Source organism: Endobacterium cereale (assembly GCF_009617585.1).
Lineage (GTDB): Bacteria > Pseudomonadota > Alphaproteobacteria > Rhizobiales > Rhizobiaceae > Neorhizobium > Neorhizobium cereale.
Map to the genome: position 1 here is coordinate 1 of NZ_WIXI01000041.1, position 223,496 is coordinate 223,496.

Annotated in this window: 235 protein-coding genes and 11 pseudogenes (1 of these 246 running past the window's edge); 126 read left to right on the plus strand and 120 right to left on the minus strand. The window is 56.9% G+C overall.

The features are described 5' to 3' along the window. The first annotated feature begins 405 nt into the window (after positions 1-405). Both dinB and GAO09_RS10200 read left to right on the plus strand, forming a co-directional pair. Complete coding sequence (dinB, locus tag GAO09_RS10195; RefSeq protein ID WP_410768743.1) at positions 406-1,521, plus strand: DNA polymerase IV; 1,116 nt, start codon at positions 406-408, stop codon at positions 1,519-1,521. Positions 1,522-1,543: 22 nt separating this feature from the next. Next, a complete protein-coding gene (locus tag GAO09_RS10200) occupies positions 1,544-2,308 on the plus strand; it encodes an exonuclease domain-containing protein (protein ID WP_324185354.1) in 765 nt (254 codons plus the stop codon). 147 nt (positions 2,309-2,455) lie between these two features. Here the strand turns inward: GAO09_RS10200 and GAO09_RS10205 are convergent, their stop codons facing one another. Next, positions 2,456-2,938: a pyridoxamine 5'-phosphate oxidase family protein gene (locus GAO09_RS10205; RefSeq protein ID WP_153353915.1), complete on the minus strand. Its 483-nt coding sequence runs from the start codon at positions 2,936-2,938 to the stop codon at positions 2,456-2,458. Between the two features lie 201 nt (positions 2,939-3,139). Between GAO09_RS10205 and GAO09_RS10210 the strand changes: the two genes are divergently transcribed. The 4 genes and pseudogenes from GAO09_RS10210 (at position 3,140) to GAO09_RS29640 (ending at position 7,102) form a co-directional block, all read left to right on the plus strand. Next, positions 3,140-3,370 (plus strand): hypothetical protein, encoded by a 231-nt coding sequence (locus GAO09_RS10210; protein ID WP_235938031.1) that lies wholly within the window; start codon positions 3,140-3,142, stop codon positions 3,368-3,370. Then, positions 3,367-3,866 (plus strand): annotated as a pseudogene (locus tag GAO09_RS10215) (cupin). Before GAO09_RS10210 ends, GAO09_RS10215 begins: the two are co-directional and overlap by 4 nt. Positions 3,867-3,982: 116 nt before the next feature. After that, complete coding sequence (gene poxB / locus GAO09_RS10220; protein ID WP_153353917.1) at positions 3,983-5,716, plus strand: ubiquinone-dependent pyruvate dehydrogenase; 1,734 nt, start codon at positions 3,983-3,985, stop codon at positions 5,714-5,716. Positions 5,717-6,931: 1,215 nt separating this feature from the next. After that, positions 6,932-7,102 (plus strand): hypothetical protein, encoded by a 171-nt coding sequence (locus GAO09_RS29640; protein ID WP_209018682.1) that lies wholly within the window; start codon positions 6,932-6,934, stop codon positions 7,100-7,102. 499 nt (positions 7,103-7,601) lie between these two features. Here the strand turns inward: GAO09_RS29640 and GAO09_RS10230 are convergent, their stop codons facing one another. Then, on the minus strand, positions 7,602-8,201 hold the full coding sequence (locus tag GAO09_RS10230) for a hypothetical protein (protein ID WP_153353918.1): 600 nt from the start codon (positions 8,199-8,201) through the stop codon (positions 7,602-7,604). A 120-nt stretch (positions 8,202-8,321) separates the two neighbouring features. Continuing rightward, the gene (locus tag GAO09_RS10235; protein WP_153353919.1) at positions 8,322-8,747 is read right to left on the minus strand and encodes a hypothetical protein; all 426 of its coding nucleotides are present in this window, start codon (positions 8,745-8,747) and stop codon (positions 8,322-8,324) included. 444 nt (positions 8,748-9,191) lie between these two features. Here GAO09_RS10235 and GAO09_RS10240 point away from each other — a divergent pair, with 444 nt between their 5' ends. Beyond that, on the plus strand, positions 9,192-9,728 hold the full coding sequence (locus tag GAO09_RS10240; RefSeq protein ID WP_153353920.1) for a J domain-containing protein: 537 nt from the start codon (positions 9,192-9,194) through the stop codon (positions 9,726-9,728). A 640-nt stretch (positions 9,729-10,368) separates the two neighbouring features. Further along, positions 10,369-10,677 (plus strand): DUF736 domain-containing protein, encoded by a 309-nt coding sequence (locus GAO09_RS10245; RefSeq protein ID WP_153353921.1) that lies wholly within the window; start codon positions 10,369-10,371, stop codon positions 10,675-10,677. Between the two features lie 169 nt (positions 10,678-10,846). Here the strand turns inward: GAO09_RS10245 and GAO09_RS10250 are convergent, their stop codons facing one another. Then, entirely contained in the window at positions 10,847-11,113 is a 267-nt protein-coding gene (locus tag GAO09_RS10250) for a WGR domain-containing protein (protein ID WP_153354136.1), read from the minus strand. Positions 11,114-11,278: 165 nt separating this feature from the next. Further along, positions 11,279-12,490 (minus strand): MFS transporter, encoded by a 1,212-nt coding sequence (locus tag GAO09_RS10255; protein WP_209018683.1) that lies wholly within the window; start codon positions 12,488-12,490, stop codon positions 11,279-11,281. A gap of 95 nt (positions 12,491-12,585) precedes the next feature. Here GAO09_RS10255 and GAO09_RS10260 point away from each other — a divergent pair, with 95 nt between their 5' ends. The 4 genes from GAO09_RS10260 to GAO09_RS10275 all read left to right on the plus strand — a co-directional run bounded on the left by GAO09_RS10260 (position 12,586) and on the right by GAO09_RS10275 (position 16,383). Next, positions 12,586-13,317, plus strand: coding sequence for a helix-turn-helix transcriptional regulator (locus GAO09_RS10260; RefSeq protein WP_324185349.1), 732 nt, complete (start codon positions 12,586-12,588; stop codon positions 13,315-13,317). Positions 13,318-13,489: 172 nt separating this feature from the next. Next, positions 13,490-14,560 (plus strand): class I SAM-dependent methyltransferase, encoded by a 1,071-nt coding sequence (locus GAO09_RS10265; protein WP_153353924.1) that lies wholly within the window; start codon positions 13,490-13,492, stop codon positions 14,558-14,560. Then, positions 14,532-15,992 carry a hypothetical protein gene (locus GAO09_RS10270; protein WP_338015061.1) on the plus strand — a complete coding sequence of 487 codons (1,461 nt, stop codon included), beginning with the start codon at positions 14,532-14,534 and terminating at the stop codon, positions 15,990-15,992. The genes GAO09_RS10265 and GAO09_RS10270 overlap by 29 nt, the downstream gene beginning before the upstream one ends. 178 nt (positions 15,993-16,170) lie before the next feature. After that, entirely contained in the window at positions 16,171-16,383 is a 213-nt protein-coding gene (locus tag GAO09_RS10275; RefSeq protein WP_153353925.1) for a hypothetical protein, read from the plus strand. Positions 16,384-16,493: 110 nt separating this feature from the next. Here GAO09_RS10275 and GAO09_RS10280 read toward each other — a convergent pair whose 3' ends face one another. Next, the gene (locus GAO09_RS10280; protein WP_153353926.1) at positions 16,494-16,820 is read right to left on the minus strand and encodes a hypothetical protein; all 327 of its coding nucleotides are present in this window, start codon (positions 16,818-16,820) and stop codon (positions 16,494-16,496) included. Beyond that, positions 16,817-17,488 (minus strand): SOS response-associated peptidase, encoded by a 672-nt coding sequence (locus tag GAO09_RS10285; protein WP_153353927.1) that lies wholly within the window; start codon positions 17,486-17,488, stop codon positions 16,817-16,819. Before GAO09_RS10285 ends, GAO09_RS10280 begins: the two co-directional genes overlap by 4 nt. 330 nt (positions 17,489-17,818) lie before the next feature. Between GAO09_RS10285 and GAO09_RS10290 the strand changes: the two genes are divergently transcribed. Next, entirely contained in the window at positions 17,819-17,989 is a 171-nt protein-coding gene (locus GAO09_RS10290; RefSeq protein ID WP_153353928.1) for a hypothetical protein, read from the plus strand. A 690-nt stretch (positions 17,990-18,679) separates the two neighbouring features. On the opposite strand, the gene GAO09_RS10295 is transcribed toward GAO09_RS10290, so the two are convergent. Next, positions 18,680-19,627, minus strand: a complete 948-nt coding sequence (locus GAO09_RS10295; RefSeq protein ID WP_324185345.1) for a DUF808 domain-containing protein — start codon at positions 19,625-19,627, stop codon at positions 18,680-18,682. Positions 19,628-20,133: 506 nt separating this feature from the next. Between GAO09_RS10295 and GAO09_RS10300 the strand changes: the two genes are divergently transcribed. After that, positions 20,134-20,709 (plus strand): TetR/AcrR family transcriptional regulator, encoded by a 576-nt coding sequence (locus tag GAO09_RS10300; RefSeq protein ID WP_153353930.1) that lies wholly within the window; start codon positions 20,134-20,136, stop codon positions 20,707-20,709. 73 nt (positions 20,710-20,782) lie between these two features. Here GAO09_RS10300 and GAO09_RS10305 read toward each other — a convergent pair whose 3' ends face one another. From GAO09_RS10305 to GAO09_RS10320, 4 genes are all read right to left on the minus strand, one after another. After that, positions 20,783-21,643, minus strand: coding sequence for a hypothetical protein (locus GAO09_RS10305; RefSeq protein ID WP_153353931.1), 861 nt, complete (start codon positions 21,641-21,643; stop codon positions 20,783-20,785). A gap of 46 nt (positions 21,644-21,689) precedes the next feature. Beyond that, entirely contained in the window at positions 21,690-22,418 is a 729-nt protein-coding gene (locus tag GAO09_RS10310; RefSeq protein WP_153353932.1) for a hypothetical protein, read from the minus strand. 316 nt (positions 22,419-22,734) lie between these two features. Next, positions 22,735-23,280 carry a GNAT family N-acetyltransferase gene (locus tag GAO09_RS10315; RefSeq protein ID WP_153353933.1) on the minus strand — a complete coding sequence of 182 codons (546 nt, stop codon included), beginning with the start codon at positions 23,278-23,280 and terminating at the stop codon, positions 22,735-22,737. Between the two features lie 111 nt (positions 23,281-23,391). After that, complete coding sequence (locus GAO09_RS10320) at positions 23,392-23,637, minus strand: helix-turn-helix domain-containing protein (RefSeq protein WP_153354137.1); 246 nt, start codon at positions 23,635-23,637, stop codon at positions 23,392-23,394. 135 nt (positions 23,638-23,772) lie between these two features. On the opposite strand from GAO09_RS10320, the gene GAO09_RS10325 reads away from it, so the two are divergent. The 6 genes from GAO09_RS10325 to GAO09_RS10350 all read left to right on the plus strand — a co-directional run bounded on the left by GAO09_RS10325 (position 23,773) and on the right by GAO09_RS10350 (position 31,054). Further along, complete coding sequence (locus GAO09_RS10325) at positions 23,773-24,345, plus strand: hypothetical protein (protein ID WP_153353934.1); 573 nt, start codon at positions 23,773-23,775, stop codon at positions 24,343-24,345. 246 nt (positions 24,346-24,591) lie between these two features. Next, positions 24,592-26,181 carry an ABC transporter substrate-binding protein gene (locus tag GAO09_RS10330; RefSeq protein ID WP_153353935.1) on the plus strand — a complete coding sequence of 530 codons (1,590 nt, stop codon included), beginning with the start codon at positions 24,592-24,594 and terminating at the stop codon, positions 26,179-26,181. 11 nt (positions 26,182-26,192) lie between these two features. Further along, on the plus strand, positions 26,193-27,164 hold the full coding sequence (locus GAO09_RS10335; RefSeq protein WP_153353936.1) for an ABC transporter permease: 972 nt from the start codon (positions 26,193-26,195) through the stop codon (positions 27,162-27,164). An 11-nt stretch (positions 27,165-27,175) separates the two neighbouring features. Next, positions 27,176-28,045, plus strand: a complete 870-nt coding sequence (locus tag GAO09_RS10340; RefSeq protein ID WP_153353937.1) for an ABC transporter permease — start codon at positions 27,176-27,178, stop codon at positions 28,043-28,045. 1 nt (position 28,046) lies between these two features. Further along, entirely contained in the window at positions 28,047-29,696 is a 1,650-nt protein-coding gene (locus tag GAO09_RS10345; protein ID WP_153353938.1) for a dipeptide ABC transporter ATP-binding protein, read from the plus strand. Between the two features lie 83 nt (positions 29,697-29,779). Continuing rightward, positions 29,780-31,054, plus strand: coding sequence for a CapA family protein (locus GAO09_RS10350; RefSeq protein ID WP_153353939.1), 1,275 nt, complete (start codon positions 29,780-29,782; stop codon positions 31,052-31,054). A 62-nt stretch (positions 31,055-31,116) separates the two neighbouring features. On the opposite strand, the gene GAO09_RS10355 is transcribed toward GAO09_RS10350, so the two are convergent. The 3 genes from GAO09_RS10355 to GAO09_RS10365 all read right to left on the minus strand — a co-directional run bounded on the left by GAO09_RS10355 (position 31,117) and on the right by GAO09_RS10365 (position 33,135). After that, positions 31,117-32,364, minus strand: a complete 1,248-nt coding sequence (locus GAO09_RS10355; RefSeq protein WP_153353940.1) for a type II toxin-antitoxin system HipA family toxin — start codon at positions 32,362-32,364, stop codon at positions 31,117-31,119. Next, a complete protein-coding gene (locus tag GAO09_RS10360; RefSeq protein ID WP_153353941.1) occupies positions 32,357-32,692 on the minus strand; it encodes a helix-turn-helix domain-containing protein in 336 nt (111 codons plus the stop codon). Before GAO09_RS10360 ends, GAO09_RS10355 begins: the two co-directional genes overlap by 8 nt. 164 nt (positions 32,693-32,856) lie before the next feature. Next, complete coding sequence (locus tag GAO09_RS10365; protein WP_153353942.1) at positions 32,857-33,135, minus strand: HU family DNA-binding protein; 279 nt, start codon at positions 33,133-33,135, stop codon at positions 32,857-32,859. A 359-nt stretch (positions 33,136-33,494) separates the two neighbouring features. Here GAO09_RS10365 and GAO09_RS29645 point away from each other — a divergent pair, with 359 nt between their 5' ends. After that, on the plus strand, positions 33,495-33,665 hold the full coding sequence (locus GAO09_RS29645) for a hypothetical protein (RefSeq protein ID WP_209018684.1): 171 nt from the start codon (positions 33,495-33,497) through the stop codon (positions 33,663-33,665). A 371-nt stretch (positions 33,666-34,036) separates the two neighbouring features. On the opposite strand, the gene GAO09_RS10370 is transcribed toward GAO09_RS29645, so the two are convergent. The 4 genes from GAO09_RS10370 to traC all read right to left on the minus strand — a co-directional run bounded on the left by GAO09_RS10370 (position 34,037) and on the right by traC (position 36,968). Beyond that, entirely contained in the window at positions 34,037-34,432 is a 396-nt protein-coding gene (locus tag GAO09_RS10370; RefSeq protein ID WP_153353943.1) for a hypothetical protein, read from the minus strand. A 104-nt stretch (positions 34,433-34,536) separates the two neighbouring features. Continuing rightward, positions 34,537-36,459, minus strand: a complete 1,923-nt coding sequence (gene traG, locus GAO09_RS10375) for a Ti-type conjugative transfer system protein TraG (protein ID WP_153353944.1) — start codon at positions 36,457-36,459, stop codon at positions 34,537-34,539. Continuing rightward, a complete protein-coding gene (traD, locus tag GAO09_RS10380; RefSeq protein WP_153353945.1) occupies positions 36,446-36,661 on the minus strand; it encodes a type IV conjugative transfer system coupling protein TraD in 216 nt (71 codons plus the stop codon). Before traD ends, traG begins: the two co-directional genes overlap by 14 nt. 4 nt (positions 36,662-36,665) lie before the next feature. Beyond that, complete coding sequence (traC, locus tag GAO09_RS10385; protein ID WP_153353946.1) at positions 36,666-36,968, minus strand: conjugal transfer protein TraC; 303 nt, start codon at positions 36,966-36,968, stop codon at positions 36,666-36,668. A gap of 251 nt (positions 36,969-37,219) precedes the next feature. Between traC and traA the strand changes: the two genes are divergently transcribed. Genes traA through GAO09_RS10405 form a run of 4 tightly spaced genes read left to right on the plus strand, consistent with a single transcriptional unit; the run spans position 37,220 to position 43,182 of the window. Next, positions 37,220-40,852, plus strand: coding sequence for a Ti-type conjugative transfer relaxase TraA (gene traA, locus GAO09_RS10390; protein ID WP_338015062.1), 3,633 nt, complete (start codon positions 37,220-37,222; stop codon positions 40,850-40,852). Then, positions 40,849-41,415, plus strand: coding sequence for a conjugative transfer signal peptidase TraF (gene traF / locus GAO09_RS10395; protein WP_153353948.1), 567 nt, complete (start codon positions 40,849-40,851; stop codon positions 41,413-41,415). Before traA ends, traF begins: the two co-directional genes overlap by 4 nt. Further along, the gene (locus tag GAO09_RS10400; protein WP_153353949.1) at positions 41,405-42,565 is read left to right on the plus strand and encodes a conjugal transfer protein TraB; all 1,161 of its coding nucleotides are present in this window, start codon (positions 41,405-41,407) and stop codon (positions 42,563-42,565) included. Before traF ends, GAO09_RS10400 begins: the two co-directional genes overlap by 11 nt. 11 nt (positions 42,566-42,576) lie before the next feature. Further along, a complete protein-coding gene (locus tag GAO09_RS10405; protein WP_153353950.1) occupies positions 42,577-43,182 on the plus strand; it encodes a TraH family protein in 606 nt (201 codons plus the stop codon). A gap of 8 nt (positions 43,183-43,190) precedes the next feature. Here GAO09_RS10405 and GAO09_RS10410 read toward each other — a convergent pair whose 3' ends face one another. Further along, positions 43,191-43,427, minus strand: a complete 237-nt coding sequence (locus tag GAO09_RS10410) for a helix-turn-helix domain-containing protein (RefSeq protein WP_153353951.1) — start codon at positions 43,425-43,427, stop codon at positions 43,191-43,193. Positions 43,428-43,627: 200 nt separating this feature from the next. Here GAO09_RS10410 and GAO09_RS10415 point away from each other — a divergent pair, with 200 nt between their 5' ends. After that, complete coding sequence (locus GAO09_RS10415) at positions 43,628-43,963, plus strand: transcriptional repressor TraM (protein ID WP_153353952.1); 336 nt, start codon at positions 43,628-43,630, stop codon at positions 43,961-43,963. Here GAO09_RS10415 and GAO09_RS10420 read toward each other — a convergent pair. From GAO09_RS10420 to traI, 12 genes are all read right to left on the minus strand, one after another. Next, positions 43,941-44,645 carry an autoinducer binding domain-containing protein gene (locus tag GAO09_RS10420; protein ID WP_324185342.1) on the minus strand — a complete coding sequence of 235 codons (705 nt, stop codon included), beginning with the start codon at positions 44,643-44,645 and terminating at the stop codon, positions 43,941-43,943. The genes GAO09_RS10415 and GAO09_RS10420 overlap by 23 nt on opposite strands. 333 nt (positions 44,646-44,978) lie before the next feature. After that, entirely contained in the window at positions 44,979-46,271 is a 1,293-nt protein-coding gene (trbI, locus tag GAO09_RS10425) for an IncP-type conjugal transfer protein TrbI (RefSeq protein WP_153353953.1), read from the minus strand. A gap of 12 nt (positions 46,272-46,283) precedes the next feature. Then, complete coding sequence (locus GAO09_RS10430) at positions 46,284-46,718, minus strand: conjugal transfer protein TrbH (RefSeq protein WP_153353954.1); 435 nt, start codon at positions 46,716-46,718, stop codon at positions 46,284-46,286. Positions 46,719-46,721: 3 nt separating this feature from the next. Further along, complete coding sequence (gene trbG, locus GAO09_RS10435) at positions 46,722-47,531, minus strand: P-type conjugative transfer protein TrbG (protein ID WP_153353955.1); 810 nt, start codon at positions 47,529-47,531, stop codon at positions 46,722-46,724. 15 nt (positions 47,532-47,546) lie between these two features. Further along, positions 47,547-48,209: a conjugal transfer protein TrbF gene (locus tag GAO09_RS10440; RefSeq protein ID WP_153353956.1), complete on the minus strand. Its 663-nt coding sequence runs from the start codon at positions 48,207-48,209 to the stop codon at positions 47,547-47,549. Between the two features lie 20 nt (positions 48,210-48,229). Then, the gene (gene trbL / locus GAO09_RS10445; RefSeq protein WP_153353957.1) at positions 48,230-49,408 is read right to left on the minus strand and encodes a P-type conjugative transfer protein TrbL; all 1,179 of its coding nucleotides are present in this window, start codon (positions 49,406-49,408) and stop codon (positions 48,230-48,232) included. A gap of 138 nt (positions 49,409-49,546) precedes the next feature. Next, a complete protein-coding gene (trbJ, locus tag GAO09_RS10450) occupies positions 49,547-50,350 on the minus strand; it encodes a P-type conjugative transfer protein TrbJ (protein WP_153353958.1) in 804 nt (267 codons plus the stop codon). Beyond that, on the minus strand, positions 50,334-52,775 hold the full coding sequence (locus GAO09_RS10455; protein ID WP_153353959.1) for a conjugal transfer protein TrbE: 2,442 nt from the start codon (positions 52,773-52,775) through the stop codon (positions 50,334-50,336). The genes trbJ and GAO09_RS10455 overlap by 17 nt, the downstream gene beginning before the upstream one ends. Positions 52,776-52,785: 10 nt before the next feature. After that, a complete protein-coding gene (locus tag GAO09_RS10460) occupies positions 52,786-53,085 on the minus strand; it encodes a conjugal transfer protein TrbD (protein WP_153353960.1) in 300 nt (99 codons plus the stop codon). Next, the gene (locus GAO09_RS10465; protein ID WP_153353961.1) at positions 53,078-53,452 is read right to left on the minus strand and encodes a TrbC/VirB2 family protein; all 375 of its coding nucleotides are present in this window, start codon (positions 53,450-53,452) and stop codon (positions 53,078-53,080) included. Before GAO09_RS10465 ends, GAO09_RS10460 begins: the two co-directional genes overlap by 8 nt. After that, the gene (gene trbB, locus GAO09_RS10470) at positions 53,442-54,419 is read right to left on the minus strand and encodes a P-type conjugative transfer ATPase TrbB (RefSeq protein WP_153353962.1); all 978 of its coding nucleotides are present in this window, start codon (positions 54,417-54,419) and stop codon (positions 53,442-53,444) included. Before trbB ends, GAO09_RS10465 begins: the two co-directional genes overlap by 11 nt. Positions 54,420-54,430: 11 nt before the next feature. Next, complete coding sequence (gene traI, locus GAO09_RS10475; protein ID WP_153353963.1) at positions 54,431-55,057, minus strand: acyl-homoserine-lactone synthase; 627 nt, start codon at positions 55,055-55,057, stop codon at positions 54,431-54,433. 382 nt (positions 55,058-55,439) lie between these two features. On the opposite strand from traI, the gene repA reads away from it, so the two are divergent. The 3 genes from repA (at position 55,440) to repC (ending at position 59,073) form a co-directional block, all read left to right on the plus strand. Next, the gene (repA, locus tag GAO09_RS10480; protein ID WP_153353964.1) at positions 55,440-56,648 is read left to right on the plus strand and encodes a plasmid partitioning protein RepA; all 1,209 of its coding nucleotides are present in this window, start codon (positions 55,440-55,442) and stop codon (positions 56,646-56,648) included. Between the two features lie 70 nt (positions 56,649-56,718). Next, a complete protein-coding gene (gene repB, locus GAO09_RS10485; RefSeq protein WP_153353965.1) occupies positions 56,719-57,699 on the plus strand; it encodes a plasmid partitioning protein RepB in 981 nt (326 codons plus the stop codon). A gap of 156 nt (positions 57,700-57,855) precedes the next feature. Beyond that, on the plus strand, positions 57,856-59,073 hold the full coding sequence (gene repC, locus GAO09_RS10490) for a plasmid replication protein RepC (protein ID WP_153353966.1): 1,218 nt from the start codon (positions 57,856-57,858) through the stop codon (positions 59,071-59,073). Positions 59,074-59,789: 716 nt separating this feature from the next. Here the strand turns inward: repC and GAO09_RS10495 are convergent. From GAO09_RS10495 to GAO09_RS10510, 4 genes are all read right to left on the minus strand, one after another. Next, positions 59,790-61,337, minus strand: coding sequence for an HWE histidine kinase domain-containing protein (locus tag GAO09_RS10495; RefSeq protein WP_153353967.1), 1,548 nt, complete (start codon positions 61,335-61,337; stop codon positions 59,790-59,792). A 26-nt stretch (positions 61,338-61,363) separates the two neighbouring features. Beyond that, complete coding sequence (locus GAO09_RS10500) at positions 61,364-61,732, minus strand: response regulator (RefSeq protein WP_153353968.1); 369 nt, start codon at positions 61,730-61,732, stop codon at positions 61,364-61,366. Continuing rightward, positions 61,733-63,196: a sensor histidine kinase gene (locus GAO09_RS10505; protein ID WP_209018686.1), complete on the minus strand. Its 1,464-nt coding sequence runs from the start codon at positions 63,194-63,196 to the stop codon at positions 61,733-61,735. 375 nt (positions 63,197-63,571) lie between these two features. Then, on the minus strand, positions 63,572-64,672 hold the full coding sequence (locus tag GAO09_RS10510; RefSeq protein WP_153353970.1) for an NADH:flavin oxidoreductase/NADH oxidase: 1,101 nt from the start codon (positions 64,670-64,672) through the stop codon (positions 63,572-63,574). A gap of 100 nt (positions 64,673-64,772) precedes the next feature. Between GAO09_RS10510 and GAO09_RS10515 the strand changes: the two genes are divergently transcribed. The 3 genes from GAO09_RS10515 (at position 64,773) to GAO09_RS10525 (ending at position 65,935) form a co-directional block, all read left to right on the plus strand. Continuing rightward, on the plus strand, positions 64,773-65,105 hold the full coding sequence (locus GAO09_RS10515) for an ArsR/SmtB family transcription factor (RefSeq protein ID WP_153353971.1): 333 nt from the start codon (positions 64,773-64,775) through the stop codon (positions 65,103-65,105). Between the two features lie 171 nt (positions 65,106-65,276). Further along, entirely contained in the window at positions 65,277-65,525 is a 249-nt protein-coding gene (locus GAO09_RS10520; RefSeq protein ID WP_153353972.1) for a type II toxin-antitoxin system VapB family antitoxin, read from the plus strand. Further along, positions 65,522-65,935 (plus strand): type II toxin-antitoxin system VapC family toxin, encoded by a 414-nt coding sequence (locus GAO09_RS10525; RefSeq protein WP_153353973.1) that lies wholly within the window; start codon positions 65,522-65,524, stop codon positions 65,933-65,935. Before GAO09_RS10520 ends, GAO09_RS10525 begins: the two co-directional genes overlap by 4 nt. 29 nt (positions 65,936-65,964) lie before the next feature. Here the strand turns inward: GAO09_RS10525 and GAO09_RS10530 are convergent, their stop codons facing one another. From GAO09_RS10530 to GAO09_RS10545, 4 genes are all read right to left on the minus strand, one after another. After that, the gene (locus GAO09_RS10530; RefSeq protein WP_153353974.1) at positions 65,965-67,035 is read right to left on the minus strand and encodes a site-specific integrase; all 1,071 of its coding nucleotides are present in this window, start codon (positions 67,033-67,035) and stop codon (positions 65,965-65,967) included. 111 nt (positions 67,036-67,146) lie between these two features. Then, entirely contained in the window at positions 67,147-68,229 is a 1,083-nt protein-coding gene (locus tag GAO09_RS10535) for a site-specific integrase (RefSeq protein ID WP_153353975.1), read from the minus strand. A gap of 1 nt (position 68,230) precedes the next feature. Beyond that, positions 68,231-68,632, minus strand: a complete 402-nt coding sequence (locus GAO09_RS10540) for a type II toxin-antitoxin system VapC family toxin (RefSeq protein WP_153353976.1) — start codon at positions 68,630-68,632, stop codon at positions 68,231-68,233. After that, positions 68,632-68,886: a type II toxin-antitoxin system Phd/YefM family antitoxin gene (locus GAO09_RS10545; protein WP_111564548.1), complete on the minus strand. Its 255-nt coding sequence runs from the start codon at positions 68,884-68,886 to the stop codon at positions 68,632-68,634. Before GAO09_RS10545 ends, GAO09_RS10540 begins: the two co-directional genes overlap by 1 nt. Before the next feature lie 234 nt (positions 68,887-69,120). Between GAO09_RS10545 and GAO09_RS10550 the strand changes: the two genes are divergently transcribed. After that, positions 69,121-70,074 carry a DUF1403 family protein gene (locus GAO09_RS10550; protein ID WP_153353977.1) on the plus strand — a complete coding sequence of 318 codons (954 nt, stop codon included), beginning with the start codon at positions 69,121-69,123 and terminating at the stop codon, positions 70,072-70,074. Between the two features lie 2 nt (positions 70,075-70,076). Continuing rightward, the gene (gene scpB, locus GAO09_RS10555) at positions 70,077-70,769 is read left to right on the plus strand and encodes an SMC-Scp complex subunit ScpB (RefSeq protein ID WP_153354139.1); all 693 of its coding nucleotides are present in this window, start codon (positions 70,077-70,079) and stop codon (positions 70,767-70,769) included. 28 nt (positions 70,770-70,797) lie between these two features. On the opposite strand, the gene GAO09_RS10560 is transcribed toward scpB, so the two are convergent. Together GAO09_RS10560 and GAO09_RS10565 are read right to left on the minus strand one after the other, a co-directional pair. Beyond that, the gene (locus GAO09_RS10560) at positions 70,798-71,184 is read right to left on the minus strand and encodes a helix-turn-helix domain-containing protein (RefSeq protein ID WP_153353978.1); all 387 of its coding nucleotides are present in this window, start codon (positions 71,182-71,184) and stop codon (positions 70,798-70,800) included. Positions 71,185-71,356: 172 nt separating this feature from the next. After that, entirely contained in the window at positions 71,357-72,274 is a 918-nt protein-coding gene (locus GAO09_RS10565) for a hypothetical protein (protein WP_153353979.1), read from the minus strand. A 312-nt stretch (positions 72,275-72,586) separates the two neighbouring features. Between GAO09_RS10565 and tssI the strand changes: the two genes are divergently transcribed. The 7 genes from tssI (at position 72,587) to GAO09_RS10600 (ending at position 79,472) form a co-directional block, all read left to right on the plus strand. After that, the gene (tssI, locus tag GAO09_RS10570; protein WP_153353980.1) at positions 72,587-74,959 is read left to right on the plus strand and encodes a type VI secretion system tip protein TssI/VgrG; all 2,373 of its coding nucleotides are present in this window, start codon (positions 72,587-72,589) and stop codon (positions 74,957-74,959) included. A gap of 82 nt (positions 74,960-75,041) precedes the next feature. Continuing rightward, positions 75,042-76,103 carry a DUF4123 domain-containing protein gene (locus tag GAO09_RS10575; protein ID WP_153353981.1) on the plus strand — a complete coding sequence of 354 codons (1,062 nt, stop codon included), beginning with the start codon at positions 75,042-75,044 and terminating at the stop codon, positions 76,101-76,103. Between the two features lie 60 nt (positions 76,104-76,163). Further along, positions 76,164-77,018: an HNH endonuclease gene (locus GAO09_RS10580; protein WP_153353982.1), complete on the plus strand. Its 855-nt coding sequence runs from the start codon at positions 76,164-76,166 to the stop codon at positions 77,016-77,018. 27 nt (positions 77,019-77,045) lie between these two features. Beyond that, positions 77,046-77,594: an SMI1/KNR4 family protein gene (locus GAO09_RS10585; RefSeq protein ID WP_153353983.1), complete on the plus strand. Its 549-nt coding sequence runs from the start codon at positions 77,046-77,048 to the stop codon at positions 77,592-77,594. Then, a complete protein-coding gene (locus GAO09_RS10590; protein WP_153353984.1) occupies positions 77,594-78,328 on the plus strand; it encodes a hypothetical protein in 735 nt (244 codons plus the stop codon). Before GAO09_RS10585 ends, GAO09_RS10590 begins: the two co-directional genes overlap by 1 nt. 21 nt (positions 78,329-78,349) lie before the next feature. Continuing rightward, on the plus strand, positions 78,350-78,640 hold the full coding sequence (locus GAO09_RS10595) for a PAAR domain-containing protein (protein WP_338015069.1): 291 nt from the start codon (positions 78,350-78,352) through the stop codon (positions 78,638-78,640). A gap of 421 nt (positions 78,641-79,061) precedes the next feature. Next, the gene (locus tag GAO09_RS10600) at positions 79,062-79,472 is read left to right on the plus strand and encodes a hypothetical protein (RefSeq protein ID WP_235938032.1); all 411 of its coding nucleotides are present in this window, start codon (positions 79,062-79,064) and stop codon (positions 79,470-79,472) included. 5 nt (positions 79,473-79,477) lie between these two features. On the opposite strand, the pseudogene GAO09_RS10605 reads toward GAO09_RS10600, so the two are convergent. The 9 genes and pseudogenes from GAO09_RS10605 to GAO09_RS10645 all read right to left on the minus strand — a co-directional run. Further along, positions 79,478-80,287, minus strand: a pseudogene (locus GAO09_RS10605) (IS66 family transposase); the annotation flags it as partial. A gap of 147 nt (positions 80,288-80,434) precedes the next feature. Continuing rightward, positions 80,435-82,015 (minus strand): IS66 family transposase, encoded by a 1,581-nt coding sequence (gene tnpC / locus GAO09_RS10610; protein WP_153353986.1) that lies wholly within the window; start codon positions 82,013-82,015, stop codon positions 80,435-80,437. 52 nt (positions 82,016-82,067) lie between these two features. After that, complete coding sequence (tnpB, locus tag GAO09_RS10615; protein ID WP_153353987.1) at positions 82,068-82,421, minus strand: IS66 family insertion sequence element accessory protein TnpB; 354 nt, start codon at positions 82,419-82,421, stop codon at positions 82,068-82,070. Further along, the gene (gene tnpA / locus GAO09_RS10620) at positions 82,402-82,824 is read right to left on the minus strand and encodes an IS66-like element accessory protein TnpA (RefSeq protein WP_153353988.1); all 423 of its coding nucleotides are present in this window, start codon (positions 82,822-82,824) and stop codon (positions 82,402-82,404) included. Before tnpA ends, tnpB begins: the two co-directional genes overlap by 20 nt. 611 nt (positions 82,825-83,435) lie before the next feature. Continuing rightward, entirely contained in the window at positions 83,436-84,113 is a 678-nt protein-coding gene (locus GAO09_RS10625; protein WP_338015064.1) for a TfuA-like protein, read from the minus strand. Continuing rightward, the gene (locus GAO09_RS10630) at positions 84,110-85,273 is read right to left on the minus strand and encodes a YcaO-like family protein (protein WP_153353989.1); all 1,164 of its coding nucleotides are present in this window, start codon (positions 85,271-85,273) and stop codon (positions 84,110-84,112) included. The genes GAO09_RS10625 and GAO09_RS10630 overlap by 4 nt, the downstream gene beginning before the upstream one ends. Positions 85,274-85,298: 25 nt before the next feature. Then, complete coding sequence (locus GAO09_RS10635) at positions 85,299-85,505, minus strand: hypothetical protein (RefSeq protein WP_153353990.1); 207 nt, start codon at positions 85,503-85,505, stop codon at positions 85,299-85,301. Between the two features lie 17 nt (positions 85,506-85,522). After that, entirely contained in the window at positions 85,523-87,316 is a 1,794-nt protein-coding gene (locus tag GAO09_RS10640) for a hypothetical protein (protein ID WP_153353991.1), read from the minus strand. A 12-nt stretch (positions 87,317-87,328) separates the two neighbouring features. Next, positions 87,329-87,724, minus strand: coding sequence for a helix-turn-helix domain-containing protein (locus tag GAO09_RS10645; protein WP_153353992.1), 396 nt, complete (start codon positions 87,722-87,724; stop codon positions 87,329-87,331). Between the two features lie 366 nt (positions 87,725-88,090). On the opposite strand from GAO09_RS10645, the pseudogene GAO09_RS10650 reads away from it, so the two are divergent. Then, a pseudogene (locus tag GAO09_RS10650) lies at positions 88,091-88,327 on the plus strand (hypothetical protein); the annotation flags it as partial. Between the two features lie 121 nt (positions 88,328-88,448). Here the strand turns inward: GAO09_RS10650 and GAO09_RS10655 are convergent. Continuing rightward, positions 88,449-89,186 carry an MOSC domain-containing protein gene (locus GAO09_RS10655; RefSeq protein WP_153353993.1) on the minus strand — a complete coding sequence of 246 codons (738 nt, stop codon included), beginning with the start codon at positions 89,184-89,186 and terminating at the stop codon, positions 88,449-88,451. A gap of 45 nt (positions 89,187-89,231) precedes the next feature. After that, on the minus strand, positions 89,232-90,914 hold the full coding sequence (locus tag GAO09_RS10660; RefSeq protein ID WP_153353994.1) for an FAD/NAD(P)-binding protein: 1,683 nt from the start codon (positions 90,912-90,914) through the stop codon (positions 89,232-89,234). A gap of 197 nt (positions 90,915-91,111) precedes the next feature. Here GAO09_RS10660 and GAO09_RS10665 point away from each other — a divergent pair, with 197 nt between their 5' ends. Continuing rightward, positions 91,112-91,507 (plus strand): NUDIX hydrolase, encoded by a 396-nt coding sequence (locus tag GAO09_RS10665; RefSeq protein ID WP_153353995.1) that lies wholly within the window; start codon positions 91,112-91,114, stop codon positions 91,505-91,507. A 793-nt stretch (positions 91,508-92,300) separates the two neighbouring features. Here GAO09_RS10665 and GAO09_RS10670 read toward each other — a convergent pair. After that, positions 92,301-93,149, minus strand: a complete 849-nt coding sequence (locus GAO09_RS10670) for a DUF932 domain-containing protein (RefSeq protein ID WP_153353996.1) — start codon at positions 93,147-93,149, stop codon at positions 92,301-92,303. 817 nt (positions 93,150-93,966) lie between these two features. On the opposite strand from GAO09_RS10670, the gene GAO09_RS10675 reads away from it, so the two are divergent. Beyond that, the gene (locus GAO09_RS10675) at positions 93,967-95,535 is read left to right on the plus strand and encodes a hypothetical protein (protein ID WP_153353997.1); all 1,569 of its coding nucleotides are present in this window, start codon (positions 93,967-93,969) and stop codon (positions 95,533-95,535) included. A 296-nt stretch (positions 95,536-95,831) separates the two neighbouring features. Here the strand turns inward: GAO09_RS10675 and GAO09_RS10680 are convergent, their stop codons facing one another. Continuing rightward, positions 95,832-96,299 (minus strand): DUF3597 domain-containing protein, encoded by a 468-nt coding sequence (locus GAO09_RS10680; protein ID WP_153353998.1) that lies wholly within the window; start codon positions 96,297-96,299, stop codon positions 95,832-95,834. 148 nt (positions 96,300-96,447) lie between these two features. Between GAO09_RS10680 and GAO09_RS10685 the strand changes: the two genes are divergently transcribed. The 3 genes from GAO09_RS10685 (at position 96,448) to GAO09_RS10695 (ending at position 97,758) form a co-directional block, all read left to right on the plus strand. Further along, positions 96,448-96,615 carry a hypothetical protein gene (locus GAO09_RS10685; protein ID WP_153353999.1) on the plus strand — a complete coding sequence of 56 codons (168 nt, stop codon included), beginning with the start codon at positions 96,448-96,450 and terminating at the stop codon, positions 96,613-96,615. A 60-nt stretch (positions 96,616-96,675) separates the two neighbouring features. Next, entirely contained in the window at positions 96,676-97,032 is a 357-nt protein-coding gene (locus GAO09_RS10690; RefSeq protein WP_153354000.1) for a hypothetical protein, read from the plus strand. 534 nt (positions 97,033-97,566) lie between these two features. Then, a complete protein-coding gene (locus GAO09_RS10695) occupies positions 97,567-97,758 on the plus strand; it encodes a hypothetical protein (protein ID WP_153354001.1) in 192 nt (63 codons plus the stop codon). A gap of 757 nt (positions 97,759-98,515) precedes the next feature. Here the strand turns inward: GAO09_RS10695 and GAO09_RS10700 are convergent. The 4 genes from GAO09_RS10700 to GAO09_RS10715 all read right to left on the minus strand — a co-directional run bounded on the left by GAO09_RS10700 (position 98,516) and on the right by GAO09_RS10715 (position 100,177). Beyond that, on the minus strand, positions 98,516-98,842 hold the full coding sequence (locus GAO09_RS10700) for an oxidoreductase (RefSeq protein ID WP_153354002.1): 327 nt from the start codon (positions 98,840-98,842) through the stop codon (positions 98,516-98,518). A 252-nt stretch (positions 98,843-99,094) separates the two neighbouring features. Then, a complete protein-coding gene (locus GAO09_RS10705; RefSeq protein WP_153354003.1) occupies positions 99,095-99,520 on the minus strand; it encodes a hypothetical protein in 426 nt (141 codons plus the stop codon). A 119-nt stretch (positions 99,521-99,639) separates the two neighbouring features. Beyond that, on the minus strand, positions 99,640-99,834 hold the full coding sequence (locus tag GAO09_RS10710) for a response regulator (protein WP_153354004.1): 195 nt from the start codon (positions 99,832-99,834) through the stop codon (positions 99,640-99,642). 100 nt (positions 99,835-99,934) lie between these two features. Continuing rightward, positions 99,935-100,177, minus strand: a complete 243-nt coding sequence (locus GAO09_RS10715; protein ID WP_153354005.1) for a hypothetical protein — start codon at positions 100,175-100,177, stop codon at positions 99,935-99,937. Positions 100,178-100,352: 175 nt separating this feature from the next. Between GAO09_RS10715 and GAO09_RS10720 the strand changes: the two genes are divergently transcribed. The 7 genes from GAO09_RS10720 (at position 100,353) to GAO09_RS10750 (ending at position 103,860) form a co-directional block, all read left to right on the plus strand. Next, the gene (locus GAO09_RS10720; protein ID WP_153354006.1) at positions 100,353-100,595 is read left to right on the plus strand and encodes a DUF2934 domain-containing protein; all 243 of its coding nucleotides are present in this window, start codon (positions 100,353-100,355) and stop codon (positions 100,593-100,595) included. A 10-nt stretch (positions 100,596-100,605) separates the two neighbouring features. Continuing rightward, positions 100,606-100,812 carry a hypervirulence associated TUDOR domain-containing protein gene (locus GAO09_RS10725; RefSeq protein ID WP_153354007.1) on the plus strand — a complete coding sequence of 69 codons (207 nt, stop codon included), beginning with the start codon at positions 100,606-100,608 and terminating at the stop codon, positions 100,810-100,812. Positions 100,813-101,077: 265 nt separating this feature from the next. Next, positions 101,078-101,305: a hypothetical protein gene (locus tag GAO09_RS10730; RefSeq protein ID WP_153354008.1), complete on the plus strand. Its 228-nt coding sequence runs from the start codon at positions 101,078-101,080 to the stop codon at positions 101,303-101,305. Positions 101,306-101,343: 38 nt separating this feature from the next. Next, the gene (locus tag GAO09_RS10735) at positions 101,344-101,736 is read left to right on the plus strand and encodes a GFA family protein (protein ID WP_153354009.1); all 393 of its coding nucleotides are present in this window, start codon (positions 101,344-101,346) and stop codon (positions 101,734-101,736) included. A gap of 269 nt (positions 101,737-102,005) precedes the next feature. Further along, positions 102,006-102,911 (plus strand): alpha/beta fold hydrolase, encoded by a 906-nt coding sequence (locus GAO09_RS10740; protein WP_153354010.1) that lies wholly within the window; start codon positions 102,006-102,008, stop codon positions 102,909-102,911. Between the two features lie 69 nt (positions 102,912-102,980). Next, positions 102,981-103,361: a hypothetical protein gene (locus GAO09_RS10745; protein WP_209018687.1), complete on the plus strand. Its 381-nt coding sequence runs from the start codon at positions 102,981-102,983 to the stop codon at positions 103,359-103,361. A gap of 16 nt (positions 103,362-103,377) precedes the next feature. Further along, positions 103,378-103,860 (plus strand): CYTH domain-containing protein, encoded by a 483-nt coding sequence (locus GAO09_RS10750; protein ID WP_153354011.1) that lies wholly within the window; start codon positions 103,378-103,380, stop codon positions 103,858-103,860. Positions 103,861-104,150: 290 nt separating this feature from the next. On the opposite strand, the gene GAO09_RS10755 is transcribed toward GAO09_RS10750, so the two are convergent. The 4 genes from GAO09_RS10755 to GAO09_RS10765 form a co-directional block, all read right to left on the minus strand. Next, the gene (locus tag GAO09_RS10755; protein ID WP_153354012.1) at positions 104,151-104,492 is read right to left on the minus strand and encodes a DUF3140 domain-containing protein; all 342 of its coding nucleotides are present in this window, start codon (positions 104,490-104,492) and stop codon (positions 104,151-104,153) included. Continuing rightward, a complete protein-coding gene (locus tag GAO09_RS10760) occupies positions 104,489-104,956 on the minus strand; it encodes a pyridoxamine 5'-phosphate oxidase family protein (RefSeq protein WP_153354013.1) in 468 nt (155 codons plus the stop codon). Before GAO09_RS10760 ends, GAO09_RS10755 begins: the two co-directional genes overlap by 4 nt. Positions 104,957-105,657: 701 nt before the next feature. Continuing rightward, the gene (locus GAO09_RS30505; protein WP_420796152.1) at positions 105,658-105,909 is read right to left on the minus strand and encodes a nuclear transport factor 2 family protein; all 252 of its coding nucleotides are present in this window, start codon (positions 105,907-105,909) and stop codon (positions 105,658-105,660) included. 110 nt (positions 105,910-106,019) lie between these two features. Next, a complete protein-coding gene (locus tag GAO09_RS10765) occupies positions 106,020-106,364 on the minus strand; it encodes a DUF2934 domain-containing protein (RefSeq protein ID WP_153354014.1) in 345 nt (114 codons plus the stop codon). Between the two features lie 302 nt (positions 106,365-106,666). Between GAO09_RS10765 and GAO09_RS10770 the strand changes: the two genes are divergently transcribed. Beyond that, complete coding sequence (locus GAO09_RS10770; RefSeq protein WP_153354015.1) at positions 106,667-107,413, plus strand: outer membrane protein; 747 nt, start codon at positions 106,667-106,669, stop codon at positions 107,411-107,413. A gap of 94 nt (positions 107,414-107,507) precedes the next feature. Next, positions 107,508-107,870 carry an RT0821/Lpp0805 family surface protein gene (locus tag GAO09_RS30510; protein WP_420796154.1) on the plus strand — a complete coding sequence of 121 codons (363 nt, stop codon included), beginning with the start codon at positions 107,508-107,510 and terminating at the stop codon, positions 107,868-107,870. A 40-nt stretch (positions 107,871-107,910) separates the two neighbouring features. On the opposite strand, the gene GAO09_RS10780 is transcribed toward GAO09_RS30510, so the two are convergent. From GAO09_RS10780 to GAO09_RS10790, 3 genes are all read right to left on the minus strand, one after another. Continuing rightward, the gene (locus GAO09_RS10780) at positions 107,911-108,621 is read right to left on the minus strand and encodes a haloacid dehalogenase type II (RefSeq protein WP_153354017.1); all 711 of its coding nucleotides are present in this window, start codon (positions 108,619-108,621) and stop codon (positions 107,911-107,913) included. A 772-nt stretch (positions 108,622-109,393) separates the two neighbouring features. After that, a complete protein-coding gene (katE, locus tag GAO09_RS10785) occupies positions 109,394-111,562 on the minus strand; it encodes a catalase (RefSeq protein WP_153354018.1) in 2,169 nt (722 codons plus the stop codon). 195 nt (positions 111,563-111,757) lie between these two features. Continuing rightward, positions 111,758-112,681 (minus strand): SDR family NAD(P)-dependent oxidoreductase, encoded by a 924-nt coding sequence (locus tag GAO09_RS10790; RefSeq protein ID WP_153354019.1) that lies wholly within the window; start codon positions 112,679-112,681, stop codon positions 111,758-111,760. A 116-nt stretch (positions 112,682-112,797) separates the two neighbouring features. Between GAO09_RS10790 and GAO09_RS10795 the strand changes: the two genes are divergently transcribed. The 7 genes from GAO09_RS10795 to GAO09_RS10825 all read left to right on the plus strand — a co-directional run bounded on the left by GAO09_RS10795 (position 112,798) and on the right by GAO09_RS10825 (position 119,294). Continuing rightward, positions 112,798-113,304, plus strand: coding sequence for a hypothetical protein (locus GAO09_RS10795; RefSeq protein ID WP_153354020.1), 507 nt, complete (start codon positions 112,798-112,800; stop codon positions 113,302-113,304). Between the two features lie 7 nt (positions 113,305-113,311). Beyond that, on the plus strand, positions 113,312-113,755 hold the full coding sequence (locus GAO09_RS10800; RefSeq protein ID WP_153354021.1) for a DUF421 domain-containing protein: 444 nt from the start codon (positions 113,312-113,314) through the stop codon (positions 113,753-113,755). 134 nt (positions 113,756-113,889) lie between these two features. After that, positions 113,890-115,005 carry a Gfo/Idh/MocA family protein gene (locus GAO09_RS10805; RefSeq protein ID WP_153354022.1) on the plus strand — a complete coding sequence of 372 codons (1,116 nt, stop codon included), beginning with the start codon at positions 113,890-113,892 and terminating at the stop codon, positions 115,003-115,005. A gap of 110 nt (positions 115,006-115,115) precedes the next feature. Continuing rightward, a complete protein-coding gene (locus GAO09_RS10810; RefSeq protein WP_153354023.1) occupies positions 115,116-115,727 on the plus strand; it encodes a flavodoxin family protein in 612 nt (203 codons plus the stop codon). 47 nt (positions 115,728-115,774) lie between these two features. After that, a complete protein-coding gene (locus tag GAO09_RS10815; protein ID WP_153354024.1) occupies positions 115,775-116,674 on the plus strand; it encodes an SDR family oxidoreductase in 900 nt (299 codons plus the stop codon). After that, positions 116,674-118,458: a glycoside hydrolase family 15 protein gene (locus tag GAO09_RS10820; protein WP_153354025.1), complete on the plus strand. Its 1,785-nt coding sequence runs from the start codon at positions 116,674-116,676 to the stop codon at positions 118,456-118,458. Before GAO09_RS10815 ends, GAO09_RS10820 begins: the two co-directional genes overlap by 1 nt. Further along, positions 118,455-119,294 (plus strand): SMP-30/gluconolactonase/LRE family protein, encoded by an 840-nt coding sequence (locus GAO09_RS10825; protein ID WP_153354026.1) that lies wholly within the window; start codon positions 118,455-118,457, stop codon positions 119,292-119,294. Before GAO09_RS10820 ends, GAO09_RS10825 begins: the two co-directional genes overlap by 4 nt. Before the next feature lie 90 nt (positions 119,295-119,384). Here the strand turns inward: GAO09_RS10825 and GAO09_RS10830 are convergent. After that, positions 119,385-120,243: pseudogene (locus tag GAO09_RS10830) on the minus strand (SDR family oxidoreductase). A 165-nt stretch (positions 120,244-120,408) separates the two neighbouring features. After that, positions 120,409-120,669: a SemiSWEET family sugar transporter gene (locus tag GAO09_RS10835; RefSeq protein ID WP_153354028.1), complete on the minus strand. Its 261-nt coding sequence runs from the start codon at positions 120,667-120,669 to the stop codon at positions 120,409-120,411. Positions 120,670-120,860: 191 nt separating this feature from the next. Here GAO09_RS10835 and GAO09_RS10840 point away from each other — a divergent pair, with 191 nt between their 5' ends. The 11 genes and pseudogenes from GAO09_RS10840 (at position 120,861) to GAO09_RS10890 (ending at position 132,024) form a co-directional block, all read left to right on the plus strand. Then, on the plus strand, positions 120,861-122,654 hold the full coding sequence (locus tag GAO09_RS10840; protein ID WP_153354029.1) for a YbhB/YbcL family Raf kinase inhibitor-like protein: 1,794 nt from the start codon (positions 120,861-120,863) through the stop codon (positions 122,652-122,654). A gap of 37 nt (positions 122,655-122,691) precedes the next feature. Continuing rightward, entirely contained in the window at positions 122,692-123,798 is a 1,107-nt protein-coding gene (locus GAO09_RS10845; RefSeq protein ID WP_153354030.1) for an alpha/beta hydrolase, read from the plus strand. Between the two features lie 21 nt (positions 123,799-123,819). Beyond that, positions 123,820-124,365 (plus strand): DUF4142 domain-containing protein, encoded by a 546-nt coding sequence (locus GAO09_RS10850; protein WP_153354031.1) that lies wholly within the window; start codon positions 123,820-123,822, stop codon positions 124,363-124,365. 24 nt (positions 124,366-124,389) lie between these two features. Next, positions 124,390-124,671, plus strand: a complete 282-nt coding sequence (locus tag GAO09_RS10855) for a hypothetical protein (protein WP_153354032.1) — start codon at positions 124,390-124,392, stop codon at positions 124,669-124,671. A 412-nt stretch (positions 124,672-125,083) separates the two neighbouring features. Continuing rightward, complete coding sequence (locus GAO09_RS10860; protein ID WP_153354033.1) at positions 125,084-128,104, plus strand: PAS domain S-box protein; 3,021 nt, start codon at positions 125,084-125,086, stop codon at positions 128,102-128,104. Continuing rightward, positions 128,091-128,788 (plus strand): annotated as a pseudogene (locus GAO09_RS10865) (IS6 family transposase). Before GAO09_RS10860 ends, GAO09_RS10865 begins: the two are co-directional and overlap by 14 nt. Next, positions 128,785-129,243 (plus strand): response regulator, encoded by a 459-nt coding sequence (locus GAO09_RS10870; protein ID WP_338015065.1) that lies wholly within the window; start codon positions 128,785-128,787, stop codon positions 129,241-129,243. Before GAO09_RS10865 ends, GAO09_RS10870 begins: the two are co-directional and overlap by 4 nt. A 498-nt stretch (positions 129,244-129,741) precedes the next feature. After that, on the plus strand, positions 129,742-129,921 hold the full coding sequence (locus GAO09_RS10875) for a hypothetical protein (RefSeq protein WP_153354034.1): 180 nt from the start codon (positions 129,742-129,744) through the stop codon (positions 129,919-129,921). Beyond that, a complete protein-coding gene (xth, locus tag GAO09_RS10880) occupies positions 129,918-130,715 on the plus strand; it encodes an exodeoxyribonuclease III (protein ID WP_324185372.1) in 798 nt (265 codons plus the stop codon). The genes GAO09_RS10875 and xth overlap by 4 nt, the downstream gene beginning before the upstream one ends. Before the next feature lie 297 nt (positions 130,716-131,012). Then, the gene (locus GAO09_RS10885; protein WP_153354035.1) at positions 131,013-131,252 is read left to right on the plus strand and encodes a hypothetical protein; all 240 of its coding nucleotides are present in this window, start codon (positions 131,013-131,015) and stop codon (positions 131,250-131,252) included. Between the two features lie 193 nt (positions 131,253-131,445). Further along, positions 131,446-132,024: a DUF1349 domain-containing protein gene (locus GAO09_RS10890; RefSeq protein ID WP_235938049.1), complete on the plus strand. Its 579-nt coding sequence runs from the start codon at positions 131,446-131,448 to the stop codon at positions 132,022-132,024. 14 nt (positions 132,025-132,038) lie between these two features. Here the strand turns inward: GAO09_RS10890 and GAO09_RS10895 are convergent, their stop codons facing one another. Genes GAO09_RS10895 through GAO09_RS10900 form a run of 3 tightly spaced genes read right to left on the minus strand, consistent with a single transcriptional unit; the run spans position 132,039 to position 133,080 of the window. Next, positions 132,039-132,611, minus strand: a complete 573-nt coding sequence (locus GAO09_RS10895) for a hypothetical protein (RefSeq protein ID WP_153354037.1) — start codon at positions 132,609-132,611, stop codon at positions 132,039-132,041. A gap of 57 nt (positions 132,612-132,668) precedes the next feature. Continuing rightward, positions 132,669-132,878 carry a hypothetical protein gene (locus GAO09_RS30005; RefSeq protein ID WP_235938034.1) on the minus strand — a complete coding sequence of 70 codons (210 nt, stop codon included), beginning with the start codon at positions 132,876-132,878 and terminating at the stop codon, positions 132,669-132,671. A 1-nt stretch (position 132,879) separates the two neighbouring features. Beyond that, positions 132,880-133,080: a hypothetical protein gene (locus GAO09_RS10900; RefSeq protein WP_153354038.1), complete on the minus strand. Its 201-nt coding sequence runs from the start codon at positions 133,078-133,080 to the stop codon at positions 132,880-132,882. Between the two features lie 188 nt (positions 133,081-133,268). Between GAO09_RS10900 and GAO09_RS10905 the strand changes: the two genes are divergently transcribed. The 6 genes from GAO09_RS10905 to GAO09_RS10930 all read left to right on the plus strand — a co-directional run bounded on the left by GAO09_RS10905 (position 133,269) and on the right by GAO09_RS10930 (position 139,950). After that, positions 133,269-133,610 carry a hypothetical protein gene (locus GAO09_RS10905; RefSeq protein WP_153354039.1) on the plus strand — a complete coding sequence of 114 codons (342 nt, stop codon included), beginning with the start codon at positions 133,269-133,271 and terminating at the stop codon, positions 133,608-133,610. Between the two features lie 30 nt (positions 133,611-133,640). Further along, positions 133,641-134,419 (plus strand): IS5 family transposase gene (locus GAO09_RS10910; protein WP_410769460.1). Its coding sequence is split into 2 segments (ribosomal slippage): positions 133,641-133,983 and positions 133,983-134,419, totalling 780 coding nucleotides; the frame shifts between segments, so codons are not numbered across the junction. A gap of 73 nt (positions 134,420-134,492) precedes the next feature. After that, on the plus strand, positions 134,493-137,183 hold the full coding sequence (gene ligD / locus GAO09_RS10915) for a DNA ligase D (RefSeq protein WP_153354041.1): 2,691 nt from the start codon (positions 134,493-134,495) through the stop codon (positions 137,181-137,183). A gap of 711 nt (positions 137,184-137,894) precedes the next feature. Further along, positions 137,895-138,800, plus strand: coding sequence for a non-homologous end joining protein Ku (ku, locus tag GAO09_RS10920; protein WP_153354042.1), 906 nt, complete (start codon positions 137,895-137,897; stop codon positions 138,798-138,800). A 12-nt stretch (positions 138,801-138,812) separates the two neighbouring features. Beyond that, complete coding sequence (gene ku / locus GAO09_RS10925) at positions 138,813-139,625, plus strand: non-homologous end joining protein Ku (protein ID WP_153354043.1); 813 nt, start codon at positions 138,813-138,815, stop codon at positions 139,623-139,625. Position 139,626: 1 nt separating this feature from the next. Then, positions 139,627-139,950, plus strand: a complete 324-nt coding sequence (locus GAO09_RS10930; protein WP_209018688.1) for a hypothetical protein — start codon at positions 139,627-139,629, stop codon at positions 139,948-139,950. 574 nt (positions 139,951-140,524) lie between these two features. On the opposite strand, the gene GAO09_RS10935 is transcribed toward GAO09_RS10930, so the two are convergent. Continuing rightward, the gene (locus GAO09_RS10935) at positions 140,525-140,704 is read right to left on the minus strand and encodes a hypothetical protein (RefSeq protein WP_153354045.1); all 180 of its coding nucleotides are present in this window, start codon (positions 140,702-140,704) and stop codon (positions 140,525-140,527) included. A gap of 116 nt (positions 140,705-140,820) precedes the next feature. On the opposite strand from GAO09_RS10935, the gene GAO09_RS10940 reads away from it, so the two are divergent. Both GAO09_RS10940 and GAO09_RS10945 read left to right on the plus strand, forming a co-directional pair. Beyond that, positions 140,821-141,054: a hypothetical protein gene (locus tag GAO09_RS10940; RefSeq protein ID WP_153354046.1), complete on the plus strand. Its 234-nt coding sequence runs from the start codon at positions 140,821-140,823 to the stop codon at positions 141,052-141,054. 4 nt (positions 141,055-141,058) lie between these two features. Continuing rightward, the gene (locus GAO09_RS10945) at positions 141,059-141,727 is read left to right on the plus strand and encodes an SOS response-associated peptidase (protein WP_153354047.1); all 669 of its coding nucleotides are present in this window, start codon (positions 141,059-141,061) and stop codon (positions 141,725-141,727) included. Positions 141,728-141,936: 209 nt separating this feature from the next. Here the strand turns inward: GAO09_RS10945 and GAO09_RS10950 are convergent, their stop codons facing one another. From GAO09_RS10950 to GAO09_RS10960, 3 genes are read right to left on the minus strand one after another with little or no spacing between them, the layout of a single operon-like run. Further along, positions 141,937-145,197: an error-prone DNA polymerase gene (locus tag GAO09_RS10950; protein ID WP_153354048.1), complete on the minus strand. Its 3,261-nt coding sequence runs from the start codon at positions 145,195-145,197 to the stop codon at positions 141,937-141,939. After that, entirely contained in the window at positions 145,194-146,705 is a 1,512-nt protein-coding gene (locus GAO09_RS10955) for a Y-family DNA polymerase (protein WP_153354049.1), read from the minus strand. The genes GAO09_RS10950 and GAO09_RS10955 overlap by 4 nt, the downstream gene beginning before the upstream one ends. Continuing rightward, positions 146,626-147,378, minus strand: coding sequence for an ImuA family protein (locus tag GAO09_RS10960; RefSeq protein ID WP_153354050.1), 753 nt, complete (start codon positions 147,376-147,378; stop codon positions 146,626-146,628). Before GAO09_RS10960 ends, GAO09_RS10955 begins: the two co-directional genes overlap by 80 nt. 696 nt (positions 147,379-148,074) lie before the next feature. Between GAO09_RS10960 and GAO09_RS10965 the strand changes: the two genes are divergently transcribed. After that, a complete protein-coding gene (locus tag GAO09_RS10965) occupies positions 148,075-148,320 on the plus strand; it encodes a hypothetical protein (RefSeq protein WP_153354051.1) in 246 nt (81 codons plus the stop codon). A gap of 121 nt (positions 148,321-148,441) precedes the next feature. Here the strand turns inward: GAO09_RS10965 and GAO09_RS10970 are convergent, their stop codons facing one another. Together GAO09_RS10970 and GAO09_RS10975 are read right to left on the minus strand one after the other, a co-directional pair. After that, a complete protein-coding gene (locus GAO09_RS10970; protein ID WP_153354052.1) occupies positions 148,442-149,008 on the minus strand; it encodes a hypothetical protein in 567 nt (188 codons plus the stop codon). Positions 149,009-149,174: 166 nt separating this feature from the next. Next, positions 149,175-149,813, minus strand: coding sequence for a DUF2461 family protein (locus tag GAO09_RS10975; RefSeq protein ID WP_209018689.1), 639 nt, complete (start codon positions 149,811-149,813; stop codon positions 149,175-149,177). A 438-nt stretch (positions 149,814-150,251) separates the two neighbouring features. On the opposite strand from GAO09_RS10975, the gene GAO09_RS10980 reads away from it, so the two are divergent. From GAO09_RS10980 to GAO09_RS10990, 3 genes are all read left to right on the plus strand, one after another. Next, entirely contained in the window at positions 150,252-150,518 is a 267-nt protein-coding gene (locus GAO09_RS10980; protein ID WP_153354054.1) for a hypothetical protein, read from the plus strand. Next, entirely contained in the window at positions 150,515-150,748 is a 234-nt protein-coding gene (locus GAO09_RS10985; protein ID WP_153354055.1) for a hypothetical protein, read from the plus strand. The genes GAO09_RS10980 and GAO09_RS10985 overlap by 4 nt, the downstream gene beginning before the upstream one ends. A 78-nt stretch (positions 150,749-150,826) precedes the next feature. Further along, positions 150,827-151,057 carry a DUF6894 family protein gene (locus GAO09_RS10990; RefSeq protein WP_153354056.1) on the plus strand — a complete coding sequence of 77 codons (231 nt, stop codon included), beginning with the start codon at positions 150,827-150,829 and terminating at the stop codon, positions 151,055-151,057. 553 nt (positions 151,058-151,610) lie between these two features. Here GAO09_RS10990 and GAO09_RS10995 read toward each other — a convergent pair. From GAO09_RS10995 to GAO09_RS11010, 4 genes are all read right to left on the minus strand, one after another. Next, positions 151,611-152,207, minus strand: coding sequence for an alpha/beta hydrolase (locus tag GAO09_RS10995; RefSeq protein ID WP_153354057.1), 597 nt, complete (start codon positions 152,205-152,207; stop codon positions 151,611-151,613). Between the two features lie 378 nt (positions 152,208-152,585). Continuing rightward, positions 152,586-153,548: a DUF3618 domain-containing protein gene (locus GAO09_RS11000; RefSeq protein WP_153354058.1), complete on the minus strand. Its 963-nt coding sequence runs from the start codon at positions 153,546-153,548 to the stop codon at positions 152,586-152,588. Further along, positions 153,548-153,964, minus strand: a complete 417-nt coding sequence (locus GAO09_RS11005; RefSeq protein ID WP_153354059.1) for a phage holin family protein — start codon at positions 153,962-153,964, stop codon at positions 153,548-153,550. Before GAO09_RS11005 ends, GAO09_RS11000 begins: the two co-directional genes overlap by 1 nt. After that, complete coding sequence (locus GAO09_RS11010; protein WP_153354060.1) at positions 153,957-154,496, minus strand: nutrient deprivation-induced protein; 540 nt, start codon at positions 154,494-154,496, stop codon at positions 153,957-153,959. The genes GAO09_RS11005 and GAO09_RS11010 overlap by 8 nt, the downstream gene beginning before the upstream one ends. A gap of 198 nt (positions 154,497-154,694) precedes the next feature. Here GAO09_RS11010 and GAO09_RS11015 point away from each other — a divergent pair, with 198 nt between their 5' ends. After that, a complete protein-coding gene (locus GAO09_RS11015; RefSeq protein ID WP_153354061.1) occupies positions 154,695-155,204 on the plus strand; it encodes a hypothetical protein in 510 nt (169 codons plus the stop codon). A 330-nt stretch (positions 155,205-155,534) separates the two neighbouring features. Here GAO09_RS11015 and GAO09_RS11020 read toward each other — a convergent pair whose 3' ends face one another. Then, complete coding sequence (locus tag GAO09_RS11020) at positions 155,535-156,290, minus strand: EAL domain-containing protein (protein ID WP_153354062.1); 756 nt, start codon at positions 156,288-156,290, stop codon at positions 155,535-155,537. A gap of 199 nt (positions 156,291-156,489) precedes the next feature. Between GAO09_RS11020 and GAO09_RS11025 the strand changes: the two genes are divergently transcribed. After that, a complete protein-coding gene (locus tag GAO09_RS11025; RefSeq protein WP_153354063.1) occupies positions 156,490-159,759 on the plus strand; it encodes a DEAD/DEAH box helicase in 3,270 nt (1,089 codons plus the stop codon). Positions 159,760-159,870: 111 nt separating this feature from the next. Here the strand turns inward: GAO09_RS11025 and GAO09_RS11030 are convergent, their stop codons facing one another. Continuing rightward, positions 159,871-160,563: a hypothetical protein gene (locus GAO09_RS11030; RefSeq protein WP_209018690.1), complete on the minus strand. Its 693-nt coding sequence runs from the start codon at positions 160,561-160,563 to the stop codon at positions 159,871-159,873. A gap of 1,083 nt (positions 160,564-161,646) precedes the next feature. On the opposite strand from GAO09_RS11030, the gene GAO09_RS11035 reads away from it, so the two are divergent. Continuing rightward, the gene (locus GAO09_RS11035; protein WP_153354065.1) at positions 161,647-163,446 is read left to right on the plus strand and encodes a methyl-accepting chemotaxis protein; all 1,800 of its coding nucleotides are present in this window, start codon (positions 161,647-161,649) and stop codon (positions 163,444-163,446) included. 497 nt (positions 163,447-163,943) lie between these two features. On the opposite strand, the gene GAO09_RS11040 is transcribed toward GAO09_RS11035, so the two are convergent. Next, positions 163,944-164,537: an exopolysaccharide biosynthesis protein gene (locus GAO09_RS11040; RefSeq protein WP_153354066.1), complete on the minus strand. Its 594-nt coding sequence runs from the start codon at positions 164,535-164,537 to the stop codon at positions 163,944-163,946. A gap of 199 nt (positions 164,538-164,736) precedes the next feature. On the opposite strand from GAO09_RS11040, the gene GAO09_RS11045 reads away from it, so the two are divergent. Next, the gene (locus GAO09_RS11045) at positions 164,737-165,240 is read left to right on the plus strand and encodes a CopD family protein (RefSeq protein ID WP_235938037.1); all 504 of its coding nucleotides are present in this window, start codon (positions 164,737-164,739) and stop codon (positions 165,238-165,240) included. On the opposite strand, the gene GAO09_RS11050 is transcribed toward GAO09_RS11045, so the two are convergent. Further along, positions 165,218-165,718 (minus strand): DUF2231 domain-containing protein, encoded by a 501-nt coding sequence (locus GAO09_RS11050; protein WP_153354068.1) that lies wholly within the window; start codon positions 165,716-165,718, stop codon positions 165,218-165,220. The genes GAO09_RS11045 and GAO09_RS11050 overlap by 23 nt on opposite strands. A gap of 69 nt (positions 165,719-165,787) precedes the next feature. Here GAO09_RS11050 and coxB point away from each other — a divergent pair, with 69 nt between their 5' ends. The 5 genes from coxB to GAO09_RS11075 all read left to right on the plus strand — a co-directional run bounded on the left by coxB (position 165,788) and on the right by GAO09_RS11075 (position 172,627). Continuing rightward, positions 165,788-166,447, plus strand: a complete 660-nt coding sequence (gene coxB / locus GAO09_RS11055) for a cytochrome c oxidase subunit II (protein ID WP_235938050.1) — start codon at positions 165,788-165,790, stop codon at positions 166,445-166,447. Beyond that, positions 166,444-168,954 (plus strand): cytochrome c oxidase subunit I, encoded by a 2,511-nt coding sequence (gene ctaD, locus GAO09_RS11060; RefSeq protein WP_153354070.1) that lies wholly within the window; start codon positions 166,444-166,446, stop codon positions 168,952-168,954. The genes coxB and ctaD overlap by 4 nt, the downstream gene beginning before the upstream one ends. After that, on the plus strand, positions 168,951-169,298 hold the full coding sequence (locus tag GAO09_RS11065; protein WP_153354071.1) for a hypothetical protein: 348 nt from the start codon (positions 168,951-168,953) through the stop codon (positions 169,296-169,298). Before ctaD ends, GAO09_RS11065 begins: the two co-directional genes overlap by 4 nt. A gap of 174 nt (positions 169,299-169,472) precedes the next feature. Then, complete coding sequence (locus GAO09_RS11070) at positions 169,473-170,282, plus strand: formate/nitrite transporter family protein (RefSeq protein ID WP_153354072.1); 810 nt, start codon at positions 169,473-169,475, stop codon at positions 170,280-170,282. 71 nt (positions 170,283-170,353) lie between these two features. Further along, positions 170,354-172,627: an FdhF/YdeP family oxidoreductase gene (locus GAO09_RS11075; protein WP_153354073.1), complete on the plus strand. Its 2,274-nt coding sequence runs from the start codon at positions 170,354-170,356 to the stop codon at positions 172,625-172,627. A 270-nt stretch (positions 172,628-172,897) separates the two neighbouring features. Here the strand turns inward: GAO09_RS11075 and GAO09_RS11080 are convergent, their stop codons facing one another. The 5 genes from GAO09_RS11080 to GAO09_RS11100 form a co-directional block, all read right to left on the minus strand. After that, complete coding sequence (locus GAO09_RS11080; RefSeq protein ID WP_338015070.1) at positions 172,898-174,157, minus strand: diguanylate cyclase domain-containing protein; 1,260 nt, start codon at positions 174,155-174,157, stop codon at positions 172,898-172,900. Between the two features lie 151 nt (positions 174,158-174,308). After that, positions 174,309-174,716, minus strand: a complete 408-nt coding sequence (locus GAO09_RS11085) for a PAS domain-containing protein (protein WP_235938039.1) — start codon at positions 174,714-174,716, stop codon at positions 174,309-174,311. A gap of 592 nt (positions 174,717-175,308) precedes the next feature. After that, positions 175,309-175,773: an MgtC/SapB family protein gene (locus GAO09_RS11090; protein WP_153354076.1), complete on the minus strand. Its 465-nt coding sequence runs from the start codon at positions 175,771-175,773 to the stop codon at positions 175,309-175,311. Beyond that, positions 175,770-176,372, minus strand: a complete 603-nt coding sequence (locus GAO09_RS11095; RefSeq protein ID WP_153354077.1) for a DedA family protein — start codon at positions 176,370-176,372, stop codon at positions 175,770-175,772. The genes GAO09_RS11090 and GAO09_RS11095 overlap by 4 nt, the downstream gene beginning before the upstream one ends. 624 nt (positions 176,373-176,996) lie before the next feature. Beyond that, complete coding sequence (locus tag GAO09_RS11100; protein ID WP_153354078.1) at positions 176,997-177,503, minus strand: hypothetical protein; 507 nt, start codon at positions 177,501-177,503, stop codon at positions 176,997-176,999. A gap of 1,271 nt (positions 177,504-178,774) precedes the next feature. Between GAO09_RS11100 and GAO09_RS11105 the strand changes: the two genes are divergently transcribed. Genes GAO09_RS11105 through GAO09_RS11120 form a run of 4 tightly spaced genes read left to right on the plus strand, consistent with a single transcriptional unit; the run spans position 178,775 to position 185,151 of the window. Then, positions 178,775-182,212, plus strand: a complete 3,438-nt coding sequence (locus GAO09_RS11105; protein ID WP_153354079.1) for a response regulator — start codon at positions 178,775-178,777, stop codon at positions 182,210-182,212. Continuing rightward, the gene (locus GAO09_RS11110) at positions 182,197-183,042 is read left to right on the plus strand and encodes a CheR family methyltransferase (RefSeq protein ID WP_153354080.1); all 846 of its coding nucleotides are present in this window, start codon (positions 182,197-182,199) and stop codon (positions 183,040-183,042) included. Before GAO09_RS11105 ends, GAO09_RS11110 begins: the two co-directional genes overlap by 16 nt. Next, positions 183,039-183,608 carry a chemotaxis protein CheB gene (locus GAO09_RS11115; protein WP_153354081.1) on the plus strand — a complete coding sequence of 190 codons (570 nt, stop codon included), beginning with the start codon at positions 183,039-183,041 and terminating at the stop codon, positions 183,606-183,608. Before GAO09_RS11110 ends, GAO09_RS11115 begins: the two co-directional genes overlap by 4 nt. A gap of 1 nt (position 183,609) precedes the next feature. After that, complete coding sequence (locus GAO09_RS11120) at positions 183,610-185,151, plus strand: response regulator (RefSeq protein WP_153354082.1); 1,542 nt, start codon at positions 183,610-183,612, stop codon at positions 185,149-185,151. Positions 185,152-185,780: 629 nt separating this feature from the next. Here GAO09_RS11120 and GAO09_RS11125 read toward each other — a convergent pair. The 5 genes and pseudogenes from GAO09_RS11125 to GAO09_RS11145 form a co-directional block, all read right to left on the minus strand. Continuing rightward, positions 185,781-186,176, minus strand: coding sequence for a response regulator (locus tag GAO09_RS11125; protein ID WP_153354083.1), 396 nt, complete (start codon positions 186,174-186,176; stop codon positions 185,781-185,783). A gap of 257 nt (positions 186,177-186,433) precedes the next feature. After that, positions 186,434-187,326: pseudogene (gene istB, locus GAO09_RS11130) on the minus strand (IS21-like element ISRel5 family helper ATPase IstB). After that, positions 187,323-188,612 (minus strand): IS21 family transposase, encoded by a 1,290-nt coding sequence (gene istA, locus GAO09_RS11135; RefSeq protein ID WP_420796155.1) that lies wholly within the window; start codon positions 188,610-188,612, stop codon positions 187,323-187,325. The pseudogene istB and the gene istA overlap by 4 nt, the downstream one beginning before the upstream one ends. A 729-nt stretch (positions 188,613-189,341) precedes the next feature. Continuing rightward, positions 189,342-190,210: pseudogene (locus tag GAO09_RS30015) on the minus strand (hypothetical protein). Positions 190,211-190,245: 35 nt separating this feature from the next. Next, positions 190,246-190,842 (minus strand): alpha/beta hydrolase, encoded by a 597-nt coding sequence (locus GAO09_RS11145; RefSeq protein WP_153354085.1) that lies wholly within the window; start codon positions 190,840-190,842, stop codon positions 190,246-190,248. A 214-nt stretch (positions 190,843-191,056) separates the two neighbouring features. On the opposite strand from GAO09_RS11145, the gene GAO09_RS11150 reads away from it, so the two are divergent. Both GAO09_RS11150 and GAO09_RS11155 read left to right on the plus strand, forming a co-directional pair. Further along, the gene (locus tag GAO09_RS11150) at positions 191,057-191,293 is read left to right on the plus strand and encodes a hypothetical protein (protein ID WP_153354086.1); all 237 of its coding nucleotides are present in this window, start codon (positions 191,057-191,059) and stop codon (positions 191,291-191,293) included. A 64-nt stretch (positions 191,294-191,357) separates the two neighbouring features. Continuing rightward, a complete protein-coding gene (locus tag GAO09_RS11155; protein ID WP_153354087.1) occupies positions 191,358-191,546 on the plus strand; it encodes a DNA-binding protein in 189 nt (62 codons plus the stop codon). Positions 191,547-191,934: 388 nt separating this feature from the next. On the opposite strand, the gene GAO09_RS30515 is transcribed toward GAO09_RS11155, so the two are convergent. The 4 genes from GAO09_RS30515 to GAO09_RS11175 all read right to left on the minus strand — a co-directional run bounded on the left by GAO09_RS30515 (position 191,935) and on the right by GAO09_RS11175 (position 193,478). Continuing rightward, complete coding sequence (locus GAO09_RS30515; protein ID WP_153354088.1) at positions 191,935-192,060, minus strand: SWIM zinc finger family protein; 126 nt, start codon at positions 192,058-192,060, stop codon at positions 191,935-191,937. Positions 192,061-192,142: 82 nt separating this feature from the next. Beyond that, positions 192,143-192,343 (minus strand): hypothetical protein, encoded by a 201-nt coding sequence (locus tag GAO09_RS11165; RefSeq protein WP_153354089.1) that lies wholly within the window; start codon positions 192,341-192,343, stop codon positions 192,143-192,145. Between the two features lie 163 nt (positions 192,344-192,506). Continuing rightward, positions 192,507-193,118 (minus strand): general stress protein, encoded by a 612-nt coding sequence (locus GAO09_RS11170; RefSeq protein ID WP_153354090.1) that lies wholly within the window; start codon positions 193,116-193,118, stop codon positions 192,507-192,509. A gap of 42 nt (positions 193,119-193,160) precedes the next feature. Then, on the minus strand, positions 193,161-193,478 hold the full coding sequence (locus GAO09_RS11175) for a PepSY domain-containing protein (protein ID WP_153354091.1): 318 nt from the start codon (positions 193,476-193,478) through the stop codon (positions 193,161-193,163). Between the two features lie 252 nt (positions 193,479-193,730). Between GAO09_RS11175 and GAO09_RS11180 the strand changes: the two genes are divergently transcribed. Both GAO09_RS11180 and GAO09_RS11185 read left to right on the plus strand, forming a co-directional pair. Beyond that, positions 193,731-194,132 (plus strand): DUF2177 family protein, encoded by a 402-nt coding sequence (locus tag GAO09_RS11180; RefSeq protein WP_153354092.1) that lies wholly within the window; start codon positions 193,731-193,733, stop codon positions 194,130-194,132. Positions 194,133-194,137: 5 nt separating this feature from the next. Beyond that, positions 194,138-194,647: a hydrolase gene (locus tag GAO09_RS11185; RefSeq protein ID WP_153354093.1), complete on the plus strand. Its 510-nt coding sequence runs from the start codon at positions 194,138-194,140 to the stop codon at positions 194,645-194,647. A gap of 405 nt (positions 194,648-195,052) precedes the next feature. Here GAO09_RS11185 and GAO09_RS11190 read toward each other — a convergent pair whose 3' ends face one another. Beyond that, a complete protein-coding gene (locus GAO09_RS11190) occupies positions 195,053-195,289 on the minus strand; it encodes a hypothetical protein (RefSeq protein WP_153354094.1) in 237 nt (78 codons plus the stop codon). A gap of 329 nt (positions 195,290-195,618) precedes the next feature. Between GAO09_RS11190 and GAO09_RS11195 the strand changes: the two are divergent. Beyond that, positions 195,619-196,523 (plus strand): annotated as a pseudogene (locus GAO09_RS11195) (nucleotidyltransferase and HEPN domain-containing protein). Positions 196,524-196,668: 145 nt separating this feature from the next. Here GAO09_RS11195 and GAO09_RS11200 read toward each other — a convergent pair. Further along, entirely contained in the window at positions 196,669-197,325 is a 657-nt protein-coding gene (locus GAO09_RS11200) for a hypothetical protein (protein ID WP_153354095.1), read from the minus strand. A 145-nt stretch (positions 197,326-197,470) separates the two neighbouring features. Here GAO09_RS11200 and GAO09_RS11205 point away from each other — a divergent pair, with 145 nt between their 5' ends. Continuing rightward, positions 197,471-197,887 (plus strand): BA14K family protein, encoded by a 417-nt coding sequence (locus tag GAO09_RS11205; protein ID WP_153354096.1) that lies wholly within the window; start codon positions 197,471-197,473, stop codon positions 197,885-197,887. Between the two features lie 149 nt (positions 197,888-198,036). Here GAO09_RS11205 and GAO09_RS11210 read toward each other — a convergent pair whose 3' ends face one another. From GAO09_RS11210 to GAO09_RS11220, 3 genes and pseudogenes are all read right to left on the minus strand, one after another. Further along, complete coding sequence (locus GAO09_RS11210; protein ID WP_153354097.1) at positions 198,037-198,486, minus strand: ribonuclease H family protein; 450 nt, start codon at positions 198,484-198,486, stop codon at positions 198,037-198,039. A 19-nt stretch (positions 198,487-198,505) separates the two neighbouring features. Then, positions 198,506-199,519: an alpha/beta hydrolase gene (locus tag GAO09_RS11215; protein WP_338015066.1), complete on the minus strand. Its 1,014-nt coding sequence runs from the start codon at positions 199,517-199,519 to the stop codon at positions 198,506-198,508. A 430-nt stretch (positions 199,520-199,949) separates the two neighbouring features. Beyond that, positions 199,950-200,712, minus strand: a pseudogene (locus tag GAO09_RS11220) (IS5 family transposase). 174 nt (positions 200,713-200,886) lie between these two features. Between GAO09_RS11220 and GAO09_RS11225 the strand changes: the two are divergent. Continuing rightward, complete coding sequence (locus GAO09_RS11225; protein WP_153354099.1) at positions 200,887-201,918, plus strand: IS110 family RNA-guided transposase; 1,032 nt, start codon at positions 200,887-200,889, stop codon at positions 201,916-201,918. 401 nt (positions 201,919-202,319) lie between these two features. On the opposite strand, the gene GAO09_RS11230 is transcribed toward GAO09_RS11225, so the two are convergent. The 3 genes from GAO09_RS11230 to GAO09_RS11240 form a co-directional block, all read right to left on the minus strand. Then, positions 202,320-202,706, minus strand: a complete 387-nt coding sequence (locus GAO09_RS11230; protein ID WP_153354100.1) for a response regulator — start codon at positions 202,704-202,706, stop codon at positions 202,320-202,322. A gap of 4 nt (positions 202,707-202,710) precedes the next feature. Then, a complete protein-coding gene (locus tag GAO09_RS11235; RefSeq protein WP_153354101.1) occupies positions 202,711-204,144 on the minus strand; it encodes a sensor histidine kinase in 1,434 nt (477 codons plus the stop codon). Positions 204,145-204,305: 161 nt separating this feature from the next. Continuing rightward, a complete protein-coding gene (locus GAO09_RS11240; RefSeq protein WP_153354102.1) occupies positions 204,306-204,530 on the minus strand; it encodes a hypothetical protein in 225 nt (74 codons plus the stop codon). Positions 204,531-204,832: 302 nt separating this feature from the next. Here GAO09_RS11240 and GAO09_RS30520 point away from each other — a divergent pair, with 302 nt between their 5' ends. After that, positions 204,833-205,099 (plus strand): DUF6894 family protein, encoded by a 267-nt coding sequence (locus GAO09_RS30520; RefSeq protein ID WP_410769440.1) that lies wholly within the window; start codon positions 204,833-204,835, stop codon positions 205,097-205,099. Here GAO09_RS30520 and GAO09_RS11245 read toward each other — a convergent pair. Both GAO09_RS11245 and GAO09_RS11250 read right to left on the minus strand, forming a co-directional pair. After that, positions 205,071-205,796 carry a Crp/Fnr family transcriptional regulator gene (locus GAO09_RS11245; protein WP_153354103.1) on the minus strand — a complete coding sequence of 242 codons (726 nt, stop codon included), beginning with the start codon at positions 205,794-205,796 and terminating at the stop codon, positions 205,071-205,073. The genes GAO09_RS30520 and GAO09_RS11245 overlap by 29 nt on opposite strands. A gap of 171 nt (positions 205,797-205,967) precedes the next feature. Beyond that, a complete protein-coding gene (locus GAO09_RS11250; RefSeq protein ID WP_153354104.1) occupies positions 205,968-206,231 on the minus strand; it encodes a DUF6894 family protein in 264 nt (87 codons plus the stop codon). A gap of 464 nt (positions 206,232-206,695) precedes the next feature. Between GAO09_RS11250 and GAO09_RS11255 the strand changes: the two genes are divergently transcribed. Both GAO09_RS11255 and GAO09_RS11260 read left to right on the plus strand, forming a co-directional pair. Next, entirely contained in the window at positions 206,696-206,950 is a 255-nt protein-coding gene (locus GAO09_RS11255; RefSeq protein WP_153354105.1) for a hypothetical protein, read from the plus strand. A 641-nt stretch (positions 206,951-207,591) separates the two neighbouring features. Next, positions 207,592-207,834: pseudogene (locus tag GAO09_RS11260) on the plus strand (hypothetical protein); the annotation flags it as partial. A gap of 45 nt (positions 207,835-207,879) precedes the next feature. On the opposite strand, the gene GAO09_RS11265 reads toward GAO09_RS11260, so the two are convergent. The 3 genes from GAO09_RS11265 to GAO09_RS11275 form a co-directional block, all read right to left on the minus strand. Beyond that, positions 207,880-208,101: a hypothetical protein gene (locus GAO09_RS11265; protein WP_153354107.1), complete on the minus strand. Its 222-nt coding sequence runs from the start codon at positions 208,099-208,101 to the stop codon at positions 207,880-207,882. A 253-nt stretch (positions 208,102-208,354) separates the two neighbouring features. Next, the gene (locus GAO09_RS11270) at positions 208,355-209,062 is read right to left on the minus strand and encodes an MgtC/SapB family protein (RefSeq protein ID WP_153354108.1); all 708 of its coding nucleotides are present in this window, start codon (positions 209,060-209,062) and stop codon (positions 208,355-208,357) included. 66 nt (positions 209,063-209,128) lie between these two features. After that, positions 209,129-209,443, minus strand: coding sequence for a plasmid stabilization protein (locus tag GAO09_RS11275; RefSeq protein ID WP_153354109.1), 315 nt, complete (start codon positions 209,441-209,443; stop codon positions 209,129-209,131). Between GAO09_RS11275 and GAO09_RS30020 the strand changes: the two genes are divergently transcribed. Next, positions 209,442-209,858, plus strand: a complete 417-nt coding sequence (locus GAO09_RS30020) for a DUF2934 domain-containing protein (protein ID WP_235938041.1) — start codon at positions 209,442-209,444, stop codon at positions 209,856-209,858. The two genes, GAO09_RS11275 and GAO09_RS30020, sit on opposite strands and share 2 nt — an antisense overlap. Before the next feature lie 77 nt (positions 209,859-209,935). On the opposite strand, the gene GAO09_RS11285 is transcribed toward GAO09_RS30020, so the two are convergent. Further along, positions 209,936-210,148 carry a hypothetical protein gene (locus GAO09_RS11285; protein WP_153354110.1) on the minus strand — a complete coding sequence of 71 codons (213 nt, stop codon included), beginning with the start codon at positions 210,146-210,148 and terminating at the stop codon, positions 209,936-209,938. Between the two features lie 27 nt (positions 210,149-210,175). Continuing rightward, positions 210,176-211,033 carry an SDR family oxidoreductase gene (locus GAO09_RS11290; protein ID WP_153354111.1) on the minus strand — a complete coding sequence of 286 codons (858 nt, stop codon included), beginning with the start codon at positions 211,031-211,033 and terminating at the stop codon, positions 210,176-210,178. 228 nt (positions 211,034-211,261) lie between these two features. On the opposite strand from GAO09_RS11290, the gene GAO09_RS11295 reads away from it, so the two are divergent. From GAO09_RS11295 to GAO09_RS11305, 4 genes are all read left to right on the plus strand, one after another. Further along, positions 211,262-211,612, plus strand: coding sequence for a response regulator (locus GAO09_RS11295; protein WP_209018692.1), 351 nt, complete (start codon positions 211,262-211,264; stop codon positions 211,610-211,612). A 103-nt stretch (positions 211,613-211,715) separates the two neighbouring features. Beyond that, complete coding sequence (locus GAO09_RS11300) at positions 211,716-212,333, plus strand: flavodoxin family protein (RefSeq protein WP_153354113.1); 618 nt, start codon at positions 211,716-211,718, stop codon at positions 212,331-212,333. A 4-nt stretch (positions 212,334-212,337) separates the two neighbouring features. After that, positions 212,338-212,445, plus strand: a complete 108-nt coding sequence (locus tag GAO09_RS30525) for a VOC family protein (protein ID WP_410769434.1) — start codon at positions 212,338-212,340, stop codon at positions 212,443-212,445. A 35-nt stretch (positions 212,446-212,480) separates the two neighbouring features. Then, positions 212,481-212,795, plus strand: a complete 315-nt coding sequence (locus GAO09_RS11305; protein ID WP_235938042.1) for a VOC family protein — start codon at positions 212,481-212,483, stop codon at positions 212,793-212,795. 226 nt (positions 212,796-213,021) lie between these two features. On the opposite strand, the gene GAO09_RS30025 is transcribed toward GAO09_RS11305, so the two are convergent. Next, positions 213,022-213,354 (minus strand): BLUF domain-containing protein, encoded by a 333-nt coding sequence (locus tag GAO09_RS30025; protein WP_338015071.1) that lies wholly within the window; start codon positions 213,352-213,354, stop codon positions 213,022-213,024. A 151-nt stretch (positions 213,355-213,505) separates the two neighbouring features. Here GAO09_RS30025 and GAO09_RS30030 point away from each other — a divergent pair, with 151 nt between their 5' ends. The 4 genes and pseudogenes from GAO09_RS30030 to GAO09_RS30035 all read left to right on the plus strand — a co-directional run. After that, positions 213,506-213,706 (plus strand): hypothetical protein, encoded by a 201-nt coding sequence (locus GAO09_RS30030; RefSeq protein WP_235938053.1) that lies wholly within the window; start codon positions 213,506-213,508, stop codon positions 213,704-213,706. Between the two features lie 211 nt (positions 213,707-213,917). Next, positions 213,918-215,081 (plus strand): zinc-dependent alcohol dehydrogenase, encoded by a 1,164-nt coding sequence (locus GAO09_RS11320; protein WP_153354146.1) that lies wholly within the window; start codon positions 213,918-213,920, stop codon positions 215,079-215,081. A 78-nt stretch (positions 215,082-215,159) separates the two neighbouring features. Next, on the plus strand, positions 215,160-215,303 hold the full coding sequence (locus GAO09_RS11325) for a hypothetical protein (RefSeq protein WP_153354114.1): 144 nt from the start codon (positions 215,160-215,162) through the stop codon (positions 215,301-215,303). Between the two features lie 83 nt (positions 215,304-215,386). Beyond that, positions 215,387-215,663, plus strand: a pseudogene (locus tag GAO09_RS30035) (hypothetical protein); the annotation flags it as partial. Between the two features lie 92 nt (positions 215,664-215,755). On the opposite strand, the gene GAO09_RS11330 reads toward GAO09_RS30035, so the two are convergent. After that, on the minus strand, positions 215,756-216,460 hold the full coding sequence (locus GAO09_RS11330) for a Crp/Fnr family transcriptional regulator (RefSeq protein ID WP_153354115.1): 705 nt from the start codon (positions 216,458-216,460) through the stop codon (positions 215,756-215,758). Positions 216,461-216,609: 149 nt separating this feature from the next. Between GAO09_RS11330 and GAO09_RS11335 the strand changes: the two genes are divergently transcribed. From GAO09_RS11335 to GAO09_RS11345, 3 genes are all read left to right on the plus strand, one after another. Continuing rightward, positions 216,610-216,846 (plus strand): DUF6894 family protein, encoded by a 237-nt coding sequence (locus tag GAO09_RS11335; protein ID WP_153354116.1) that lies wholly within the window; start codon positions 216,610-216,612, stop codon positions 216,844-216,846. A 95-nt stretch (positions 216,847-216,941) separates the two neighbouring features. Beyond that, complete coding sequence (locus tag GAO09_RS11340; protein WP_338015067.1) at positions 216,942-217,868, plus strand: manganese catalase family protein; 927 nt, start codon at positions 216,942-216,944, stop codon at positions 217,866-217,868. 48 nt (positions 217,869-217,916) lie between these two features. Beyond that, the gene (locus GAO09_RS11345; protein ID WP_153354118.1) at positions 217,917-218,504 is read left to right on the plus strand and encodes a cysteine hydrolase family protein; all 588 of its coding nucleotides are present in this window, start codon (positions 217,917-217,919) and stop codon (positions 218,502-218,504) included. Positions 218,505-218,531: 27 nt separating this feature from the next. Here the strand turns inward: GAO09_RS11345 and GAO09_RS11350 are convergent, their stop codons facing one another. Then, positions 218,532-218,699: a DUF2934 domain-containing protein gene (locus tag GAO09_RS11350; RefSeq protein ID WP_153354119.1), complete on the minus strand. Its 168-nt coding sequence runs from the start codon at positions 218,697-218,699 to the stop codon at positions 218,532-218,534. 61 nt (positions 218,700-218,760) lie between these two features. After that, positions 218,761-219,261, minus strand: a complete 501-nt coding sequence (locus GAO09_RS11355; RefSeq protein ID WP_153354120.1) for a YciE/YciF ferroxidase family protein — start codon at positions 219,259-219,261, stop codon at positions 218,761-218,763. 229 nt (positions 219,262-219,490) lie between these two features. Between GAO09_RS11355 and GAO09_RS11360 the strand changes: the two genes are divergently transcribed. Together GAO09_RS11360 and GAO09_RS11365 are read left to right on the plus strand one after the other, a co-directional pair. Then, on the plus strand, positions 219,491-219,940 hold the full coding sequence (locus GAO09_RS11360) for a DUF2383 domain-containing protein (RefSeq protein ID WP_153354121.1): 450 nt from the start codon (positions 219,491-219,493) through the stop codon (positions 219,938-219,940). A gap of 72 nt (positions 219,941-220,012) precedes the next feature. After that, positions 220,013-220,540, plus strand: coding sequence for a DUF4142 domain-containing protein (locus tag GAO09_RS11365; protein ID WP_153354122.1), 528 nt, complete (start codon positions 220,013-220,015; stop codon positions 220,538-220,540). A 157-nt stretch (positions 220,541-220,697) separates the two neighbouring features. Here the strand turns inward: GAO09_RS11365 and GAO09_RS11370 are convergent, their stop codons facing one another. Continuing rightward, the gene (locus GAO09_RS11370; protein WP_153354123.1) at positions 220,698-220,883 is read right to left on the minus strand and encodes a hypothetical protein; all 186 of its coding nucleotides are present in this window, start codon (positions 220,881-220,883) and stop codon (positions 220,698-220,700) included. A 493-nt stretch (positions 220,884-221,376) separates the two neighbouring features. On the opposite strand from GAO09_RS11370, the gene GAO09_RS11375 reads away from it, so the two are divergent. The 3 genes from GAO09_RS11375 to GAO09_RS11385 all read left to right on the plus strand — a co-directional run bounded on the left by GAO09_RS11375 (position 221,377) and on the right by GAO09_RS11385 (position 223,301). Further along, the gene (locus tag GAO09_RS11375; RefSeq protein ID WP_153354124.1) at positions 221,377-221,844 is read left to right on the plus strand and encodes an Hsp20 family protein; all 468 of its coding nucleotides are present in this window, start codon (positions 221,377-221,379) and stop codon (positions 221,842-221,844) included. A gap of 153 nt (positions 221,845-221,997) precedes the next feature. Next, the gene (locus tag GAO09_RS11380) at positions 221,998-222,294 is read left to right on the plus strand and encodes a DUF982 domain-containing protein (protein WP_153354125.1); all 297 of its coding nucleotides are present in this window, start codon (positions 221,998-222,000) and stop codon (positions 222,292-222,294) included. A 101-nt stretch (positions 222,295-222,395) separates the two neighbouring features. After that, entirely contained in the window at positions 222,396-223,301 is a 906-nt protein-coding gene (locus GAO09_RS11385; protein ID WP_153354126.1) for a PAS domain S-box protein, read from the plus strand. A gap of 97 nt (positions 223,302-223,398) precedes the next feature. Here GAO09_RS11385 and GAO09_RS11390 read toward each other — a convergent pair whose 3' ends face one another. After that, on the minus strand, positions 223,399-223,496 hold the end of the coding sequence (locus GAO09_RS11390; RefSeq protein WP_153354127.1) for a PRC-barrel domain-containing protein. The gene runs 604 nt beyond the window's last position; only the last 98 of its 702 coding nucleotides appear in the window; its start codon lies off the right edge, out of view — the gene reads right to left on this strand; the stop codon is at positions 223,399-223,401.

Consider the following 223,496-nt stretch of genomic DNA (forward strand, 5'->3'; position numbering starts at 1 on the left):
CCGGAGGTCTCATGCGTGCGCCGATAGTGGCCTGGTTTTACTCCGCCGCCTGGCCTTAATTTGCTCCGGCGTTGACACTATCTGTTTCACGATAAGGCCTTATACTGGTTCCGCGATTATAGTATAATTGGAATTCGCCCGGTCAAGGGCGAGTCCCGAAAAACCCGGTAGCCAGATCGAAAACGACGGCTATACTAGATTCGTAAATCCAATATAGCCCTGAGCTCTACAGTTGATGTCGCTAACAAAGCGCCGTCATTTGCCCGCCGGTTCACAGGAGAGCTACTCCTATAGAGGCTCACATTTTTTGACAGCTACGTGTCCGAGTTGTCAGAGAAGGCCGGTCGATTGCCCTTGCTGTTCCATGCTGCTATGTTCTCTTTTTGTTTCGTAAAATGCTGAACCATGATGGTGGCCTTAACCAGAGTGATGAGTAATGATGCTCCCCTTCGAAAGATCATCCATGTCGACATGGATGCCTTCTACGCTTCGGTTGAACAGCGCGACAATCCGGACCTGCGAGGCAAACCGGTGGCCGTCGGTGGGGCGGGCCCCAGGGGTGTCCTGACCACGGCAAGCTATGAGGCGCGTGTTTTTGGTGTTCGCTCGGCTATGCCCTCGGTGACGGCCGCCAGGAAATGCCCGGATCTGATTTTTGTAAAGCCGCGATTTGAGGTCTACCGCGAGGTCTCGCAGCAGATCCGTGAGATTTTTGCCGAGTACACGCCAATGGTCGAACCGCTGTCGCTCGACGAAGCTTATCTTGACGTCACGGAAAACCTGAAGTGCATGCCGATTGCCACCGAGATCGCGCTCGAAATCCGCGCAAGGATCAAGGCGGTTACCAAACTCACCGCGTCGGCCGGAATTTCTTACAATAAATTCCTCGCGAAGATGGCCTCCGACCTCAACAAACCTGATGGCCAGGCCGTCATCACGCCAAAGAATGGCGCCGCCTTTGTAGAGCAACTGGCCGTTAAGAAATTTCATGGAGTCGGGCCGGCGACAGCGGAGAAGATGCATCGTCTCGGCATTGAGACCGGTGCTGATCTTAAGATGAAATCGCTGCCATTCTTGGCGAAGCATTTCGGCAAGTCAGGTCCTTATTTCTACGGAATCGCGCGCGGGATCGATGAACGCCAGGTCAAGCCGAACCGTGTCAGGAAATCGGTGGGAGCAGAAGACACGTTCTCGAAAGACGTTGATGATCTCGATCTTGCCGTGCTGGAATTGGGACCCTTGGCGGAAAAGGTATGGCGCTATTGCGAGGCCAAGGACATTGCTGCTCGAACCGTTACGGTGAAGATCAAATATTCGGATTTTACCCAGGCCACGCGCAGCAAGACCGAAACCATTCCGTTTGCTGACCGCGACAGCATCCTTCATGCCGCGACCGGTCTGTTGGCAACAGTCTATCCGTTCAAGCTTTCGGTGCGCCTGTTGGGCATAACACTTTCGTCTCTGTCGGGTGATGAAAGCGACATCACATCGGAACAACCACAGTTCGATCTCGATTTATGATCAGAGCAACTGATATCCGAAGGTGATCATAATCGATATGTCCTCACCCCGAGTTCGCGTCATCGATCTTGAGACCGGTGGCAATGGCTCCGACAATGTCTGCGAGATCGGTTGGCAAGACGTTGTCCTTGATGAAAACGCCGCGTGGCAGGTCACTGAGGAACGGGGCGCCATACTGGTCAATCCGGGACGTCCCATGTCCCCCGACACAATGGCGGTGCATCATATTCTGGACGAACAGGTTGCCGATGCACCCTACTGGAAGGAAATTGCTGCAACCGTCCTGCGACCGCCTGGGCGCCTCGATGCGTTGGCCGCGCACCGGGCAGCATTCGAGCAACGATATTGCAGACCACGCTTCACCGGCGGAACACCCTGGATTTGCACATGGAAATCCGCGCTGCGGGTCTGGCCGGATTTGCCGCGTTTCTCAAACCAGATGTTGCGCTATCAGCGCATGCCGGCTGGCCTCGTCCACGAGATCGGATTGCCCGCCCACCGCGCCATGCCGGACGCGTATGTTACCGCACATCACCTTAGAGATTTATTGAACCAGACTTCGCTTGAGCAGCTTCTTACCTGGAGCAAAGAGCCTGGCCTCCTGCCGCGCGTCCCTTCAGGACCTGACCGCGGCAAGGGATGGGATCGTATAGAAACCAGCGTGCTCGCTGGATTGTCGCGCGACAGGGATCAGGACATCCGTTTCAGCGCCCAGACCGAATTGTCACGGCGCGGCGAGAGGAATCAGCAGGTCATGGCTGAGCCGCCGCAAAAATCGTTTTTTTAGGAGGAGTTGGTTGCCTGTGGTTGGGTTTCCAGTTCAGCATCCTGACGGTCATTTGGAGTATCAACGGCCTATGAGGCCCGATAGCGACGACCACCCGGCAAGACGCAATGAACGGCTCTCGATCGAGCCGTTCAGGCGTCATGAACCTTACAGGTTGACCTTGGCATTGTCGCCTATGTCCGGACGGGCGCTGCTGACAGCGGCAGCGGCCATCTTGATGTAGCTGATGACGGTGCCTGGGCTGTCCCAATATTCGGCCGATGATGGCGTAATCTTGAGAATACGGATCGACGGGTCTTCTGCATTGTCCCACCAGGCCTTGGCAGGTGTCGCCCACAGTTCACGGATCTTTTCCCGATCGTTGCGGATTTCGGCAGTACCCGAAATTGACACGTATTTTTGACCCTTGGAATCTGCAAACGCAAGGCAGATCTCCGGATGGCGAGAGATCTCTTCATCCTTGTGGCTTGCGACATCCGTCAGGAAGTAGACGGCATTTTCATCGCGGTTTGCGTAAGCCGACATGGGACGTGCACGCAGGGTCCCACCACTTTGTGTTGTCAGCATGCAAAAGCCGATCTTGTCGACCAGTTCCCACACTTTGCTGATATCGTCTTTCGTGTCGGTCATTAATGATCTCCTGTTGTTCGAGACCTGCAACGACACAGACGTCATGTCGTTCCGTCCGCCGTCTCGCAATCTAACCCGCACGCAGCTTCGTTCGCCACGGCATTTTCTCGCAACCTGTCAGGCTAGGTTGCCGTTTCGAGGTGCTGGAACGACTTGGTCACTCCCGTGTTGAAATTGTCTGATGCATTCGTGGAGGCAGACATGGAAAACGCAGCAAAGGACCTCGCCGACAAATATCGACGTCTGGGCGGCACACGCCTTGCCTTGATAGACGACAATCTTGGCTCTTCCCGGGAGTGGGAACATGATCCCCCTGAGGCCGCGCGATTCTGGGATGAAAAGATTGCTGTTCTGACAGATCGCGAACGGCGGGACGTCGAAACTTATCTTCCCTCGGTCAGCGATGCAGATAACGGGCACACGACCCGATGATGGCTCGGAAGATCATCTTTCCGGCCAGTGAATGGGTGCCGAACAACTCGCGATTTCCTGTCCTGGTCTACAAAGTGGCTCTGACGGATGCCAAATCGTTCGAAAACCTGTTTGCTTCCAACGGATGGAGTGGAATCTGGACAAACGGTGTCTTTGATTACCAGCACTACCATTCTGCCGCCCATGAAGCTCTTGGCATCCGCCAAGGCCATGCGACCTTGCTAATCGGGGGGCCGGGTGGCGAAGCGATGAGCGTGGAGCAAGGAGATTGTCTGGTTCTGCCTGCCGGCACAGGCCATCGCAACCTGGATTGCTCTGCAGATTTCCAAGTTGTTGGTGCCTATCCTCCCGGTCAGCAGGCGGACATTCTGACGGCGGCAGCCACATCTCGTCAATTGGCACAATTCGGTCCTTGCCAAGGCCTGAAACCGATCCTGTGACCGGCGCATCAGTCGGACTGATCGAGGCGTGGGGCAGTGGCGTTCCGGTCGAGTAATTGCGCGTTCAATAGCATCGCCACAGTCCTCTCCGACATTCGCGGGTTGGCAAACCGACGCGGTCGCCTAGTTCATGAGGTGAACCTGCTGTCTTTTCCCATCACAGGAGCCTCCCATGAAATCCAAGGTCGCCGACATTCTGACGGAGGTTCTCCATGCCGCCGGCGTGGAGCGCATATATGGCGTCGTCGGTGACAGCCTGAACGGCATGACCGAGTCGTTGCGCAAACGTGGCGATATCGAATGGATCCACACCCGGCACGAGGAAACCGCGGCGTTTGCCGCGGGGGCCGAAGCCCACGTCACCGGCAAACTTGCGGTGTGTGCGGGAAGTTGTGGGCCGGGCAATCTCCACCTGATCAATGGCTTGTTCGATTGCCACAGGTCCGGTGTTCCTGTGTTGGCGATTGCCGCGCAGATACCTTCGGCGGAGATTGGCCGAGGTTATTTCCAGGAAACCCATCCGGACCAGCTTTTCCGTGAATGCAGTCACTTCTGCGAACTTGTGACCCAACCGGAGCAGCTCCCTGGGGTTCTGGAATCCGCCATTCGCGCCGCCATCGGCAAGGGCGGCGTTGCCGTTGTCGTCATCCCGGGCGATATCGCATTGAGCGACTACTCGGCAAAGATCTCGAAAACAGCTGCACTGTCCATTGCCAAGCCAAATATTGTCCCGGCCGAGGACCAGATTGCAGCGCTTGTCGAAATTCTGAAAGGCAGCTCGAAGACGACACTGCTGTGCGGTCGCGGCTGCGAGGGCGCTCATGCTGAGCTCGTCGAATTTGCGGAAAAGCTGAAGGCGCCGATCGTCCATGCGTTGGGCGGCAAGGAGCATGTGGAATGGGATAATCCTTACGATGTGGGGATGACGGGCCTGATCGGGTTTTCGTCCGGTTACAAGGCGATGCTAGACTGCGATACGCTGGTCATGCTTGGCACCGATTTTCCGTATCGGCAGTTTTACCCTACCGATGCGAAAATCGTGCAGGTTGACATCCGACCCGAACATCTCGGGCGAAGAACGCCGCTCGATCTGGCGATCGTCGGTGATGTCAAATCCACGTTGCGTGCCGTACTGCCGCATCTGGAAGAACAAGAGGCAACGAAACACCTCGAGCGCTGCCTCGCAGCCTATGAAAAAGCCCGCAAAGGGCTTGATGAGCTCGCGCATGGCAAGGAGGGAGGACCAATCCACCCGCAGCATGTGGCGCGACTTTTGAGCGAGCAAGCCGACGAGGATGCGATCTTCACTTTCGATGTGGGAACTCCGACCGTGTGGGCAGCGCGGTACCTGAAAATGAACGGCAAGCGCCGGATGATCGGATCGCTCGTTCATGGCTCGATGGCAAATGCCCTGCCACAGGCGATCGGCGCGCAGGCCGCCTATAAAGGCCGGCAGGTAATCAGCATGTCCGGCGACGGCGGTTTTGCCATGCTGATGGGCGATTTCCTGACGCTTGCCCAGCAGGACCTGCCCGTGAAAGTGATCGTATTCAACAATTCCTCGCTCGGTTTCGTGGCGATGGAGATGAAGGCGGCCGGCTATCTCGAGACAGGAACCGATCTGAAAAATCCTGATTTTGCCGCTGTCGCCCGTGCCGCCGGTATCCATGCCATCCGCGTAGAGGATCCGGTCGAGCTCGAACGAGGCATCGAGGCCATCCTGCATCATCCGGGCCCGGCATTGCTCGATGTCGTCACCAATCCTCAGGAACTATCGATTCCGCCCAAGATCGAAGCGGCCCAAGTGATGGGAATGAGCCTGTGGGCGGCAAAAACGGTGATGAATGGACGGGGCGATGAGCTTCTAGACGTGGCGGTGTCCAATTTCTTCTCGCGGCGGGGGTGAGCCGTTTCAAATGTGGCAGGCAGTCAAGTGCGCGAAACACGCTCCAGGGTAGAACGCCGGTATCCCGAAGAAATTCGGGTGCGCATTGACTCGCCACTCCACCGTCGCACGCGCGGTGCCCTTTAGCCGCGTTGCAAATCGAGCTGCGTTGTGACGAACGTCTTGCCGGTTGCCGGATCCATGTCGATGGTCCGAATGCGCAAACCGTTCTCGCCGACTTTCTGAATTGTCATGGTGGCTTTTCGGTCGCCATAGACGGTATTTGCCCAGGTCACGTCGAAACTGATGGTGTTGCCTTTGCGTCGACGGCTTGCCGGACACGCCCACATATGTTCCGTTATATGAGGTTCCTGGCGATTGGACCTTGGCATTGAAGCTGCGGGAGACCACCGCAAGCGCATGTCCCGTCCATCGAGAAATTCCTGACGTTTGCGTCCGATCGCATGCTGCAGGAGACCTTCACATTGCTGCCGCCCAGCTTCGTCAGGGCAGTGCCGCCACCTGACCACTGTCCTTCGATCGACTGCAGAAACTCTGCGTCTGAAGCCATGGCTTGTGATCCAGCACAAACGACAACGAGAAATGCGGCTTTGGCAAAAGCTTTCATGACTTTGCTCCTGATAGTTTCCTCAAAAACAATCAGGAGCCGTTTCCTGTTCCAGCGTCACGATGTTCGTTAAGCCGTGAATGCGACCGCGTATAAATACTGCCGTTTAACTCTCGGGCATTCTGCCAGTCAGCTTATCATGCGGAACGGTTTTCCCGGGGGCGGTCGGTCCCGCCTTTCGCTGCGCGACCGCTATGCTAAGGCTCCTGCGGCGGCCCTTGTTCCGGACAAAACCGTGTCGAGAATTCCCGCTTTCCCGGCTGATCGCCGTCGCTATGCTGAAAGCTCCGATACTCTTCTTTGCTCCTCCCGGACCTCGGCCTTGACGCCGGTTGATCCGTGAGGGCGCTGACGCGCCGCAACACGTGTGATGGGCGGTTGCATGATACGGAGAGGTTTGGATCAGCTCAAATCTTATCACTGTGGCGCGACGCCCATCCGGCCTCAAGGATGAGCGGTCCCCCCGATTTTGAGCGCCGGGTTAAGACCCGTCCCACAAAATCGGCTCCCCCACTCCCCGGCTCTGCCGGTCGCTTGCGCGATCCCTGACCCCGGCCGGTCTCTGCGCCTTCGATCGTCGTCTTTCGAAACTCAAGGAGAACGGGACGATGACGATGTCACTCGAAACACTGATTGAAGAGCTGCGTGCCGAATTGTCGAATACGTGGGATCCGGCAGAGCGCCGGCTGCTGATTGCCGAACTCGATCTTGCCCGGGCCGAACTGCAGGTCATCATTGCGCAGCTGTCCGGCGCACGTGACAGCGAGCCGCCTTTTTGAAGGCGGTCATCGCATTCAAGCGATTGGAAAGCATTTTTCATACTGGTTGAGTTTTTCAGTGGCGGATCCCCGACCACTGGTGGGAAGTTTATCTGAAAAGCTTCTGATTTCGCCGTTTCGTGGTGTCGAGCCGCAGAGCGAATGTTCTGAGCGAAATCGCCTCTTGGGTGCTGCGATCGTCTGCCGAAAATGGCTTGGTCTGAATGCCGTCTCCCGGAGGGACATCCGACCCGGTCTCAGAATGGGAAGTGCTGCCTTCCCGAAGTTCTAAAATCATGCTCACGAGGCCCATACGCAAAACCGCCCTTTCATCATGGAGCTGAAGCCTAACATGGTATTCATGACGACGGAATAGTGGCAGGTTCTGCAGCAATTCAAACGGATCGCGTGAGCGGCGAGTCCGGCGAATTCAATGCGGTCGATCCATCGAGATTGCTACAGTGCGCGACCAAAAATGTGGCTGCATCGAAGGTGACGGATGGCGTTTGGAAGGGCAGTGCTATCTGCTTTCGTAGCGATCGATCAGTTTGCGTAAATGTGCATTCTGAAGCTTGAGCTTTTCGGCAAGCTGTTTGCGCAGCTCTTCGATTTCCCGATCAAGGTCTGCCATTTCATCTGTGGCAGACTTGAGTACGGGTTTCGCTGTTTGCGCCGGCTCTTCAGCTGAAACTGCGATTTCTCTTTTTTGCCGCGTGGCGGCAAAGCGCTTGGCTTTGACAGGAACAGCGGCTTCCTCGACCCGTGGACTTACCACGGGTTCGTTCGACTTTGCGCGGGTTGCGGATGAAGCGACCGAAACCGGTTTTTCTTCGGTAGCAAGCGGTCGATCGACCGGTGTGGTTACCGTCGCAGTTTTGGTGTCAACGACTGACGGCTGGCTATTGATAGTTTCTGGCTCGGGAGCGATCACCGGCTCAGATAAGGTGTCGACAGTGTTTTCGACAAGCGCCAGAGCAGTATCGGCGTCTGCCACGGTCTTGTTCGCACCAGTTGCTGCCGGTTTTGCCTTATCGACATCTGGCTGCGGCGCTGCCTCGGTTTCGTCCTTGGATGATTTTCCCGACACCAGGTCCGCAAGCATTTTCCATGGTGTTCTCATCGCATCAACCTCAGGCTAAAGACGGGCTTGAGCCCGCATCAATAAATGCCGGACCTCAAGAAAGGTCCGGCGATGTGTTCGTTCTCGATCGTACCCAGATGGACACGATCGAAAGAAATATCAGCCCTTGCCGAGCTTCTTTTTCAGATCGACATTTTCGGCGCGCAGCTTGTCGCCGAGTTCCTTGCGAAGAAGCTTGTTTTCTTCTTCGAGCTTCAGAAGGTCGGAAAACTCGTCAGACGCGGCGGCAGCGACAACCGGCGCCGGGGCGGCAGCAGCCGGCTTGGCCACAGCGGCCGGGGCACGCGGTGCCTTGGTTGCCTTTTCAGCTTTTGCGGCCTTCACCAGCTGCGCTGCGGCGGCTTTTTCGCCGCGCTTTGCACGCGTCTTTTTGACAGGTGTTTCGGTCGCGCTCGTTGCAGCGACGGCTTCGACAGCGATCTTCTTGCGGTTCGGGCCACGCGTCTTTTTCACGACGGGTGTGGGCGCAGCTGGTGCCGCCGTATCAGTTTCGGCAGTCACGCCAGTATTCATCTCATCAGCCATCAGTAATCTCCTTGCTGGGCAGGCCTCTCATTGATGGACATGCGCGCAGAGTCAACATGTGAAGGCAATACGACATGTCCAGATACTTGTTGCAGAGTTAATGCGTTTTGGCCAATGAGTTTCCATCTCGAATATCCGAATACTCGAGATGGTCTGAAATCGTGCATGACATCGCCCAGTTTTCAGTTGCGCAAATGCGCGTCTTCTGAAGTATCCAGTTTGACAGGCGTGACTGCGCCATTCCGTTGGACTATACTTCCTGGACTAAGGAAAAGACTTTGCTTCCCTGATGGATCTTGCGGGTCCGATGGCAAATGCAGTCGCGACTGGCCGGAAAAAAACGACGCATGAAAATGCGTGTTCACCGGGCAACCATTGTTCCAAATTGTGGCTCTCGTCGCGCCAATGTGGATGACGATACTGACATATGGTGTATGAGGCGGCATGACCTCTGATACCAAAATCTTTGTCGGCCTCAAGCCGATCCGCAAGAAGGCAGGACCCGCGCCAGCAACTGCGGGACCACGGTGCCAATGGGACGGATGCGAAAAGGCCGGGACACATCGCGCTCCCGTCGGGCGTGATGGCGAAGGCCTCTATCTGCTTTTCTGTGTTGAGCATGTGCGGGTCTATAATGCCGGGTACAATTACGCGACTGGGCAATCCGAGGGACCGACAGCGCGTTATCAGAAGGAAGCAGTCTCGGGTGCGCGCGTCACGCAAGGGCAGGCTGCCCGCGCGGCTACGGAAATGCCGCTGCCCTCGACGCAACGCTCGGGATCGGCAAAGGCAGTGAACGCGCGCAAAAACGCAGCAGAGCGCCAGGCGCAGAAAGCAGATCTGCAGAAACGAAAACTGAAGGTTCTGGAAGCGCGCGCGTTCGAAACGCTGGGTCTTGCCGAAGACGCGAGCGCAGAAGACATCCGCCGTCGCTACAAAGAAAAGCTCAAGATGCACCATCCTTTAGGATCCTCAAGCTGAATGGTTTCTGCTAAGCCTCACAACGACGGCTGAGCGGTTCGCGCATTTGGCTGCCGATACACATCCTGCGGTCGGGCCGGATCAGTATGGCTGACTGCCGGAGCAGTTTCTCCGGCATCCATCAAGGCCGTCGGCGGGGTCAACGAAGGCGCTTGTCATCATGATTGATCGACAAGTCACGCCAGCTTGTTCGCATGATGTCAGCCATCGTCAGTCGAGCTTGGCGTGGGGCGTTTGCTGAGGCCGGTCATTCCGGGTGATGGCAGCGGTCGACGCAGAGTTGTTGGCATCTGTGGCAACGTGCCGAACTGATAAAGCCGTTGTACCAAGCCGGAACTGAACGAGAGCAAGCCATTGTCGTGTTCCTTCACCTCACATGCAAGCGCTCCATAGGCGGGCTCGATGAGGCATGTCTGACCGGCAACCGGCTTCGCCTCGATCGTTATCCCGCAACGGCGATCAAGGATTTCTTGACCCCGGGCAGCTGTCGCTTTCCTCCTCTCCCACCCAACAAATCCTGTGACCTGCCGCCCTCCACGGTGTTGCGGCCCTATCGGGTGCGGTCCAATCGATGCCGGTCTTTGCGACTGCCATCGAGGCCGCAATGGAGCGGCTCGAAACAGCAAAAGGAACGACGACAATGGCTACCATCGGCGCTTTCACTTCGAACGAAAACGGCTTCATCGGTTCGATCCGCACCCTCGCCCTCAACGTCAAGGCCCGCATCGCCCGCGTCGAGAACCCTTCCGAAAAAGGCCCGCAGTTCCGCGTTTACGCCGGCCCCGTCGAACTCGGCGCCGCCTGGCAGAAGACCTCCGAACAGGGTCGCGACTACCTCTCGGTCAAGCTCGACGATCCGAGCTTCCCGGCCCCGATCTACGCGACGCTGACGGAAATCGAAGGCGAGAAAGACCTACAGCTGATCTGGTCCCGCCCGAACCGGGACTGAACAGGACCGGCCCCGCCAATGGCGGGGCCGCACCCGTTTTAAAGCTCATACAGTTGAAACCTACGGAGCGCCTCTACAGCTCTTGCTTTTAGAAACAGCGCGATCACAAATCTGCGCAGCGCCGGTCAAACTGCCGACCCAGCCGGAAGACATCAGCTCAAGAAAGCGATCAGTGCCTGACGGCAGATACCGCTTTCCTCGGAGAATAGCCGCGGGTTCTCTTGCGGCGCATCAGGTCGAGGAAGAGCGTAACGGCGTCCATTTCGTTGTTGAAATAATGCGCCATCTCCTGTCCGTGTGTACCAATTCGCCCCCAGCGACGGCGCAGGCAAATTTCACCAAACAGTGTGCTTTCTATCGCGAGCGCATAAAATCGCGCCATGTTTTTTTGGCGATCGCTGCGCTCGATATAAATCCGGTAGGGTTGCGTGATCATAACCGAGATTCGCGCATAGGGAATCTGCGGTCCAACGAGAGTTTTGAATCGATAACGCAACATCGATTCATTTTCGTGATGTCTTCCGCCAGGCGTTGCCGGCCATGCGGGTGACGATCGTGCGGTGGGGATTGGGGCCGCATGAACGTGATGCGGATCGACTGCTCACTGTTTTCCCGTTGGATGTGATGCTCGGCCTCCGACGAAAAACACCACTGCGCTAATGACAGCGACGAGTGCAAACAGTAGGAACATTGACGCTCCGCCAAACGCTGCAAGTGAGAACCCGCCAATCGCGGGCCCGAGAAAACTCCCCGCACTGCTGAGCGCATGCGCGCCGAAATAGCTGCCCCTGTTTGCATCAGAGGCTATCGTGTCCACCAGCGTAAACTCGGCACAGACAACAAGGACTTCGCCGATGGAAAGAGCGATCATCGACATCACGAGGACCGGCAAGGCCGGTGAGGTGACGAAGCCGATCTGACTTGCGCACAGCATGGCGCATCCGATGATGGCTCCGGCAAGGCCGCCTAGCCGCGCGACAAGCCGTCGCGCGATCGGATTGGCCAAGAGTACGACAACGCCGTTGGTCGAAATCAATATGGCAAATGTTTGCGGCGCATTTCTTGTCGTCGATATGAGCAAGGGTCCTACCGTTGCCTGCCAATGACTGAAGACAGAAACGGCAAGCATAGCGCCGCAGGTCACACAGAGCAGGCGCCTGTCGCGGAATGCGATCCGGATCGCTGGTAACGCGTGCGCGAAAGTTGTTGTTTTGTCGGAAGTTCGTTGCGGCGCCGGCATATCGACGGCAGCGAGCAGAAGAAGCAGAATGACGAAGATGGCGCCGGCGACTAGAAATCCTGCGGGCATCGCGGGGCTGATTGCAATGCCGATCATCGGACCGACCACCCAGCCGAAATTGGATGCGGTGTAACGCCAAGAGAAGTGTCTGAGCCGATGCTGCGCTTGTGAGTTATCGCTGATGATCGCCCTCGATATCGGGGTAAACAGCGCGAGTGAGATAGCTGCGGCGGTGTAAGCGATGCAGTAGAGGAACGGATTATTGCCGACAAGGCCCATTGCCGTCACGCTGAATGACAACATTCCCAGGATCATCACCAAAACAGCTTTGCGTCCGATCGCATCTGACAATGCGCCGGCGAATGGAGCGCTTAGGGCGCCGAGCAACGGCCCGGTTCCGAGGACAAGGCCGATCACGCCAGGGCTCATTGCGAAATCCTGATGCAGGATGATCGCAACAAAGGTCAGGCTCGTGGCGCGTGCCACCGAAATGAGAAACGAGCCACCAATGACGAAAAGAACCGGTGCCGGTATGCGCGACAGGCACTGCAGAGCCCTTCGTAAATTCAGCAATGTCGCGCCCTCCGATCGGCCGTTACGATTGCTGGATTTCCAGGCCGATGGCCGTGGGAACCGACACCGGAAATCGCGCAGGAGGGAAAGATCACGTGGCGGTAAACACGCGTTTGTCGAGGTCCTTGGCAATATTGCAGCCGGTCGCGCATTCCAGCGGGTTCGAGCCAGCACTGCGCGACATCGCCGCGATCTACGGACTGAAACACGCCACCTGTCTCGTCGTGCGCGCCGGTGGCGGAACTGACAGGTATCCGCTTTTCTTCACTACATATCCACGCAAGTGGGCGGACATCTATCTGTCGCGATCCTATTTCGAGATTGATCCGGTGGTCGATATCATCCGCTGGGCGCGTCTGCCGGTGGACTGGAGCCGGCTTCAAAAGACATCTCCGGCAATCGTTCGCTTCTTCGAAGAGGCGCGCCAGCACGATGTGGGGCTGAATGGGATGACTGTGCCGGTCAGAGGGCCGAATGGCGAACGGTCGCTGTTTTCGGTTTCCTCCGCTCAACCGGCGCGTGAATGGGCAAGGATCAGTGAGACCCATGGCCATGACTTCCAGATCCTTTCCCATTACATGCATGATAGGGTCATGTCCGTTGTCGACATCTCGATGACCGCGACTGTTCGCCGGCTCTCGGCGCGCGAACGACAATGTCTCGAAGCCCTGGCGTCAGGGCTGCTCCCGAAACAGATCGCGGCGACGCTTCGCATATCGGAGAGCGCCGTCCGGCTTTATCTGCGATCCGCACGACGCAAGCTTGGCGCGACGACAAGCTACCATGCGGTTGCCAGGGCAAGCCTGTTTGAGCTGATCTCAGTTTGATTTGGTTCTATCGGCGCCAAAACCCTCGTCACGTCAATCTGGCGAAATTGCCAGATTGTTGTGCCTCGTCCTCACATCCACACTCCGCCTTTGCTCGCCGCCACCGAAAGGTTGGTGCCGCGGCTATCTGTTTTCGAGAACGTGATTGCCTTCCGGACCATAGGAGGATGCCATGATGGATCCCGACCTTTTGCAGCGTTGGCGCAATGCCCCCAGACTGAACGATTTTTCTGCCTTCTTTGAGCGGACGGCGGCAGGACAAGGTGGTGCGCCGGATCTCGGAGAGCCACGCCTTGATCTCGGCCTGCTCGACTTCGATCTCGAGAGTGCCGTTTTTGCTGACACGCATAAGCGTCTGTGGGGGCCGTTCGATTTCCATTATTTCGCGAGCATTCCCTATCGCCTCGAAGAAGAATGTCGAATGGGGCCGGCGCTTGTTCGCACAGCGCTCGAGACATGGGCGCGCCACGCGCGGCCAGCCAGCATCTATACGCTCGGTACCGGCACAGGCTGTCTGGCCCGCACAGTGGCGCTTCTGGGTGCAGGCCGGATCGAGGCATTGTGCTGCAGCCCCACAGCGGCAAATCGGGAAGCATTCCTTGCCAACAGAGCAAGCGATCACGCGCATTTTCATCTCGGCCCGTTCTTCGAGCTTGATGCGGATCGATACGCCACCGATCCGGACCTTCGTCGTTTCGCGGGCGGTTTCGACATCCTGTTCGAAGACACCACTTTCCAGATGTATGACCGCGACCGCGTCCGGCAGATCGAGTTCGTCTATCCCCGGATCAGAGCGGGTGGTCTGCTGATCCAGGTTCAGAAGCTTGCCCATTTGGACGCTGACGAATACCAGGCACGCGAACGCCAGAAAGACGACCTCTTCAAGTCGCGCTATTTCTCGCCCGTGCTGATCTCCGACAAAAAAGAGGAAGTGCTCGGCACGATGACCAACATGCAGGTCGATAAGGATGCGACTGTCGGCGCACTCAAATCATTCTTCCGTTATTCCGTTGCGACCTGGAACAGCGGGAATTTCTACACGATCATCTCTTCCAACTCTCGCGTCGCCATCATCGACTTTCTGTCGCTGCTCCTGAAACCGGCGATCCCACCGGCATTCAGCTATGCCGACCTGCCTGCCGTCTGGATCGACACTGTAACCGATCCGATCGCGCCCGCTCTGGCATGGCGCCGGCCGAACACGATGGATGGGCTTGCTGCCGATCAACGGCTGGCTTCGTGATGTGGTTGACGCCATGATCGCAACATCTGCAGAAAGTGCGACCCCTGAACAGGTCCGCCGTGCGCTGACGTCGTTGATGCCGCCGCTTGCCGATTACTGGTCCAGACCGCTCAGTGACTATGCGGCCTTCACCTACCAGACCTCTGCTTTTCACTCGCCCTGTGCGGCACGCCTGTTTGCGATGGAACGGCTGCAGGATGTCGTCAGGCACGCTGCCTTGCGAGCCGGCTGCAGCCATGAAGACGCCGAAGGCGCCGCCTGCGAATTGCGTGCGTCGCCGGTGATGCAGACCGGCCCGCATTGTCTGTTGCTGTTCGAACCAGATGCATTTTACACCCATTTGTTCAGTCTCATGGGGCTGCAGTCCCATGGGCGAAATTGGCATCTCGCCTATGCCGGGTCGACCATGTCCTTCAACGAGGCGGCCAAGAAGGGGCCCGGCTGGTTGCGGGTTGGAGGCGAAATCCTCAACGTGTTCGGACTATCCCGCAGCCGCATGGATGGTGGGAGCATTTGCTGCAGCAGCGGCCCCTTCCGCTTTGCCTTGACGAACGCAGCCGGCAAAAGTGCTCCAAATGCGTATGCCGCCCGTCTTCTGGCCCAACTGCCATCCTCAACATTTTCGACAGCATCCGAGGCCATCAAAACCGCCAATGCAAGTTTGTGGAAGGCGAGCTTTCCGAGGGCGGCAAAGTTGTTGCAACTGGACGATTTCGACGTGGCGGACCTGATTGCCGATCATCTCGATCATTCTGACTCGTTGTTGGCAACCGCGTTGTTTCGCGATGGTGATGCCGATTTTCTGCTGAATGCGATTGACGGTCTGAATGCCGGACCGTGGCGCGGCTGGATCCGCCGAAGCACGGACTTCTTCTGGCATGTGGGCAGAGACCGCATAGCACCGCTCGTGCTCGACGACGGTTGGCTTCGCAGCGTCAGCTCCTCTCATGTCTCGCTGGAATTCAAGCCGCACGTCTTAGCGCAAGCGCTGCGACAGCATGTGCTTCTTCCGAGCCTGTTCATGTCCTTTCTCGTTCTGTCGATATTGTCAGGTGTTCGAGCGCTCGGTGGATGCCGTCAGACCGTCTACCTCCCGCTGATGCGCCATCTCGCGGCCGGCTGGGTTGCGAGATCCGGTGATAGGAATCTGCTTGTGGATCTCCGAAACGACATTCTGCCCTCCTTGTGGGGCATCGTGTTCTGCGTCGAGAAAATGCCGATCCGTACACGGAGTTTGAGCAAGTGCGCGACGTCGACGGCTGGCTGTCTACGTATGGCCAGATGCCACTCGCAGATGCCAGCGGGGATCTTGTCAGCTTTACCAGCGATCCCATCTGGGCACAGATGTCACGTTCTCTGCTCGCTGGTGTCGTTGGGCCGGATAGTCCGGAGTGGGAGAGGTCCGGCTTCGGGCGATGAGTTCCGGCAATAGAGATGAGGCGTTCATCACGATGCAAGACGCTGCACGCTCGATACTGGATGCGATGCATGCGCAACCTATATCATTGCGCAATCAACGGTCCGTCATTGCAGGCCATGTTGCCACAAGCGGTAACGGGCGCAGAATATGGGCACTCGGTTTGCGCATGTCCGAAGTCAGGGAAACCAGAATGCAGTCACCTCAAGAGCTTCTCCACCTGATGTCGACGATCGCCGAGCCTTGCGAAAGCATTCGTCGGAAAGCCGTCGATATGGCCGCGGGCAACGAGGAACCTGCGGATATGCGCCAGGCTTCCGCCGACCTTGCGGCAACTATCGACCACATGTTCGAGATTGCCCGCTACATGCTGAAACACACTTCGGCTAAAGGTTCGCACGCGTGATGATTTCCTTCGTTGGTTCGAACAGGTGACGTCCGTTTTTTGAAATGTAGGGTATGGATGCACGGATTGCTCACAACGCTGCGTCTGATGAACGCGTGTCATGCGCTTGCCTATCCCGCGTTGCCGCACCGTTTTCGGCGAAGTCTCTGCTCATAATTGAGGATGCGCATCTGCCTGACGTCTTCTGCCAGCGCGAGCAGGGTCTTCATGATGGTGGTGTCGGTCATCATCTCAACCTTTCGTGCAATCTCATCGGCGACCTGCGCGGTTTCGATGTCGAAGACAGGACTGGTGCCTGTCTCGATCAAGAGCGATCGAAGGGCACGGGAGGTGGTGACGCCGCGCTCAATCAGGAGGCGCCGCTCTGCCGAAGACAGTTTCTCGAGGCCATTGGCGGCACGCACGCATTCGGCAACAAGGTCTGTGGTGATGCTCACAGTGGGGTTGCCTCGGGCCTGCCGGTAAACGTCGATGCATTCACGTCCCTGGATACGCGATGAAATTCCAGACCCTCGTCGATATTGCATGTCTCCAGCAATTTCTTGGCGCGAAAACCTGAGGTCGCCGGATCCAGCCACTCACTAAAGACAGCCGGATCAAGCAGTGCAGGCTGCCGGTCGTGCAGTCGGGTCATCGGCGCGGCCGCCGGCATCGTGATGATGGTGCAACTGGTGATCCCGAGCTTGTCGTTGTGCGCCCAAAGGCCCGCAAACGAAAACGGCGCACTTTCAGGCATATGGATCAGCCATGGATCCTTGCGTCCGTCGTCTGCATTGACGGTCCATTCATAAAAGCCATCGGCCGGGATCAGGCATCGTCGTGATTTGAAGGCATCACGAAACGCCGGTGATATGCCGATCCTTTCGATCCGGGCATTGAACATGGCGGCCCTCGGCATCTCTTTTGCCCAATGCGGTACCAGCCACCATCGGGCCGTTTCCGCGACCTGCCGGCCATCCGGATCAGCGTGCACCATCAGCACGTCCTGGGTCGGCGCAATATTGTAGCGGGCCGCGGTATTGCGGCCGCGCTCCTTATCGCGATCGAGCTCATAGAGATGCAGAAATGCCGGCCAGTCCTGTTCAAACGTGAACCGCCCGCACATGCCTATCTCCGCAAATACTGGAGGATATCGCGCTCTGTGTTCCTGTTGGTAATCAGTCCGAGCATCATGTTGTCGGCAAGTTCGACCAGAGCGGCGACAACCTCCTCCGGTTCCAGCCCGCCTCGATGGCGGAGAGGCAGATATTCGACACATCGTCGGCCATGGCGTCCTGCAGCGCAAGAAAGCGGCCCGGATGATTGTCGGTGGCAGGCGATGCGATTTTTCCCATCCCATAGAAATGTGGTCTCACCGACCTGCGTCAAGACTTTGGTCTTGCGACGGGAAAACGGCTCACTATCTGAGCCGTCGGTTCTATGTGAGGAGTTGATCATGGACGACGTCACGGCCGCCATTTTTACAGATCAGGATTTGGAAATTCTGCCACCCGAACATGGTGCCGGAGCAAATGGCGAAGCCGAGCCTTGTCTGTGTTGCGGTAGCGCGCATGTCGCGCTGGACGAGGATGGTTGCGGGATCTGCGATCAGTGCCTCAGCCCCTAAGCCATTTGCCGACTATTGGCTGATTGGTGGTAGGTGCACGCCTCGACGGATGGCGCGCTTACAGATCCGAGACATCCGCTACACATCCTGAACCTGCAGGATGAGAAGCATCACCGTTTATCCGGAACGGCCGTCAAATCATTTCAAACTGAAAAGGCCCGGCTTCCCTCCCAAGATGCCGGGCCGACGCCCCGGAAGGTAGAGACCACGTCAGAGCTGCGGCGACGTTATCGCGTATATTAGCAGAGTCAACGGCTCTTCACATGATATCGGGTCCGGCGTCTGTGACGCCGGACCCGATTGTCTCTTCGAGGGGGATGAAGAGTGATCCGGAAGCATGAAGGGCGGGGGACGGGGTGGTTCCAGATTGTTCAGAGAACGAGCCGTGTCGAATTTGGTTCCCGACGCGATCCTTGAGAAGACTGCCAGGCGCTGTTGCCAAGCCACGCTGCATGGCTGCCATGCGCCCGCGCGCATTGCCGAGTTTCGCGCTTCGGGTTATCTACTGCTCATCGAGACCGACACTCCTCCTCCCAGTCGGTCACGGTCGGACGGGCAGCACTCCTCCTCCCAAGCTGCACGTCACTTATCGAAACCCGCCGCACCTCCTCCCGCGGCGGGTTTTCGCGTTTTGCAGCATTCTGGGCTGTGTCGATCATTCTCGCGAGCGGGCAACTCGACGGCGTCGTGCTACGCCGCGTGAGGTTTTGCCGGCTTCACCACGCTGATGGCGAGAACGACGATAGCTCCCACAAGGATGCCCAGCACTGCCTGCAGGAAGGATGTCGCGATCCAGCCGACCACGGCGGGAATGACGGCGATTGTCTGCTGCACAACGGTTGCGATGTGCTCGATGACATGTTCAGGCGCGTGAAGTCCGAATTCGGCCAAACCATGGATGATGATGCTGCCGCCAACCCAGAGCATTGCAGCCGTTCCGATAACCGTCAGCGCCTCCAACAGGATCGGTGTGCCTTTCACGAGGCCACGACCGAACGCCTTGGTCGCGCCAGAGCCTGTCTCGGCCAGATACAGTCCGATGTCATCCGCTTTGACGATGAGAGCCACCACGCCATAGACTACCACCGTGATCAGGACGCCGACGGCGGCCAGAACGGCTGCCTGTGTCGCGATGTTCGACGTCGATACGCCGGCCAATGTGAGCGCCATGATCTCGGCGGAGAGGATAAAGTCGGTGCGGATGGCTCCCGATACTTTCTGATCCTCCAGTTGCTTCGGATCCTTGGCTTTCTCGAGAACAGCTTCGCTGGCATCAGCATGAGGGCTGATTGCCTCATGGAGCTTTTCGACACCTTCGAAACACAGATATGCCCCACCAATCATCAGCAGCGGGGTGATCACCCAAGGGGCAAAATAACCCAGGATCAGGCAGATCGGCAGCAGGAAAACCAGCTTGTTTCTCAGTGAGCCGAGAGCGATCCGTCCAATGATCGGCAGTTCGCGGCTAGGCGAGAGACCAACCACGTAAGTCGGTGTCACTGCGGTGTCATCGATGACGACCCCCGCAGCCTTCACGCTGGCTTTGGCAGTCTGGGCGGCAACGTCATCAAGTGAAGAGGCCGCCAGTTTTGCAATAGCAGCCACGTCGTCCAAAAGTGCAATCAAACCTGTTGCCACGTCGAATCCTTCATCATGCTGTGCGCGCGTATTTAGTCGCTCGGCCGGTGTTTGGTAGGTAATGCTACGCGACAAACGCTTCTGGAGCGCATCTCTGATTAGGCTGTGTGAAATTTCTTGTCCGCAACGCAGGTGGAGACAGTGCTGAATGTCGCGTTTCGGCTGTTGTTGGAGCGAGTTGACGGCAGGGCGGTCGATGGATTGCCCGCATGACGACTTTGCGCCAGAAGCGGTCATTAGCTCTGCCAAATCCACCAAAAGAATGTCCCAAAGCAGATGATCATTGCCGTAATTGATCCCATCGTACGCACAAGGCCTTGGTTCACGTTGCCGGTTCCCACCAATAAATAGTATGCGCGTTCAGGCTTCGATTTCTGACTGAGCTCCATTCGACCTTTCAATAACCTCGGCGCACGGATATAGCTGCTGAGACACATTCACGTGTTTTCAGATACACATGTATCTGAAATTTGACTGAAGTGAAATGCCGAAAAGGGTATCAACCAATGGCCAGATTGAGCCGAGCTGAAAGTATGGCAGTCACACGGGAAAAGTTGATGCGCTCGGCCCGAAAACTCTATCTCGGCCACGGCTATTCAGCGGTTTCGGTTGAGAAGATCGCGGCGGATTGCGATCTAACAAGAGGGGCGTTCTATACTCATTTCCGTTCTAAAGAAGCGATTTACATTGAGCTGGTTGAGGCTGATGTCGGCAAGGTGCTTCCCGGCTTAGTCGCCGTTATTGAAGGAGCCAGAACCCGTGACGAGGCAATTGATGTCGTCTGCGGATGGGCCGACGGGCGTTTTATCGAGCCTGATATGAGCTACCTGATGCTCGAAGTCCTTCAACACGCCATGAAGACGAAGATCGATGAAGATCAAATGTGCAAAGTTCGCGAGTTCTGGGGCCACGTTGGTAATGCACTGGAGCGCTTCTTCCCCAACCAAACGCTGCCAGGTCAATCACATGAAATTGGATCAATCATCCTGCTTCTGCTAGCCGAAGGTCCATTGGTCGAGGCAGCAGGCGGGGCGAAGACCAGCCGCTTGGCTCGTCTGACGCTGGAAGCCTTCATGCGATAGTCCGCTTGGGGCCGAAGGCCGTAATGGCGTAGAAGCGCCAATAGCGGACGTTATGAGGCGCTCAAAACTGATACTATTGATCAGCCGCAGCGCCTTCATTCTGCTTCTGGTCGGCAACAAGGCTCGCGTCTAGCACGCTGTCAGGCGACCCAAGACTGTCGATCATATCGAAGAAGTCATTCCAGAACGATGTGTCGCCACCTCGCGCGTCCGCCACGATGCGGGCGGCGCTTTGGATGTCCGCAATGGTCAGTTCTGCACCTGGATTTGTTTGTTCGAGAATGCCTTTAGCCACATCGAAAGTTTCCCACGCCGCCATGACGCGAGCTTTATCCGCAGCAGGAACACCGTGGCCATAGTCGTCCACTACCGTTACCATGCCGTTGGCTTGCACCAGATTATAGCCAGTCAGTTGACGAAATGTAGCTAGTTCATTGGGTGTGAAAAGACCGACGGAACCATTTGCTTCGTAGTCGAAATCCCCGTTCTGCTCTCCGATAAGGAAAGAGAGGATGCTAACCGCATCGGTATAAGATGTGCCCGTCGTATCCGGAATGAATTCGTAAGCACCATCAGCCGTGAGCACATAATTGTCCTGCAACTGCGGATCGGACAGCATGTTTTTAAACAGGGCGTTGTTACTCGACGCATAATTCCCATCGTTAACAAATTTGCTGAAGCTCTGATCCTGTTTATTTCCGTTGGGAAGAGAAGACGATCCATTGGAACTTGCCGTATAGCTGTTTGCAGATTGACTGACCTGCATCACTGCCTCCGTTCGCCGCGCCACAACCTTAGGTAACGCAGATTGCTGGCGCGAACCTTGTGGACGACAACTCATCGGCGAATCATGGAACTTTTCGCCTAGCATCGCTTGATGCAGGCGTGCGCCTACTGCGGCTTCGCGCCAGAAGCGGACAGCGCGATAATCCATGACGGAGCGCACTGGGGTTCCGTCACTCTCAAAATTCCAGCGGTTTCTAACGTTGAGACCTGGCGATGTCGCTCTGAGCCAACTCCTCATATCTCCTATTGATTTCGTCGTACTTGGGATCAGCTTTCATTCCCTCGAAATCGATCTGCGCTTGGGCAAGCTGGACAATACGGTTAAAGGTCGATTGGGTGATCGCGGTATCTGCCAACGAAATGCTCCCGCCCAAAAGCTTGATGAGTTTTTCGCTTGTATACTTCGCTTGCTCCGGCCCTTGAAGCCCCGTGTCTTCTAGTGAAAGTACAGCCAGCCGCTTGCCTATCGTATCGGAACTCGCGGTAATTAATCCCTGATTGTCGACGGATGCGACGATCTTCCCACCAACGACGATATCTGCGTAGCGCTCGATGCGCGGGTCATTAGGGTCATCATAAAATTTTCTGTATTCGCTTTGGAGGGCCCGAGCATCCATATCAATGAAATCTCTTTCCATTGCCTGATACGCAGCATACTCCTCATCAGACAATCGCTCCCATGCGGGTTTCAAGGCGGGGAGGTCCGAGCCTTTGTTAAGAGTCAGCCCCTTGAGGCGCTCGTTAAGGCTTTCATGTGCTGTCGAGGTGCTTTCAATATCGCTGGACACCTGCGCTTTAGCATTGTTTTCCACATCACAACCGTCGAATTCTGGCGATGTTTCACTTGATGTCGATTTCAGCGTATCGGATATGCTGTGGCGTGAGGTCGCGCTATAATATGTTGATGCGCCGATGATTGTCATGTCGTAGCTCCGTTACGTCCCGTGGGGCATGGTGTAACACAATCCTTGCGCGAGCCTTTGCGGGGGGTATTCAATCCTGCATCGGGATGCCGTCTCCAAACATGAGGTGAGGGAGCAAGAGCAGTTCAAATTCGCACGGTGAGCTCACGCGGAGTAAACGCGACGGAGTTTGAAGCATATTGTTAGGCAGACGCAACGGCCTGAAGTCCTCCTGTAACTTTTGCGTAAACGGTGTTTTCTTTGCACTTTGACCGAGCGCGGTGGGCGTTCAGTAAGCAGACACTGCAAATTGACGGCAACAAAGCGCCAATAGCGGTCACCGGGGTTCGGCTGAACGGGGGCGTCGAAACAAAAGGCGGTCTCGCTCGTGGAGGTGACGTGCAAATGAAAAACCAGCCTTCTCCAAAACCCTCCTCGACCCCGTGTTATCAGGATGCGCCATTGCCCAAACTTCTTGAAGTTGTAGCTGCTTATCTGCGAAGCCTAATGCCGCGTTGACGAGCTCAGAAGCGTAACCTTTGCCCCAAACGTCAGGTCTGAAGTAGTAACCTACCTCGAAACCCCAGCCCGGATCGAATGGGTCTTCGTACAGACCACCCCACCCGATGATCCGACCGTCTTCTCGGCGCACAACCACCCATGGCGCACAGCCATCACGACGCCTTCGCCATTCGTGAACCATCACTCGTCGCTGGCATTCCCTGAGCGTTTTATCGCTGTGGGTATGCTCCATAGCGGCCGGGTCTCCAAGAAATTCAAAGAGCTGAGGAATATCCGCCCGGCTCGACGGACGAAGAATCAAGCGTTCCGTTTCCAAAATGACCTCGGCATGGAAATATGTTGCATGACGCTCAGTGAGCATCCTCAGTATCTCTTATCCGTCAACTTATTTTGCTTACGTTCGTCCGCTTCGGGCAAAAAGGTGACATAACGACCGCGCAAATTTCATCGAATTGCCAACAGCGCCCGTTGCCTAGTCAGCTTCATCCTTCACGGCCGGATGTTTGAATCGGACGCCGACGCCTCCGCCATTTTCAGGAATAAACTCAATGCCGGCGTCCTCGATTGCTCCGGCTATCCGAGAGAGTGTAGCCTGACGCAACTCCTCGCCGCGCTCGTATCGGACGATTGTCTGAGTGGAGACCTTCGCCGCGCGTGCGAGATCGATCACTCCCCAGCCGAGAGCAGTTCTGGCCATTTTACACTGAATTGAGTTCATATCACCATACGATGGTGATTTTGGTTGCGCATTTTTTGGTTGTCCCGTATGTAATAAGTATTCAGGTATCGGTCGTGCCCGCGTTTGCACCGCAGACACGACCTGACCACAATCAAGCTGTGTGGAGCTCGGATCATGGGTGATTCTGAGAATAGCAGAACTGTGCCTGCAATCACCTGCAGAAACTTACTGAAAACAACCGAATTGCTGCTGATGGCGCAGAGTGCCGGTCAGCCCTTGATTTCGCGTGGGCCGGGGGAGGATGCGCTGCGCGAATGGAGGGCCTGGCGGGCCGCATTTCAGGAACTCGACAGATTGAATGCAGAGCAACAGCGTCTCGAGGAAGAGCTGCTCGAGATGGTATCGATTGATGCCCGGCGCGGTGATGCAGGCCTGATTTCGCTGGCCTGCGTGCTTGCGGCGGACGATGACCATGTTCGCGCCTACCGGCATGCCGAACAGACGGTCGAAACCGGGGCCGACATCGAGGACGTGTTGGCATCCAAACTGTCGAAAGCAGCTGTGACCTCTTTGAGCGGCATCGTCGCAAAACTGCATTGCGTGCTGGAACGCGGGCAGCCCAATCCGGACTATGAGGAATTTCCATGGCCTGAACTGCGCAGGTTGCTGCGTGATCTTCTGTGCCTCGGCGACGCCGCCCCGGACAATCGCTTGCGTGGGGAGGTGTCTTCGGTCAGCGCCGGCTGATCCATGCCTTCATCTTCAAATTCGTATTTTAGACTTTTGTGCGCAGTGGAGTGCGCCATTTGCGATGGTCCGTCAGGCACTTTTGGCGGAATGTAATATCGACGTTTCAGTCATTTAGCGATCAGGCAGAGAACCTGAACATTGCCTTGCGGAGCAGTTGAGCCTGCTGCGCGGGAACGGACATCTGCGTGGCGAGCATGGGAACTCGCCACGTTCATTTTTGAACCAGAAAAAGGGAACATTGGAATGCTTTTCAAGCATATTCGAACGCATGCGTTGATGCTGGCTCTCGCATCGGCATCAATCAGTTTTTCCGTTTCATATGCCGGCGCTGAGGATTTGCGCATCGGCACGCAGCTGAAGCTGATGACGCTGGATCCGCATTATGCCGATCTCAACGAAAACACATCGCTTCTGTCGCATATCTACGAGCGGCTGGTGAATCAGGACGAGAACCTCAATCCGCAGCCCGGCCTCGCCGTTTCTTGGGCACGTGTGTCGCCAAAGGTCTGGGAATTCAAGCTGCGCGATGGCGTCAAGTTCCATGACGGATCGGCGTTCACCGCGCAGGACGTGATCTATTCGATCGAGCGGGTTCGCGACTTCCTCAAAACCCCGAGCGGCGGTTTCCAGTCCTATACGAAGCCGATCGCCTCTGTAACGGCGCCTGATCCTCTGACGGTTCGCATCGAGACCAGTGTAGAGGCCCCTACCCTGCCAATCCAGATGACCGCCATCCTGATCATGCCGGAGAAGGCCGGCGGTGGGTTCGCGACCACCGAGGAAGTAAACGCCGGCGCCCGACCGATCGGCACCGGCCCCTACAGGTTCAAGCAGTGGCAGTCCGGTGAATTGCTCGGCCTCGACGCCAACACCGACTATTGGGGCGGCATGCCTGCCTGGTCGAGCGTGACGTTTCGGGTGATCGAGAGCCCGGCTGCACGTGTCGCCGCACTCTCCACCGGTGATGTCGATCTCGCCGACTATATTCCCGCTCGTGATGTTGCCGGGCTCGAAGAGCGCGGCATCAAGGTGGAGAGCACCGCCGCCGCCCGTTCGAACTTTCTGCAGTTCGATGTCTCTCGCGACCAATTGCCCGGCGTGACGGACGCCGCCGGCAAGCCGATCGCCAATCCGTTCAAGGACGCCCGTGTGCGCGAGGCGCTTGCGCGTGCGACCGACCGGCCATTCCTCGCCGACAGGATCCTCTCCGGCTACGGCACGGCGGCCATCCAGATGTTCCCGCCGGGTATCGCCGGCACCTCGGCCAAGCTAACCGTCGGGCCGCCGGACTACGAGCGTGCGAAGGCGCTGCTTGCCGAGGCCGGCCTGTCGGATGGTTTTTCGGTCGTGCTCGCCGGCCCCGGCGGTCGTTATCCGGGCGATGCGGAATCCCTGCAGTCGATCGCCCAGAACTGGGCGCGGATCGGCGTGAAGGTTTCGCCTGTCGTCTCGCCGTTTTCCGTGTTCATGACCAAACGTTCGGCTGGTGAGTATCCGGTCTGGTATGGCGGCTGCTCCGGTGAAGCGGTGACATTGTGCCTCGACGCCGTGCTGGCCGGTGCCGATGGAGCGAAGGGCACCGGTTCCCTGAACTATGGTGGTTACAGCAATCCGGCTTACGACGACTTGCTGTCCAAGGCCAAGGCTCTTGAAGACGGGCCGGGTCGCAGCGAGGCACTGGCGCAGGCGACCGAGCTGGTGATGGCCGATCACCCTGTCATTCCGCTCTACCATTTCCATCTCATCGCCGGTCACGGCAAGAAGGTCGGATCATACACCGTGCATCCGCGCGGCTGGACCTCGGCCATGCGTGCCGCACCGGCAACCGAGTGAGAGGTGGGCTCATGACGACGACCATTATTGGGAGGCTTTCACAGGCCTTCCTCCTCCTCATCGCCATGTCGATCATCGGATTTGTCGGCATTCACAGCGTCGGCAATCCCGTCTTCAACATCGTCAATGTCGAGACGGCAACGCCGGACGACATCCGCCGGGCAACGATCGCGCTCGGTCTCGACCAGCCGCTCTGGCAGCAGTATTTTCTGTTCCTCGGCAATGTCGTGAGCGGGAATTTCGGGACCTCCTACATCTATCACCTGCCGGCTTTCCGGCTGGTGATGAGCAAACTGCCGGCGACCTTTGAGCTTGCTGCGATCGCCATGCTGGTCGCAGCCCCTTCGGGTGTCCTGCTTGGCCTGCTGGGCGGGCGCCGCAAGGATACGGTCACGGATCGGGCAATCCTCAATTCCAGCGTCTTCGCACTCAGTGTGCCCTCCTTCTGGCTTAGCATGCTGTTGATCATGGTTGGTGCGGTCATAACCGGATTGTTTCCATCCGGCGGTCGTGGTGAAACGGTGGCTTTGCTTGGCGTGAGCTGGAGCTTTCTCACAGCTTCGGGGCTAGCGCATCTCGTCCTGCCGGCGCTTGCGCTCGCCATCCCGAACATCGCGCTGATCGCCCGGCTCACACGATCCGGCACGGTCGAGGTGGAGGCTCAGGATTACACCCGCTTCTGCCAGGCCAAAGGCCTGTCGCCCCGGCGCATCCTCTTCCGTCATACGCTGCCCAATATCAGCGTGCCGATCGTCACCATTATCGGCATGCAGTTCGGCGGCATGCTGGCTTTTGCGGTCGTCGTTGAATCCATCTTCAACTGGCCGGGCATCGGCAAGCTGCTGATCGATTCCATCCAGTTGCTCGACCGGCCTGTCGTCATGGCCACCCTCACCTTTGTGGCGGTCGCCTTTGTCGGTCTCAACGCCCTCGTCGACATCTTCTACGCCGTCCTCGATCCGCGCACGCGCCGATCGGCCTGAAAGGAGCGACCATGAAAACCGAAACCTTGCGGGCGTCCTGGAAACGCCCTGCCACCTATCGCGTCACCCTCCCGAAAGTGGTGCTCGCGATCTATCTGCTCCTGGCGATCCTCGCCTCCGTCATCGCGCCGCAGAACCCTTATGATCCGCTGCAGATCTTTGCCTGGGAGGCGTCGTCGCTGCCGGGAACAGTAAGTGGCGGCGGGTATCTGTATCTTCTGGGAACCGACGGACTTGGCCGCGACATCCTCAGCACAGTGTTCTACGGCTTGCGGATCAGCCTGTTCGTCGCGGTGACCAGCACTGTTCTGGCTGCCCTGATCGGCATGAGCCTCGGCGTCATTGCCGCCTATCTCGGGCGCTGGGCCGATGCGCTGATCATGCGCGTCGTCGATCTGCAGCTTAGCCTGCCGACCATGCTGGTGGCGCTGATTGCCATCGTGACGCTCGGCCCCGGCGTCGATCGTATCATTCTGGCGCTCGTGATCGTCCAGTGGGCAGCTTACGCGCGGGTGACGCGCGGTGTGGCGATGAGCGAAGCGAACAAGGCTTATCTCGATGCGGCAAGACTGCTGCGCCTGCCGCCATTGCGGATCATCTTCCGGCATCTCCTGCCCAACAGCATCGCGCCGGCCATCACCCTCATCCCGATCGAACTTGGCCATGCGGTCGCGCTCGAAGCGACCCTGTCCTTCCTTGGCCTTGGCGTTCCGATCGACAAACCTTCGCTGGGTTCGGCGGTTGCCAACGGCTTCCAGTATCTCATGACCGGCCAATACTGGATCAGCCTGTTTCCCGGCCTTGCCCTGTTCGGTCTCATCGCAAGCATCAATTTCGTTGGCGAAGACGTCCGTCGCCGTTTCGACCCGAGGAGCCTTTGATATGCAGCAGTTGCACAATTCAGATCCGCTTCTCATCGTGGAAAAGCTAACGCTCAAGGCCTCCGGATCATCCACTTCGAAGACCATCCTGCGCGATGTCGGTATCGATCTTCGCCGTGGCGAAATCCTCGGCCTGATCGGCGAGTCCGGCGCCGGAAAGTCCAGTCTTGGTTATGCCGTGCTCGGGTTGCTTGCACCGGGGATCGAACGTTCGGCCGGTTCGATCGTCTTCGACGGAGAGCATATCGAGGCCATGACCGAGCAGTCGCGTGCCGGCATCCGCGGGCGCCGAATCGCGGCCATTTTCCAGGATCATGGCGCCTCGCTCGATCCACTGATGACCGTTGGTGCACAGATCGCCGAGACGGTTCGTGCGGTCGGAACCAAGGTCTCCAGGCGTCAGGCGCGGCAGCGCGCCATCGAGTTGATGGCACGCGTCGGCATTCCCCAGCCGGAGGCCCGATACGGTCATCATCCGCATCAGTTCTCCGGGGGTCAGAGGCAGCGGCTGGTCATCGCCATCGCGCTTGCCGGCAGTCCGCAGATCATCGTGGCGGACGAGCCAACCTCGGCACTCGATGCGACGGTCCAGAAACAGGTTCTCGCCCTGCTGCGTTCGCTGGTGGACGAGACCGGCGTATCGATCATGCTTGTCACTCACGACATGGGCGTGATCGCCGACATCACCGATCGGGTCGTGGTGATGCGGCAGGGGCGGGTCGTCGAGCAGGGTGAGACCGCATCCATTCTCGATGCGCCTGCAGATCCCTATACGCGCACGCTGCTGGCGGCCGTGCCGCGCCTGCGGCTTTCGATGTCACCGGCTCTCGATGGTTCAATGGCTTGTGCTGAGCCTCCGTACGAAGCGGTTCTTCGTGTCCACAACGTTAGCAAGACCTTCGCCGGGCACAGTCTATCGTGGTTCACGTCCGGTCATCGCCGGCCGGCGCTGAGCGATGTGACCATAAGCCTGCAACGTTGTGCGATCACCGGTGTCGTTGGTGAAAGCGGCAGTGGCAAGTCGACGCTCGGTCGCATTATTGCTGGCCTCGAAACGGCGAGTGACGGAATACTTGACCTGATGGGGCAGCGTTTCGACATCGGCCAGTCCGGCCGACGCAGTGGGTTGCTCGGCGAAATTCAGATGATCTTTCAGGATCCGTCGGCATCGCTCAATCCGCGCATGTCGGTGAGTGATACATTGCATGAAGCGGTTCGGTTCGGCGCGCGAGGCGGCACCAATGACAGGCTGTCTGTCCTGACCATGATGGATCGCCTCGGCCTCGCCCGATCTCTCCTCGCGCATTTCCCGCACCAATTGTCCGGTGGCCAGAAACAGCGTGTCTGCATCGCTCGCGCCTTGCTGACGAGACCTGCGATCATTGTGGCGGACGAGCCGACATCGGCATTGGATGTCTCGGTGCAGGCGGAGATCGTCACACTCCTCAAGGAGACAGTCGCGGAACAGCATGTGTCGATGCTGTTCATCTCACACGACCTGGCGCTCGTTCAGGCGCTTTGCCAGTCGATCTATGTGCTCAAGGACGGGGTCGTCGAAGATCAGGGCGATCCGGGTTTCATCTTCTCCCGCTCGCAAAATCCCTACACGCGCAGCCTGATCGAGGCCCGACCGGCGCGGTTCACCCACTGATCAGATTGGCAATCAGGCTTTGTCACCAATTTCTAATCCTCAGATTTGTTAGCGCCGGTGTGGTGCCCAATGAAAGACCAGATATGAGCCAGCATTTTACCGTGGCCGTGACAGGCCAGTCCCTCATCAAGCATGATATCCGCTCCATCGAGACCAAGGGGTTTGTCGATGTTCAGGCTGTGATCGGCCGGTCCGATTTTGCCTTCACCAATTTCGAGAGCACGATTTTTGGCGCCCATGGCGGATGGCCGCTGAAAGGCTCGTTCTTCGGCGCGAGCCAGCCTGTCGTGCTCGATACGCTGCGGTCGATCGGCTTCCAAGGGCTGTCACTTTCCAACAATCACGCGTTTGATCTCGGGCCCTCTGGTATTCTTTCGACCTTGGAGGAGGTCGAGATGCGAAGGTTCGTCCATGCTGGTGCCGGCCGCAACCGCCAGGAGGCGGGCCTGCCTGGTTACGGTTCGTTTGCGGGACGCGACATCGCGCTCGTGGCGATGGATGGCGGCCCCGGTCCTGACGTCATGCATGCCGCAGACGCCGCGCCAGGTCGCCCTGAGCGACCCGGCATCAATCCGCTCAAATTGACCAAGGTTCTGGATGTCGATGCGGTGGCGTTCGAGCAGTTGCAATCCATCCGGGATCGACTGGGTTACACCGACATGGACCTCGGCAACGACGCCCAGCCGGATGACGTGCCGTCTGTCGATGGTGACCGCGAAATCGCCATTGCGCGTGCTCTTTTCCGCCGCTCGGAGCGGTTCGGGCGCGGAGTCAGGATCGATGGTGATGATATCGCCCGCAATCTCTCGGCGATCGCCGCTGCTGCGGAAAAGGGCGACATGGTGATCGCCTATCTGCACCACCACCATTGGGCATCGGACTGGTATCAGGTCCCCGACTGGGTCAGCGGCGTTGCCCGGCAATGCATTGACGCAGGCGCGGCCATGTTCGTCAGCCACGGTGCACCGGTGCTGCAACCCGTGGAGATCTATCGCGGCCGCCCGATCTTCTACAGTCTGGGCAATTTCATCTTCCATATCCGATCCGAAGGATCGAAATGGACGGCACGAGAAATATGGGAAAGCGTCGTCGGGCTGTGCTCATTCTCCGGCGATGGCACTCTGGCCGGCATGGAATTCCATCCCGTGATCATCGGCGGTTCCGAGGCCTTGAAAAACCCGGCGTTGGATAAGCGCCTTGCGCCTGAACTGGCGCTTGGCGAAGACGCGGAGCGCATTCTTACCCGTTTCCAGAAACAGTCGGCGAAATTCGGCACGTCGATCAGGATCAGTGATGGCGTTGGTTTCTACGATGGAGATGCTGTCGCGTTCGAGAGTGCCGATCTGGCAGAGGCCTAGGCGTTCAGGCCAGAGCAGACGGGCATTGGGTCGCGGAATGGATCCGAGGGACGGAGGCGGGCTTATCGGGTGAGGGCCCGCTTCAGATCCTCATGCTCGAATGCGCTGGACATACGGTTGATTTCGGCCGACCTGGCGCCGACGGCTTTGGCAGTCTCGCGCCATGTTGCTGTAGCATCCGCCACCTGCCTGATGATCTGTCTCGCTTGTGGAAGCGTCAGAGCGAAGAATTCCGAAGCTTCTTCCAGAAGGTCGAGCGAGCATGTGCCTTCATCAAGGTCGATATTCGTCGTCAGCACACGCGCCTTGATGTCTGTCGGCACCGGATTGAGGTCATAGGCCGGAGACAATGACCAGCCGGCCTTGCCGAGCCATAGAAAACCGTGATTACGCAGATGATCGTCGACATTCGATATCAGGACGTTGAACACGACGCGGCGATAGAGCGCCTGCGCGTCGCTCCTTCCCTGCGCCCCATGTTCCACGAGCGCGTCGACCATTTCCGGATAGCTTCCGCGCTCGCCGTCTTTCGCGCCCATCATCGCCATCGCTGACAGGAACGGGATGCGCGCATTGTCGCTCCGATCAAAACGCCTGGACAACATGACCTTCTTGCCGGCAACGTCGATCAACTGATGGAGCGGCGTGATGATCCCGGCCCGGTCCGCCAGCCGCAACGCGATCTCCTCCCAGGTCTCCACACTATATTCGTCCATCTCCTTGGGGAATTTGGCAATCGACAAATGGCCATGCTGATCGATCACTGACGCCTTTGGACGCGCACCACCAAGTGACGAACCGGGCGCGAAGATAAGCTGCAGGTCTTCGTCCGTTTCCTCGTCGCGCAAGATGCGTTCAGTGATCTGCAGCAAGCGGCCAAGATCGATGAGCGCCGGAACACCGTTGTCAATGGGTGCCTGAAACGCTTCCTTGCCGGCCCAACGAAAGCGGAGCGCCCCCAAGCGCGTCTCGTCTGCAACACCAAGCAGGTAGTCGCTCTCTGCCAATGTCCGTACCGACCGGCCCTCGCGTTCGGCCATTCGGCGTTCCGCGCGCTGCATGAGGCGGCGACCCCATGTGTCCGGTGCGGAGTCACCCAGTGAACCGAACGTCGTGAGACCGGCCGGTGGCGCAAAGCCACCTCGCGTCAGCGGCAAGGCCGGTTCTAATGAAAACCGATTTGGATCGGCAAGCCAGTCCCGATCATATTCAAACATGATCGTTTCGGTCCCGCGGACGCGGTTGCTGCGCGCCAGGCCGACTGGCCGTGTCTGGCCATCAATGTCGATATGGACTTCAAAGTCAGCCATTATCAGACGATCCGCGTGCTTTTTTCGGATGCGCATGCTTGGGCAGATCAGCACTTGCCAGGGATTGGCCGACGCTGTCGTTGCCGATGTCCGCAACATGGCTCAGGCCCTCGAGCAATCCAAGAGCCTGGAGAACGCCCGCATAGATCCCAATACTGACACTGGTATCGCCGGCTTCGATTTTCTGGAGGGTCGAGCGCGAGGTAAAGGCGCGCTCTGCAACAACGGCCATAGGCAACCGACGGCGCCGACGGGCGTCGTGGATGTCCGCACCGAGCTTGCGAAGCGCGCGCTTTACGGCAGCAGGAGGATTATGTGGTGTCGGCATTTGTCACCTTCGCACTACAGATCGATGGAATATGTAGCACCAAGTTTACAAAATTGCAAATACGTCTCGTATCTTGATCTTGCACGCTGGGGGGCAGAAATTGGAGGACCCGCAAATGGCGGGGTCTTCGAGCTTTGTAGCAGTGGCAGTCGCCAGTGGCGCCCTTACTTGTTCAGGGCATCTTTCAATGCCTTGGCCGGCTGGAACGCGAGCTTCCTGGCGGCGGCAACCTTGATCGTTGCGCCCGTCGACGGATTGCGGCCTTCGCGTTCCGGCGTGTCCTTCACCTTGAACTTGCCGAAACCCGGAATGGAGGTCTCGGTACCGGCGGCCGCTGCCTCGGTGATGGCGGCAAAAACGGATTCGACGATCGTCTTGCCCTGCGCCTTGGTGAGGCCCTGCTCGGACGCGATCTTGTCTGCGATTTCATTGGCGGTGGTCATGGATTGTTTCCTCGTTGACCATTGAACCGTTCCACCGCCGCGCGATTCTGTCACGCAATTCCGCGCCGAACGTCCTGCGGGCGTGGATGTTCTCCACATGAAAGCGCTGTCGCGCTGGGCTTTGCGGCACCGGGGGATGGATACGGGACCCGGGACTTGCTCAGATCTACCTATCGTGGCGAGGACCGCCGAGATCTCAAGGATGAGCGGTTCCCCCAATTTTCCGCCAAAGGCCTGTGGCCTCCGCCAGAAAATCGGCTCCCCCACTCCCCGGCTCCACCGGTCGCTACGCGATCCCTGACATCCCGCCTGTCCTCGCAACTGCGGGCCATCTTTCACAAAACAGATGGAGACGGACAATGACATTTTCTCTCGAACAGTACATCGAGGAACTTCGACTTGAACTGGCGAATTGCGCGGATTGGGACGAGCGTCTCAAACTCGAAGCTGACCTGGCCGGCGCCAGGCAGGAGCTCGCCTTTGCCAATGCCGAACTTGATGCCCTGCTCGCAGAAGAGCCACCTTCCTGATGGCGGCGACCAGAGCCGGCTGAGGCTATCCCTGAACTGAAGACGCAGTTGTCACGGCACCTCGCGACGGCAGCTCCCAATGCCGTCATTCGTTTGGCTGATAGCTCGCCCGCGTCGGCTTCTAGGCACAAGACGGACATGCGACCTCGTGTCACCTGTATCCGAAGGACTGTAGCACGAACGTGGTTCCGAGCATGCCGGCAAACCCTGCCAGGAGGCAAATAAGGGCTATGACATTGCCTAGCGGTTTCATCCGTTTCTTCTCCGCGTCTCTCGTCATGTCCTCCGTCTTTTCACCCAGGATGAGCATAACAAACCCAAAGACGATCAGTGGCCCCACTAGAAAGGACGCCAGAGACCAAACACTGATCTCAGGCGTATCCTCCTGTGCCAATCGGATGCGGTCGAAAATTGTCGGCCAGGATATTGCTGCTCCAATAATAATCAGGACAGCACCCCAAAGCCGTGCCTTCAAGTCGGAATTCATTGCATGTCCCCTTTGCCTTCAAATTGGTAGCCGCAAAAATGAGTTTGAGCCCGATACGGGGGCTGAAGTGCTTTTGGGCGGCGAACTCTCTCTGCCCATGATTTCGCGAACCACGGCGGTCCGCATACCTCTTCTTTGACGTTCCAACCGTAGAATTGGCTGCCTCGGTCGAAGCAGACGCTTTTGCATCGTCAGGTTTGGATAGTTCGAGCGCAAGAGCAGTGAGTGGATAAATCTTCGTCACAATCCCGCTCCTGGAAAGGGTTCCGATTTCGACCATGCATGACTCCAGCACAATCGGTGAAGTCTGCCAAACATCGGCGTCCCGTTGGTCGACGGCCGGTGGTGGCCTACGGAGAAGAGACATGATCCGTTCCTGCAATGTCATTCGTTCCCGGATGAATGGAAACGATTTTCCTGGACCGAGTGGATCATATCCTCGCGGCGAAACCAGATGGCGCGGCCACATCTCAGCGGCGGATTGCCGGCGGTGAAAACGATCTGTTCGTCAGTGCGCATGCGCAAGACTTCATGCGGCTGGATGAGAGGACGTGCAACCAGCTGCTTGGACCGCGTTCGTGATGATCCCCGTGATTGAAAACTGCGGCTGACCTGATCAACTTCGACCGTCGTCACGCCGCAGCGGCGCGAAATGTAGTCGGCCGTTTCAGGATCGTTGATCGCCGCAAAGGAGATCCAGCTGGCGCTCTCGAACCATTTACTGGAGGCGTCACGGCCGCCATAGGTTTCGCGTAACTGACCGATCGACTGATAGATCATCGTCAGTGAAATGCCGTACTTGCGGCCGGCATCACGCGCCGTTTCCAGAATGCGCATATAGCCGAGCCGAGCCGCTTCATCGAGAAGGAAAAGCGTTCGTCCCTCGACTGCTCCATCCCGGTTGTAGATGGCGTTCAGCAGTGCGCCGATTATCACCCGGGCAAGACCTGAATGGGCCTCGAGGGTCTTGAGGTCGATATTGAGAAAGACATCGGTCTTATCGGACGCAATGTCGTCCGTCGAGAACTCGTCGCCAGATACCAGTGCCGCATAGTTCTTGTAGGACAGCCAGTGCGTTTCCTTGATCGCATTGGCATAGACGCCTGAAAATGTTTCGGGTGTCATGTTCACGAAAGCGGCAACGTTTTCCTTCACGAATTCCGATTGGGAGCCGTTGTAGATTTCCTGCAGGCGGGTGCGTAGTTTCGGCTCCGGCTCGGCAAGATTGGCGCGAACCTGGCGCAACGTCTGCTGCTCTTTTTCAGTCTGGCCGGACAGGCAGACATCGGCGATCATAGCGGTGACCAGTTGCAGGCCGGAGGCGCGAAAGAAATCGTCACGCACGCCTGTGGCTCGGCCCGTGTCGCTGACGATCCAGGATGCGACGGCTGCGATATCTTCTTCCTTCGTGCCGCCGAACTTGCCGATCCAGTCGAGTGCGTTAAACCCTGTGTGCGGCTTGCGCGGATCGAGGACTATGATCGTGCGGGCTGACTTGCGCCGGTGCTCCCTCACCATCGGTGCAACTTCGTTCGATGGATCGAGGACAACCAGATTTCCCTGCCATTTGAGAGCGGTCGGGATTGTCACCGACGTCGTCTTGAAACCACCCGAGCCGGCAAAAACGATGCCATGCGACGAACCGAATGATCCGTCGAAACATAAGAGTGAAGTCTTGCCACCCTTGCCCCAGCTTGTCGGGTCATCTGCCCGGAATGGCCGTCCCGTGATGTCGTCCCTGTCGACACGATAACACTCTCCGACCACGATGCCGCCAGTTCCGGGAAACAGTTTTTGTGCATCGGCGAGTGTCATCCATTCGGCATCTCCATGGATAGCACGCTTGCCTGCGATCCGTTTCGGTACCGCTCGCGCGAATGCCGCATTGCCCATCACGATGACCCTGATTGCAAAGCAGGCGACCATCAGCGCACCGCCTGCACCGATCATCGTGGCAGGGTCGAGGTAGGAAAGGATGGACGTACCCGATGGAACGGAATGCGAGAACGTCACTAGGCGCATTGTTTCGCGAACCACGCCGGCAAGCACCACGACAAGGCACCCGGCACCGGTGCCCGATCCGACGATCCTGATACTCGTCGATCCAGCCGACGCAAAGATCGCAATCAGACCCAAACATGCGGCCGCAAGATAGGGGAATGCTATACCAATCCGCCCAAGCGTTAACCTTGCGGCTTCTGTGGCACCGAAGCGTGCAAGCCATTGCTCCAATCCCGTCAGCCCGGCGAACGCTGCCATCATCAGAACTGGCGGCAGAACGAAGGCGGTGAGTTTACGGATCGTCATTGCCAAAAGCCTCCGACCCGACGGCGATCAATCGCGCGCGCTCGTTCTCGTCGAGGTTCATGCGGTGGCGGAGGTCGATCAGCGCACCGAGAAGAAGCGCACGTTTCTCGTATCGCAGGCCTGCTTTGACGATCAGGCCGCCAAGCGCAATTTTCTCGCGCGTATCCTTCCTGCGTGCATCCAGTATCGATGACCTGGCCATGCGATCAAGCCTCGCCAATGCCGCTCGAAGCCGGGCCAGGCGGGATCGCTGAGCTTGCGTCCTCGCGTTGACCTGCTCCTTTTCCCCTCCCGTCCGAAACAGCTCTCGCCGTTCCGCGACTTGGCCGAAAGTCTGCGGCGATATCTTCGAACCGCGACAGCATTACAGTTTCATCGATCTCGAGTTCGCCCAGGCCTGCCTTCAGAGCGATGCGGCCGATCCGTTCGGCTTCGCGTGTTTCGGCGGCCCTCAACTGGTCCTGGAGCTTGGCGATCTCATCGCGGATTTTCGAGGATGGCTTTTTCATTCCGTCAGTCTCCCTTGGTTGGAAAGCGGTGGCATGAGCTACAGATTTCCAGACCGCAGGGTGCGAAGCACTAGGGTAAATTCTGCAATCGCCATGGGCGATGCTTTGGTCAATCATCCGACCGCTCGACGAGAGCGGATCCGGAACGGCGCAATTATACGTCGCTGACGCGACGTTCAGTTTTGGCGCCCTGGCGGGGCCCTCCGCACTCCTCAAACCCGTCGATTTTGCTCTGAAGGAGATCTTTGCTCGTGGCCGTCCCGCATTTTTCCGTCAGCATTGTTACCCGCGGCCGCGGCGCAAGTGCCGTCATGTCGGCGGCGTATCGGCATTGCGCCAGGATGGAATTTGACCGTGAGGCCCGGACCATCGACTACACGCGCAAGCAGGGTCTGCTGCACGAGGAGTTCGTCATTCCCGAAGACGCGCCTGAATGGCTTCGAACCTTGATCGGTGACCGGTCCGTCTCCGGGGCGTCGGAAGCCTTCTGGAATACGGTCGAAGGTTTCGAGAAAAGGGCCGACGCGCAACTGGCCAAGGACGTAACCATTGCCCTGCCCATCGAGCTCTCTGCTGGCCAAAATATCGAGCTGATGCGTGATTTCGTGGCAGGACATATCACACCAAAGGGCATGGTGGCCGACTGGGTCTATCATGACGCTCCGGGCAATCCGCATATCCATCTGATGATGACATTGCGGCCGCTGACTGAGGATGGCTTTGGCGGAAAGAAGATCGCGGTACTCGGGCCGGACGGCAATCCCCTGCGAAATGAAGCAGGCAAGATCGTCTATCAGCTATGGTCCGGCGATGGCGCAGATTTCAACGCTTTCAGGGACAGTTGGTTTGCCTGCCAGAACCGCTATCTTGCGCTTGCAGGCCTCGATATTCGTGTCGATGGTCGATCGTTTGAGAAGCAGGGCATACCACTCGAGCCGACGATCCATCTTGGGGTGGGCACGGCAGCGATCGATCGGAAGGCGGATGCGGCAGCAGAGCCCGGTCACGCCGGGAAGGTGAAGCTCGAGCGGATCGAGTTGCAGGAAGAGCGCCGTGAGATAAACGCCCACCGTATCGAGCGCGATCCCGGTCTGGTCATCGATGTCATAACCCGCGAAAAGAGCGTCTTCGATGAGCGTGATATCGCCAAGCTCCTGCACCGTTATACCGACGATCCGGCATTATTCAGGGATCTGATGGTGCGGGTTCTGCAGCATCCCGCTGCATTGTGTCTGGATCGCGAGCGAATCTCATTTGCGACGGGTGCGCGATCTCACGCCAAGTACACCACGCGTGATCTCGTTCGCATCGAAGCGCAGATGGCCAACCGAGCGTTATGGCTCGCCCGACAGCACTCTCACCTGATTTCGGCGCGGATCCTCAAGCGAACGTTCAAGCGTCAGGAGCACCTATCGGACGAGCAGAAATCTGCCATCGAACATGTGGCCGGCGGTAGCCGGATAACCGCCATCGTCGGGCGCGCAGGCGCTGGCAAGACGACGATGATGCACGCCGCACGTGACGCATGGGAGGCGGCCGGATATCGCGTCGTCGGCGGCGCTCTCGCCGGCAAGGCCGCCGAAGGTCTGGAGAAGGAAGCGGGGATCGCATCGCACACGCTTTCTTCATGGGAGCTGCGGTGGGACCAGGAGCGGGATCATCTGGATGAAAGAACGGTTTTTGTACTCGACGAAGCCGGGATGGTATCTTCCCGGCAGATGGCCCACTTTGTCGAAGCGGCCGCTTTGTCGGGTGCAAAGCTGGTTCTGATCGGCGATCCCGATCAACTGCAGCCGATCGAGGCGGGCGCCGCCTTCCGGGCGATTGCCGAGCGGATCGGCTATGCGGAACTCGACACGATCTATCGCCAGCGCGAACAGTGGATGCGGGACGCGTCGCTCGATCTGGCGCGAGGAAACGTCTCGGCAGCGCTGAGCGCCTACGAGCAACAGGCTATGGTACGGACGGCCTGGACCAGGGACGAAGCGATTGTGTCTCTGGTCGATGATTGGGACCGGAACTATGATCCACAAACGACCTCGCTGATCCTCGCGCATCGGCGTCGCGACGTCCGAATGTTGAACGAGATGGCGCGCGCCAGGCTCGTTGAACGAAGCGTGGTCGATAACGGATGTGCGTTCGAGACGGAAGACGGTGCCCGTCTGTTTGCAGCCGGCGATCAGATCATCTTCTTGAAGAACGAGGGCTCGCTCGGGGTCAAGAACGGAATGCTGGCGCGCGTTACCGATGCGCGAGCCGGTCACCTTGTTGCCGAGATCGGAAGCGGCGAAGACCGCCGTCAGATCACGATCGATCAGCACTTTTACGCCAATGTCGATCATGGCTACGCCACCACCATCCACAAGAGCCAGGGCGCTACTGTCGATCGGGTCAAGGTACTGGCATCGAGCACGATGGATCGGCATCTCTCCTATGTCGCCATGACGCGCCACCGGGAGACGGCGGAGCTCTATATCGGGCTGGACGATTTTGCGGACCGGCGTGGTGGTGTTTTGGTCGATCACGGTGAAGCGCCCTTCGAGCACAAGCCGGAGAACCGCGACAGCTACTTCGTCACGCTCGGATATGGTGATGGCGAGGAACGCACCATCTGGGGTGTCGATCTTGCGCGCGCCATGGATGAGACGGATGTCGTGATCGGCGATCGTATCGGTCTCGAACACGTCAAAGCCACGCCCATCAAGCTGCCGAATGGCGCCGTGGTCCAACGCAATTCCTGGAAGGTTGTGCCCTTGGCGGAACTGGCCATGGCCAGGATGCACGAGCGGCTGTCGCGTGACGCATCGAAGGAAACGACACTGGATTACCAGAGCGTTTCCGAGCTGCGCGCAGCGCTTCGATTTGCGGATACGCGTGGCCTTCATCTGCTGAATGCCGCTCGCACGCTCATGCGCGACCGCCTGGATTGGACGGTCCGTCAAAAGAAGAAGCTCACCGATCTCGCTTCGCGGCTCGCGACCATCGGAATGCGGCTTGGATTGGGCTCGATGCCAGCGGGAAAGCGGCAGCATCACACTGGGACAGACACCGAAACACGGATCCGTTCCGTATCCGTAGAGGAGAAAACACTCATGGTTTCCGGCATTTCGTCGTTCGCAAAATCACTGGAGCAGGCCGTCGAGGATAAGGTCTCGGCGGATCCGGCGCTAAAAAACCAATGGCAGGACGTCTCGGCGCGCTTTCATCTGGTCTTCGCCGATCCACAGTCGGCATTCGATGCGGTGAATGTCCATGCCATGATCGGGAATTCCGCGACCGCAGCCGCGACGCTCGAGACGATCATAGAGCGGCCTGAAACCTTCGGAATGCTGAAAGGCAAGACCGGTCTTTTCGCCGGAAAGGCCGAGAGCGAGGCCCGGCAAACCGCACTCGTCAATGTTCCGGCCTTGGCCCGCGATCTCGAGGCCTATCTGCACAAGCGCGAGGAGGCGTCACAAAAATATGAGGCAGAGGTTCGTGCCACACGGCTGAAGGTCGCCATCGAGATCCCGGCGCTCTCGGATGCAGCAAGGCAAACCCTGGAACGGGTCCGTGACGCTATCGACCGCAACGATCTTCCTGCAGGCCTCGAATACGCGCTGGCCGACAAGATGGTGAAAGCCGAACTCGAAGGGTTTGCCAGGATCGCAACGGAGCGTTTTGGGGAGCGCACCTTCCTTCCACTCGCGGCAAAGACTGCGGACGGCAGGACGTTCGAGAGATTGTCGGGTGGAATGAACCCGGCACAGAAGGCCGAGCTGCGATCCGCGTGGAGCATGATCCGAACGGTGCAGCAGCTTGCCGCTCATGAGCGAACGACAACGGCGCTTTCCCAGGCGGAAACGATGCGGCAGACCCAGACAAAAGGACTGGCTCTGAAATGATCACTCAAACACATGACGTCTTGTCTACCGCCCGACAAACGCGACCGGCTCTTCTGCTGCTTGGCGCGTCCGGTTTCCTCATGCTTACGGCAGTTGTTGCCGGATTTGCCGGCGGTTTGCGGCTCAATACAACGCCAAGCGAGCCCCTCGGGCTCTGGCGGATCGTCAGGCTCGATCGCCCGGTTGAACGTGGCGATATCCTGTTCATCTGCCCGCCAATTTCGGCGGATATGCAAGAGGCACGATCTCGTGGCTACCTTCGTTTCGGTCTGTGCGAAGGTGGCATCGCGCCGCTGATCAAGACTGTGGCGGCATTGCCCGGCCAGGTCGTCGAGATCGGCAAGGTGGTTCGTATCGATGGAGAGATCCTCGCGCATTCTCGCCTCTTGTCGACGGACGGAAAGCGCCGGCGATTGAACCCCTATGCTGGCGGAGAGGTGGGTGCGGACCAGATCTATCTGCATTCGGATTTTCCGGGATCTTTTGATTCTCGCTATTTTGGCCCGCTGCCCGTCAGCAACATTCTGGGGCTGGCGAAGGAGTTGATCACCTATGCACCGTGACCGCCCTCACCTATTATTATTGCTGGGAGGCGCTGCTCTTTGCGGATGGATAGGCTGGAGTGGCGAGGTGCTTCTTCTCCCTGTCGCAGCCGTCTTTCCGGCACTGTGGTCCGGCGCGAAGACACGCTGGCAGGCGGCCCTTATCTCCGCATGTTATTTCCTGGCTGCTTCACGCGGTTTGCCGCCGGGCGTGGCGACCTTCTACGCGGCCGACCTTTTTCCGGGCCTGCTGCTGTGGGTGATTGCATCATCTGTCTTCGTTTGTGTGCATGCATTGTGCTGGGCCAATACGACTGCCTTGCGCCTTGCATTCCGATATGTCGGGGCTTGTGCCGTGATGGCCGTCCCGCCTGCCGGCATTCTCGGTTGGGCGCATCCGGTGACGGCTGCCGGCGCGATATTTCCTGGATGGGGCTGGGCCGGGCTGGTGGCGATGCTGATCGCCGTGGTCTTGATGACCACGCGCTATCGCCTCATCGCAGGAACGGTTCTCTCTGGGCTTTGGATCTGGTCTGCCATCCATTGGACACCACCGATTGCTCCGGCCGGTTGGCAGGGTGTTGATCTTCATCTGGGCGCCTCTCTTGGGCGCGACCAGGGCATGCAAAGGCAACAACATCTGGTGTCTCTAGCAAGAGGATACGCGCCGGGGGGCGTTGTCGTGTTTCCTGAAAGTGCGCTCGGGTTCTGGACGCCAACCTCGAGCCGATTCTGGCAGAAGTCCCTTGAGCACACGGACACCACCATTATTGCCGGCGCAGCAGCCATTGACGAGAGCGGCTACGACAATGTGCTGGTGCGCATCACGGCAGCGGGCGCTGACATCATCTATCGTGAGCGCATGCCTGTCCCTGGCGCCATGTGGCAGCCGTGGAGCGGCGAGCAGAATGGTTCAGGTGGTGCTCGCGCCTATGTTTTCGCCAATCCTGCGGTTCTTTCTGGCTCAGCAAGAGTTGCACCGCTCATCTGCTACGAACAACTGATCGTCTGGCCGGTGTTGCACTCCATGCTCCATGATCCCGACATCATCATTGCCGTTGGTAATGGCTGGTGGACGACCGGCACCTCCATCGTCGCCATCCAGCGCGCGGCCACGCAGGCCTGGGCGCGCCTCTTTGACAAACCCCTCGTGACGTCCTTCAACACCTGATTGGATAGACCATGCTCGATGCTGCGTTGATTGCCCAATGTGCCGATCCCAGCCTGACGCCTGCTATCGTGGAACGGTTTGTCGAAGTGGCCGGATCGGATGATCCGCTGGCGATCACCGTTCGTTGGGGGGACAAAACCATCCTCGTTCCGAAGCCAACGACGGCTGAGGAGGCGCTCGGCATTGTCAGACAGCATGCCGGCATGGCCACAGTTCGGGTGGGCATCACGCAACTGCCTGTCGGTCACGGTGTCGGACGAAGCGAGGAGCTCAATGGCAAGCCTTTCGACCCTTGCGAAAATCTGCGCGCCGGGACTGCCATGTTCGCTAAGATCGCACGCATTGTCACGAGGTGGTATGGCAATCCGACCGACAGCCAGGTTCTGCCGCAACTGTTCGAGGATGCTGTGCTTGCCTGGAAACGTGGTGTCTTCGAAGGGCAGAAGGTTTTCCTTGAAGAGGATCCGGGCGGGCAGACGTTCCTTATTGGAGGGCAGAGTGAGCAGGTCGAACTCTTCGGAGATGAAGTTCGACCTCCCTCGGCTCGACGGAAGGCTGAGGAACAGGAAGGTGCGGGCATCAGGGTCGATCTGTCGAGGATCGGTGTCGATCCATGAGCCGGCCTCTAGCCGCTCAAATCGCCATCCTGCTCGGGTTTCCTGGTGATGAGTTCCACCGGGTCGGTACCCAATGCATCGGCGATCAGCCCGAGAACCGTCAGCGACGCACTCTTCTTTCCGCGTTCGATATCGCCGATATAACGAGTGCTCAGGCCACAGCGATGGGCCAATTCCTCCTGCGACATGTTCACGCCATGACGGGTACGACGCAAGTTCACCGCCATGATCCCGTTGAGATCCATGCGGAAAGCGGAACGCTAATCCGAACAATCCGACTAGGAACTATAGTTCCGATTCGACAGGAGGCGTGCTATTGTCCAACTGGTTTTTCCGCGTTTTGGCTCACGACAATGATCCATGCTTCCAAACATGAAATATTGGCCGGCGCGGCAACCGTAGGATTTGACATCCGTCATCTCGCAACGTTACGTCAACGAACACAATGGGCAGCATTGACGCCCGCTCGCAGGAAGTGGAGCTTCTCTTGGGCGTGATGGACAGGGCATCTCTCGAAGCACTCGCGATCGAAAAGATCCGCGCACACCGTCGGCAGATCGAATCCGATCAGCTGGTCTATGAGGAATGGGTGCGAGCGAGCGAGGATACGACAGTTTCCGCGATGGTCTTGCAGACCATGCAGGACGAGTATCTCGCCCGCCAGGAGAAGGCCGACCAGCTTCAGGAAGAGCTGTCAGAGCTCATCGACACACTCGGTTATGTCCCTGACGTCCCGGAAGACGAAAAGGAACAGGCGGTCAGCACCAGCCCCGATCTTTGAGCAAGCCGACCAGTTGCGCCAGTGTTCGGGCGTCGAGCTTTTGGCGAGCATTGTCCAGATAGTGCTGGATTGTTCTGATATTCAGACCGGTCAGCACTGCCATGTCGGACGAAGATTTGCCTTTGATTGCCCATTTGACACACATTTTTTCGCGGGCAGACAAGGTCTGCTTGGGTGCTATCGCCTGCCGGGCACCAACATGTTCCAATCGGTAATGTACCGCAAGAATGACGCGCAGTCCGTCTATAGGATTGAAGAGCTGGGGGATCTCCTCCCTTTTTTTGCCGGAGGAGAATGTCAGCATGATCGTTGAGCAATAGCTGCCTTCAATCGCCATCGTGACGCCGGTGCGGATGCCGTGACCGATCGCTTCGTCACGGAACCTACGCAGTTCCGGCCCTCGCCGATCAAGCCAGTCGTCTGCACTCCAGGAGAACATCTCTCGCCTGCGTTTGGCCTCTTCCACAACGGGATCGATTTTTGCGTATTCGTTTTCGAGATATCTGTCTTGCCATTCCGGTGGGTAGGAGTTGACGGTTTTAACCTCCGACCCTTCCGTCTGGAGATAGGAGAAATGCTCGTACCCCCATGATTTGCTGAAGGTCTGCAGGACATTTGCGATCATGTTTTGGTCATCTGCCACATCGATCAGGTCGATGAGTGAGCGAGCGCTTTCATTCACGGCTTATTACCCCTCGTTTTTGGCGGCTGGGTCATCCATCAACGGCTGGGAGACCTGGATCAGGATGTCATTGCCCTGGTTTGGCGGAGATCACCGAGATATGCCGGGGATTTCTCGCCTGAACGATTTAATCAACAGCAGTTGGCCGAAATGCTCTGTCGGCCACGGGAATATGAAGTATGCGAGCATCCCATCGGGAGCCCGCCTATTGGTAAATGACAGAAAGATGACACGTCATCAATTATTTGACGTGTGCGGCGCACATTTGCGTGATCGCATAGGTTGAGCCCCTGCGTTTTTAGGGGAAATGGGTGGGTCCATCACTTGGGGCAGTCAGCGATAAGCCGACGGGAAAACGATGTCCTGATCGACCATGACGTTGAAGCGATAGCCGGGCCGGATCATGATGGTGGGCTGGACGTTAAGATTTTTCGAAATGGTCTGCTCGGCCATTCGGCCAAACGTTTCCGCGAAGTTACGTCTGGCGGCATCGGAGGCCGTGTCCTGTGTTGCCAATGACGAACTCTCCGGCAGGGACATATCGATCCCGGTGCCGATCACGGCCACGAGCGCCGCCGACCCAAACGTGCGCCAGAGGTGGCGATCAACCTTGTCCTTAAAGCCGCCATAGCCTTCGGCATCCGTGCCGGCCATTCCACCGATCTGCAGCGTCGATCCATTGGGGAAGATCAGATCCGACCAGACCACCAACACCCTCTCCTGCCCGAACGAAACCTTTGAATCGTAACGTCCGAACAGTTTAGCGCCCTGCGGGATCAGAAGGCGGTGTCCGCTGGCACTATCGTAGACGTTCTGGCTAACCTGCGCGGTGATACGGCCCGGAAGATCCGAGTTCAGACCGGTGATCAGCGTGGCTGGAATGACGGAGCCGCGTTTCAGCTCGAAACGTGAAATCTGGGAAACGACCTTGTTTGGCAGATATCCGAGCTCCTTGATGTCCTGATTGAAAAAGTCCTCCTTGGCTGCCTGCCCATTCTGATCGCCATTGGCGCCGGGGAAACCGGCCTTCATTGCCGCCTCATAGAAATCGCCGGCATCGTTCGATACAGTTGCTACAGGCGACCGTTGCCTATCCGTGGCTTCCGAATTGTTTGGCACATCGCCAATATCGACGGTCAATGGAGACTCCAGGGCGGTCGACCGGGCTTGAAGCCGCGCCATTCTTTGCCGTTGCGCTTCCCGAATGATCTGCTCGTCCTGCTCCCTTTTCAATCGCGCCTTCCACACGTCCTCCTGTTCGAGCCGTGTGCTGTGACGCTCGGGCGTAACGAAATCTTCTTCTTTCGGTCGCTCGCGGGTTTCTTCTCGACGTTGGAGGACGGGCGTTGGCTGGAACACTTCCCGTTGTTCCGGTTCACCGATGATGCCGTCGGTCACACCGCGTTTGAGCTGATCACCAAAACTCGTGGCCGGGGCATTGGAGGACTCACCGAGATTGCCACTGCGATTGAAGGTGATCCCGCGCCAGGAGAGGCCGATGACGATCACCCCGAGCACGATTGCTACGAAGACGATCACCACAATGACCGGCAACCTGTTGAGGCGACGCATGGCCGGTTGTTCGGTACCATTGCCGGCGCTGCCGAGCTGAAGTGACTGGGACATGAGTGATCCTTCTCAATCCGGCTGCATGATGGAGAGTGGACTTGATGGAGAGGCGCCATCGGCAGCCACATTGTAGGTGCGCCCCAAAGCTGTCGTCGGCGTGGTGAGACGCGCGAGGACCTGACCCTCAAAGCTGTACAGGGAATAGGAAAGCTCGACCGGCTTTGGAGATGGGGTACTGTCGTCGGTGACCAGCTTGTAACCCCATCCTTTCAGCGCCGCCTCCAGAGCGGTCGCGAATTCCGTATCGTCCTTGCGCATCCGCAGCGATGGTGCCGATCTTGTCGGGACCGCTTCAGCAAGACGGCTCGCCATGTCGCCGGCAATGACACCAGCGGCGGCACCGCTTACGACAGGGGGACCAGAATTGATCGCCTCCACATCATCCATTGTCTGGCATCCCGAGGCGAAGGTCATGAGAAGGAGAATTGTCGCCAACCTGCGCATGGATTACCTCCCGCGCCGGATGGTAATCTTTTGCTGCCGCCAACCGACTCCGGATATCAGGACAGCCCGGTCGATCGCGTAATCGACCGTCATCATATCAGATTTCATACGATAGTTGACGACGCGGTTCTGGCCGCCGCTCACCACGAAGAGGACCGGCGCATCCTGGCCGGTAATCGATTTCGGGAATTGGATGTATGTCTTTTCTCCGTCGGAATAGACGCGTTTGGGTTTCCACCCTGCGCTCCCGCTGATCGAATATGAAAAATTCAAAGTTGCGGGTGTGCCGGCCGGTCCACCGACTTCAAGACGCGCATTGATATCCGAAAGTTTCGCTGACGCATCCTGCGGATATTCGAACCCGACACGCGCCATGTATTGGCTCGGATGAGACTTGAGCTGGATGTGATATGTGCGCCGAGACGTGGTCACCACCATCGAAGTGACAAGCCCTGCCTCAGATGGCTTGACTATGAGGTGGATTGCCTGGCCGCCGGAGGCGCCCGACGTTGCCGGTTCGATCTTCCAGCGCACCGTGTCGCCGACCAGCACATCGCGAACGATTTCACCGCCCTGCAATTCGATGTCGCAAACCTGCAATGGCGAGCAGACGACGGATGGTTGCGTTTCGCCGTAAAGGAAAACGACTTTTCCATCCGGGCCGGTCGTAACCAGACCGGGCATGCCACGCCATTTACGCGAAATGGTGGTCCCTTTAACCTCGTTGCTGTTCAAGCTTTGCGCGTGGGCTATCTCTGCAAGCAATAGAGCTGTCATGCAGCCGGTAGCCATGATCCATCCGTTACCCTTCATCACTTTCCCCTGCTCTTAAAGCTGTGCAGTCCAGTCGAAATCCTGGACATAAAGACCGATCGGGTTGAGGCGGATCGTTGCCTCGTCCTGCGGCGCTGTAAGCGTCACGGTCGCAATTCCACGGAACCGGTGCATTCCTGTCTCCTTACCCTTTCGGTCGCGTTCATATTCGGTCCAGTCGATCTGGTAGGTCTGGTTCGACAGCGCGACGATGTTGCTCACCTCGATTGCGACCGTCGCGTTTTTGGCGCGCTCGAAAGGGGAATTCCCCCGGAACCAGCCATTGACCTTCTGGGTGGCAGGCTCGGAAGCACGTAAATGGGCGTAGGTGCGATCGACATATTGCTTCTGCACGACGGCATCGGGCGTGATTGAACGAAAGCTTGCAATGAAGTTGCCAAGCGTTGCCCGAACGACCCGCGCGTCGGCGTATTCGATCTGCTGAGGAAAGCCGGCTGAAACGGCATTGCCGAGCTTGTCCACTTCAACGATGTAGGGAACCAGCTTCACCTGGGTGCTCAGATACATGGCATAGGAAAAGCCGATGACCGCAATGATCAGCGCGACGATACCGACGATGCGCCAGGCACGTGCCGCCTGCACGTAGGATCCATAACGCTCTGTCCACTCCTGCCGCGCGGCAAGGTACGGGTTTTCCGGGACACGCTCAGCCGCCATTGGTCATTCCTTTCATGTCGCTATTTGCCTTTGAGTTCAGGTGGTGGAGCTTTCCCACTCTGACTGCTTCTGCTGCCGTCAAGCTTTGCGTTGGCGAGCCCAAGCAGAGAGCCTGCGTAGGCACCCGGTGAGCCGATCGCCTTTTCCTTCGCAGCGGAGCCTGTCGCCGACATGCCGGATCCAAACGCGGTTCCCATGCCTTTGAGCGCTGCCCCCGCCGTTGACGAACCTGCAGCCCGGGCAGATTGCGCCGCCGCAACGCCGGCTTGTCCGGAGCTCACCGCCAGCCTGGCGGCACCTGCCGCAAATGAGGCCGCCTGTCCGCCATGACGGATGGTTTCCATGCCGCCCGTGACCGAAGCGCCCTGAACGACACCCTGGATGATGGTGGGGACATACATCGCGATCACAAAAACCACTACCGCGATACCGGCGATCGCGAGTGCGGTTTGGAATTCGTCGCCAACGTCAGGCCTGTTCGCTAAACCGATCAGGACTTCCGATCCTATGCGCGATATCATGACCAGCGCCATCAGCTTCATGCCGACCGAAAACGCATAGACCAGGTAACGGATTGCGAAATCCTTGGTGAAGGAGGATCCACCCAGCCCAAGCATGATCATTCCGGCAAGGAGGCCGAGATACATCTCGACCATGACGGACACGAAGATGGCTGCTACAAGCGCAAAGGCAATGACAGTCACCACCATTGCGAAGGCCGCTGAGATCGCCAGCGCATTATCTTCGAAAAGCCCGAACTGAACTTTTTCAGACATTTTCGTTGCGACGGTGAGGCCGGCGTTGAAAGCGTCTGCGGGCGACGCCGTTCCTCCCCCAGCGCCAATCTGGAAGAGGCTGTCGACAATGGCTTTGGCAAATGCTGGTCCTTCGGACAGCACGAAAGCGAAAAACCCGACAAACATGATGCGTCGGACCAGTTCGGCAAACCAAGTGTCCAAGGATGCTGCCTGAAGCGCCAGCCACACAGCCGCAATGCCGATCTCGATTGCCGCCAGAATCCAGAACAGCGATTTTGCCGCATCAAGAACCGATGTCTCCCACCCTTTAGCGGCGGTCGTGATCTCATTTTGAAGAGCGGTCAGAACCGAGCCGTCCTGGGCCAGGGTAGGGTCTGAGGAAACGGCAACGATCGCTAAAACGGTCGAGAACTGTATGAACTTCGGGATATCGATGGTCATGTGTTACCACTCGATTTTCATCTTCTCGCCACCGGCCGTCGGGTGCGGAAGCGGGGATCCAAAAAACATGTCATGTCGGTCGCCCGAGAGTGCCGAACAGGACAGCAATCGCGACCGCGGTGAAGGCAAGTTTTGCTCTCACCACTCGATCCTCATTTTCTCACCGCCGGAGGTGGATGGCGCTGTTGCGTTGAAGAATTTTTCGCGACGGGCCTGGGCGAGATCCTTTTCGGACTGCTCGGTCTGTTGCCAGGTGCCCATCAGCGTCATCTGCTGTGACACAAGGCCACGAAGCTTTTGCATCTGGGCCACCTGCTGGGCCGCGATCTGATGGCCAACCTGCAGTGCCCGCATTTGCCCGTCGGCAGATTCAGACATGCCACGCAGCGAGGTCATCGTGCTCTCCTCGCTGTCAAACTGATTGGCGGTCAGGCTCGCCGCTTTGAGCGTGCTGGCGATTGTGTCGCGGTTGGTATCCGACCAGGTTTGGTAGCTTGTCGAGAACGTCTCCGCATTCGGAAGATTGGTCTTCAGATCGGCATAACTCTTGAACCGCTGGCTGAGTACATCGTCCGCATTTCCCATCGAAAACGAGATGCCCTGGCCTTGGTTGACGATGTCACGCAGACGATTGAGGTCACTCTCCACCTCACCCCAGATGTGATTGGGGAGCTGCGCCGTGTTCTGCAGCATGTTTTTATAGATGTTCAGCTGGTTTTGAATCTGCTCGGCCAACTGAGCGATCTGGGTGAGCTGGTTATCTACCTGCAGGCCGGAGCTCGTCATCAGATCGACGAGCTGCGCATTGTTCGCCAACTGCGTCCATTCGGTTGCTGCACCGGCCGCTGCGCCGGCGCGGGCAGGAACAACCGATGAAGTCGTGATGACCCCCGCAATGAGGCCGGCCACAATATTGCGCCAAAGTTCATGTCGAGAGCACATCTTCTACTCCTCTGATTTCGAGCCATTTGGACGGCCATTTGTCGCCATGTTCGGCCTGCAGTGATCGGATGCGTTTGAGGTCGTTCTTTCCGGACACGCCGACGAAACTGAGCGCGACGGGACCGAGAGCCATGTCGAACAGGCGACGGCCGTCAGGTGTTGCGACGTAATATTCCCGCTTGGGTGTTGCGGCAGCGACGATTTCGACCTGCCGCTCATTGAAGCCGAGGCGCTCATAGAATTCCCGGCTGCCTGGCTCGCGCGCTGTGCCGTTTGGCAGGCAGATCTTGGTCGGGCACGATTCCTTCAGGACATCGATGATGCCAGATCGCTCGGCGTCGGAAATCGACTGGGTTGCCAGAACGACCGCGCAGTTTGCCTTGCGCAGCACCTTCAACCATTCGCGGATCTTGCTACGAAACACCGGGTGTCCAAGCATCAGCCATGCTTCATCCAGCACGATCAGGCTTGGAGACCCGTCCAGTCGCTTTTCGATACGGTGAAACAGATAGGTGAGCACCGGGACTAGGCTGCGCTCGCCGAGGTTCATCAACTGCTCGATCTCGAAACATTGAAATGCCCGCAGTGTCAGCCCGTCATCTTCTGCATCGAGCAACTGTCCCATCGGCCCATCCACCGTATAGTGGTGGAGCGCATCCTTGATCTCGCGCATCTGGACGCCGCTGACGAAGTCGGACAGCGATCGACCTGGCGCTTTCGCCATCAGCCCGATCTGCCTTGAGATTGCGTTGCGATGATCAGGGGTGATCGCGACGCCCTGCAACGCGACGAGCATTTCGATCCATTCGCCTGCCCAGGCGCGATCCCCGTCCGAGGAGAGATCGAATAGCGGGCAGAACGCGAGCGCCCTCCCCTTTTCATCATCCGCCCCGATCTCGTAATGATCGCCGCCACAGGCCAAAGTCAGCGGCAGTAGCGAATTTCCTTTGTCGAAGGCAAAGATCTGCGCGAATTCATATCGCCTGAACTGCGCAACGATGAGAGCGAGCAGTGTCGACTTACCGGAACCTGTAGGGCCAAAGATCAGTGTGTGTCCGACATCATCGACATGCAGGTTCAATCGGAAGGGCGTCGAACCGCTGGCAACCTGCATGAGCGGTGGAGAACTTGGCGGATAAAGCGGGCACGGCGCGACCGGGCTGCCTGACCAGACAGAATTCAACGGGATGAAGTCTGCCAGGTTGCTGGTGTTGATCAGCGGTTCTCGGATGTTGGCGTACCAGTTTCCGGGAAGGCTGCCAAGGAAGGCATCGGTCGCATTCAGCGTTTCGATCCTCGCTCCGAAACCTTCGGCCTGGATCAGCCTCCGAATGGCCTCCGCCTTCTCCTGAAGGGCTGCAGCATCTTGATCGAAGAGAATGACGACCGGCGTGTAGTACCCGTAAGCGACCAGGTGGGACGACGCCTGGGCAATGGCATCCTCAGTTTCTGCCACCATCGTCATCGCGTCTTGGTCGACCGAGCGGCTTTGTGTCTGAAAAAGCTGATCAAAAAAGGGACGAACCTTTTGCTGCCATTTCTTGCGTGTCCGCTCCAGTTTCTGTCGCGCCTCATCGGCATCGAGGAAGATGAAACGGGATGACCAGCGGTAGGAGAGCGGCATGAGGTCGAGGCTGTTCAAGATGCCCGGCCAGCTTTCCGCCGGCAGCCCATCAATGGCGACGACACCAAGGAAGCGGTTTTCGATCCTGGGTGTCAGTCCGTGCTCAAGTTCGGCAGTCGCCACCCAGTCCAGATACATGGGAATTTCGGGCAAGCGGACCGGATGGTTTTCGCCCGTGATGCAAAATCGGACGAACTGGAGAAGATCATCATATCGGGCTGTCCGTTGGCCGCCCAAATCGAAGGTCGATCGTGTCTGCATCCGCGCGATCGAGACGGTGCTTGCCAGATATTGCTCGATCTCGCGGATCGTGTTCTTGAACAAAAACAGTACCGTGTCCGCATAAGATTGCTTGCGGCTGGCATCGTCCGAATAGATATATTTGCTCAGTGCGGTTTTGCGTGGTTCTGCCGGCCGATAGGTAAGGATGATCGCGTGCCTGCTTTCAAAATGCCCCTGCTCGCGGCTGAAATGTGCACGCCGTTCAGCCTCAATCGCGCGTGTAACCGTATCCGGAAAATGACTGCGATCCTCTGTGGGATAGTCGATCGTCGGGATCCTGATCGCCTCGACCTGGATCATCCAGCCGCTTCCAAGGCGTGACAGGATCATGTTGATCTGCCGTGAGAGCTCGTTGCGCTCGCTATTCGTCGCGCTTTCACTGTCCGGCCCGGCAAAATACCAACCTGCCAGCAGACTTCCGTCCTTCAGAAGCAGGACGCCGTCATCGACGAGGCCGGCATAGGGAACAAGATCGGCGAAAGACGGCCCGGTGTGGCGGAAACGTTTGAGTGCTGTCATGACCACACCCTCAATAGGTTCGCCATGGCGAGGTCGTCGCCCGGTAATACGGTTTGTAGGAAATGTGGCGCAGATAGACGTGACGCATCACAGGGTCGGTCTTGGCCATCATCCGCAATGCGCCGACAATGGCTATCCAGACCCCTGCACCTAGAATGGCCGAATAGACGGTCAGGACGACGAAAATCAGGATTACCGCAATCAGGCCGGTCAACAGCACCAGTTCCCGGTCCGCGCCGAGCAGAAGATTCGGGCGAGACAAGGCGCGATGAATGCGATTTCGGTGGAGACCGGGCAGATGTTCAGCCATCTGCGCCATCCTTTGTCCCCGAGGAAGGCGTTAGAGTAAGCTCTCCCGGCACGCCGACTGACGCGCCCGTTGCCCCAAAGAGGCCGACAATGGTCGTCGCGCCGAGCAGAATACCGGCAACAAGCACGACGTAGACAAGCCTGCGTGCGAAATCATTCAACTCGCCGCCGAAGATCAGCATCCCGCCGGCAATCGCGACCGCGGCCAGCGCGATATACCCGGCGACCGGACCGGTGATGGATTCCTGGATCTGTTCAAGCGGCCCTTCCCAGGGCAGGCTGCTGCCGGAACTTGCCAGTGCCGGAGCAACTGACAGCAGAATGATCGGGACCGTTGAGAATAAAGCGAACCATTTTTTATGCGACATCATGTGCCTCCTGTTCTTCCGTTGGTTCGTCCGACTGGATGTCGTATTGGCCATGGGCAAAGCGTTCGACATGGATGACGTCGCGCACGCGCCGCCCTCGCGGTGTCCTTTCAATCGAGATAACAAGATCGACGGCTTCGCCGATCACCTCGCGCATCGGCTGCTGGCTCGCCTCGGCCGTGAGCTGCTCGAGCCGCCTCAGGGCGGAGGTGGCAGTATTCGAGTGGATGGTCGCAACGCCGCCAGGATGGCCGGTGTTCCAGGCCTTCAGAAGGGTGAGTGCGGCGCCGTCGCGAACCTCGCCAACGATGATCCGATCCGGCCGCAGGCGCATCGTGCTCTTGAGGAGCCTCGGCATGTCGATCGTGTCGCTGGTGTGAAGCAATACCGCGTTGTCGGCGGTGCACTGGATTTCGGCCGTGTCCTCCAGGATGACGAGCCTGTCCATCGGCGCGTTGTTGACGATCTCGTCAATGACGGCATTGGCAAGCGTAGTTTTCCCTGAACCGGTGCCGCCGGAAATGATGATGTTGAGCCGCGCCGCGATCGCACTGCGAATGGTTCGGGCCTGGCTTGCGGACATCACGCCGGTGCGCACATAGTCATCCAGTGGCATCATTCGAGACGCCCGGCGCCGGATCGAGAACGCAGGCTTGGCCACGATCGGCGGCAGCAGGCCCTCGAACCGGTGTCCGCCGATCGGCAGTTCGCCGGAGATGATGGGCTGGTCGGTATCGACTTCCGACTGCAGTGCATGCGCGACCGTGCCGATGACCATCTCTGCAGCGGCCGCCGACATCTCGCCAATGGCAGCGACGCCTTGACCAAGTCGTTCGATGAAGAGTTTGCCGTCCGGGTTGAGCATGATCTCGACGACACTGACGTCATCGAGTGCTGCGCAAAGCTGATCGCCAAGGGCTTCCTGGAGTTTACGCACGAGGCGTGGATGAGAGCGAAGCTGGGTCATCACTTTCTCTTTCACGCGGCTCGGCTGGAAGACTGAGAAAAGCTGGAGCGGTAGGCTTCCGGCTGAAGAGCCGACAGCAGGTTGTCGGTGGCCGGAAGTATGCCGGCGACAGCCATTGTCACCCCGATTTGTTTCGGTGGGCCCAAGCGCTGCAGCGGCCATCCGACACGAGAAAGGATCCGCTCGAAGCGAAGATCGGTGACGGTCACGATTTCCGTGTAGCCGTTGATCAACGACCATTCGATGATGCCGGCAAACATCGTCAAGGTCGTTTCGTGGATCGAACCGCTACCCCTTCCCTCCTCGCAATTGGTATTCACGCAAAAGCGCGAACTTTCGATCATCGCAGGATGGGCGTGCAAAGTGCCGTTCGGTAGCAAGGTGGAGAAGACATCTCGGACCATGGTCGGCCCAAGGGCGGGCAGAAGGCGCGCGCACGCCAGAACTCGCTCTGCGTCATCGAGGGCAAGAACGTATGTTGGGTCAAGCTCGTCGAAGCGATCGAACTCAAGGCCATCTTTCACCGCGACGTCCCAACCAAGTCGGGTCGAGAACACATCCGCTCGCAGTTGGTACTGTTGGCGCAGAAGGACCGTTTGCGATGGCCCCTGTGATTTCGAAATTGCGATGATTTGCATGGCGGACACTCCTCGTCGTTTTCGTCGACGAGAAGGTCATCATAAAAAGATTGCCTCTGTGAATTGCAGAATTCTGTATGCCTGAGTCGGGTGAGTCGCAGCGCACGGAGATCGATTGCCCACGCCGCCAGAGTTACGAACAGTTTTCGGGAGCAGAATTTACCCTAGAACAAAGGTAGACTCACCAAGCCGAAGAAAAGTCGCCAACTTGTTGTAATCTAACTTGTATTAGAAACTGTGTGGCATAATTTTTCTCATACGCCGGCCCGTCGCGTTAAGACTTTGTTAACCTTAAACTCCTTGTCACATCCTGCGAATTGTCGATAATAACGGTTATAGGGCGGACTAGGCCCGTAAATCGTTATCTGGATGTTTTTTGACAATGAACGCTAATTCGATTCCTTCGGTGAAAATGCCGTTGCATTTCGAAGATCAGATCCTCGAACAGGGTGATTTGATATCGAAGAAGCTTCACCTGTTGAGCGTACAGGCATTCCCGCCGAATGCTCGAAAGAATCTGCGCGCCTTCACGCTGGCAGAGGTCGCAACTTACCTCAATGTGTCTCAAAGTACCCTTAAAAAGCTTCATCTTGAAGGCAAGGGCCCGTCGCCTCAGACATCATCGTCAGGTCGGCGAACCTACACTGCAGAACAGATGCTGGAGCTTCGACAGTACCTCGATCAAAACGGGCGATCTGAAAGCCGGATGTATGTTCCACACCGTCGCCCGGGTGAAAAGCTGCAGGTTATCGCTGTCGTCAATTTCAAGGGCGGATCTGGTAAGACCACGAGTGCCGCCCATTTGGCACAGTATCTGGCGCTGACCGGTCTTCGCGTCCTCGCGGTGGACCTCGATCCGCAGGCGTCTCTGTCATCTCTTTACGGTTTTCAGCCGGAACTCGATCAGGTTTCGTCGATCTACGACGCAATCAGGTATGATGATTTAAAGAAACCGCTGTCAGAAATCATTCGACCGACCAATTTTCCTGGTCTGGACATCGTGCCTGCAAATCTCGAATTGCAGGAGTACGAGTACGACACGCCGCTCGCCATGTCGAACCGTTCGTCGAACGAAGGAAAGACCTTCTTCACCCGCATTTCGCGGGCATTGCAGGAGGTTGAAGCTCAATACGACGTGGTCGTCGTGGACTGCCCACCTCAGCTCGGCTATCTGACCATCACCGCATTGACCGCTGCCACCAGTGTTCTCATCACCATCCATCCGCAGATGCTGGACGTCATGTCGATGGGACAGTTTCTCTTGATGTTGGGCGGAATCCTGAAGCCTATCCGGGCAGCTGGCGCTGAAGTGAATCTCGAATGGTATCGCTACCTGATCACACGATATGAGCCGACCGACGTGCCACAGTCCCAGATGGTCGGTTTCATGACGACCATGTTTAACGAGTTCATGCTCAAGAACCAGATGCTGAAATCGACGGCCATCTCAGATGCGGGCATCACGAAACAGTCTCTGTACGAGGTCGATAAGTCATCGATCAACCGCGGCACGTATGAGCGCGCGATTGAGTCGATGAATTCGGTTAACGGCGAAATCGCCTCTCTCATTCATGCATCGTGGGGGCGATGAAGTGTCAGCTGACAAAATTGAAAATTCGGTTCGCGATTACAACCCTGTAAGCAATGATTGGAGCGCGTGAATGGCCCGTAAAAACTTTCTCGCCGGTCTGAGCGACATCCCTGACACACAGGAAGCGACAACGCCAAGTTATCCGATGCGCGGCGCTTCAAAGACGATGATCCGCTCGCTTGATGAGATTGCAAAGCAGGCCGACAAGTTTCTTGAAGGCGAGGTAATCGTCGAGCTCGAGCCTGAACAGATCGATGGCTCGTTCATCACTGACAGGCTCGAAGACGACGACGCTGAATTTGTTGCGTTGGTGGATGCAATCAGAGCGAACGGACAAAACACCCCGATACTTGTTCGACCTCACCAAAGTGAGGACGGTCGGTACCAGGTTGTGTTTGGTCACAGAAGGTGGCGAGCGGCGAAGTCGCTCGGGCTGAAAGTTCGTGCTGTCGTGAAGCCGATGGACGACCAGACGCACGTCATTGCCCAAGGCCAGGAAAATTCTGCGCGAGCAAATCTGTCGTTCATCGAACGTGCGATGTTCGCCAGGGGTCTGGAAGAGAAAGGTTACGGACGCGAGGTCATCTCCACAGCCCTGTCGGCGAATGCCTCGTCACTTTCAAAAATGATGTCTGTGACGGAGCGTATTCCTGGGCAGCTTATCAGATTGATCGGCCCCTCCCCTGCCATCGGGCGTGAGCGCTGGATCGAGCTGTCATTGCTGGTGGGAAAGTCGTCCAATTCCGAAAAAGTCGATTCAGTTACACAAAAGACGGCATTTGCCGATCTCCCGTCGGATGAAAGGTTTTCAACGCTCTACGAAGCGTTGAACAAATCTGCTCGGCCGGTGAAGAAAACTGATCTGTCGACAAGCAAACAGACGTGGCAGCCAGCCGACAAGGCGGTGTCTGCTGAAATCACGAATTCCGGGAAGGCCTTTTCGCTGTCGATGAAAGCGAAAAACGCTAGCCGATTCGGAGATTACCTATCCTCCAGATTGGACGGCCTCTATGCCGAATTCCTGGAGAATGACCAGAAACACGGAGAATAAACCGCAAAAGAAAAAGGCCCCCAAACGACCTAAATCGTGGAAGCCTCTCTCGTATTCCTAGCAGATCGAGAATCGCATTTCCTCGAATCGTAGTCAAGAGTCTTAGGCATCGTTTTGGTGAGCGGATTTCTGTTGCCTAACTGAAGGCGAAGGAAAATGCAGTCGGGATATGTAACGACGCCATTCGGGCGGCGATCGATGACGCTTGCCTTGGTGCAGCGCCAGGTCGACACTGAACAAGCCAACAACAAGAGACCTGTCGAAAAATGGCGGGTATTTCGCGACGTGGGAGATGCGCGCGAACGTCTCGGTTTACAGGATCGGGCGCTGGCAGTGTTGAACGCTTTATTGTCGTTTTACCCGGCTGTAGAGCTGTCGGAAGACAACAATCTTGTCGTGTTCCCATCGAACGTGCAGCTCACCGCACGTGCGAATGGCATTTCGGGGACAACTCTGCGCAAGTGCCTGGCGAGCCTCGTCGATGCGGGTGTCATTATACGCAAGGACAGTCCTAACGGGAAACGATATGCCCGCAAGGGTTCCGGTGGATCGATTGAAGACGCCTACGGCTTTAGTCTAAGCCCCCTTTTGGCACGCGCAGCTGAGTTCGCCTCCCTTGCTCAAGAGGTCGCAGCGGAGCAAAGACGCTTCAGGATGATGAAGGATCGCTTGTCGGTCGTTCGACGTGATGTGCGAAAGCTGATTACAGCCGGCCTGGAAGAAGGGGTGCCAGGAAACTGGCAAGCTGTCGAGGATTGTTTCGTGGAAATCGTTTCGCGGATTCCTCGGCGCCCGAGCACCGCAGACATCCTCGATCGGTTGGACGAGATGACGCTTTTGCACGAAGAGGTCGTCAGCATCTTGGAAGATAACGATAATTCCAAAAAACCGGATAGCAATGCCATCGTATTTGGCTGCCACATACAGAATTCAAAATCCGAATCCTGCAATGAATCTGAACCTGCTCTGGAAAAAGTGCAGGGCGAAAAACCTGCGTCAATCAACGAGCGTGAGCGGAAGAAGAAACCTCAGGTATTTCCGTTGTCGGTGGTTTTGGCAGGCTGCCCGGAGATCGCAGGCTTAGGACCGGCCGGTGGTGTTTCAAGTTGGCGCGAATTGATGTCCGCGGCGGTTACCGTTCGATCGATGCTGGGCATCAGCCCGTCCGCATACCAAGACGCCTGTGAAGTCCTGGGAGATGTGGAGACGGCTATCGCGGTAGCATGCATCTACGAACGCTCAAACCACATCACTTCGGCTGGGGGCTATCTCCGCAATCTCACCGACAAGGCGAAACGAGGAAAGTTCTCGCTCGGACCCATGCTATATGCCCTCGTGAGGCAAAGTTCGTCCACAATCGGGCGAAGAGCTTGAGAATGAAAACTAAAATATGATAAGTACATGAAAAATATGAGGAAAATGCTTTTTTTGTCAGCAGACAACGTAAAAGGCTCCGTCGGATAGGAAGCATGTGGTGCCGAACCCGTGCGAACAATGCTCATGGTCCCCTTCTGTCGCCTTGCGACTATTTCCATGGTGCCGGGGGCAACAATTTGGATCGTGAGCGTCTCCGAGAGGAAGCGGGATCCAGCGCCCTCGCCGATGTGCAACAAGCGGCATTTCGTTTATGAAGAGGTCCACCGCACGAGGACCAGATCATAAATTTCTCCAACTTCACAGAGCCGGATGAGACGTGCAATCTAGACAGACATTCACCGCAGCCCCTCCCCGATCTAGGGCAAGGCGGTGTTTCAGGCGTGCATCGTAAACATCATCCGAAGGTATCGGGTCAATGAGTCGACGAAGACTTCTCGCGGATAAAATTCGGCCGTTTGTGGTTAGGCTAGACAATCTCGCAAGCCACATTCTGCACTGTCTTGGTTTAAGTGCAAAACCACATATCTGTGCGACCTGACTAGGCGGAGTGAAAGAGGAGTTCTCACTGGGCCGAAGCTGATGGCACTGCTACGGACACAAGTCGGCATAGCACTTTCGCTGTCGAATATACCTTGCCTCGGGCTCCCGAGTGTTGCTGCCATGAAACCCGGTTGGCAGCTTTAAAGACGGACAGCGGCCGTCAGCGATGGTACCTAGTCTGTTGCCGATGTTTCGGTAGAGGCTCCGTAGGAAGGCAGTTTGCCCATCAGTCGAAAATGAACCCCATCTGGGCAGAAGTCATGAAGTACCGTCCCGCTGAAATAGGGGCCGACCATTTTGCCTATCAGCTTGGAGCCGAACCCCATTTTTGACGGTGGGATGACAACCGGACCGCCCTCTTCCACCCAAGTGAGTTCGAACTTCCCATCTTCGGCGACAGTCCATTCAATTTGGACATTTCCTTTTTCACCCGAAAGCGCTCCATACTTTGCCGCATTGGTTGCAAGCTCGTGGATGGCAAGGGAAAGACCGAGCGCTTGAGCTGCAGTCAAGTCTTGAGACGGGCCGCTGGACTTTATACGCAGTCCGCCCGGATCATGAGATAATAAGGCATTGTCGAGAACGCTAATGATATCTGCCGAAGCACCTTCGGCTGATGTCAGGATATCCTGAGCCGTTGCCAAGGCCTTTACGCGCTTCGAGATCGACTCCCGCCCCTGCTCTAGGCTTGAGGCATTCCGGAGGGTTTGCGATACAATTGCCTCGACGATCGCCAATGTGTTCTTCATCCGGTGCGCTGCCTCGGAGATCACGTTTTTTCGACGCTCATCCTCTTCCTTCTGGCTCGTCAAGTCCTTCGTTACGACCCCGAAGCCAACGATCGATCCATCGGAATTCTTCATCGGGAACATGCTATAGAGGGCCGGAAACAGGTCGCCTGTCTTGAAATTGCGCAGCCGCAGTTCTCGTTCGCAACTCTGGCCGGCTTTGATGAGCGGCTTGACGTCTTGGGCGAAGATCGCGCGATCACTCTCGGCGATGAACTCCTGCACGTTTTGCGGAATGGTGTCGGTGACTTCCAGTCCGACCAGAGCCCGCGCTGCATCATTGAGAAACACGACCTTCCCGAATGCGTCGGCCATACCGATGAAATCCGAAGCCTGGCGAACAACCATCTCGAATTTCGCTTTTTCGGCTTCGGCTGACTTTGCCCGAGCCAGCAGCTTTTGCTGCTCCGCTATCGTCTTGCGCAGTTCGAGATGTGCCATAGTCTGCCGGGCAAGAAACTGCAGCATCGAAACCTGCGCATCGGTGAACTCGCGCACCCGATAGTCCAGGACACAGATGGTGCCGATCGGCAATCCCTCTTCGGTTTTCAGGAGCGCGCCGGCATAGGCGCGAAGAAAAGGCGCCTCGGTCACCAGTGGATTGCAGTCGAGACGAGGATCCTTGGTGGCATCCGGAATGACCATGACCTCGGCTTCAAGAAGCGCATGAGCGCAGATCGCGGTCTCAAGCGGAGTAGAGCGGACGCCGAGGCCGACTTCAGCCTTGAAGAACTGCCGGGTAGTGTCGACGAGATTGACGACGGCTATCGGCGCTCCGCAGATCTCGGATGCGACCCTCGCGAGTTCATCGAAGTCGGCTTCTCTTGGCGTATCGAGGACGTCGAAGCTGTGGAGTGCCTCCGATCGCTCGGTTTCGCTCCACGAACTGCGAGGAGCAAAAACTGTCTCGGGTTGAACGTCAGGCATCAGCATTATCGTTCCGTTCGGTCGGCGGTGATTTATGGGGTGACCTCAAGCTCGAGCAGGGTCGCTGCGAGTTGGTCTTCTGAGACTGGTTTGGAGAGAAAACGAGCGCCTGTGGGGAGGGTACCATCCAGTGGCTTGTAGCGTCCCGAGATCACAATGATCTTGCAGCCGGTCCAGCGAGCGGACGTGAGTTTGGCGAGCGCAATGCCATTCATCGATCCCGGCATGTCGATATCCGTCAAAAGCGCCTGCACCCCAGGTGCCTTTTCCAGCTCCATCAATGCTTCGTCGGCGTTGGCAGCTTCGATGACGGCAAAACCGCTGTCTGCCAAGACATCGGCAAGATCCATGCGGATGAGGCCATCATCCTCTACAAGAAGCACCGGTAGCTTTATCGACATTCAATGCTCCTGCTGAAACGTGTCGAGGTCGGCGCTGATCGTGCATCGCAGCCCGCTCTCTTCGAAATCGAGTGTGACTTTGCTATCTGCTGTGCCGTTCAGCCCTGCCGAGATGAGCCGGAGGCCTGAGCCAGTGTTCTGCGGAACGGCCACAGATGGGCCACCGGTCTCAACCCAAGACATTTCGAACCTGTCGGACTTGGGGCCTGTAACACGCCAGTTTAAAATAATTTCCCCCTCCGTGGTCGACAAGGCGCCGTATTTGACGGCGTTGGTTGCTAACTCGTGGAGGATCAGGGATAATGACAGGGAAGGGCGGGAGCCGACCTTAAGCCTTGGTCCGCAAAGACTAATCCGGGGATTGCCGGGATCGTCGTAGAGTGCTGTCATTTGCTCGACCAGTTGAATGACGGTCGAGGCGCCCCTCCCTCCTTCCAAGATAGTATCGTGCGCCGCACTCAGCACGCCGATACGTTCTGAAAGCTTTTTACGCGCAGAGGTCAGGTCCTCGGCATTGCGTAATGTCTGCGAGGCGATCGATTGGACCATGGCGAGCTGGTTCTTGAGACGATGGCCGAGTTCGTGCGACAGGAGCTGGCGATGCTCTTCTTCCGCATTCATCTCCGTAACGTCACGGGTCTGGACAAGAATGCCGCTGATCGATCCGTCGTCCTGACGCATCGGCTGGTAGACGAGGTCAATCAAACGGTTTTGCTTTTCGCCGTCGGCGCCGCGGTTGAGCTCGATCGGAAGGTTTCTGGCGATGTAGGGCTCGCCAGTCGTATAGACGCTATCGAGAAGCCCGATGAAGCCCTGGCGCACGACCTCGGCCATCGCCTCCGCAACAGGCCTACCAATGATGTCGCGATCGACCCCAATCATCGAATAGTATTCGTCATTGGCGAATTCGAAGACATGATCGGGACCGGTCAGCATGGCGATGCCACCCTGGCTAAGTTCAAAGACCTGCTTGAAACGTTCCTTTTCCCGGCGCTCTGCGTGTCGCAGGGCAACCTCCGCCGTGATCTCGGTACAGGCACAAAACATCCCGAGCACCGTACCCCAAGGGTCACGAACAGGGGTGTATGAAAACGCGAAGTGCGTTTCCTCCGGATAACCCTTCCGATGCATCAGGAACTCAATGTCATCCATTGCCGTCCCGATCCCATTATAGGCATCAGTCATAATGGGATCGACTTGATCCCAAATGTCATGCCAGAGATCGTGGAATGACCCGCCAAACGCGGCCGGATGACGATTGCCACACATCGCCGCATAGCCATCATTATACAGGGTCGTTTGCGAGGGGCCCCAGACGATCAGCATCGGCTGCAGCGAGCCGAGCATGACGCTGAGCAGCGTCTGCAGCTCAACGCACCAGCTTTTCTGAGACCCTAATGGTGATGTTGCCCAGTCGAAATTCGCGCTCAACCGGCGACAGTCTGGATTGGCTTCCAGTGACAATTCTTGCGTTCCCCTGCCCGCGCTCGCGCAGAAACGCATCGCAGTCTGTTTCGTTCCTTACGGACGGTGCGGGGTGGCAACAAAAGGAGCGTCGACGTCAAGATCGTGTTAGCGAGCCGGGTCGAAGGGGAGAGGTGTATCGTTGGCGGGCTCCACAGCGGCTATACCGTCCAGAATCGAAAGGTCATCAGCCGCCAGTCTTGCCTTCGCCGGCAACGCAGCCACTATCATGACATGCTCTTGCTCGTCGAAAGGTTCCGTCAGGTTGGCCGACACGACCGGATGAAGGCAAACGGCCGGATCAGGCTCCATGACGCCTAACCGCGTGCTTCGAAGTCAACGGACGTCGGTGCACGCGGCTCTGCTGGTATGGGCTCAGTTGCTTCGGTAGCGAGCCAGCCAATGCGCGTAAGCAGGCGGTAGAGTTGCCCAGGCCGCATCTTGGATGCCTAGCTTCTTTGCGGCGGCATACGGCCAGTGCGGGTCCGTGAGCAGGGGCCGGCCAAGCATGACAAGATCCGTCTTCCCTTCCCCGATGAGAGCGTCGGCCTGCTCGGGGTCGCTGATAAACCAGCTCATCGATGCTGGCAGGTCAGTCTCGGCGTGGACACGTGCTGCGGTCTCGGCCAGGAAATTCGGACCCCAGGGGATCTGAGCCGTCGGTGTGGAGAACCCGACGCTGACATCGATAGCGTCAAGGCCCGCCGCCTTAAAGCGATTGACGAGCGCGATCGACTCCTGGAGTGTCTCTTCGTCGCGCCCATCGAATTCGATCACGCCGAACCGGGCGGTGAGGGGGCGATCCTCAGGCCAGACTTTGCGCACGGCGGCGAGGGTTTCCAGCAGGAACCGACCTCGGTTTTCAGCGCTTCCGCCATATTCGTCCGTTCGCTGGTTGGAATGCACGGAGAAGAAGCTCTGAGCGAGATAGCCGTGGGCAAAATGCAGCATGAGCCATTCGAACCCGGCATCCCGCGCGCGCTCCGCTGCAGCGACAAAATCCTGCTGCACGCGAACGATATCTTCCTTTGTCATCTCGGCAGGTACCTTTCCGAGATCTCCACCAAACGCGAGTGCCGAGGGGGCAATGGTTGCCCAGCCGCGCGGGTCACCATCGGCGATGTGATCGTCACCTTCCCAAGGACGATTGGCGCTGGCCTTGCGGCCGGCATGGGCGATCTGGATGCCCGGTGTTGAACCGGCGGCCTTGATTGCCTGGACGATCGGGCGAAGCGCTTCGGCCTGTGCGTCGTTCCAGATGCCTAGATCGGAAGGAGTGATCCGGCCTTCTTCTGAGACAGCAGTTGCCTCGAGAATGACCAGCGCCGCACCGCCTCGTGCTAGGCCTGCATAATGCGGAAGGTGCCAATCGGAAACGATGCCATCGGTCGCCATGTACTGGCACATTGGCGATACCGCGATCCGATTGCGCAGGGTGATGCCTTTGAGGCTAAAGGTATCGAAAAGCTTGGCCATGATGGTACTCCGTTTCATCGTGGCGGTGATCTAGCTCTTCGTTAGTTCGATTACAATAGAACAATGGCAATAGACCTGTTTCGATGCTAAGGGTGGTGTCATGAGAGTTATGAAGCACCCAGCCATTCAAGAAGTCAGCATCGAGCAAGTGTTCTACGCGTTGAGCGACCCCGTGCGCCTCGAGATTGTGCAGAAACTTTGCATCACCGACGAGGCCAGTTGCAGTGCACTGGATGGCGGGCGACCAAAGTCTAGCGTGTCTCATCACTTTCGGGTATTGCGCGAGGCAGGGTTGGTATGGACCCGCAACGAAGGCGTCACGCACATGAATATGCTGCGGCGCGCCGAGCTTGACGAGCGTTTCCCTGGACTGCTTGATGTCGTCGCTGCAGCCATCCCCAACGGCAAGGGTGAGACGCGACTGGGCTGCTAGAGCCGCTTTGACAGAGGCCTTGCATCTGCCAATGTTGGTCGCCGGTGACCTACATAAAAATACAACTTGGCACCACGTCTATTGGCTCTCAAAAGGGCTGCCATCAAGGTGGCTAATGCCATCTTGATGGCAAGTGGGCTGAGCTGTATAGTGGAGGCAAAGGAGTTCGTTATGGCAGCACCACAGCTTTCCGTTCGCAGTTCTAAGGCGCGAGATCTGGCACACCGACTTGCCCGCCGCGAAAACCGCACGATCGCCGACATTGTCGAGCGCGCGCTGGAGACCTATGAAGCCCGTGAAGCGGGCCGCGAGCCGGCATCTGAATTTTATAAGCGCATCACTGCGCAGTCGGGCACGGATATCGATTTGGATGTGGTGATCGAAGCTAACCGGATCCCTCATCAAGGGATTGAGCTTTGATTTTCCTGGATACCAATGTCGTATCTGAGACCTTGAAGAAGGCGCCAGACAGTGCCGTCATCGCTTGGTTGGTACGCTACGATGTAGAATTGGCTCTGCCGACCGTTGTTGTTGCGGAAATCGCGTTTGGCATCCAGAAGATCCGTCCGGATCAACGGGCGGAGCGCCTGGATGAGGGGTTGGCGAACTGGCGGCGCCGCTTTTCCGATCGCATGTTCGGCCTTACGGAAGAGGCTGCGCTCGCCTACGGAGAAATCATGGGCATAGCCTCGCGGGTAGGGCAGGGAATGTCGGCGCCTGACGGTATGATCGCAGCCATTGCCCGTGTTAACGGTGGGCGTCTCGCCACCCGCAATCTCAAGGACTTCAAAACCACGGGACTGGAACTGATATCTCCTTGGGATTTTTGACGTCAATAGCTGACGTCCGGTAGACATCGTTAACTCAGCATCCGCGCTGCCTTACCGCTGCGCCGAGTGGCATTGTTGTAATAACTTGAAGCCTGTTGGACTGAACGATGTCGAGACTGTTCCATTGCTTCGGGTAGGGGGATGCCGCGGTTTGCTGCTTCAGTCAGATAGCCGGATCGCAGCCCGTGCGCAGAAAACTCCCTAGGCTGAAGCCCCGCCATCTCCGCCCGCTGCTTGACGATTGCGTTGATCGCACTCGGCTCTAGCGCCCGCTTCGAAACATTGCCCCACCGATCGACCTTTCGGAAGACAACGCCGGTATCGTTTGAAGCCGCGAACCAAGCATCGAGCGCTTCCACCGGACGACCGGTGAGATAGACGACCTCGTCATGATCGGCGCCCGATGTTTTTGTCCGGCCGAGATGAATGGCGAGAGAGGGGAGGGGAGGGCTATCGGATACTGCGATCGGCGCCTCTTTGGTCAGCTGCTCGACGCGCAGTCCGGCGATCTCGCTGCGGCGACGGCCGCCGGAGGCAAATGCCACCATCAAAATCGCCCGATCACGGAGGTCGCGCAGGTTGCCACTTGCGCAGGTCGCCAGCATTTTTGCCAGCACGTCTGCTGTGACCGCCTTGGCACTCTTGCGTTTTCGGGGCCGTGGCGTCGCGCGCACGGCAAGGCGGATGGCAGACTTGAGGGCAGGGGAGGAGAAGGTGCCGGAAAGCCCGCGCCATTTCGTCAGCGTCGACCAGGTGGCCAGACGCCGGCGCACCGTGTCGGGCGCGTGCGGACCTAGGACTTTCAGGAAACGTTGGTCGCGCAAGCTCGTCTCGACATCGGCCGGCATGCCGTGGTTGGGGTCGTCAGTACGCTTTGCCGGATCCCACAGGTGGTGTGCGACAAATTTCAACAGCATCGCCTCAGGGGCCGGCCATGGCAAAGAGGTGCCTGTCGCCGCCAGCGACCAGGCCTGCAGATAGGCGAGATCGGAGGTGAGTGCCCGAAGGGTATTTTCGCCCATGCCTTCGTTGACCAAGTGGCGTAGCGTTTCGACATCCTGATCGGTCAGAAGTTCCGCCAACTCGTCGCGGCGTTCCATTGGCAGTACGGCTGTGGATCTTAGCTCCCGATTTCAATTGAAGCGCTAAGCGAGAAATTCGTCGCTGAAATCTTCCCTTACGATTTCACTCCTGAGTAGGGGAGGGACCGACTAAAGTCCTGATGCCTTGGTCAGATTCACGCGGAAGCGATCCCGCCGCCGCTGATATCTACGGGTCATCTCCGCTGAAGCATGACCGAGCTGTTTCTGGACGTAACGCTCGTCGACTTCAGCGGAAGAAGCCAAGCCGGCGCGAAGGGAATGGCCGGAGAACTTGAAGGCGCGTTCAAACTCGCTGAGATCGCCCCGCACGCCTGCGGCCATTGCGGCCCTTTTCACAAGCCGAGCGACCTCCTTGTCGTTCAGCCGTTCCGAGCCGACAGCTTTCCCTTGCCCCGTCACCCGGCGAAAAAGAGGGCCATGAGCCAGCTTAGCGAACTTGATCCAGATCTCGATTGCGGCGACCGGGCAGGTCGCATCGGCCGATCCGCGGCCGACCTCGACCTCTCGCCATCCGGTTTTACCGCGCAGGGTAATAAGCATGCCCTTGTCGATGATCTCGATCCAACCGCGGCCGTCTTCAGTCTGGTCCGCCTTCAGATCGAGGCCGACGATCTCGGAGCGCCGAAGACCTCCAGCAAAGCCGATTAGCAGCATCGCCCGGTCGCGCATGCCGCGCAGGGTGCCGCGATCGAGCGTTTCTAGCATGGCGATGATGTCGGTCGCCATGACCGCTTCCTTCTGGACCGGTGGGCGGGCATGGCTGTTACGAATGCCGGCCATGACAATGGCGATATGCCGGTCCTTGCGATCGAGGCTCAGGCCGCGTTGCGCATAATTCCACGAAATCGACGAGAGGCGGCGCTCAATCGTCGAAACGGAATTTGCCTTTGCTCCGCGGTCAACGGATCCCGAGGCGCAGGCTGTGATGTAGAGACCGACGGTCGCCGGATGTGGCGGGAGGGGGGAAAGACTGGAGCGACGGCACCAGGCAGAAAAGTGCTTCCAGTCGGATGCGTAGGCTTTTCTAGTGTTGATTGAGCTGGCTGCCTCGACGTAGCTCCGCGCGCGATCGGTGAGGTCTTGCAGGTGGCCCGACAGGCTGGACCCCGGTTGTGGGGCAGGGGAGGGGATTTCTGCTCTGGAAATGGAAGGCTCGTCCGCCACAGCTCGTCCACCGAGAATGTCGCTCATCTCACGCTTCCCATGGATTGGCCACGGCTGCGCCTGTATCCTCAAAGTCCTTGACGTTGCGAGTGACGAGGATCAGGTCATGGACAATTGCAGTGGCTGCGATCAGCCCGTCGATGTCGCCGCGCGGGCGGATCGCGGCGATGCGGCCCCATTCGACTGCGATCTCGTCGGTCACCGTGAGGATGCGCTCAGCATGATCGTGGCGCAGCTTGCGCAGCCATTCGGCAAGATGTGCCGCAGCCCTGGGATCTGTTTTTTGTTTCAAGGCAATACCACGCATGATCTCACCAAGCGTCAGCGCACTCAAGTGGACGCTGAGAGGATCGACAGAGCGCAGCCACGACACTGCCTGTGGTGTGCCCCGCCTTGCCTCCGAGACGATATTCGTATCCACTAGATACATCAAAAGGCCACGTCGCGGCTTGAGACTTTGGCCCGTGCGTCGACCGCGTCGGTGAAGGCGTCATCCCAAGGCGGACCGGCAAGCAGGTCATCGACCAAAGTCGGTCGCCCTGCGCGCAAAGCGTCATAGTCTTTTGCGGACAAGACAACCGCCGTGCGCTCGCCACGCACGGTTATCTCTTGCGGGCCCTCAAAGCGGGCTTTTTGCACTACTTTCGAAAATTGGTTTTTAGCGTCCTGCAGCTGCCAATCCATGAATCTGCTCCGATCTAGCTAGGCTGTCTAGCCACAATTAGCACCGTTCTCGATTATCTGAAAGCGGCGAAATGCGCATTTAAAAGTAAAATCTTGGCGTTTGTGGCGTATGCATTGATAATAGCAAAGATGTCCGATAATGCAAGATTATCGGACGTATTATATCGCCGACATGCCGTGCGGTTAAGCGCAATATTGCTGGCATAAACTGCGCATTCGATTTAAAGTCGACGCATGAATTCATTCGCGCGCTCCGCTTCAGCCCTACCTGCCTGGTCACACCGCGTGCCGGGATGGGCACTGTCGCGTGGTCGCGACATCAACGAGACAGACGCCGCCTTTGGCGCTGGCATCGCTCTGAAATTGCTCGACGATCTGATCCGCGCCGACCCTTCATGGCTCGGCTGCTGGCGCGATCGGCTTGCCCTCAAATCGGCTGCCGTCGCTGCCAAGATGCTTGGCCGCAGCGAAGACGAAGGTGCTATCCGGGACGCCGTCCTGCTGACCGTCGCCGGTGACGATCCCGGCCCGGCCGGAAAGCTGTTTCTGGCAACACGAATGTTGATGCGCCGATCCGCATCAGTCTCCACCTCATTCGTAAAGGAGATCGCCGATCTTTCTGGCAGTCGGTGGGACGACGGACTTGCCTCAGTTCCCGATATCGTCGATTCTGCCATCCAGTCCGGGCGAGCAGCACCCTTCGCGGTGGCGGACCTTATTACGGCGATCTTTGCCGTTCGTCCAGATGCCGAGGTGCTGGCGCTTGGGCTGGCCGAGGCCGTTCTGGCGCATAAACTGAGTTGGCCGAAGTCCGTGCCGCTGCTGTTGCCCGAACGGTTTGGCCCCTCGTTCCGTACCATCGGCGGACGCGGCCGGGTTCGCCCAGGCGAGCCGGCCTATCCCAAAGCAATCTGTATGGCGCTGTTCGACGGCGTCGACGCCGCGTTGCGCTCCGCCGTCGAAATCGATCGTCGTGCGGCGCTATTGTTATCCGTGGCGCCGAAGGTGCGCACCAAGGGCGCCGAGCCTGTCATCCGTAGATTGCTGAACGAAGACGCCGTGCCGGCCTCGGTGCCCGGCAGCAGTCTGTCGCGCTGGGCGGCCACACGGCTGTTCGAGCGTCTCGAAAGTTTCGAGGCGGTGCGGGAGCTGTCCGGCCGCACCTCCTTCCGGATATTTGGGTTGTGACCATGGCGGAAGCGTGCACAGCCAAGACCGGTCGGCGTCAGGCTAAAGAACGACAGGACGTGCTCTTCGATCGCGAGCTCGAAGACTTGCCATCAGATCTGCGCTGGCGGGAATGGATGATGCGGGTGGAGGCGGTAATCTTTGCTTCTGCCGAACCCGTTAGCCGCGAGACGCTGGCGCGGGTGGTCGGAAAAGACTGCAGCATCGATCTGCTGATCGACGATCTTGTCGAGGAACTTCGGGACCGACCCTATGAACTGGTCTTGGTCGCCGGCGGTTGGCACCATCGAACGCGGCCGCGGTTCGCCGAGACGATCCGCGCGTCTTCGGCGCCGACGAGGGGAGGGGTGGCTGCGCTCTCGGAGTTCGAGGCGATGGTGCTGATGGCGGTGGGATATTTCCAGCCGGTCACTCGCGGCGAGCTTTCGAAAATATTTGGTAAGGAGGTCAGCCGCGACGTTATCGGTAACTTGCGGGCCGTGGGGTTCATCGGCTCTGGGCCGCGCAGCCCGACGCCGGGTGCGCCTTACACCTACGTGACCACCAAGCATTTCCTGTCCACGTTCGGCATGGAGACGCTACGGGATCTGCCGGACATCGAAGCGCTTGAGGACGCTGGCATGCTGGGCCAACTTGCGGCCCAAACCGGGGTCGCAGCGTTTGAGTTTGATGGAGCGAACGACGACATAGAGTGACGGTATGAGACGGGAGCAACTGTGACCGTTAGTTCGATATGGCTTGAGCTAATTCCAAAATCTGATGCCGGAGCCGTTTGGGAAGTTTCCAGTAAGACTTGTTCAGAGTGTGCCCTTCGCTTGTTTGTAGGAATCTGATAATCGGGTCTGCCGGGTCAATCGAGGCCCCATCGGCAATAGCAACTGGCTTAGCCTCTCCAAAAAAAGCTGAGACGTTAACGTTGAGGAGCGTTGCTATTTCCTGAAGGCGACTTGCACTAATTCGGTTAATGCCGCTCTCGTATTTCTGGATTTGTTGAAAAGTAAGCCCGAGCGCAGTTCCGAGAGAACTCTGGCTTATTCCTGCAAACTGCCGGAACTGGCGCAAGTTTTCGCCAACCGAGACGTCTATTGGGTTTGGTGATTTTTTTTGCATGCCAGTTTCCTCTTACTCGGTTTTCATAGGGGGATGGGGCATGCCCGTGTCCCTGCATAGATGTTTCCGCGCTGCGCGCTCTTCTGGGAGAGTTCAAGTTTGCCCAATGAGGTTTAGCGGGCAGTTGACGAGGCGAACGAACGGCTGGCGACGGCATTGTGCTCCACAGGCATCAGTTGATAAGCTCCACCGGTACCCAGACGGTGACGTTGAAGCCGATCGCAGGATCAAAGCTCTCCGGCGCCAGCAGAGCATTGCCATGTTCCTTTGCAAACCAGCGGGCGACATCAGCATTGTAGATCTCTTCCACGACCTCTTGAACTTTACCGGCAGCGGCCAGCACGCCGCCATGCGTCATCTTCGCCGTGTTGACATGCACCAGCTTGCGCTTGGCTGGTGAACCACCATCGGAGACCGCTACTGCCAGTCGTGCATGTCCATAGCTTTTGACGCGTACTTTCAGGCGGGGCGGGCGGTAGGCATCGAACTGGTCATTGATTTCAACGATGCGGGCAATGACCTCCTCCTCGCTGATCTGCACCTGCGGCGCCACATCGGCAACGACATCGAGTTGATAGTCAAAATTCTGGCGTGTGATCTCTTCGGCATGATGGGCATAGGCCAGATGTTTGACCGGCAGCGCTTTCAGCCAGCGCATGCGCTGCGCAATCGCCATTGACTTCGCCGCTTCCTCACCAAGGCGGCCGATTGAAAAGCTCTCGCGTTTCTGGCCCTCATTGGTCATCAGCGTCGCCTGCCAGACGTCACCCTCTTCGGTTTCGACCCGGCGCACGCCTGAGATGCCGCTCTTGTTGTTCTTGCGGATTTTTACCGCCTGTTCGAGATTGGTCGGCGGGGGCAGAGCGGTGATGATGGCATCACGATAAGCACGTGCCTGGGCATAGGCGGTATCCGATGATCCGTAGATACTGTCCTTGAACAGCCGGACGATCTTTGTGCCACGGCGACGCAGTGCCACCGTCCAGCCACCGCCACGTCGTTCATTCGGCTCCTCGCGATTGAGCGCATAGGTGTCGGCGTCATCTGCGGGCGGCGCGATCGTTTGCCTGTCGTCTTTTTTTCTGGCCAAGTGTTCGTCCGCCTGCCTGCATTGCCTCATCCCGCACCCCAAGCCGAAACCGGTTCGATCGAAGCGCGGCACCAAAGATGCCGGTCTCGCCGATTTTTGCAACAGACAATGCCCGCATTCCGCTGCAGCTTTTGCAACTGCTGGGTCCCGTAAATTCCCCCTATTTACAAATCGCCGCCCATTCAGGGTTGACCTGCCGCATCGCGGCTCTAGTTTTCGCCGCGATTAAGACGTGCATTTTTTGGCATCACTGGTTTCCGCTTTCTGGTTCCCGTGGTGCTTTTCTTGGTTTTCAGATTGCCGGAGCCACTTATGGACAATGCATCTTCTGCCGCCGATTTCATCCAGGCGAGCCGTATCCTGAAAATCAACTCGCCGCTGGGAGAAGATCAGCTTCTGCCCGAGCGCGTGACCATCGAGGAAGGCATTTCCTCGCTGTTCGAGATCCGTCTCGTCGCCCGCACCAAGAAAGCGCAGATCAAGCCAGAAGAACTGATCGGCAGGCTGCTCGATGTCTCGGTGGAAGTGCAGCAGGGTGATGGCGAAGACGGCTCTGCCATCCGCCGCCCGTTCAACGGCCTTGTCACCCAGCTGAACGAAGGTCCGCCAATCACCCGCGGCCTGCGCTCCTATGCGATGGTACTGCGACCGCAGATGTGGCTGCTCACCCGCCGCTCCGATTGCCGCATCTGGATGGATAAGACCGCGGTGGAAATCGCCGAGATCCTGTTTTCCGAACATGGCATTCCGGCACCGGACACATCGGGCGTGATTACATCACCACCCAAACAGCATTACTCCGTTCAATGGAACGAGACGGATTTCGCTTATTTATCAAGGCGTTTCGAGGAAGACGGGCTATTCTACTGGTTCAGCCATGAGGATGGCAAGCACAAGCTTCATGTCGCCGACACCGCCAATGGCTGGCTTGGACCATCACCGTCCGCGCAGGGCGAGGGCAGGGTGCGCCTGGCTCAAGGATCGTCCGACCGCAACCACATTAACGAATGGGCACGACAGTTTTCTTACGTTCCAGGCCAACGTGCCGGCGCCGACTGGAATTTCGAGACGCCGCGCATGGTGCCGGGCACGATGACGCCGTCTCTAGTGCAGATGCCGGATGCCACCAAGCGCGAGCTTTACGAATACCCGGCCCGTATCTCATCGGTGGCCGAGGCCGAGCGTGCTCAAAAACTGCGGTCGCAGGCGTCGGAAGCAGATCATGACAGGGTTTATGGCGCCTCAACATCGCGCATCATTGAAACTGGCCGTCGTTTCACCCCTTACGAAGTCGCACATCCCGATCATGCTTATGACGAACATGTAGTCATCAAGTTGGTTCAGACGGTGGTTGATCGCTCCTACGAGACCAACAGTAACGAACCGGAATATCGCAACGAATTCGAAGCCGTGCCGTCCCGCGTGCCGATGACGCCGCACCGGGAAACAAAACGGCCGCGCATCGAGGGCACGCAGGTGGCGATCGTCGCGGGTCCCGAGGGTGAAGAAATCCATCCGGACCAGTATGGCCGCATCAAGGTGTGGTTCCCGTGGGACCGCAAGGCCAAGAAGGACGGATCCGATACCTGCTGGGTGCGTGTCGCGCAAAGCTGGGCAGGTTCAACCTGGGGCGGGCAGGTCATTCCACGCATCGGCATGGAGGTGATGATTGCCTATGTTGATGGTGATCCGGACCGGCCGCTGGTGACCGGAGTCGTGCCCAACCCGAGCAATTCTGTTCCTTATGACTTGCCGGCCAATAAGACGCGCATGGTCATTCGCTCGAATACGCACAAGGGCCAAGGTTTCAACGAAATGTCCTTCGAAGACGAGGCGGGCAAGGAGAACATGTTCTTCCATGCCCAGAAGGATCAGACCATCAAAGTGCTTAACAACCGCAATAAACGGGTTGAAGCTCACGAAATTGAAAGCATCGGCCAAAACAGAAACGTCGATGTTGGCGGGAACCACCAGGAACGAGTGGCTGGAAACAGGACCCTTTCGGTCGGGGGCGGCGGATCTGCGCTCCTTGGCATACTAAGTTCTGTTGTCTCTGCTGGTGGCAAATTCATGCAAAAACATGCCAGCCAAACCGGAAGCGAAGGGGTGTCGAAATTCGCTAACGCTGTAGCGCAGGTGGGACAGGCTGCAGAGGCCATGAGTATGAACGCCAATACGGAGTTTAGCCAGGCAGCGAATCATCGAACTGTAGGTGGAACCGATCAAGCTTCAAAAGGTAGTTCGATAGGCGATTTGCTTTCCAATCTCTTGCCTGGATCGGGAGTGTTCAGCACCGTTATCGAGAAATTCAGGTCCGACACGGTCGGTCTTGCTCGTACCGAGCAGATTGGCCTCTACAAGAACACCGTCGTAGGCCACACCCAGACAACTTCCGTGGGCAAAATGAAAAAAGAACTGGTCGGGGAAACCTATGAAATGGAGGCCAAGCAGAGCATTTTCTCGCGCACAAAAAAATACACTCTGATGGCGAAGGAGAAAATGGTGATTGGTGGCCCAGGCGGCACGATTACGATTGATGAGACCGGCGTAACGATCAAAGCCAAACACATCTGGCTGAAAAGTCCGCAACTCGATATCGAGAGCGGTTCTCCGGATGGTACGAACCTATCCTCGGAAAAGCCGTTTGTACAAGATTGTTCGGCGACCAGTGCGAAGACTTCGTGAGAATTGGTCCATCTAACAATTCGCGCCACCGTTGACATGATGACGCTGGCCTTCCTCAAAACGTCACACCGAGGCTCTCAGGATGTCCGAGATATTCACGCAAGAGCAAAGAGCATTTATCGCACAGAATCTGATTGATGGAGTAGACCAGCTTTCCCAAGCCGGTGTCGAGCAGCACCATCTCTTTGCAATAATCGACGCCTCCCGCAATCCCAATGTCATCTCCACTGTGTTGCAGGCGATGACTGACGAATGTGAGTGTCTCTACAGGGGACAGGCTCGCGAAAACCACGCTGATAGCTCGCCATGGCTTGTCAAAATCGGGTCCAATACGAGCACGTTGGACTGGATAATGGAGGAAGTTTATGGAACGCGAGGCTGCATATTTTTCACATCATCGAATTCGCTCGATTGGAACGCCAATCATTTCCGCAAATTCATTAAGGTGAAAAACTCAGCGGGAGAGCTGATTTTCTTCCGCTTCTTCGACCCGCTGCTATTCAACGGTTTCGTTGATGTTTTTTCCCGCCAGCAGCGAGAAGCTTTTTTCGATGGTATCGGTACCGTATATGCGGAATTTAGCCGTTTCGTGCTCGTTGCGAACCGTTTGACCGATGAGGGGCAGCTGGAGCGTCTCACGATTGTTGCGCCCGATTGGGATGGTCGTGACGAGCCGCCTTCTCCCTCACAGTTTCAGCCAGTCCCGCTACCGCAAATCGACATGAGCGGTTCGTCCGTCAGACCTTATTTGACTTTTTCCCAGGCACAACTTGAGGCGCCCTACCTACGCAATCCGGTGCTGATGATCGATAGCGTGGTAAATTACCTGTTCGACTACTTCCCCGACAGTCGCAACCTGTTCACGCTATCGCACATGCAGATCATGGCGGAAGCCGCGCTAATCAAGGCTCGACATTACAAGATTTTCACCGAGGCGGAGATATGTGCGTTCGCAGCACTGATGTGGCGCTTTTCTCCAAACTTCGACGATGTGCCGGCCCTCAAAAAAGTTCTCGTTCTGCCGGCTCCAGCAGAAGAAAGACTGGAAATTCTCTACACACGGACGCCGCAACGGTATTGGAATGCCGCAGAGCGTGGACGAGACGAGGAGCATTGGGTGCGGATCATAGAGGAGGCGGCGTGACGGACCATGTCTAATCACCTCGGAAGCGCAAAACGGACGATCGGATCCGATCCGGAATTTTTGAGCCTCAAAAGGCAGTTGGAGGGCATTCCGGGCGAGACCTTCAACTACATCAAGAATAATTTCACCGCCGGCGAAATTGCGCAGATGACGGCCGATGTCGCCGGCATCTTCGATCCCACGCCCGTCTCTGACGGCGCCGGCGCTCTGATCGGCTTGGCGCGCGGTGACTGGCTTTCGGTCGGTACCTCGCTACTGGGTATGGTTCCATATCTCGGCGATGCGGGCAAGGTCGGAAAATGGATTTCGCGTGGCGGCAAGTACATGCCGATCATCAACAAGCTGGCGAAGTACAGCAACATCAAACGGAAGATCGCCGTACTTTCTCAGACAAAGGCATTGCGGGCGACACGCAAGGAGATGTGGGAGAATTACCAACGCTACAAGCGCGGTGAGCGATGCGCAAAATGTGTTGAAGCCGCTAGAAAAATGAACCTGCCAGCTGGGGGACGATGGGCGGGCGAACCTGGCAACAGCAAGTGGTTCCCCGATGCAAATTCGAACCTGAAACCCGATATGCAGAAACTGATCAACGACAAAGGCGGTGTCCCTTTTGTTGAAGGTATGCCGGACTATAGCAATTTTGCCGTGTCGCTTCCTGGAGGTGGCAAGACCATGCCATTCGAGATGACAAGAGGGAGCGGCGACATCCGAAAGAGTTTCACGCAGTATAAGGACATGCTTCAACAAACCGGAAAATACGACGAAGCGGCATTCGCCAGACTGACTGACACACATACGTGGCATCACACGCCGGAAGGCATGCAACTCGTGCCCAAGGGGCTCCACAATCCGACGCAGGGAGGCCCGCCACATGTGGGAAGTCGAAGCTGGCTTGGATGGTCCGAATATTGAAGGTTCTACGAATAACTGGAGGCACTCATGTTTAAACTTCCCGAATATGCCAAGTCACGACAATCCTCGGCCAGCGCGGTCGAACTTGATCGGATCGAAAGCACGCTGTCCTGCAAACTTCCCGCGGATTACCGGGAGTTCCTTGAAACCTGCAATGGCGCCAGCATCAACATGCCCCCCGACAACATGGGGGCGGCCGTACGGGTTGAGTGGCTGCGCAGCGAGGACCTTTCTGAAGCTGCGTTCGCTGAGGTTGCAGAATACGAGACGACTTATTTCATCGTCACTATCTGGCCTGTCGAGAATGTAATCTCCGAGATGGAACAGTTCTTTGTTCATGGCGATCAGTCTCTTGGCTTCCTGCCAAGACATTATCTGCCAATCTCCCACGACAACGGGGGCTCTGATTACGTTATCGATATCTCGGATGGTCCCCAGCGCGGATATGTTTACCTCTGGCCAGTTAACATGAATGTGTCTTTTGGTGGAACGCACAATGAACACATCGGCTTCGTGGCCAAGAGTTTTACGGAGTTCGTTACTGAGAAGATTATTCCTCCACCCGAGGACTGGTGATGCCAGTTGATCTAAAACAGCTAGAAAAACACGAAGCCGTATCAAGACACCAATGGCCGCAGGCACTGATCCTACAGGCCGAGGATTGTTTGGCTGACCTGTCCCTTTCCATGCAGGACCGTCGGTCATTGGCTGACGGTGAGAAGCCTGTGGCCATTGCAAGACAACTTGAAACACTGGCGGCAGAACACGACGGCATCTTCATGAAAGTGTGCGGTTTCAGCTGGAAAGGCACGCGAATTTTTGAGCTTACCGATGGCAAGATTGCGGATCGGTTGGATGTCGACCTCTATTTTTCCGACGTGCCATTGCGGATATCACGGCTGCTGTCCAGCGCGCCTCCAGATCGCTATCCTGGGCGCCTCGAGATTTATAAATGGCGTGCCATCGATCCCGCATCAGAGTTTCGCGTTTTCATGCAAGATCGGAGGGTGGTCGGCGCCTCGCAATATCATGACAATGGGCAATTCACCGAAATCTATTCAAACCTGGCAGAGATCCACGTCGCGCTTTCCCGATTTGGCGTTTGGCTGCAGGATAACTGTCACGTTGATGATGTAGCAGCCGACGTGGTGATTGAAGGAGCCGTGAACAATTGGAATGTCCGGCTCATAGAGCTTAATCCTTTGCATCATGGGACAGGACGCTGCCTGTTTCCATTACCCCGGTTCGACGGCATGCTGCGATTTCGTGGCGAAGCAGGTAAGGTGCTGGGTGTGCCACTCAATGTTTAATGAAGGGATCAAAGCATGGGAATGCCCATCGCCGTGATTGGTAACAATCATGTTTGTCCTCAAATCGATCCTGGTCCTAAGCCGCATGTGGGAGGACCAGTGGTTACCGGCCAAGCACAGGTCAGAGTAAATGGTATCTCTGTGGCAGTTGTTGGTGACAGAACACTTTGTGTTGGCGCTGGCTGCGTAGACCCCATCACCGCCGGATCCAGAATCGCACGCATAAACGGAAAAGCTATCGCACGAATTGGAGATCCTACGTCTCACGGCGGCAAAATTGTGCAAGGCGTACCCACAGTGAGGGTTGATTAGCGTGGATGCAGTTACGTCAACGACGTTATAAAATTGCCGGAAACTCTACTCCCCATCAAGTTCCGGCTGTTAGATCTCGTAGAGACATACACCAAGAGGCAAATGTAAATTTTTGGCGACAGACATCCATCGAAACGAAATCAATAAGCCACGATAAGCATTACTTATCGATGGTTAGGCGCACAACCGCCAACCATACCATGTGAGGAACCCAAACTTAAAGATAGCGTTCCTGTAGGACTTCGTTTACCATGAAATCAATGGCTTACGATTTCGGCAGATCGGAAATTTCGAGTTTTTTTGAACGTAAGCGGGGCTGATTTGGTGGCAGTGCCCGATAACGGGCAGTGCGGAGGGCGAGATTGCGTCCGTGTGCTACCCTTGGCATGGTGTTTTCGGCAACAACAAAGGGGTGCAGACCATGCGGCGGATCGACATTGATAACCTGGACGAGGCGGCCCTGGTCGAACTCAATGCGCGCATCGTCGAACGGCTGCAGTTCCTGCATCATCAGCGGACTGCAGCTGCGTTGCAGGACATTCGGGTCGGAAGCGGCGTGACGTTCGAAGGTCCTGGTGGAGCAACGATCCGGGGCATCGTTATTCGCCGCAACAAGAAAACGGTGACGGTGCATACCGACGATGAGCGACAGTGGAACGTGTCGCCGACGCTGCTGAGGCTTACCGGCTCCCATGTGCTCGATACGCTGGATGAGGTCATGACGGGCAAGGCCAGGTCAGATGGGCCCAAGTCAGAAGGGGGCACGTCAGGTGGGGCCGGTACGAGAGCGTCGGATAAGATCGTTGCTTTCCCCAAGCCTGATCGCCGTTGATGTGCTCAGGCTCTGGCGGCGATCATCGTGGCCAGGGGAGGAATGGACCGTTCCAGTCCGCCCATGCCCAACCGATCGCAAAGATAGTGCCAGAACGACAGGCCGAGCTTCTGGCAGGTCTTCATCAGACCAAGCATGCTGTCGCGTGCCTCCCGGCCATTGCGACTGACCGTGCCGCCTGAAATCTTTCGCTTGGTGACGAAGCTGCGCAGATCTCTTTCCGACGCGTTCGTATTAAGCGGCGTTTCAGGTCGCTCGAGAACGCGCAGCAGCTCGGCCTTGCGGCGTTTCAGCCGAGCCAGCAGTTTGTCGAGATCGCCATATCCGGTGCGGATGGAGAATATTCGATCGAACCTGACCCCCAGAGCGTTGGCTGCACGCCGACTGGGTCTTCGCTGGTAGTCTTTCAGAAGCTTGTAAAAGAGCCAGATCAGTTCGCGCAAAGTCTCGACATGCTTCACTTGGCCCGGCGTCGCCGGCATCAACTTGTGCAGCAATCGCTCTGCGTGGACCCAACACAGCGCATGGGTGCCGACCCGAAACTGGCCGGCATCGTCGGAGACGATCACTGCATTGCCGACAAGACCATGATGGCGGATGGAACCCCAGATGCCGGCCTCGGCAAACGGGCGGATGATGTCCCTGTCAAAGATGTCGATACCCTTTTCCGCCAGATGGCCAAGAAATGGAACCTGGTTGGAAAACCGCCGTGGTTCGCCCGTGTTCAAGCGCGCCAGAAGGGCGGGATCCACCTGTCGGTCTTGCAGAAGGGCGAAGGCGGCATCGTTGAGGACATAGTCCTGATAGTTGCCGCGCTGTCAGTACCGGAGCAATACTCCCCAATAGTGCCGTTTGAATCTTCCCCAGGTGCTGCGGCCGCTGGGTAAGCGCGATTTTCCATGCACCTTGCCGTAGGCGGCATCTCAGAACCAGCGCCTTTTTCGAAGCGATATCCTGGTCTGTCAGGCAGCGGAGGCCTTGGAGAAGTTGAAGGGCATTAGGTCGCCGATGTCGGCATTCTCGTCGCGCTGCGGCAACTCAGTGAGCACATGGCGCAGCCAGATGAGTGGGTCGACGCCACAGGCGCGGCAGGTCAGCATGAGACTGTAGATCACGGCGCTGGCCTTTGCTCCGTCAGCGGTGTCGCTGAACAGCCACGATTTTCTTCCGGTCGCAAAAACTCTAATGTCACGTTCCAGAATGTTGTTATCGATCGGCATCCTGCCGTCGCTGATGTAGCGCGTCAGATAACCCCATTGGTTCAGGGTGTAGGACACGGCATCGCCGAGCTTGGTATCCGGCACGACCTTCGGCGCGATATTGTCGAGCCATGACTTGAGTGCGTTCAGGACAGGCAAGCTATGCTGTTGCCGGAAACGGCGAACGCAATCGGCCTGCGTTTCACCGGCGTTGGGCTTGCTCTCTCGCGCCTGCTTTTCGATCCGGTAGAGCTGCTCGAAGAACCGGAGTGCCTGTTCCGGCGGTCCGCCTCCATTCTTCCTGGTTTTGAGGGCCTCGACAAAGCGCCGCCGGGAATGAGCCATGCATCCGACATGGGTAGCACCATCCAATGTGCGCCATGCGGTATAGCCATCAGTCATGAGTATGCCGCGGTATTTGCCAAGGAAGGTCTGTGGGTGAATCTGACCGCGGCCGGGCTGATAATCGAGAAGCACGATCGGCTCGTCACTATCCTCGCCGCTGCGATAAGCCCACATATACGATGTGCTGGTGGCTTCCTTATTCTTTTCCTTGAGGACCTGAACGGTCGTCTCATCACCGTGAATGAGAGACTGTGACCTGAGCCGCAATCTCAGCGCATCATAGATGCGGTGAAGATGCTTCTCGCTCGAGCCGATCACCCAGTGAGCGAGAGCGCCTCGGCTGATCGGAACGCCGGCCCGCTCGAATGTCTGAGCCACGCGGTAGAGCGGCGTGCCATCGACGTATTTGTGGACGAGCGCGAAGGCCAGCGTCGAGGCGGTGGCGATGCTGCCCGGCAAGGGTTGCGCCGCCATCGGCGCGATCACGACCGGCGTATTGATCCCGGTGCGGTCGCAATGGCGGCAGGCATACTTGAACCGCACGTTCTGCAGGACTTTTGCCTTAACCTCGATATGAAGCTGCTCGGTAACGGCCTCGCCCATGCGATGCATTTGACTGTCGCAGCAAGGGCAAGCTTTCTGATCGTCGGGCAGATCGTATTCGACACGTTCGCGCGGCAAGTCTTCCGGCAGAGGTCTGCGGCCTCGCTTTTTAACCGCGACACTCTCGACTGCTGGAAAGCCTGTATCCGGGAGATCGGCGACAACCTCGTCGCCATCATCAGGATCATCCTCTTCGGCCTCGTTGAAGATGCGATCGACGTGCTTTTCGCTGCGGGGTGCAAAACGATGCAGCCTTGCGAGCGCCAGTTCTTCTTCCAGCTTGACGACCCGCTGCGAGAGCACTTCCTTCTCGGCTTTGAGCGCGGCGATTTCGGCGGCATTTGCCGCCAACTGCGCCATCAGCTCTGCTACATCAGGTTCGCCGGCTCGGGTCATCCCGGTTTTGAATCTGAACCGCGTCGCCGCGTCAACAGATCAACGCGCCACCTCAGCCGGCGATCTGATATTGCCGCACGGGATGGCGGATCATCGCATCGATATCGATCCCGTCGAGAATCCAGTGCAGTTGCTCGGTCGTCAGTGTAACCACCGCCACCTCTCGCCGCGGCCATCGGAACTTGTCTTCCGTCAACCGCTTCAGCACGAGCACAAAGCCTGACCGATCGAAGAACAGCAGCTTCATCCGGTCACGTCGGCGATTGCAGAAGGCAAACACCGCAGGGGCAAACGGGTCCAATGCCATCGTCTCCTGGACCAGGACCGCAAGGCTGTTGATGCCGGCCCGGAAGTCGATCGGCTCCCGATGCAAGTAGACCTTCAGATCAGCGCTCAGTCTGAACATGACCCAACGCTCCTATGATTGCGGCCAGCCCATTCTCATCGTCATACTCAACGGTCAGGCTGATCCCGTTCGGCAGGAGCGCGCTCACCTTGGATGTATGACACGGCTTGCCCACCGCCACGCTCTTCGGCGTTAAATCGCCGCCAGAACGCGGCCCCATAGCTGGAGCAATCTGAACTGGAACGAAGGCCGCGACCGATGGCGAAGGACGCTGTTCCAGGGCCTTCTTTATCCACTTGCGAACGAGATTGGCATTCACGTCATGTTCCCGCGCAAGTCGAGAGACCGAAACGCCAGGCTCTAAACACGCTGCAACGAGCCGATCACGCGAAGCAGGGTCATATCGACGGCGGCCATCGCGACCAACAAGCCGCACCTGAAGTTTAGGAGCATCTTCATCCATGTTTTGGTGTCCACTTATTTTGGTGGACACCTCATGCCTGAGAGCACTGCGCTTCAGAAGGTGCGCAGAAATTCGCGCTTACCACCAGTCTGCGCCGGTCATGGATTTCCCTCACGAAAGTACCCAGGTTCGGTGCGTCGGTCATTACCGGTTCGCTAGCCCGGATCACACAGGTACTGCTCTTGATGTTGCAAATTGGCCTTGGCAATCTGCCGCACTTGCCGGCCAGATGGTAAAATCAGTGGGCATCGCACTACCCACGGCTAGGCTGTCGCCGGATTGGAGACGATCCCGAAATTTTGTGGCAGGTTACTGTCGCAAATATTTTTGGACCGGCGACGTTCGGACAGGCGTCAACCCGGCGTGTTTCTCTAACCGTGTATGAATGTCGGCGATCGATTGCTCCAGACAGAACGCAGCTTCATCGGCGCCGAGCCGAAGCGCTTCGTCATGCGCATAGCAGAGCAGGCGGCCAAGTGCGACCAGGTCAGGATTTATCTTGTTCACGGTGCCCTCGTCATTTTCGAACATGCACACGTATAAGCAAGATCGCCGTGTCAGTCGCGTTGCAGCAGCGTTGCACCCCTCAAGAATGCATACTGCTGCCTCGTTCAATCGAGGGATGCTTTGAACTGGTCGGTGCAGTTGAACGACCATGTCGGCACGGGTGCGCCTATGTCCCTGCCAAGCGCTGCCAGAGCCTCCAGCGCATCCAACCTCTTCTGATCAACGTAAAAGCGTCGAATGCTGCCCGCGAAATCGCTCCCGACCTCACGCTCCAATCGCTTCCATGTACGCTGCTTGTAGAATACGGAGCGAAGTCGCTCGCCTACCTGAACGGCCTCGGATTGCGTACACTCACTTGACGATACCAGTGCTTGTAACGTTGCCCTTATATTGACGAACGGAATGGTGATGGGTGCGTAGCCAAACTCAACTGGCGCGTGCAGCAATGCAACGTCTGCGTCGTCATCCGTCGTGCCATCAATATAGCTTTGGTAAATCCGGCCGAGACCCCGCATGCCAAATGGTGCACATTCTGCGGCACGCAATGCTCCCATGCTGGCAGCCCCCAGAACCGCGACGTCCTGGCTAAGCGCAAACAGGATCTCCTTGTGCCGCACCGGGGCCCGATCTTCAAAGTACCCGTCGATCAGGCAGATCGCCGATGCGCCTTCATCGACGGCACGAGCGACATCGCCCAGCCCCGCCGGAGGACGGATCGTTGTCGTCACCGGAACCAGGTCGGCAGCGTTAGGGAGGCTTGGTCCGACAAAGGCTACCCTCACCGTCGCAGGATCCTTTTCAGCGCGCGATGGCCGAAGGGCCTGTCAAAGGCACCAAGCAGATTCTCGAGGTCTGGAACCACGACCTTGACGACAGAAAATGGCTTGTTCTCCAAGCTCAATGGAAAAACGTAGGCCCTGTTAATACCAGCTGCATGCAGATGCGCTAACGTGATTTCAAGAAGGTCAGTATCTACGGGATCGGAGATTTCGATGGCCCGGCTCGCAGCAGCTTCAAACAACTCCATGAGATCTGTCTTGAGCCGCTGTTCGTAGACCTCCGCGTAAAGGTCGTCACGCGCACCGGACATATAGGTCAGCCGTGATTGTGCTGCCTCCGTAATCGCACGTGCGATCGCCCGCTCGCCTCTCGGATGCGTGCCCGTGCCGGCTGTCAGCTCAAAATGTCGCGGCTGCCATCGCTCGCGGAGATCCTTCGGGCCGAGAAGAGCATGATAGGTTGGAATCCCGATGTCGGAGGTGATGTCAAACAATTGCAGCCTAAGCCCTGATTTCGCGATGGTGTCGAGGAGTTGTCGCACTGCGAAAGAGGTGATCGAATTCGTATCGACCGCGGTTGCATGCCGACGTTGTGGGGACGAGAGTTGCCAAAGAACGAAAGCGTCCCGCTCGATCCGCTCCAGAAGCGCATGAGCAATTGCTTCGGCTTGGTTGTTGCCGGACGCCAGCCCATCAGACGTCATGTGGTACGGTGTTTTGCGTGTCCGATCGAGCATGATGGCGTCGGCAGGCGCGGCAACGGGCCCATCGGAAAAGACGCAACGTCCCTCGATCCATGTTTGGACCTGCTCATCCGGTGGTACCTTGCTTCCCTTGGCCAAGAGTTCCGGGCACTTCAGTGGCTCGACATTGCCGGCGACAAGGTCGGTGATGCTTCCAGTCAGAAATTGACATTCCGGATCACCGGCAATGGCGCGCTCGATCGCTTCCATGACTGCGGAGGCTCGCGCGTCGTCGTCATTCAGTCCTTTGCCGTTGGATATGACCAGGGATTTGCTGTTGGGCGTGTAAGCGCACCAGACGGGGATGCCCAGACTGTCAAGATTGGTGTGTCGGGCAACACGGGTTATGCCGTACCCAGCCAGAAAGGGGTGTACCCGCGCGAGCGTTTCTGATGCTGATATAATCCGATCGGATTTCATTGATGTCGCGCGCGCGGGCATTTGCTTAGAAGTCGACGTGAGATGCGAATGCCTGGCTCGGTGCGCCGACCACACTGGCGAATTCGATACCCGTAAACGAGGAGGCTTCATCAGAGGACGTTTCGAAGTCCGTCCCCGCCGGTTGGGCAACCGATTTCACGGTTCCTTCGGCAAGGTCGGCGACCCAGACGTCATCGCTGCCTGTCAGTTTGAAAACAACGGTATTTGCCATTTGCTTCTCTCCTTTTTTCAAAAACCGGCCTTCTTGAGGCCGTCCCGGTACAGGGCTGTTTGCCAGGCTTCTTTGAAAGGGATCATCGCTGTCCAGGCATCAACATCAAAAGTCGGATTGTTGCCCATTGAACGCCGGCGCAAATATTGCGCCTTTCCCTTATTTCCGAGCATGGCATGGCTCGCGGCAGCTATGCGATCAGCGGCCGTCTTGTCTTTCATGTTTTCGACATGCGCGAGAGCATCCTCGTATCGCTCAAGAAAATAGCAGGCGCCGGCAGCACTCCAGTGGTAGGCGTCCGGCGCAAGCGGATTGAGAGATAGAGCCGTTTCCAGCTTTGCGAGCGCATCTGCTGGCCTGGCAGCGTGCACAAGCGTGTCCCCGTAACTGTACAAGCCATCAGCGTGATGAGGGCTCAGTTGTTCGGCATGGTGGAGGGCGGCGATACTGGCATCGAGGTCACCAAGATAAAGTCGCGCGACACCGAGTTCCCGATGCCCGTCTGCCCCGAGGGGGTCCAGCTGAATAGCGATTTCCGCGAACTCTACCGCTTTGTCCAGCAGTTGGTGGTCACCGCGAGCGGTCAGCAGCCATTCCAGCGCGTGCGTTCGCGACATAGCGCTGTTGGCGACCGCAAGGCCGGCATGCCGATTAAGGGCCTGTCGGAAAAATTTGCGTGCGCGGCGAATACTCGCAAGTTGAAGCCCGCCCATACCCTGGAGGCCCACAAGATAGTCCTGATAGGCTTCCGGATGGGCCTCAAAATCGGCATGGCGGGGCCCGGTAGCCCATATACGGGCCTTGATCGCCTCGAGGACATTGAAAGCAATCTCATTTCTGACCTCGACGAGGCTGCTTCCTCGAAGCTCGAAACGATTTGCCCAGATTACTTCATCCGTGGGCAGGAAAATCAATTGTGCGAATAGGCCGCGCAGCGACACATGGCAGTCCATGACATAGCTGACATTGTGTCTCTGAAGGGCCTCCACCTTATCTGCCTCGCGCCGGATCTGCTCGGCGGTATAGGGTGCGACAACTGCGATCTCGCGTTCGCAGCAAAGAGCGACCGTCACATCCTCGATCAGACCGACTGCTATCTCGTAGCGCTCCCCGCTTCCATCTGCATTCGGTGGCAGCAGCGCCAAACGTGGTGGGCGTTCTTTTGGATGAGCATTTTTCCCCTGCATTTCCACTTCGATGCGTGATGCAGTCGGCGAGGACAGGCGGACACGAGGCCCAAGCAAGCCCCTTAGAAATTCATCCGCGGGATAGCGCTCCAGCAGGATGAGCGCGGCGTCCCTGACGAGTATTTGCTCCTCTTCGGACTTTGCACATTTTGAGAAAGACACGAGTGCAATTCGCAGCAAGTGCTCATGATGCTGTTGAACCTCGGCGATAAAAGGCCCCAACGAAAAAGGAAGTTCACGGCACAAAGCCTTGAGAAATGGATGTCGGACCATCTTCAGCATCAGGCTGATCGAGACATGGTCGATTTTTTGAACCTCGAAAATCCCGAGGTCGGATTTCAGACTGGTCTCAACGAGGGAGATGTGGGTCGCGTCGGCCAATATCAATGGAGGGCTTCCCCGCAGGGCGCCATGCATACGTGACAGCGTAGACCGCAGGTTCGTATAAGCTGTTTCAACGGTCGAATTCGGCCATAACAATGCTGCCAGCTCCTGCCGCGAGACAGGTTTGTTTTTCACAAGCAGATATGCGAGGCAGGCTAGGCCCTTGGTCGGGACAGCAACCGTGATGTTGTTATCGTCAGCGAGTTGGACAGTTTCGTGCAGATACAGATGGTAGACCATGACGTGGCTCGCTCAAATCTCTGCCGCCAGAGCGCTCACGAGCGCGATGATTTGAGCTCGTAACGGTGGGTTCGATATCGCTTCGAAGGCGGCATTCAACTCCCGTTCTTGCGAGGAGCTCGTAAACCTGAGCTCAAGATCGGTATTCGACGTCGATTGAAGTGGAAAAGCCGGCATAGGATCGTCAGCGAAGAACCAGGCGGCATGTACCTTCAAAGCGTCGGCAATTTCCTGGAGACGGCTTGCTCCAACGCGGTTCATGCCGCGCTCGTATTTTGCGAGTTGATAGTTGCTCGTGCCGATCGCGGCGGCGAGGGCCGCTTGCGTCATATCGAGATTTTTCCGGCGCAGCACAATCCGCCTCCCGACATGGGCATCGATCTCATTCGCAGATTTGCTGCCTGTCACGACTACATCCTGTCCAAAACAAATTCAATCTCGCTCAACAATTTCCGGGTTGCAAGTAGAGAATATTCATTCAACCAAAGAAGGAAGAACACTCCGCCGTGTCCTTGCCTCGAACCAAGCCCGTTGCTGCCTTGGTATGAAACGGCGGATGTGCTTTTTGGCACTTTTGCCGCCTCCCTTTGGCCATAGTGGGCTCGGATCCCAGATCAGCTGTGGGCACCATTCCGTCTTCTAAAGCTCAGAAACCGGCAAACTCGGTACCACGGTCAAACATGAAGCTTCGACGGGCGAAGGCGGACAAAGGCAAAAATGCTTTGATGATCTGTCCATGTTAGGGCGTGAATGCCGGCTCTGGTTGTTAAGGTGCACAAGGAGCTTATGTTTCGGTCACCAGATCACCGCTACGACCGCGCTGTTCCCGGCAGTTATCGCCTTCAACCCACCCCAGACATTCGTGAGAGGCTCGCTCGGGACTATGATCGCATGTCTGCAATGATCTTTGGCGACATCCCGAAATTCGAGGATGTCAAGACAAGCATTGCTGACTTGGAAGCATTCCTGAACGAGAGCAAAAAGGATCTCACCTTTCCCTCAGATCGCTGAAGCTACAGCAGTTATGTTGATTCTCGATCGTGCTTGGCGTCTCGCATCTGAGCGTCGAAACAGTCGAGAAGGCACGCCGACCGCTTTTGAGCGAGCAGGATCCCGAGTTTCAGACGTTGATTCAGCTCTCTTCCCGAACGACGGATGCTCCAAGCTCGATTCTTCCTGGTTTCATTACCTCGCAGTAGATGCCCAGCGATCGCTTGTTGTGACGGACAATGGTCCTGAGAATTTCGGCCTGTTCATCAAGCCCGGGCTGGGGAATGAACGTCATGCCGCAGCGTTTGGTCGGCTCGGTTACTTTCCCCACAGCACGATCGATGTGCAGCGTGTCACCAAGCCACGCCGTTTCTGCAAAACCGTCTTCATGCTCCACTTCGACCAGTACATTGGGTCGAAAACGGCGGCGATCTATCGCTGTCCCGGTCGCTTTTCTTTCGAGCTCGTTCAATGAGGCGGTGGTTATGAGGTGGATGGAAGCGACATCGTAGCGATTGTTCACGCGTGGAAGCAATGCGGTTCGCTCATCTCCATCTCGATAACGCCCCACAACCACGTCGAAACCAAAATGACTGCTCAGCATGGGCAGCAAATCCAGATCTGTCAGTCGGTACCAAGACCCATCGGGAAAGCCGATCCTTGGCCCGTCCGCGTCGAGTGCACTGTTCAGAAACAACGCAGGTCGCCATCGCGGCTCTTTTTCAGGCGAGGCGACCGACCCTGACGATGGATCAAAGAGGGCGTATTGCCGGTCCCCATGCAATCCGTTCGATTCGACAATGGCCGCATCGCACATCTCGCCGCCAAGCGAGCTGACCGGGTAGCGCCATATTTCCAGAATTCTACCGATCGGGATCATGAATCGCCAATGCCTAGCCGCGCGTGTTGTTCCAGATGATGGCGTTTACGCCGTTAGAAGCGCAGGCGTCACGGATTGGCTTATGTCGGCCAGAATGGTGCGCGCTGCGGTTTCGCCCAGTTCCGCAGCACTCGTGATACCTTGGACGAAAGGATGTTTATGCAGGAGGAAGGGGATCGCGACACAGTAAAGCCGATCCGTGAGAGGGGCGGTGCTGCAAGGCCGATAGTTTTCATCGATATCAATGCCTCCTGTCCGCTTGAGGATCGCGTTTCGTTCATCACTCATCAATCCCGTTGGCTCCGGTGTGGTGGCCTTTCTGACAGCGCCCTGCTGCAGGAGTGTCGGGAAAGGCAGCTCATTGGCCGATAGTGCACTTTGACCGGTGGCATCGATAAAACTGTCGAAGGTTTCTACCCTGTCCCCCATGCGGATCCGTGCACCCCGCGCCAAACCCTCTGTCTCGATTTCGTAGCTCTCATCCAGACGGATTATCGCCAGCCGTCCAGCATTGCGCAGTGCCAGAAGTCTCTTGATGGACAGATGTGGAACCGTCGCGTACTCGTCGATGAAAATGCCCTTGAACGCGCGGTTGAAGCGTTGAAGATCATGCGTATCGAGATGCGGGACAGCCATGGCGATGATTTCGTGGGTGATGAGGATCGCATATCGCCAGGGTACGGTGAATTCTCGCCGGATATTGGTTTCCGCCTCTGCGAGATTGGCGGCCGCCCAAACGAATGGATCAACATTAGAGCGGCGACCGTAATAGGCATCCGCAAATGTATCAACCGTCAACAGGCTTAAGCCTATCTCGGCGGCGTAGGCCGGATCGGCAGCGATGATCTCCTGGCGGAAAAGGTCGAATACTCTGTCGAGCAGTTGCGACGAACCGCGAGCAATCTCCCTCTCAATGGCATCCTGCGTGCAGACGGACGGAGCAAGATAAGGAAGCGGACCATAGAAATCCGCTTCCGGCAACAATCCCTTGCGCGACATCATGGCAGCCGAGAAGTTTTCTTTGCCGGCGGCGGGCTGGAATTGAAGATCTCCGGCCTCATCTAGCACGAACGAGCCACATGACGTTGCCACCGTCAAAAGTGCATCGATGCCGCTCAGCGAGGTTCCCAGAACTCCAAGCCTGCCGTGGCCCGCAGCCTGGAGGGCCGCGGCCGGCCATGGTGATGCAAAATAGCCCGGCTTGACCTCTGTTTGATCTGACCAATTGTGCCCCGTGGCCATGACCACGTGATCGAAAACTGCGTCAAACTCTTCTTCGGCACATCGCACCTTCATGCGGATATCGTTGATACCCAGAGCAATATCGGTCACCCTGTGACCCGCGCGCACGTCGATGTCATGGCCGCGGTTTCGACCTGCTGCCACGATCGCTGCAAATTGATCCTGAAAGTAGTCACCCAGGACAAGGCGAGGATAGAACTCGCGCCCGTTGATCCTCGTTCGCACGATGGAAAACATTTCAAGATAGTCATCGTTCTGACGATTGAGCCAAGCGACAAGCGTTTCGCTCAGCATTGGAATCTCGATGCTCGGAATATTGGAAAGCATCACCGGGTCATTGGCACCGGGCAGGTAAGGCGTTCCTTTTCCCGGATACTGCTCGGCTTCGAAGATGCTGATAGTGAGAGGTGAGGGTGAGACGATTAGATTTTTTAGCGTGAAGATACCGGTCGGTCCCGAACCGATGATGCAAATCCTGCTACCCATACGCAATCACTCCAGTTCCACCTGTCGCGGCATCAAGCTTAACGGCCAAGCAGGATCGCTGTTCCGATGACATGTGAGACTGTACGCTTGCATACCAACGGACGTCGCAAGTCCTGCCACCATCACTTCATGATTTGATCGGGAACCGCAGTGCAGAGGAAAAGTTGTCCTCGACTTCGCCAAATCAGGGAAAAGCAATGTCACTCCTCGTCTGTGCAGTTTTTATCGATGCTAATCGTGCACTGCTGGTTAAGCGCGCGCACCACCGAAAATGGTCTCAGGATCGATGGGATCTGGTGGGCGGTCATGTAGAAAAAGGGGAGGGGCTGGATGTCGCACTCGTCCGCGAATGCCAGGAGGAAGTCGGATTGACACCTCTGGCGTTCAACCACGTCGCGACGCTTTTCGAAGCTGATGATAGAAAACGCAAATCACCATTTCACATCTACGCCGTTCGGCACTGGACGGGTGGGGCAGCCAAATTGCTCGGTCATGAGCATTCGGAGCTTGGCTGGTTTTTAAAAGACGAGCTGGAAGAACTTGAGCTCGCCATGCCGGAGTACAGGGCGGTAATAATCGAAAACCTGAATTGACGTCGAGGATCACGTGCTGACATGGTCTAATCCACCGATCCCTTCGCCCTGAGAGTAGCGTTTCACTCCCGCCGCGAGAAGAAATTCGAAACCCCCGCGTCCAGAAGCTCATCGCCCGGCCACTCACCACCGTTTTTGTCGCCCACAAGCTCACATGTCTCCGCCTCAGCGATATCCGCGATGGTATGGAGATCAACTAAACACCCTAAGGGAGTTCATATTCCAAAGGATTGGACCACCCGCCCGAGATGCCCACTATTCACAGTGGCATGGCTTGGGCGCACAGGCCCTTGCGCTGAACGGGACACCTACAGGTCAAGGCTTGCAGATTGTTAACGGCGGTCCGAAGAGCGACTTGCTAGTTCAGAAAACCTAACTGTCATGAACATCCTACCTCGCCAAACATGAATGATTTGGGCGTGGGACGATAATCGAACTCCGTCGCTGGGCGGATAAGCGGGAAAGAGCTTGACGTTGTCCCGCCGATTAGACAAGCGCCGGCCGAAGGACGGGATTTCGGGAATTCTCGACGCGCAGGCTGCGGACAAAGGGCAGCCGCAGGAGCTTCAACAAAGCGGCCCGAAGGAGAAGCGGGACCGACTGCCCCTGTGGCATGCGCTCCGTTTTTGAACGGGCGGGCGGGGAGCATCGAGGGGTGGGGCAGCAAGGGCTCCCCTCGAACCAGCGTCGTGCCGTTCGATGCGGCGCGACGCTGGTGAACCGTTCGCGGATCTGCAAAGTTGCTGAACATGGCCAAGCGCCGCCAGAACTGACGGCGCCTCTCCATTTCACGTCAGGATTTCAAGGCTGCCATCCGCTCACCGAGCAGCCACAAAGCCTTATTGAGCTTGATGTCCTGGTCGATACCGTTGACGGCGCGAGAACTGACGCGCCGGGGCCTGCCAAGATCGTCGCGGCCGACGCCACGCAAGCCACCCTTGATGGCGTTCTCCTGCACGACGTTCCAGACCGTCCACAGGTCGTTGTCACGATCGTCGTGACGACGAGGAACGAGCAATCTGTCAGCTTTGATCGGCGTTTTGACCTCGCCTTCGGTGTCGCCGAACCGGAGCACGTGGGCGGCGTCTGCCAGAATATCCTTCTCGTCGCGGTTGAGCCGCATTGTCGCCCAGTCCTGAGGAGCCGCGAGCGTGCGTTCAGCCTCTCCGAGCACGCGGTATGTGCCTTCGATGACCTTAGCCTGCACGTCGCCGGAATGACGCACCTTGATTGCATCGATTGTGCCGGTCTGCGTGACAAGAGAATTGAGGCAACGGATGCGAAACAGCCCCGCCATAAGTTCGTAGGCACTGGTGCCGTCATTGGCGTTTTTGAGAAGGATTTCGCAGACGGTATCACCCACATTGTAGATCTTGCCGTAATCGACGCGGCGCATACGGATGAGATGTTTGGTAAAGTCGGCCTTTCCCTCCGTGCGGCTACGCGATTGCTTGGCGCCGACCGGCATAAAACCTTCACGGATCAGACCGCGCAAAACCTCGATTGTTGGAATAGGCATGAAGCGCTCCGAACGGCTTTCGTGAGCGGTCACGGCAAAGATGGATGGAGCAATGCGGCGCATTTCGGTCTCGGTGAGAGCCCGGCCAGTGTCGAAACGTGCGGTCTCGGTATAAACGGTCATGGTGTGTCTCCGCGGTTTTGGTTGCTACCCCGACGGGGTAAGCCCCCTCGGGCGAAGCCACCCCGGTCTGTCCGGGGGAATGGCCTCTCACATTCCCCCGGACAGAGGGGGGAGGGCGAATGCCCGCTCCTCGGCGGTAGGTGTTCGGGTCAAGGGGTCGTGGCGGCAAAAAACGGAAGGTTCGGCCGCAGGCGGAAAGCCGCTTTTTTCCGACGCGACAAGCGGCTATGTCGCGCCCGCCCCTTGAACCGGGTGGCTGGCGATGTCAGGGGCGAAAACATGCAAGTCGGCCCGGGACGGGCCTCCATTCCGGCTGCGTGAGCTGCCGTCAGCCAAACGATCGTCACCGGGATCGGCTGAGACAGCCAGAGGCCGGTTCAGTGCCGCCGCAGGCATAGAGCGCGCTCCGCGATTAGAGCGGATGGCCCAAACCACTAAAAAGATCGCGAGAAATCGAAACAAGGCGCTCCCCGCCTTGCTGGCAAACGTTTTGCGGCCCGACAAATCCCAGTTTAAACTTGCCTCGACACGCATAATGAAGCTCGCTTGACCTTGAGCGCGAGATTGACCGCGCACGAGCTCTCAATCTCCAATGAACATCTGGTTCCGTCTGCGTAGCCAACCGTGTCAGCCCCGGTCACGCGAGCCTGTTTGGGTCGTCGATGGATAAACTTGTTGTAAGTCCGCACTCTTGTTGCAATCGCGCCGCAGCACGCCAACAAGTGGCGTAGACCACGGGCCAGATCCGTCGTCGGCACTTTCCACTTCTCAACGCCGCCATACGTTGCAGACGGGTTCCTCAAGTGATGGTTGATCGATGGCAAGCAGTTTGGGTATCGCAACGCGGGTCCAGTTCTCCGAGGTGAGGCATCTGCTGCCGCAAGACTGCTGGGCTATCAAGAGCGAGCGCGCGGGACGGGAGTTTGAGAACGAAACGGTTCTCATGCTCGAAGGCGACCACAGACTTGCCAGTCTCGATCTCGATGATCCTCTCGGAACCGATGACCACGTCTTTCTTGTCTTCATTCGCGGTGCGCTCACGGTCGACGGAACCATCAGAAACCAAGATACCGAAGGCGCCTCCGGCTTGATCGTCGACGGCAACCTCACGTGCCGAAACGCGGTCGTGGGCGGCCAGCAGATCTATGTCTCTGGAAACTTCAATGTCCAAGACCTGTTCTGGGGCGACTACAATCACGGCGAACTGCTGGTTAAAGGCAACGCCAGCGCCCGCCTGTTCCTTACGACAGAACAGTACAGCTTCTCGATCAGTGGGGTGAGCAACTTCGAACGCTGGATTTTTGACCGAGATGGCGACGAGGGCTGGCGGCTGGACGATCCGGATGCGCTTGGAGATTTCATCGACAGCACCTTCATCACCGATGACGATGACTCCGCGCCGCTGGCGAGAGACGAGATTTTGTCAGCCTTGCGAGCAGGACAAGTTGTCATCCAGGCTCCACAACAGGCAGAAAGCGGCAGCACCGTCCATGATATCTTCCCAGATCAAAACGTCATCCCCGATAACATTCGACGTGTAGCGGCGGCGGATAACCTTGTCGCGGGCGGTGACGACGATGCGCTTGGTAGCCTCGAGTTCTGGTCGGACGACCTGTTCATCCGGCTGATGCTGCTTCCCGACGGCAAGAATGCGCCGGAACGGAAGCTTTATTTCCAGCTCGATGAGAAGATCGCAGTGCTTGTTGGACTGTTCAACAGGCCTCCAACCTTTCTTGGGCGCGTGACTGCGGCGATCAAATCACTGGTTGGCCAACCGCGTGAACAGCATCTTATCAAGCTCTGGCGGAACGTGGAGGATGAGGGGACATGGGCATATCTCGACACATCTGCTCCCGCAGAAGTCCACGACCTCGTGCAACGTGGATGGGATACCGCGATGCAATCGGTTGTCAACCGTCGGCGTGTCCGCAAAGACCTCGATCCTGGCACTCTGCGTGGACTGCTGGCGTTGCCATTGGCTGAACCTTATGACGACTTCTACGACGACGACCGAAACGGATTGTGGGTGGGTAGCCTCTACTGTTCTTTTCGACAGGCCGACGCCAAGCCGGGCGACACCCAAATGTTGCGCGTAACGGCGAGCGAGGATGACACCGATCTCGTGTTCTTCGAGATCGTCCAAATGGCAGATGGCTCGGAATGCGTCTTGATCAAACACATGGATGACCTCGACGAGGAGGAATACACATACCCATGGCTTGCAGGAGGAGACGCTCTCGACACAGCCTTACGCATGTTTGCGGCGGCCAAGCGTAATCTCGAACGTGGTAACAAAGCGCTCTTGCGAGGAGAGCGAGTTGCCGATGATGGTTTCGCCATCAAGCATTGGCGTCATAAGGGCTACCTGAAGTCGCGCGTTCCTTAAAATCAGCCTCCGTGCCTAGGAACATCCAAGCTGCCCTTTTTTTCACTCCCTCTACAATAACAAGGAGAGAGACATTGAAACGCACCGGGTTTTGCTGGAGGCTCCAACTTCTGAGAGAGTGGAGCCGAGTTTGGGAAGCTTGTTCCCTTGGCCGCAAAATCAACCACATTGATGTAAAACGGGCCCTGAAGTGACCGTAAATTGCCGTCACGTTCCAATGGCCCGTAAACTACTGATCAGATGATATCATCCGATCACTGACGGCTGCGCGCCGCCCCTCGAAAGAGCGGAGTGCCTTAGTCCAGCAGTTCAGCCGGTACCTTGCCGCCATTCTCCGACAACTTTTTCAGCAGCGCTTTATGCAGCCAAGTATTCATCGCTGCCGAGCCATCCTTTTCGCCGGGATAGCCAAGTTCGTCAGCGAGCTCCTTCCGTTCGGCAAGGCTTGCATCCATGCCCAGCGCCTTCATCAGATCCACGATGGAGTGTTTCCAGTCGAGCTTTTGGCCGCTCTGTTTCACGGCTGAATCGAGGATCGGCGCAATATCGACGGGCTGTGACGCCGTGCGCGTGTTTGCGGAAGCTGCCGGCGCCGCGCCTGATGTGGCAGGCGTCACGGGCGCCGTTCCGCCGATCGGAGCAGCGGTCGTGGCTGACGGCTCGACCTGCAGCCCGGCCGAAGGTGAAGGCGAAGTGGAAGCCTGTTCCGCCGCAGCTGCAGGATGACCGAAAATTGCGTTCTTGATCTTGCTGAAAATACTCATGAGCGTTCTCCCTGATCATTGTTAAGTTTGTCATGATCAAATGCCTGCCACGGAGATGTGTTCCAAGGAACTATCCTGCTCCCGCGCGAGCCAAACCACCGTGCCACGGTGATTGACGTTTGCAAACGAATCTTACACGTTTCCGGCCATGACAGATCAGGACAACAAGCTGGCCGAACTCGGGCCCATCGCCCGGGAACTCATGAAGCTCGCCGATGAACTGCGAGAATTGGCGGACACACCGCTCTTCAAAGCAGAAGATGTCGCCAATGACGATGCGCCGCCGGCCCGAAAGCTTGCGAGCCAATTGACCTGATCAAATATCCCTCGCAGCTTTGCGACTTGATGGATGACCGTGTCGGGATTAGATCGCGGCATGAACAAATTCGAAAGAGCAGAGCGAAACTACCTCATTGCCGTGCTGAAGCTGGCAGGGGAACCAATTGCCATCATTGCGGATCGCTTCGGCATATCTGTTCAGCATGCCAGCAATGTCGCGCGGGGTAATGCTTGGATGGTGGAAACAAGGGCTGGAAGACAGGTCGCTCCCGGCCTGACCACACGCGCCGCGGTCGCGATCGAGAAAACCCTCGGCATATGGCCATCAGACACCAGTAAGGCTTTCGTCGAGGGCAGCGCAATGATTCTGCTTCGCTCTGAGAATGGGCGCCGGGTCATCATGGAAGACATCGGCAGATGGCTGCAGCTTGAAGCGCAGCCTTCACAGAGCTGAACCGAAGGGCAAGAGAATGATTGTTTCCTGAAACAACAAGAAGATACTAAGGACTACATCTAGTGATTGCGTTTTCCGAGACGAAACAGATCAGCTTTCAATAATTGGTGGGCTTGACTGCGCCCTGAAGAGCGCGAGGTCACGGATAAGATTGCCTGTCGCCGTAAAAGGTTTGGCGCGAAAACGAAGTTCGTTGACAGACAGTTTCTACGCGCCGGAGACGCCGATATGAGCAACAAGGGAAATTGATTGTGCTGGCCGCGTTCAACAAAAACGGTGAATGCGACCTAGTCCCGGCATTTTATCCGCACCAGGCAGAAACAGAGGAAAGAGCGAAGCGTGAAGCTCGCTTGATTGCCGTTCAAGAAGCCGGTGTGTCGCCTGGAGCAGAGAAGCCTACCCGGCCATCGGCGAATAGGGCTTACCTGTCATTATTTTTCAGGCTGGCGAAGTGCCGGACCTTGAATAGGCAGGCAGGATTGCGGAACCAAGTCTTGGTCATTGCATTTTTCGCCGCAGAACGCGGAGATGCAAATGGCCGAAAAGTCTTATACCCTTCCTGAATTTACAGAGGCATACTCTTTGGATGCTAAAGAGGCGGAGCGGATTTTTTCCCTCTCGGGGCCGTCTAGGGCCAACCTAGAAGTGTTTATGAAGGTCTACAAAAAACCTAAAGCGGCAGAACAGTTCTTTTTGGATCCGTACAGCGTTAAACCTGCCACATAAATCGCACCAATGATCGAGATCACCAACCGCAACTACGACATCGCAGCCGCCCGCGCTGCTGGAGAGCGGCTGAGCTCAATCGCGGACAGATATGGACTGCACGTCAACTCGATCGGGCGGATCGCGCAGGATAACGCTATCTACGTCCAGCGCCGCGGTGGTCGCCCTCTGCCAAGCGGCCTTACTGCGAGGGCCGCCGTAAAGATTGAGGATGTCTTGGGGATTTGGCCGACAGCCGCCGACATCCCGGAAGTATCCGACCGGTGGGATAGCATGCTGCGTTGGCCGGTCAGAAAAGCGGTTCTAGCCGAAATCAGGGGATGGGTTCGCGCGAGTAGGTAAGCGGCCGGCTCCTTCTTCTTGCATTTTCGCCCGTGGCTCTTGCACCGCAACTTAAAAACCGATCAGGATAAAAAACTGATGGACCTCTCAGTCCCGCGCCATCCACATCTCAATGGAAGCAATGAAAAAAGCGAGTATGGAGGTGCGGAGAAAGATTATGAGTGCATCGTGCATGAGGCACCTTTTTTACGACGTCGGCCTGACAGCCCTCAGACGCCGACGTTCCACGATTGGAGGTAAGCGTACTTGAGACACGTTGCAGTATGGTCTCTTGTTCATTCCGACAGCGCAGCTTAATGGCTGGATGTATTCATTATCGCCGGTTGAGCAAAAGGGTTTGCGGACCTCTTTTTCTTTTCATGACGAAAAATGCCCCCTGCCACCGGCAGGAGGCGTTTAATAGGATTGCAAGTAATTAGCAGGACGTGCCGACGGTGCCTGCGCCAGGATTGGACTTATCACCAGCGGTGTCAGCTTTGCCAGCCTGTGCTGCGCCCTGCGTGCCGCCTGGAGCGCCACAGTTGGACTGCGAGCTGCCGGCTGTATTACCCTGCGAAGCGCCGGAGTTGCCATTGCCGCCCGCGCCGTTGTCGGTCGATCCGTTGTTCGAAGAGCTGGAATTGCCGCTGTTCGCGCTACCACTATTTGAACCGTCGCCACCCGAACCGCCGCTCGCACCCTGTGCCATAGCTGAGGTTGCCAGACCGACAGAGAGAGCCGCGACTGTGAGAATTTTAATCATCAGGTGTTCCTCTTTGGTATTTTTTTGACCCTGAGAGAACATGTAGACTTACCAATGGTTCCTGCTAAGGAGCAAACAAGAATCCGCCATCTGGTCAGGGCGACCCCGGCGCTTCGACTGCAGACATCACAGAAAACGGCTAGACGAAGATCGAGAGCGATCGTACCCCGCCCATGTACGCCAAAAGTCATGACCAGAAGTATGTCAGGATCCTGAAACACAAAAAGCCGCCGTTTCTGGAGCGGCTCTTCTTTACCAGCCATCAGCCAGCTGATGCTGGCGGCAATCCTCAAGCCTGCGCGCATCCGCTGCACAAGCCCACACGGCGATCGGAAGACGCCAACGCGCAGCCGTCTCACGGATCAGCAGTTCATGCGACTGGCATTTTGCCTCTCCCATGTTCTGCCGGCAAACAAGAATGATGCCAGGCTTTTTGCCCGTTGCGGCAGAGTACGACAGCGCCTGGCCGATCGCCTCGGCCCATTTGTTCGAGTATTCTACCTCGACGGCATATTTCCGCCCGATGCAGTCCGCGCGCGTTCCGTTCGGCAAGGAAACTTCCGTACGCATGCCACGGCACAACATGTCTCTGTAGTCGCTTTCGTACGGGGCAGCGGCGGCAGGAGAGCTCACGGTGACGAGACCCCAAAGAAGGGCAGGAGAGAAGCGTGTTTTCATGCCAATCTTATCGCACCCGAAACTCAAAAACGCAAAAAAGCCGCTCCGTCACCGGAGCGGCTTTCATCATTCTCACTTGCTGCGAATGCTCTCTTTCTCGAGGGAGGCAAGCCCTCTGTTTAGCTCTCTCTTACATATCGCCCGACGAAGCACCTCTCGTCCTGCTTGACTGATTTCCCGTGTCGTCGGCGAATGATGTCTAGCGCCTCGTTAGTCGTGTTCGCCTCGTCGATCTCGAAGCCAGCATCCTCGCGTGCGTCGATAACCGGAAGACGGATCGATGCCTCGTCATCGACAGCCAAAACTCTACGCATTCACTTCTCCCGATCCGTTTAAGCCGTAAGCGCACGATCCAATTCAAAATTACCGCAGTGCGCTCAGCTTCGACCCGTTAAAAAGTAGCTGATCGTTGTATTAGCTGGTCGGGTCGTCTCGGGTCTCCATCGCAAGATCGTGGAGAGCTTGCGTATCTTCGGCATCATACTCTGCTGAAAGTATCACGCTTAGGAATGCAGCTCGCGCGATCTCCTTATTGGAGGCCTTCGGATGCTTTTCCTTCACGGCCTCGATCAGCGCCTTCGGTTTCATCCCCGGAACGGCCAGCTCTCTGATGGTGGCAGCCATCGCCTCGATTTCCTTGAGCTTCTTTTCTCTCATGCGCAATCTCCGTGCGGCAGCCTGGCGTATTCAGTGAATGGTTCGACAATAGCGCGTCCAGATGACGGCCCGTTATCCGCGCATGGGCCGCAGTCTCATGACTTCTATGCGGATGAGATGGGTGGAACGAGTCGCTCCAGCGGGAGTTGGTTTATTCCATCAGGAGGAGACGACCATGGACAACAGAGAACAGCAGAGCCGCGAACGGGCGTATAAACTGTGGGAAGACGAAGGCCGCCCAAAGGGCGCCCACGATGACCATTGGGAGCGCGCGGAAGACCAGCATGCGCTGGTCGAACAGCAATCGGACGACGTGACGAAGGTCAATCAGGAGGCCGATGACAAGTTCGCCAAGGATGACCGGGTTTCTGAGAACGCCGCCGATATCAAGCCACCGTCGGCTGTCAGCCCGGATTGAGGAGGACGCCATGACCGATGTGAAAAAAGGCGACAAGGTGACTTGGGAAACCAGCCAGGGTGAAACCAAGGGAAAGGTCGTCAAGAAACAGACCTCCGACACGAAGATCAAGGGACACACGGTCAGGGCCTCGAAGAACGATCCGCAAGTCATCGTGGAGAGTAGCAAGTCCGGAAAGAGGGCGGCGCATAAACCCGAGGCCCTCAGGAAAGCCTAGCGACCTGTCCGTGCTTTTCGATTTAGAACGCAGCGTCGAGGCGACAGGAGAACCGTGCGCAATCAAATGATGAGCCTATTACTTCACGAGCCTTGACGTTCTGATTGAGCCTGCGACGCAAGGCAATTTGCCGACGCCCTCTCCCGATGACCTCGCAATCCCGATGGTGTCTCCCGTCGATCTGGCAAAGGCCGCGGTCAGGCGCCTGTTAAGTCCTGTCGAGGACATCAGAATCCGATACGTTGAAGGACCGAGCCGCCATACGATGAAGGATGTCGCCGATATCATCTCGAAGCCTGTTGGATTGGCGATCAGCCTCCACCGCATTCCAGGAGACGGAATCGAGCAAAGTTTCAGAGACCTTGGTTTTTACACGTCGACCGCCCGAGCGTATAAAAGCATGACGTTGGCCACAATCGATGCACCAGGGCATCCAAGGGATTTCATCGGCGGCGACATGTCTCTTGGACAGTACCTCGAAACGGTAATCTGAGCGTCGCGCAAATATGGACCGTAAAAGGAGACATCGCCATGCGACTGGCAACATGCAGATGCGCCCGCTTAACCGTTACCTGTGACGGGGAGCCAATGCGGGTTTCGGTGTGCCACTGCCTGGAGTGCCAGCGTCGTACCGGAAGCGCATTTGGTGTCCAAGCTCGGTTCCCAGGAACAGCCGTGACAGTCGAAGGGACTTTCAAAACTTATGAACGCGTAGGCGAGGGAGGACTGTGGGCGAGGTATCACTTTTGTCCCGATTGCGGGTCGACGGTATTCTACGAAAACCAGGACGTTCCTGACGCATTCGCGATCCCGGTCGGTGCCTTCGCAGAGCCAGACTTCCCGCCGCCCACAAGATCGATTTTCGAAAAGCGCAGGCATGAATGGGTTGAGGTCGCCGGGGAAGGAATCGACCGTCAGCCCTGAACCACATCCTGTGGAGAAGTGCATCCGTATATTCGCATTTCCTCATGTCTGAGCTATTAGCTCGTTGCCGCATGGCGGAGGCCTGCACCCTCGGCTCGAAAAGCCACGGGCCTCCAATAACCCCACGCTGAGCCGCTTCCACGCACCCGATTTTGTTGTAGAGCCGCCACACTCCGACATTCTGTCTGTTTCGGCGTCCGCGCACAGGGAACATCAGCATCGACGGGCTGTTCGTAGGGGATCGCCCTCCAGTGATCCGAGGCCACGACATGAAAAGTTCGCAGACCTCACGCATTGTCGATCTCGAAAACATTTCTCTTCACATCGTCGAGGAGGGGCCTCCCGACGGAGAGCCGGTCCTGCTGCTCCATGGTTTTCCAGAATACTGGCGAGCTTGGAGAAACCAGTCATCCACCTTGGCCGAGGCCGGGTTTCGGGTCGTGATGATCGATATGCGCGGGTACGGTCAGAGCAGCGCACCGCCTGATGTTTCCGACTACCGCATCGCCAATCTGGTCGATGACGTGGAGCGACTTGCGTCATATCTCGGGTGGCAGAGCTTCAATATCATTGGCCACGATTGGGGCGGCATAGTTGCGTGGGTCGTCGCTTCTTTCCATCCAATGCGCGTAAAGCGTTTGGTCGTGCTCAATGCGCCACACCTCGATGTCATGGCGGACGTTATGCGCAAGATGCCGTCGCAAATGATCCGAAGTGCTTACATCGCATTCTTCCAGTTGCCGTCGCTTCCGGAGACACTCTTGCGTGCAGGTCGCTTCAAGTTGCTGGCCGATTCCCTGACGAAGACGGCGCGCCCAGGCATCTTTACCGACGATGAGTTGGAGCAGTATCGACAGCAATGGCAGCCCGAGGGTCGCCTGAAGGCGATGCTGAACTACTACCGGGCCCTGGTAAGGGAACCCCGCCCAGCGCTCGGCCGGATCGTGCCCCCGGTCCTTATCTTATGGGGTTGCAAGGATCGCGCCTTGGCTTTCAGGCTTGCCAAGGAAAGCCTGATCCAGTGTGCCAACGGCCGGATGTGCGTACATCGGAGTGCGACGCATTGGGTTCATCTCGAGGAGCCGGAGTGGACGAACGCCCACATCATTCGTTTCCTGGAAGCGGATCACGAACTCGACCGACCCGAACCTGGCCTGTTCGATGAAACCGCGTAGGGCGCACCGCGACTTGGTGCAACCATTTCATGAGACGGCGCGTTCGACCGTCGTGAATGGGAGAACAAGATGGACAAGAAGCTGAACCGCGTTTACAAAGCTTTGATCAAAGGCGCGGCCGATGGACGGGCCGGAACCGATCTCCACGACTTCGTGACGGACAAGTGTCTCAAGACGTCAAGCAAGCGTATCGTGAAGGCCTCACTTATGGCCTTGACCGATCCCGACGTTAGGAAGCGGTATGTGCTCGAAGCAATCTTTGATCTAGCTATCAAATATCGCCTCTCGTCTCTAGGTGTCGAGGAAGACACTGTCGAAGACGACAAGGACGACGGAAAAGCGCCGTCGATATCGAGCGAGCTGAAATCAAAGCTCCACAGTTCGGCCTCAGTTGCGGCGATTGCTGACGGGGTCGCCGAGGCACTGCCTCCGCGCGGCCAAGTCCATTAATCGGGACAGTCGAAGGATGGCGGTAGAAATCGAACGTAAATTCTTGGTCGTAGACAATAGCTGGCGATCCCAAAGCCTCAAGCGTCGCAGCATCTCTGACCACCTCATAGCGCGATTCGAAAACGAGAATGGCAAAGCGCGTGTCCGGATATGTGACGGCGCGGCGATGCTGACCATCAAGGGACCTCGTCGAGGTTTCTCGCGAAACGAGTTCCATGTGGACCTGAAGGAGGAAGACGCTCAGTCGATGGTAGCCGAGTTCGCCTCGGGGCCTGCACTGTCGAAAACCAGACACGACATCGAACACGGAGGCCTTGTCTGGCAAGTCGACGAATTCGGAGGCCACTTGGAGGGTTTGGTAACATGTGAAGTCGAGCTTCCGTCCGAGAACTACTCGTTTGAGAAGCCCTTGTGGGCAGGGAGTGAAATCACCGGTGACACTCGCTACAGTTCGAGCACGCTCGCCGACGTGCTCTCGAGCCGAGACCATGTGGCCTGAGACGGGCAAGGTAACAAAAGGATGAGATCCGGTCGTTGAAAGGATTTTCCGGAGCAGCTCTCCAGTGGGATTTCGCAAACTTCTCTCGGCGAACTGTTCCTGGATTTCTCTCTGCTTCGCCGCGGTGAATGAAGATGTGATGATGCCCTTCGTGCTGTCTGGACAAGAACTCCGCTGATGCGGTTTCGTTCGACACGCGATGGTTCACTTCGGAAAACGGCAGCGATCATTCGCTATCGTAAGCGGTCTCGTCGGCTGAGGATCGAGGTCTTGAATACGGCTTGGCTGCGTCAGTCCTCGAGCGGATCATGACCCCAGTTCATAAGCGAATGCCGCCATGTGGAGCCCTCGACGTCTTTCTTGGGGCCTCCCTGCGCAAGATGGCGGTGGACGTAACCCACCACCTTACGCATGTGAACAAAGTCGTCGTCGGTCAGATCGGTCTTCGACTTTTTCTTGATCTCAACGATCCTACGACCTGAATGATGGCCTACGGTTTCGCCGCCACTACCGTCGGTCCAGCCCGCCGACTTGCTGTCGTCGGTCTTAAGCCACTTTGCCAGTGACGACGGTGTCATGTTTACGGCCTCGCGGAACTCGCCCCATATGTTTTCGCGATCAAGCTCGCTCATACGGCACCGCCTGCGACGGCGTCGGCGGCGGGTAGCTCGATGCGGCCATTTTCCTCGCCGTCCCAATACTCGATAGCCTGAGCGGTGACCTTGATCAGGAGGATGCCGGGCGTGTCGACCCCATCGGGAAACCACCGATCCAGGTCCTTCACCCAGTGTTCTTCAAACAGCGCCTTATCTCGGATCAGACTGGCTTTCCCCTCGACGGCGATGAAAATGCCAGGCTTTCCAAGTATGCTCGGCGGTGCGGTGAATGTCAGGCCGACACCGGTATCGCGGCCGATCTCGCTGACCTTTTCCGTCTCCTCGTAAGAGAAAAACCAGGAGTCGCCGTCGTATTCGACATCTCCGTTATTGCTCATGGGGCGGCTGTTGATCCTACCGGAGCCGCCGTTTGTGTTAAACATACAAAAGTCGATCTTGCTCAGCTTCTTCGAAAGCTCTTCCATCGTCATTGTGGTCATCCGGTTCCTCCTAGAATAAGGTACCATGCTTGAACAGCGAGGACCGGCTGATGTTCCAATCAGCCAATTTTCGTAGGAGCCGATCTCAATGAGGCTACCGTCCGGATCGCGGTAGTACCGATGTGAGCGTTCCCCCCAGAAAAGCGGCGGGCGAATTCCGGTGTGCAGGAAGCATGCAGGAAGCAACTCAGTCATTGCCGCTTAAACACCGATGGTTTTAGCGTGCGTGATGTTGCCAGATCTCCAGAGGGCGAGGTCAGTCAATCAGCAGTTGCAGACATCGGCTCGGCAGGTCAGTGCGTATTCGGGTAATGTACGGTGGCACACAACGGCATTGGTAAAGCCTATCTCAAGGTGCATTCGCAGCGGGAGTCGCGACAGGAGCTGCACCTTCCGGGGCCGGGTCGGCGTCGAATGGCGTCATATACAGCCATGACAAAAACAGTGTCAGGGCGAATGCTGCCACCCCGACTGCCAGCTTTGTTTTGGAAGAGCCTGCCTTTCCTCCCGGTTTTCCCTCCCGTTCATATTCCGTGGTAGGATCGACTGATCCAAACGGGTCCTTTCCTTGTTGTCGCATATGCTGGCTCCTCGTTAGGCTCGTTGTCGATTACTGTGCTCAACTGTAGCCGCCCGCGGCCCGGGCTTTCGCCGCATCTCGCTGGGCATCGGCCGAGGCGTCTGACGTGTCGTGCCCGATACTACTCTCGTCGTTCGAATTGCCATGTCCGGTAGTCCGAGCTGTAAGTTGTCGCGGATCGAAAGATATCAGCGGTTGTGCGCCACTCGAGGACGGCGTTCCCCTCATCGTCGATGACGTTCACGAACTCCGACGTGGCTTCGCCCAACACTGCGTGGCAGGAAGCCCAGAATTCTTTCGCTGCGTTTTCCTCGTCGGATCCGTGCAGGACCAAAGGGGTTGAAAGCTCCGCCTTGTCGGTAAACAGACTCACTATGACATCGACAACTCGGGGTCCCTAAAGTCGATGCAGCGCGTCGATCAAGTCGTGTGTGATCTGAGCCATAGGGTTCCTTTAACTCGTGGGGTTTCTGGTCGCGCCTATCACGATCGGTCGGTGTCGCCATTTCCAAATGTTCTTCGATCCGCATCAAGAGGATTGAACTTGTCTACTGGGGACGGGGCCGAATTTTCTGTATCCGAAGGAGGAGCGGCAGCAGGCCAGTCGTTTGACGGCTCCTGAACCTGTTCGTGTTCCACGGAACCTGTGCTGGTCGGAGGCGAAACGCCGCCATGATGATCGCCGGACCAAGTCTGGGCAGCGCCAGTCGCGTTACCGCCGATTTCTCTTTCAGCGTCGCTCCAGTGCCGAACGTGCTGCCCGTCCGGCTTTCCTTCCGCCTCCCATTTGGCGTGAGCGGCAGCGCGGATTTCATCTTCATTGCTCATGTCGTCCTCCTGTTTCTGTCTGACAGAACCAGCGACTTTGCTGCGAGTTCCGCTCCCAGTCGAGATTCGAAGGCACCAGCGCTGAGCGATTTCCGGGGCGGTGAATAATCAAGGCAGTTTAGCGGTCAGTTAGGATGGTTAGCCCTCATTGGGGTACGGAGTGAGACTCTGTACCTAATCTGCCACAAATCATCGCGACGGACGGCACGACGATGGATTGTTTGTGTCGAAATGATGAATTCTGAGATCTGTCACCTAAGTCCTATGATGGCGCTTGAAGCCTTCCAACCAGGATCCCTGACATGAATAATTTCAAACGAGTTCTTCTGACCTGTGCACTCTCAGCCGCAATGATCAGTGCCGCCAGCGCTGCCGACATGGCTGTCGAAGAGGCTCCGGTCGTGGTGCCGTTGACATCCGGATTCTACATCGGCTCGCTGAGCTCAGTCAGCTTTCTCGATGACACTACATTTACGACGGGCGGCGACGCTATCTCGACGGACTATGACACTGGCTTCTACAGCTCGATCCGCGCAGGTTACAATTTTGGCTCCATGGGCTTCATCTCCCCGCGCGTCGAACTCGAACTCGGTTACGGAAGCGCATCGGTTGACGCCCATTCCGTCAATGGTGCAGGCGTGCCGGGCATCGACTCGTTCGGCGACGCACGATCGTTTCAGGGATACGTCAACGGATACCTCGACATTCCCCTCACGAACGATGGCTTCTTCAGTGCCGTCACGCCATTCGTCGGCGGCGGTGTCGGCTTTATGAACCTGGAATTGCGGAAGCAGGGCGTTGCGGGAGCCGCGACGTACATCGATGATAGCGATACCCAGTTTGCCTACCATCTGGACGCGGGCGTCGGCATCAACTTGCAGGGCATCGGTCTCTTCTCCGACATGTCGTTGTTCGATAACACTACGCTCGATATCGGCTACCGCTTCACGGCGGCCGATGACTTCGACTTCGTAGCACGCGATGGCTCGGCATCCAGCACCGACTTCAGAAGCCATGCGGTGACCTTCGGCCTGCGCAAGCAGTTCTGATGAATTAGCGGGAGGTGTGGCTTTCTAAGCTCCTCCCGCATCCGTTGAACTTGAGGATATCGTCTTGCAAAAAGACTTTGGGCGAAAGTGTCAGATGGCTACAGCGGTCATTGCTGCACTAATCCTCGCGTCCTGCAACCAAGACGACGATATTCTACAAGAAACACAATCTGCTCCGTCAGGACAGAGCACCAATGCGGCCGCGCCGGACGTTGTGGCGATCGAGCGGGCTATGGCTGCGGCCCCGCAGCAGCAAACGAACAGCGTGCCTTGGGCGAGCCCTACGACCGGTAGCGCAGGGGTTTTGAGCTATACTGAAAGCCGCAGCGCCGATGGTCGCACATGCCGTGCCTTTCTCAGCAGCCGTCAATCCTTAGACGGTGGTGACACTTTGAACGGGCAGGCATGCGCTGAAGGCGACGGGCGTTGGCGGGTCAATTCTCTCAACGCGCAATAGGTGCGGCCTACGCGCTTTGAGAAGATCAAGCAGTGCGCGGTTATGCCATCAAAAGATCGGTGGCACCGCGCAGGTCCCGAACTTCCGTATACGGTCGCCAGTCCGGATTGCCATTCTCACCTCTACGGTTAACCCAAATCGCGCGTAGTCCGAGTTCATGACAAGCCTTCATGTCGGTATACATGCCCATGGCTACGTGTACCGTTTCCTCAGGCGTGACACCCATCTGTCTGTATCCGTATTCGAAGATCTCCCTGGAAGGCTTGTAAGAACGAGCCTGCTCTGCTGTGATGACGTAGTCGAACGTCACACCGATACGCTCCACAGTAGGTTTGATCAGATCATCGTCCGAGTTCGTGAAGATCGCCAGCTTGTATCGAGTTTTCAACAGTCGGAGAGCCTCCGGGACATCTCGATGGGGCTCCATGTTCGCGGGCGCCGTCGCCATACGATCCAGCTCATCGCGATTGGCGGCAATCCCCCATTCGCCGAAAGCGTCATCGAAACCAATACGCAAAATATTCTTGAACATCCGATGGGGCTTGTCTGCGGTCAGCCTCTTGCTGTGAATGGAAAACCTCTCAACGATCGACTCGGCCGATACGTCGCTCGCATCGTGGGCATCGAGGATGATTGTTGCTTCCCGTGTCAGTACCTCGTACCAATCAACAAGAGTTCCATAGCAGTCGAAGGTGATGATTTTGGTTTGCGAGCCGAAATCGTTCGACGGACATTCTAGCTGAGCTGACATCGCGGCTTCCTCATACCCTCAGGTCGAAACGGTGACGTGATGCCTAAGGTTCCCGGATGGTCGCCCGGCAACGACGGGCCGGTAGTGCAAAGTTCGCCGCACCGACCAAAGACGATCAAAACTTCTGCGCTAAGATGGTCGGGTCGTCTCGGGTATCCATCGCCAGATCGGGCAGAGATTGCGTATCTTCGGGATCATACTCTGCTAAAAGTATCACGCTTAGGAATGCAACTCCCGCACGATCTCTTTCTTGGAGGCCTTCGGATGCTTTTCCTTCACGGCCTCGATCAGCGCCTTCGGCTTCATCCCCGGACTGCCAGCTCTCTGATCGTGGCAGCCATCGCCTCGATCTCCTGGAGCTTCTTTTCCCTCATGCGCGATCCCCGTGCGACTGCCGTGTGGCAGCCTGGCATATCCAGTGAACGGTTCGACAATAGCGCGTCCAGATTACCGCTCGTTAACTTGTACGCCATACTGGGAGGCACGGGGCATATCGGAAAACAGGTCGTGAGCACGCTTTGCCAGGAATAAGCGGATCATTGCGATCACCCGCGACAAGCTCAAGGCGGAAGAGATCACTACGACATGGTCGAGGGCGTGGCGTTTGACGTCCCGGATCCTCCACCCCACGCGCACTTTCGAAATTCCTTGCTGTTTCAGGCCGAAGTGCCGAGGCACAGTCCCAACGCTTCAATTGGGTGAATAAGTTGTCCGATCTGACGTCTCCTGACACGGTTGGGTGGGGGAGGGCGCATAGCGCCCTCTCTTGGGATCACTTCTCCAGCGGCGGTGAGGCTTTACCGAGCTTGATTGACGGCTCACGTCCCCAGACCCGCAGCTTGCCGAGCTCCAATACAAACCCGGCCAAGCCTTCCTCTCCAGGCAGGGCAATCGTTCCCTCGTCAAGGGAAGCGGCAATTCCGGCCTTCTCGAGCAGCGGGAGCGCGGATGCGTCGTAACCAATGAACTTGCAGTGCTGGAAAGCATCGGCCACAAAATCGCGTGCGGTGGCCTCAATGATCAGATCCTCGACGCCTTCCGGAGAAGTCAGTAACGCGACAGCGTCGAACAAGACAGACGGTCCGCCGTCGATCATGTGGTGGGCTTTGACAAGTTTGCCGTCGGAGGCCACTACACCCCCTACTTTTGGGGCGATCAATTCCGCAACACCTTTGTCGGCAATCACGGCACTTACCAGACCCTTGAGCAGCTTGGCATCGACGCCGTCCGTCACGAGGATACCAAGTTTACGTCCCTCAAAACGCTTGGGGCCGCGCTCGACAATGCTCAGGGCAGGCGAGGGCTCAAGATCTTGACGGGTAGGCATAGCCGCGTCTGCCGGCTTTGGCATCGACTGAATGCCGAGTTTCTGGGCTACGGTTGTTGCAAGTGTCTCATCAATGTTCAGCAGGTGTGACACCATGCGTTCGCGAATGACAGGGTTCTCGACCTTGCTGAGTTCAAATGTCAGAGCCATGGCAATATGCCGTTGTTCAGGCGGGGTCTGACTGATGAAGAACTGCCGCGCTTGACTGTAGTGATCTGCAAAACTCTCAGGACGCAGTCGAACCTTTTGGCCCTGTTCCTCAGATGGGAAATGACGGTATCCACGTGTGGGCGATTCCCTTGGACCCTCGCCACGAGAGTTCGGCTGGTAATTCGTGCGACCCACAGGGTTGCGCATCGCCATATGGCCGTCCTGCTGGAAATTATGAAAAGGACACTTTGGCGCATTGATCGGAAGGTGGGTAAAGTTTGGCCCACCTAGCCGTTTTAGTTGTGTATCAAGATAAGAGAAATTCCGGCCCTGCAGCAGCGGGTCATTGCTGAAATCGATGCCAGGGGGCACGTTCTGGGTCATAAACGCGACTTGCTCGGTCTCGGCGAAAAAGTTATCGGGCATGCGGTCGAGAACCAATCGGCCAATTGGTTGGACTGGCAGGATTTCTTCTGGAATGATTTTCGTTGGATCGAGAATGTCGAAATCGAAATTATCGGCAAATTCCTGGTCGAAAAGCTGAACGCAAAGCTCCCATTCCGGAAAATTGCCCGATTGGATTGATTGCCAAAGATCACGACGGTGAAAGTCCGGGTCAGCGCCATTGATCTTGACGGCCTCGTTCCATGCGACAGACTGGAGACCAAGCTTCGGCTTCCAGTGGAATTTGACGAATGTGGATTCATCCTTGGCGTTGACGAAGCGGAAGGTGTGGACGCCGAAGCCTTCCATAAACCGGAATGAGCGAGGGATCGTGCGGTCTGACATGATCCACATGACCATGTTCATGCTTTCGGGCGTCAGGCTGATGAAGTCCCAAAAATTGTCATGGGCAGTCTGAGCCTGTGGAAATGCCCGATCCGGCTCCTGTTTCGCAGCATGGATGATGTCAGGAAACTTGATTGCGTCCTGAATGAAGAACACCGGAATATTGTTGCCGACGAGGTCCCAGTTTCCTTCCTGTGTATACATCTTCACGGCAAAACCGCGGACATCGCGGGCGAGGTCGGCTGACCCCTTGTTGCCGGCGACGGTCGAGAAGCGGACGAAAACGGGGGTTTTTTCCCCTGCGCGCTGAAAAATATCGGCACGAGTATAGGCAGCAAGAGATTCGTAGGTTTCGAAGAAGCCGTGGGCACCGTAGCCGCGTGCGTGAACAACCCGTTCAGGAATGCGTTCATGGTCGAAATGGAACATCTTCTCCCGGTAATGGAAGTCGTCCATTAAGGCCGGACCGCGCGCGCCTACCCGCAGAGTGTTTTGATCGTCTGAAACTGGCCCGCCCTGCGCCGTCGTGAGAATGTCGTGGCCATCCTCCGCGATCTGGTGCAGTTCACCGCCCTGACCCCGATGGAGCTGCTGATCGTGAATAGTGACAGTTTCGAGCGAAGCAGAAGGATTGGCGGCTGTTGAACTTTTTGGCGTCGTCGACTTCTTGGCCATTGTTCTCTCCTGGAACGGTTAAGATGAGAAAAAGCCGCCCGTAAGGCGGCCTTGCTGGAAAAGAGAGCAGGTCAAGCGCAAGAGACGTCTGTAAGATCGGCCAGAGTCTCGGATGCGGCCATGACAAGCCCCCGCTTGACGAACAGTGAGAGAACTCCACAGCTTCACGGAATGTTCCGGAAAAAGTGATAGATGCTAGTCTGCCAAGTCTTCTCGCTTCATGCGGGCTCTTATCCCACCGTCTACCCCCATGCCGTCGAGAATGGGGTGATAGATTGCGCCAGTGTGGGACGCTTTGTCGTCGCCTCGCTCAGATTCCTTTTTCGCGATATCTGCAGACATCCGCTCCGTTAGGTCCGGCATCAAATGATGCGACATGTCGGAGGCTTTCGCCTTCCATCCGACTGGACGCTCTTCTTTTGGTGTGAGGCAGGATCTTACGATAGCATCGACGACAATTTCAGGGTCGTCCATCATCGCCATACGTGGCTCGTGGCCGGTATAGTTGGCGGCATGGGTCCACCACGGCGTGTCGACCGCCCACGGCATGATCGTGCCGACTTTAATGTCGTCCAATCCTGCCAACCGCAGCTCCTCATTGAGCGATCGGCTTAGGCTGAGCACGCCGGCTTTTGTCGCCGCGTAAGTGTTTTGAAGAGCGAGCGGGACCTCGCTGTCGATCGAGCCAGTATTGATCAAGGTGCCATATCCCTGTTCAGCGAACTGGCGAAGGGCAGCATGTGCTCCATAGATCAGACCTTTCAGATTGACGTCCACGAGACGGGAGTGATCCTCGATCGGAATATCCCAGAAATAGCCGATCGCCCCGATACCGACATTATTGATCCAGACATCGATGCTCCCGAACCGAGCGATAGCTGCCTCAGCGATAGCCGAAACCTGCGCAGGATCAGAGACGTCTGCCTCTACCGCAAGGGCGCTCCCGCCTCGGCTACCGATCTCAGAGACCATCTCATCGAGCATGGACTTGCGCCGTGCAGCGATAACGACAGACGCGCCTTCCGCGGCCAGTTTGATGGCTGCACCCCGGCCGAAGCCACTGGAGGCTCCAACGACTACCACTACCAGATTACGCAAACTGTCAGGACGAGCGCTCATATCAGATCTCCTTTGGTTTCTGGTTAGAAGGCCGAGCAGACCAGGATGTTCCATCCGCCTCCATCTGGATGATTAAGTCGAGGGCGCTAAGTCTCTGACGAAGTAGGGAGGACCTCATGGAAAGACCGCAAATTCGATCGGATGGGCTCCAACTTAATGAACATCGTCAATTTCAGGAGCGGTTCTGGAAATTCGAGCGTGTCGCCTGGATCGCCTTTGCTGTCGTTACAGTCAGCGCGCTCTTGGGTTTAACCGGAGGAGGAGGGCCTTTGGCTACTGTGTCGATTGAAAGTGCGGATGCGCTTATATCGTATCCCCGGGTGGCACGGTGGGAGACTGCAGACGAACTACAGATCGCCTTACAGCCGCGAGCTGGCGCTACCGAGCGAAGAGTGATGCTTGCGCCTGAGTTCGCAAAAAGTTTTCAGCTGGAAGATGTACAGCCGCGACCCAGCAAGAGCACAGTCAGCGACCTGGGCCAGATCCTTGTCTTCGACAATCCTGACACGCAGGGCGGCCAGATAACCATGCATATCCGGGCGCAATCTGTCGGGCGAAGGTCTTTCACCATCACTATAGACGGCGGTATGCCAAACGCTCTCACGACTTACGTCTTACCCTGAGGCCACTATGGAAACCGTGATCCGCGGCGCTTCGATCTATTTCATCCTTCTCGTCATTCTGCGGTTGTCCGGTCGCCGCACCGTCGCGCAAATGACGCCATTTGATCTCGTTCTCTTGCTGGTAGTCTCGGAAACTACGCAGCAGGCTTTGCTGGGCGATGATTTCTCCATCACCAATGCCGTCGTCCTCATGATCGTTCTGTTCGGGATCGACATCGGCCTCTCCTACTTCAAGCAATGGGCGCCGGGCGCCGCGAGATATATGGATGGTGCTCCCACCGTTTTGATTTCCGACGGCAAAGTCGACTTTCGCGCCTTCCATCGCGCGCGCGTAAGCCTTGACGACGTCTTGACAGCCGCGCGCCAGAACCAGGGGCTTGAGCGTCTAGACCAGATCAAATACGCCGTGCTCGAAGCTGATGGTGCTGTCAGTATCATCCCGATCGCGTAGCAAGTTGAATTCGGCAAATCGCATTGTGCGGGTACGCTGCGGTAACGGAACATCGCTCTCACTGTCGCATTTCCTCTGTGCAATGCAGCATTCGGCAGCATTGCTCCCCCAGACAAGCAATATCCGAGAGCACAATGCCGACACCCGAGAAGAAGATTCGTTATGCCGTCGTCGCTGGCGGTCAAATTTCCCAGCAAGCCTTCATGCCCGGCATCAGACAGACCAACAACTCCGAGTTGGCTGCGCTGGTCACCGGCGATCCGGTCAAAGCCGACAAGCTTGCCGGGCTTTATGGCATCAAGGCCTGGTCTTACGAGCAGTATGACGAATTGCTCAAGTCCGGCGAAATCGACGCAGTCTATGTGGCGACGCCGAACTTCATGCACACCCCATTCGCGGTCGCCGCTTTGGAAGCGGGCATCCACGTCCTCTTGGAAAAACCAATGGCTTCCAGTGTCGAGGAGGCGCAGGAGATCCTCGCCGCCCAGAAGAAGAGCGGCGCCAGACTGATGATTGCCTACCGCCTCCACCACGAGCCGGGCAATGTCGAGATGTTCACTCGCGCCCGAGCAGGGGATTTCGGCGATCTTAGAACATTTACGTCCGTCTTTGCCCAAAACGTCGCGGAGGAAAACTCACGCGGCCACAATGGTTACTGGTGTGGGCCCGTGCCGGACATGGGCACCTATCCGTTGAATGCCGTCCGCAACCTTTTTGGCGCTGAGCCAACCGCTGTTCATGCGGTGGGAACCAAGACCGGGGACCGTGGATTCAACTTCCATGACACGGTGGCTGTGACTTTGCTGTTCCCCGCGGAACGGACAGCTCAGTTTACGGTGAGCTACGCGACGGCTTCCGCTGAGAACTTCTCGTTGGTCGGCACCGATGCAACTATCGAAGCTTCGCCCTGTTTCATGTTCGGACCGTCCATCGGCATCGCCTACAAGGAGATCACCGACGAGGGTGAAAAAGAACATACGTTCCAGCCGGTCGAGCAGTTCGGCAATGAAACGCAATATTTTTCAGACTGCATCCTCAACGATCGCGAGCCCGAAGCCAACGGCGAAGAAGGGCTGATGGACATGCGGGTGCTTGCCGCGGTCGAAACATCCCTGCGAACCGGCGAAACGGTAACCCTCCCTCCGGCCTCCCGAAGCAGGCATGTGGATGCCGGCCAGGCATTGAAATTGAAGCCTGCCAAACAGCCTGCGGAAGACGAAATGATCAACATCGTTCCGCAGTCGAAATAGGCGGAAAGCAGATGTCGTCTGCCTTAGGCGCGGCAAACCGGCTATCGGCACGGAACATGCCGCGCGTTTCAAGGTTACTCATTACACCCCAAGCATGAAGGAGCTCCTCGATGGGACTGAAAGCGATTGCGCTCAACGCAACCCTGAAGGCGTCCGGCGGCGAGCCGTCATCGACCGACCGCATGCTTTCGCTGATAGCGGATGCCATGGCGAAGGACGGTGTCGAGACCGAAACAATCCGTCTTGCCGACTTTAACATCAAGCCGGGCGTCACCTCTGACGAGGGGGAGGGAGACGACTGGCCGTCTATTCGTCAGAAGATCCTGGATGCCAATATCCTCATTCTCGGTACCCCGATCTGGCTGGGGCAACCCAGCAGTGTTTCGAAGCGTGCACTCGAGCGAATGGACGCATTCCTCGAGGAAACCGATGAGCAGGGCAGGATGGTATCCTACGGTCGGGTCGCAGCTGTCGCGGTCGTCGGCAACGAAGACGGTGCCCATCATGTCTCAGCCGAGATCTATCAGGCTTTGAACGATGTCGGGTTCACCATTGCGCCGAACGCCGTGGCCTATTGGGTTGGCGAGGCCATGGGATCGACGAACTTTGTCGATCTCGAGGATGTCCCCGAGACTGTGACCACCGCAGTGGACATGCTGGCTCGCAACACCGTGCATCTGGCGAAGCTGACTGTTGAGAACCCCTTTCCAGGCGACGACTGACGTCGAAATCCAATTTCTCAAATCTTCGAAGACAAGGAAAAATACACATGGCGAATGCCAACCAGTTCGATATGCAGAACCCACTTACCCAGTATCCCCAGCCGGAATTCCCCAAACAGCCACAGCCGGTCCCGGGTCTTGCCAGCAAGATGCAGCCGGTCCCCGATCATGGCGAAACGAGCTATATGGGCTCAGGTCGTCTCAATGGCCGCAAAGCCCTGATCACCGGAGGAGATTCAGGCATTGGCAGAGCCGCTGCGATCGCGTTTGCCCGTGAAGGCGCCGATGTCGCGATCAACTATCTGCCTGAAGAGCAGTCGGATGCCGATGAAGTCGTCAAGCTGGTTGAGGCCGAAGGCCGAAAGGCGGTCGCCATTCCTGGTGACCTCAAAAGCGAAGAATTTTGCAAGACACTGGTCGAAACGGCGCACCGCGAATTGGGCGGCCTTGATCTCGTCGCCAACGTCGCAGGCCGGCAAAAAGCTGTCGAGAGCATAGCGGAACTGACCACCGAGCAGTTCGACGAGACATTCAAGACCAATGTCTACGCGCTGTTCTGGGTGTGCAAGGCAGCCCTGCCTCTTCTTCCTGAAGGCGCTACAATCATCAACACATCATCCATTCAGGCCTATGAACCGTCGGCAAGCCTGCTTGACTACGCTCCGACCAAGTCGTCGATCGTGGCATTCAGCAAAGCGCTATCGAAGCAGGTGATCGAAAAGGGTATTCGCGTCAACGTCGTAGCACCCGGCCCCGTCTGGACACCTCTTCAGACGTCCGGTGGGCAACCACAGGAAGCAATTGTCAAGTTCGGAAGCCAGGTGCCGATGAAGCGTCCGGGCCAGCCGGCCGAATGTGCGCCACTCTACGTTTTCCTGGCCTCGCAGGAATCCGGCTATATCACCGGGGAAGTTTTTGGTGTCACCGGCGGCAATACGCTGCCCTGATGCTGAATGCTCTCACACCCGAACGTTCGAGCGGCTGTTTGCCACTCGAACATTATGCTGCGATCGGAGAAGGACGCTCGGTTGCGCTGGTCGGAGCCGACGGCTCTATCGATTGGTGGTGCGCGCCCGATATGGATTCGCCCCCACTGTTCAACCGAATGCATGATGCCGATGGTGGTCGTTTCTCACTGACTCCGATCGGCCCCTTCAAAGTCGAACGACGGTATCGTGAAGACAGCAACGTTCTTGAAACAGTTTTCATAACTGACAATGGTCGCGCCCGCGTGACGGAATCGCTCAATAGCGGGGCAGGTGGACGTTTGCCCTGGTGCGAACTTGCTCGTCGCATCGAAGGACTTTCCGGCACCGTTGAATTCGAGATCGTAATCAACCCGATCTGCGCCCAGGGAAAGGTGCGTCGCGTCAACCATCCGAACGCTGCCATCCGCTATATCGGCGAACTGACCACGACGTTTTGCCATCCAGACGCGGTTGTGGTCATCGAGGATGAGTATCACAAAACGTCGGCCCGATATCGCGCGGAAGCGGGCACCCGGATCTGCATTGCCTATCTGGTTGCTGACAAGGCGCCCCTCGCAATACCGGAATTGCCTGAGATCGACGCGAGGATCGACTTCAGTGACGAGGAGTGGCGGCGCTGGGCCAGCAAGCTCTCCTACGAGGGGCCATTCCGCGATGATCTGGTACGCTGCGCTTTATCGCTGAAGTTTCTCCTTTATTCGAAAACCGGTGCCATCGCGGCGGCGGCCACGTCGGGACTACCCGAACGATTGGGCGGGGATAAAAATTATGACTATCGCTTCGCATGGATCCGCGATGCCGCCTACACCATCAAGGCGCTGCTTCGCGCCGGCGGGCTGTCGGAAGCGATCGCTGCCTTCGGCTGGCTGGTGCGGACGATCGATGAGGACGGGCCAACACCATCGGTGGTCTATACGCTAGACGGCGGCGAAGTTCCCGATGAAGAGGTCATCGATGTTCCAGGGTATAAGGGATCGACGCCCGTGCGGCGCGGCAACCGCGCCAAGGAACAGGTCCAGCTCAGCTGCTACGGAGACGTTCTGGAGACAGCTTCGCTTTTTGCCGACAAAGGCCATGTGCTTGATCCGAGAACAGGTCGTCTGCTTGAGCGGCTGGCGGATCAGGTTGTTGATCGCTGGCAGGAGAAAGATGCGGGCATCTGGGAGCTTGAGGATCAGCAGCACTACACGTTTTCTAAAATCGGATGCTGGCTGGCACTTGATCGGGCAGCTCATCTCGCCCGAGAGGGCCATATCGACGGAGATGCATCCCGATGGGATGCAGAACGCGATCAGGTCTCAGCCTGGATCGACGCCAACTGTTGGTCCGATAAACGTCAGGCATATACTTTCTACGCCGGCACTGAAAAGCTGGATGCCTCGCTGCTCCTGACGACACGCTTTGGTTTCGAGCATGATGATCGGCTCAAACGTACGCGCGATGCGATTGAAAGTGAACTCGCCGTCGGTCCTTTGGTCTATCGCTACAGCGAAGCCGCCGAAGAGGAGGGCACGTTCGTTGCCTGTGCTTGCTGGCTGGTCGAAGCCTACGCCTTCCTCGGCGAAGTCGATCACGCCGAAGAATTGCTGAAGTCCCTTCTCAACAAACTCGGCAACAATTTCGGCATTCTGTCAGAGGAGATGGATGCCGAAACAGGCGAGGCTCTCGGCAACCTTCCGCAGGGACTAAGCCATTTGGCTCTTCTGCACGCCATCTACTCTTTACAGGAAAATCGATCATGACCGATATAAAAGTCCTCGACGATCGCCTGCCTCCGGATCAACTCGGAGAGGGTGCCTTTTGGGACGGCGAGGCTGGCGCCCTCTATTGGGTGGATATCGAGAGATACGTCGTCCATCGCTACTATGTTGAGACCGCTGCGCATCAAAGCTGGAAACTGTCAAAGCACGTGAGCTTTGCCTACCCACAGGACGGCCATCTCATACTATGTTTGGCGGATGGCGTTTATCGTTTCGATCCGGAAACCGGCATCGAGACCCCGATTGCAGTACTCAACCTGCCAAACGATTACCGCCTTAATGATGGGAAACTCGATCCATTTGGACGGCTGTGGCTCGGCACGATCAATACGAGTGAGGATCCTGCTGAGACTGCCGCGCTTTACGTCTTGAGAGGTGACGTTCTGGAAGAGGTCGAGAGTGGCTATGTTAACGCCAACGGGAAAGCATGGAGTCCCGACGGCAAGGTGATGTACCACGCGGATACCGATCGCGGCACGATCTGGCAATATGATTATGATGGCGAGACCGGCACCGTTACCGGCAAACGCGTGCTGGTCAAAATTCCGGAAGGAAATCCAGACGGCCTATGCACCGACCAAAATGGGAACATCATCGCTGCCATGTACGGCGACGGTTGCCTCAAGGTTTATTCCTTCAGAGGCGATGAAAAAGCGCAAATCGATCTGCCGGTGTCAAATCCGACAAGTTGCGTTCTCGTTGGTTCCAATCTGTACGTCACAACAGCCTATGATGGCCTGACCGAAGAAGAACGTAAGCAGGCGCCAGACGCGGGGCGCGTGTTCGTCGCACGGTACCCTCTACCAAACGATGGATGATTGGAAAGTGGGGACGTAGCAGTTGCGCCCCAGCCTGCAAACCCTTTTTTCAACGGAGGTTCGCTGCTGGAGCGGGAGGTCAAAAAAGCCTCAGATCATGATTTCGCCGCCCGTTACCGGGATGACTGCACCGGTCATGTAGCTACCCAAATTAGATGCAAGAAGAACGTATGCCCCTGCAAGTTCAGCGGGCTGACCGGCGCGTCCAATCAGTGTCTGCTCGCCGAACTTCGCCGCCTTTTCGGCCGGCATGGTGGAGGGGATAAGCGGTGTCCAGATCGGACCGGGGGCAACTGCATTGACGCGAATACCCTTTTCCGCGACCATTTCCGCCAAGCCTGCCGTGAAGTTCGAAATCGCACCTTTCGTCGAGGCGTAAGCAAGAAGCTGAGGTGACGGTTGTCTCGACTGAATGGATGTTGTGTTGATGATCGAGCTGCCGGGTTTCATGTGCGGAATGGCCGCCTTTGACAGAAAGAACGGCGCATAGATATTCGTGCGAAACGTCTCGTCCCACTGTTCGGCTGTGATATCGGCAATGTCGGCGTAGGTCCGCTGGAATGCTGCGTTGTTGACCAGAATATCGACGCCACCTAGTTCGCTGACAGTGCGGTCTACGATATCGATGCAGTGATCTTCTGACTTGATATCGCCGGGGAGTACGAGGGCTCGTCGCCCCGCCTTTTGCACCCAGCTAGCCGTGTCTTCGGCGTCCTCGTGCTCATCGAGATAAGACAGCACGACGTCGGCTCCTTCTCTTGCAAAGGCGATCGCGACTGCACGTCCAATGCCGGAATCGGCGCCGGTGATAACCGCGACCTTTCCATCGAGTTTGCCATCACCGCGATAGGTGTGCTCCCCATGATCAGGGACAGGCGTCATTGCGGCGGTCTTCCCAGGCGGGCTGCGCAGGGTAGGGTGGCTTCGGATAGTTTGTTTGATCGCTCATCGCTATCTCCTCGCTTCTGATCGATTGTTAACCTTTCAACCGCATCGGTGGTTCCTGATGAGGCAAGGCCAGTTTTTGGGCGTGTCGTCAGGTGGCGATTTAGGTGTCAGTCACGAGGCGGTCCCGAGTCGTCGATGGTGTCGCAGGTTTCGTAGTCGAAAACTGCTACCTCAGATGCGATCGCAGCTTCCTGTAAAGAATGTAGCCTGCCAGGAAAAAGCACGTAGAATTGGTGAGGATGATGGGCCATTCTTGCCGAAGGATTCCGAATATCGACCACAGGGCAAAGCCGATCACCGTCACCGTGTACATGCGCGCTGAAATCGCCGCGGTATCGCCGGATCTTACCACTTTCATCACCTGGGGGATGAAACTCGTGACGGAGCAGGCCGAAGCGAGGTAACCGATGACAAGTGCATAATCCATTCATGACTCTTCTGGCTTGAAGTGCTCTCGGGGGCGCGGAAATCTAACGGTGCCCGGAAGCCTGAGTTCCACTCCCCTGAGCCAAGGCATCGTAAAGCAGGTGTCGCTCCGGCGAGATGATTAATCTGTCTCTCGGAGGAACTATTCGACTTTCCAATGGTTGCGGACCAACCAAGTGGAGGTTTTCATACATGGTCCAGAAATTAGTTCGCGCGGCATCCGTCGCGGCAGCTATGCTTTCGTGCGGCGTTGCTTTCGCTCAGCAGGGTGACGGTTCCGAAGTTCAGATCACCACGAACATATTCAAGCCGAACAAACTGGCGCCGACCAGCGACCGTATCGGTCAACTTAAGCTCCCGGAAGGCTTTTCCGTCGAGCCTTTCGCCCAGGGACTTGGAAATAGTCGCATCATCGCTGTTTCCGACAAGGGCTTCGTCTATGTCAGCCGGCGCGAAGAGGGCGACGTTCTCCTTCTGAAAGATGAGGATGGTGATGGAAAGGCTGACGCGGCCCCGGTTCAGGTTGCAGCGCGCGCGCAGACCCATGGCCTGGCGATCAAGGATGGCAAGCTGTATCTCGTTACGGTCAAAGAGGTTTTCGTCGCCGACATCAAAGATGACGGTACACTTGGCCCGCTTGAGATGATCATCGGCGACCTGCCAGACTCTGGCCAGCATCCAAACCGGGTTATGGCCTTCGGCCCTGATGGGATGCTGTACATCAGTGTCGGATCGACTTGTAATGCATGTAACGAAAGCAATGCAGAGAATGCCACGGTTTTGCGAGCAACGCCGGATGGGAAGAGCCGTACTATCTTCGCCTCGGGCTTGCGCAACACAATCGGTTTTGACTGGCAACCAGAAACCGGTGAACTCTGGGGTCTCGACCATGGGATCGATTTGCTGGGCGACGAAGTCCAGGCCGAGGAGCTCAATCGGCTCGAGCAGGGCAAGCAATATGGGTGGCCACACGTCTTCGGTTCGGGGGACATCTACCCTCAGTCCACCCCGGTTGGCGGTCTGACGAAGGAGCAGTGGCGCGATCAGAGCGAGCCAATGGTGATCGGCTATACGGCTCACGCCGCGCCGATGCAGCTCAAATTCTATACAGGATCATCATTTCCGGCCGAGTATGCCGGCGATGCGTTCTCCACAATGCGTGGATCATGGAACCGCAACCCAGCCTCGGGTTACGAGATCGTTCGGGTCCACTTTGAAGATGGTCAGCCCAAAACGATTGAACCGTTCCTCACCGGCTTCCTGACCGACAGCGGCAAAACCCATTTCGCGCGTCCGGTTGGCTTGGCGATCGCCAAGGACGGCTCGCTCCTCATGGCCGACGACGCAAACGGCGTGATCTACCGGATTGCCTATTCCGGAAATGCGCAAAAAGCCGCGTCCGCAAAGAGCGCGCCTGCCAGCGTCATGGAGGCCCAGGCAAAGAAGGGCGTCGGTGTTCCGCTGGCGCTTGATCGACCTGAGACCGATGGCCAAGGCAAAATCACGGTGCAGTCGGAAGCATTCGACACCGGCGCTTCCATTCCGCTGAAACACAGCGAATATGCCGACGGCGTGTCTCCTGCCATCCGTTGGAACGCAGTCCCTGACGCCGTATCCTACGCAATCATCATGGAGGATCCGGATTCCTCACCGATCAAGCCATTCGTCCACTGGCTTGCCTGGAATATTCCCGGCACGGTGACCAGCCTTCCAGAGGGTCTGCAGGAGCAGCTACGACTGGTCGAGCCAGAAGGCGTTCTTCAGGGACGCAACAGCTCCGGTACTCATGGCTATTTCGGGCCAAAGCCTCCCGTCGGCGACAAGGCACACCGTTACCATTTCCAGGTTCTTGCTCTCGATTCGTTGGTTGATATCCCGCCAACCTCGGATCGGGACGCGTTGCTCGCAGCCATTTCCGGGCACGTGATTGGCAAGGGGGAGCTGATGGGTCTGTACCAGCAGAAAACCGAACCGCCGAAGCAGTGACGCCGAAAAGATCCCCGTTCAATCTGAGGAATACAGAATGCGTATATCGAACTCAACCCTGCGCGCCAGTAGCGTTGCTCTTCTCCTTCTGTCGTCGTCCGCTGGTATCGCTTCGGCGCAACAGCCCGCTAAATCGCAACCCGCGACATCGACACCGCAACTCGGGGAGCAACAGCCGGCCGAACCCGACGCGCAGATGCAGTCTGTCCTTGATGCCCTGAAAGCGCTTCAAGCAAAACCCTTCGCAACGCTGAAGGTGCCGGAAGCGCGCACGCAGGCAAGCGCTGCCGACGCGGCGCGGGCCGTGCAACGGGATAAGAAGATCTCGCCATTCCCTGAAGCAAAGGTCGCGACGAAAGACATCGCCATCCCGAGCCCGGCCGGCGCATTGCCCGCTCGCGTTTACACTCCCGAGGGCGAGGGGCCTTTCCCGGTTGTTCTCTACTTCCATGGCGGCGGCTGGGTGGTCGGTGACATCAACGCATACGATGCCACGCCCCGTGCCCTTGCGCTCGGTTCAAAGGCAATTGTTGTCTCCGCCGACTACCATCACGCTCCGGAAAGCAAGTTCCCCGCACAGCACGATGATGCGTGGTCAGCTTATACCTGGACTGTCGAGAACATCCACACCCTCAACGGCGATTCCAAGCGGATTGCCGTCGCCGGTGAGAGCGCGGGCGCCAATCTTGCGGCGAACATTGCGCTGATGGCGAAAGAGAAAAAAACGATGATGCCGGTCCACCAGCTTCTCGTTTATCCGATCGCCGGCAATGACATGAACAGCGCCTCCTACCAGGAAAATGCGAATGCGGCGCCGCTGGGCAAGGCCGATATGGAGTGGTTTGTCTCGCATGTCTTCAAATCCAAGGACGAAACAGCGGACCCTCGTATCAATCTTGTCGGCCGATCGGATCTGCAAGGCCTTCCCCCTGCCACGGTGGTCACCGCGCAGATCGATCCCCTTCGGTCCGAGGGACAAGCCTATGCGGAAAAGATGAAAGCAGCCGGTGTAGACGTTAATCTCATTCACGTTGACGGCGTGACCCATGAATTCTTCGGAATGGTCAAGGTGCTCGACAAGGCAAAAGCCGCCGTGGATGCAGCCAATGCCGATCTCGTTACCGCATTTGGCGCCGCGAAGTAACTCTGACTAAGGAAACAGTCGATGAGAACGACCTTCTATACACTTGCAACCTTGTCACTCGTGCTTGGAGGCCAGCCAGCACTCGCTGATGCCGTGAAACCGAAACCTGCGGGTGATGCGGCCCCCATGATGGTGCTGGACCGCGCGACTTTCGTCAGCGTCGTACCCAGCGCCAACGAGTTCGAGATTAAGTCCAGTGAACTGGCCCTCGAAAAAGCCAAGGCATCGGATCTGAAAGATGCGGCAAAGATGATCATCGCCGACCATAAAAAGGCGGGTGACAAGCTCAAGGCAGTGCTCAAGGGAAAAGCCGTTGACCTTGCCGAGCCTGTGGTCTTGGCGCCGAAGCATCAAAAGATGTTGGATCAGCTTCAGACAGCCAGCGGCAAGGACTTTGATACCCTTTACCTTGATATGCAGGCCCAGGCACACATGGAGGCGATCAGCATTTTCCGGACCTATGCTGGAACTGGCGATGACCAATCGGTCGTCGGTTTCGCAAAGGAAACCTTGCCCAGCCTCGAAACGCACATGGCCCATGTCAAAATGCTGATCGCGGCGCGCTAAGCCTCATTGAATGCGGAGGACAAGTTGAATACGGCGAACCTGCAGCTTGACGGTCTGGTGATGGCAGTTGCCGAGCTTACCAACATGGCTGTCGACAAGGGGCTGTTCACACATCAGGAGGTCACTGTTGCTTTAACTCGTGCGGAAGATGGCGTCCAAATAGCCGAGCCGTCGAACCTCTCCGATGCGAACCAGGCGGCCAAGCTGTTTCCGATAAGGGTGCTGCATCTGGCCAATCAGGCTGCCCAGCGGAAGGAGAGATTCACATTCACGGATTACGCCGAGCTGGTCGGGAAACTCACCTGATTGCTTCAGGAGCGCGACAATTAGATCGGCTGGCGTCCTCGATCCGCCAGCCGAAAAGCCAGGCTTCGGATTTCAAACCTATGTCGGACTGCCGGTCCACAGTCAGGGTTGTCCGCAAAACGGGACACTCCCGCTGATCTATGCCCAAGGTCCGGGCAGCCATACCGCGCCTCTGCCATTCCAAAAGCGCGTCAAGATCGCAACTCTCGACAGATCTAGCCATTTACGTCCTCCTCCAGGTAATCTGCCGGAACATATCACGGCTTCGTTGGGCGCCAAAGCATGATCAAGTGTTGATTGCCTGCAATACCCTGTTTAATCACCTTAGTGCGCGCCCGCGTACGCTGACGATCTTTACGACAAATCCCCGCTTCGGTCGGCAGCGTTGGATTTCTTTGGAGTTTCAAGACGAATGAATACATCTGCCGGCGCTGACACAGCTTGGGTCGTGGATATGCTTGGCCGATTGCCGACAGTAAACCTCGACGAATTCGAGCACTGGCCGGCAGATCTGCAAACGACGTTTCGCACCATGAGGGCATCGCCTCACCAGATCGTTCTGTTCTGGGGACCGGAATATCTGGCGCTCTATAACGAAGCTTATGCCCCGACGATTGGTTTGAAACATCCAGACGCGTTCGGTCGCCCAGCGGCCGATTATTGGAGCGAGCTATGGGACGACCTGAAACCCCTTCTTGAACAGGTGCGAGAAGGAGGCCAGCCTGTCTATCTCAAAGACCGCCCGTTTTACATCGAAAGGCACGGCCATCCCGAAACCGTAACCTTCGATATTGCCTATTCAGCAGTCCCGAAGTCTGACGGGTCGGTCGGGGGCGTTCTCTGCATCGTTAGCGAGACGACCGAGCGCACTCAGGGGGAACAACGGCTTAAGGAAAGTGAAGCGCGGTTCCGCAATATGGCCGACCATGCGCCTGTCATGATGTGGGTCGTCGATGAGACAGGGGCCTGCACATATCTCAATACAAAGTGGTACGAGTTCACAGGTCAAAGCCAGGAAGAGGCTCAAGGCTTTGGCTGGCTAGACGTTACACATCCTGACGATAAAGAGGCGGCGACCAAAACATTCCTGGAGGCGCTTGCCCGTCGTCAGGGCTTTCGTCTCGAGTATCGGTTAAGACGCCACGACGGGACCTATCGATGGGCGATCGACGCAGCTGAGCCTCGTTTTTCGCCTGAAGGTATCTTCCTTGGATATATCGGCTCGGTCATCGACATCGATGAGCGCCATGAGATGGAGCGGAAGCTATGGGAGAGTGAGAACGGCCTGCGGGCGTTGACAAATTCGATTGACCAGATGGTTTGGTCAACCCGTCCAGACGGATTCCACGACTTCTATAATGAGCGTTGGTACGATTTCACCGGCGTTGAGCGTGGCTCGACCGATGGTGCTGGTTGGAACGACATATTCCACCCGGACGACCGCGATCGTGCTTGGTCGATCTGGAGGGTCTGTCTGGAGAGCGGTCAGCCCTATCACATCGAATATCGCCTGCGTCATCATTCAGGGCGCTATCGCTGGGTGATTGGTCGGGCCAATCCTATTCTGGATGCCACGGGCAAGATTTTGCGCTGGTATGGAACATGTACCGACGTTCATGAGCTGAAAACCGCGGAAATGCAACGAACCGCGATCATCGCCTTCGACGAGCAAGTCGCCGATCTGCGTCACCCAAGCGATATCGTGAAGACGGCCGTTCGGACGATCGGCAGCCTGTTAAAGGTCAGCCGAGCAGGATACGGCACGATCGATGAGACCCGAGAAACCGTTCTGATAGACCATGACTGGACGGCCGGCGGCGTCAGCTCTTTGAGTGGTCTGAGGCGGTTTCGCGACTATGGCATGTTCGTGGAGGACCTCAAGAGAGGCGATACGGTCGTCATTCGAGATGCTTTCATCGATCCGAGAACGACCGACCGCGCTGTGGCATTGGAGGGCATTTCCGCGCGATCAAGCATCAACATTCCCTTGCGAGAACTGGACGGGCTGGTAGCCGTCCTGTTCGTCAACAATTCAGCTCCGACGGACTGGAGCGATGACGAGCTCACCTTCCTGAAAGATATGTCTGTTCGACTCCGCAATGCCGTGGAGCGTCGACGCGCCGAAAACGACCTACTTCTCCTGACCGAAACTCTCGAACAGAAAGTCATCCAACGGACCGAGGAACTGCGCTCCTCGGAAGAGCGTCTCCGCCAAAGCCAGAAGCTTGAAACCATTGGCAAGCTGACGGGTGGCGTCGCCCATGACTTCAACAACTTGCTTCAGGTCGTGGCAGGAAACCTTCAGCTCCTGCAAAAGGACCTTGTTGGAAATGAAAAGGCCGAACGGCGTCTCACCAATGCGATGGCCGGAGTGAGCCGCGGCGCCAAACTCGCCAATCAATTGCTTGCTTTTGGTCGACGCCAAGCACTCGATCCAAAGGTGATCAATGTAGGCCGTTTCCTTCGCGACATGGATGACATGCTAAGAAGATCGATCGGTGAAGCTGTCGAGATTGAAACCATTATCGGAGGAGGGCTTTGGAACTGCTTGGCCGATCCTGCCCAAGTCGAAAATGCAGTCCTTAATCTCGCGATCAACGCGCGCGATGCGATGGAAGGGCAAGGCAAGCTGACCATCGAGGTTTGCAATGCCTTCCTCGATCAGGACTATGCAGACAAGCATGATGAAGTCGACACCGGCCAATATGTCATGATCTCGGTGACGGATACCGGCGCGGGCATTCCGGCGGAGATGCTCGATCAGGTTTTCGAGCCGTTCTTTTCGACGAAACCGGAAGGCAAGGGCACCGGCCTTGGCCTTTCCATGGTATTCGGTTTTGTCAAACAATCCGGCGGGCACGTCAAAATCTATTCCGAAGTCCGGCACGGCACGACCGTTCGAATGTATCTTCCTCGCGCCCACGCCACCGAGGACAGAGAGATAGCAATTGCGTCCGGACCAATCATCGGTGGCACGGAGACGATCCTGGTCGCCGAGGACGACGATGAAGTGCGCAACACGGTTGTCGAGACGTTGACCGACTTGGGTTACACGGTTCTGAAGGCACCAAATCCCGACGCTGCGCTCGTAATCGTCGAGGCAGGAATACCCATTGATCTCCTGTTTACCGATGTCGTTATGCCCGGCACCATGAAAAGCACAGAGCTTGCAAAGCGGGCCAAGGAACGACAGCCTGATATCGCCGTTCTCTACACTTCGGGCTATACCGAAAATTCGATCGTTCACGGCGGCAGGCTTGACGCCGGGGTCGAGCTGCTCTCGAAGCCCTACACCCGCGAAGCGCTTGCGAGAAAGGTGCGGCACGTCATGGCCAACCGTGCACAACGCGTGCTGGTCCGTTCGCAAAAGGGCATCGTCAACTTAACGGAATGTGGAATTCGCTGTGCGATGACAAGGCATGACAGACCGTGATCCATTATATCGCCGCCATCGCTTTCCCCCTGAAATCATTTCCCACGCCGTGTGGCTCTCCGGTTCCCTCTGAGCCTGCGAATGGTGGAGGACTTGCTGGCTGCTCGAGGGGTCGTCGTCTCGCATCAAACGGTCCGGCTTTGGGCGGAGAAATTCGGACGTGCCTTCGCCAACGAGATCCGCAGCCGTTCATCCGGTCGGCTCGGCGACAAGTGGCATCTCGATGAGGCCGTCGTTTCGATCCGTGGCAAGAAGCACTGGCTCTGGCGCGCTGTGGATCAGGACGGCTTCGTCCTGGAGGTTCTGGTGCAAAGCCGCCGAAACGCCAATGCGGCCAAGCGCCTGATGCGCAAGCTCTTGAAGGGCCAGGGACGATCGCCGCGGGTGATGATCACCGATAAGCTTCGTTCCTACGACGCCGCAAAGCGGGAGATCATGCCCGGTGTCGAGCATCGCTCCCACAAGGGCTTGAACAATCGGGCGGAGAATTCCCATCAGCCGATCCGGCGGCGAGAGCGGATCATGAAACGCTTCAAGACGAGCCGACATCTACAACGCTTCGTCTCCATCCATGACCCGATTGCCAACCTGTTTTACATCCCCCGCCACGACATCTCCTCCAGCCATCATCGCGAATTGCGTTCAGCGGCGATGAACCTGTGGGCGAAAATCGCCCGGGCGTGACCGACAAACCCGGCCGGCGTCATGGTATGGCCTCATTGCCGTTAAGTTTACGATGCCCGCAAAAGAGCTTGCCCGTCGAGATTCCCCCGCATTCATCACAGGCTCTCAACGTCTTGCTGGCGGAGGATGACGGACTTATTCGCGCGAATACGGCAGAAACGTTGCGTGACCTTGGTCATTCGGTAACGGAAGCAGCATCCGGTCAGGAGGCAATCACGCTTGCGCAGGATAGCTTTGATCTTCTGGTGACGGATATCGGATTGCCGGATATTTCGGGACAACAACTGGTCGAAGAGCTTCGCACGGCGGGGCGGGTGTTTGAGGTAATCCTGGCGAGCGGCCACGCGCGAGGGACGGTTGATATTCCTGACGGCGCCCAGCTGATCACCAAACCCTATTCGCCAGAAGATCTATCGCGGGTAATCAGCGAACTGTTTGTGCATCGTTCGCGATAAGGAAAAGGCCCGGCTGGCAGCGGGCCAATTCTTGATCAATGGCTGTTTCTTGTGGCTTTGTTCGCCGGCATCAAGTGCTGTTCGTGCGTACCACCCTGACCGGCCATGACAAAACCCTTGCAGTCGACTTTGGAGACGCTTGTCTGCAGGTCGTCCAATAGCTGGAGCGTGTGTCGTACATTCAAAGATCCCGAAATGGATTTGTCCCGTGCCGGTGTCTAGCGAGGTGTGGGACAGGACATTCGCGTTAGCGGCAGCGCGTTTCGGGTTGTCGTCGGTTCCTCTGGCCACATCGGCGCTCTCCCGAAAAGAGCGGTAAGCAGATCGTTCGGTTTGGAGACGTTTTTCTAGGAGCAGACCCCGGAATGGCAGAACCAATTTCAGGGTCTTGCGTCAGCTTTTCACCACAACCGGAAGAGCCAGATCGGGCCGCTTCAAACGGTGCATCTTTTTGCAGAGTCGCGAGTTGACCGTGTGTTGCACCCAGAGGAGATAGCCATGAGCAAACGTGAACTCATCGATACAGGGACGGACAAGCGCTACATCCGCCGTGACGAGCAGGGTCAGTTCAAGGAGTCTGTCGACGTCAGCCGATCCCTGTCTGCCGACAAGCGTCATGAGGCCCAGCACAAAGCGAAGCCGGGCGAAGGCGACAAGGGCGACCACAAGCGCAAGTGAAGATCGCCACCTATAACGTCAACGGCGTGAACGGTCGCCTCAAAGTGCTGCTGAGATGGCTGGAGGAAGCGCGGCCAGATGTCGTCGCGCTTCAGGAATTGAAGGGTCCCGATGCCCGGTTCCCAGTCCAGGAAATCGAAAGGGCCGGATACGGTGCCGTCTGGCACGGCCAGAAATCCTGGAACGGCGTGGCAATACTCGCGCGCGATCAGGAGCCACTTCTGACGCGCAAAGGGCTCCCCGGCGAGCCAAAGGATGAGCAAAGCCGTTACATCGAAGCGATCGTTGATGGCATCGTCATCGGAGGGCTGTATCTGCCAAACGGAAATCCCTATCCCGGCCCCAAGTTCGACTACAAACTGCGATGGCTACAGCGTCTGCAGGACTATGCGGCGGAACTCCTCGAACTCGATGTGCCCGTGATACTTGCTGGCGACTTCAACGTCATCCCGACCGAACTCGATGTATACAAGCCAGAACGCTGGCGGAATGATGCGCTCTTTCGGGCCGAGGTGCGCGAATCCTACCGAAAGCTGGTGGGGCAGGGGTGGGCTGACGCCGTTCGAGAGCTTCATCCAGGTGAACGCATTTACACGTTCTGGGACTATTTCCGAAATGCATACGGCCGCGATGCTGGTCTCAGGCTCGACCACCTCCTACTTAGTCCCGGCCTCGCCAAACGACTTACCAAGGCGGAGGTCGACAAGCGTGTCCGGGGCTGGGAGCACACGAGCGACCATGCCCCTGTGTGGATCGAACTTTCTGAGAGCGCAATCAAACGGAGAGATGACTAACCAATGGCAAGCTGCAGTTAATGAGAGGGACAATTTGGTAGACAAATTCCTCGACAAAGGCGCGCACATGAGGAGGTACTTAGGGCGATACGCTAGGAGATGCGCAGAAGGTTCGAATGCAGCCACGGGAACCGAATACATGTTTCCAGGTTTAGCCACATGAGGTCACCGGTACCAATCGAGCGTGACGGAGACGGTAAACGCTGTGGTTTTCACGATGTCTCGCTGCGGGCAATAAAATGCCAAGCGAGCACCTTTATCTGTCCGCGGCGACCTTTCATGTCACAGGGGATTGTTATGATTGATCCGCCGGTCATTGGTTCCGGGCAACTGGGCCGCAAGGATGAGGCAGAACAGATTGCCGACTACGCTGTCCAGTCGCTTGTGGAGGAGGCACATTTGGCCGGATGGCAGCGAAGCGAGTTTTTGGCTGCCATCCTCGAGTCTGCCAGCGCAAGGCTCTCGGCGATCGCTGTGGGGAACGAGCCCGAGTTACCACGCCCCGCCAACGATTGGCCTTCCGATCCGAGTAGGTGACTTATTGTGGCCAATCACAGGCGACGCGATCGCCGAAACATGCTGGCAGCTACCTTATCCGCTGCGAAATAAAGGCTTTGAATGCGGTATAGCGCTAAACCAGGCGAGATCAATCTCTTCGAAAATGAATAAGTCGGACACGAAACCGCTCCTGACCTACGCGGCTATTTTATCGCCCACAGGGACATCAAAGCTGGCGAGAAAATCCCAATCGCGCTATGGGCATGAGCCATCAACCTGGTCCGTCTGTGGCGGAGCCCTAAATGTTACGACAGACCCGGGGACGGATTTCTGGCGCGAAACACATTACGGCTTCATCCGCGATAGTGGTCACTTTCTGGGAGTTTCTGCTAGCGATGGATTTACCGTGCAAATTCGGGTGAGGGGTGAGTTTCGCAATCTCTACGACCAAGCTGGGCTTATGGTGCGGGCCGACGATCGCCACTGGGTTAAAGCGGGTGTTGAGTTCACTGACGGCCAGGCTTATTTCAGTGCTGTTGTAACCAATGAAAAATCGGATTGGTCACTAGGTCAGGCTATTGCCACCAGTGACTTTTTTGTTCGGATTACGCTCGCCAAAGAGTCGATTAGAGTTCAGACTTCTACTGATGGGAAATCTTGGCCACTTTTGCGTCTTGCGCCATTTCCCACATCAGAAGCCTGCATGGTCGGCCCCATGACGTGCTCTCCGGAGGGCGGTCATCTGGTGGTGCAGTTTTCTGAATTTTCGATAACACCCGCAAAAACGACGGGTCTCCATGATTTAAGCTGAACTCCTTGAACCACCTACAATCCTGCAAAGCCGAAGTCAGCTGTAGGCGATACTATCGGCAGTGCACTGATGAACCGCCGATTTCTACACCATTTCAGAGACGGCGCATCCGAGGTGATACCGGTTATGTGCTTCCGTTGCGCAACATCGCTTAGTCCCATGAATGCAATGTCAGTAACCGCCATCACTTTCCGGCCACCCATTTCTGTGGTCCTCGCTTCGATCCCGAACCTCACGACCTCTGCATCGATGCAGCCTCTCGTCTCAACTTCCTCCAGGATGTCTGTGGTGACCGAGCGCTTACCCGAGTATGTCGAAATGCACGCGTTGGTGTGAAGGCCGAGCGCGATCGAAACACACTCATCGTATGGGATGTTGGAAGCTTGACCGTCAACTCGATCGTAAACATGACCGACGCCGGAGCCCACACCGCTTCGTATCATGCCGAAAAAATGGTACCAGTCAGTTCGACTGAGATACTCGAGCTTCCAAACGACTTGGCTGTAATGCTCCGGCTTTGCCAGTACCGCGGAAAGTTCTTGCACTGTTTCTTGAAAATCGTCGCGGTTACAAAATTCCATCGTCATCTTGGATCCGAGCTGCTTGTGTCAAGTCTGGCAAATTCTTACAGCAAGCGAATTGGTTCAACCGCTGAATTTTCCCTCGTCCTGGTCCGAGGGATCGTAGCTAATGTCCCAGTCCTTGCACGCTTTTTTACCGGGAGGTTCGCGGTTCACTGTCGCGTCTTCAGAGCCCGTGATCACAGTTGGCTTTGCACTGTGAACCCCTGAGGCTTTGCGATCTGCCTGCGAAGGGGCGTATTGGCCTTTTGCGTCGTCTTCGGGGTGCGACATCTCAGACCTCTTTGGTTTTCAGAGAGTCGGACAGGTTCTTCTTCTGCGGATTGGCGTTTGTCTCGCCAACCGCATCTTGGTCGCGGTCCGGATCATCCTTGGCTTTGAGATAACCGCGAGGCGCGTTTTCTTGTGGTCCTTCCCATCTCGGGGATTGGTCGGTGGTGCCGGGGGCGCCATCGCGCGGGGTAGTGTTTCCCATTTCGTCATCCTCCATTGTGATTCTGTAACCCCTCCCGCCCTGTTCTGTTCCTCAAGTCGCTACTCGGTTGCTATCACCCTTTGGAACAATGGGTCGGCTGAGGATGTTGAGGGCAGAAGAACCGGGCAACAAAACTGCTCTGCTCCAACAGCAGCGGTCTGTCTCCCATCAAAAATGAAGGAATTTCAATGTCTGATGTGAGCACGAAAACCGTCACCGCAAAGTTCGCGACCCGTGAGGCTGCGTACCTCGCAGTCGAACATCTCGTCCAAAAGCTCAATATCGATCGGACGGATATCTTTGTGCAGACAAGCGGTTCGGACAACTCGTCCGGCGTGGATATCAGCGGTGGCGACGCGCCGACGGTCGACGAGGACGGGCGGGGCGACGCTCCACTCGGGTCTGAAATCGAAGTTTCTGCCGACATCGCGTCAAGCCATGAGGACGCCGTTCGCGCCGCTTTCGGTGATCTCGGCGCTACCGAGCTTTCCTCTAGGCAGTGTCCCCATAAACGTGGTTCATCTTATTGACGGTGTGTGAGTCAATCCCCTTGAAAGGAGATTGCCATGCGCCGTCACGAATTGAGCGACGAAGAATGGGCTATTATTGCACCTCTTTTGCCGAACAAGAGCCGTGGAATTGAACGTGTCGATGACCGCCGGGTGATCAATGGCATCCTGTGGCGTTTCAGGACTGGTTCGTCTTGGCGAGATGTGCCGGAACGTTATGGCCCGCGCACGACGCTTTACAATCGGTTCTCCCGCTGGCGCAAGGCGGGCGTCTGGGATCGCCTTCTGGACGCCGTTTCAAAGCGTTACAATGGAGACATTGTGATGATCGACAGTTCCTGTGTTCGCGTTCACCAGCATGGTGCCAACGCTAAAAAGGGGGATCTGCCGATCCTTGCATGGGACGTTCGCGCGGCGGCCTGACGACAAAGATCCATGCTCTTGTCGATGCAGATGGCAGACCGGTCCGGCTGGAACTCACCGCCGGACAAGCCGCCGATGCACCGATGGCTGAAAAGCTGTTGAGCGACCTGCAGCCCGGCGCGACGATCCTCGCCGACAAGGCATATGATACCGACGCAATTCGTAACTTTGCCAAGCAACGCAAATGCTGGGCGAATATCCCTGCAAAGGCCAATCGGAAACAGACATTCAGCTTCAGCCGCTGGGTCTACCGTCAGCGCAATCTCGTGGAACGGTTCTTCAACCGTATCAAGCAGATGCGCGGCCTTGCGACGCGATACGACCGGCGCGCTGATAATTATATGGCCGCCCTCAAGCTTGCAGCGACGAGGATATGGATCGCCTCAGCTAATGAGTCTGTGTCCTAGCTGACAGCGACCATTTGAAAACGTGGCGGTCGCTATCGGCGTAGGGTCTCTAGAGAACAGATGAGGTTCGGTTATGGCGGATAACCTGAGCAAATACCGCGCCAAGCGCGACTTCAAAAAGACCGCGGAGCCGAGCGGAGAGTTGGCTATAAAATCATCGAATCGCCGTCGCTTCGTCATCCAGAAACACGATGCGACCCGTCTCCATTATGATCTGCGTATCGAAATGGACGGCGTGTTTAAGTCATGGGCAGTCACCAAAGGTCCTTCGCTTGATCCCCAGGACAAACGACTGGCGGTCGAGGTGGAGGATCATCCATTAGACTACGGCGATTTCGAAGGCACTATCCCCAAGGGACAGTATGGCGGAGGCACGGTCATGCTGTGGGACCGAGGCTATTGGGAACCCGAAGGAACCATGACCCCGGAGCAAGCTCTGAGCAGCGGTGATTTCAAGTTCTCGCTTGATGGTGATCGCTTACAAGGAAGCTTCGTACTTGTGCGTATGCGCGGCCGCGAGGGCGAAAAACGCACGAACTGGCTGTTGATCAAACATGACGATGAATTTGCGGTCGACGAGAATGGTGCAGCGGTCCTCGAAAAGAACGACATCTCCGTCGCGTCCGGTCGAACGATGGAAGCGATCGCCTCAGGCAAGGGCAGGAAGCCTAAGCCGTTCATGACGACCGCAGACACGATACAAGCCGATGCGGTGTGGGATAGCAGAGAAGGTCTGGCTGCGGAGGAACGCGCAGCTGAAAACAAAACTCGTGGCGGCCGGAAGAAAAGAGGTGCTTCCTCCCAATCGAAACGATCTGGATCGACAGTGTCGATGCCGGACTTCATCCCACCCCAGCTGTGCGAGACTTTGCAGCGGCCACCGTCAGCGAAAGGCTGGATCCACGAGATCAAGTTTGATGGTTATCGCATCCAGATGCGGGTCGAGGGCGGTGAAGTGACGCTGAAGACACGCAAGGGGTTGAACTGGACTGCAAAATATCCCGCGATCGCTGAGGTGGCAGCAGGATTGCCTGACGTTATCGTCGACGGCGAGATATGCGCACTGGACGAAAACGGAGCGCCCGACTTTGCCGCTCTTCAGGCCGCGCTATCGGAAGGTAAGACCGATGACCTCGTGTTCTTTGCATTCGATTTGCTCTTTCAAGGCGAGGCAGACCTCAGGGATTTGCCACTGACCGAGCGCAAGACACGTCTGGCCGAACTGCTGGCCGACTCCGGAGATGATCCCCGCTTGCGATTTGTAGAGCACTTCGAAACAGGTGGAGATGCCGTTCTGAAATCGGCGTGTCGTCTGTCTCTGGAAGGTATCGTATCAAAAAAAGGCGAAGCCCCTTATCAGTCTGGCCGAAGCGACAGCTGGGCGAAATCGAAGTGCCGGGCAGGGCATGAAGTCGTGATCGGCGCTTATGCGTTGACCAACGGTTTATTTCGCTCGCTCTTGGTGGGGGTCTATCGGGGTAACCACTTCGTGTATGTCGGAAGGGTAGGAACGGGCTACGGGGCAAAGGTAGTCGATCAGATCCTGCCGAAGCTCAAGGCGTTGAAGTCTTCGAATTCTGCGTTTACCGGAATCGGGGCTCCAAAGAAGTCCGCCGATATTGTTTGGCTGAAGCCGGAACTGGTCGCCGAAATCGAGTTTGCTGGCTGGACCGCCGACGGGCAGGTGAGACAGGCTTCCTTCAAAGGCCTGCGTGAGGACAAGCCTGCAAAAGAGGTTGAAGCCGAAAAACCCGCAGAGCCGGATGAAGTCGATACACCCGAGCCCGAAAAGAGCGCGAAACCTGCCCCTGCTCGTAAAACGACTGCTCGCCTGCGGAAGGGCGCGAAAGTGGACGTTATGGGTGTGTTGATTTCCAGCCCGGATAAGGAGCTTTGGCCGGACGCGCTCGACGACGAGCCTGTTACCAAAGTGGACCTCGCTCAGTATTATGAAGCAGTCGGACCTTGGCTTCTCGATCATATCAAAGGGCGGCCCTGCTCTATCATCCGGACACCTGACGGCATCGGCGGCGAGCAGTTCTTTCAACGCCACGCGATGCAGGGAACCTCTAACCTGATCGAACAGGTCAAGGTCTCCGGCGATAAGCAACCCTACCTGCAGATCGACCGCGTGGAGGGACTTGCGGCGGTCGCACAGATTGGCGGAGCAGAACTCCACCCGTGGAATTGCGAGCCCTATCAGCCGGAAGTCCCAGGGCGCCTGGTCTTCGACTTAGATCCAGGCCCCAATGTCGATTTCGACACCGTTATCGAAGGTGCACGCGAGATCCGAGATCGCCTGGAGGAACTCGGTCTGGTGAGCTTCTGCAAGACAACTGGAGGCAAGGGTCTCCATGTGGTGACGCCGCTTTCGGTGCCGAAGGGCAAGAAACTGAACTGGGATCAGGGCAAGGCGTTTGCCCACGACGTTTGCCAAGCTATGGCGCGTGATAACCCGGACTTATATCTTATCAAGATGTCCAAGGCCCAGCGAGATGGCCGCATATTCCTAGATTACCTGCGCAATGACCGCACTTCCACGGCGGTTGCGCCACTTTCGCCGCGAGCACGACCGGGCGCTACCGTGTCGATGCCCCTTAGCTGGACACAGGTGAAAAAAGGTCTCGACCCGAAGCGCTTTACGATCAGGTCTGTGCCAGCTCTCATGAAGGACAGCACAGCATGGCAGGATTACCGCGATGGACAGCGTCCGCTTGAGCAGGCCATAAAACGGTTACAAAAAGTGTCCGGGCGAGCCGCCTGACGAAAAAGGTTGGAGCCTGCCGATTGGATGAGGTTCGGTATGACGTGCCAGGCTGCGATTCGTTTGCGCGAACTTAACCTTCAATCGGACGAATTGCTGACGATAAAATCTCCGGACGCTTATTTTGGCGGACGAGACAGCCACGCTTGGAACGCGCAGGCGAGATCTGCATCATAATAGCTTCCGAAATAAGCGTTTAATTTCATCCACTTATTGGATATGTGGTAATCTATATTATGGAACATTTGTAGTGCCAGGTGACCGCCGAGAAGTTGAGCAGGCATCGCTAAAACGATGCAAGGCGGAGGTCGCCAGCCATACTGGTCATGGTGTCACCCTCGATACTCGGCCGAGGTGATTGCCCTAATCGGCTTCCCACGGCTTGCGACAGTCTTTGCCTTTGCCGCGGCGGCGGAAACCGATCGGACGACATCTACGCTGTCCTATAATTGGCCCCTTTCATCGCGACGGACGTGGTAGCGTATCGACCAACTCACTCTTCGACATCTAAATTCTCCTTCGGTTGCAATAAGCGGGATTAATCGTGCGCCGCCGAAAAGATGCATCAAATCCAGAGGCTTGATTTGAATCTCACGGTTGCAGCCGAAAATTGAATCAAGCCATTGAAAATGATTCGTTTTTCGAATCGGAACCGAGTCGCGGATTACGTAGTTGAATCGCGTAGGTTGCGTTTTGTGTGAGGAGTTCGATATGGCCGGTCAGCGTGCTCAATGGAAAGGCTTCATCAAGTTCGGCGAGGTGTCGTGTGGGGTCGCGCTCTATACCGCCGCTTCAACTTCTGAGCGGATCACCTTCAACACCATCAACAAGGCAACCGGAAACCGCGTCAACCGCGTGTTCATCGACAGTGACACGGAAGAGGCAGTCCCGAAGGAAGCCCAGACCAAGGGCTTTGAGATCGAAAATGGTCAATACCTTATCATCGATCCTGACGAGGTGGCCGCCACCATTCCCGAAAGCAACAAGACGCTGGAGGTTGTAGCCTTTATTCCCTGCTCCGACGTCGATGATGTCTACTTCGACAAACCGTATTACCTCACCCCGGACAAGATGGGCGTGGATGCGTTCGCAGCGTTGAGAGATGGCATGCGCAAGTCCAAGGTTGCCGCGATCGCCAGGACCGTACTCTTTCGCCGGATGCGCACCGTTCTCATCCGTCCCTATGGCAAAGGCCTGATCGCCACCACACTGAACTACGATTACGAAGTTCGCTCCTCGAAGGGGGCCTTTGAGGACATGCCGAAGATCAAGGTCCAGGGCGAGATGCTTGATCTTGCCAAGCATATCATCTCGACGAAGAAGGGCGACTTCGATCCGGCTGCCTTCGATGACCGGTACGAGGCAGCGCTCGCCGAACTCGTCAAAGCCAAAATCGAGGGCAAGGCATTACCGAAGCGCAAAAAGGTCGAGGTATCGAAGCCGAACGATCTGCTTGCGGCACTGCGCGAAAGCGCCGGCCTCGGCAAAACCAAGGACGACAAACCAAAACGCACTGCAGCCAACGCCATTAAAGGTGCTGGCAGGCAGCGCGGCGCGCGCGGGGCGGCCAAGGGGTCCGCCGCTTCAAAAGCTGCCCCGCAGCGCAAAGCAGGGTGAGGGAACAAGATCATGGCGCTTCGCCCCTATTGGAAGGGTTATCTGAAACTTTCGCTCGTCACCTGCCCGGTCTCAATGATGCCGGCGACGTCGGAAGCTGAGAAAGTCCGGTTCCATACATTGAACAAGGAGACCGGCAATCGTGTTGTCTCACAGTACATCGACTCGGTGACCGGAAAGCCGGTGAAAGACGACAACGAGGCCAAGGGTTATGCTCGTGGCGAAAACGACTACGTCATCCTCACCGACGATGATCTCGATGACGTGGCACTCGACACGGTGAAGACCATCGACATCGAAAAGTTTGCACCCTCCGACAGTATCGAATGGGTGTACCTGGAAAAACCGCACTACCTGATGCCGGACGATCCCGTCGGACACGAGGCCTTTGCCGTGATCCGAGATGCGATGAGGGCCGACAAGGTCGTCGGAATCTCGAAGCTGGTGATCGGACGCCGCGAGCGAGCAGTCGTGCTTGAGCCACGCGACGACGGTATTGTGCTCTGGTCGCTTCGTTTTGGCGACGAGGTACGACCGGAGCAGAACTACTTCGAGGACATTGAAGCTGAAGCCGACAAAGAACTCATTCCCCTTGTCCAAAAGCTGATCCAGCAGAAGATGGCGCGGTGGTCACCAGACATGGTCACCGATCCTATCCAGGATGCACTGCTTAAACTGATCGCGCAGAAGAAAAAGCAGCTCAAGCCGAAGAAGACCACAAGGGGCAAAAAGGCGGAGGCTGCACCAGCCTCCAATGTCGTGAACATCATGGACGCGCTACGCAAAAGCGTTGAAGCGGATCTCAAAAAGAAGAAAGCAAGCTGATATGCGGGAAGAAACAGAGATCCATCTGTGCGAACCGGCACCATTTCTCTATTTCGAGGATGGGCAAATCGCCGTCACCGACGGATCGTCCGTGTGGCTGGTCATCGTCACCTGTGAAGCGATGAAGGCGACCGCCTCTCCTCCCGAAAAAACGCTACGGCGGCTTGTCCGCTACGCCGAATTTTATCGCGATCTTGCGGCAGCCAGCATTCGACAAGGTGAGGATGTGGATGGGAAAGTGTGGTTGCGCGAGAGCGATGTTATCGCCGCTCAAGCCTCACGTTGCGCCCCAGGCCAGACCACCCATACGTTGAATCGCGTTTGAGCGGTGAACCACATCCACTCCCGCGGACGCCGGACGGCCCGCTATATGGTCGTGCGGGGTCGGCTCTGGAGGCTCAGCAATCCTCAGCTTGCGGAACCCGAACGGCAAGCTCTGGTCAGTGAGTTGATGGATGCACGTAGGGCAGTTAAGGATGCCAAGGGCGACGTCGATAGCATCAAGCTTGCTCGCCAGCGCGTGGACGCCGCGAAGATCGGCCTCGGGGAACGTGGGCCCGTTTGGTGGACCGACGGCGAGCCGGACTATAATCGAAAACTCGCGAAAAACACGCTCTACCGCGATTGGTTTGGAAAATTGAGCGCTCCGCCTTAGGGTTTGGAACCGCTCGACGGGTTGGCGGGTGCCGCAAGGTTCTCGGGCTCGCCTTGCGCTGGCGCCGACACGGAAGACGTGGTCCGAGGATTTGTCGCTGGCCCGATGAGATAGCTTGTGGCAATGGCCGCGATCACGACGATGACAGCGGTCGCTCCAATGCGCGTCATCCGCTTGTTCGATCGGTTGTTATCACTCATCCTATCACAGTTATCCCTACCGCTGCTGGCACGTTGCTTCTGTCTTAACTTCCGGGCGATGGCTCGGCTGCCTCTGCGCCGGCCAGTCCGGTTTTTGGCTCGCCTTCGCAGGGCACTGTCTTGGCGCCGCCGCTCTTGTCTCCTTGCCGCTGCAAATCGCGCTCGATCGTCTCGCGCGAGCCTTCCGCAGGATCCTGCTCAGGATGGTCTTTTAGGTCGGTCATCTTCGGATCTCCTCTGTCTTTGCCGAACCCCTTCCACGGTGCAAAAGTTCCGCCACAGCACACTCAACCAATTCGTTGTTTTCAGTCCTTGACTGCCGGCTGGCAGACGACATTTCATGGACATGAACCGAATATTTCCGCCCACGACCGACCGGCATCCCGATCGATTTCTGCAGTGCCAGGAAGCGATGGCCGGCGCCTTTACTGATGTTGCCCTCCAGGCAGTCAAAGCCGGTTGGAATCCCGAAGAAGTTGCCTCGGCCCTGGTCGAACTGGCCGATCATATGATGCTCGGCATGATCGCCAACCGCGACCTCACTGAAGACCTATCAGTCCTCAGGAGACGATGACCGGATGTGTGGAAGGTTTACGTTTGAACATGAGTGGCCGGCCTTCCTCGATCTTTATGAATTGTCTGCTGAGGAACGCGGGCGAAATACGCAGGCTCGCTTCAATATCGCCCCGACACAGGATGTCCTGATCGTCCATAACAACGCCGACGGCCATCAGATGGCGGAGACCGCTCGCTGGTGGCTGGTGCCCTTCTGGGCGAAAGAACTACCGAAAGGCGCAATGTTCAACGCTCGTATTGAAACGATCGGGACGTCGCCAGCCTTTCGGGATGCCTTCAAGTCGAAACGATGTCTGATCCCGGCTGACGGCTTCTACGAATGGACCTTCAATCAGGACGACGGCAAAAAGGACCCGTGGCTGATCTACCAGCCGGGTGGCGCGCCTTTCTCTTTTGCCGGGCTGTGGGCACATAATGAGAAGCTCGGCATCACGAGCTGCACGATCGTCACCATGCCGGCGGGAGACCCGATGACCAGGCTGCACGACAGGCAACCGGCTATCCTCGATCCTGCGGCCTATCAGGAGTGGCTTAATCCCTCCACGAGCGGCGCACAGGCGAAAGAGCTTCTCCAAAAGCAGAACTTGGACGGAGCGCTGGAGTTTCATCGGGTTTCGCGAGACGTAAATTCCTCGCGGTTTCAAGGGAAACCCGACGTCAACCCGCTATAAGTGAGAACACAGGTTCGAATGCCGCAAGCCATCTCATAAAATGAAGATCGCGGCGGACAGGTAAAGGTGCTCGCCTGGCGTTTCGTTGCCCATCGAGAAATCGGAAAAACCGATGCGTTCACCATCTCAGTCGTGTCCGATTGGCACGCCGCAATCTCCGATTTCCTAACCGCACGGGGGTGGATAGGTTCCACCAACACTCCGCTCTCTCAATGAAAATTCCGGCTCTTCACTTTCAACGTGTCGATATGCAAATCCGGGATGAAGATGTCTCGAACCTTGTTCGTTGACGGCCGGTCACGGGCATCACCGCCGCCCGGCGAGCCGTGGGCGAACTCGTCACCGCGTCCGGTCGGATGCCTGAACTCGGCATCGCGGTCGGAAAGAGCGGCAAGATCTCCGGATAGATCCTCAAGCTGCCGTGCAATCAGATGCACGACATCACCCTCGCGCTGAATTTTCCCTTGGATTGCCATCATAGATGCTCCGAGAACCACGCGGCGGCGTTTTTCGAACAGCGACGGCCAGACGACGATGTTTGCAGGCCCGGTTTCGTCCTCGATGGTGATGAACATGACACCCTTCGCCGAACCGGGCTTCTGCCGAACGAGCACGAGACCGGCAACACAGAGCCAGCTCTTGTCGCGCGCATTCATCGCCTCAGTGCAGGTGACGATCCGGCGCGCTGTCAGGTCCCGGCGCAGAAACGACAGCGGATGGGCGCGCAGTGTCAGACCGAAATGCGCATAGTCCTCCACGACGTTATGCCCTTCCGTCATCTGACGCAGTGCGACCTCAGGTTCCTGCTGCTCGGCAACGGTCTTCATCTCACGTTCGGCGGCCGCAACGAACAGCGGAAGTGGCTCATCGCGCAGCGCCTTGATCGCCCAGAGAGCGTCACGGCGCTCAAGGCCGAACGCAGGCCGAAACGCATCGGCCTCTGCCAATTGAACCAGCGCCTCAGCCGGCACTTCCGATCTGCGCCAGACATCATCGACGCTTTCGAACGGGCGCTCGATACGGGCCGCCACGATACGGGCAGCATCGCGGACCGCCAGCCCCGCCACCTGGCGCATGCCGAGCCGAATGGCATGACGATCAGACCCGGATATTACCTCCAGCGTGCAGTCCCACCGTGAATGTTGAACCGAGATTGGCCGCACTTCCACGCCGTGCCTTTGCGCGTCGCCAATGATCTGCGCCGGCGCATAAAACCCCATGGGCAGCGAATTCATCAGCGCCGCGCCGAAGGCATCGGGAAAATGGCATTTGATGAAGCAGGATGCATAGGCGATCAGGGCAAACGATGCCGCGTGACTTTCCGGGAAACCGTAGGATCCAAAGCCCTCAAGCTGCTTGAACGTCTTTTCCGCAAACTCTCTGGAATAGCCATTGTTGACCATTCCCTCGATCAGCTTGGTCTGGAAGCGCGAGACGCCGCCCGTGAACTTGAAGGTCGCCATCGACTTGCGCAGTTGATCGGCTTCGCCGGCCGTAAAACCGGCACAGACCATGGCAACCTTCATCGCCGATTCCTGAAACAGAGGCACACCCAACGTCTTGCCGAGCACTTCTCTCAGCTCCTCGGTTGGATATTCCACCGGCTCTTTGCCTTCCCGGCGGCGCAGATAGGGATGCACCATGTCGCCCTGGATTGGTCCTGGCCGGACGATCGCCACCTGAACCACCAAGTCGTAAAACGTCCGCGGCTTGAGGCGCGGCAACATCGCCATCTGTGCCCGGCTTTCTACCTGGAAGGTACCAAGCGTATCGGCCTTGCGGATCATGGCATAGGTGGCGCTGTCCTCCTGCTTGACCCTGGCGAGATCCAGATCTTCTCCCTTATGGTCGCGGATCAGGTCGAAAGCCTTTTGCATGCAGGTCAGCATGCCAAGCGCGAGCACATCGACCTTCATCATCTTCAAAGCCTCGACGTCATCCTTGTCCCACTCGATGATCTGACGGTCTTCCATGGCAGCCGGTTCGATTGGAACAAGGTCATCCAGCCGCGAGCGTGTGAGGACAAAGCCACCGACATGCTGTCCAAGATGGCGCGGGGCTCCCATCAGCTCACGCGCAAGACGCAGGGTCATGACAAGGCGATAGTCGTCGGGGTTGAGGTTCAGCTCGCGCACATTGCGCTCGGTAATCTCTTCCGACCACGACCAAAGCCCTGATGACAGTGCCTTCGTAACATCCTCCGGCAGACCCATGGCCTTGCCGACATCCTTGATGGCGCCCTTTGCGCGGTAACGGATCACAGTGCACACAAGCGCTGCCCGCTCGCGGCCATAGGTTTTATAAATCCACTGAATCACCTCCTCACGGCGCTGGTGCTCGAAGTCGACGTCGATATCCGGAGGCTCATTGCGCTCTTTGGACACGAACCGCTCGAACAGCAGGTCGTTGGTCTCGGGATCGATGCTGGTAACGCCGAGAATATAGCAGATGGCGGAGTTCGCCGCTGACCCCCTGCCTTGACACAGGATGCCCTGGCTGCGCGCGAAACGGACGATGCTGTAGACGGTAAGGAAATATGGTGCGTAGTCCATCTCCTTGATGAGATCGAGCTCATGACGGACTGATCGCAACACTTTTTGGGGCAGTCCTTCGGGGTACCGGATCGGGATGCAGTCGCGGACGCACTGCTCCAGTGACTGCTGCGCGTCCAATCCTTCGACCAGCGCCTCCTCCGGATATTCGTAGGTCAGCTCCTCGAGCGAAAACCTGCACTGATTGACGATTTCCATCGTCCGCGCCAGCGCCTCCGGATACCTGGGGAATAGGCGCTCCATTTCCGCAGGCGGTTTCAGATAGCGATCGGCGAAACGTTCCCGATCAAAGCCGACACTGTCGATCGTAGTGCCGGTGCGAATGCAGGTGACGATATCCTGCAGCTGCCGGCGTGACGGCTCATGAAACAACACGTCGTTGGTCACGACCGTCTTCGCGTTGAACCGTGTTGCCATGTTCGACAGATCGTGCAGCCGCAGCTGATCATTTGGCCGGCGGCGCAGGCAAAGCGAGAGGTAGGCGCGGCGTCCAAAGATCTCCGTCATTTTGCGGAGTTGGACGGCGCAGGCATCATCTGCGAGATCGGGAACGAGGATGCCGATCAGGCCATCGGAATAGAGGGCCACATCGTCCAGATGCAGAATGCAGTTGTTCTTGCCGCCCCTGCTCTTGCCCAGCGTGATGAGCCGGGTCAGGCGGGAATAGGCCGCTTTGTCGGTCGGGTAGACAAGAATCGACATGCCGTCCTGCAGATCCAGCCGACAACCGACAACGAGACGCAGACCCGTGTCCCGCGATGCCTCGAGCGCGCGCACGATACCTGCTAGGGAATTACGGTCCACCACACCAAGCGCCTCAATACCGAGTTCCTTGGCTGCCACGAACAGCTCTTGCGCAGATGATGCTCCCCGAAGGAAGCTGAAATGGCTCGTGACCTGGAGTTCCGCGTATTTCATGCAAAAATCCCATGCATGAACCATTTGTGCGATCCCGTTTGCGGATCCACTCCGTCGCCGGAACGAAAGATCCAGAAGCGCTCGCCATCGTCGTTTTCGATGACGAAATAATCGCGGACGGCATCCAACTCGTTCGGTCGCCTCCACCACTCGCCAAAAATGCGTTCCGGGCCATCGGCGCGCTTCACCCGGTGACGTTTGCCCCGCCAAGTGATGGTGGCGGGAGGATAGTCCGGCATCATCGCAATCGCCTGGATCTGCTCAGGCCGATCGAACAAACGCACCGGCCGCCGCCAATGACCGACCCAGGTTTCGTCGACGGCCTCCGCGACGGCCGAGATCCGTTGGACACTGCGTTCCGGCACGTCGGAGGCATACGGCGCCATGCAGTACACACGCTGGCCCCGGTTTCCAAAGATATCGATCAACGGGGTGATGTCGCTGGTCTCTTCCTCGACAAGTGATGAGACCTTCTGTTCCTCAACGAGCGGCTCGGCCGATACGGCGACGAGCACGAGTTTTTCAATCCCGAAGCCTGGCTCAATCTTTTCCGTGCGATCTTTGAAGAGCTTGGTCAGCCAGGCGACATCGCGGGCGGGCTTGGCAGTGCCCGCCCGGATAGCCTTGAGGGTATTATCGACCTTATGGACGACCAAATCGGTGCGCCGCGCGCCAAGGCCGCGCTTTTCCAGCTCAGCGACAAGCTGAACGACAAGCCTGCCGACATATTTGTCGATCGTCTCGGCAGCCCCGATCGGCTCCTGAAACGATCGGGATACCTCGACGAGGTCAGCGGTCCGGATCGGATCGATGGGTTCATTCATGCGGGCGAACATCTGGTCGAGGCGGCGACCGACTTCAGGCCCGAAGCGGAGCGCAAGCGGCGCTCTCGGTGCCGCAGACAGTTCGCCGATAGACTGGAAGCCGAGGATCCTCAGATCCTGAACGACCTTTGCCGGCAAACGTAAGAGCGAGATCGGCAGTTTTTCGACGGCGCGCACGATCTCGCCGCGTGGCACGATGACCGTATCTCGATTGATAGCGCGCACACAGGCATGCGCGGCACCCCACGTGTCGGCGATCGCGACCCTGGCAGTGAGCTTCCTGGCGCGGAACAGATTAACGATGCCGGTAATCATCGGCATCTCGCCCCCCTGCAGATGATCGGCGCCTTCGGTATCGAGAACGAGACCGTCGATGCCATCAACCGCGACGATCGGAGAATAATGTCCGAGTGCCCATAAACCGAGGCGATCCAGTGCCAGGGCATCCGCGACGGGGTCAGCATCGACCAGCATCAAACCTTGGAAAATAGCCTGCGCCTTTGCCGCCGGCATTCCCACGCGCACGCCGATCCTTTTAGCGGATGCGTCGGCGGATGACACCCAGCGTTTTGCCCCGCTCCTGGCGATAACAGCGATCGGCTGCTCATCCGGAATAGCGGGATCGTCCCGTCTGATCCTGTCGGTCGGCAGATCCGGTAGAAATATCGATACGACCCTGGCCATCACACGCTCCGACGTAAAACTCAGCACACTCGCCTGCACGCGATCTCATCAATTCCAAAAACCATCGCGGGCGGCCGACGCCTGGCACCGGCAGCTCCTGCGATGGCAAGACACTCACCCTCCAGCGTGTCGTCGACGCCGTCGGCTGACCAAAATCATTGGCCTCCGTCTGTCGTCGCCATCGGCGCACGGCGAGAGCAATGGTGCCGGTTTTCTCTGCAACGAGCTGGAGCCTGCGGCTCACCACCATCGGCAACCGCACCATCTCGCCGATAACGGCGCCACAGCCGCCATAGGAGATGGCTTCCTCCATATTGCCGGCAACATCTTCCTCCTGATCGGACTCGACGAAGATCACCCGCTTGGGAAGCAGGCCGACCTGAGCCAGCGCCGGAAAGAACAGATCCGGTCGTGTCAGACACCAGACGATCGGCCCCTTGGTCCGTGCTGCGATACCGGCGGCAAACAACGCGGCTGCTGCGCCATCGACAGTTCCAGACCCGCCGCCTGCGAATTCATGCAGGGCACCATGGGCCAGTCCACCGCCGGGTAGGATGGCATCGATTTCCGCAACGCCAAATGGAAGATGGCCGGACTTTCGGGCGCTCTCCCCCTCAATCGAAGAAATGCGGTCACGCAGATCTGCCAGGACTTGGGTGCGGACAGCCGACATCGTTCGCGGAATCCTTCCGGTTCGCGGTGGTTGGAAAGGACAGCCTCATGCCGCCAAAACACTTGATGTTCCGTATCTGTTCCGTTACCGAGAAAGAGTCAAGCGGGTCAAAAATAGGAATACAGTCTCATAATTTTAGCAGGTTCGAGGATTCTCTCTGTGGAATCAGAACGCTAGGATTGGCCGCAAGGGGGATAAAGGTTGAAAGAAAAAATTTTGAATGCGGTTTCAGCTTTGAGCTTGGACGGGCAGCACAGGTGAAACACGACAGGCCAGCGGTTTTCGAGCTCACCACGACCCTCAGAGAGGTGAAGGTTCCCATCATCACGATAGAATGCCGGGCCTGCGGGCGCTCAGATGCCCTACAGCGTAAAATCCTCGTTCGCAAACATGGTGCCGGAATGACGTTCGCGCGGCTGCGCCGGATGGCGGCGATGGGCTGCGATCGCCTGAATGGCGAACGGGGTGACCGATGCCAAACACGGTTTCCCTGTCTTGAAGCGGTAACCGATTAGTTGGGCGCACGGACTACCGGTAAGTCAACAGCGGCGAGGTAAGCGCTCAGCGCAACTCTGACATTTAAATCTCGCTCTACTAATAAACGGAATATGATCCTATTTAAGAATAGTCGTCCGCATTGGTGATGTGTCTGCGGAGCCAACCCTCAAATATCGGAAAATTGCTTTGCTGCCAGGGATGACAGAAGAAGAAGGTCTGCGCTTGTTTGAACGCATTGGTGCGACCGCGATAGCCAATCAGGCGATTCTCAAATGCAAAATTGCTGGTTTCCCACTGACCGTGGACAATGTGATCCTGTTCGTCGGGGACTTTGTTGATCCCACAAGAGGCGCGTGTGCCAATCTCGTTGAGATGATCGGGCTGGCAATTGAAGAGGTCATCGACTGTCGTGACCTTATCGAACGTTCCGCGAGCATCGAATGACGACCGTCTTGTTGCGCATCAAGGAACCACTCCGCCGAGGCTAGCCAAACCACCTCTGCCTCGTCCACATCTCTCGTTGCGACGCAAACTTTGGCATCCTGCGCGTTACATCCGGTCTCCGCTATAGGTATAGTCGCTCGCGAAGCCACGCATTTTCCTTGCGGAGTTTGGCGGCCAGCATCGTCTTCAGAAAGCGGTTCTCTGCCTCTAACTGCTCAAGATCATCCGGTTCAGTATCGTGCTCAACCGGTGTGTTATTGCCAGTTTTTGGAAGAGGCCGGATTTCAACTGCTCGTCGCCCTTTTGATGTTTTCCTCGGCTTACGCGCCTGCAGTTCCGGCGCTGCATGGTCGGCGATCTCTCGCGCATCATTCTCATCCGGCGTTTTGCCGACATCGTCGGTGGCTGTATCCTCATACTGAGAGGGTTCTCCCACTTCGACGCCTGTCGAGATCGGGGCATGATGATCGAGGATGCTGATCGCCGGTGCCGGCCCTTCCGGCGGCTTGGCATGCTCACTCTCCACTGTCTTCGCATCGCCGGATAACTCGTCCGGCAAAACTGTTTCAACATCGCGAGCCACGGACTTCAGATCCAGATCGCCCCAGATGGAGCTCGGTGCCTTGGCTTCGGTTTTGCGACGGCCGGATTTGTATTCGATGACGAAATTTCGCTGAGGCTTTTTCATTGCTGCTGCTGGAGACCTTAAGACGCGACATGACCGCTGTATTGGGGTGACGTCAGATATCTACATCAACATCCTCGAGTATCAAAATTGCGCCGATGGTTCCTTTGTCAGCGCGCGAAAAAATCGAAGTGCTTGGATATCTTGAGGATGCCAATTTCATCTACGGCTAGGCCAGCCTTGTCGTAGAGCGGTTGATGTAATCGACCAAAGGACGCGCTGCCACAAAAGACCTCACGATTTCTTCCACGAGATGCGCAGATATCAGTAAGTCGTCCGGAATCGTTCGGCACGCTCCGAAGTGCCTTAGATTAAAGAAATCGAGCGCGTCATGGTTTTTGACATAGCCTTTAGAGGTCATGTCTCGGCCATCACTCAGGCCGTTTGGAAAATATTTCCTGAATTCCGGGCCTTCCACGATCGCTCGCCATTTTCCGGTATGGCTCGCAATAGTCTGCATCAAAATACGGGCGAGCCTCGGTGGCGGTATCAGCGCGCCGCCTCCGCTAAACGAACCTTGCGGCGCAAGTTTAACGAAGTACGTTGCAGCGGCATTTTTCAGTGGCGAGACGCGAAAGGTGATCGCACCATAGCCCTTAGGCATTGAGGGTGAGAGGCACTTTCGCGGATCCGGGTTAGCGTCTCGAATGCGGCTATCGACTGCGCCGGCATCTGCGATCAGCCGCGCTGCAAATTCGACCAGGTTGCTCCGCGCAAGCGCGAGTTGGCCGCGGTTTTCTTGCAGCCAGTCATGTTCGGAATTTCGTGCTGCCTGCGACAGAAAATCCAGTGTAACTGCGTCGATCATTACCGTCCCTGAACCAAATACCCGATGATCCATTTGAACAAAATAAGAACAAAAATAAGGCAATGGGAGGCGGATCATGTAAGGAAAAAGCCGCGCCTCGGCGGCGGGAGTTGTCGCTTCTTCTTTGCAGCGTCATAGGGGCCCGGTAGAGGGTAGATGCCCACTTTCGAGAGATTGTTCAGGTGACCGTGTTGCTCCGTGGCTCTCGGTGACGCCGCCTGCTTTACGCGAGTGTCCACGAGTTTCGGGGAATAGGACTGCGTCGACGGCCCCTAAGCTTTCGACCAGATCGCCGCTAGCCATCCATAACGCCGGTTGGGTCGACTCGGGGGCCATATGAGAGTATGCTCAGATTATCGTCGGCCATTTACACGTAGGCGTCGACGACTGCGAGTTTTCCACGTGCTCCCGCCTGCTGAACGCAAAGGAGGAGCCGTGGTGTTCCCCAATGCTTATGCAACGCCATCGCACTGCCACTTAAGGCCACTTCTGAAACGCTGGGCGTCCCATTATACGACGGATAACGCGCGTAGCGATATGCTCGTTGAAATGACTATTTCAGCAGCGATTGATGGGCCACTCCTAGAATTTGATGAGCCGATTGAAGAGGCGCTATGCCACCTCATGCATCGGCTTGCCTTGAGAGAGTTTAACCTTCCAAGAGACACCCCTGCACTTTATGAAATCGAGGAGAAAGTGGAATGACGGATCCGGCCAATGTCCAAGCTCTGAAACCAGAGATGGATGCTCTATGGGGGCAACTGAACTCTTATGCGGTTCGCTATCATCTGTCAGGAGCGGAAAGAGACCGTCTTGTGGAACATACGTTTATCGAACTGGCGAACGAGCCGGAGACCATTCCCGAAAAGCCGGTTGAACAGGCAATCGCTGAGACGATGCACCGCGTGTTCATGAGCGGAAAGTCTGCTCACTAACGGCATCGGCGATTACACTTCAAATGCCGCCGGAACGTTTTATTGCGAAACGGGTTCTCCAAAAAAATGGAGGACTGCATGCCCAAATACTACTTTGACGTCGAAAACGGTCATGGACACGAAAGCGACGACATTGGTTCCGAACATCAAACTTTGGAGAGTGTGGGCCTGCACATCGGAAAAATCCTGACCGACATCGCCCGTGATGAAATTCCGGGGACTCACAGCGCTAGGATCATCGTCAGGGCGCGTGACGAGCAAGGCAACCATGTCGGCAAGGGTCGCCTTTCATTCGAAACCGAATGGTGAAATTACGTCTGCTCCCACGCATCAAGGAAGGCGTGTGAGGCTATGACTTGCGCAGAATAGCGATCTGCGTCCTCATTTCCCGTTCCAGCGATCGAGCCCCTGATCCTGAAATCTGGCACTGACCAGCACCACGTCGCAACATAATTGCCATTGGTGCCATCTGGCCAGACCTCGGCGCGCTTATCGCCCTCGTAGAAGCCGAACCACCGGTCCGACCCCGGCGGCTGAAGCCACCTGAAACCCCTGTGCGGCAATAATAAAAACCCTGTTCTTTAGGTAGGATAACAGCCACTACCTTATTACAGCTACCGTCGATATAACATTTGGCATATTGGTCAGTATGTTAACGTACCTACGAATACCCTCCGTTCAAAAGGCCCGCGCTTACGGCAATCCTCAGTCTATAGGAGATCCATTCCGACAGGGTCGCCAACGTGCGGCGATTGTCCTGCTGAACGCGCAAGACACCGTTTCCGGCTCCCTATGGTAATCTTCGTCTTCGTCGGTTCGCTTTCCACTGCGAGGAAACATCCGGCTGCCACGGCGGTTTCCATCATGCGAGTGACTTCCGCAGGAATAGAAGACCTCTCTCCGAACCGCCCGGCGAGATCGTGTGCCCGACTGCTGGGAGGATACCGATTTCGACATTGAAGCCTGCCGCTCTTAGTTGACCGGCGGCTATCGTCGATGCCAAGGAAGGTATCGTCCGATCGTCTTGCCCATGCACCAGAAGAACAGGCGTCTCGATGCTCTTTGAGGAAACCTGCATCGGTGCAAGGAGACCCGCGAACGAAACAAGCGCGCCGACCTGCCATCGGCCGGAAGCGACGCCATCAAGCGCGACGATGGCACCCTGTGAGACCCCGACGAAAGCGACACGGTCAAGCCTGGCCTCGAACCCTTCTCGACGAATGATGTCGGAGACGGTTTTGTTGAACCCATCTCGTGCCGATTGGATGTTTTCGGGCGCGAGGGGATTGCCGTCGATACGGAACCACTGATGTCCCCGCCAATGCGGGAACGGAGCATCCGGAGCAGCGAAGCGACTATTCGGAAGGGCTTCGCGCCACGACGTGGCGAGCGGCATCAGCTGGGCTCCGGAAGCACCGATGCCGTGAAAGAAGATGATGAGACTATCCTGGGGGGCCATACCGATCCTGCGGTTGATGAAAGACAAGCCGAGGGCGCTCGACCATCGCCGGGAGCACCCTCAAACCCCGCGCACGAACATCGACGCGCGACGGAGAGGTCGCTAAGGAGGCAGCGCTGATTGCGGGGCGGCATGGATTAGATGGTGCTTGCAGACCCTACGCGCAAGAGCGTAGCCACGTGCTGGCAGGATGTCTGCCATCGCGGCGTCGCCGTTGAAAGCAACCGCTTCGTTGACCAATGATGGAAAAACCCTCAACAACGACGACGATGGCCTCATGGTGACCAGTATCCGCAGGATTCTGACCGTGGAAGAACGCGCGGCAGCATTCGAGATACCTGCCCGACATATACCGGGCAGGTATCTGACACACTTGGATCAAGGCGTGGCTGGGCGGTTCGCGGCCACAGAACCGGCTTCTTCGGCAATTCTATCGCGAGCCGTATCGTGAACGTCAGACGCCACACTTACAGCTTTCTGATACATGTCCGCCGCCGCCTCTCCGACTCTGTCGACTGTTTTCGAGACTTCAGCCGAGACCGAGTCTTTCAGCCGATCGGAGGTCTCACCGAGGGCATCGTCTTCAGTTTGCGTGTGAGGCAGAGCGGCTCCGATAGCTGCGCCGAGAGCAAAAGCGAGCGCGCCGCCGACGAGCGGCTGATCCTTGAAGTGCTTCAGCACGGCTTCATTGAGCTGCGCGCCCATGTCGGTCGCGCTGCTGCCTGCATTGGACAGTTGCTGTCTGGCTTTGTCAGCGGTGTCGGTGATTGATTGCCAGGTACCGGATACCCACCCCGAAGCATCATCAAAAAGGTTCCCGGCCTCGTCACGGATATCATGGATCTGGCGACCGGTCGCATCTGCAAAGCCGCGGTAGGTTTTTCCGCTGGCATCAATAAAGTGTCCCGCGCGACGGCCCGTCTTGTCGGTCAGGGCTTTGAAGCGGCTTCCGCCGGCGTCGCTAAAGTGGCTATAATGGGCATCGCCTTCTGCTTCCGGCGGACCGATGCGACGCAGATTGCCGGTGGTGGTGGCGAGAGGATAAGTCTCCTCCGAGCTTTGAGCATAAGAAGCCACGCTGGTCTTCGGTCCCGCCATCAGCCACGCCAGGCTGACACCCATGAGGGCCAGCGGGATCGGGTTGTTTTTAATAGCAGCTCCGAAGTTTGATGCATATTCGCCGCCGCCGCTCGACTTAAGGTAAGCGAGTCCTTCGTCCACAAGTTGTCCCGGCGACATTCGTTGTTGAATTGCGTCGAGTCGCTCCTCGATGCGCTGGCGGTCCTGTGCGATTTCCTGTTCGATCTCTGCAGATCGCGAGTTGTCTGACGTGTAGGCCATTAGGTTCTATCCTTTACGATCTGGGCGTCGCGCTGAAGCGAGGCGGACGTGCGCTCGAGCTTGAGATTTTCGCCCTTGAGAACTTTAAGTCCGCGCGAAGCGAGGCCCCAGGCAATAAGTGCGACGGCGACCCCAACAACAACCGATGACAGCGCATCAGCGTTCGGTTCCGTCATGCCCTGAGAGACAAGCAGCGCGGCGATCCCGTTGACCAGCGCGGCCAACAAGACGCCCACCGCACAAATTGCTAGAACGATGCCTGCAGCGAAGGCTTCCACGCCTGTCAATGCATGAGACACTTTCTCGGACGCTTCTGTCTTTGCAAGCTCAACTTCTTTGCGGAAAAGGCCGGAGATGTCGCCAACCAGGCCGGTGACCAGCTCCGGAAGGGAACGGTTATCTGTTGAGTTAGTCATAGGCGCGGCCCTCCGTGGTGGTCAGGCTGGTGGGTGCGACAGACGTCGATGGAGCCCTCGACACAGGCAGTTGGCCGGAGACAGCGCCATCACGTTTCGACGCGCTTGATTTGGGAGCCGAAGACGTCAGGAAGCGGCTGGCGGCGAGACCAGCAATGGCAGCCATGCTTAGAAATGCCAGGGGCTGTTTGCGGCCAAAGTCCTCGGCCATACCAGCGATTTCGCTCAAGCTGCGGTCCTCAATGCTTCGGGATGCGCCGCGTAGATTTGTTCCAAGATTGCGCGTAAGTTTGCCGATGTCGCGCTGGTCTCCGCTTTCAAGTTCAGAGGCGACCTTTTCCAAAGCGTCGGCGACACCGCCGAGTTTATTAGCCAGAACATTCTTTTGTTCGGATGCAGCATCTTTTGCGTCGTCTGATATCTTTGTTGCCGCTTGGCCCGCGTAATCAGATGCCGATTGAATATCCTCACTGATTTTCTGCTTTAGATCTGAGGTTGGTGATCCGGATCCGTTTTCTTCAGGATTGATCATGAGACTCTCCCAAGGTTTGGCTTGTTGATGAAGCCTACTCAACACAAGGGAAATCCGATTGTTCCTCAAAAACAGTCATACTCGTATGACTGCATTCAGGCTTCTAGAGCGTTGGCTCGGTTGCCGGCCAGAGCGAAGTACTGAATTCAGCCTCTGTAATCGCTCGCTGTCTATTTATCATGCTCAAAAACGAAATTGATGGACCTGGCAGATGTTGCTGCATATCCAGAGGCGCAAGGTGACCGGGCCAATGGCAGGTTAAACGCAGGGTTTCGATATCGACCAGCGCTGCGAGCACGATATTGTTTCGCAGGATCTGACAAAAAGCACGCCGCCGATCGTCAAAAGGAAAGCCGGCAGCTGGCCCGCACAAGTGGCGCTGCGGATATCGCAGCAGATGCACTCTCGCAATCCGATTTCAATGACCTAACCATCCTGGCGCATCGCTTCTTAGCCGGAACGCCCAGTATGCTTGCCGCCGTCCGTCCCTCGGATTTGACCGATGAGAAAGGGCCGACAACTTATCGGGGGACGCGGAGAAGCTATTACAACTGGCCGCCGAAACTTTTCGTCCCTCTCGAAAGCCTCTCAGTGCTTCCTCTGGCAGAAATCCGTATCAGACGCAATGAACTCGGGGCGACGGACTTTTTCGCCGGAATGGGCAACATCCCCTTTCAGTCCAGCGCCGCGGACAAAAGACGATATTGAAGAACGCACAGACGCGGAAAAGCCTGACGCTATTGTCTAGACCGATAGTCACAAGCCGCCGCGCCCACTGGGTTATTTCATCAACTTGAGATGCCGGAGTTGCGATGGCTATGCCTGATAGCGGGTATCTTGCTCGCTCCTTTCGGTTTCGTCGGCTTCCTCCCTATCCTCAGGTTTTGGATGGCACCACTTGGTCTGATCATATTGGCACAGGACAGCAAGTGCCTGCATCGGCCGACACTGCGCGCCATATCTTGGCTTGAACGTAAATTCGTTAGATAAGTATACAATTGGGGCACGCTACTGCTGCTGTCTTAATGTCGCGTGTAATCATGCTGCTCTTCGATATCCCTCGGGGGCGGTCGCCGCTTCGAAGCTTGGCTTCGCAATGCGGTAACCTTGAACAAGAGCGACGCCCAAATCCCTCAATACCGCAAGCTCTCCATCCGTCTCGACCCCTTCGCACAGGGGCGTTATCTCAAGCTCGGCGAGCATTCGTAGCGTGTGTTCCACGACGACACGCTTCACCCGGTCGGTGTCGATGTCCCGGATAAGATCCATGTCAAGTTTGACCAAGTCCGGCTGAAATTTGGTCAACAGGCCCAAGCCGGCATGCCCGGCGCCGAAATCGTCGATGGCTGTCTTGAAACCGATTTGCCGATACGTCTCGAGAATTTTCAAGACATGCCCTGTATCAAGCTGTTCGTTTTCGGTGAACTCGAAAATGATCCGATCGAGGGGAAAGCCGACCCGTTCTGCTGTGGCCAAAGTCAGCCTGATACAGGCTCGCGGCTCGTAAACAGCGTTTGGCATAAAATTTATCGATAGTTTCGCGGTGTCATCGTGTTTGAGCAACGAGGCTGCCAATTCGATTGCCTTGACGCGGCACTGCTGATCAAAAGCGTAGCGGTTGACCGGATCGATTTGGCTCAGGACACTTGCGGCGCCCTCACCGTTAACGCCTCGCACCAATGCCTCGAAAGCAAAGACGTGACCCACACGAATGTCGACGATTGGCTGAAACGCCATCGAAAACGGCAGCTTAAACGATTCTTCCTGCCGACAACCTTCACAACCATTTCGCATATTGACACCTCTATTTCGCAAAATGTGGGATGCCCAGCTAATGGACTGCTAAGGAAAATGAAAAAGCCGATCAAGATGGATATCTGTCCGCTATCGTACCGAGGGTTCAGCGATGCAACTGGGCTTTGTCCTCATGTGTTTCGACAGTCGCACAATGCCATCGTCATGGGACGAAAGACGACAGGAGCAAACAAGCCTCATGGGGATCGACGTAAAAGCCAAACCTCTCAAGCCCTATGACAACGCTGAAGGCACCGATTTACCTGCTGGGTTTGTGGCAAGCAGGCTCGCTGCCGAACTGCAAAATACCAAAAAGCCGTTTTGCTATGTTGCTCTTAGCGAACGGCGTCTGGATGAGCTTGCGGGGGCTATGGTTGCTCTTTTCCCGGACATCGAACTTGTCATTCTGCCCCCTTGGGATTGTCTCCCTTATGATCGTGTACCACCTTCTGCGCACTGCATGGGCAGGCGAATGGACGCGTTGCGGATCTGGTCCACGTCCCAAAACTCGGCAAAACTGTTGCTAACCTCTGTCGAAGCTATTCTGCAACGCATCCCACCCTTGGCGGTCATCATGAAAAGCCAGCTCGAGCTCGTGGTGGGTACGCAATTTGATCAGGACGCATTTTCCGCGTTCATTCGGCAAACTGGGTATCTCGAGGAATCTGTCGCTGACGATCCAGGCGAGGTCGCAATTCGCGAAGGCGTGATAGACATCTATCCGGCTGGGGCACCCGGTCCGATGCGGATCGTCATTTCGGAAGAGGGTTTGGTCGAAGAATTAAGAGGCTTTGACCGAGTGTCGCAACGAACGGAAAGTTATCTCGAACGCGTGATTTTCGGTCCCGCGTCTGAAGCTGTGTCACGGCAAACAGCGACGGAGAATACCGCGCCAGGAGCGGATACTATGGAGCGCTTGCTTCAACGGCTTTATCAAGACATGCCCACCGTGTTCGACTTTATTGGCGATACTGCCCTCCATCTGGCTGCTGGGGCGCATGAGCGGGTCACGCGATACCTGGAAATCGTAGATGATGCTCGCCAATTCCGCCATGGATATAGCGGCACCAACCCTATGCCTGCCCGGTCACTTTATCTCTCTCACGAAGAGTGGCAGCAATACATCGGCAAACGATCCGCCGATGCGATCGATCTTCAAGGTAGTCGTCATCTACCCGCCGAAATAGCGGAGGTCCACCGACAAGAAGCTTTGGTCAATTTCATCCACAACGAGCTGCAGCAAGGGCAGACGGTCGTCATATCCGGAAACGGCAAGAGACCTGAAGCGCTAACTCGGCGAGTGGTGAAGCGAAGCGGGATCATGCCTCTTTTGATTGAAAGGTGGGAAGCGGGAAAGGAGGCCGCCCCTGGATCTCTGCTGAGATTGCATTGCGAGCTGGAGGAAAGCTTTATCGATGACGCGGCAAAGGTAGCGTTGATCGCTGTCTCGGACCGAACTGAGATAAGGAGCGAGCCGATTACACTCCTGGCCGAACCGGAGCTCCGGATTGGCGATGTCGTTGTCCACGAGAACTACGGCGTGGGCGTTCTCAAAAATCTAGAGACCATAGTCGTTGACGGCATACCCAATGACGCGGCCCGCTTAGAATATCGCGATGAAAGCTCCGTACTCGTGCCAATGGAAGAATTCGATAAGTTATGGCGTTATGGCTCTGAGCCGGAGGCTGTGACGCTCGATCGTCTGCACACCGACGCCTGGCAAAAAAAGCGTGAACAGATCGCTTCAGACATCCATTCCACAGCGCGTCACCTTTTGAAAATTGCCCGGCAAAGGCAGAGCTCTCAAGCCGAGAAATTTGTCCCCCCACGTGCCAAATTTTCCGCATTCGTTCGGCGCTTTCCGTACGCCGAAACCGCTGATCAGTCAGAAGCAATAGTGTCTGTATTGGGAGATCTGGCGTCGGGAAAGGTTATGAACCGGCTCATCTGCGGCGATGTCGGCTTCGGGAAGACCGAGATCGCGCTGCGTGCCGCAGCGGCAGTATCACTCTCTGGTGGACAGGTCGCCGTAGTCGCTCCTACGACCCTCCTGGCGCGGCAGCATTTTGCCACCTTTGAGCGTCGATTTGCAGGAACGGGTATCAAGGTCGCTATGTTGTCCCGCCTGCTCAAACCGAGCGAGACGAAACGCGTTAAAGCGACGTTGGCCGAGGGCGATATAGATATCATCATTGCTACTCAGGCAATCCTCTCTAAGGACGTTCGCTTTTCCCGTCTCTCACTGTTGGTCGTTGACGAAGAGCACCGCTTCGGCCTGAAGGAAAAACGCGCGATGGCTAGTCTCGCGCCCTCGCTTCATACTCTGGCGATGTCAGCGACACCTATCCCAAGAACGTTGCAGTCAGCCATGGTCGGTATTCAAGAAGTCAGTCTTCTTACGACGCCGCCTCTTAAACGCCGGCCGGTTCGAACCTCTCTTTCCACAGTTGACCGCGCATCCATGCGCACCGGGTTGATGCGCGAATATCGACGCGGAGGACAAAGCTTCGTTGTCGTACCGCGCATTGAAGACATCGAGGGTATCGAGGCGATGTTGCGCGAGATTGTTCCGGAACTTTCGATCAAAGTAGCTCATGGCAAGATGCAAGCCGCGGCCATCGATGAAACGATCGTGGACTTTGCGGAAGGCCATGGTGACATTCTGCTGGCGACGAACATCATCGAGACCGGCATCGACGTGCCGCGAGCAAATTCGATATTCATATTGCAAGCGGAACGGTTTGGCCTGGCACAGCTCCACCAGTTGCGCGGAAGGGTCGGGCGCGCGGCCGCGCAGGGCATGGCTTATCTCCTTATGGAGGAAACCAAGGAACAGGCTGAAGACACCCAACGGCGGCTGGCGACCCTCGTTGATAACGACCGTCTAGGCGCCGGTTTCGCCATTAGCCTTCGAGATTTCGACTTGCGAGGTGGAGGCGATCTCACTGGCGATGACCAAGCTGGTCATATGAGGGTCATAGGCACTGGATTATATCAGACAATGCTTGCGGGTGCGGTCGCGAAACTTCGCAAACAGTCTCACAAGGCGTTTCATCGTCCCGTTTTTCACCTTGGTATAGCGGGCGTGATACCCGCGGATTATGTTGCTGACCCTTCTGTACGGCTCAACCTCTACGCCAAGTTGTTAAGAGCTTCCACTTTTCAGGAGATTAATGATCTGGAAGAAGAATTCGAAGATCGGTTTGGAAATCCACCGCATGATGCTACGCGCCTCCTGCGGCGGCAACGTTTGCAGCTCGCTGCAGGCCGGCTTGGTATTGCTAAACTCGAAGCAGGACCAAAAGCTATTGCGATCACAGTTACCGGCGCGACATCAGCACGCGTGGTCGCTGCTCTGATCAAGAAGACCGGAGGCATTCGTCGCAACGATAGAGTGATCGTTGAGGTTCCGCCCCAAACTGCTGATGAGCGGCTGTCGCTATTCGAGCGAATTTTTCGCCAACCTTGATCAGAAAGTCAAGCAAAGGTGATGGTCATGTTTTTTGAGCGGAATCGAACCATGGACCTGCTCATGAGACGTTCTGCCTGCGCGGCGTAAATTCGCTCAGAAGGAACCTCTTCAAAGCTGCTCGTTTAGCTCTCTCAGAAGCTTTTTACGCTCCTGCCTGCGCGTTATCTGACGGGTTAAGGCTTCGGATGCTCGTAGGCCTGCTCCATTTGCGGCCTTAGCGAGATCGAATTTGCGCGACGCCCCGATGAGCAAATCCTCAGACCCGTAGATTCCCAATATGATTATCTCGATAGCCTCTGCTTGCTCATCGAGCTTCCGGTGCAGTTCGCCGCCGTTTTCGATGGCGGTCGACTCCGCATATTCCAAGATACAGTCGAAGGTTCCCATATCGACCATTGTACCGGGTTGAAGCGGACCCTGGCGTGTCATGCGCTGCCAACCGGTCGCAACACCTGATCGACGGATATCTTCTGCGTCAGTGATATAAGCGGTGTGCGTCTTCCCGTCGGCAAGGACCTTCGCCACGACGCTCTGGATATGGACGGGTTCTTTGCTCATGTTGGTTACGAGGCAATGTGCGTTCAAAGCTCGCCCTTCCCCGTGATTGATGACCAGCATCGGCTTTATTTGCCGACGATGTCCCCCCACGAATATCTGAAGATAAACCGCCCAGATACATAAGGTGCCGATGCTGGCAGCAGCCGAGATGATTGGAGCGATTTTCAGCAATGTTTCTAGCATAGCTACCTTTTGGAACTTAATCGAAATGAGATTTGAGAGATGCGATACTTCGCTGAGCAACTTTCATCGATATGGTAAAGCTGGAGGATAAGGGATTGTTCGACGTATCGCAGGCTCAGAGCCGCTCGGGGACGAGGTGCCAAAAAGATCAAACACACGCAAGCGATCGATATCACCGGGAAGAATTTCGAGTTTCAGTTCGATCTTGGACGAGCCTGTATTCCTTTTTTTACTATCACCCGACTGAACGCAGTTCGCTCCGATTTAGTTCACTGTCTTGGAACAGGTATGGCCGTTAGCACGCGCGGCATATTCGGTTGGGAGGCAATACAAAGCGCGGCGGCAAAAAATCAGAGCTTTATTTCCGGAGCCCGCAGCCATTGGCCAGCCGGGAGCTCTCGGTCTTCGCAAGAATGGTGAAGGCGTCACTGAAGTCCTCATGGTCGGTAGCTGGCGGAATGACAGATGGGGTTGCCAAAAGGTCTATGGACTTCGGTGAGGTTCGCATAAAACCGCTGGACCCGTGAAGCCTACGAGGACGGTGGTGTACAAGCTGCGATCCTGATGAGATTGTCGGAACGTTCATCTGTTCCAAGACAGCAGTCGCAACCGGAATCGTGTCATCGCGTATAAGCTTGCAGTTGCTTCGCTCGCCGAGGCTTATGGCTGCTGCTTGATCAAAGTACCCCGGATCTCGAAGTGTGTCCTCAGCATTTCGATGGCTTCGGATACTCGCTATATTCAAGGAAGCTCGGGAGATGCACCGAGCATCGAGATAGTCATGGCGTCTTTCTAGCGAATCCATGAAATTGGGCGAGGCCATGCTTCGCTCTCAGAATTCACAACGATCATGCCAGTATGTTGGCGGCTATATCCTTGAAATACGACATTTCGTCAGTATTTTTCTGAAGACAACCAATAATACAACTCACATCACTAACATCACCCTAGGTAATGTACGATATCACGCAAATTCGTTAATTATTCACAATAAAGTGCTCACTCCCATTAAATCATGAAAGATTAGGATCTCAACGTCAGCAAGGGGATCGATTTTGCCATCTGATTTTATTGTGGCATCCCCTCAAGCGACGGAACACATCTGTGAGACTACTCGAGAATACGCGGATCCGAACGAAGATCATGGCGCTCATCCTGCCATTCGTTTTGATGTCCATCGGCGCTGTGACCTATCTTTCCGTCAACTATCGCCATGCGGTCGAAACCTACTCAGCTTTCATCATTAATGACGGCGAAGCCGAGATCGATCTCGCGATCGCAAGCCAGCGATTGGTCGCAATCGTCTATGATGGATACAAGATGCTGAATGACGTCAAGGGTTCAGCTTCGTGGGATGCGGCTTATGCTGACATTGCAGAAAGCACCGGCCGCCTATCTGGATTGTTCGAGCAAATTGCATCGAAAATGCCGCATGAACGTCGCACGATAGATCGAATGAAATCCTCGTCCGACGAAATCATCCGGATGGTCGAGCTCGGCGTTGCGGCAACAGGTGCTGGCGACGCGGACACTGCCAAAGCCCATCTTTCGAGCGCTGACAAACTGGTCGCGGTCGTTCTTCCGGACATGCGGGAGTGGATCAATGCGAACCTCAAAGCCATCCACGACAAGACGCTTGAGCTGGATAAGCAAGCCCATGAGACAATACTCCATTCGGTTCTCGCTCTTGGCTGTCTGACTGCGCTTCTCTCGGTACTAAGCCTGTGGGTCACCTCGCGTGGCATCTCATCACCCATCGAAGCTTTACGGGTTCGCATGCTGGCACTCGCGGATGGAGAGACAACCACTGCGATCGCCGGCGTCCATCGGAAAGACGAAATCGGGGACATGGCCACTGCAGTAGCCGTCTTCAGGACGAACGCGATTGAGCAGGCCGCCCTAGAGGTCGAGGCGGCGGAGACCCGTCTCCACGCCGATCGCGAGCGCTCCGAGAATGAAGAACGAAAGGCTAAAGATGCTGGCGATGTTCAGTTTGCAGTGAGCGAACTCGCGGCAGGCTTGAGCGCGTTGTCACAGGGCAACATCGTCCACCGCATTACAATACCTTTTGTTTCCGATCTGGACGAGTTGCGCCGGAATTTCAATGACAGCCTCCAAAAGCTGCAGCAAACTCTCGCCGAGGTCGGCGAACGCGCAAGCGGAATATCCGGCAGCGCCGGCGAAGTGAGATCTGCAGCCGACGATCTTTCTCGCCGCACCGAGCAGCAAGCAGCCTCTGTTGAGGAAACCGCTGCTGCGCTCGAGCAGATCACGACAACGGTCCGCGACGCGGCGAGACGTGCCGAAGAATCGCAAACGCTTGTCAACGACACTAGAGCCGGCGCTGAACAATCGGGCCAGATCGTTGGGGAGGCGGTCGTGGCCATGAACAAGATTGCGGACTCCTCCAGCAAGATGACCCATATCATCACAGCCATCGACGACATTGCATTCCAGACGAACTTGCTGGCGCTCAATGCCGGTGTTGAGGCAGCCCGTGCCGGTGAAGCCGGCAAGGGTTTTGCGGTCGTGGCCCAGGAGGTCCGGGAGCTGGCCCAAAGGTCTGCGACCGCAGCGAAGGAAATCAAGGTGTTGATTGATGGATCGAGCCAGCAGGTCAGGATCGGCGTGGACCTGGTGGACAAGACTGGAGCTGCGCTGCGCAAGATAGTCGAGGGCGTACAAGACATCAGCCGGAATGTCAGCGCCATCGCAGAGTCATCGCGAGAGCAGGCGATCGGCCTCAACGAGGTCAACAACGCTGTGAACTCGATCGATCAAGGTACTCAGCAGAATGCTGCAATGGTGGAGCAATCGACGGCCGCCAGCCGTAGCCTTGCAAACGACGCCCAATCGCTAACTGCTCTCTTGTCCTTCTTTTCCCTCGATAAACCAAGCGCCGTTCCAAGGGCGCCTGATCGGGCCTCACGACAGGCGGCCTAGTAACGATGCCAAAGTTCCGGCCTGTGAATGGGCCGGAACTCGCGACCGCTGAGATTTCACCGGCACAATATTCGGGACGAAGCCATGAACGCCGCGCTTTTTTCACCCAAGGAGACACAAGCTTATAGAGTTGATCTTCAGGAGACCCGTACCGCCGACCGTGATACTGCAAAACCAGAATTTTGATTTCTTTAATGGAATCCGCTCGCGCGAGAATGCCTTTGGATTGAGCAGGCCGCTCGAACTGAGCGCAAAACACTCGTTCTCACACCTGGACCATCGCATCAGTCAACATCTCCTCCGCAGCCGCGCGATCCGACGCCTTCATAGCCGAACTCGGCGCGATAGCTCATCAATCGTGGTGCAGAAGCTCGCTTCGCGACCGGCTATTGCTATCTGCAGGATACCAATTTGAAGCGCATTTCTGAAGTCGCACTGTGGCCGCAGTATCTTTACGAGGGGCGCTGGTTCTTGAGACATCCGCTACGGGCCAACTGCTAGGCTGCAAGCGCGGAATGGACGAGATATCCACTGGCGGCAGCAATAACAGCGGCGACGACGGCAGCGAGACCGTCACGCACGAGCAAAGCCATTCCGACCATGATGATCGCCAGCATTGGAACGGTGCTTGCGAAAGGGATTAGCTCAAGGGGCGGAACGGAAACACAAAGCAATATGACCACTAGGGATAGGAACTGCAGATATGGTGGCTTTGTTGCCCACTTCATGCGCGGTCGGAAAATCTTTTCGGTATAGCGTGCTATCGACGTTATCTTCTCCAATCCCTTCTTCAACTTGTGACCGTTAAGGCTACGCCTCTCCAAGGCTTGGGGGAGCCAGAGATGCTTGCGCCCGAACAAGATCTGCACGGCAAAAAGGCTGATAACAATAGCAATGGCTGTGGGCACACCGGGAATACCGCCAAGCGGACTGATTTCGATAACTGCGGGGATGATGAGAAAAGGCCCAAAACTCCGCTCTCCAATTTCCTCGCGGATATCGTGAACTTTTATCTTGTCGGAGGAGTCTGCGAGCGCTGCCAACCGTGCAACAAGATCCGAAAACCCTTTTTCCTCGCACTTTTCTCCCAAGTTTCACCCATGCATATCTTTTGGACGGCCCAGCTTCACCCGAGAACAACGGCGACAGATGCGCTCGGTTTCGGGGCCGCCTTGCATCTTCACGGACATGTCTCCGTTACCGGTTTCACGCATTCGTGCCCTAGACACGTGCGACTCAAGCTCCATCTACCAAAACTCTTACGTTTCTCCCCATAAAAACAGGCAAAGTTTGCTCATCGCGCTTCTGAAATTCGTCCATATCACCATGATCGCGATTTGGGCCGCCGGCCTGATCAGTCTGCCTGGGCTTTATGTTCAGCGCGCACATGTGAAGGACAAGGATGCGCTCTACCGCCTGCAGATGATGGTGCGCTACGCCTATGTGACGATCATTTCCCCTTCAGCCTTCATCGCGGTGGCAACTGGCACGGCCCTCATCTTTGGCCAGCAGACCTATGCGCCATGGTTCTCAATCAAATTGCTTTTCGTCGGTGTGCTTGTCGTCCTGCATGTCCTCACAGGTCTGATCATCATCAGACTGTTCAAGGAGGGCGAGTTCTATCCCGTCTGGCGTTTCGTCATGGCGACAGCGATCACTGCGGTCGTCGCAGCAGTGATCGTGTTCCTGGCGCTTGCCAAACCCCTCATCGAAACGGAATTTGCGGACGAACTGATGCGACCCGGAGGGTTGCGAACTCTTGTCGAGCGTTTCAGTCCTTGGCCGATACCATGAGGCCGACACCATGATCGAAAATCAGTTTGCCGCCATGCCACCCGGCCATTCCCGTCATGATGCAGGTCAGCAAAGAGACAAGAATTCCATGTGGCAGAACTTCGCCTGCCCCAGTTACCCGCAGGCCCCAGTTGAGGCCGGCACATGCGATAAGCGTGACGGCGGAAATCGCGTGCGCCCAGCTTGCCACCCGTTCGCGAATGCCGGGCACGGACAGCAACTCAATCGTACCGACGAGACCGGCAGCCACGCCAAAAGAGAAGGCGCCGCCCGAACTCCACACGCCTACGCGTGTCCAGAATGCATCGGCGGACCACCAGAACAGCATATCGACGGCAAGCGTCAGGAATGCGAGAGCGATGGGGAAATGCACGCTCATGGCATGAAGCGGGTGGCCGGCAACCGCGATCATGGAGCTGGCATCCTTTTCCGCAACCTCCGCAATGACAGGATTGGCCGTTTCGGTTTTGTCTTCCATCAGGGATCTCCGCTTTCTCGGCAAAGTCATGGAGGGTGGAGTTGGTTCCGCATTTTCGGCGCGCTCGGTCTGGTCTCGCTTCTCAGCGGATGCAGCGGCGAGCTTTCGGCGCTCGATCCTGCCGGGCCATCTGCGGCATCCATCGCGGATCTGTGGTGGGCCATGTTATGGGGGGCATGTGCATTGTTCACCCTTGTCCTCGGTCTGTTTCTGGCGACATGGTTCGTTCCAACTTTCGGACGCCGTCTCCCGCCGGATCGATGGATTTTATGGGGCGGCCTCGCCCTTCCCTTGCCTGTTCTGATCGCACTGACCCTCTACGCCTTCACCCAGGGTGAATTCCTCCTCAAGGGCGCCACGAAAGACACCGAAGACGCCCTCCAAGTTCGCGCGATTGGGCGGATGTGGCAGTGGCACTTTTCCTATCCGACCCTGCCCGGCAGCGTTGCAGAAGCAGGGGTCCTGCATATACCGGCCGGCAGAACGATCGAAATCGTCGCCGAAAGCGAGGATGTCATTCACAGTTTCTGGGTACCCCGCCTCGGCGGCAAGATCGATGCTGTTCCGGGACATGCGAACCGCCTGCGCATTCGCGCCGATCAACCCGGCCGATATGGCGGCATCTGTTCGGAATATTGCGGCACAGGACATGCCGGCATGCGTTTCGAGGTTCGTGCTCATGACAATGACGGTTTTCTGAATGCGGTCTCCGCAAGGACAGGTCAATGAGCGAGAAAATCACGTCAGACCACAATCCGATCGCACTGCATCGAGCACTGGAACGCATATGGGGGACGAGACCGGGTTGGGGGCGCCTCGCCGCCGTCAACCACAATGTCATCGGCGTCCGCTTCATGCTCACGGCTTTGGTATTTTTCGCGATCGGCGGCATTCTGGCAATGCTGATCCGTACGCAGCTGGCGTCAGCCGAGAGCGTGTTCATGGATGCCGAAACCTATGCGCAGGTTTTCACCATGCATGGGTCCATCATGATGTTTCTGTTCGCCATACCTTTCTTCGAGGGCATGGCGATCTATCTCCTGCCGAAACTGCTCGGCACCCGCGATCTCGCCTTTCCCCGTCTCGGGGCTTATGGCTACTGGTGCTATCTGTTCGGCGGACTGATCCTGATCGGAGCGCTGATCGGTGGCGTCGCGCCAGACAGCGGCTGGTTCATGTACACGCCCCTGTCATCGTCGGTCTATGCACCCGGCATCAATTCCGATATATGGCTGCTCGGGATCACCTTTGTCGAAATCTCGGCTCTTTCCGCTGCTGTCGAGATCATCGTGACGATCATGAAGATCCGAGCCGCCGGCATGTCGATCGATCGTATCCCGATCTTCGCCTGGTACATGCTCGTGGTCGCAACCATGATGCTGGTCGGTTTCCCGCCCCTCATTCTCGGTTCCATCCTGCTTGAGGTCGAGCGCGCATTCGACCTGCCGTTCTTCGACCCCACGCGCGGCGGCGATCCGTTACTGTGGCAACATCTCTTCTGGCTGTTTGGGCACCCGGAGGTTTACATCATCTTCCTGCCGGCGGCCGGCGCGATTTCCACTATTCTGCCTGTCCTCGCAGGCACCCCTCTTGCCGGCTACCGCATGATCGTTGCGGCGATCGTCTCCATGGCATTTCTGTCGTTCGGATTGTGGGTGCATCACATGTACACGGTGGGCATTCCGCATGTGGCGCTGTCCTTTTTTTCAGCGGCAAGCGCTCTCGTCGCCGTGCCGACAGCAATCCAGACCTTTGCCTGGCTCGCAACGATTGCGCATGGGCGACCGCGCTTTTCCATTCCCATGCTGCATATTTTCGGGTTCTTCTTCGTATTCGTTATCGGAGGTCTGACCGGCGTCATGCTCGCCATGGTGCCGTTCGACTGGCAGGCCCACGACACACATTTCGTCGTCGCTCATCTGCACTATGTCCTGGTTGGCGGCTTCGTTTTTCCCATGCTGGCAATGGCTTATTACTGGGTTCCGCACCTTAGCGGAAAACAACCCGTCCAGCATCTTTCGCATGCGGCGTTCTGGATGGTGTTCATCGGATTCAACGTCACCTTCTTTTTCATGCACCTGACCGGATTGCTCGGCATGCCCCGGCGCATATTCGAATATCCCGCTGGCTTTGGCTGGGAAACCCTGAACTTCATTTCCTCGATGGGAAGCTTTCTGATGGCAATGGGTTTCGCCCTGGTTGCCCTCGATTTCATCCTGCTGTTCAAGTTCGGTCGACCGTTCAGGCGCAACCCCTGGCGCGCAGGCACGCTGGAATGGGCCATGCCGACACCGCCGCCCTCCTACAACTTCGCCTCCATTGCCCGCATCGACAACCGTGCGGACCTCCTCGATCCCGACAGGATCGGGCCGCGCCTTGCTGCCGGCGACGGCTATCTCGGCATTCCGCGGCACGATCGGATGGAAGTGCTGGGCGTGGATCCCATAAGCGGAGAGCCGGACCAGGTCGTGGAGCTTCCCCGTCAGACCTATCTGCCACTCTGGACTGCGCTGGCGACGGGCGCCTTCTTCCTGCTCATGCTCTTCAAGCTCTACTGGCTTATTCCCTTGGCGCTTGCCGTCGTGATCGGATGCTTCTGGCTTTGGACTGTTTGTGATGGTTCTCCGATCGACCGGGAGCCGGTCTCGATTGGGCACGGCCTGAAGGTACCGGTGCATATCAGGGCACAGATCCCGCCATCCCATCTCGCCATGGTGCTGACGCTGGTCGCCAACGCAACGCTTTACATCTCGCTGCTTTTCGGCTGTCTTTTTCTGTGGGTCTCCGCGCCCAACTGGCCACCGAAACATGTCTCGCTCGACATGCCGCTTCTCGTCCTCGCTGCTGTCGCTTCTGTCCTGACTTGCGTTGGCAACCGTCTGGCAAGCCGCAGGACGAACCTGGCTACGGTCGGAAATGCTCTGTCGCTCTGCGCGCATCTTCTATCGGCATCGCTGTTTCTTTGGGTCGCCTTTCTGACGTTGCCTGCACCTTCCGGTCATGCCGCAATCGCTTCCCTGTTTGTCGTCATGATCTATGCCGCGCTTCACGGCATGATCGGCGCCATCTTCGCCGCCCATGCCATATGGAGGGCCTTGTGCGGCCATGATGAATCGGTGCGGTCACTCGACTTGAGGATCGGACGGCTTTGGCATGATTATTCGGCGGCAGCAGCCATATGCGCTGTCGGCTTTTGCTGGAACCTGCAAATCCTGATCGCAGGAAGTGCGCCATGATGCGCCATCCTGTCCTGCTCATGGTTTTGGGTTTTGTCGTATGGAGCGGCGCCTTCCTCGGGATCTACTTCACCCAGGCAACCGCCTGCAGCCTTGCCATGCAGAACCAATTCCTCCACGCTTCTGCAGGCGCACTCCGGCTTGTCTTGATCGGGATTGTCCTGGCGGCCATTGTGGCGGTGATTGCCGTCTACCGGTTTCAGCGACAGTCGCCCGAACTATCGGGCGAGACCAGAACCGCCGATTTCCTGAAAGGCGTCACGACACGCGTGTCGGTCGCGGCTCTCTTTTCGACGGCTTTTTGTTTCAGTGGCGTCTTCTGGCTCACTTTGTGCGCGGCCTGAATCCCGCCAATACGCTCAAAGCAATGTCGCGCCATATGGCGCGGGCTGACCGCTGGCTGAGTGGTACTCACATAAACGTGTTCAATTGCTATTGAGCCTTCTGCCCGCCGGATCGTTGCGAACCATGTGTCATTGACGGCACGGGGGAGCAGTTGCATCCAAAAGGGAGAGCCCATGACCGGCACAGCATCGTTGCCACAACCGGACGAATTGTATGGCAACATCTTCGATGCCTGTCAGGACAAGGCGAACCTTCCATTCTCAAAGATGGTGGTGCTGGGCACGCTCGCCGGCATCTACATAGGCCTGGGTGGGCTTTTCGCGACGGTCGCTCTCGCAGGAGCAGGGGAGATTGCCTTCGGCGCAGGTCAGGTTCTGTCCGGGATGGTGTTCTCGCTCGGGCTTGCGCTCGTGCTGATTGCAGGTGCGGAACTGTTTACCGGTAATACACTGATGCTGGGGCCGGTCGCTGCGAAGCGGATACCGTTGACGCGGGCGATCTCCGCACTTTCCGTTGTCTATGTCGCAAACTTTGCAGGCGCAATCCTGCTTGCCGGCGTTGCGGCGGTTTCTGGGCTTCACGAAGCTGGTGACGGCGCCGTCGGGCGCGCCGCCCTGGAACTTGCCGAAACAAAAACGGCAAAAAATTTTGCAACAACCGTCGCAAGCGGCGTACTTGCCAATCTGCTGGTCTGCCTCGCGGTATGGCTTGCCTACGCGGCTCAGAGCGCGGCCGGCAAGATCATCGGGCTCGTACTGCCGGTGACGGCGTTCGTGGCGGCCGGGTTGGAGCATTCGATCGCCAACATGTACCTTCTTTCCTATGCCTATCTGGCACAGGGACTGATCGACCAGGGAGCCACCTTGGTGTCGCTTAGCGCGATTGCAGCCAATCTTTTGCCCGCAACAATCGGAAACATTCTAGGAGGCGCCTTTATCGCCCTCGCCTATCACGCTGCCTACGGCAATAGCGCCAAGGCTTGAGCCCATCCGGCATCGGTGCATGCGCGGCTGGCTGCGCAGCCCGATATGGAAGTCAAACAGGAGAAATTTTCATGGCGGATCATATCGCAAATCCGGAATCGGAAGGCCCTGCCGGCGGATGGGGTTCGCTGAAATCACTCGCCCGCATCTACGGCGAGACGTGGCCGACGCCCGCAGCGATTGAATCGCTTGCCCGCCAAAATAAGCCGCATGGCTTCATGTGCGTTTCCTGCGCTTGGCCGAAACCCGTCAACTATCATCCATTCGAATTTTGCGAGAATGGCGCAAAGGCGACGATGTGGGATCTTACCAATGCCCGTTGCACGCCGGATTTCTGGAATGACCACACGGTTTCCGAGCTGAGGTCCTGGAAAGACCACGATCTGGAAATGACCGGCCGGTTGACGCATCCGATGCGTTACGACGCAGGGACGGACCGCTACGTCGAGGTGACTTGGGAAGAGGCCTTTACCCGGATCGGAGCAACCCTGAAGCAACTGCATCCCGATTCCGCGGTCTTCTATTCCTCCGGGCACGCTGGGCTGGAGGCAGCCTATCTTTATGCGCTGCTCGCGCGGAGCTATGGAACAAACAATCTGCCGCAAAGCTCGAACATGTGCCACGAAACGACCTCCGTCGGATTGAACAAGGTCATCGGATCGCCGGTGGGCACAGTGGTTTGGGAAGATCTGGAGAAAGCCGACGCCTTCTTTTTCTTTGGCCAGAATCCGGGCTCGAACAGTCCACGTTTCCTGCATCCTTTGCAGGATGCCAAAAAACGTGGAGCAAAGATCGTTACGTTCAATCCCGTGATCGAGCAGGGCCTGGTCTCGTTCGTCAACCCGCAAAACCCTTTCGATATGCTGACCGGCAACGAAACGGCGATTTCCGACCATTATCTGCAGGTCAAGGCAGGTGGCGATATCGCCGCAATTCTCGGCCTTTGCAAGACCGTGATCGAGGCGGACGACGAAGCTGTGGCATCCGGCACAAACCGGGTCATCGATGTCGAATTTATCGACGCCCATACGACCGGTTTTTCCAGTTTCATCGGCTGCGTGCGTCAGAGTGCGTGGCATGATATCGAACGCGAAAGCGGACTGACCGAGACAGCGATCCGCGATGCGGCGGACGTTTATATTCGTGCCGAACGTGTGATCGGCGTCTACGGCATGGGCCTGACACAACATGCCCAGGGCGCCCTCAACGTTGCCATGCTCGTCAACCTGCTTCTCTTGCGCGGCAATATCGGTCGCGAAGGCGCCGGCTGCTGTCCGGTTCGCGGCCATTCCAATGTTCAAGGACAAAGAACCGTCGGCGTTGCCGAAAAAACCAAACTGATCCCGATGGAAAAGCTCAAGGAGCTCTTCGATTTCAATCCGCCGACCGAAGACGGCCTGACCATCGTGGATGCCGTCAAGGGGATGATCGCCGGAGACATCAAGGCGACCATCTGTCTTGGCGGAAATCTGTTGCGCGCGGTTCCCGAGCAGGGCGAGATGGAGACCGGTTGGGCAAGCCAGGATCTCACGGTGATGGTCTCGACCAAACTCAATCGCAGCCATCTTTTCCCCGGCAGACACGCCTATATCCTGCCTTGCCTGTCACGGCTCGAGATCGATGAGCAGGCAACAGGCCCGCAAGCGGTAACGACCGAAGACAGTTTTTCGCACATCTCCGGATCGCTGGGAAAACGCACTCCGGCTTCGAAATATCTGAAGAGCGAGTTGGCGATTGTGACGGGCATTGCAAAGGCGACGCTTGCAGACAATCCAAGCCTGCGCTGGGATGAATGGACGGGCGATTACGGTCTCGTGCGTGAACTGATCGAGGCGACGTATCCCGATGATTTCAAGGACTACAATCGTCGCATGTTCGAGCCCGGCGGCTTTTATCGTGGCAACGATGCCCATCAGCGCGTCTGGAATACCGATGAAGGGAAAGCGGTATTTACGACGCCGGACCGGATGAACGCACTGTCCTTCGATGATGCGGAAGGGCGTTTCAGATTGGTGACGATGCGTTCCAACGATCAATTCAACACGACTATTTACGGCTATTCCGACAGATTTCGCGGCATAGAGGGCACCAGAGACGTGGTGCTGATGTGCGAGGATGATATAGCGCGCGCCGGGCTCACACCGGGGCAGTCTGTCTCTCTGGTTAGTGACTTTGGAGATGGCAAACGTCGTGTGTTACCCGGTCTAAGCGTGGTCGCGCACAAACTTCCGCGTGGAACAGTCGGGGCCTATTACCCGGAATGCAATGTTTTAAACGCGATCGATCATCACGACGAGCTTTCAAAGACGCCCGCCTCAAAGGCGATCCCGGTACGCATCGAATGATGAGATGGCTCCGCCACACTGATGTTATGCTCGTAACCTTGCCGCCGCCTTTTGCGTGGAATGCGATCTGCTCAGCCGTTACGTTTCGAGACCAAAGCAACTAATCCACAGGGAGGTTGGATATTATAATGAGCACTGAAAAGAACGTCATCCGCGTTGCGGCAAAAGCTTTCGTGGGTCTTCTCGTGGTTGTCCTGATTATGGTCGGCTTGTATGTGGCGGTGTGATCTTCGACGTCAAGCGTAGCCCAACTGCCTTGCGCGATGACGACTAAAATCTGACCGCGTCTTTGCCAGCTGCTTTCGCTTCATAAAGAAGGGCGTCAGCCTCTTGCAGTAGGCTGAACATATCTTGTTTGGCGGCAGTCCACACCCCGCCGATGCTGGTGTGGACAATCGCGACCTGGTCGGCGATTGGAATAGGCTCTCTCATCCGCTCAATGATCCGTTCGGCAGCCGCCTCCCCTGTAGATCGACTCCCTGCAATAACCACGACGAATTCATCTCCGCCGGTCCGTGAAACGAGATCCCGGTCCCTGACCGCCGAGCGAATTTTGGTAGCGGCAGTCTGCAGAACAAGATCTCCCACGGCATGACCGTGGACATCGTTGACGTCCTTGAATCCATCTAGGTCGAGTGCGAGCACGGAAAAACCTTCTGCAGACTGCAAGCTGGCGAATTCAATCGATAGTCCGCGACGGTTCAAGAGCCCTGTCAGCACGTCGGTACGCGCAGTCTCCTCGAGCAATTCGATCCGGCGTCTTTCTTCGGTGAAGTCGATCGCCATTCCGACGATTATGACCGGCCGGCCGTCACTGTCGCGTAGAAGCCGGCGATCGCAGCGCATCCAGCGTTCGCCATGAATGGTATCGAGACGGTACTCCGCAACATTCTGATCAATGTCTCCAGCGATCAGGGGTGTCAGGTCGGCTTGGGCACCATCGATAACATTGATCCGGTTCACGTAGCGCTCCAGATCAAGGCGGGCCGCGGCCGGCCCACCGATGAACTGTGCCAGCCGGTCCGACGTCTCAAACATGCCGGTCAGGATGTCCATCTGCCAGAAGCCGCCCCGAACGGCTTCGAGTGCCAGCTCAAGCTGCGCTGCCCGCTCCGCAAGCTGTCGCTCATGCACCTTGTGTCGCGTGATGTCCTCGATCTGTGATATGAACCGCACGACTTCGCCATCGGCGTTGCGCATAGCGGCAACGTGGATGAGGACATGAACAATTTCTCCCAATGGTCGTAGGTACCACTTTTCGATCGTGTAACCATCCCGCCTACCTTCAAGCACCTGTCGAAACAGGATCAGATCCGCCTCGATATCATCAGGATGGGTAAAGTCCTTGAAGTGCGTCCCGAGTACTTTCTCGGGAGGAAGCGCCAGCAGCCGGACGAAGGCCATGTTGCCTCGGATGATACGCCCCTCCAGATCGACCAAAGCGATGCCGATTGGGGCGTTTTCGAACGCGAAGTCGAAAAGCGCCAGACGCGAGCCGGGATCGTCAGCCGTGTAGGGTTCCGCTACTATCTATCCTCCGAAGATAGTTGCATTACCGCCATAGGTGTATTTCATAAGATGATAATCAAGGTGTCGGTCGCTCCACGAGCTGGAGCTAGAGTTTCTCAGTCGCGGTCTAGAAGTTTTGCCGCAATTTAGATGGCCTATGGAAAGCCGCAGCTCAATGCGGCTTATCCGTATGGTCGGCTTCTGCCGGGATGACAATTCCGACATATCGGCAAGGGTTACCGCTCGCGTCCCTAAAGACCCGCCCGTAGGAGGCTACCGTTGTGTAATACCCCAGCGCGCTCATGACACGGTAGGTTTCCTGCTGAGGATGATGTCCTACAATGCTGTCGCTAATCGTTTTTGCCAAGCGGGGACGATCGTCTGGATGCACGCGCTCCAGGTATGCCTCAATTGGAAGACCCGTTTCAGCGGCGCTTGGATCCAGCCCAAAGAGCGCTGACAGGGCACCATCGGCATAAAGAATATTCTCAGGCAAGTCCCAAGTGTAAAAACCGGCATCCGGCACGCTTTCGGTCATCAGAGCCGATTTGAAAACAAGGTCGAGACTGGGACGCATCATTTCTCCTGCTAGGCTGCATGATAAAGCATTTTGGCATTCAATGACTGAGGGTTCGAAGATCTGACCGGCGTGATTCAATCACGACTGTAAATGTCCTCCAGCGCTTTAAGGACGGCCAAGACGCCCGCGTTTGTCGTCTTTCGAAACGACTGTTCCTCACCCCTGTCGACCTTTGCTCCCCTTATCCGGGCAAGATAGGTGGCCAAGTCCTCCAAACGTGGGTCGAACGGTCGCGAACTATCGGGATTTGTAAAGACGGGCATCTGGATCTCGCTGAGGATGAAAATGCATGGAGCACCCGCGCTCTATGCATTGTTTTAGATGATTTGTATATTAGGAATTTATGCCGTCTGTGCAAGGCGGCAGGGGCTCGGGTATCAAGGCACTACAGAAGTTTCACGCTCCTCAACAGGAAGCGCTGTTTATCCACCGCGGTTGATTGCCGACAGAGGATAAATATCGACATGCGTTTTCGTTTTTGCGGAACTTGTCGACCCTTCGTCGGCCCTTGTTTGACCTTGGGCACGTCGTCCGATTGCTGTTCAGTCAGCTCGAGCTTATCTTTTGCCTGGATGCGAGGCTGCTTTGGCTGTTACTTTTCACCATTATCCGGCAGATTCCGCGCTGACTTGAAATTCGCCATCACTCTCAGTGTTGCGAAGGTCACGATGGAGAGCACGATAGCAGTATCGTAAGCCCCCAAACCGACCGCGGTTCCAATTGCTCCTGTTGCCCAGATGCTCGCGGCTGTCGCAGTGCCGCGGGTACCGAGCTTGCCGACGAGGATTGCTCCACCACCGATGAAACCAACACCGTTGATTATGCCCTCTACGATCCGGGCAGTGGCCTCGGCATTCCCGACGGTGACCGACTCGGTAGCCTGGATGAACCCGCAAGCTGCGATCGCGACCAAAGGAAAGGTGCGCAACCCTGCGCTCCTCTCGTTACGCTCGCGATCCCACGCGATCGGCAACGCCAATACATAGGCCACAAGCAAAGCAATGAGGTGCGGAACGATGTCCAGTTCCACGCCCAGCGAAGCAAGCCATTCGTTCAAGCGCGGTCCTCCTTGTAAGTTGCGACACGATAGATGTAGAGCGCAACCAGGATGACAAGGACTGCAGTTGAGATCGGATCAACGTATCGTTCAATAACGTCGTAGGCCTGCCCCAACAAGAAACCGGCCAAAGCCAGCGCTGCGGTCCATAGCAAAGTTCCCACCGCGGAAAACAACAGGAACGATCCGATCGGCATGTTCGCGACGCCGGCTGGGACTGAGATAAGTGTCCTTACCGTTGGGATGAGCCGTCCGACGAGAACTGAGGCCTTACCATGCCGCTTGAACCGTTCGGATGCACCATCGACGTCTGAGGGTGTCATGGTGAGCCAACGCCCGTGCCTGGAGGCCAAGCGCCGAACCCCTTCGTGCCCTAACCGTCGGCCGAGATAGTACCACGGCAATGTCCCGATCAACGAACCGACCGTGCCGGCTAGGATCACCCATACGATGTTCATGTCACCTTGGGTGGCCAGATAGCCCGCAAGCGGCATTATCAGCTCGGAAGGAATTGGCGCGAAGACATTTTCCACAAACATCAGCAAACCGATCCCAAAGGGACCGAGCCGTTCCATCATCGACTGAACAAAATCTTCCAATTTATCCGTTCCTCACCTCAACATCTCCAGGCGGTAGCAAGGGGTTGATCTTCAACTTTCTGAGCTCGACCTGCCGGTCACTCGTCGGAATGAGATCGGTGATCTGACCGAGCCGCATCTTGGGCAAGATGTGTCCGAAATTCATTTTCCGTCATCCGACCAGCCTGGAAATCGGCGATGATTTCCTGATGGTCGACTGTCTTAACTCCGTCGCTACTCCCTTCGGGCCGAAGAACGACGCCCAACTCGGTCAGCACGCTGCTCATAACGCCTTTGTCTTTGCCTTGGTCCTGTATGGAAATTCCTCCCACCTCAAGGGCAAACCCGCGAGCATGCTACGCAGTTCCCGTTGAGCTGTTAGGACGTTACCCGCCTATGTGCCGCAGTGCGGAACGAGTGCCCCTAACGTTCATTCAATTCGCGCCGTTTCCCCTACGACGAATGATATTAATGGCTCGCCTTTGCCATTTATCAAGTTGAATTAGAAAACTGACTTTGTGACCACCGGCCCCACGAGCGATCAAATCATGGAGTATTTTCGCGCGAAACAGCAGGATTGCGTCATCGCGCCCATGTTCGGCAGATCCGAAATTCCATGGCGAGGCTCTCTTTTAAAACGCCCGATCATGGCGCGATTGATCCGCGCATTCTTGGCGACGCTTTTATCTTACCTTCAATCTCCAGGACCATCCCTGAATACCGTCCGTTAATTTTCTCGTCTTGATGGCGTGGAAGCGGCGTACAGGCGCCGAAGCGACAGAGCAGACTTGATCCTTTTGCCAACCGGGTAGCAGCGTGAATTCGACGGAAGCCAGAAGAACTGCAAACATAAGCTTGCACTGAAGCCGTTGCGTGATGAATGATATAAGGCGGCTGGCGCAATGTTCTCATCTTGACATGGAACTCACGGTCCCGTGATGCATTCTGATCCGTCACAAGCTCACTTCCAGAGAGGAAATCATTATGAACAGCATCGTTTGGCTCGTAGGCGCCGTCGTCATCATTCTCGCCGTGCTCAGCTTCTTCGGTTTTCGCTGATCGGCTGGAGTTGCCCCGGTTACTCAGCCGCCACAAAAGTGCGGCCAGGCGATGGGGCGGGCATAGCCGCAGTTGGGCGAGAGTATCTTTCAACTCCTCTCCCCCTCGGCAACGTCAAACAGCGTGGCATTCGCCGGCGACACCCTTGGTGCGTTTGCTACAGAATCGACCACCGTCAAAGCTTCAACTGCCGCAAACACATAGGCAGGCGCTATTCAAAGCGGACATCGGACCCCATGAGCAGAGTGCCAAGCTTTCGCCGGCCTCGTTGGCAATTTTGAAAGCTCGCCCAAGACAATACCTGCGATAATCAACTCACCTACTATCTCGCAAGCGGAGCGAATGGCCTCTTCCTAGGCGTGTTCGTCGCTGTCAAATTCTGACCCATCGTTGTCTACTTCGAGAAACAGCGGTGCGGATGCTGAAATCGTACCGGGCATGCGACCTCCCTGTGATTACCGGCACAAGCCTTGGAAACGGGCACCGATGAGGAGAGGCAGCAATTCCCAGTGAATGAAGCAGTGACGCGTCTCCAGCCATAGTTAAATAACGTTGGAACATGTCGCAATGATCATGGTTCTTTACTTAGCGCCGGTTGATCTTGACGATGCGTCAGCTGGCAGCGCCATTGCCCCGCGTACCGACATACGCGGGGCTTTGTGCGCCGCGCGGACATCTTTTCATCAATCAAAAGGGCGACCAGGAAAACCATAAGCCCATCGCTATGATAATGGCCAACCCGACATTCAGTCCGAGATAGTGAGCGTAGACGTGCGGTTCTGAGCGTCGATTTTTCATTCTGAAATCCTCCACCCCCCGAACCCGCAAAGTTCTCGTCAGTTCCCAGTTGCGACTGGTTGCACAGGTCCTTAGATTCCTATTCAATCGCAGTTTACCAAACGACTTTCCTGCTCGACATCCCTGCCAATTAATATCTTTAGCCATTCCATTTTATCACAGACTAAAAGTCAGCGTGTACGAGGTAATCATTAGAGACAAATCCTTCGGGAAGCGCTCTCCAAAACAGCCGTCGCCCATAGTAGAAGGACAACGCGAAAAAATAGCCTCCCCCATGGAACATTCTATGCGGAAAAGCGTTACGCGGCTGAATGTGAGGCACTATCAAAAATGAATGAGTTCGGATTTCTTCCAATCTACCCGATTTATGGGGAATTTTCTCTAGCAAGCTTTAGCGCTGATGGGTGCTGCTGCGTCAGCGATCGACGGCAGTTTGCCGCTGACACACGGGCGTTCTCTGTCAGCGGACCGACCAACCGCCGCCTATGATACCTGTCGTTGCACCGACGGCATATTCCAGCTAACGATATTGCCCTCTCCTACACTCCTCCTCTTTAGAGATTTTCATGAAAACGTCCAATGCTGCGGCGCCTTCCAGGCGGACCCTCGGACTCGACCCGTCGGTCTCCTTCAGCCTACTGACCGCTCTGGCGTTTTTCGTCATAAGCGCCGGGGTTTCCTGGTACAATGTTCAAACCCTGCGCGCGAACAATCAGCGTGTCGTTCACTCGCATGAGGTCATCGTCGGGCTATCGGACCTCCTGTCATTCATCCAGGACGCCGAAACAGGCCAACGCGGCTTTCTGCTGACAAACAGCGACCGATACCTTGAGCCTTACAACACGGCGATCAATACCATTCCAAGGCGCCTGGAGGCGCTCGCAGGCTTGATCAGCGACAATGCTTCGCAACAGCAAAGGCTCGTGACGCTCAGATCGCATGTCGATGGCAAACTGTCCGAGTTGCGTGAGACCATTGAGCTTCGGCGCATGCAAGGCACGGAGGCTGCGCTTGCGGTCGTCAATTCGGACCGCGGCAAGGTTGAGATGGATGCCGTGCGCGCGCAACTAACCGCGATGCGGCAGGAAGAGGCTCGCCTCCGCGGATTGCGGCTCAGCGAGATGGAGAGCGCATACACGACAGCTTTCGCCAGCAGCATTCTCGCTGGTCTGCTCGGCGTCCTGCTGACGATCGCAATCGCAGTCCTGGTGCGTCAGGCGACACTATCAAGGCGACGGCAGAACTGGCTGCAGTCCGGTGAAGTCGCATTGAACACTGCCGTGACGGGCGATCGGCGAACCGAAGACCTTGGCGACAGCATTCTCGATTTCCTCACCCGCTATACCGGCGCTGTTGCCGGCGCCATCTTTGTGAAAGACGATGATCAATTCCAGCGCATCTCGACCTGGGGCGTTCCCAATAGCGCAAGCATACCGGACCATTTCAAGGCGAAAGAAGGCTTGCTCGGCGAGGCGGTTACAGCTGGCAAGCCGATCATCATCGAACACCTGCCGGATGGATATCTTGCGTTCGGATCGGCGCTTGGCGCCGACAAGCCGCGTCATCTAATGATATCACCCGGCAGCATTGATGGCGCGGTGAACTCGGTCATCGAGCTTGGCTTCCTTCGTCCGGTCGACGACACCATCCTTACCCTGCTTGACCAGGCATCCGCCTCGATTGCCACGGCCGTACGATCGGCGAAATATCGTAGCGATCTTCAGAACCTCCTGCGAGAAACGCAGCGGCAGGCCGAGCAGTTGCAGGTTCAGGGCGAAGAATTGCGGGTCTCCAACGAGGAGCTTGAGGAACAAGGCCGGGCACTGAAGGAATCACAGGCGCGACTGGAGCAGCAGCAGGTCGAGCTCGAGCAGACGAATTCGCAGCTCGAAGAACAGGCCCAGCAGCTCGAAGGCCAGCGCGATGACCTCGAGCGGGTCAACGCCTCCGTCCAGCTCAAGGCACGCGAGCTCGAACAGGCAAGCCGGTACAAATCCGATTTTCTGGCCAACATGTCGCATGAGCTGCGCACACCGCTCAATTCGTCTCTCATTCTGGCAAAACTTCTGGCCGACAACCCAGACGAAAATCTGACAAGCGAGCAGGTCAAATACGCCCAGACCATCCAGTCGTCAGGCAATGATCTCCTCAACCTGATCAACGACATTCTCGATCTCTCCAAGATCGAGGCAGGCCATGTCGATATCAGACCGGAACCCGTGTCGCTCCAAAGGCTGGTCGGAAGTTTGAATCAGCTGTTCGATCCTGTTGCAAAATCGAAGGGGCTTGGCTTCGAGATCGAAATCGCTCCCGAAATCCCGCCGATTATCGAGACCGATCCGCAACGTCTTGAGCAGGTTATCAAGAACCTTTTGTCGAACGCATTCAAATTCACTGAAAACGGCAAGGTCGTCCTGTCGCTCCGCAGTGCCGCCAACGATCAGCTGGCACTGGCGGTCACGGATTCCGGCATCGGTATCGCAGAGGATCAGCAACGCAATATTTTCGAAGCCTTCCATCAGGCCGATGGCACAATCAGTCGCAGGTTCGGTGGGACCGGGCTCGGCCTTTCGATTTCCAGGGAATTGGTTCGGTTGCTGGGTGGCGCCATCCATCTGACAAGTCGACACAATCATGGCAGCACCTTCACCGTGGTCATTCCAGTCTCTTATGACCCGTCGCATGTCGTGTCGCGCGATATCCGCACCGCCGATCCGGTCGCCACGCATCAGCCGGAGGTCACGGAAGAAAAGCCGGCTGCAAACGCACACAGCCATCAGATCGTCGAAGACGACAGGGCGATCGCAAGCGACGGTCGACGTACTCTGCTTGTCATCGAAGACGACGACACATTTTCATCGATCCTGCGTGATCTCGCCCGCGAGATGGGGTTCCGGGCGCTTGTCGCGGGAACGGCGCATGAGGCGCTGGAGCTTGCCAAACAACATATGCCGCACGCGATCGTGCTTGATGTCGGGTTGCCCGACCAATCGGGCCTGTCGGTCCTGGACCGCCTGAAGCGCGATGTCCGCACGCGGCATATTCCCATCCACATCGTTTCGGCAGACGACTACACGGAGACCGCGCTTTCGCTCGGTGCCGTCGGCTACATCATGAAGCCGGTCCAGCGCGAGCAACTGGTCGAGGTGCTGCACAAGCTCGACGCAAAACTGTCGCAGGGCGTTCATCGCGTCCTGATCGTCGAAGACAACGAAGTCCAGCGAGAGGCGGTGGCCAAGCTCCTGACCTCCCACGATGTGGAGACGGTAAGCGCCGGAACTGCGGCCGAATGCCTGACGCTTCTCAAGGAGCAGACATTCGACTGCATGGTACTCGACCTGTCCCTGCCCGACGCATCCGGCTATTCCCTTTTGGAAACGATCAGCGGTGACAGCAGCCATTCCTTCCCGCCGGTCATCGTCTATACGGGGCGGGTCCTCTCCGCTGACGAGGAGCAACGGCTACGCCGTTATTCCAAGTCCATCATCATAAAGGGCGCCAAGTCGCCGGAACGCCTTCTCGACGAAGTGTCACTATTCCTGCATCAGGTCGTGTCCGAATTGCCCGACGAGCAGCAGAAGATGATCCGTAAGGCGCGTAACCGCGATGCGCTCATGGAAGGCAGACGAATCCTCATCGTTGAGGATGACGTCCGCAATGTCTACGCACTGACCAACATCCTCGAACCGCGTGGCGCTATCATCGAGATCGCCCGTAACGGCCAGGAGGCCCTCGACAAGCTTGAGCAGGCCCAAGGTGAGCCGGAAAAGACCGTCGACCTTGTGCTGATGGATGTGATGATGCCGGTCATGGATGGACTGACGGCAACCCGCGCCATCCGCAAGAATCCTGAATGGAAAAAACTTCCGATCATCACCCTGACCGCCAAGGCCATGCCGGATGATCAGCAGCGCTGCATCGAGGCCGGCGCCAACGATTACATGGCAAAGCCGCTCGACGTGGAAAAGCTGCTCTCCCTCGTACGCGTATGGATGCCCCGGTGATCGAGACATTTGAAAAGGTTGAGGACATCGAAATCCGGCTGCTGCTTGAAGCGCTTTACCTGCGGTATCACTACGACTTCCGGAATTATGCCACGGGATCGATCAAACGCCGTTTGCGCCAGGCGCGGGAACAACTGGGCTTTGCAACGATCTCGGCGATGCAGGAACGCGCGCTGCATGACGAAACCATGTTGCCGCGGCTGCTCGGCTATCTGACCGTCCAGGTCAGCGAAATGTTCCGGGATCCGGGCTACTTCCGGGCGATCCGCGAGATCGTCGTGCCGCATCTGAGGACCTATCCCTCCCTCAAGATCTGGATTGCCGGCTGCAGCGCCGGCGAGGAACTCTATTCACTGGTAATCCTGTTTCGGGAGGAAGGGCTGGAAGATCGGACGATCTTTTACGCCACAGATATCAATCAGGATGCATTGCAGATCGCCGAAGCCGGCGTCTACGATGTCGATCGCATCCAGCTGTTTACCGAAAACCACCGCAAATCCGGGGGAAGGTCATCCCTGTCCGACTATTACAGCGCCGGTTATGGGCGGGTGTCGTTTGACCGGACATTGCGCGACCGCGTGGTGTTTTCCGATCATAGTCTTGTGACCGACGCGGTCTTTGGTGAAATGAACCTGATCTCATGCCGCAACGTCATGATCTATTTCGACAAGGCGCTGCAAGATCGCGCGGTCGGTTTGTTTCGCGATTCCCTTGCCCGTAAGGGCTTTCTGGGCATCGGCGCCAAGGAAAGCCTTCGTTTTTCGGCACATGCAGACGACTTCAGCGAATTTGTCCGTCAGGAAAAAATATATCAGAGGATCGGCAAATGATACCAGCTGATCCAAAAGCGGTGGTGATCGGAGCGTCTGCCGGTGCGCTGGAAGCTTTGACGAGCATCCTGCCGACGCTGTCGAAGGATTTTCGCCTCCCCATCATGATCGTCGTACATATCCCACCCGACAAGCGCAGTGTGCTGGCGGAGCTGTTTCGCGCCAAATCCAGCGTCGAGGTCATCGAGGTTGAAGACAAGGAGCCGATCCGGCCGGGCACTGCGTATTTCGCGCCACCTGATTACCATCTTCTCATTGAGGACCAAGAAACCCTGGGCCTCACCAATGAGGAGCCGGTTCTGTTCTCCAGACCTTCCATCGATGTGCTGTTTGAAAGCGCTGCAGATGTCTATGGAGCCGGGGCCGTCGCCGTGCTTTTGACGGGCGCCAATCACGATGGCGCCAAGGGCGCTAGTGCGATCGCCAGGGTTGGCGGCCATGTTATCATCCAGGATCCGCGGAGTGCCTTTGCCTCTGCAATGCCAGAAGCGGGTCTGGCTTCATGCCCTGATGCGACAGTCCTGTCGCTCGACGGCATATCAGAATATTTGAGGAGGATCGGCTGATATGAGCAAGGTTTCGTTTCTTTTGGTGGACGATCTCGAGGAGAACCTGATCTCTCTCGAAGCCCTGCTTCGTCGTGATGGTCTCAACCTGCTCAAGGCCCGCTCCGGCGACCAGGCGCTGGAGCTTCTCCTGGAACATGACGTGGCGCTCGCCCTGATCGACGTTCAGATGCCGGGGCTCAATGGCTTCGAACTGGCCGAATTGATGCGTGGAAATGAACGCACGCGTCGGGTGCCGATCATTTTCGTCACGGCTGGCAATACAAGCGATAGCCGGTGGCGGTTTCAGGGCTACGAGGCGGGCGCCGTCGATTTCATTCAAAAGCCGATCGAGCCGGATGTCCTGCGCAGCAAGGCGGAGGTTTTTTTCGAGCTTTATCGCCAGCGCCAGCAGATCGCAGCGCAGCGTGACGAACTGCAACAGCAAGCCGAGGCGCTGAAGGATGCCGATCGTCGCAAGGACGAGTTTCTGGCCACGCTGGCGCACGAATTGCGCAACCCGCTGGCACCGCTGCGGAATGGACTCGACATTTTACAACGCAATCCCGGTGGCGCGAATGCCGCGGAGATCCGCAACATGATGGATCGACAGCTCGTCCATCTGGTCAGACTTATCGATGACCTTCTCGATGTATCGCGTGTCAGCCAGGGTAAAATCGAACTTCGGAAAAACACGGTGCGCATGGATGACATCATCAGGACCGCCGTGGAATCCAGCCGCCCCCTGATTGATGGTGGCGGCCACAAGCTGACAATCGCGATGCCAAGCGATGTCCTGTGGGTGGACGGTGATCAGGTGCGATTGTCGCAAGCAATCTCGAACCTTTTGAACAATGCAGCCAAATACACACCCGAAGATGGGCTAATCGATCTCCATGTGAGCCATGACGGGGAGCAGGTGGCTATTCGGGTCACTGACAACGGCGTCGGCATTCCGTCAGACATGCAATCAAAGGTCTTTCATATGTTCACGCAGATCGACGATCACTTGCAGCGATCGCAGGGCGGTTTGGGTATCGGTCTTGCACTGGTCCGGCAACTTGTCGAAATGCACGGCGGTTCGGTCGACGCCTACAGTTCCGGACCCGGCAAGGGCAGCCGATTTACGATCAGGCTCCCCATGGCGGCTGCGCCAGAACAGCCTCAGGTGGCGCTACACCAGAACCAGGAAATGGCATCCTTCCGATCGCTTAAAGTGCTTGTGGTCGATGACAATCCAATTATCGCCGACACGCTGGGCATGATGCTGGAAGACATCGGCCACGAGTTCGAAGCAGTCCATGATGGCCGTGAGGCTCTGGATGCCGCACGGCACTATCGTCCGGATGTGATTCTGCTCGATATCGGTTTGCCGGGCATGAATGGTTACGAGGTCTGCAAGGCCTTTCGCGGCGAGCCCGAGTTCGAACATACACCGATCATCGCACAGACCGGCTGGGGTCAGGATCGGGACAAGGAGTTGGCGACGGAGGCCGGGTTTGATTTCCACCTGACAAAACCGGTTCCCCTAGAACAGCTCCAAAAGGTATTTGCCGGGCTCTAGGCCGAACGGGATCGAATGAAAAAGCCGAAATATCGCGGTGAATCGTTTAGCACGCCAGCCGCTCGTTGGATGTTAGTGTGAACTCGTAAGATAGGGTAGAGTTCATGTTATCGGTTTCACGGGTTCCATCGCCGACGCTGCCTACAAGCAAGGAACGAGCGGTAAGCTCTTTATGGCATCATAACCGGTGACCATATGTTCTCAAAAGCAAGCTCTTGAATTTTTTGAGCCGCCACCGATTGTCGAGCGCCGGACTTATCCAACCATTCTCCGCGGCCTGAAGAAGTGCCGATCGAAGTTCGGCTTTGGGAAGCATATCGGCTTAATTTGCCTCTTCGAGGAGAGCAATAATCGCGTCGCTCTTGGTGCCATTGCCTGCTGCCCCGACCACAGTGGGCATGTCGCTGATAGTGGCGATGCTAGGATAAAGATGCTCCCGTACCTCATCGCCGCTGAAACGACCCAGCCAATTAACCGCAACGATCAGGTCGGCCGGGGGTGATCTTTACAAGGCATGGAATTTTCCGGAAAACATTCTGACTCAGTGACAGCCAACTTTTCTGTGCTCGTGATCAATTGCAGTAGAAGACCGCGTAAGTCGTTGCGACGACGGTTTTAAGCGTTTGGAACTATGCCACCCTAATTTCACGGAGCGGGTTTCGGTGGCTACAGGATCCCATTTCAACCATCATGTTCAGAACGCATCTCAGATCATACGGCTTCGCTATGAAACGAGCGTTTCCCACCAGTTCGCCATCATCGATCACATGTCCGCCGGATGTCACGATGACTGGAACGTCCTTTTTGCACGACGCGACATAGCGAGCGACATCAAGGCCGTTAAGTCCACCGGGCATGTCTATATCGGTTATCACCGCATCGATTGTCCGCGTCCCCAGAAGCCCGATTGCTTCAAGCGCGGTCCCGGCCTCGACAACTGCATAGCCCTCGTCTTCAAGGCTGTCGGCAAGTATCATCCGGATCAATGGCTCGTCTTCGACGATAAGTACGGTACGCTGGTACATGGCCGTCTCCTGGCTGCAAGCACGAGTACAACTCGGCTGTCCAGATTAAGATCGTCCCCTCGCCGAAATTCTTTGCGAACAAGTTTAATAAAATGCGAATGATCAATTGGCGGCGGGCCAGTCATTTGCAGGCTCATCGAAGACGGTAGCATCATCCACGGGGTCGGGATCCTTCTCATGCGCGCTTCGAGGGCGGCCGAGCTGGTCTATGGCGCGGCGATCAGGATGAGACGCTGGCGACAATCCGGATGAGATTCTTAGGTCGCGGTCGGGATGAAGTTATCATGCTGATTGCCGCTGACAAGATCTTCGTCGTTTTCTGATTGCCGCTACGCGACAGGCAAGGCTGAGGTCCTGATTGTCGCGAACGAGGCCGGTCTGCCGCGTTGCGTTTTTCCTCAAGGGCTGCTCTGCGCCGATAACTCTCGACATTCATCTCGAAGATCGTGGCGTGATGTACGAGCCGGTCGACCGCTGCGAGTGTCATGGCGGGATCCGGAAAGACCCGGTTCCATTCTCCAAAAGGCTGGTTTGCCGTGATCAGGATCGATCTATGCTCATATCGTGCCGATATCAGCTCGAATAGCACGCTCGTTTCCGCCTGATCCTTGGTGACATAGGCGAGATCATCGAGGATGAGCAGGTCGTACTTGTTGAGTTTGTCGATTGCAGACTCAAGCTGTAGTTCCCGGCGGGCGACCTGCAGCTTCTGCACAAGATCGGTGGTCCGGGTGAACATGACCCGCCATCCGTTCTCGATCAGCGCAAGACCGATAGCAGCAGCAAGATGGCTCTTTCCTCCGCCGGGCGGACCGAACATGAGGATGTTAGCTCCCTTGGCGAGCCAACTGTCGCCAGCGGTAATTGCCATGACCTGCGCCTTCGAGATCATGGGGACAGCGTCAAAGGCGAAGCTGTCCAAGGTCTTTCCGGGCGGCAGGTGCGCTTCGGCGAGATGCCGTTCAATTCGGCGATTGGCACGCTCTGCCAGCTCGTGCTCGGCAATAGCCGACAGGAAGCGAGCTGCTGGCCATCCTTCTCGGTCTGCCTGCTCGGCAAATTGCGGCCACAGCGTTTTGATTGTCGGCAACCGAAGTTCGTTGAGCATGATACCGAGCCGTGCTTCATCGATGACGTGGGCGTTCTTCATGCGGCTTCTCCCGTCCCGATCAGGGCCTCATAACCGTTGAGCGATGCGAGCTGCACATGGACGGTCGGCAGCTTTGTTGGATCCGGGCCGAACAGTGTTCGCATGGCGGCTAGATCGGGTAGGTCACCGGCGTCGAGTATCCTGGCCAATTCTTCGGCAAGTTCGCGTTCGCAGCCGCGGCCCCGGCGCAACGTCATCAGATGCGTACCGCCGACGAAGACATCCAGCCGATCGTCGAACAGGCGAACTCGTAACCTGTGGCCGATCAGGCGGGATGGCACGGAGTAGAAGACCTTACGCAAGGTGAAGCCGCCCGTCCGGGACACCGTGACGACAATCTCTTCGAAGTCCGTGGTCCGGCGCTCGGGCAGCGCCTGTAAATAAGAGCGCTCTGCATCGATACGCTTACCATGGGCGGCATTGCGACGGCTGACGATCTCGTCGACAAAGGCGCGGTAAGAGCCGAGATCGTCGAATTCTTTCGTCCCTCGCATCAGCAGGGCATCATGGACAGCGTTCTTGAGATGGCCATGGGAGCTTTCGATCGAGCCGTTCTCATGCGCGACGCCCTTGTTATTGCGCGTCGGGGTCATACGATAATGGGAGCAAAGCTGGTCGTAACGGTGCGTGAGATCGACCTTGGCATCGGCGTCGAGGTTGCGGAATGCCGCCGACAGACTGTCGCTCCGATGATAAAGCGGCGTACCACCCACGGACCACAGCGCATTTTGAAGTCCTTCGGCCAGCGCAACGAAGCTTTCCCCGCCGAGAATGACATGGGCGTGTTCGAACCCTGACCAGACAAGCCGGAAGTGATAGAACAGGTGATCAAGCGGCTGGCCGGCGATCGTTACACCAAGGCCGCTGGCGTCGGTAAAATCCGAAAGGCCCAGTCGGCCTGGCTCGTGCGTCTGGCGGAAGATGACCTCCTGCGCTTCGCCATTGACAGCACGCCACGACCGGATGCGTCGTTCAAGCGTGCGGCGGATACCTTCAGAGAGTTCTGGATGTCGGCGCAGCATCTCGTTGTAGACAGCGACGGCACGGATGCCGGGGGCGGCCTTCAGCAGCGGGACGACCTCAGTCTCGAATATTGGCTCCAAAGGATCAGGGCGGCGGCGTCCACGCGGCGCTTTGCTCTGAGATGGTAGGTGTACCTCCTTGTCGAGGCGGTACGCAGTGGCTCGGCTGATCGACGCTTTTGCCGCGGCGACCTCGACGGAATGCGTTTGTCGATACTTCATGAAGAGTCTCATCTGATGATCGGTTACATGGCGACCCGGCACAAACTGGTTCTCCAATCCAGAAAACCGCAAATGTACCGAACCGACCGCGATCTTGAGACGCCGAAAATCTGCGCCACGCCGGGGTATGACTACGATCGGGCTACGCCCTCACTTCGTCACACCCCGGCGCGAGTCTCATCCTGATTGACGCTGAATCTCATCTAGATTGCCGCTACGCATGGTCACTCAAAGCCCTAATCACCTCTTCGTGCGCCACACCTTGGACCACGAATTCGGCCACGAGATCCTCGACCTTGAGCAATGAAGGCGACAGCTCAGCTGGCGGAGAGGTCCCTAGGCCGCCTTCTCCGTTACGCGGAATACGACCGTGAGCTGGTCGCCGCCGCGATCCGCCAAGGCGATGGCATCAAAGGCAAGGTGTGAGTGACGGAAGCGAGTGTGCTCGCGTCGCCTCCTTCCGGAGTATCATCTTCAACTGGCTGGAAGGCAAACCATGCCCAGCTCGGTTCATGAATACACGCAGATACAGGATCGCCATCTACAGCCCTAACTGGCACTATGCTGTCGTGACGCCACCTGGCAGGAACCGGGTGATCGAATTCGACGAAGAAAAGCCGACGGTTTCCGTGGTGGCAGGACCGGATATATGCCTGAGCCGAGCCAAGGCCTTTATCGATGGGATGATTAAGAAACACAAGGCCGACGGTGGGGATAGCGACATATCTCGTTCTCAAGCGCTCCGTTCCCTTGACACTGGAAACTGATTAATCACCCGACACGGACTTTACCGCGCCGTCGACCTTTCGCTTTTCGTCGAGCCTCCCTAAGCTCTTCCTGCGTTGGGTTCCACCAGCCGCGCGCCTGCTCGTGCTCTCCTGGCTCGGTTCGTGAGGGCCACGTGTGAACGAGTTCATCGATGGTCGGCGCGCGCCATGTAGCCCAGACGTGTTCGTCGTCGGCGTGCGGATAGAACTCGCCAATCTCATCCAGATCCACGAGTTCGCCTGTTACTTCGGTAAAGACCACGATCCCGTACTGGATGATCGCGACAGGACGATCGGGCGGAGGCAGGTCCCCGCTGGGCACGGGAAGTCGCTTCTTGCGACGTTCCGTGGATCGACGCTTCGCTTGCGCTTCCTCCTCAGTTCCCTTCCTGGCCTCGGCACGTTTTCGTCGCTCTTCCGGCTCGCTTCGTTTTGCAGCTTCCTCGATAATCTCCCATCGGTGCTGCAGCTCGTCGTAGGACGCGTATGGAACCTCCCAAACCTTCTCGTCACCATTCCATCGCGCGAATGGGATCTGCCTCAGTTCATCTACGACGGTCTTCGAGTAGGGCGTGCTGACCCGGAAACCCCGGTCGTAGACGGATAAATATGGGCTGAGAATGGGTTCGAACTCGTAGGATCGCGACCGCGTTCCTCCTCGAAAGGAGCCCTTCGAGCAGCTTCGGTTTCCAGCCACCGATCAATGCGGTGACGGGCGGTAATTCCGGGCACGGTCCAAGCCTGAAGGGCATCGTTCCATCGAGCGCGGGGGAATGCCTCGCGGAACCGAGCCACGGTCATCCGGTCGAATTCGAATGACAACGTCTCTGGTTCCGCTCGGGATCCTTCGGCTTTTTCGGAGTTGCTTTCCATTGTCGCCGAACGTCCCGCGGACGTAGTGGTTTCCATCATTCAAGCGACTTTTCAAGGAATTCGAGCGCTCTTGCCGCACCGCCCGGCGAGATCGTATGCCCAACGGCGGGAAGGATATCGACTTCGACACGGAAACCTGCGGCTCCAAGCTGGCTAGCTGCCATCGTCGATGCCACGGGTGGTATAGTCCGGTCGTCTTTGCCGTGCACCAGAAGGACAGGAGTCTCGTTGCTCCGCGATGAAACCTGCATAAGCGCAAGAAGACCCGCAAACGAGACAAGTGCGCCCACCTGCCAGCGGCCGGATGCAACCCCATCGAGCGCGACGATGGCACCCTGTGAGACCCCGACGAAAGCGACACGGTCAAGCCTCGCCTCGAACCGTTCTCGACGAATGATCTCGGAGACGGTTCGGTCGAACCCCTCGCGGGCTGACTTGATGCTCTCGGGAGCCAGGGGATTGCCGTCGATACGGAACCACTGATGTCCCCGCCAATGCGTGAACGGAGCATCCGGAGCGACGAAACGGCTATTCGGAAGGGCCGCACGCCAGGAAGTAGCCAGCGGCATCAACTGTGCTCCGGAAGCACCGATGCCGTGGAAGAAGATAACGAGACTATCCTGTGCTGGCATACCGATCCTGCGGTTGATGAAAGACAAGCCGAGGGCGCTCGACCATCGCCGGGAGCACCCTCAAACCCCGCGCACGAACATCGACGCGCGACGGAGAGGTCGCTACGGAGGCTGCGCTGATTGCGGGGCGGCATTGATTAGATGGTGCTTGCAGACCGTACGCACAAGGGCGAAGCTATGCACTGGCAGGATTCCTGCCATCGCAGCAATGCCGTTGAAAGCGATCGCTTCGCCAACCACTTATGAGAAAACCCTCACCAACAACGAAGATGGCCTCATGGTGACCAGGATCCGCAGGACTCTGACCGTGGAAGAACGCGCGGCAGCATTCGAGCATACGAACAAGATGGCGCAGGACGCGTCCGAAGAGGAACGCCGGCACCGCGAAGAGAAAAGTGCCAAGCTTCGGGCACTCCGGCTTGCAGCCGGCAGCGGGGCCACGCCGGATTAGTCCGGCATTGTCCGGAACCAGCCCTTTCCTTCCGAGTTCACGATCACCAACCAAGGATTCCGATATGGATCACGTTTCCAATCCCCAGCATGCAGAAGCTCATACCAGCCTCACCTCCCGCCGCCTCGCCAAGGGCTACAGTCTAGACGATCTTGCGATAGCCACGGGCCTGACAGTGGAAGAGATCACTTCGACCGAGGAAGGCCGAGGTTTGGCCAATCACGTCGGGCGCATCGAGGGCGTTCTCAAATAATCCGGCTGGTGAGCACAAGCTCGTGCCGCGGCCGGGTCGCCCTATCACTGGCAATCGTTGCGTGGCACCCGTCTCAGAGGTGATGCCGTTCTAAGGCGCAAGGCACTGGTCGCAGATCCCGCATCCGTCCTCATCCATGGCGGACGCATTGCACGGTAAGCAACAACAGAGGCAGGCACGCAGATCCAATCCGTCGGCGCGCGGCTCAGGTGGCAGAATTTCTATCAAGTCGTCTAGATAGGCTGTATCGGTCAGTTCGTCCATCTCGGGCTCCAATCGAGGATCCACTTCAGATGGTGAGCGTCCGCATAAGCGCAAGATCGGCACCTTGGGCGGCTGGTTTTTTTGGCAATGCCACCCTCGCAGGAGTTCGAGAACTCGTGGATGTTCAAGATATCTGGCGACAATTCTCTACGGCCCCTCGATGGCGGCATGGGGGCTGATCGATTTGGTCAGACGACGTCGAAACTGGTCGATAGGCCCAACGATTGCAAGAACATTTCCATGGGAGCACTTCCGAGCCGCGATGGGGCCGATCATCCTACTTCTAATCTCGAGCCTCATCTGAGCTGGCTGGTCACAGACTGATCGTACCTTCAAGGTGTGATGTCGACATGATCCTGAAGCGCTGCCCTGTCCATGAAGATATCGGTGCTGCCAGCCTGGTGAGCCGGATGGGAGACTTCGATGTCGATGTGAGATGGAAGTGACAGCGCTTGCTGCGTATTCATGAGACCAACAGGAACTCGATCTCCGTCGGCGCTCGTGACCGAAACTTCTACGATAGCGTGCTTCATCAAATACTCCGTTTTCCGGGACCACTGAAAAGCAAACAGAACGGGAGTCACAATGTTCCGGCTCTTCGAGCAATCGACTTCCGTGCAGATGACTTCCAGAGACGTTAGATGCAAAAAGGCCACTCTTTTGAGTGGCCCTCAAGCTTCGCAATGTCAGTCTATGTCAGACGCGCGGGTCAGTGCGGTAACGGCCACGCTCCGCTGCGATCTGATCGGCCGTGTAGGGATCAGCGGCATCGTCGAAACGCGACCAACCTTCTGTGGTGTAGGCCTGGCGGCGAGCAGTCAGGTCGACCGAGCGCGTGCTGCGAAGGATAGCCTCGGAAGCGGCAACCTTATCCTCCTCCACCTTCGCGGCAACAACCGCGCCGCCGCGGCGAACACCTTCAGCATAAACGTGAGCGTCTTCTTCCTTCACACCGGATTCGATCATCGCCCCGACGATACCGCCGACAGCACCACCAGCGACAGCGCCGGCAACAGCGCCAACAGCGGTGGCGGCAAGCCAGCCTGCGGCAACGACAGGGCCTACGCCGGGGATAGCCATGATGCCGAGGCCTGTCAGGAGACCGCCGGCGCCGCCAGCTACCGCGCCGATACCAGCGCCAGTGCCTGCACCTTCGGCAGCGTTATTACCCTGCCCTTCGATATCTTCCTTACCATCCTGGTTCGAGATGATGCTGATGTGATCGGACGGAACACCCGCATCTTCGAGAGCCTTCACGGCATCACGGGCATCGTCGTAGGAATCGTAGAGACCTGTAATCGTACGCATGGGGATTTCCTCGTAGTTTTGTTCTTGTTGTTCGAAACTGGTTTACTGAGCCATCGTGATGTTGCCCTGGAAATCGAGCGCGACGTTGCCGTGCTTGCCATCCTTGGAGCCCATCGCGCGCCAAACGCCCTGATCGTCGAGCTTAAGACCCGATACGTCGGTGTAACCGGCTTCCTCGATGCGTGATTTCGCCTGAGCTTCAGTAAAGCTGTTCTTGCCAGCCACAGGCGCACCCGGATTCTGCTCACCCGAAGTCGATACTGCAGGTGTCGTCTGCGAGGTCTTCGGGGCTTCGGTCTGCGCAAAGGCGGCGCTCGCGGAAAGAAGGGCGGCGGCAACGCCAAAAGCAATCTTTTTCATAGTCTTACTCCAAATTCCTGCACCCGGTTTGGTTGCGTTGGGAGAACCTCCCACGATTGATTTTGTTCCGTTCAAAAGATGCATTTGGTTGTCGCCGCGGGCTTGGCCACTGGTTGGTGGCGGCGGTGCATTTGGCCCACACTGCTGAGAGCGCGGTCCCCGATCCGATCCTTGGTTTTCCGCGGTAGGGAACAACGCAGACATTCCCGTGTTCAGTCCGACATCAGTAGCCCAACAAGGATTTCTCGCCCGATGAAAACACTTGGCATCGTATACGCTGGAACGCTGCTCTCATTTCTATTGATCGACGCAGTCTGGCTGGGATTGATCGCCAAGAACTTCTACCGAGACCAGCTTGGCGACCTGATGCTACCTTCTCCAAATTTCGCGGTTGCCGCGATATTCTATCTGTTCTTCGCAGCCGCAATCGTCGTACTCGCGGTGCGCCCAGGCCTGGAAGTGGGATCGCTCTGGACGACTATAGGATATGGCGCCCTTCTCGGACTTGCTGCCTACGGCACATATGACATGACGAACCTCTCGACCCTCAAAGGTTGGCCAGTGACTCTGAGCATCGTTGACATGGTATGGGGAACGGTGCTGACCGCAGCGGCAAGTGCTTGCGGTTATGCAGCGGTCCGTCAATTCGGCTGATCGGCATGAATTTCTTCACTGGCGATACGCATTTCGGAGATCCCCGTGTCCTTAGGATCGACCGCCGACCCTTTGCGACGATAGCTGAGCATGACGCTGCACTCGTCGGGAACTGGAACGAGGTGGTTGGTCAAGATGATGAGGTATGGCATCTGGGCGACTTCATGTCGGCCAGAGCTGGAGACGGTGGAGCGTTACTTAGCCAGCTTAACGGACGCAAACACCTCATCATTGGCAATAATGATCCGGAAACGACCACTCGCTCAAAGGGATGGGCCAGCGTCCAGCACTACGCAGAAATTCATGACGAAGGTCGCCATCTTATCCTTTGTCATTACGCATTCCGGACTTGGAACCAGATGGGCAAAGGGTCGATCAACCTGCACGGACACTCGCACGGGAGGCTCAAACCCGTTCCTCGACAGTTCGATGTCGGCGTTGATGCTCGCGGATTGAAGCCCATGCGCGTGGCGGAGATCATCACATCCAGAAAATCTCGGCACCTGAGCGCTTGAGACAGGGCTTCCTCGTGCAATACTCGGGGCGACTGCGTGGGATCATAGGATTTCGCGACGATAGGATGATCAATATTACCGGAACCACTTCTCAGCGGCGGCAAGCAATCCGCGCTCGTCGTCGATACCATCCTGAAAGAGGCAGATCACCTGCGCAAACACTCTTCCGAGTTTTGCCTAGTCGTCCAGACGAAGTGCGGCATCTGCTGGTAATCTTCTTCGCATGGAACACGCTATGGCTCCCGGTCGCCCAATGCAAATGGACAATTGAGCCAGCTGGCCAAGGATCGTGCTGGATCGTCTCAGCGATTGCGCGCCTGTTTCCGCTTTTTCATCTGCACAACGTGACGAAACATGCCGGCTCGCAAACCTTCGCACCGGAACCGCGAAAACGTCCCGCTGCGTTCACAGCTCCCTGGAAGGAGCCGTCAGATCACATAGACCCTTGTGCTTGCCTACAGCATCGAGAAGATTAGGCAATGATCTGTAACCCTCCCGAAACAGGCTGATCATGATCGCTGCCGCAAGTTCGCTCTCCGGGTCATCCTTGTTGACGCAATGGGTCTGGCGCCATTGCGTCAGGGCACTTTCCAGAACCTCCAGTTCGTTCGGCCCGAACGTCGTTTCAAAGAAAGCACGCATTGTCAGTCTCGCAATCCACGTATGCCCGCAATGGTTCGGATAGCCCCCCGCTTCGACACAGCGGAGTCGGATGCAGGGTGTGGCCATTCACACACTCGATCATGCCATCTTCCGCTTGAAAGAGGCAACCGGGCCCAAACGATTTCAAGCCGTTGGCCCTGCACTATCAAATTTACCGGTTGCAAGACAGTCGCCAATCGATTCCAATAACGTCTGGATACCGCCGGTATCGCAACGATCCCGGACCGACCAGCAACCGTCCATTCAGGAAGACGCGATATCAACCCAAACGTTGATGATGAGCATACTTTGCAGGACCCTTCCGACCGATGATGAAATCCTCGCTCGACCACATGCCACCGCAGAAACAGCGCGAGCTTTCGCGTGCGTTGGAGATCCTGCATGAGGAGTTCGAGGATGCATTGAAGGATGGCACGGCCGAGTTCAAGAAGCGCGGGCGTATCCTGAAGATCATCCTATTCGGCTCCTATGCCAAGGGCGGCTGGGTCGACGAGCCCTTCACGATGAAAGGCTACCGCTCGGATTTCGATCTGCTCGTCATCGTCAACAATCGCAAGCTCTGCGACTTTGCCGAATACTGGTACAAGGCGGCCGACCGGCTGATCCGCGACCCGGCATCCAGACGCCGGTCAGCTTCATCGTGCATTCGCGCCGTGAGGTGAACACCTACTTGAAGGAAGGACAGTATTTCTTCTCCGATATCCGCAAGGAAGGCGTCGTGCTTTACGAGCTCGATGACGAGGAACTCCCTGAGCCCAAACTTCTGACAGCGCAGGATCGACTCCGTATTGCGCGATTACACCTCGAAGCGAGATTCTCAATTGCAAACACCTTCCTGAAAGGCTCAAGGTTCTATCTGGCCGAAGGTCATGTATCGGTAGCCGCATTCGAGCTTCACTAGTCACTCGAGCAGGCCTATTCCTGCGTACTTCTCACGCTGACCAATTATGGCCCACCGTCTCACAACATTAAGTTTCTGAGGTCGCTCGCAGAGGAGCAAGACAGGCGGTTGGCCGCCGCGTTTCCTCGCGACCAGCACAGGGATAGGGCCTGGTTCAACACGCTCAACGAAGCCTATGTGAAAGCGCGGTACTCCAAGCATTACGAGATCAGCGAAGAAGCCCTCCTGTGGCTTCAAGAGCGGACCGACATGCTACTTGAGTTGGTAAAGGCAACCTGTACCGACCATGTTACTTCACTGGAAAGCAGTTGAAATGAAGCGCCCGCATCGGATGTCAGCCTTCGTCGAAATCGACTTCAAACGATGGTCCCTTGTCTTCGGCCCATTCTTGCCGTTTGAGGGCGAGACGACTGACTGAAAGTGCGACACTTCCGCAGCGTCATGTAATCGCTTGAACTTAGACCCTGCTTAGGCTGTCGAGATCGGTCATGATGAATAGGAGCCCGGCAACCATTGCCGCGTAGGCGCTGAGTTCGGCGATTTCCTCGACGAGCTGCGCGACACCACCTTCAAGGACATAGTGGAGAGGCACGAGCGGCAGGTGACCCTCGGCAGCCGTTGATACCAGCATTGCCGTCAGGGTGATCATGAGCGACCAGATCGGTATCCGGCGATGCTTGAGAAGTCTGATACCTGCTTTTGCTGTGGGCGTGAACGAGACCACTGCGATGCAGAGGGTAATCAGTCCGGTTACGACTGGGGCCACCATCGGCTTATACCAAAGACATTGTGACGCATAGAGAGGACCATGCTCCCCCATGCTCGTTGGTTCAAGGAGAACGGCGCCCCAGCTCAGCTCCCGTCCGATGACGATCAGAAGGATCGGTGCGACCGCAAGACCAAACCATCGCCCCGCGGATCTCGACCGATACGAAAACCAAAAGGAGGTGACCAACCCGACGAAAAGAAGCACGACTTGAGCATTCTCGACCGGTTGGTTTTCATGCCCCCACCAAGTCGGGAGTGAGATCGCAAGCGGGTATGCTGAGATCAGAACCAGGGTAGCGAAAATGAGGAGCGCCGAAGCAATTGAGCGGAGTACATGCGTATTCATGATGGTCCGCCTACGCTCTTTCGGGGAGCTCCACAAGCTTCAGTTCGCCGAGTTCACGGCTTAGCAGTCACGCTTGTTTTGTAACGGCGACAAGGAACTTATCGGTGAAATGCCCGTTTCCCGAACCTGATTTCAGGAGACCTTCATGAGAACCATCACAAAGATTGTCAGCGCGATTTCCTTGTCCACCTTGATGACCTTCACGTCGCTAGGAGCAGCGTCTGCGATGCCTGTCCCTGCCGTATCGGCGCCGCAGATCCAGAACGTTGAACAGGTGCAGTATCGCCATCATCGCCGTCACCATCGTGAGTGGCGCCATCATCGTGGCGATCGCGGCTACTACCGGCATCGCCGCCACCACCGCGGCCCGAGTGCCGGCGCTGTGATCGGGGGACTTGCAGCAGGCGCGATCATTGGCGGAGCGCTTGCGGCCCCACGCCAGTCGTATGGCAGCAGCCACGCCCAGTGGTGCTCGAACCGTTATCGCACCTATCGCGCATCGGATAATACCTATGTGCCGCGCGCTGGCGTTCGGGCCTACTGCAATTCGCCGTATAACTGAGAATCCCGCAATTCCACACGGAACAGACAGCCTGCCATTTGGCGGGCTGTCCTCCTTTATATATCGCCATCATTGCCCCTGGTCGTTGCGGGATCATAGGCGCTGTCTGGAGCACACCGACCGCTCAGCGGAGTGAATGGCACGATCAGTTACGTAAACTGCCTTGCAAGCATGTCAGCCCTGATATTGCCGGGTGTTTCCGCATGCCCCTTGCACCATTGGATTTCCACATTCGCATTATGCATGAGAAGCGTGTCGAGCTCTTGCCATAGGAGAGCATTTGGAATGCTCCTGCGCCTTGCATGCGCGTTGGCAGTTATCCGGTGCCACCCGTTGTTTCGCCAGATTTTGCGCCACCGATAGCAGCCCTCGACGACGTGGAATGAATCCGTCCAGAGCCAGACCTCCCTGCTTTTGGCGTTTTCCTCGACCCACTTCACAGCTTTCGTAACCGCGAGCAACTCAAAGCGATTGTTGTCCATTCCCGGCTCACACCCATTCGCCTCATGGAGCTGATCCCCGTCTTCGAAGACAATAAATGCCCACCCTCCGATTCGCGATGCTGCGTTAAAAGAGCCATCGCTATAGATCTGAAGCATCTTTGAGGGGTCACGAGCATCACTGTGCAAGGATCGCACCGCCCAGCCGGAAAGGCGCCGAGATCGCTCCGCCAACACCGTTAAGCACCAGCGCCCCAGTCCCGGCAACCGGATTGCTGAACCCCTGACGCAGTTGCGGATAAATTGCAGCGAGAGATGCAAATCGATCGTGGTTGGTGCCGTTGAGTGATGGGATGCTCGAGATATCGACCACTTCAATGTTCTCCTTGACCGCGAGCTCTCGCGTACGTGGATCGTCAATATCGAGAGATCCGGCAGTGGCGGCTGAGCCGGCAAGGCGTTTTGAAAGTGCCAGCGCAAGATCGTCCTTGGATGCCAGCACGACAATCGGTTTCGAAAGTTTTCCGGTGACGGACAACTGCTTGCGCAACAGGTCTATATCGATGTCGGGCGCAGCGAGAACCATCTGATCAATAGACCGCACTGCCTTCGTATTTCCAGTCAGCGACAGCTGTCGAACAGATTCCACGGCAAGCCAAGCCCCCATACTGTGGGCGAGAATGGTTGACCTCACCCCACCTACGGAAAGGTTCGACAGAACCGTGGCCAGGTCGTCCCGGGCAAAGGCAGCCGAATCCTTGTCGGCGACGTAGCCGGTCACCTCTGCCTGCGAAGGCCAATCGAACAGGATCGCGCGCTCTCCTACCTTGGAGTCCGCCGTCATCTGTGCAAGCCTGAACAGGGCCTCCTGATGGCTGTAATTGTAGCCATGAACGAATATGCCGGCGTGACCGTAAGCGGGAGACTTTGCGGAACCGCGAGCCAGGACTACAAACTCCGGCGCCGTCAGTTCCCGCCTTGCAACAACAGCAAAAGTGGTTCGTGGATCTGGCTTGGATGTCGGCCACTCGATCTTAGAAGGGCGGTGACCTGGGGGGATCGAAACAGTAACTTCCGCATAGCGTAATGTGTCTCCCCTGCCCGCCGTGTACGCGCCTGCTCCGCTGTGATCGGGGACGCGGTCCGTCGCCACAAGGATAGAAACGGCCGTCGCGGTTGCGACAGGTGTCACAATCGTCAAAGTCTCAGGACCGGGACGGGCACATGAAGTCAGAGTGAGAAGTGCGATGGAAAGCGTGACTAGGCGGCGCAACGGAAACGAGCTCGTGATTCTGATGTCAGCAACCTAATGGGAATCAGTTTTTAGGATAGTGGCGAGTTCGTCATAATGCTGGCATCTCCACCGCTTTCGCACCCTCGAAACCTCTTGCCGACTCAGACTGGTCATCCTTTCCGAGAAAACGTTGCTCCTTCCAACCTAGATGAAAACCTGACGACACACGGTTCATTAAAGCTGTCTCATTATTTCGATGTTGTTCCGACACTCTGGTGCCGCTCTAGTCTCATTGATGCACCGGGCTCAAGGAGGCCCGACACGTGGTCCGGCGAACACCAAAGTTCTTTGGGGTGACGCAACTCAACCTAGATCAAAAAGCACGTCATTAGGACGCGGGCTCATTAGCTGAGGCAATCCATATCCTCGTCGCTGCAATCTTGAGGGCGGCGTGATAGTTGTCGGTACGTCGGTCGTGTCGCGTCGCTAGGCCCCGCATGTGCTTGATACGGTAGAAGAACCGTTCCACGAGATTGCGCTGACGGTAGCCCCAGCGGATGAAGCTGAATGTCTGCTTTCTATTAGCCTTTGCAGGGATATTCGCCCAGCATTTGCGTTGCTTGGCAAGGTTACGAATTGCATCGGTGTCGTACGCCTTGTCGGCAAGGATCGTCGCTCCGGGCTGCAGGTCGCTCAACAGCTTTTCACCCATGAATGCCTCGGCGGCTTGGCCTGCGGTGAGTTCCAGCCAACGCGGTCTGCCATCTGCATCGACAAGAGCATGATTTTTTGTCGGCAGGCCGCCGCGAGAACGGCCCATGCAAGGATCGGCAGAGCCCCCTTTTTAGCGTTGGCACCATGCTGGTGAACGCCAACACAAGAACTGTCGATCATCACGATGTCTCCATCGTAATGGTGTCCAGAAGACGATCCCAAACCCCGGCATGGCGCCGACGGGAGGACCGATTGTAAAGCGTCGTGCGTGGACCATAACGCTCCTGCACATCTCGCCAGAACGAACCAGTTCTGAAACGCCAAAGAATGCCGTTGATCACCCGGCGGCCGTCGACACGTTCAATTCCACGGCTATTGTTCGGCAAAAGAGGTGCGATGATAGCCCATTCTTCGTCGCTCAGTTCGTGACGGCGCATGGCAATCTCCCTCCACGGAGATTGATGGTGTGGAACGGCCCTTCGAACCGGCATCAAGGATGCCTATTGTGGGGACGCCAATCACCACACTTGGTGTGGAACGGCCCTTCGAACCGGCATCAAGGATGCCTATTGTGGGGACGCCAATCACCACACTTTTGAAGGAACCGTTCCATGGAGAAGATTACCACAATCGGTTTTGATTTAGCCAAGTCGATCTTTCAGGTCCATGCCGTAACCGGAGATGGAAAAGTCGCAGTTCGCCGTTCGTTGAGGCGTTCGCAGGTGCTTGATTTTTTCCGCTCCCTCGAGCCTTGCCTGATCGGTATCGAAGCTTGTGGTACTGCCCACTATTGGGCCAACGCGATTGGAGAATTCGGTCATACGGTCCGTCTGATGCCGCCTGCCTATGTGAAAGCTTACGTGAAAAGGAATAAAACGGACGCCGCAGACGCAGAGGCCATATGTGAGGCGGTAACGCGTCCAACAATGCGCTTCGTACCTGTTAAATCCGCAGAAGAACAATCTGCAGGAATGGTTTTGAAGACACGAGAGTTGCTTGTTCGGCAGCGCAGCCAGATGTCAAATGCCATGCGCTCCCACATGGCCGAACTTGGCATCATTGCCGCAACCGGGATGCCCAGCATCGCCAAGCTCGTTGTCATAGTACGTGACGAAGAAGATCATCGACTTCCCCCTTCAGCTCGGGCGGCGCTTCTGGAAATGGCTGAGCAAATCGAAATCCTGACCGAGAGGATCGAAAAGCTCGATTGCAAGATTGTCACCGCAGTGAAGGCTGATGATGCCGCGCGCCGTCTGACAACGATTCCCGGCGTCGGGCCCATCATTGCAGCGACTGTCCGCGCTTCAGTTCCAGATCCCGCTGGCTTTCGGACCGGGCGTGATTTGGCCGCCTGGATCGGCATTACACCGCGGGCGAACTCTAGTGGAGGAAAAGAGCGGCTTGGTAAAATATCGAAACGTGGCAACAAGCAGTTGAGGACTTTGTTAGTCGTTGGCGCGACTTCAATCCTGAAGCAGGCCCGAAGAGGCGCGAAACTACCAGCCTGGATCGCCTCTGTGCTGGAGCGGAGACCCTATAAGGTCGCTGCGGTAGCGCTGGCTAACAAGATAGCGCGTACAATATGGGCGCTTCTTGTCAAAGGAGGGACTTATCAGGCTCCAACTATCATGACGAAGGCATAGACAGAATTCTCGGCGACAGGCGTCGGGATAGCGGCAAGGTACAACAGCGTGATGAACCAACGGAACGCAACCTCAATATCGATCAGACCGTGTGATTCAGGGCGCCGTGGAGCGCGTGAGATTGATTAGGCGATCGACATTGCGGACTTCATCGTGGCCAGCGGGCAATACCGCATCAACAGGCCGAACATATGAATGCACCGTCCGATGGTGAACTACGAGGAAAATACCTTGCTAACCGGGCCGTTCCACATATGAATCACACACCGTCAATAAGATGAACCACGTTTATGGGGACACTGCCTAAAGTGATCGAGAGTCAATTTTATTCGGGAGCAACCAGTTTGGCCGAGATCAACTGGTGTTAGCCGACCGACTTGTGCGCCGTCAGGCATGCCAGGCTACGGTGACTGAGTGGCCATCCACCTCAGCGTTACAACGATTTCCGCATGATCGTAGGGCTTTGGGAAAAATACCGTGCGCGCTGGAATACTGCTATCATTGAGCCGAAAGTGCCCCGAGGTGATGATTATCTCGATCGGGGGCCATCGGTCGCCGATGGCGGCGGCAAGCTTCAATCCATTCATCGAACCGGGTATATCGACATCCGTAAATACAATGGTGATGTCTGTACGCGCCTCGAGGATCTTGATTGCCTCATCGGCATCCCGCGCTTCGACGGGTTCGAAGCCCGCGTCCTCAACGACATCCATTGCCATCATTCGCAGCAGCGGTTCGTCTTCAACGACGAGAACAGCCTGGCGATTGGGCTGCTTCAACTGTCCCATCGGTTTATTCCGTATGCTGTATCTGATGCAGGCCCGCCGTCATCTCGGCTCGAAACCCGTCAGCCTCATAACTTGTTTCTACTCCACCTGTTCCAATCAACCCCATGCGAATGAGCTTGGAACCGAATCCTTTCTGGGATGGCGGCTTTACGGGGGGGCCGTCGCATTCCTTCCAGATAAAGCGAAAGTGTTTTTCCTCTCCAAGATTGTCAACGTGCCAAGAGAGCTTGACCCTGCCTACGTCATTGGACAGAGCGCCATATTTGACGGCGTTTGTTGCCAGCTCATGCAGCACTAGCGAAAGCGAGAGCGCGCCTTTGGGCCCAATCTGAATGTCTGGCCCCTCTGCATCCAGTCGCTCGCTCGGCACAAGGCGTTGCAGCGTCGAGGCGATCAGCGACTTGATGGGCGCAGTCTGCCAATATCGGTCGAACAGAATGTCATGGGCCGAGCTGAGAGCCTGTATTCGCTTCTCTAGCGCTTCGACAGGTTCACGGTCCTGCACCGGCCGCAATGTCTGCACAGCGATTGCCTGGACCATGGCCAACGTGTTCTTTAAGCGATGGCTCATCTCACGGTTGATAACGCCCTGCAGCTGCTCTGTGGTCTTTCGATCGGTAATGTCGGTTGCAGCACCGAACCACTCGGTAACTTCGCCGTCGCCATCAAGCACTGGAACCGCACGTGACAGCATGAAGCCTACCGTGCGCTCTTTTCTTCTTACCCGATGCTCGAATTCGAATGGTTTCTTATCAGCGATTGCTTTGGCAATGACCGCTTCGATCTGAGGCATGTCATCGGGGAGAAGGTATTCGTTTCTCCAGTCGATGCTCGGCTGATCCAGAGGGGTTGATAAGCGTCGCCCGTCAAGCTGTTGCATCTCCTTCAGATCGGAGCTCATTCGAAAGATCATGTCGTTGGTGGCGGCAGTGAAAGCCCGAAATCGCTGCTCGCTTTCACGCAGTCGCTGCTGGCCGAGGACCGTTTCCGTCGTTTCGACGACCGTATCGATCATACCCACGATCTTACCGTCGTCGCCTTTAAGCGGGCTGTAGCAGAACGGGAAATACGTCTGCTCTTCGTATCCGTGCCGATCGATGAGAAGGGGATAGTTTTCGATAAAGGTGGATTCGCCGGCATAAGCACGTTCTGCGATAGGGCCGATCAGCGACCACGCTTCTGCCCAGACGTCCCTAAAAGAGCGACCTATTGCAGAGGCTTTGTCGCCAAGAATAGGGACGAAGGCGTCATTATGAATAGTAATGAGTTCGGGGCCCCAGACGACGGCCTGAGGAAACTGTGACGCCAGCATCATGTCTACGACCGTGCGCAGAGAGATTGGCCATGTTTCAATCGGACCAAGTGAGGTACGGGACCAATCAAACTCGTCTATAACCTTGGCGGAATTGTTCTGTCCGCCAAATACATAGTCTGCCATTCCCGCCCAATCTCACCTGCTATGGTAACGAGGAGTCTCGCTCAATCTAGGGCGGCAAACGGCGTGTTCAAACCCCGATGCGCGTTTGGTGCTCACGATTGAACGCCTCGACGAGAACTTATAATGCGCACCATCAGATGGCGGACGAGGCGGAGTTCTTGTCAGCGATGGGTCGCATGAGGGTGGATTGTGGCCGGCTTGCTGTAAGCCTGTGCAAGATCATGCGATGCGAGATCAACAGTGTTTACGAGCCTTAGATTCTGGCCACTCGCCCACGAGCGCGCATGATCTTCGTGACTGAACTCAATTTCTGTCTTTTCACCGTCTTCGTAGATGCGAACGACGAACTTTCCATCGATCGGCAGGATTTCAATACTGTTGAGCATGTTCTGGCCCTCCCTTACTGCGATTCAAGGCAATGGACGCCACAGGCTTTCGAACCTCCATCGAGGCTCGTTGCGATCGGGTTCTTATTCCGCGTCCATGAGGCCCATGTTAGCATGGCTTGCCGATTGGATCTCGGATGGTCGGAAACCGCACAATTCTTCTGCACAAGCACGAGGGGTGTTGATCTCTCGCCGGAACCTGTCGATGCTAATCCGCTTTAGGCTTGAATACGACTGGCCTTGACCGGCTAGAAGAAGATGACGCCCGGCCAACGAAAGGCCACCACACTGAGAGCGTTGCGATGCCATTGTTTTACTTCAACACCGTTTCCGACGGGGCCCTGATCGAGGACTTGGAAGGAACAGAGCTTGATAACGTCGAGCTGGCACGCCAGGAAGCGATTTATGACGCTCGGGCACTCATGAGTGCGGCTATCCTCACGTGCAGGGATATATCGGGGAGATCAGTCCAGATCCTAGACGAGCAGAGGGCCGTAGATAACCGTACCGTTTTCCGAGGCGTTAACCAAAGAGAAGTAGTCAGTGCCGACGGATCGGTAACCCGATAAGGCGATCGTATTCTCGTTCAGGCAACCCGTAGCAGCCACCAGCGATTTCCTCGAGCTTCTCGCGATCCAGGATCCGCAGATTGGCGCGGGTGGCCTTAATCGCTTTCATGCCCTCGATGACATGAAGCTCGTTCGTCACGCCGGAGCGACGAACACCAAGCATCAAAGACAAAAACTCATGTGTCAGGGGCAGGTCGTCGCCGATAAGCCTGTCGTGGCACATCAACAGCCAGCGGGCGAGACGCTCGTGCATGTTGTATCGGGCGTTAGCGAGCGCAGAATGGGCAAGCTGCAGTTCCGTGCAGTGCACGTAATTCAACCAAAGGTCATTGACCGCGGGAAACTGTTGCATCGCCTGTTGGAGCACTGGCACCGGGACGCTGATACCATGACCAGCAACCTGCATGAAGGTCTTGTTTGGTGTCCGATCCGTCTTGAGGACAATGTGGGTTCCCGCCATGCCTTCAAAGCCGACATGCCCGACTTCAACTGCCTCATCGTCTGAGCTCGTTGCGACGACCGACCCAAGACCGCTTTCAATGAACCAGACGTGCGTGGTCGGTACATCTGGGGCGATGAGTTCGAACCTCAGAGGAAAGTCAGCTGTCTCCATGGACGGCTGTAGCAAGGCAAACGCTTCAGCGCTCAGTGACTTGAGCAGGAGGTTGCGAACGGTACTTTGTTCAGGCTGAGACATTGCATCCTCCCGCCGGGAAGGAGCCCGCTCTCATACCGTAGGTCCCAACGACGGAGGTAATCACAAGCTTATGCGACAGATAAGGCTCGTTCGCCAAGCGCCGACAAAGTTTTGTGCGGTTTTGACATTTCATGGGAGGACGGCGGAAATGTAGACAGAGCCGAGCGCGGGTCATGGCTCTTCAGCATGAGACGCCATCGGAGTGACGATGTGTACGGTGGCAGCGAAAGACAGGATAAGGACCGTAATACCTAGCTCATCGGTCACGTTTATGATCCATGCCGACACATCGCTGCCCTCCAGCAGCCGGCCGCGCAGGCGCTCGGCGATCGATTCCACGGCCTCAGCCCTGGCGCCAGCCACATCGGGGTGATCCGAACCGATGAGATCCGGAAGATCTTGCCCGTCATGTAGATGGAAGAAATATCGAGGCATCGCCTTGCTCCTGCCTGTGGCAAGAGCGCGTAGCATCTCTCAGTCGCCCGCGCCGGAACATGGCGGACGATGCTGTGACTATGCGCCGTGTTTAAGTCGGGATGAAGGCACGGGGTCCATTGCAGCCTCTGGTACCCAAAGGTCGCCGCTCGCCATCCCCGCCTTTGTGCGATTTCGCACTAAACCTGACGCGCGATCACAAGCCTGTATTGTAGGTCACCTGAGCTGATATGAGGGCTCGCGATGACCAGCGACCAGCGGCGTGCCTCGCTTCTATAGCTGCTGCGGACTTTCGAGCCTGGATAAGCTGGACGAGCTCGTGCCGCTCTTGTCCAGCTCCAATGTCAGCCAATGGGCGGCAAGCTTTCGCGATAGCGATCGCATCTGGTGCTTGGGTGTCGGTGCAAGATGAGCATTGAAAAATGCGGCGGATCAGGGAGGATCACCGCCGAGGAGGAATGACAATGAATAGGTCCGAACGTAACCTTTCGGATAACGACAAACGCGTATTGCGGTCACTGCTCGGGCGATATGCCTTGCGCTATCACCTTGCCGGAGCTGAGAAAGATGACCTTATCGAGAGAACGTTCATGGCGTTGGCGGCGCGGCCGGAAGTTTTCTTTGACAAGCCGGTGGAGCAAGCGGTGGCCGAGACGATGCACAGCATTGTTGTCGCCGTCGCGCGGGATGGAGAGAGTGCTGAGCGCTATTATCGCTGAGGTCCGTTGGCGCGAACACGGGCGTTGCGGCTTCAAGGATCGTAGATCTTTTTAAATATGTCACCTGCAACGTGGCCGATTAGCGGGAACTGTGCGGCACGCTACGGGTTTGCTTCTGATCAGGAGGATTTCTATGCAAGACCAAGGCAAAAACAAAGGCGTTATGAGCAGCATTTTGACAGAGCTAGGCGTCCTTCGACCCGAGGGGAGTAGCGACGAAGCTCTGACAGTCGATCAGCAAGAAATAATCGCTGCTTTCCGGACGGGCCGGATGACTGAAGAGGAGTTCCGGAACCATCTTTCCCAAGACCCCGGTTTGTCAAATCATCTATCTCAGATCATGCCTGTGACAGGCGGATATGTCGGAAAACCTGAGGATTTCGACAGCATGGAGGTAACAGTCAAAACGACCTCATACCCGTAGAATGGTAGCGTTCCATTGTGTTCGAGGTATGCGGACGGAGACAGTCAACAGCGGTCCACGCCTTTGCCGGGGAAAGCCCACGAACTTCCGTACCTCCTGACGATAACGCCGAAGTCTTCCCCGAATTTGGTCGACCATTCAATCTCATGAAACCGCTCAGACCCAACGGCATGACGGCTCATGTTGAGGTTTACTCAAACTGCAGGACCCATCCATGGACATGTATCAGGCGGGAGGCGAGGCGGCGTTCAAAACGCATATCAAACGGATCGAAGAAGCTGCCGTCGACAGTATCTACACTGATCTGAGGCTTCGACGCACGGATGAGTGGACGGAAGTCCTAGTCCAGCATGGAGCGGCATCCAAGTTCGAAAGCGAGGCAAAAAAGCGCTGCAGCTGGTGGCCGGGAGGCATTTTACCTGAAAGTCGCAAAACCGCGCATTGTCAGCAGTTTATTTAACTGGATGCGCCGGTCGGCGGTTCTAATTCGTTCAAGACCTTGGTGCTAACCAGCAAGATCACTCAGCCCGCGATGCTTAGACATGGCAGTCTCCAGCGCGGGCCGGGTGTCATGGCCCTCTCGATGAAGTGTGATTATGATCGCTGCGGCGAGCTCGGCTTCCGGGCTACCTTTTAAGACTTGGTGCGCGTCCAGCCAATGTTGGAAAGCCCCATCGATTGTCTCGAACTCTTTCGGTCCGAATGCCGTTTCCAGAAACGCGCGCATAGCCTTCCCCTTCTTTGCGGCGTCGATATGGGAAATGAGGCGTGCGGGGTCAAGACCAATTACAGCCGGTAATCGGAGGAGGAACTTTACGGCCCCGATGGCATCTCACGCTGATCTCATTGCAGAAAGGCCTTTCAGAGCCGTGCCCGCGCCAAAATATGCCACCGATTGATCGGGAGAGGATAAGTGAAAAGTTCCATGACCAGTAAGCCTGCCCCGGTCATTATCTTGCAAGCTGCGCTATCGGTTTATGTCAGGTCACGGTTGTTCGGTGTTCGAAGCTTTTAACGTAATGATGAGCGCGAATGGCACTCACGAGCTCGGTCGACGTCGGCTTCCCCGCAGTCGTCTTCCAGCGCAGTTCGAACACGACTTCCTCGTGATGCGTATCGATCGGACGAATAGCGATAAAACAGGCCTCGGCGCCGGGCGGCAGCGACGGAGCAATGTCAGGGAGCTTGTCGCCCGCCGGGACTTTTATACCGACCGATCCCTTCTGCTCGCTGGATAACCAAAGACCGAACGCCTTAAGCGGAGAAAGCGTGACAAAAGCGATCGCCGAGGCTATAGCGCCGACGATCAGCTGCCCACCGCCGAAACACAGACCGACGGCCGTCATCAGCCATAACGTGGCTGCAGTCGTGACGCCCGTCGCGACATCGCCACGCCGGAGGATCGCACCGCCACCGATGAAGCCAACGCCGGTCAAAATGCCAAGCGGTAATCTCAGCGCGTCCATCGACCCATTCGCTGTCTGACTTGTCGACAAAAGCAGATTGGCCTGAATCATCGAGATGCACGCCGCCAGCCCGACCAATACCGTGGTCCTGAGGCCTGCTGCATGGCCTCCCCGCTCCCGGTTGATGCCGATAAGGACGCCAGCAACCAAAGTGGCGGCAATCCGCAAGCCAATATCCGGCCAAGTGGGTGTGATTGGCATCAGCTCGTCGAAGAATTTCATTGGTGTCGTCGTTCGGGCTGTGATTGGACAAATGGGCGCCGAGGTGTATCAGCGCCACCGGTTTTATCAATGATGCGCATGGTGCTCGTTACGCTTTCGCGTTGCAGCAGCTTTCTTCGCCGAGGCGGATCGCTCTTCCTTCGTCCGTGCAGCAGATGCCTGGCCTCCTTTGCGGCCGCCTTTTTCCGAGGACGTATGGCTTTCGGCATGACCGCGAACGGAACCGGACTTGTTGCCGCCACCGCTCTCCTTGTTCACGGTCGCCCAAGCCCGCCGTTCGGCCTCTTTCTCCGGGACGCCGCGATCCTCATAGCCTTCCTCGACGTGTTCAGCTTTTCGTTTTTGCTTGTCTGTGTAAGCGGACTTGTCGCCACGAGGCATGGAACATCTCCTTAAGTTCATCAAACGCAAAACTAACTGCGAAAGCCATACGAAGTTCCGCGATGAGAGCCTGAGCAAGCAGGATCAAATGCGATCCTGGGCGCAACAAAAGGACGCCCTAATTTACTTCGAGACAATTCGCCAGCCAAAGTCAGGAGGAGATCTGATGAGTAAAGAGGAAATCAGCAGACAGGCCTATTCACGTTGGGAGGCGGAGGGCCGGCCGGATGGTCAGCATGAGCGTCACTGGCGTGAAGCTGAGGAGGCTACGCAATCGAACGCCCTGCCGCAGTCCTGGTCTTCCGACCATGCTGGAGGGATATCGCCAAAGACGAAAGTCTCGAAAAGCAAACCGGCAAAGCCAGGCCGCAATGGCGGCAAACCAAAACCTAGCGATCAGGCGAGTGTTATATAGCCGCAGCGAATTCACGAGCCATCCGCCCGGCAGCGACATGTCGGGCGGATGCTGGTACAAAGTGGCTTGCCGACAAACTATCGTGAGCTTTCATTCGCGCCGCTGGTCTCGGTGGGATCATAGTTCAGATCGAAGTCTTTTTCTTTTTTCTGGCCGGGCGGAGTGCGATTGACGGTCGCATCCTCGGATCCCGTCACGACAGTCGGCTTGGCACTATGAACGCCAGTGGCCTTCCGGTCCGCTTGCGACGGCGCGTATTGGCCCTTTGCATCATCTTCCGGTTTGCTCATGGTCTCCTCCTGTTGCTGGATTGCTGATCAGAGAATCGGCTTGCCGCCCGTGACGGCAATGGTCGCGCCGGACACGTAACTGGAGAGCGGATCGGCGAGCATCACATAAGATGTTGCGAGCTCCGCCGGCTGGCCCGGCCTCTGCATCGGGACCTGCTTGCCAAAGTTCTTCACCTTCTCATCCGGCATGGTCGATGGAATGAGCGGCGTCCAGATCGGGCCGGGCGCGACAGCGTTCGCACGGATGCCCTTGTCGGCCAGCATCTGTGCAAGGCCTGCCGTAAAGTTCTGGATCGCGCCTTTTGTCGTCGCGTATGCGAGAAGATGGGGGCTTGGGCTATCGGCATTGATAGATGCGGTATTGATGATCGAGCTGCCCGGCTTCATGTGGGGAACGGCAGCCTTCGTCAGGTAGAACATCGCGTGGATGTTCGTCCGGAAAGTCAGCTCCCATTCCTCGTCGCTGATATCGCCAATGTCGGAGAAGCTCGCCTGGTGTGCAGCATTGTTGACAAGGATATCGATCCCTCCGAGCTGCGAGACGGCCCTATCGATGATTTCCTTGCAGTGCGGCGCGTACTGGATATCACCCGGGACCAGGATCGCCTTGCGGCCGGCCTTCTCGACCCAGGCCTTGGTCTCCTCGGCATCTTCGTCTTCGTCCAGATAGGAGATCAGGACATCGGCGCCTTCGCGCGCATAGGCGATGGCAACGGCCCGGCCGATCCCGCTATCGCCACCGGTAATGACTGCCTTCTTGCCGGCAAGGCGCCCTGAACCTTTGTAGGTTTCTTCGCCGTGATCCGGCAGCGGCGACATGGCACGTGTTGAGCCGGGCATTGGCTGACGAGGGGTATCAAACGGGGGAGTCGGGTAGTTCGTCATCGCTTTTCCTTCCTGTAAGCACCTTCCAATCGTAACCGGCGATCAGCACTCTTAGTCCGGCGTTTGAAATGGCGTGATCGCGGACGGGTCGCAGACCCGTTTCAGAATGTGGAAAACCGACGGCGCAAGCGGAATGTTCCAAGCGTCTTCAAAGAGGCCGTGACATAACCGGGAAGCGTCCTAAATTATTGGCCGAAACGTGTTTTCGGACAACGAATGGAGGACCCGGTGACAACACGCATCCTGATCGTCGACGACGAGCCTCTAATCGCGCTGACCGCGGTCGATATGGTGGAGGCGCTGGGATACGAGGCAATCGAAGCGCATTCGGGAGCCGAGGCCCTCGAAATCCTTGTCAATGGGCAGAAGATCGACCTGTTGATCACAGACCATTCGATGCCCGGGATGTCAGGCGCAGACCTGGTGCGTGAGGCGCGTCTGATCAAACCTGAACTCGCCGTCATGGTCTCCACCGGCTATGCGGAATTGCCAGAAGGGTTTGAGGAGGGGACACAGTTCCTCAGCAAGCCTTATTCCGAGCTCGATCTGTCTGCGAAAATCGAGGCGGCTATTCGCTAGCTTCAGCACAGCAGGGAGAGGCAATCGGTCTCTGGCAGCCCCCTCTTCGGGAACCTGGCCGTGAATTGCGGGTTCAGCCGATGGCTCAAAGTCGGAGAGAACCATGACCCTCAAGGCAATCGCATTCAACGGAACGCTGAAATCATCTGGTGGCGACCCCTCTTCCACCGATCGTCTGCTCGCATTGATCGCCGACGGACTGAAGAAGCATGGTATCGACACCGATGTCATCCGACTGGCCGACCACAACATTTTGCCCGGCGTTACCTCGGATGAAGGGGAGGGGGACGCATGGCCGGCCATCCGCGAAAAACTGCTTGCGGCCGATATCCTGATCGTCGGCACGCCAATCTGGATGGGCCAGACGTCATCGGTCACCAAGCGTGCGCTTGAGCGCATGGATGCTTTCCTTTCGGAAACCGACGATCTGGGTAGGATGGTCTCCTATGGCCGGGTGGCGGCGGTAGCGGTCGTCGGAAACGAGGACGGTGCCCACAACGTCTCCGCGGACGTCTATCAGGCCCTGAATGATGTCGGCTTCACGATCCCGGCAAACGCCGTGGCTTACTGGGTCGGCGAGGCAATGGGCAGCACGAATTTCGTGGACCTGAAAGCGGTCCCTGACACCGTCACCACCATGGTCGATATGCTGGTACGCAACACGGTTCATCTGGCGGGCTTGCTGAAAGCCAGCCAGTATCCCGGCGAACAGAAGGATTGATCGGATGTCTGGAGGCAAGCCCCGGCTGGTCGGGTTGAACCATATCGCGCTCGAGGTTGGCGATATCGAAGAGGCGCTGCACTTTTACGGCAGCATTTTTTTTTCGACCTGAGAGGGTCACACAAGGATGGCGACGGTCGGGTGGTGATGGCATTTATCGATCTGGGCGATCAGTTCATTGCTCTGAGCCGAGGACGCCATCAGCGTCCGGATCAGGATCGGCATTTCGGTCTTGTCGTCGATGATCGGAGTGCTGTGCGTGATCTCGCGATCAAAGCGGGCGCCAAAATGCTGGATGGAGATTTTCTCGACTTCCTCGACCCCTGGGGTAACCGGATCGAGGTGGTCGAGTACGACGATTTGCAGTTCACCAAAGCACCTGATGTTCTGCGCGGCATGGGCCTTCACCTGCCCAAGTCCGAAAAGGCGCTCAAAGAGCTCCACAGTAAGGGAATGGGCTGAGACCTATTCCTGGCCAGTCTTGATCGGCACTTTATCGAAGGTGCGCGTGCGCGTGTGAATAGGAGAATCTGTGGTGTGGAACGTCGAGATTATCGAAGTAGGTGGGAAGTTCATTGTGAGCACCGTCTACAATGCTGACATAAAAGATATGGAGTTCGAGAGCGAGGGCTTTGCGAGGCTCTATGGGCGGAGCCAGCGTGTACAAGCCGGTCGTTCATCATTTATCTCAGGCTGCCTCCTCTTCGATCGCGAGTTCTTTCAGCAGCGAATGGATTTCGTCGCCACTCAGCCGGGAAGGGTCGAATCCGCTTGATGCACCAATACCGGCAAACCGCCTCGCGTGGAAGTCCGAGGTGCCGATAAAGCCCATTGCCCAGTTCGAGAAAGACCGGTGATTGATCGGATCTAGCGCAAGCAACGACACATCCCCGTGGCGCTCGTCTTGCTGTATGCGCTCGAACGCGGCCTCGACCTTGTCGAGGGGGCCCTCCAGCACCTGGGCAAAGCACCCGGCGTTGAAGAGGAGCGCCCCGGTTATTCCGTCGCGTCGGTTGTTTATCCGGCTCCTAGCTGGATTTCCTCCACATTCGAGGCGAAGAGCGCTTGATCGTGAGCGATATGGTCGCGGCTGTAATAAACGAGCCGGTACATGCTAACAGCCATTGTTAAATCCTTTTGTCCAAATCGTTTCCCGCCAGGAAGACAGGGATTTGATCAGTGTCCATCGACCGGCCGGTAAGGTATCCCTGCACGTGCGTGCAACGCTCTCCGCGGATACGAGCCAATTGCTCGGCAGTTTCGACGCCCTCGGCCGTGATGGCCATGCCAAGACTGGTGCCGAGACTTTTTTCCGTCTGTACGCAGACGATCAGCAGTTCCTCACGATCGATCGCAAGGGTGAGAGTGGTTAGCCGGGAACAAAGCTCGCCGAGCAAGGTTCAGCTTTCGAGATCGCGGCTGTGTCAACCGGACGCGACAGGGATGGTGGACGCATCGGTTTTTCCGGTTTCTCGATGCGGGCAACGAAGCGCCAGGCGAGCACCCAACCTGTCCAGCTGCGGTCTTGTCACTCGCGGCTGTTCATTCGTTCAGCCGTCACGTTCAATCGACGAGGAGACCTTTATGAAAGCTCTAACCTGGCATGGTAGTGGAGACATTCGCTGCGAATCCGTAGACGATCCGATTATTCAGGACGATCGTGACGCAATCATCAAAGTGACGAGCTGCGCAATCTGCGGATCAGATCTCCATCTCTACGGTGGATTCGTGCCAGGCATGCACGCAGGTGACGTCATGGGGCATGAAACGATGGGTGAGGTCGTCGAGGTGGGACGTGGCAATTCCAAGCTCAAGGTCGGCGATCGTGTCGTGGTGCCATTCACGATTTCCTGCGGTGAGTGCCGTCAGTGCAAATGGAGGCATTTCTCGCTTTGCGAACGATCAAACCCTTCGGGCGCTATGCAGGCCAAGCAGATCGGCTACCCTACCGCCGGACTGTTCGGCTATTCGGAAATGTACGGCCGCTTTCCCGGTGGCCAGGCCCAGTATCTTCGCGTGCCTTACGCCGACGTCGGCCCGATCAAGGTTCCGGATGGTTTGAGCGACGAGCAGGTCCTGTTCTTGTCGGACATTTTTCCGACAGGCTACATGGCGGCTGAAAATTGCGACATCAAGCAGGGCCAAACGATCGCCGTATTCGGTTGCGGCCCAGTTGGCCTGTTCGCGATCAAGTCGGCTTTTTTGCTCGGCGCTGAACGCGTGATCGCCATGGACTGTGTTCCGGAACGGCTGGCCTTAGCGCAGGCCTCGGGTGCGGAAACTCTAGATTATACTGACGAGGACCTCCAGCAGCGGATCCTTGACATGACCAGCGGCAAAGGTCCGGACGCTGTAATCGAGGCCGTAGGGATGGAGAGCCATGGTGTGGGCGGTATGATGGAGACGATGCAGTCAAAGCTCACATCGACCGAGCGTCCCTATGCATTGAGCCAGGCGATCCTCGCCTGCAGGCCGGGCGGTACTGTCTCGCTTCCGGGCGTGTTCGTCGGCCCGGCCGTTCCAGCACCGCTCGGAGCATTTGTGGGCAAGGGCCTAACGCTGAAAACGGGCCAGACGCATGTGCAGCGCTATCTCGAGCCGCTGATGAACATGATCGCTGAGGGAAAGATCGATCCTTCATTCATTATCACCCATCGGATCGGACTTGAGGAAGGGCCGGACGCCTACAAAAAGTTCCGCGACAAGGAAGACGGCTGTGTGAAGGTCGTCATCCGGCCGAACGGCTGACCGCAAGGGCGGTGCGGGGCGAAGATTTCAAGCCAAGGGCGTACCGGTAGAGAACAGATTTCAGAAGGAGAGCCGACTATGACAGATAAGAAGCCTGACCCAACCAGCGATGCTGCGCGAACTGATCCAAAGGTTGCGGATCGCGAGCGCGAGGAACTCAGAAAAAAAGCTGAACAAGGTTTGAAAGATGCATCCGGCGATCTGCCAGAAGACCAGATCTAGCATGCACCTGCCACTGCCTTCAGCCGTTATCATCCTTCCGATCAACCCAGACAGAGCCTACGGCCGGCAATAGCACCACAACGATCCGCGACACGTTGGATACCTGCAGGGGGCAGACCTCGCCGTCGAGACATCTCGTTCAGCAGCACGAAATTCGACAGCGGATATCTTCGTTCAGTCCGCCTTTGCAGGAAACACAGTGGGTTCAGTGCCGTTTGGCGGTGACGTGTGTCTCATGAATTGGGCGGGCGCCAGGACGCCCCGTTGGAAGGCGAGATCGAAGTCTCGGCGGACATCGACGGTCGCCAGACCCGTGCAGTCCAGCGGCGCCTGGGCGCGGGCGGAGCAATCCGGGTGTCGGGGGGATGGCAGTCGAAACAATCGAATAGTGCTTACGGGGTCAACAATTCGCCGCCGACGTCGCTCCCGATGGTTCTTCAATATTTCGACGACTATGCCCTCCAGTCTCGTCCGAGTTGTCTCTCATATTCTAGCTCGGGAATGCCATAAGCCTGACCGGCAATATCCTCCAGCTTTTGCCGGTCGCGCACAACGATCAAGCTACGCTCCGCTTTGATTGCCCCTGTTCCCTCAAGCTTGTGGAGCGCGTCAGTCACGCTTGGACGGCGAACACCAAGCATGAGCGAGAGGAAATCGTGGGTCAGTGGCAGTTGGTCGCCCAGACGATCCTGGCTCATGAGAACCCAACGTGCCAGACGTGGTTCGATTTCGTAGCGGCTGTTTGCCAAGGCCGTCGCCGCAGCCTGGATCAGGAAGACGTGGGCATATTTCAGCAGAATGTCCCGGAGAGAGCGACTGCTGTCGATTGCCGCGCGGAGTACTGAGATCTCGATCCGAAGGGCTGGGCCGCCGCATTGCATGAAGGCATAGTGAGGTGTGCTGTCGACACCGAGTATTGCCGGGACTGCCGAAAAGCCTTCCAATCCTATGCACCCGACCTCGGTGCGCTTGGTGCCATCGCCACCAGCGATCTCGGAAGACAATCCGCCCTCGAAAAAGAACACATGGCGGAACGGCTCGTACGAGCCGAACAGCGTTTCCCCTTTGGTCAACATGACAGTCTCAAAGTGTTGACGCAGGGTCGCTGTGTCGCTTTCTGGAAGCATCGATAAAAGCTTGTTCTTGGTCCAGGCCATTTGGCGCTCCGGTGTTTGTCCTCGGTTTTCGCTAGCAAATGAATATATGGCAACGCTTGGCAACTTCCACGCTTTGCAAGCTTTGTGACTGGAAGGAAACTTATTCCATCACGCGGAGTTCGGTCCGATATCTGCAAAAGGAGAGGTCGATGCCGCGATACTATTTTCACATCCGCAACGGCGAAGATCTCGCCCGGGATCCTGAAGGCGCAGAATTCGCAACTCTTGATCTAGCCAGAGCTGAAGCCATCAAATCCGCTCGGGAACTATTGTCGCAACGCGTGCTACGTGGAGACCTGGTCAATGGTGAATCCTTTGAGTTGACCAGCGATGACGGGGTGGTAGCTGACATTGTCAAGTTCAGGGATGTCATGCGGTTGGCATAGGACATCCCTCGTACGGTATCGGACAGGCTCAAAACTTGAGGAACTATCATCTCATCCTGTGGTTGGGCTAACGTCTCCAACCGAAAGGCACGTCCGTGTTTATGAGAGTAGACGAACTGCAGGCGGAGCTACCAGCGCCGAAACAGGCCGATCCGAATGCCGCCGCAGCCCTTCAGGAACTGCTCGGCGGAAAATACGGCGAGATGTCGACGCTCGGCAACTACATGTTTCAGTCGTTCAATTTTAGGTCCAAGTCGAAACTGAAGCCCTTCTATAGCCTCGTCGCCAGCATTACGGCTGAAGAGCTTGGACATGTGGAGCTCGTGAGCAACGGCGTTGCGATGCTGAATAACGGGCCCGATATTCCCGATGGCGACGCCGGTGACGGCGGAGACATCTCCGGCCCGCCCTTCGAGGATATGAAGGATATCAGACTCGCGGCGGCGTTTTTGTCGGGCGGCGGAGGTGCAATGCCAGTCAACAGCAACGGCGCCTCCTGGAACAACGACTTCATCACCACCACAGGCAACGTGGTTATCGACCTGCTTCACAATTTTCATCTCGAATGCGGCGCACGCCTTCACAAACTGCGCGTCTATGAGACGGTGACTGATCCGACTGGGCGGGAAGTGTGCGGCTACCTCTTGGTGCGCGGTTCTGTGCACGCGCATGCTTATGCGCTCGCCCTGCAGAAAATCACCGGCGTCGACATCAAGAAGTTCCTGCCGACACCCAACATCCCGCTCGACAAAATACCAGAGTGCCAGAAATACCTCGATGAGGGTTCCCATCGCCGGCTCTACACTTGGAGCCCGAACGACTACAAGGAAATCGCCGGGATCTGGAGCAACGACGAAGTAGCACTCCCTGGAGATCCGCCGGGCGAGCTTGAGGTCGTCGACGGGATGCCCGATGGCGGAAAGATCCAGCAGCTCGTTGGTGTGCCTGCGGCATTCACCCCGGATTACGCTCCGGAGGAGATGTTCGAGATCGCCGAAAAGCTCTACAAGAAATCTCGGTGATTTCGAGGGCGCGGGTTACCGCGCCCCTTCTCTTTAGATGGTGACATCATGATGGGCATATGGCGACACCTCTGCATCGATATGCAACGAATGTTTGCTGAGGATACGCTCTGGCATGTGGAGTGGATGAACCGGGTGCTTCCGCAGGTCGAGGCGGCGGTAGAGTGGTCGCCGGACAAGACAGTATTCACGCGCTTCATGCCGCCGCAGAACGCCGCTCAGGTCGCCGGAGCCTGGAGGAAATACTACCACAAATGGGAGGACATGACGCTGGAGCGAATGGACATCGGGTTGATCGATCTGATCCCTGAGCTTAAACGCTTCGTGCCGCCAGCGATGGTTTTCGATAAGGCGACATACAGTCCCTGGATCGGTGGACGACTACATGAAGATCTAAGTCGCCACGGTGTCGAAACGCTTGTCATATCCGGTGGCGAAACCGATGTCTGTGTAATGGCAACCGTGCTTGGTGCAGTCGATCTCGGCTATAAGGTGGCGATACTGTCTGACGCGGTCTGCAGCGGCGCCGATGACACGCATGACGCCGCTCTCAAGCTTTTGGGAGACCGGTTTTCTATCCAGCTTGAGGTTGTTTCAACGGAGGAGTTCCTCCGCAGTGCGAGCCGGAATGGCTGATCGATTCAATAATGTCAGATCCCTGCATCAGGTCTCTTCTTCCCACGGGTCGAGTTGGCTCGCTTTGCCCTGTTCCTCTTCCCACTCGGCACTCGCCTGCCTCCAATGCTCATGATCTTGTCCATCGGGACGGCCGGCTTGGTCCCAAAGTTCATACGCGCGGCGGGTGATCCATTCTTCTCGATCATTGTTCATCTAATCCTCCCATAACTACGAACCGAACAAGGTCCGGACAAGAGGCCCGGACCTTAAGCCGTTATGCGGCCTGCTTGGCGCCCTTCGGATTCGCCGACGTCTCGCCAAGTTTCGTGAGGAGCTCATCAGTTTCCAGTTCTTCCTGGAGGTTCGCGTCGAGCAGCGCGACCGCCTCCTTGAGGCCGAGCTGCCCAGCCCAGCTCTTCAACGTGCCGTAACGAGCGATTTCGTAGTGTTCCACCGCCTGCGCTGACGAAATCAGGCCGGCATCAAGTGCAACGGAGCCCTTGAATTCGTCGATGATTTCTTCGGCTTCAGAGATGATCCCCTGGATGGCCTCACAGGTCTTGCCGCGTGCAGGCTTACCGATCAGCTCGAACACCTGCTGCAAGCGCTCAATCTGACCTTCGGTCTGCTCCTTGTGCTTCAAGAACGCGGCCTTGCCTTCTTCCGATTGCGACGCACGCGCCATTTTCGGAAGCGCCTTCAGGATCTGCTTCTCGGCGTAGTAGATGTCCTTGAGCGTATCGAGAAACAGGTCGTCCAAAGTCTTCTCTGCCATGGTCATTCTCCTCGTAAAGGGTTTGATCCGCACTGCGCAACTTGCGGTGCCCCGTCACAACGGATTGTCTCCTGCGCGGTTCCTACCGAGAAGCGTTCAAAGACCTCGGTTTGCCCGACCGTACGATGCCGTACAAACCCGGAATCGGTGGCTCCAGTTTGACAGATATGGGGAACTTCCGACGGCACGTTCCGTTACTGATTGCCAACAATCACAGGAGGATAGACCGATGGTCACCATGGTTGGAAACGAGAGCACGTTCGACAAACTGATCAAGGATTTGATCTATCTAGAGTACGATGCGATAGCCGCTTACGAGTCGACGATCGAGCGTCTGGACGACAAGACGTTGAGCGCTCAAGTTGCGTCCTTTCGCGAAGATCACCTGCATCACCTCGCCACTTTGAACGAGATCGCAACGGAAGCGGGGATCGAAGCGCCGATCAAGGGCGACATGAAGCAGATGCTGACCACCGGTAAGATTGCGCTGGCCGATCTGATGGGCGACGGGACGATCCTCAAGGCAATGAGGACCAACGAGGATGACACTGTGACGGCCTATGAGCGGGCATCGCAGCACGAAGACGCGCGCCCGGAGACCAAGGCATTTTTCATGAAAGCGCATCAGGACGAAGTGCGGCATCGCACCTGGTTCGAAACGACGGCCACAGCCCTTTGAAGCTTGCGTGCCAATGACTGGAATGCGACCCACGGACACCGTCTGGAGGTCGGCAAATGAGGAAACACCCCGATGAAAAAGACCCTACTCACTGCTGCACTCGTCATGAGCGCATCCGCCGTTCTTGCCCAGTCGGCCACTGAGTCCACTGGCGTCAACTCCGCACTCGGCGTTGCACCGAAAACGGAAGACTTTATCCTTCAGACGTCGGCCAGCGACGTGTTCGAGATCGAGTCCAGCAAGCTCGCGCTGCAAAAGGGCGACGATGCCACGAAGGCGTTCGCTCAGCAGATGATCACTGATCACGAGAAGACCACCGCAGAGCTTAAGGCGTTGCTAACGAGCGGCAAAGTCCAGGGTAACCCTGTTACGGCGCTGACAGACGATCACAAGGAAGAAGTCGACGATCTCGCCAAGCTCGAGGGCGCAGAGTTCAACGAGGAATATATCGACGATCAGGTCGAAGCTCATGAGGACGCCGTCGATCTCTTCAAGCGCTACGGCGAAGAAGGCGAAAACGCCGACCTGAAGGCTTGGGCCGCCAAGACGCTTCCGGCTCTTGAGCATCACTATAAGATGGCCCAGGATCTCGACAAGTAAGCCATGCTGATTGCCGGGAGGCAGCAGTCGTCTCCCGGCGTGCCAAAGTCAACGTGCGGTAGGAAGGCCATGACTTAGATCGAGACAAGGCTCCGGGCATTGAGACTTCTTGAGGACTTTCGTTTCGCGGGAGGACGATGGGCTCTGGCCGGCTTCGCTATTCGTCGTCTACCAGTCTTTGTTGCCGGCGCACATCGGTCATCGCGTTCTGTTGATTCAAGAGATATAGCTCCACGTCGCCGCCGCAAGCCTCCTTGATCTCGGCGACGGTGAAACCTTCGGATCCGGCGCTCTCTACCAAGACTTTCGCCTGGTCGCGGAAATCGGCCTTGTCGTCATGCAAGCCCGGGGAGCGAATGATTTCCTGTACTCGATCGCCCAGCCCATCAGCGATGCCAGCGATGTTCTTTTCCTTTCTGACAAAGGTCCCAGGCGGATGCTGGGAGGGTCAAGGTGCCAGACATTCATCGCAAATGCCGCAGCCATCTTCGTCCATCATGGAGCGCGGGCGCTGGCGACAACAACAAGCGCAGATGGCCGTCTCGCAGTCAGTGATAGGCTCCGGCGGTAAAATTTCCACATCAGCGTCCAAAAATCCGTCGCTGGCTAAGTCGTCCATCTCGATGCTCTCAAGTCGAGGATTGGGCATCGAAATAGGATGGGATTTGCGACGAACAAGACGCCATCAAACTCGCTCGAAAATTTCTCCGTGAGGCCTTGAACCGAGAAGTCTGAGAAACCAAATCGATCGGCGCCGACGGCCCAATAAGGGGGTCGGTTGACCGAGGGAGCGGATAAACCGCTTCCTTCCATGTTGCTTTATGGAGGATATGGTTATGAGAACTGAACTTGATTTTGCCCCGCTGTACCGCTCGAGCGTCGGCTTCGACCGTGTGTTCAACCTGCTGAGTAATACGCAGCGCCTGAATGCAATCGACACCTGGCCCGCCTATGACATCGTAAAGACCGGTGAAGACGACTATCGCATCACGATGGCTGTGGCCGGCTTCGGCGACGGCGATCTGGATATCACCCAGGAGCGCAATGTCCTTTTCGTCAAAGGCGGCAAAGCCGAAGAGCCCCAGGGCGAATATCTCCACCGCGGCATTGCTGGTCGTTCGTTCGAGCGGAAGTTTGAGCTTGCTGATCACGTCAGGGTGGAAGGTGCCGATCTGCGCCACGGTCTGCTGACGATCGCTCTCAAGCGCGAGGTGCCGGAAGTGATGAAGCCACGCAAGATCGAGATCGGCGTTGCATCGTCTAACGAGCCGCTTCGGTTGGAAACCGACCGTCAGGTTGCCTGAGCAAAGACCTGGCAGTCGGCGAGGGCATTCGCTTGATAGCCCTCAGGTCGTGACCGGGTCACGTTCGACCAAAAGGTCTTGGATCAACCACAGTACGGCCGGCCTCATCGGGGCCGGCTCCCCAACATATGCAGAGCAAAGAAGGAGGCTCCGATGTTACTCGCTCTGTTCGATAAACCAATCTATGCGCAGCGCCGGTATTTTGTGCAGGAAATCACTGGTCTGGATGACGTGTTCGATTTTCTCGACGAGTGGCCACACGAGAGGCGCAACCTCGCCTATGAGACCCTTATCCGCTACTGTCGCGAGGCGGCAAACGGTCGCTGGCCCATCGACGCGGTTCGCGAAAACTTTCGTGTGTTTCTGAAGCAGAATGACAAACTTGCCGAACTCGAAGATGTCCCACGGCATCTCCTGCGTGACACTGGCGCCAAGATCGGCGGAATGTAGGTTGCCGGCTTAGCTTACTGGTGCCGGTACTAAACCGGCACCTTGATTATCATCCTCTAAAGCACACCTAACGCGGTGAAGCTCTTATCTTTGGAGGAAAGATGGTAGCGGAACCCTACACGGCCGACGATCCTGAAACCCGCTTGGCGCTTTTCGACTTTGCCTTCGAGAACGCGCCTATAGGGATTGCCCTGGTCGATCTTGAGGGCCGCATCATTCGCGGCAACGCCGCCTTTGCTAAGCTGCTGGCGCTTCCTCTCCACAAGGTGGTTGGAACCCATTTCAAGGATTTCACCCACCCGGACGATATCGAAGCGGACCTGATTTTGTTCCAGCAGGTATTGGAGGGAAGGCGGGACGGATACACGATCGAAAAGCGTTACCTGCGGCCGTTCGGAGATATCGTGAACGTCTTGATCCACATCGCTGCGATGCGCGATCGTCAGGGCAAGGTCGTACGCTTCATATCGCAAATCGAGGACATCACCCGCAACAAGGACCACGAGCGTCAGCTCGCCGAGCGTGCGGCGCAGCTTGAGCTGGCGCTTGAAGCGGTCAGAGGCGGCTTCTGGCAAATGGATATTTTGACAGGCAAGTTTGAGACGTCGGATCGACTGGCGCAGTTCATCGGTGGGCCGACGGCGGCGCGGCTCGACCTTGAGCGCTACGTCAATAGGGTCAACGTGAACGATGGCGCCCAGGCCGATCTGACCCCGCTGATCGCCGGAAAGCTCGATCAGAATGTCGCAGAGTATCGTCTCGATACCGTTCATGGTGAACGCTGGATGCGGTGTGATCGGCGGCTTTTACGTGACAGCGGGGGTCGGCCGGTCAAAATCGTCGGCATGGCAATCGACTTTACCGAAGAGCGGCGCCGGATCGAGATACTGGAAGAGACAGCGCGCTCGGATGCCCTGACCGGGCTCTTGAACCGCCGTGGACTGTCGATCGAATACGCCACTCTACAATCTGCGGATGGCTTTGCCATTCTCGCGCTCGACCAGTGACTAAGAGTGCGGACGGCTTATACCCGTTGGAACTGTGTAACATGATTTCCTCCAATACCCCTCCGCGCGATAGCGCGAAGGGGGTGAGCTTTGGTCTTTACTGCTTAGGCGCGGACTCCACGCCTTCAAACGCGGTGGCCTCTTCCAACTGCTGGCGCGTGACATTCAGTACGATGCGTTCCGGCAAGCCATCCT

Excerpts from the sequence above, each read along its gene's own strand:
- dinB (WP_410768743.1), top strand. The coding sequence starts at position 406 with ATGATGGTGGCCTTAACCAGAGTGATGAGTAATGATGCTCCCCTTCGA.
- GAO09_RS10205 (WP_153353915.1), bottom strand. The coding sequence starts at position 2,938 with ATGACCGACACGAAAGACGATATCAGCAAAGTGTGGGAACTGGTCGAC.
- GAO09_RS10210 (WP_235938031.1), top strand. The coding sequence starts at position 3,140 with ATGGAAAACGCAGCAAAGGACCTCGCCGACAAATATCGACGTCTGGGC.
- poxB (WP_153353917.1), top strand. The coding sequence starts at position 3,983 with ATGAAATCCAAGGTCGCCGACATTCTGACGGAGGTTCTCCATGCCGCC.
- GAO09_RS29640 (WP_209018682.1), top strand. The coding sequence starts at position 6,932 with ATGACGATGTCACTCGAAACACTGATTGAAGAGCTGCGTGCCGAATTG.
- GAO09_RS10230 (WP_153353918.1), bottom strand. The coding sequence starts at position 8,201 with ATGAGAACACCATGGAAAATGCTTGCGGACCTGGTGTCGGGAAAATCA.
- GAO09_RS10235 (WP_153353919.1), bottom strand. The coding sequence starts at position 8,747 with ATGGCTGATGAGATGAATACTGGCGTGACTGCCGAAACTGATACGGCG.
- GAO09_RS10240 (WP_153353920.1), top strand. The coding sequence starts at position 9,192 with ATGACCTCTGATACCAAAATCTTTGTCGGCCTCAAGCCGATCCGCAAG.
- GAO09_RS10245 (WP_153353921.1), top strand. The coding sequence starts at position 10,369 with ATGGCTACCATCGGCGCTTTCACTTCGAACGAAAACGGCTTCATCGGT.
- GAO09_RS10250 (WP_153354136.1), bottom strand. The coding sequence starts at position 11,113 with ATGATCACGCAACCCTACCGGATTTATATCGAGCGCAGCGATCGCCAA.
- GAO09_RS10265 (WP_153353924.1), top strand. The coding sequence starts at position 13,490 with ATGATGGATCCCGACCTTTTGCAGCGTTGGCGCAATGCCCCCAGACTG.
- GAO09_RS10275 (WP_153353925.1), top strand. The coding sequence starts at position 16,171 with ATGCAGTCACCTCAAGAGCTTCTCCACCTGATGTCGACGATCGCCGAG.
- GAO09_RS10285 (WP_153353927.1), bottom strand. The coding sequence starts at position 17,488 with ATGTGCGGGCGGTTCACGTTTGAACAGGACTGGCCGGCATTTCTGCAT.
- GAO09_RS10290 (WP_153353928.1), top strand. The coding sequence starts at position 17,819 with ATGGACGACGTCACGGCCGCCATTTTTACAGATCAGGATTTGGAAATT.
- GAO09_RS10300 (WP_153353930.1), top strand. The coding sequence starts at position 20,134 with ATGGCCAGATTGAGCCGAGCTGAAAGTATGGCAGTCACACGGGAAAAG.
- GAO09_RS10305 (WP_153353931.1), bottom strand. The coding sequence starts at position 21,643 with ATGGATTATCGCGCTGTCCGCTTCTGGCGCGAAGCCGCAGTAGGCGCA.
- GAO09_RS10310 (WP_153353932.1), bottom strand. The coding sequence starts at position 22,418 with ATGACAATCATCGGCGCATCAACATATTATAGCGCGACCTCACGCCAC.
- GAO09_RS10315 (WP_153353933.1), bottom strand. The coding sequence starts at position 23,280 with ATGCTCACTGAGCGTCATGCAACATATTTCCATGCCGAGGTCATTTTG.
- GAO09_RS10320 (WP_153354137.1), bottom strand. The coding sequence starts at position 23,637 with ATGAACTCAATTCAGTGTAAAATGGCCAGAACTGCTCTCGGCTGGGGA.
- GAO09_RS10325 (WP_153353934.1), top strand. The coding sequence starts at position 23,773 with ATGGGTGATTCTGAGAATAGCAGAACTGTGCCTGCAATCACCTGCAGA.
- GAO09_RS10330 (WP_153353935.1), top strand. The coding sequence starts at position 24,592 with ATGCTTTTCAAGCATATTCGAACGCATGCGTTGATGCTGGCTCTCGCA.
- GAO09_RS10335 (WP_153353936.1), top strand. The coding sequence starts at position 26,193 with ATGACGACGACCATTATTGGGAGGCTTTCACAGGCCTTCCTCCTCCTC.
- GAO09_RS10340 (WP_153353937.1), top strand. The coding sequence starts at position 27,176 with ATGAAAACCGAAACCTTGCGGGCGTCCTGGAAACGCCCTGCCACCTAT.
- GAO09_RS10345 (WP_153353938.1), top strand. The coding sequence starts at position 28,047 with ATGCAGCAGTTGCACAATTCAGATCCGCTTCTCATCGTGGAAAAGCTA.
- GAO09_RS10350 (WP_153353939.1), top strand. The coding sequence starts at position 29,780 with ATGAGCCAGCATTTTACCGTGGCCGTGACAGGCCAGTCCCTCATCAAG.
- GAO09_RS10355 (WP_153353940.1), bottom strand. The coding sequence starts at position 32,364 with ATGGCTGACTTTGAAGTCCATATCGACATTGATGGCCAGACACGGCCA.
- GAO09_RS10360 (WP_153353941.1), bottom strand. The coding sequence starts at position 32,692 with ATGCCGACACCACATAATCCTCCTGCTGCCGTAAAGCGCGCGCTTCGC.
- GAO09_RS10365 (WP_153353942.1), bottom strand. The coding sequence starts at position 33,135 with ATGACCACCGCCAATGAAATCGCAGACAAGATCGCGTCCGAGCAGGGC.
- GAO09_RS29645 (WP_209018684.1), top strand. The coding sequence starts at position 33,495 with ATGACATTTTCTCTCGAACAGTACATCGAGGAACTTCGACTTGAACTG.
- GAO09_RS10370 (WP_153353943.1), bottom strand. The coding sequence starts at position 34,432 with ATGGTCGAAATCGGAACCCTTTCCAGGAGCGGGATTGTGACGAAGATT.
- traG (WP_153353944.1), bottom strand. The coding sequence starts at position 36,459 with ATGACGATCCGTAAACTCACCGCCTTCGTTCTGCCGCCAGTTCTGATG.
- traD (WP_153353945.1), bottom strand. The coding sequence starts at position 36,661 with ATGGCCAGGTCATCGATACTGGATGCACGCAGGAAGGATACGCGCGAG.
- traC (WP_153353946.1), bottom strand. The coding sequence starts at position 36,968 with ATGAAAAAGCCATCCTCGAAAATCCGCGATGAGATCGCCAAGCTCCAG.
- traF (WP_153353948.1), top strand. The coding sequence starts at position 40,849 with ATGATCACTCAAACACATGACGTCTTGTCTACCGCCCGACAAACGCGA.
- GAO09_RS10400 (WP_153353949.1), top strand. The coding sequence starts at position 41,405 with ATGCACCGTGACCGCCCTCACCTATTATTATTGCTGGGAGGCGCTGCT.
- GAO09_RS10405 (WP_153353950.1), top strand. The coding sequence starts at position 42,577 with ATGCTCGATGCTGCGTTGATTGCCCAATGTGCCGATCCCAGCCTGACG.
- GAO09_RS10410 (WP_153353951.1), bottom strand. The coding sequence starts at position 43,427 with ATGGATCTCAACGGGATCATGGCGGTGAACTTGCGTCGTACCCGTCAT.
- GAO09_RS10415 (WP_153353952.1), top strand. The coding sequence starts at position 43,628 with ATGGGCAGCATTGACGCCCGCTCGCAGGAAGTGGAGCTTCTCTTGGGC.
- trbI (WP_153353953.1), bottom strand. The coding sequence starts at position 46,271 with ATGTCCCAGTCACTTCAGCTCGGCAGCGCCGGCAATGGTACCGAACAA.
- GAO09_RS10430 (WP_153353954.1), bottom strand. The coding sequence starts at position 46,718 with ATGCGCAGGTTGGCGACAATTCTCCTTCTCATGACCTTCGCCTCGGGA.
- trbG (WP_153353955.1), bottom strand. The coding sequence starts at position 47,531 with ATGAAGGGTAACGGATGGATCATGGCTACCGGCTGCATGACAGCTCTA.
- GAO09_RS10440 (WP_153353956.1), bottom strand. The coding sequence starts at position 48,209 with ATGGCGGCTGAGCGTGTCCCGGAAAACCCGTACCTTGCCGCGCGGCAG.
- trbL (WP_153353957.1), bottom strand. The coding sequence starts at position 49,408 with ATGACCATCGATATCCCGAAGTTCATACAGTTCTCGACCGTTTTAGCG.
- trbJ (WP_153353958.1), bottom strand. The coding sequence starts at position 50,350 with ATGTGCTCTCGACATGAACTTTGGCGCAATATTGTGGCCGGCCTCATT.
- GAO09_RS10455 (WP_153353959.1), bottom strand. The coding sequence starts at position 52,775 with ATGACAGCACTCAAACGTTTCCGCCACACCGGGCCGTCTTTCGCCGAT.
- GAO09_RS10460 (WP_153353960.1), bottom strand. The coding sequence starts at position 53,085 with ATGGCTGAACATCTGCCCGGTCTCCACCGAAATCGCATTCATCGCGCC.
- GAO09_RS10465 (WP_153353961.1), bottom strand. The coding sequence starts at position 53,452 with ATGTCGCATAAAAAATGGTTCGCTTTATTCTCAACGGTCCCGATCATT.
- trbB (WP_153353962.1), bottom strand. The coding sequence starts at position 54,419 with ATGACCCAGCTTCGCTCTCATCCACGCCTCGTGCGTAAACTCCAGGAA.
- traI (WP_153353963.1), bottom strand. The coding sequence starts at position 55,057 with ATGCAAATCATCGCAATTTCGAAATCACAGGGGCCATCGCAAACGGTC.
- repA (WP_153353964.1), top strand. The coding sequence starts at position 55,440 with ATGAACGCTAATTCGATTCCTTCGGTGAAAATGCCGTTGCATTTCGAA.
- repB (WP_153353965.1), top strand. The coding sequence starts at position 56,719 with ATGGCCCGTAAAAACTTTCTCGCCGGTCTGAGCGACATCCCTGACACA.
- repC (WP_153353966.1), top strand. The coding sequence starts at position 57,856 with ATGCAGTCGGGATATGTAACGACGCCATTCGGGCGGCGATCGATGACG.
- GAO09_RS10495 (WP_153353967.1), bottom strand. The coding sequence starts at position 61,337 with ATGCTGATGCCTGACGTTCAACCCGAGACAGTTTTTGCTCCTCGCAGT.
- GAO09_RS10500 (WP_153353968.1), bottom strand. The coding sequence starts at position 61,732 with ATGTCGATAAAGCTACCGGTGCTTCTTGTAGAGGATGATGGCCTCATC.
- GAO09_RS10510 (WP_153353970.1), bottom strand. The coding sequence starts at position 64,672 with ATGGCCAAGCTTTTCGATACCTTTAGCCTCAAAGGCATCACCCTGCGC.
- GAO09_RS10515 (WP_153353971.1), top strand. The coding sequence starts at position 64,773 with ATGAGAGTTATGAAGCACCCAGCCATTCAAGAAGTCAGCATCGAGCAA.
- GAO09_RS10520 (WP_153353972.1), top strand. The coding sequence starts at position 65,277 with ATGGCAGCACCACAGCTTTCCGTTCGCAGTTCTAAGGCGCGAGATCTG.
- GAO09_RS10530 (WP_153353974.1), bottom strand. The coding sequence starts at position 67,035 with ATGGAACGCCGCGACGAGTTGGCGGAACTTCTGACCGATCAGGATGTC.
- GAO09_RS10535 (WP_153353975.1), bottom strand. The coding sequence starts at position 68,229 with ATGAGCGACATTCTCGGTGGACGAGCTGTGGCGGACGAGCCTTCCATT.
- GAO09_RS10540 (WP_153353976.1), bottom strand. The coding sequence starts at position 68,632 with ATGTATCTAGTGGATACGAATATCGTCTCGGAGGCAAGGCGGGGCACA.
- GAO09_RS10545 (WP_111564548.1), bottom strand. The coding sequence starts at position 68,886 with ATGGATTGGCAGCTGCAGGACGCTAAAAACCAATTTTCGAAAGTAGTG.
- GAO09_RS10550 (WP_153353977.1), top strand. The coding sequence starts at position 69,121 with ATGAATTCATTCGCGCGCTCCGCTTCAGCCCTACCTGCCTGGTCACAC.
- scpB (WP_153354139.1), top strand. The coding sequence starts at position 70,077 with ATGGCGGAAGCGTGCACAGCCAAGACCGGTCGGCGTCAGGCTAAAGAA.
- GAO09_RS10560 (WP_153353978.1), bottom strand. The coding sequence starts at position 71,184 with ATGCAAAAAAAATCACCAAACCCAATAGACGTCTCGGTTGGCGAAAAC.
- tssI (WP_153353980.1), top strand. The coding sequence starts at position 72,587 with ATGGACAATGCATCTTCTGCCGCCGATTTCATCCAGGCGAGCCGTATC.
- GAO09_RS10575 (WP_153353981.1), top strand. The coding sequence starts at position 75,042 with ATGTCCGAGATATTCACGCAAGAGCAAAGAGCATTTATCGCACAGAAT.
- GAO09_RS10585 (WP_153353983.1), top strand. The coding sequence starts at position 77,046 with ATGTTTAAACTTCCCGAATATGCCAAGTCACGACAATCCTCGGCCAGC.
- GAO09_RS10590 (WP_153353984.1), top strand. The coding sequence starts at position 77,594 with ATGCCAGTTGATCTAAAACAGCTAGAAAAACACGAAGCCGTATCAAGA.
- GAO09_RS10595 (WP_338015069.1), top strand. The coding sequence starts at position 78,350 with ATGCCCATCGCCGTGATTGGTAACAATCATGTTTGTCCTCAAATCGAT.
- GAO09_RS10600 (WP_235938032.1), top strand. The coding sequence starts at position 79,062 with ATGCGGCGGATCGACATTGATAACCTGGACGAGGCGGCCCTGGTCGAA.
- tnpC (WP_153353986.1), bottom strand. The coding sequence starts at position 82,015 with ATGACCCGAGCCGGCGAACCTGATGTAGCAGAGCTGATGGCGCAGTTG.
- tnpB (WP_153353987.1), bottom strand. The coding sequence starts at position 82,421 with ATGTTCAGACTGAGCGCTGATCTGAAGGTCTACTTGCATCGGGAGCCG.
- tnpA (WP_153353988.1), bottom strand. The coding sequence starts at position 82,824 with ATGGATGAAGATGCTCCTAAACTTCAGGTGCGGCTTGTTGGTCGCGAT.
- GAO09_RS10630 (WP_153353989.1), bottom strand. The coding sequence starts at position 85,273 with ATGAAATCCGATCGGATTATATCAGCATCAGAAACGCTCGCGCGGGTA.
- GAO09_RS10635 (WP_153353990.1), bottom strand. The coding sequence starts at position 85,505 with ATGGCAAATACCGTTGTTTTCAAACTGACAGGCAGCGATGACGTCTGG.
- GAO09_RS10640 (WP_153353991.1), bottom strand. The coding sequence starts at position 87,316 with ATGGTCTACCATCTGTATCTGCACGAAACTGTCCAACTCGCTGACGAT.
- GAO09_RS10655 (WP_153353993.1), bottom strand. The coding sequence starts at position 89,186 with ATGATCCCGATCGGTAGAATTCTGGAAATATGGCGCTACCCGGTCAGC.
- GAO09_RS10660 (WP_153353994.1), bottom strand. The coding sequence starts at position 90,914 with ATGGGTAGCAGGATTTGCATCATCGGTTCGGGACCGACCGGTATCTTC.
- GAO09_RS10665 (WP_153353995.1), top strand. The coding sequence starts at position 91,112 with ATGTCACTCCTCGTCTGTGCAGTTTTTATCGATGCTAATCGTGCACTG.
- GAO09_RS10670 (WP_153353996.1), bottom strand. The coding sequence starts at position 93,149 with ATGACCGTTTATACCGAGACCGCACGTTTCGACACTGGCCGGGCTCTC.
- GAO09_RS10675 (WP_153353997.1), top strand. The coding sequence starts at position 93,967 with ATGGCAAGCAGTTTGGGTATCGCAACGCGGGTCCAGTTCTCCGAGGTG.
- GAO09_RS10680 (WP_153353998.1), bottom strand. The coding sequence starts at position 96,299 with ATGAGTATTTTCAGCAAGATCAAGAACGCAATTTTCGGTCATCCTGCA.
- GAO09_RS10685 (WP_153353999.1), top strand. The coding sequence starts at position 96,448 with ATGACAGATCAGGACAACAAGCTGGCCGAACTCGGGCCCATCGCCCGG.
- GAO09_RS10690 (WP_153354000.1), top strand. The coding sequence starts at position 96,676 with ATGAACAAATTCGAAAGAGCAGAGCGAAACTACCTCATTGCCGTGCTG.
- GAO09_RS10695 (WP_153354001.1), top strand. The coding sequence starts at position 97,567 with ATGGCCGAAAAGTCTTATACCCTTCCTGAATTTACAGAGGCATACTCT.
- GAO09_RS10700 (WP_153354002.1), bottom strand. The coding sequence starts at position 98,842 with ATGATTAAAATTCTCACAGTCGCGGCTCTCTCTGTCGGTCTGGCAACC.
- GAO09_RS10705 (WP_153354003.1), bottom strand. The coding sequence starts at position 99,520 with ATGAAAACACGCTTCTCTCCTGCCCTTCTTTGGGGTCTCGTCACCGTG.
- GAO09_RS10710 (WP_153354004.1), bottom strand. The coding sequence starts at position 99,834 with ATGCGTAGAGTTTTGGCTGTCGATGACGAGGCATCGATCCGTCTTCCG.
- GAO09_RS10715 (WP_153354005.1), bottom strand. The coding sequence starts at position 100,177 with ATGAGAGAAAAGAAGCTCAAGGAAATCGAGGCGATGGCTGCCACCATC.
- GAO09_RS10720 (WP_153354006.1), top strand. The coding sequence starts at position 100,353 with ATGGACAACAGAGAACAGCAGAGCCGCGAACGGGCGTATAAACTGTGG.
- GAO09_RS10725 (WP_153354007.1), top strand. The coding sequence starts at position 100,606 with ATGACCGATGTGAAAAAAGGCGACAAGGTGACTTGGGAAACCAGCCAG.
- GAO09_RS10730 (WP_153354008.1), top strand. The coding sequence starts at position 101,078 with ATGAAGGATGTCGCCGATATCATCTCGAAGCCTGTTGGATTGGCGATC.
- GAO09_RS10735 (WP_153354009.1), top strand. The coding sequence starts at position 101,344 with ATGCGACTGGCAACATGCAGATGCGCCCGCTTAACCGTTACCTGTGAC.
- GAO09_RS10740 (WP_153354010.1), top strand. The coding sequence starts at position 102,006 with ATGAAAAGTTCGCAGACCTCACGCATTGTCGATCTCGAAAACATTTCT.
- GAO09_RS10745 (WP_209018687.1), top strand. The coding sequence starts at position 102,981 with ATGGACAAGAAGCTGAACCGCGTTTACAAAGCTTTGATCAAAGGCGCG.
- GAO09_RS10750 (WP_153354011.1), top strand. The coding sequence starts at position 103,378 with ATGGCGGTAGAAATCGAACGTAAATTCTTGGTCGTAGACAATAGCTGG.
- GAO09_RS10755 (WP_153354012.1), bottom strand. The coding sequence starts at position 104,492 with ATGAGCGAGCTTGATCGCGAAAACATATGGGGCGAGTTCCGCGAGGCC.
- GAO09_RS10760 (WP_153354013.1), bottom strand. The coding sequence starts at position 104,956 with ATGACCACAATGACGATGGAAGAGCTTTCGAAGAAGCTGAGCAAGATC.
- GAO09_RS10765 (WP_153354014.1), bottom strand. The coding sequence starts at position 106,364 with ATGAGCAATGAAGATGAAATCCGCGCTGCCGCTCACGCCAAATGGGAG.
- GAO09_RS10770 (WP_153354015.1), top strand. The coding sequence starts at position 106,667 with ATGAATAATTTCAAACGAGTTCTTCTGACCTGTGCACTCTCAGCCGCA.
- GAO09_RS30510 (WP_420796154.1), top strand. The coding sequence starts at position 107,508 with ATGGCTACAGCGGTCATTGCTGCACTAATCCTCGCGTCCTGCAACCAA.
- GAO09_RS10780 (WP_153354017.1), bottom strand. The coding sequence starts at position 108,621 with ATGTCAGCTCAGCTAGAATGTCCGTCGAACGATTTCGGCTCGCAAACC.
- katE (WP_153354018.1), bottom strand. The coding sequence starts at position 111,562 with ATGGCCAAGAAGTCGACGACGCCAAAAAGTTCAACAGCCGCCAATCCT.
- GAO09_RS10790 (WP_153354019.1), bottom strand. The coding sequence starts at position 112,681 with ATGAGCGCTCGTCCTGACAGTTTGCGTAATCTGGTAGTGGTAGTCGTT.
- GAO09_RS10795 (WP_153354020.1), top strand. The coding sequence starts at position 112,798 with ATGGAAAGACCGCAAATTCGATCGGATGGGCTCCAACTTAATGAACAT.
- GAO09_RS10800 (WP_153354021.1), top strand. The coding sequence starts at position 113,312 with ATGGAAACCGTGATCCGCGGCGCTTCGATCTATTTCATCCTTCTCGTC.
- GAO09_RS10805 (WP_153354022.1), top strand. The coding sequence starts at position 113,890 with ATGCCGACACCCGAGAAGAAGATTCGTTATGCCGTCGTCGCTGGCGGT.
- GAO09_RS10810 (WP_153354023.1), top strand. The coding sequence starts at position 115,116 with ATGGGACTGAAAGCGATTGCGCTCAACGCAACCCTGAAGGCGTCCGGC.
- GAO09_RS10815 (WP_153354024.1), top strand. The coding sequence starts at position 115,775 with ATGGCGAATGCCAACCAGTTCGATATGCAGAACCCACTTACCCAGTAT.
- GAO09_RS10820 (WP_153354025.1), top strand. The coding sequence starts at position 116,674 with ATGCTGAATGCTCTCACACCCGAACGTTCGAGCGGCTGTTTGCCACTC.
- GAO09_RS10825 (WP_153354026.1), top strand. The coding sequence starts at position 118,455 with ATGACCGATATAAAAGTCCTCGACGATCGCCTGCCTCCGGATCAACTC.
- GAO09_RS10835 (WP_153354028.1), bottom strand. The coding sequence starts at position 120,669 with ATGGATTATGCACTTGTCATCGGTTACCTCGCTTCGGCCTGCTCCGTC.
- GAO09_RS10840 (WP_153354029.1), top strand. The coding sequence starts at position 120,861 with ATGGTCCAGAAATTAGTTCGCGCGGCATCCGTCGCGGCAGCTATGCTT.
- GAO09_RS10845 (WP_153354030.1), top strand. The coding sequence starts at position 122,692 with ATGCGTATATCGAACTCAACCCTGCGCGCCAGTAGCGTTGCTCTTCTC.
- GAO09_RS10850 (WP_153354031.1), top strand. The coding sequence starts at position 123,820 with ATGAGAACGACCTTCTATACACTTGCAACCTTGTCACTCGTGCTTGGA.
- GAO09_RS10860 (WP_153354033.1), top strand. The coding sequence starts at position 125,084 with ATGAATACATCTGCCGGCGCTGACACAGCTTGGGTCGTGGATATGCTT.
- GAO09_RS10875 (WP_153354034.1), top strand. The coding sequence starts at position 129,742 with ATGAGCAAACGTGAACTCATCGATACAGGGACGGACAAGCGCTACATC.
- GAO09_RS10885 (WP_153354035.1), top strand. The coding sequence starts at position 131,013 with ATGATTGATCCGCCGGTCATTGGTTCCGGGCAACTGGGCCGCAAGGAT.
- GAO09_RS10895 (WP_153354037.1), bottom strand. The coding sequence starts at position 132,611 with ATGACGATGGAATTTTGTAACCGCGACGATTTTCAAGAAACAGTGCAA.
- GAO09_RS30005 (WP_235938034.1), bottom strand. The coding sequence starts at position 132,878 with ATGTCGCACCCCGAAGACGACGCAAAAGGCCAATACGCCCCTTCGCAG.
- GAO09_RS10900 (WP_153354038.1), bottom strand. The coding sequence starts at position 133,080 with ATGGGAAACACTACCCCGCGCGATGGCGCCCCCGGCACCACCGACCAA.
- GAO09_RS10905 (WP_153354039.1), top strand. The coding sequence starts at position 133,269 with ATGTCTGATGTGAGCACGAAAACCGTCACCGCAAAGTTCGCGACCCGT.
- ligD (WP_153354041.1), top strand. The coding sequence starts at position 134,493 with ATGGCGGATAACCTGAGCAAATACCGCGCCAAGCGCGACTTCAAAAAG.
- ku (WP_153354042.1), top strand. The coding sequence starts at position 137,895 with ATGGCCGGTCAGCGTGCTCAATGGAAAGGCTTCATCAAGTTCGGCGAG.
- ku (WP_153354043.1), top strand. The coding sequence starts at position 138,813 with ATGGCGCTTCGCCCCTATTGGAAGGGTTATCTGAAACTTTCGCTCGTC.
- GAO09_RS10930 (WP_209018688.1), top strand. The coding sequence starts at position 139,627 with ATGCGGGAAGAAACAGAGATCCATCTGTGCGAACCGGCACCATTTCTC.
- GAO09_RS10935 (WP_153354045.1), bottom strand. The coding sequence starts at position 140,704 with ATGACCGACCTAAAAGACCATCCTGAGCAGGATCCTGCGGAAGGCTCG.
- GAO09_RS10940 (WP_153354046.1), top strand. The coding sequence starts at position 140,821 with ATGGACATGAACCGAATATTTCCGCCCACGACCGACCGGCATCCCGAT.
- GAO09_RS10945 (WP_153354047.1), top strand. The coding sequence starts at position 141,059 with ATGTGTGGAAGGTTTACGTTTGAACATGAGTGGCCGGCCTTCCTCGAT.
- GAO09_RS10950 (WP_153354048.1), bottom strand. The coding sequence starts at position 145,197 with ATGAAATACGCGGAACTCCAGGTCACGAGCCATTTCAGCTTCCTTCGG.
- GAO09_RS10955 (WP_153354049.1), bottom strand. The coding sequence starts at position 146,705 with ATGGCCAGGGTCGTATCGATATTTCTACCGGATCTGCCGACCGACAGG.
- GAO09_RS10960 (WP_153354050.1), bottom strand. The coding sequence starts at position 147,378 with ATGTCGGCTGTCCGCACCCAAGTCCTGGCAGATCTGCGTGACCGCATT.
- GAO09_RS10965 (WP_153354051.1), top strand. The coding sequence starts at position 148,075 with ATGACAGAAGAAGAAGGTCTGCGCTTGTTTGAACGCATTGGTGCGACC.
- GAO09_RS10970 (WP_153354052.1), bottom strand. The coding sequence starts at position 149,008 with ATGAAAAAGCCTCAGCGAAATTTCGTCATCGAATACAAATCCGGCCGT.
- GAO09_RS10975 (WP_209018689.1), bottom strand. The coding sequence starts at position 149,813 with ATGATCGACGCAGTTACACTGGATTTTCTGTCGCAGGCAGCACGAAAT.
- GAO09_RS10985 (WP_153354055.1), top strand. The coding sequence starts at position 150,515 with ATGACGGATCCGGCCAATGTCCAAGCTCTGAAACCAGAGATGGATGCT.
- GAO09_RS10990 (WP_153354056.1), top strand. The coding sequence starts at position 150,827 with ATGCCCAAATACTACTTTGACGTCGAAAACGGTCATGGACACGAAAGC.
- GAO09_RS10995 (WP_153354057.1), bottom strand. The coding sequence starts at position 152,207 with ATGGCCCCCCAGGATAGTCTCATCATCTTCTTTCACGGCATCGGTGCT.
- GAO09_RS11000 (WP_153354058.1), bottom strand. The coding sequence starts at position 153,548 with ATGGCCTACACGTCAGACAACTCGCGATCTGCAGAGATCGAACAGGAA.
- GAO09_RS11005 (WP_153354059.1), bottom strand. The coding sequence starts at position 153,964 with ATGACTAACTCAACAGATAACCGTTCCCTTCCGGAGCTGGTCACCGGC.
- GAO09_RS11010 (WP_153354060.1), bottom strand. The coding sequence starts at position 154,496 with ATGATCAATCCTGAAGAAAACGGATCCGGATCACCAACCTCAGATCTA.
- GAO09_RS11015 (WP_153354061.1), top strand. The coding sequence starts at position 154,695 with ATGGACCTGGCAGATGTTGCTGCATATCCAGAGGCGCAAGGTGACCGG.
- GAO09_RS11020 (WP_153354062.1), bottom strand. The coding sequence starts at position 156,290 with ATGCGAAATGGTTGTGAAGGTTGTCGGCAGGAAGAATCGTTTAAGCTG.
- GAO09_RS11025 (WP_153354063.1), top strand. The coding sequence starts at position 156,490 with ATGGGGATCGACGTAAAAGCCAAACCTCTCAAGCCCTATGACAACGCT.
- GAO09_RS11035 (WP_153354065.1), top strand. The coding sequence starts at position 161,647 with ATGGCGCTCATCCTGCCATTCGTTTTGATGTCCATCGGCGCTGTGACC.
- GAO09_RS11050 (WP_153354068.1), bottom strand. The coding sequence starts at position 165,718 with ATGGAAGACAAAACCGAAACGGCCAATCCTGTCATTGCGGAGGTTGCG.
- ctaD (WP_153354070.1), top strand. The coding sequence starts at position 166,444 with ATGAGCGAGAAAATCACGTCAGACCACAATCCGATCGCACTGCATCGA.
- GAO09_RS11065 (WP_153354071.1), top strand. The coding sequence starts at position 168,951 with ATGATGCGCCATCCTGTCCTGCTCATGGTTTTGGGTTTTGTCGTATGG.
- GAO09_RS11070 (WP_153354072.1), top strand. The coding sequence starts at position 169,473 with ATGACCGGCACAGCATCGTTGCCACAACCGGACGAATTGTATGGCAAC.
- GAO09_RS11075 (WP_153354073.1), top strand. The coding sequence starts at position 170,354 with ATGGCGGATCATATCGCAAATCCGGAATCGGAAGGCCCTGCCGGCGGA.
- GAO09_RS11085 (WP_235938039.1), bottom strand. The coding sequence starts at position 174,716 with ATGATGCGTCCCAGTCTCGACCTTGTTTTCAAATCGGCTCTGATGACC.
- GAO09_RS11105 (WP_153354079.1), top strand. The coding sequence starts at position 178,775 with ATGAAAACGTCCAATGCTGCGGCGCCTTCCAGGCGGACCCTCGGACTC.
- GAO09_RS11110 (WP_153354080.1), top strand. The coding sequence starts at position 182,197 with ATGGATGCCCCGGTGATCGAGACATTTGAAAAGGTTGAGGACATCGAA.
- GAO09_RS11115 (WP_153354081.1), top strand. The coding sequence starts at position 183,039 with ATGATACCAGCTGATCCAAAAGCGGTGGTGATCGGAGCGTCTGCCGGT.
- GAO09_RS11120 (WP_153354082.1), top strand. The coding sequence starts at position 183,610 with ATGAGCAAGGTTTCGTTTCTTTTGGTGGACGATCTCGAGGAGAACCTG.
- GAO09_RS11125 (WP_153354083.1), bottom strand. The coding sequence starts at position 186,176 with ATGTACCAGCGTACCGTACTTATCGTCGAAGACGAGCCATTGATCCGG.
- GAO09_RS11145 (WP_153354085.1), bottom strand. The coding sequence starts at position 190,842 with ATGCCAGCACAGGATAGTCTCGTTATCTTCTTCCACGGCATCGGTGCT.
- GAO09_RS11155 (WP_153354087.1), top strand. The coding sequence starts at position 191,358 with ATGGATCACGTTTCCAATCCCCAGCATGCAGAAGCTCATACCAGCCTC.
- GAO09_RS11165 (WP_153354089.1), bottom strand. The coding sequence starts at position 192,343 with ATGAAGCACGCTATCGTAGAAGTTTCGGTCACGAGCGCCGACGGAGAT.
- GAO09_RS11170 (WP_153354090.1), bottom strand. The coding sequence starts at position 193,118 with ATGCGTACGATTACAGGTCTCTACGATTCCTACGACGATGCCCGTGAT.
- GAO09_RS11175 (WP_153354091.1), bottom strand. The coding sequence starts at position 193,478 with ATGAAAAAGATTGCTTTTGGCGTTGCCGCCGCCCTTCTTTCCGCGAGC.
- GAO09_RS11180 (WP_153354092.1), top strand. The coding sequence starts at position 193,731 with ATGAAAACACTTGGCATCGTATACGCTGGAACGCTGCTCTCATTTCTA.
- GAO09_RS11185 (WP_153354093.1), top strand. The coding sequence starts at position 194,138 with ATGAATTTCTTCACTGGCGATACGCATTTCGGAGATCCCCGTGTCCTT.
- GAO09_RS11190 (WP_153354094.1), bottom strand. The coding sequence starts at position 195,289 with ATGCGTGCTTTCTTTGAAACGACGTTCGGGCCGAACGAACTGGAGGTT.
- GAO09_RS11200 (WP_153354095.1), bottom strand. The coding sequence starts at position 197,325 with ATGAATACGCATGTACTCCGCTCAATTGCTTCGGCGCTCCTCATTTTC.
- GAO09_RS11205 (WP_153354096.1), top strand. The coding sequence starts at position 197,471 with ATGAGAACCATCACAAAGATTGTCAGCGCGATTTCCTTGTCCACCTTG.
- GAO09_RS11210 (WP_153354097.1), bottom strand. The coding sequence starts at position 198,486 with ATGCTTCAGATCTATAGCGATGGCTCTTTTAACGCAGCATCGCGAATC.
- GAO09_RS11225 (WP_153354099.1), top strand. The coding sequence starts at position 200,887 with ATGGAGAAGATTACCACAATCGGTTTTGATTTAGCCAAGTCGATCTTT.
- GAO09_RS11230 (WP_153354100.1), bottom strand. The coding sequence starts at position 202,706 with ATGGGACAGTTGAAGCAGCCCAATCGCCAGGCTGTTCTCGTCGTTGAA.
- GAO09_RS11235 (WP_153354101.1), bottom strand. The coding sequence starts at position 204,144 with ATGGCAGACTATGTATTTGGCGGACAGAACAATTCCGCCAAGGTTATA.
- GAO09_RS11240 (WP_153354102.1), bottom strand. The coding sequence starts at position 204,530 with ATGCTCAACAGTATTGAAATCCTGCCGATCGATGGAAAGTTCGTCGTT.
- GAO09_RS30520 (WP_410769440.1), top strand. The coding sequence starts at position 204,833 with ATGCCATTGTTTTACTTCAACACCGTTTCCGACGGGGCCCTGATCGAG.
- GAO09_RS11245 (WP_153354103.1), bottom strand. The coding sequence starts at position 205,796 with ATGTCTCAGCCTGAACAAAGTACCGTTCGCAACCTCCTGCTCAAGTCA.
- GAO09_RS11250 (WP_153354104.1), bottom strand. The coding sequence starts at position 206,231 with ATGCCTCGATATTTCTTCCATCTACATGACGGGCAAGATCTTCCGGAT.
- GAO09_RS11255 (WP_153354105.1), top strand. The coding sequence starts at position 206,696 with ATGAATAGGTCCGAACGTAACCTTTCGGATAACGACAAACGCGTATTG.
- GAO09_RS11265 (WP_153354107.1), bottom strand. The coding sequence starts at position 208,101 with ATGCGCGCGTTTCTGGAAACGGCATTCGGACCGAAAGAGTTCGAGACA.
- GAO09_RS11270 (WP_153354108.1), bottom strand. The coding sequence starts at position 209,062 with ATGAAATTCTTCGACGAGCTGATGCCAATCACACCCACTTGGCCGGAT.
- GAO09_RS30020 (WP_235938041.1), top strand. The coding sequence starts at position 209,442 with ATGGAACATCTCCTTAAGTTCATCAAACGCAAAACTAACTGCGAAAGC.
- GAO09_RS11275 (WP_153354109.1), bottom strand. The coding sequence starts at position 209,443 with ATGCCTCGTGGCGACAAGTCCGCTTACACAGACAAGCAAAAACGAAAA.
- GAO09_RS11285 (WP_153354110.1), bottom strand. The coding sequence starts at position 210,148 with ATGAGCAAACCGGAAGATGATGCAAAGGGCCAATACGCGCCGTCGCAA.
- GAO09_RS11290 (WP_153354111.1), bottom strand. The coding sequence starts at position 211,033 with ATGACGAACTACCCGACTCCCCCGTTTGATACCCCTCGTCAGCCAATG.
- GAO09_RS11300 (WP_153354113.1), top strand. The coding sequence starts at position 211,716 with ATGACCCTCAAGGCAATCGCATTCAACGGAACGCTGAAATCATCTGGT.
- GAO09_RS30525 (WP_410769434.1), top strand. The coding sequence starts at position 212,338 with ATGTCTGGAGGCAAGCCCCGGCTGGTCGGGTTGAACCATATCGCGCTC.
- GAO09_RS11305 (WP_235938042.1), top strand. The coding sequence starts at position 212,481 with ATGGCATTTATCGATCTGGGCGATCAGTTCATTGCTCTGAGCCGAGGA.
- GAO09_RS11320 (WP_153354146.1), top strand. The coding sequence starts at position 213,918 with ATGAAAGCTCTAACCTGGCATGGTAGTGGAGACATTCGCTGCGAATCC.
- GAO09_RS11325 (WP_153354114.1), top strand. The coding sequence starts at position 215,160 with ATGACAGATAAGAAGCCTGACCCAACCAGCGATGCTGCGCGAACTGAT.
- GAO09_RS11330 (WP_153354115.1), bottom strand. The coding sequence starts at position 216,460 with ATGGCCTGGACCAAGAACAAGCTTTTATCGATGCTTCCAGAAAGCGAC.
- GAO09_RS11335 (WP_153354116.1), top strand. The coding sequence starts at position 216,610 with ATGCCGCGATACTATTTTCACATCCGCAACGGCGAAGATCTCGCCCGG.
- GAO09_RS11345 (WP_153354118.1), top strand. The coding sequence starts at position 217,917 with ATGATGGGCATATGGCGACACCTCTGCATCGATATGCAACGAATGTTT.
- GAO09_RS11350 (WP_153354119.1), bottom strand. The coding sequence starts at position 218,699 with ATGAACAATGATCGAGAAGAATGGATCACCCGCCGCGCGTATGAACTT.
- GAO09_RS11355 (WP_153354120.1), bottom strand. The coding sequence starts at position 219,261 with ATGGCAGAGAAGACTTTGGACGACCTGTTTCTCGATACGCTCAAGGAC.
- GAO09_RS11360 (WP_153354121.1), top strand. The coding sequence starts at position 219,491 with ATGGTCACCATGGTTGGAAACGAGAGCACGTTCGACAAACTGATCAAG.
- GAO09_RS11365 (WP_153354122.1), top strand. The coding sequence starts at position 220,013 with ATGAAAAAGACCCTACTCACTGCTGCACTCGTCATGAGCGCATCCGCC.
- GAO09_RS11375 (WP_153354124.1), top strand. The coding sequence starts at position 221,377 with ATGAGAACTGAACTTGATTTTGCCCCGCTGTACCGCTCGAGCGTCGGC.
- GAO09_RS11380 (WP_153354125.1), top strand. The coding sequence starts at position 221,998 with ATGTTACTCGCTCTGTTCGATAAACCAATCTATGCGCAGCGCCGGTAT.
- GAO09_RS11385 (WP_153354126.1), top strand. The coding sequence starts at position 222,396 with ATGGTAGCGGAACCCTACACGGCCGACGATCCTGAAACCCGCTTGGCG.